This window comes from Lacisediminihabitans sp. FW035, assembly GCF_054880895.1.
This window is the reverse complement of the sequence record NZ_CM142187.1, coordinates 1,242,228-1,463,075: the sequence shown is the minus strand read 5'-3', so window position 1 is coordinate 1,463,075 and position 220,848 is coordinate 1,242,228. Positions and strand designations below refer to the sequence as shown.

Annotated in this window: 229 protein-coding genes, 5 tRNA genes and 1 riboswitch (2 of these 235 running past the window's edge); of the genes, 98 read left to right on the top strand and 136 right to left on the bottom strand. The window is 67.3% G+C overall.

All coding sequences use genetic code 11. The annotated features are described in order from the left end of the window. The 9 genes from aceA to ACVXZ4_RS07070 all read left to right on the top strand — a co-directional run. A protein-coding gene (gene aceA / locus ACVXZ4_RS07110; RefSeq protein WP_461797533.1) for an isocitrate lyase crosses the window boundary here: on the top strand, positions 1-851 show its 3' portion. The gene continues 439 nt to the left of window position 1, outside the view; only the last 851 of its 1,290 coding nucleotides appear in the window; its start codon lies off the left edge, out of view; its stop codon occupies positions 849-851. A 29-nt stretch (positions 852-880) separates the two neighbouring features. Continuing rightward, entirely contained in the window at positions 881-2,515 is a 1,635-nt protein-coding gene (aceB, locus tag ACVXZ4_RS07105; RefSeq protein ID WP_461797532.1) for a malate synthase A, read from the top strand. A gap of 162 nt (positions 2,516-2,677) precedes the next feature. Further along, a complete protein-coding gene (locus ACVXZ4_RS07100; RefSeq protein ID WP_461797531.1) occupies positions 2,678-3,808 on the top strand; it encodes an alcohol dehydrogenase catalytic domain-containing protein in 1,131 nt (376 codons plus the stop codon). Then, positions 3,805-4,560 carry a 3-oxoacyl-ACP reductase FabG gene (gene fabG, locus ACVXZ4_RS07095; RefSeq protein ID WP_461797530.1) on the top strand — a complete coding sequence of 252 codons (756 nt, stop codon included), beginning with the start codon at positions 3,805-3,807 and terminating at the stop codon, positions 4,558-4,560. The genes ACVXZ4_RS07100 and fabG overlap by 4 nt, the downstream gene beginning before the upstream one ends. Before the next feature lie 4 nt (positions 4,561-4,564). After that, the gene (locus tag ACVXZ4_RS07090; RefSeq protein WP_461797529.1) at positions 4,565-5,062 is read left to right on the top strand and encodes a MaoC family dehydratase; all 498 of its coding nucleotides are present in this window, start codon (positions 4,565-4,567) and stop codon (positions 5,060-5,062) included. Then, positions 5,059-5,457 carry a hypothetical protein gene (locus tag ACVXZ4_RS07085; protein ID WP_461797528.1) on the top strand — a complete coding sequence of 133 codons (399 nt, stop codon included), beginning with the start codon at positions 5,059-5,061 and terminating at the stop codon, positions 5,455-5,457. The genes ACVXZ4_RS07090 and ACVXZ4_RS07085 overlap by 4 nt, the downstream gene beginning before the upstream one ends. Then, positions 5,454-5,891: an acyl-CoA thioesterase gene (locus tag ACVXZ4_RS07080; protein ID WP_461797527.1), complete on the top strand. Its 438-nt coding sequence runs from the start codon at positions 5,454-5,456 to the stop codon at positions 5,889-5,891. The genes ACVXZ4_RS07085 and ACVXZ4_RS07080 overlap by 4 nt, the downstream gene beginning before the upstream one ends. After that, positions 5,888-6,949, top strand: a complete 1,062-nt coding sequence (locus ACVXZ4_RS07075) for a phosphotransferase family protein (protein WP_461797526.1) — start codon at positions 5,888-5,890, stop codon at positions 6,947-6,949. The genes ACVXZ4_RS07080 and ACVXZ4_RS07075 overlap by 4 nt, the downstream gene beginning before the upstream one ends. Further along, positions 6,949-8,151: an acyl-CoA dehydrogenase family protein gene (locus ACVXZ4_RS07070; RefSeq protein WP_461797525.1), complete on the top strand. Its 1,203-nt coding sequence runs from the start codon at positions 6,949-6,951 to the stop codon at positions 8,149-8,151. The genes ACVXZ4_RS07075 and ACVXZ4_RS07070 overlap by 1 nt, the downstream gene beginning before the upstream one ends. A 24-nt stretch (positions 8,152-8,175) precedes the next feature. Here the strand turns inward: ACVXZ4_RS07070 and ACVXZ4_RS07065 are convergent, their stop codons facing one another. Then, a complete protein-coding gene (locus ACVXZ4_RS07065; protein ID WP_461797524.1) occupies positions 8,176-8,607 on the bottom strand; it encodes an Lrp/AsnC family transcriptional regulator in 432 nt (143 codons plus the stop codon). A 150-nt stretch (positions 8,608-8,757) separates the two neighbouring features. Between ACVXZ4_RS07065 and ACVXZ4_RS07060 the strand changes: the two genes are divergently transcribed. The 3 genes from ACVXZ4_RS07060 to ACVXZ4_RS07050 all read left to right on the top strand — a co-directional run bounded on the left by ACVXZ4_RS07060 (position 8,758) and on the right by ACVXZ4_RS07050 (position 11,180). Beyond that, positions 8,758-9,762, top strand: coding sequence for an ornithine cyclodeaminase (locus ACVXZ4_RS07060; RefSeq protein WP_461797523.1), 1,005 nt, complete (start codon positions 8,758-8,760; stop codon positions 9,760-9,762). 5 nt (positions 9,763-9,767) lie between these two features. Continuing rightward, a complete protein-coding gene (gene ctlX, locus ACVXZ4_RS07055; RefSeq protein WP_461797522.1) occupies positions 9,768-10,703 on the top strand; it encodes a citrulline utilization hydrolase CtlX in 936 nt (311 codons plus the stop codon). Positions 10,704-10,799: 96 nt separating this feature from the next. Then, complete coding sequence (locus tag ACVXZ4_RS07050; RefSeq protein ID WP_461797521.1) at positions 10,800-11,180, top strand: VOC family protein; 381 nt, start codon at positions 10,800-10,802, stop codon at positions 11,178-11,180. 53 nt (positions 11,181-11,233) lie between these two features. Here ACVXZ4_RS07050 and ACVXZ4_RS07045 read toward each other — a convergent pair whose 3' ends face one another. Then, a complete protein-coding gene (locus tag ACVXZ4_RS07045; RefSeq protein WP_461797520.1) occupies positions 11,234-11,476 on the bottom strand; it encodes a hypothetical protein in 243 nt (80 codons plus the stop codon). Between the two features lie 192 nt (positions 11,477-11,668). On the opposite strand from ACVXZ4_RS07045, the gene ACVXZ4_RS07040 reads away from it, so the two are divergent. Beyond that, positions 11,669-12,343, top strand: coding sequence for an SDR family NAD(P)-dependent oxidoreductase (locus tag ACVXZ4_RS07040; protein WP_461797519.1), 675 nt, complete (start codon positions 11,669-11,671; stop codon positions 12,341-12,343). A gap of 103 nt (positions 12,344-12,446) precedes the next feature. On the opposite strand, the gene ACVXZ4_RS07035 is transcribed toward ACVXZ4_RS07040, so the two are convergent. From ACVXZ4_RS07035 to ACVXZ4_RS07020, 4 genes are all read right to left on the bottom strand, one after another. After that, positions 12,447-12,569: a tetratricopeptide repeat protein gene (locus ACVXZ4_RS07035; RefSeq protein ID WP_461797518.1), complete on the bottom strand. Its 123-nt coding sequence runs from the start codon at positions 12,567-12,569 to the stop codon at positions 12,447-12,449. A gap of 227 nt (positions 12,570-12,796) precedes the next feature. Beyond that, positions 12,797-13,468 carry a DUF4166 domain-containing protein gene (locus ACVXZ4_RS07030; protein ID WP_461797517.1) on the bottom strand — a complete coding sequence of 224 codons (672 nt, stop codon included), beginning with the start codon at positions 13,466-13,468 and terminating at the stop codon, positions 12,797-12,799. Further along, positions 13,465-14,070: an SRPBCC family protein gene (locus ACVXZ4_RS07025; protein ID WP_461797516.1), complete on the bottom strand. Its 606-nt coding sequence runs from the start codon at positions 14,068-14,070 to the stop codon at positions 13,465-13,467. The genes ACVXZ4_RS07030 and ACVXZ4_RS07025 overlap by 4 nt, the downstream gene beginning before the upstream one ends. Continuing rightward, positions 14,067-15,011, bottom strand: coding sequence for an NAD(P)H-binding protein (locus ACVXZ4_RS07020; protein ID WP_461797515.1), 945 nt, complete (start codon positions 15,009-15,011; stop codon positions 14,067-14,069). The genes ACVXZ4_RS07025 and ACVXZ4_RS07020 overlap by 4 nt, the downstream gene beginning before the upstream one ends. Before the next feature lie 198 nt (positions 15,012-15,209). Between ACVXZ4_RS07020 and ACVXZ4_RS07015 the strand changes: the two genes are divergently transcribed. After that, complete coding sequence (locus tag ACVXZ4_RS07015) at positions 15,210-15,863, top strand: TetR family transcriptional regulator (protein ID WP_461797514.1); 654 nt, start codon at positions 15,210-15,212, stop codon at positions 15,861-15,863. A gap of 87 nt (positions 15,864-15,950) precedes the next feature. Here the strand turns inward: ACVXZ4_RS07015 and ACVXZ4_RS07010 are convergent, their stop codons facing one another. Genes ACVXZ4_RS07010 through ACVXZ4_RS07000 form a run of 3 tightly spaced genes read right to left on the bottom strand, consistent with a single transcriptional unit; the run spans position 15,951 to position 18,041 of the window. Continuing rightward, a complete protein-coding gene (locus ACVXZ4_RS07010) occupies positions 15,951-16,685 on the bottom strand; it encodes a glucose 1-dehydrogenase (protein ID WP_461797513.1) in 735 nt (244 codons plus the stop codon). A 13-nt stretch (positions 16,686-16,698) separates the two neighbouring features. Then, positions 16,699-17,277: a TetR/AcrR family transcriptional regulator gene (locus ACVXZ4_RS07005; RefSeq protein WP_461797512.1), complete on the bottom strand. Its 579-nt coding sequence runs from the start codon at positions 17,275-17,277 to the stop codon at positions 16,699-16,701. A gap of 17 nt (positions 17,278-17,294) precedes the next feature. After that, complete coding sequence (locus ACVXZ4_RS07000; protein WP_461797511.1) at positions 17,295-18,041, bottom strand: SDR family oxidoreductase; 747 nt, start codon at positions 18,039-18,041, stop codon at positions 17,295-17,297. 116 nt (positions 18,042-18,157) lie between these two features. Between ACVXZ4_RS07000 and ACVXZ4_RS06995 the strand changes: the two genes are divergently transcribed. Continuing rightward, entirely contained in the window at positions 18,158-19,183 is a 1,026-nt protein-coding gene (locus ACVXZ4_RS06995; RefSeq protein ID WP_461797510.1) for an NADP-dependent oxidoreductase, read from the top strand. A gap of 4 nt (positions 19,184-19,187) precedes the next feature. Next, positions 19,188-19,925 carry an AAA family ATPase gene (locus tag ACVXZ4_RS06990; protein WP_461797509.1) on the top strand — a complete coding sequence of 246 codons (738 nt, stop codon included), beginning with the start codon at positions 19,188-19,190 and terminating at the stop codon, positions 19,923-19,925. Between the two features lie 7 nt (positions 19,926-19,932). Here ACVXZ4_RS06990 and ACVXZ4_RS06985 read toward each other — a convergent pair whose 3' ends face one another. Next, positions 19,933-20,313 carry a PIN domain-containing protein gene (locus ACVXZ4_RS06985; protein WP_461797508.1) on the bottom strand — a complete coding sequence of 127 codons (381 nt, stop codon included), beginning with the start codon at positions 20,311-20,313 and terminating at the stop codon, positions 19,933-19,935. Continuing rightward, entirely contained in the window at positions 20,310-20,561 is a 252-nt protein-coding gene (locus tag ACVXZ4_RS06980) for a type II toxin-antitoxin system Phd/YefM family antitoxin (RefSeq protein ID WP_461797507.1), read from the bottom strand. Before ACVXZ4_RS06980 ends, ACVXZ4_RS06985 begins: the two co-directional genes overlap by 4 nt. A gap of 92 nt (positions 20,562-20,653) precedes the next feature. On the opposite strand from ACVXZ4_RS06980, the gene ACVXZ4_RS06975 reads away from it, so the two are divergent. Beyond that, on the top strand, positions 20,654-21,412 hold the full coding sequence (locus ACVXZ4_RS06975) for a putative protein N(5)-glutamine methyltransferase (protein WP_461797506.1): 759 nt from the start codon (positions 20,654-20,656) through the stop codon (positions 21,410-21,412). A 3-nt stretch (positions 21,413-21,415) separates the two neighbouring features. Here the strand turns inward: ACVXZ4_RS06975 and ACVXZ4_RS06970 are convergent, their stop codons facing one another. Together ACVXZ4_RS06970 and ACVXZ4_RS06965 are read right to left on the bottom strand one after the other, a co-directional pair. Continuing rightward, positions 21,416-22,210 carry an alpha/beta fold hydrolase gene (locus tag ACVXZ4_RS06970; RefSeq protein WP_461797505.1) on the bottom strand — a complete coding sequence of 265 codons (795 nt, stop codon included), beginning with the start codon at positions 22,208-22,210 and terminating at the stop codon, positions 21,416-21,418. A gap of 28 nt (positions 22,211-22,238) precedes the next feature. Continuing rightward, positions 22,239-23,714, bottom strand: coding sequence for a flavin-containing monooxygenase (locus ACVXZ4_RS06965; RefSeq protein WP_461797504.1), 1,476 nt, complete (start codon positions 23,712-23,714; stop codon positions 22,239-22,241). A gap of 144 nt (positions 23,715-23,858) precedes the next feature. Between ACVXZ4_RS06965 and ACVXZ4_RS06960 the strand changes: the two genes are divergently transcribed. Further along, positions 23,859-25,124, top strand: coding sequence for an LCP family protein (locus ACVXZ4_RS06960; protein WP_461797503.1), 1,266 nt, complete (start codon positions 23,859-23,861; stop codon positions 25,122-25,124). A 19-nt stretch (positions 25,125-25,143) separates the two neighbouring features. On the opposite strand, the gene ACVXZ4_RS06955 is transcribed toward ACVXZ4_RS06960, so the two are convergent. The 3 genes from ACVXZ4_RS06955 to ACVXZ4_RS06945 are packed head-to-tail and all read right to left on the bottom strand — an operon-like array spanning position 25,144 to position 28,541. Continuing rightward, the gene (locus ACVXZ4_RS06955; RefSeq protein ID WP_461797502.1) at positions 25,144-26,055 is read right to left on the bottom strand and encodes a 2-deoxy-5-keto-D-gluconate 6-phosphate aldolase domain-containing protein; all 912 of its coding nucleotides are present in this window, start codon (positions 26,053-26,055) and stop codon (positions 25,144-25,146) included. 46 nt (positions 26,056-26,101) lie between these two features. Further along, complete coding sequence (locus ACVXZ4_RS06950) at positions 26,102-26,584, bottom strand: universal stress protein (RefSeq protein ID WP_461797501.1); 483 nt, start codon at positions 26,582-26,584, stop codon at positions 26,102-26,104. Continuing rightward, positions 26,577-28,541: a heavy metal translocating P-type ATPase gene (locus ACVXZ4_RS06945; RefSeq protein WP_461797500.1), complete on the bottom strand. Its 1,965-nt coding sequence runs from the start codon at positions 28,539-28,541 to the stop codon at positions 26,577-26,579. The genes ACVXZ4_RS06950 and ACVXZ4_RS06945 overlap by 8 nt, the downstream gene beginning before the upstream one ends. Before the next feature lie 166 nt (positions 28,542-28,707). Here ACVXZ4_RS06945 and ACVXZ4_RS06940 point away from each other — a divergent pair, with 166 nt between their 5' ends. Next, positions 28,708-30,135: a protein kinase domain-containing protein gene (locus ACVXZ4_RS06940; RefSeq protein WP_461797499.1), complete on the top strand. Its 1,428-nt coding sequence runs from the start codon at positions 28,708-28,710 to the stop codon at positions 30,133-30,135. 3 nt (positions 30,136-30,138) lie between these two features. Here the strand turns inward: ACVXZ4_RS06940 and ACVXZ4_RS06935 are convergent, their stop codons facing one another. The 3 genes from ACVXZ4_RS06935 to ACVXZ4_RS06925 all read right to left on the bottom strand — a co-directional run bounded on the left by ACVXZ4_RS06935 (position 30,139) and on the right by ACVXZ4_RS06925 (position 32,260). Beyond that, a complete protein-coding gene (locus ACVXZ4_RS06935; protein ID WP_461797498.1) occupies positions 30,139-30,567 on the bottom strand; it encodes an FMN-binding protein in 429 nt (142 codons plus the stop codon). After that, positions 30,564-31,970 (bottom strand): ferredoxin reductase family protein, encoded by a 1,407-nt coding sequence (locus ACVXZ4_RS06930; protein ID WP_461797497.1) that lies wholly within the window; start codon positions 31,968-31,970, stop codon positions 30,564-30,566. Before ACVXZ4_RS06930 ends, ACVXZ4_RS06935 begins: the two co-directional genes overlap by 4 nt. Positions 31,971-32,186: 216 nt before the next feature. Next, a tRNA-Ala gene (locus tag ACVXZ4_RS06925) sits at positions 32,187-32,260 on the bottom strand. 119 nt (positions 32,261-32,379) lie between these two features. Between ACVXZ4_RS06925 and ACVXZ4_RS06920 the strand changes: the two genes are divergently transcribed. Then, positions 32,380-32,940 carry an antibiotic biosynthesis monooxygenase gene (locus ACVXZ4_RS06920; protein WP_461797496.1) on the top strand — a complete coding sequence of 187 codons (561 nt, stop codon included), beginning with the start codon at positions 32,380-32,382 and terminating at the stop codon, positions 32,938-32,940. Here the strand turns inward: ACVXZ4_RS06920 and ACVXZ4_RS06915 are convergent. The 11 genes from ACVXZ4_RS06915 to ACVXZ4_RS06865 form a co-directional block, all read right to left on the bottom strand. Further along, complete coding sequence (locus tag ACVXZ4_RS06915; RefSeq protein ID WP_461797495.1) at positions 32,937-33,899, bottom strand: hypothetical protein; 963 nt, start codon at positions 33,897-33,899, stop codon at positions 32,937-32,939. The two genes, ACVXZ4_RS06920 and ACVXZ4_RS06915, sit on opposite strands and share 4 nt — an antisense overlap. 18 nt (positions 33,900-33,917) lie before the next feature. Further along, a complete protein-coding gene (gene rsfS / locus ACVXZ4_RS06910; RefSeq protein WP_461797494.1) occupies positions 33,918-34,295 on the bottom strand; it encodes a ribosome silencing factor in 378 nt (125 codons plus the stop codon). Between the two features lie 45 nt (positions 34,296-34,340). Then, on the bottom strand, positions 34,341-36,269 hold the full coding sequence (locus ACVXZ4_RS06905) for a hypothetical protein (RefSeq protein ID WP_461797493.1): 1,929 nt from the start codon (positions 36,267-36,269) through the stop codon (positions 34,341-34,343). Beyond that, the gene (nadD, locus tag ACVXZ4_RS06900; protein ID WP_461797932.1) at positions 36,266-36,868 is read right to left on the bottom strand and encodes a nicotinate-nucleotide adenylyltransferase; all 603 of its coding nucleotides are present in this window, start codon (positions 36,866-36,868) and stop codon (positions 36,266-36,268) included. The genes ACVXZ4_RS06905 and nadD overlap by 4 nt, the downstream gene beginning before the upstream one ends. A gap of 13 nt (positions 36,869-36,881) precedes the next feature. Beyond that, positions 36,882-37,082 carry a hypothetical protein gene (locus ACVXZ4_RS06895; RefSeq protein ID WP_461797492.1) on the bottom strand — a complete coding sequence of 67 codons (201 nt, stop codon included), beginning with the start codon at positions 37,080-37,082 and terminating at the stop codon, positions 36,882-36,884. A 57-nt stretch (positions 37,083-37,139) separates the two neighbouring features. Further along, on the bottom strand, positions 37,140-38,408 hold the full coding sequence (locus tag ACVXZ4_RS06890; RefSeq protein ID WP_461797491.1) for a glutamate-5-semialdehyde dehydrogenase: 1,269 nt from the start codon (positions 38,406-38,408) through the stop codon (positions 37,140-37,142). Positions 38,409-38,431: 23 nt separating this feature from the next. Beyond that, positions 38,432-39,226, bottom strand: a complete 795-nt coding sequence (proB, locus tag ACVXZ4_RS06885) for a glutamate 5-kinase (protein WP_461797490.1) — start codon at positions 39,224-39,226, stop codon at positions 38,432-38,434. Beyond that, positions 39,219-40,790 carry a GTPase ObgE gene (gene obgE, locus ACVXZ4_RS06880; protein ID WP_461797489.1) on the bottom strand — a complete coding sequence of 524 codons (1,572 nt, stop codon included), beginning with the start codon at positions 40,788-40,790 and terminating at the stop codon, positions 39,219-39,221. The genes proB and obgE overlap by 8 nt, the downstream gene beginning before the upstream one ends. Positions 40,791-40,915: 125 nt before the next feature. Then, a complete protein-coding gene (rpmA, locus tag ACVXZ4_RS06875) occupies positions 40,916-41,170 on the bottom strand; it encodes a 50S ribosomal protein L27 (protein WP_461797488.1) in 255 nt (84 codons plus the stop codon). A 17-nt stretch (positions 41,171-41,187) separates the two neighbouring features. Beyond that, positions 41,188-41,496, bottom strand: coding sequence for a 50S ribosomal protein L21 (gene rplU / locus ACVXZ4_RS06870; protein WP_461797487.1), 309 nt, complete (start codon positions 41,494-41,496; stop codon positions 41,188-41,190). Between the two features lie 143 nt (positions 41,497-41,639). Next, complete coding sequence (locus ACVXZ4_RS06865) at positions 41,640-42,203, bottom strand: hypothetical protein (protein ID WP_461797486.1); 564 nt, start codon at positions 42,201-42,203, stop codon at positions 41,640-41,642. 29 nt (positions 42,204-42,232) lie between these two features. Here ACVXZ4_RS06865 and ACVXZ4_RS06860 point away from each other — a divergent pair, with 29 nt between their 5' ends. Next, positions 42,233-42,505 carry a DUF4031 domain-containing protein gene (locus ACVXZ4_RS06860; RefSeq protein ID WP_461797485.1) on the top strand — a complete coding sequence of 91 codons (273 nt, stop codon included), beginning with the start codon at positions 42,233-42,235 and terminating at the stop codon, positions 42,503-42,505. A gap of 21 nt (positions 42,506-42,526) precedes the next feature. On the opposite strand, the gene ACVXZ4_RS06855 is transcribed toward ACVXZ4_RS06860, so the two are convergent. Genes ACVXZ4_RS06855 through ACVXZ4_RS06840 form a run of 4 tightly spaced genes read right to left on the bottom strand, consistent with a single transcriptional unit; the run spans position 42,527 to position 48,552 of the window. Further along, positions 42,527-43,966 carry a WD40 repeat domain-containing protein gene (locus ACVXZ4_RS06855; RefSeq protein WP_461797484.1) on the bottom strand — a complete coding sequence of 480 codons (1,440 nt, stop codon included), beginning with the start codon at positions 43,964-43,966 and terminating at the stop codon, positions 42,527-42,529. Next, positions 43,947-44,714 (bottom strand): TIGR03943 family putative permease subunit, encoded by a 768-nt coding sequence (locus ACVXZ4_RS06850; RefSeq protein WP_461797483.1) that lies wholly within the window; start codon positions 44,712-44,714, stop codon positions 43,947-43,949. The genes ACVXZ4_RS06855 and ACVXZ4_RS06850 overlap by 20 nt, the downstream gene beginning before the upstream one ends. Continuing rightward, on the bottom strand, positions 44,707-45,726 hold the full coding sequence (locus ACVXZ4_RS06845) for a permease (RefSeq protein WP_461797931.1): 1,020 nt from the start codon (positions 45,724-45,726) through the stop codon (positions 44,707-44,709). The genes ACVXZ4_RS06850 and ACVXZ4_RS06845 overlap by 8 nt, the downstream gene beginning before the upstream one ends. A 51-nt stretch (positions 45,727-45,777) precedes the next feature. Continuing rightward, positions 45,778-48,552 (bottom strand): Rne/Rng family ribonuclease, encoded by a 2,775-nt coding sequence (locus ACVXZ4_RS06840; RefSeq protein ID WP_461797482.1) that lies wholly within the window; start codon positions 48,550-48,552, stop codon positions 45,778-45,780. Positions 48,553-48,986: 434 nt separating this feature from the next. Between ACVXZ4_RS06840 and ACVXZ4_RS06835 the strand changes: the two genes are divergently transcribed. Together ACVXZ4_RS06835 and ACVXZ4_RS06830 are read left to right on the top strand one after the other, a co-directional pair. Further along, the gene (locus ACVXZ4_RS06835) at positions 48,987-49,970 is read left to right on the top strand and encodes a vitamin K epoxide reductase family protein (RefSeq protein ID WP_461797481.1); all 984 of its coding nucleotides are present in this window, start codon (positions 48,987-48,989) and stop codon (positions 49,968-49,970) included. A 106-nt stretch (positions 49,971-50,076) separates the two neighbouring features. Beyond that, the gene (locus tag ACVXZ4_RS06830; protein WP_461797480.1) at positions 50,077-50,967 is read left to right on the top strand and encodes a DsbA family protein; all 891 of its coding nucleotides are present in this window, start codon (positions 50,077-50,079) and stop codon (positions 50,965-50,967) included. 67 nt (positions 50,968-51,034) lie between these two features. On the opposite strand, the gene ndk is transcribed toward ACVXZ4_RS06830, so the two are convergent. From ndk to ileS, 4 genes are read right to left on the bottom strand one after another with little or no spacing between them, the layout of a single operon-like run. Further along, the gene (ndk, locus tag ACVXZ4_RS06825) at positions 51,035-51,451 is read right to left on the bottom strand and encodes a nucleoside-diphosphate kinase (RefSeq protein ID WP_461797479.1); all 417 of its coding nucleotides are present in this window, start codon (positions 51,449-51,451) and stop codon (positions 51,035-51,037) included. Between the two features lie 8 nt (positions 51,452-51,459). Next, positions 51,460-51,870 (bottom strand): DUF4233 domain-containing protein, encoded by a 411-nt coding sequence (locus tag ACVXZ4_RS06820; RefSeq protein WP_461797478.1) that lies wholly within the window; start codon positions 51,868-51,870, stop codon positions 51,460-51,462. Next, positions 51,867-53,258 carry a bifunctional folylpolyglutamate synthase/dihydrofolate synthase gene (locus ACVXZ4_RS06815; protein WP_461797477.1) on the bottom strand — a complete coding sequence of 464 codons (1,392 nt, stop codon included), beginning with the start codon at positions 53,256-53,258 and terminating at the stop codon, positions 51,867-51,869. The genes ACVXZ4_RS06820 and ACVXZ4_RS06815 overlap by 4 nt, the downstream gene beginning before the upstream one ends. Next, on the bottom strand, positions 53,251-56,664 hold the full coding sequence (gene ileS / locus ACVXZ4_RS06810; RefSeq protein ID WP_461797476.1) for an isoleucine--tRNA ligase: 3,414 nt from the start codon (positions 56,662-56,664) through the stop codon (positions 53,251-53,253). Before ileS ends, ACVXZ4_RS06815 begins: the two co-directional genes overlap by 8 nt. A gap of 259 nt (positions 56,665-56,923) precedes the next feature. On the opposite strand from ileS, the gene ACVXZ4_RS06805 reads away from it, so the two are divergent. Then, positions 56,924-57,880, top strand: a complete 957-nt coding sequence (locus ACVXZ4_RS06805) for a cation diffusion facilitator family transporter (protein ID WP_461797475.1) — start codon at positions 56,924-56,926, stop codon at positions 57,878-57,880. Between the two features lie 3 nt (positions 57,881-57,883). Here the strand turns inward: ACVXZ4_RS06805 and ACVXZ4_RS06800 are convergent, their stop codons facing one another. Both ACVXZ4_RS06800 and ACVXZ4_RS06795 read right to left on the bottom strand, forming a co-directional pair. Beyond that, a complete protein-coding gene (locus tag ACVXZ4_RS06800; protein ID WP_461797474.1) occupies positions 57,884-58,159 on the bottom strand; it encodes a DUF5652 family protein in 276 nt (91 codons plus the stop codon). A 178-nt stretch (positions 58,160-58,337) separates the two neighbouring features. Continuing rightward, positions 58,338-58,976, bottom strand: coding sequence for a TetR family transcriptional regulator (locus ACVXZ4_RS06795; protein WP_461797473.1), 639 nt, complete (start codon positions 58,974-58,976; stop codon positions 58,338-58,340). Positions 58,977-59,041: 65 nt separating this feature from the next. Between ACVXZ4_RS06795 and ACVXZ4_RS06790 the strand changes: the two genes are divergently transcribed. The 7 genes from ACVXZ4_RS06790 to ACVXZ4_RS06760 all read left to right on the top strand — a co-directional run bounded on the left by ACVXZ4_RS06790 (position 59,042) and on the right by ACVXZ4_RS06760 (position 68,683). After that, positions 59,042-60,673 (top strand): ABC transporter substrate-binding protein, encoded by a 1,632-nt coding sequence (locus ACVXZ4_RS06790; RefSeq protein ID WP_461797472.1) that lies wholly within the window; start codon positions 59,042-59,044, stop codon positions 60,671-60,673. Beyond that, on the top strand, positions 60,658-61,632 hold the full coding sequence (locus tag ACVXZ4_RS06785) for an ABC transporter permease (protein WP_461797471.1): 975 nt from the start codon (positions 60,658-60,660) through the stop codon (positions 61,630-61,632). Before ACVXZ4_RS06790 ends, ACVXZ4_RS06785 begins: the two co-directional genes overlap by 16 nt. Continuing rightward, positions 61,629-62,426 (top strand): ABC transporter permease, encoded by a 798-nt coding sequence (locus tag ACVXZ4_RS06780; protein ID WP_461797470.1) that lies wholly within the window; start codon positions 61,629-61,631, stop codon positions 62,424-62,426. Before ACVXZ4_RS06785 ends, ACVXZ4_RS06780 begins: the two co-directional genes overlap by 4 nt. After that, on the top strand, positions 62,423-63,970 hold the full coding sequence (locus ACVXZ4_RS06775) for a dipeptide ABC transporter ATP-binding protein (RefSeq protein ID WP_461797469.1): 1,548 nt from the start codon (positions 62,423-62,425) through the stop codon (positions 63,968-63,970). Before ACVXZ4_RS06780 ends, ACVXZ4_RS06775 begins: the two co-directional genes overlap by 4 nt. A 13-nt stretch (positions 63,971-63,983) precedes the next feature. Then, entirely contained in the window at positions 63,984-65,630 is a 1,647-nt protein-coding gene (locus ACVXZ4_RS06770; protein ID WP_461797468.1) for a glycoside hydrolase family 13 protein, read from the top strand. Between the two features lie 243 nt (positions 65,631-65,873). Further along, positions 65,874-68,453: a valine--tRNA ligase gene (valS, locus tag ACVXZ4_RS06765; RefSeq protein WP_461797467.1), complete on the top strand. Its 2,580-nt coding sequence runs from the start codon at positions 65,874-65,876 to the stop codon at positions 68,451-68,453. A gap of 2 nt (positions 68,454-68,455) precedes the next feature. Continuing rightward, positions 68,456-68,683 carry a hypothetical protein gene (locus tag ACVXZ4_RS06760; RefSeq protein ID WP_461797466.1) on the top strand — a complete coding sequence of 76 codons (228 nt, stop codon included), beginning with the start codon at positions 68,456-68,458 and terminating at the stop codon, positions 68,681-68,683. A gap of 13 nt (positions 68,684-68,696) precedes the next feature. Here the strand turns inward: ACVXZ4_RS06760 and ACVXZ4_RS06755 are convergent, their stop codons facing one another. Together ACVXZ4_RS06755 and ACVXZ4_RS06750 are read right to left on the bottom strand one after the other, a co-directional pair. Then, complete coding sequence (locus tag ACVXZ4_RS06755) at positions 68,697-68,948, bottom strand: hypothetical protein (RefSeq protein WP_461797465.1); 252 nt, start codon at positions 68,946-68,948, stop codon at positions 68,697-68,699. A gap of 77 nt (positions 68,949-69,025) precedes the next feature. Beyond that, complete coding sequence (locus tag ACVXZ4_RS06750) at positions 69,026-69,703, bottom strand: ArsR/SmtB family transcription factor (RefSeq protein ID WP_461797464.1); 678 nt, start codon at positions 69,701-69,703, stop codon at positions 69,026-69,028. Between the two features lie 113 nt (positions 69,704-69,816). Between ACVXZ4_RS06750 and ACVXZ4_RS06745 the strand changes: the two genes are divergently transcribed. Continuing rightward, positions 69,817-71,856, top strand: a complete 2,040-nt coding sequence (locus tag ACVXZ4_RS06745; protein ID WP_461797463.1) for a M3 family metallopeptidase — start codon at positions 69,817-69,819, stop codon at positions 71,854-71,856. Positions 71,857-71,969: 113 nt separating this feature from the next. Here the strand turns inward: ACVXZ4_RS06745 and ACVXZ4_RS06740 are convergent, their stop codons facing one another. Both ACVXZ4_RS06740 and clpX read right to left on the bottom strand, forming a co-directional pair. Beyond that, the gene (locus ACVXZ4_RS06740; RefSeq protein WP_461797462.1) at positions 71,970-73,058 is read right to left on the bottom strand and encodes a benzoate/H(+) symporter BenE family transporter; all 1,089 of its coding nucleotides are present in this window, start codon (positions 73,056-73,058) and stop codon (positions 71,970-71,972) included. Between the two features lie 736 nt (positions 73,059-73,794). Next, complete coding sequence (clpX, locus tag ACVXZ4_RS06735) at positions 73,795-75,072, bottom strand: ATP-dependent Clp protease ATP-binding subunit ClpX (RefSeq protein WP_461797461.1); 1,278 nt, start codon at positions 75,070-75,072, stop codon at positions 73,795-73,797. A gap of 235 nt (positions 75,073-75,307) precedes the next feature. On the opposite strand from clpX, the gene ACVXZ4_RS06730 reads away from it, so the two are divergent. From ACVXZ4_RS06730 to ACVXZ4_RS06720, 3 genes are all read left to right on the top strand, one after another. Further along, positions 75,308-75,949 carry a hypothetical protein gene (locus ACVXZ4_RS06730; RefSeq protein WP_461797460.1) on the top strand — a complete coding sequence of 214 codons (642 nt, stop codon included), beginning with the start codon at positions 75,308-75,310 and terminating at the stop codon, positions 75,947-75,949. A gap of 106 nt (positions 75,950-76,055) precedes the next feature. After that, positions 76,056-76,763, top strand: coding sequence for a YcnI family copper-binding membrane protein (locus ACVXZ4_RS06725; RefSeq protein WP_461797459.1), 708 nt, complete (start codon positions 76,056-76,058; stop codon positions 76,761-76,763). Between the two features lie 3 nt (positions 76,764-76,766). After that, positions 76,767-77,393 (top strand): copper resistance CopC family protein, encoded by a 627-nt coding sequence (locus tag ACVXZ4_RS06720; protein WP_461797458.1) that lies wholly within the window; start codon positions 76,767-76,769, stop codon positions 77,391-77,393. A 67-nt stretch (positions 77,394-77,460) separates the two neighbouring features. On the opposite strand, the gene ACVXZ4_RS06715 is transcribed toward ACVXZ4_RS06720, so the two are convergent. The 3 genes from ACVXZ4_RS06715 to ACVXZ4_RS06705 all read right to left on the bottom strand — a co-directional run bounded on the left by ACVXZ4_RS06715 (position 77,461) and on the right by ACVXZ4_RS06705 (position 79,429). Further along, positions 77,461-78,123: an ATP-dependent Clp protease proteolytic subunit gene (locus ACVXZ4_RS06715; RefSeq protein ID WP_461797457.1), complete on the bottom strand. Its 663-nt coding sequence runs from the start codon at positions 78,121-78,123 to the stop codon at positions 77,461-77,463. Positions 78,124-78,139: 16 nt separating this feature from the next. Beyond that, complete coding sequence (locus ACVXZ4_RS06710) at positions 78,140-78,739, bottom strand: ATP-dependent Clp protease proteolytic subunit (RefSeq protein ID WP_354574997.1); 600 nt, start codon at positions 78,737-78,739, stop codon at positions 78,140-78,142. Between the two features lie 93 nt (positions 78,740-78,832). After that, positions 78,833-79,429, bottom strand: coding sequence for a TetR/AcrR family transcriptional regulator (locus tag ACVXZ4_RS06705; RefSeq protein WP_461797456.1), 597 nt, complete (start codon positions 79,427-79,429; stop codon positions 78,833-78,835). A 78-nt stretch (positions 79,430-79,507) separates the two neighbouring features. Between ACVXZ4_RS06705 and ACVXZ4_RS06700 the strand changes: the two genes are divergently transcribed. Further along, the gene (locus ACVXZ4_RS06700; RefSeq protein WP_461797455.1) at positions 79,508-80,296 is read left to right on the top strand and encodes an SDR family NAD(P)-dependent oxidoreductase; all 789 of its coding nucleotides are present in this window, start codon (positions 79,508-79,510) and stop codon (positions 80,294-80,296) included. A gap of 17 nt (positions 80,297-80,313) precedes the next feature. Here ACVXZ4_RS06700 and ACVXZ4_RS06695 read toward each other — a convergent pair whose 3' ends face one another. The 6 genes from ACVXZ4_RS06695 to ACVXZ4_RS06670 are packed head-to-tail and all read right to left on the bottom strand — an operon-like array spanning position 80,314 to position 85,308. Further along, the gene (locus tag ACVXZ4_RS06695) at positions 80,314-81,174 is read right to left on the bottom strand and encodes a MurR/RpiR family transcriptional regulator (protein ID WP_461797454.1); all 861 of its coding nucleotides are present in this window, start codon (positions 81,172-81,174) and stop codon (positions 80,314-80,316) included. Further along, entirely contained in the window at positions 81,158-81,964 is an 807-nt protein-coding gene (gene phnE / locus ACVXZ4_RS06690) for a phosphonate ABC transporter, permease protein PhnE (RefSeq protein WP_461797930.1), read from the bottom strand. The genes ACVXZ4_RS06695 and phnE (ACVXZ4_RS06690) overlap by 17 nt, the downstream gene beginning before the upstream one ends. Positions 81,965-82,005: 41 nt before the next feature. Beyond that, entirely contained in the window at positions 82,006-82,800 is a 795-nt protein-coding gene (phnE, locus tag ACVXZ4_RS06685; RefSeq protein WP_461797453.1) for a phosphonate ABC transporter, permease protein PhnE, read from the bottom strand. After that, positions 82,797-83,579 carry a phosphonate ABC transporter ATP-binding protein gene (gene phnC, locus ACVXZ4_RS06680; RefSeq protein WP_461797452.1) on the bottom strand — a complete coding sequence of 261 codons (783 nt, stop codon included), beginning with the start codon at positions 83,577-83,579 and terminating at the stop codon, positions 82,797-82,799. The genes phnE (ACVXZ4_RS06685) and phnC overlap by 4 nt, the downstream gene beginning before the upstream one ends. A 2-nt stretch (positions 83,580-83,581) precedes the next feature. Further along, entirely contained in the window at positions 83,582-84,568 is a 987-nt protein-coding gene (gene phnD / locus ACVXZ4_RS06675) for a phosphate/phosphite/phosphonate ABC transporter substrate-binding protein (RefSeq protein ID WP_461797451.1), read from the bottom strand. Then, on the bottom strand, positions 84,565-85,308 hold the full coding sequence (locus ACVXZ4_RS06670) for an HAD family hydrolase (RefSeq protein ID WP_461797450.1): 744 nt from the start codon (positions 85,306-85,308) through the stop codon (positions 84,565-84,567). The genes phnD and ACVXZ4_RS06670 overlap by 4 nt, the downstream gene beginning before the upstream one ends. Positions 85,309-85,436: 128 nt before the next feature. On the opposite strand from ACVXZ4_RS06670, the gene ACVXZ4_RS06665 reads away from it, so the two are divergent. Then, positions 85,437-86,078, top strand: coding sequence for an amino acid deaminase (locus ACVXZ4_RS06665; RefSeq protein WP_461797449.1), 642 nt, complete (start codon positions 85,437-85,439; stop codon positions 86,076-86,078). On the opposite strand, the gene ACVXZ4_RS06660 is transcribed toward ACVXZ4_RS06665, so the two are convergent. The 3 genes from ACVXZ4_RS06660 to ACVXZ4_RS06650 form a co-directional block, all read right to left on the bottom strand. Then, positions 86,012-86,926, bottom strand: coding sequence for a hypothetical protein (locus ACVXZ4_RS06660; protein WP_461797448.1), 915 nt, complete (start codon positions 86,924-86,926; stop codon positions 86,012-86,014). The two genes, ACVXZ4_RS06665 and ACVXZ4_RS06660, sit on opposite strands and share 67 nt — an antisense overlap. 84 nt (positions 86,927-87,010) lie before the next feature. After that, positions 87,011-88,423, bottom strand: a complete 1,413-nt coding sequence (gene tig / locus ACVXZ4_RS06655; RefSeq protein ID WP_461797447.1) for a trigger factor — start codon at positions 88,421-88,423, stop codon at positions 87,011-87,013. Positions 88,424-88,485: 62 nt separating this feature from the next. Beyond that, positions 88,486-88,559: transfer RNA gene (locus tag ACVXZ4_RS06650), tRNA-Pro, on the bottom strand. A 159-nt stretch (positions 88,560-88,718) separates the two neighbouring features. On the opposite strand from ACVXZ4_RS06650, the gene ACVXZ4_RS06645 reads away from it, so the two are divergent. Together ACVXZ4_RS06645 and ACVXZ4_RS06640 are read left to right on the top strand one after the other, a co-directional pair. Then, positions 88,719-88,792 (top strand) — tRNA-Gly (locus tag ACVXZ4_RS06645). Position 88,793: 1 nt separating this feature from the next. Then, positions 88,794-89,666: an aminoglycoside phosphotransferase family protein gene (locus ACVXZ4_RS06640; protein WP_461797446.1), complete on the top strand. Its 873-nt coding sequence runs from the start codon at positions 88,794-88,796 to the stop codon at positions 89,664-89,666. Between the two features lie 159 nt (positions 89,667-89,825). Here ACVXZ4_RS06640 and ACVXZ4_RS06635 read toward each other — a convergent pair whose 3' ends face one another. Together ACVXZ4_RS06635 and ACVXZ4_RS06630 are read right to left on the bottom strand one after the other, a co-directional pair. Further along, positions 89,826-91,139, bottom strand: a complete 1,314-nt coding sequence (locus tag ACVXZ4_RS06635; RefSeq protein WP_461797445.1) for an HNH endonuclease signature motif containing protein — start codon at positions 91,137-91,139, stop codon at positions 89,826-89,828. 272 nt (positions 91,140-91,411) lie between these two features. Then, positions 91,412-92,311, bottom strand: a complete 900-nt coding sequence (locus ACVXZ4_RS06630; RefSeq protein ID WP_461797444.1) for a DMT family transporter — start codon at positions 92,309-92,311, stop codon at positions 91,412-91,414. Between the two features lie 173 nt (positions 92,312-92,484). Here ACVXZ4_RS06630 and ACVXZ4_RS06625 point away from each other — a divergent pair, with 173 nt between their 5' ends. The 3 genes from ACVXZ4_RS06625 to ACVXZ4_RS06615 all read left to right on the top strand — a co-directional run bounded on the left by ACVXZ4_RS06625 (position 92,485) and on the right by ACVXZ4_RS06615 (position 95,997). Continuing rightward, complete coding sequence (locus ACVXZ4_RS06625; protein ID WP_461797443.1) at positions 92,485-94,218, top strand: DEAD/DEAH box helicase; 1,734 nt, start codon at positions 92,485-92,487, stop codon at positions 94,216-94,218. 103 nt (positions 94,219-94,321) lie between these two features. Further along, positions 94,322-94,987 (top strand): response regulator transcription factor, encoded by a 666-nt coding sequence (locus ACVXZ4_RS06620; RefSeq protein WP_461797442.1) that lies wholly within the window; start codon positions 94,322-94,324, stop codon positions 94,985-94,987. Further along, complete coding sequence (locus ACVXZ4_RS06615; protein ID WP_461797441.1) at positions 94,984-95,997, top strand: sensor histidine kinase; 1,014 nt, start codon at positions 94,984-94,986, stop codon at positions 95,995-95,997. The genes ACVXZ4_RS06620 and ACVXZ4_RS06615 overlap by 4 nt, the downstream gene beginning before the upstream one ends. A gap of 32 nt (positions 95,998-96,029) precedes the next feature. On the opposite strand, the gene ACVXZ4_RS06610 is transcribed toward ACVXZ4_RS06615, so the two are convergent. Beyond that, complete coding sequence (locus ACVXZ4_RS06610; protein WP_461797440.1) at positions 96,030-96,803, bottom strand: COG4705 family protein; 774 nt, start codon at positions 96,801-96,803, stop codon at positions 96,030-96,032. Between the two features lie 62 nt (positions 96,804-96,865). Continuing rightward, positions 96,866-99,397, bottom strand: a complete 2,532-nt coding sequence (locus ACVXZ4_RS06605; RefSeq protein WP_461797439.1) for a CDP-glycerol glycerophosphotransferase family protein — start codon at positions 99,395-99,397, stop codon at positions 96,866-96,868. 179 nt (positions 99,398-99,576) lie between these two features. Between ACVXZ4_RS06605 and ACVXZ4_RS06600 the strand changes: the two genes are divergently transcribed. Both ACVXZ4_RS06600 and ACVXZ4_RS06595 read left to right on the top strand, forming a co-directional pair. Further along, positions 99,577-99,756 (top strand): hypothetical protein, encoded by a 180-nt coding sequence (locus tag ACVXZ4_RS06600; RefSeq protein WP_461797438.1) that lies wholly within the window; start codon positions 99,577-99,579, stop codon positions 99,754-99,756. Then, the gene (locus ACVXZ4_RS06595) at positions 99,740-101,290 is read left to right on the top strand and encodes a glycosyltransferase family 39 protein (RefSeq protein ID WP_461797437.1); all 1,551 of its coding nucleotides are present in this window, start codon (positions 99,740-99,742) and stop codon (positions 101,288-101,290) included. Before ACVXZ4_RS06600 ends, ACVXZ4_RS06595 begins: the two co-directional genes overlap by 17 nt. 16 nt (positions 101,291-101,306) lie before the next feature. On the opposite strand, the gene ACVXZ4_RS06590 is transcribed toward ACVXZ4_RS06595, so the two are convergent. The 12 genes from ACVXZ4_RS06590 to ACVXZ4_RS06535 all read right to left on the bottom strand — a co-directional run bounded on the left by ACVXZ4_RS06590 (position 101,307) and on the right by ACVXZ4_RS06535 (position 113,395). Continuing rightward, positions 101,307-103,700: a CDP-glycerol glycerophosphotransferase family protein gene (locus tag ACVXZ4_RS06590; RefSeq protein WP_461797929.1), complete on the bottom strand. Its 2,394-nt coding sequence runs from the start codon at positions 103,698-103,700 to the stop codon at positions 101,307-101,309. A 5-nt stretch (positions 103,701-103,705) separates the two neighbouring features. Next, positions 103,706-104,332, bottom strand: coding sequence for a cation transporter (locus ACVXZ4_RS06585; RefSeq protein ID WP_461797436.1), 627 nt, complete (start codon positions 104,330-104,332; stop codon positions 103,706-103,708). Beyond that, complete coding sequence (gene heR, locus ACVXZ4_RS06580; RefSeq protein WP_461797435.1) at positions 104,319-105,068, bottom strand: heliorhodopsin HeR; 750 nt, start codon at positions 105,066-105,068, stop codon at positions 104,319-104,321. Before heR ends, ACVXZ4_RS06585 begins: the two co-directional genes overlap by 14 nt. Further along, on the bottom strand, positions 105,065-105,388 hold the full coding sequence (locus ACVXZ4_RS06575) for a hypothetical protein (RefSeq protein WP_461797434.1): 324 nt from the start codon (positions 105,386-105,388) through the stop codon (positions 105,065-105,067). Before ACVXZ4_RS06575 ends, heR begins: the two co-directional genes overlap by 4 nt. Positions 105,389-105,461: 73 nt before the next feature. Beyond that, positions 105,462-105,740: a hypothetical protein gene (locus ACVXZ4_RS06570; protein ID WP_461797433.1), complete on the bottom strand. Its 279-nt coding sequence runs from the start codon at positions 105,738-105,740 to the stop codon at positions 105,462-105,464. Positions 105,741-105,958: 218 nt separating this feature from the next. Further along, positions 105,959-106,741 carry an enoyl-CoA hydratase/isomerase family protein gene (locus ACVXZ4_RS06565; protein ID WP_461797432.1) on the bottom strand — a complete coding sequence of 261 codons (783 nt, stop codon included), beginning with the start codon at positions 106,739-106,741 and terminating at the stop codon, positions 105,959-105,961. A gap of 1 nt (position 106,742) precedes the next feature. Beyond that, positions 106,743-107,960, bottom strand: a complete 1,218-nt coding sequence (locus tag ACVXZ4_RS06560) for a CaiB/BaiF CoA transferase family protein (protein WP_461797431.1) — start codon at positions 107,958-107,960, stop codon at positions 106,743-106,745. Further along, entirely contained in the window at positions 107,957-109,465 is a 1,509-nt protein-coding gene (locus ACVXZ4_RS06555; RefSeq protein WP_461797430.1) for an aldehyde dehydrogenase family protein, read from the bottom strand. Before ACVXZ4_RS06555 ends, ACVXZ4_RS06560 begins: the two co-directional genes overlap by 4 nt. A gap of 48 nt (positions 109,466-109,513) precedes the next feature. Continuing rightward, positions 109,514-110,290, bottom strand: coding sequence for an enoyl-CoA hydratase (locus ACVXZ4_RS06550; RefSeq protein WP_461797429.1), 777 nt, complete (start codon positions 110,288-110,290; stop codon positions 109,514-109,516). Next, positions 110,287-111,186, bottom strand: coding sequence for a 3-hydroxyisobutyrate dehydrogenase (gene mmsB / locus ACVXZ4_RS06545; protein WP_461797428.1), 900 nt, complete (start codon positions 111,184-111,186; stop codon positions 110,287-110,289). Before mmsB ends, ACVXZ4_RS06550 begins: the two co-directional genes overlap by 4 nt. After that, positions 111,183-112,262 (bottom strand): enoyl-CoA hydratase/isomerase family protein, encoded by a 1,080-nt coding sequence (locus tag ACVXZ4_RS06540; RefSeq protein ID WP_461797427.1) that lies wholly within the window; start codon positions 112,260-112,262, stop codon positions 111,183-111,185. Before ACVXZ4_RS06540 ends, mmsB begins: the two co-directional genes overlap by 4 nt. Further along, a complete protein-coding gene (locus ACVXZ4_RS06535) occupies positions 112,259-113,395 on the bottom strand; it encodes an acyl-CoA dehydrogenase family protein (RefSeq protein ID WP_461797426.1) in 1,137 nt (378 codons plus the stop codon). Before ACVXZ4_RS06535 ends, ACVXZ4_RS06540 begins: the two co-directional genes overlap by 4 nt. A gap of 216 nt (positions 113,396-113,611) precedes the next feature. Here ACVXZ4_RS06535 and ACVXZ4_RS06530 point away from each other — a divergent pair, with 216 nt between their 5' ends. Then, complete coding sequence (locus ACVXZ4_RS06530; RefSeq protein ID WP_461797425.1) at positions 113,612-114,157, top strand: MOSC domain-containing protein; 546 nt, start codon at positions 113,612-113,614, stop codon at positions 114,155-114,157. Positions 114,158-114,168: 11 nt separating this feature from the next. On the opposite strand, the gene ACVXZ4_RS06525 is transcribed toward ACVXZ4_RS06530, so the two are convergent. Beyond that, positions 114,169-114,822 (bottom strand): pentapeptide repeat-containing protein, encoded by a 654-nt coding sequence (locus ACVXZ4_RS06525; protein ID WP_461797424.1) that lies wholly within the window; start codon positions 114,820-114,822, stop codon positions 114,169-114,171. A gap of 121 nt (positions 114,823-114,943) precedes the next feature. Here ACVXZ4_RS06525 and ACVXZ4_RS06520 point away from each other — a divergent pair, with 121 nt between their 5' ends. Next, entirely contained in the window at positions 114,944-118,894 is a 3,951-nt protein-coding gene (locus tag ACVXZ4_RS06520; RefSeq protein WP_461797423.1) for an SCO7613 C-terminal domain-containing membrane protein, read from the top strand. A 143-nt stretch (positions 118,895-119,037) separates the two neighbouring features. After that, a complete protein-coding gene (locus tag ACVXZ4_RS06515; protein ID WP_461797422.1) occupies positions 119,038-119,214 on the top strand; it encodes a DUF2510 domain-containing protein in 177 nt (58 codons plus the stop codon). Between the two features lie 41 nt (positions 119,215-119,255). On the opposite strand, the gene ACVXZ4_RS06510 is transcribed toward ACVXZ4_RS06515, so the two are convergent. From ACVXZ4_RS06510 to ACVXZ4_RS06465, 10 genes are all read right to left on the bottom strand, one after another. Continuing rightward, positions 119,256-119,927: a response regulator transcription factor gene (locus tag ACVXZ4_RS06510; RefSeq protein ID WP_461797421.1), complete on the bottom strand. Its 672-nt coding sequence runs from the start codon at positions 119,925-119,927 to the stop codon at positions 119,256-119,258. Positions 119,928-119,957: 30 nt separating this feature from the next. Continuing rightward, positions 119,958-121,322 (bottom strand): sensor histidine kinase, encoded by a 1,365-nt coding sequence (locus ACVXZ4_RS06505; RefSeq protein WP_461797420.1) that lies wholly within the window; start codon positions 121,320-121,322, stop codon positions 119,958-119,960. Positions 121,323-121,398: 76 nt separating this feature from the next. After that, the gene (locus ACVXZ4_RS06500) at positions 121,399-122,865 is read right to left on the bottom strand and encodes an amidohydrolase (protein WP_461797419.1); all 1,467 of its coding nucleotides are present in this window, start codon (positions 122,863-122,865) and stop codon (positions 121,399-121,401) included. Continuing rightward, positions 122,862-123,494 (bottom strand): FMN-binding negative transcriptional regulator, encoded by a 633-nt coding sequence (locus tag ACVXZ4_RS06495; protein ID WP_461797418.1) that lies wholly within the window; start codon positions 123,492-123,494, stop codon positions 122,862-122,864. The genes ACVXZ4_RS06500 and ACVXZ4_RS06495 overlap by 4 nt, the downstream gene beginning before the upstream one ends. Before the next feature lie 322 nt (positions 123,495-123,816). After that, positions 123,817-124,794 carry an Fpg/Nei family DNA glycosylase gene (locus tag ACVXZ4_RS06490; RefSeq protein WP_461797417.1) on the bottom strand — a complete coding sequence of 326 codons (978 nt, stop codon included), beginning with the start codon at positions 124,792-124,794 and terminating at the stop codon, positions 123,817-123,819. A 2-nt stretch (positions 124,795-124,796) separates the two neighbouring features. Beyond that, positions 124,797-125,282, bottom strand: coding sequence for a ribose-5-phosphate isomerase (locus tag ACVXZ4_RS06485; protein ID WP_461797416.1), 486 nt, complete (start codon positions 125,280-125,282; stop codon positions 124,797-124,799). A 24-nt stretch (positions 125,283-125,306) separates the two neighbouring features. Further along, complete coding sequence (locus tag ACVXZ4_RS06480; protein ID WP_461797415.1) at positions 125,307-125,648, bottom strand: cupin domain-containing protein; 342 nt, start codon at positions 125,646-125,648, stop codon at positions 125,307-125,309. Further along, a complete protein-coding gene (locus ACVXZ4_RS06475; RefSeq protein WP_461797414.1) occupies positions 125,645-126,226 on the bottom strand; it encodes a hypothetical protein in 582 nt (193 codons plus the stop codon). The genes ACVXZ4_RS06480 and ACVXZ4_RS06475 overlap by 4 nt, the downstream gene beginning before the upstream one ends. Before the next feature lie 43 nt (positions 126,227-126,269). Then, positions 126,270-127,694, bottom strand: coding sequence for an NAD(P)/FAD-dependent oxidoreductase (locus ACVXZ4_RS06470; protein ID WP_461797413.1), 1,425 nt, complete (start codon positions 127,692-127,694; stop codon positions 126,270-126,272). Positions 127,695-127,804: 110 nt separating this feature from the next. Next, positions 127,805-128,446, bottom strand: a complete 642-nt coding sequence (locus ACVXZ4_RS06465) for a mycothiol-dependent nitroreductase Rv2466c family protein (RefSeq protein WP_461797412.1) — start codon at positions 128,444-128,446, stop codon at positions 127,805-127,807. 123 nt (positions 128,447-128,569) lie between these two features. Here ACVXZ4_RS06465 and ACVXZ4_RS06460 point away from each other — a divergent pair, with 123 nt between their 5' ends. From ACVXZ4_RS06460 to ACVXZ4_RS06430, 7 genes are all read left to right on the top strand, one after another. Next, entirely contained in the window at positions 128,570-129,220 is a 651-nt protein-coding gene (locus ACVXZ4_RS06460) for a hypothetical protein (RefSeq protein ID WP_461797411.1), read from the top strand. Between the two features lie 55 nt (positions 129,221-129,275). After that, complete coding sequence (pepN, locus tag ACVXZ4_RS06455) at positions 129,276-131,813, top strand: aminopeptidase N (protein ID WP_461797928.1); 2,538 nt, start codon at positions 129,276-129,278, stop codon at positions 131,811-131,813. A gap of 162 nt (positions 131,814-131,975) precedes the next feature. Then, positions 131,976-132,890 carry an ABC transporter ATP-binding protein gene (locus ACVXZ4_RS06450; protein ID WP_461797410.1) on the top strand — a complete coding sequence of 305 codons (915 nt, stop codon included), beginning with the start codon at positions 131,976-131,978 and terminating at the stop codon, positions 132,888-132,890. Beyond that, a complete protein-coding gene (locus tag ACVXZ4_RS06445; RefSeq protein WP_461797409.1) occupies positions 132,887-133,726 on the top strand; it encodes an ABC transporter permease subunit in 840 nt (279 codons plus the stop codon). The genes ACVXZ4_RS06450 and ACVXZ4_RS06445 overlap by 4 nt, the downstream gene beginning before the upstream one ends. Positions 133,727-133,771: 45 nt before the next feature. Continuing rightward, positions 133,772-134,800, top strand: coding sequence for a mechanosensitive ion channel family protein (locus tag ACVXZ4_RS06440; protein WP_461797408.1), 1,029 nt, complete (start codon positions 133,772-133,774; stop codon positions 134,798-134,800). Between the two features lie 68 nt (positions 134,801-134,868). Next, a complete protein-coding gene (locus tag ACVXZ4_RS06435; RefSeq protein WP_461797927.1) occupies positions 134,869-135,249 on the top strand; it encodes a globin in 381 nt (126 codons plus the stop codon). 258 nt (positions 135,250-135,507) lie between these two features. Further along, positions 135,508-136,608 carry a fatty acid desaturase family protein gene (locus ACVXZ4_RS06430; RefSeq protein WP_461797407.1) on the top strand — a complete coding sequence of 367 codons (1,101 nt, stop codon included), beginning with the start codon at positions 135,508-135,510 and terminating at the stop codon, positions 136,606-136,608. A gap of 4 nt (positions 136,609-136,612) precedes the next feature. Here the strand turns inward: ACVXZ4_RS06430 and ACVXZ4_RS06425 are convergent, their stop codons facing one another. From ACVXZ4_RS06425 to ACVXZ4_RS06415, 3 genes are read right to left on the bottom strand one after another with little or no spacing between them, the layout of a single operon-like run. Continuing rightward, positions 136,613-137,413, bottom strand: a complete 801-nt coding sequence (locus ACVXZ4_RS06425) for an HpcH/HpaI aldolase/citrate lyase family protein (protein WP_461797406.1) — start codon at positions 137,411-137,413, stop codon at positions 136,613-136,615. Further along, entirely contained in the window at positions 137,410-137,907 is a 498-nt protein-coding gene (locus ACVXZ4_RS06420) for a MaoC family dehydratase (protein ID WP_461797405.1), read from the bottom strand. The genes ACVXZ4_RS06425 and ACVXZ4_RS06420 overlap by 4 nt, the downstream gene beginning before the upstream one ends. Further along, the gene (locus ACVXZ4_RS06415) at positions 137,907-139,073 is read right to left on the bottom strand and encodes an acyl-CoA dehydrogenase family protein (protein WP_461797404.1); all 1,167 of its coding nucleotides are present in this window, start codon (positions 139,071-139,073) and stop codon (positions 137,907-137,909) included. The genes ACVXZ4_RS06420 and ACVXZ4_RS06415 overlap by 1 nt, the downstream gene beginning before the upstream one ends. A gap of 129 nt (positions 139,074-139,202) precedes the next feature. On the opposite strand from ACVXZ4_RS06415, the gene ACVXZ4_RS06410 reads away from it, so the two are divergent. The 4 genes from ACVXZ4_RS06410 (at position 139,203) to ACVXZ4_RS06395 (ending at position 142,653) form a co-directional block, all read left to right on the top strand. Further along, on the top strand, positions 139,203-139,790 hold the full coding sequence (locus ACVXZ4_RS06410) for a TetR/AcrR family transcriptional regulator (RefSeq protein ID WP_461797403.1): 588 nt from the start codon (positions 139,203-139,205) through the stop codon (positions 139,788-139,790). A 218-nt stretch (positions 139,791-140,008) separates the two neighbouring features. Then, entirely contained in the window at positions 140,009-140,485 is a 477-nt protein-coding gene (locus ACVXZ4_RS06405; protein WP_461797402.1) for a hypothetical protein, read from the top strand. A gap of 59 nt (positions 140,486-140,544) precedes the next feature. Further along, the gene (locus ACVXZ4_RS06400) at positions 140,545-142,215 is read left to right on the top strand and encodes an FAD-binding dehydrogenase (RefSeq protein WP_461797401.1); all 1,671 of its coding nucleotides are present in this window, start codon (positions 140,545-140,547) and stop codon (positions 142,213-142,215) included. A gap of 18 nt (positions 142,216-142,233) precedes the next feature. Then, on the top strand, positions 142,234-142,653 hold the full coding sequence (locus ACVXZ4_RS06395; protein ID WP_461797400.1) for a nitroreductase family deazaflavin-dependent oxidoreductase: 420 nt from the start codon (positions 142,234-142,236) through the stop codon (positions 142,651-142,653). A 20-nt stretch (positions 142,654-142,673) separates the two neighbouring features. On the opposite strand, the gene ACVXZ4_RS06390 is transcribed toward ACVXZ4_RS06395, so the two are convergent. Further along, positions 142,674-143,366, bottom strand: a complete 693-nt coding sequence (locus ACVXZ4_RS06390; RefSeq protein WP_461797399.1) for a hypothetical protein — start codon at positions 143,364-143,366, stop codon at positions 142,674-142,676. A gap of 20 nt (positions 143,367-143,386) precedes the next feature. On the opposite strand from ACVXZ4_RS06390, the gene ACVXZ4_RS06385 reads away from it, so the two are divergent. Further along, positions 143,387-144,259 (top strand): acyl-CoA thioesterase, encoded by an 873-nt coding sequence (locus tag ACVXZ4_RS06385; RefSeq protein ID WP_461797398.1) that lies wholly within the window; start codon positions 143,387-143,389, stop codon positions 144,257-144,259. Between the two features lie 34 nt (positions 144,260-144,293). On the opposite strand, the gene ACVXZ4_RS06380 is transcribed toward ACVXZ4_RS06385, so the two are convergent. Genes ACVXZ4_RS06380 through ACVXZ4_RS06370 form a run of 3 tightly spaced genes read right to left on the bottom strand, consistent with a single transcriptional unit; the run spans position 144,294 to position 146,085 of the window. Further along, positions 144,294-144,812 carry a hypothetical protein gene (locus ACVXZ4_RS06380; RefSeq protein ID WP_461797397.1) on the bottom strand — a complete coding sequence of 173 codons (519 nt, stop codon included), beginning with the start codon at positions 144,810-144,812 and terminating at the stop codon, positions 144,294-144,296. A gap of 38 nt (positions 144,813-144,850) precedes the next feature. Beyond that, positions 144,851-145,582 carry an anti-sigma factor family protein gene (locus ACVXZ4_RS06375; RefSeq protein ID WP_461797396.1) on the bottom strand — a complete coding sequence of 244 codons (732 nt, stop codon included), beginning with the start codon at positions 145,580-145,582 and terminating at the stop codon, positions 144,851-144,853. Beyond that, complete coding sequence (locus tag ACVXZ4_RS06370) at positions 145,579-146,085, bottom strand: sigma-70 family RNA polymerase sigma factor (protein ID WP_461797395.1); 507 nt, start codon at positions 146,083-146,085, stop codon at positions 145,579-145,581. The genes ACVXZ4_RS06375 and ACVXZ4_RS06370 overlap by 4 nt, the downstream gene beginning before the upstream one ends. Before the next feature lie 141 nt (positions 146,086-146,226). Between ACVXZ4_RS06370 and ACVXZ4_RS06365 the strand changes: the two genes are divergently transcribed. Together ACVXZ4_RS06365 and ACVXZ4_RS06360 are read left to right on the top strand one after the other, a co-directional pair. Beyond that, a complete protein-coding gene (locus tag ACVXZ4_RS06365; RefSeq protein ID WP_461797394.1) occupies positions 146,227-146,697 on the top strand; it encodes a QcrA and Rieske domain-containing protein in 471 nt (156 codons plus the stop codon). Then, on the top strand, positions 146,697-147,203 hold the full coding sequence (locus ACVXZ4_RS06360) for a hypothetical protein (protein ID WP_461797393.1): 507 nt from the start codon (positions 146,697-146,699) through the stop codon (positions 147,201-147,203). Before ACVXZ4_RS06365 ends, ACVXZ4_RS06360 begins: the two co-directional genes overlap by 1 nt. Positions 147,204-147,223: 20 nt before the next feature. On the opposite strand, the gene ACVXZ4_RS06355 is transcribed toward ACVXZ4_RS06360, so the two are convergent. The 3 genes from ACVXZ4_RS06355 to ACVXZ4_RS06345 form a co-directional block, all read right to left on the bottom strand. Continuing rightward, the gene (locus ACVXZ4_RS06355) at positions 147,224-147,703 is read right to left on the bottom strand and encodes an acyl-CoA thioesterase (protein ID WP_461797392.1); all 480 of its coding nucleotides are present in this window, start codon (positions 147,701-147,703) and stop codon (positions 147,224-147,226) included. Between the two features lie 5 nt (positions 147,704-147,708). After that, positions 147,709-149,391, bottom strand: a complete 1,683-nt coding sequence (ettA, locus tag ACVXZ4_RS06350; protein WP_461797391.1) for an energy-dependent translational throttle protein EttA — start codon at positions 149,389-149,391, stop codon at positions 147,709-147,711. 556 nt (positions 149,392-149,947) lie between these two features. Then, positions 149,948-150,424 (bottom strand): DUF6993 domain-containing protein, encoded by a 477-nt coding sequence (locus ACVXZ4_RS06345; protein WP_461797390.1) that lies wholly within the window; start codon positions 150,422-150,424, stop codon positions 149,948-149,950. A gap of 153 nt (positions 150,425-150,577) precedes the next feature. On the opposite strand from ACVXZ4_RS06345, the gene ACVXZ4_RS06340 reads away from it, so the two are divergent. Continuing rightward, positions 150,578-152,185 carry a carboxyl transferase domain-containing protein gene (locus tag ACVXZ4_RS06340; protein WP_461797389.1) on the top strand — a complete coding sequence of 536 codons (1,608 nt, stop codon included), beginning with the start codon at positions 150,578-150,580 and terminating at the stop codon, positions 152,183-152,185. A gap of 5 nt (positions 152,186-152,190) precedes the next feature. After that, complete coding sequence (locus ACVXZ4_RS06335; protein WP_461797388.1) at positions 152,191-154,215, top strand: acetyl/propionyl/methylcrotonyl-CoA carboxylase subunit alpha; 2,025 nt, start codon at positions 152,191-152,193, stop codon at positions 154,213-154,215. Here ACVXZ4_RS06335 and ACVXZ4_RS06330 read toward each other — a convergent pair. Further along, the gene (locus ACVXZ4_RS06330; RefSeq protein ID WP_461797387.1) at positions 154,212-154,760 is read right to left on the bottom strand and encodes a single-stranded DNA-binding protein; all 549 of its coding nucleotides are present in this window, start codon (positions 154,758-154,760) and stop codon (positions 154,212-154,214) included. The genes ACVXZ4_RS06335 and ACVXZ4_RS06330 overlap by 4 nt on opposite strands. Positions 154,761-154,827: 67 nt before the next feature. Continuing rightward, positions 154,828-155,088 carry a hypothetical protein gene (locus ACVXZ4_RS06325; RefSeq protein ID WP_461797386.1) on the bottom strand — a complete coding sequence of 87 codons (261 nt, stop codon included), beginning with the start codon at positions 155,086-155,088 and terminating at the stop codon, positions 154,828-154,830. A gap of 179 nt (positions 155,089-155,267) precedes the next feature. On the opposite strand from ACVXZ4_RS06325, the gene ACVXZ4_RS06320 reads away from it, so the two are divergent. The 5 genes from ACVXZ4_RS06320 to ACVXZ4_RS06300 all read left to right on the top strand — a co-directional run bounded on the left by ACVXZ4_RS06320 (position 155,268) and on the right by ACVXZ4_RS06300 (position 159,152). Continuing rightward, entirely contained in the window at positions 155,268-155,873 is a 606-nt protein-coding gene (locus ACVXZ4_RS06320; RefSeq protein ID WP_461797385.1) for an alpha/beta fold hydrolase, read from the top strand. A 31-nt stretch (positions 155,874-155,904) separates the two neighbouring features. After that, positions 155,905-156,393, top strand: a complete 489-nt coding sequence (locus ACVXZ4_RS06315; protein WP_461797384.1) for a histidine kinase — start codon at positions 155,905-155,907, stop codon at positions 156,391-156,393. Positions 156,394-156,470: 77 nt separating this feature from the next. Continuing rightward, positions 156,471-157,316, top strand: a complete 846-nt coding sequence (locus ACVXZ4_RS06310) for a DUF4097 family beta strand repeat-containing protein (protein WP_461797383.1) — start codon at positions 156,471-156,473, stop codon at positions 157,314-157,316. A 31-nt stretch (positions 157,317-157,347) separates the two neighbouring features. Further along, complete coding sequence (locus tag ACVXZ4_RS06305; protein WP_461797382.1) at positions 157,348-158,307, top strand: ATP-binding cassette domain-containing protein; 960 nt, start codon at positions 157,348-157,350, stop codon at positions 158,305-158,307. Further along, positions 158,304-159,152, top strand: a complete 849-nt coding sequence (locus tag ACVXZ4_RS06300) for an ABC transporter permease (protein ID WP_461797381.1) — start codon at positions 158,304-158,306, stop codon at positions 159,150-159,152. The genes ACVXZ4_RS06305 and ACVXZ4_RS06300 overlap by 4 nt, the downstream gene beginning before the upstream one ends. Before the next feature lie 53 nt (positions 159,153-159,205). On the opposite strand, the gene ACVXZ4_RS06295 is transcribed toward ACVXZ4_RS06300, so the two are convergent. Then, entirely contained in the window at positions 159,206-159,442 is a 237-nt protein-coding gene (locus ACVXZ4_RS06295) for a methyltransferase (protein ID WP_461797380.1), read from the bottom strand. Positions 159,443-159,559: 117 nt separating this feature from the next. On the opposite strand from ACVXZ4_RS06295, the gene ACVXZ4_RS06290 reads away from it, so the two are divergent. Then, a complete protein-coding gene (locus ACVXZ4_RS06290) occupies positions 159,560-160,612 on the top strand; it encodes an LLM class F420-dependent oxidoreductase (protein ID WP_461797379.1) in 1,053 nt (350 codons plus the stop codon). Positions 160,613-160,615: 3 nt separating this feature from the next. Here ACVXZ4_RS06290 and msrA read toward each other — a convergent pair whose 3' ends face one another. Continuing rightward, positions 160,616-161,143 (bottom strand): peptide-methionine (S)-S-oxide reductase MsrA, encoded by a 528-nt coding sequence (gene msrA, locus ACVXZ4_RS06285; RefSeq protein WP_461797378.1) that lies wholly within the window; start codon positions 161,141-161,143, stop codon positions 160,616-160,618. 109 nt (positions 161,144-161,252) lie between these two features. Here msrA and ACVXZ4_RS06280 point away from each other — a divergent pair, with 109 nt between their 5' ends. The 3 genes from ACVXZ4_RS06280 (at position 161,253) to ACVXZ4_RS06270 (ending at position 163,919) form a co-directional block, all read left to right on the top strand. Further along, positions 161,253-162,260 carry an aldo/keto reductase gene (locus ACVXZ4_RS06280; protein WP_461797377.1) on the top strand — a complete coding sequence of 336 codons (1,008 nt, stop codon included), beginning with the start codon at positions 161,253-161,255 and terminating at the stop codon, positions 162,258-162,260. A gap of 97 nt (positions 162,261-162,357) precedes the next feature. Continuing rightward, positions 162,358-162,603 carry a hypothetical protein gene (locus ACVXZ4_RS06275; RefSeq protein WP_185201030.1) on the top strand — a complete coding sequence of 82 codons (246 nt, stop codon included), beginning with the start codon at positions 162,358-162,360 and terminating at the stop codon, positions 162,601-162,603. Between the two features lie 107 nt (positions 162,604-162,710). Then, positions 162,711-163,919 (top strand): hypothetical protein, encoded by a 1,209-nt coding sequence (locus ACVXZ4_RS06270; RefSeq protein ID WP_461797376.1) that lies wholly within the window; start codon positions 162,711-162,713, stop codon positions 163,917-163,919. Positions 163,920-163,993: 74 nt separating this feature from the next. On the opposite strand, the gene ACVXZ4_RS06265 is transcribed toward ACVXZ4_RS06270, so the two are convergent. Continuing rightward, a tRNA-Arg gene (locus tag ACVXZ4_RS06265) sits at positions 163,994-164,065 on the bottom strand. A gap of 324 nt (positions 164,066-164,389) precedes the next feature. Between ACVXZ4_RS06265 and ACVXZ4_RS06260 the strand changes: the two genes are divergently transcribed. After that, positions 164,390-166,849 carry an HAD-IC family P-type ATPase gene (locus ACVXZ4_RS06260; RefSeq protein ID WP_461797375.1) on the top strand — a complete coding sequence of 820 codons (2,460 nt, stop codon included), beginning with the start codon at positions 164,390-164,392 and terminating at the stop codon, positions 166,847-166,849. Here the strand turns inward: ACVXZ4_RS06260 and ACVXZ4_RS06255 are convergent. Then, complete coding sequence (locus tag ACVXZ4_RS06255; RefSeq protein ID WP_461797374.1) at positions 166,824-168,941, bottom strand: MMPL family transporter; 2,118 nt, start codon at positions 168,939-168,941, stop codon at positions 166,824-166,826. The two genes, ACVXZ4_RS06260 and ACVXZ4_RS06255, sit on opposite strands and share 26 nt — an antisense overlap. Before the next feature lie 62 nt (positions 168,942-169,003). Here ACVXZ4_RS06255 and ACVXZ4_RS06250 point away from each other — a divergent pair, with 62 nt between their 5' ends. Beyond that, on the top strand, positions 169,004-169,480 hold the full coding sequence (locus tag ACVXZ4_RS06250) for a MarR family winged helix-turn-helix transcriptional regulator (protein WP_461797373.1): 477 nt from the start codon (positions 169,004-169,006) through the stop codon (positions 169,478-169,480). Between the two features lie 28 nt (positions 169,481-169,508). Here ACVXZ4_RS06250 and ACVXZ4_RS06245 read toward each other — a convergent pair whose 3' ends face one another. The 3 genes from ACVXZ4_RS06245 to ACVXZ4_RS06235 are packed head-to-tail and all read right to left on the bottom strand — an operon-like array spanning position 169,509 to position 170,310. After that, positions 169,509-169,769, bottom strand: coding sequence for a thioredoxin family protein (locus ACVXZ4_RS06245; protein WP_461797372.1), 261 nt, complete (start codon positions 169,767-169,769; stop codon positions 169,509-169,511). 18 nt (positions 169,770-169,787) lie between these two features. Next, complete coding sequence (locus ACVXZ4_RS06240; RefSeq protein ID WP_461797371.1) at positions 169,788-170,066, bottom strand: oligoribonuclease; 279 nt, start codon at positions 170,064-170,066, stop codon at positions 169,788-169,790. A 31-nt stretch (positions 170,067-170,097) separates the two neighbouring features. Next, a complete protein-coding gene (locus ACVXZ4_RS06235) occupies positions 170,098-170,310 on the bottom strand; it encodes an SCO4848 family membrane protein (RefSeq protein WP_461797370.1) in 213 nt (70 codons plus the stop codon). A 400-nt stretch (positions 170,311-170,710) separates the two neighbouring features. Between ACVXZ4_RS06235 and ACVXZ4_RS06230 the strand changes: the two genes are divergently transcribed. The 7 genes from ACVXZ4_RS06230 (at position 170,711) to ACVXZ4_RS06200 (ending at position 174,726) form a co-directional block, all read left to right on the top strand. Next, positions 170,711-171,148 (top strand): MarR family winged helix-turn-helix transcriptional regulator, encoded by a 438-nt coding sequence (locus ACVXZ4_RS06230; protein WP_461797369.1) that lies wholly within the window; start codon positions 170,711-170,713, stop codon positions 171,146-171,148. A gap of 1 nt (position 171,149) precedes the next feature. Beyond that, complete coding sequence (locus tag ACVXZ4_RS06225; protein WP_461797368.1) at positions 171,150-172,397, top strand: MFS transporter; 1,248 nt, start codon at positions 171,150-171,152, stop codon at positions 172,395-172,397. A 71-nt stretch (positions 172,398-172,468) separates the two neighbouring features. Beyond that, complete coding sequence (orn, locus tag ACVXZ4_RS06220; protein ID WP_461797367.1) at positions 172,469-173,092, top strand: oligoribonuclease; 624 nt, start codon at positions 172,469-172,471, stop codon at positions 173,090-173,092. Between the two features lie 356 nt (positions 173,093-173,448). Continuing rightward, positions 173,449-173,521, top strand: a tRNA-His gene (locus tag ACVXZ4_RS06215). Between the two features lie 94 nt (positions 173,522-173,615). Continuing rightward, a complete protein-coding gene (gene clpS, locus ACVXZ4_RS06210) occupies positions 173,616-173,900 on the top strand; it encodes an ATP-dependent Clp protease adapter ClpS (RefSeq protein WP_461797366.1) in 285 nt (94 codons plus the stop codon). Beyond that, positions 173,897-174,376, top strand: a complete 480-nt coding sequence (locus ACVXZ4_RS06205; RefSeq protein WP_461797365.1) for a DUF2017 domain-containing protein — start codon at positions 173,897-173,899, stop codon at positions 174,374-174,376. The genes clpS and ACVXZ4_RS06205 overlap by 4 nt, the downstream gene beginning before the upstream one ends. After that, positions 174,376-174,726, top strand: coding sequence for a metallopeptidase family protein (locus tag ACVXZ4_RS06200; protein WP_461797364.1), 351 nt, complete (start codon positions 174,376-174,378; stop codon positions 174,724-174,726). Before ACVXZ4_RS06205 ends, ACVXZ4_RS06200 begins: the two co-directional genes overlap by 1 nt. A 71-nt stretch (positions 174,727-174,797) precedes the next feature. On the opposite strand, the gene ACVXZ4_RS06195 is transcribed toward ACVXZ4_RS06200, so the two are convergent. Genes ACVXZ4_RS06195 through ACVXZ4_RS06180 form a run of 4 tightly spaced genes read right to left on the bottom strand, consistent with a single transcriptional unit; the run spans position 174,798 to position 178,243 of the window. Further along, the gene (locus ACVXZ4_RS06195; protein ID WP_461797363.1) at positions 174,798-175,355 is read right to left on the bottom strand and encodes an AAA family ATPase; all 558 of its coding nucleotides are present in this window, start codon (positions 175,353-175,355) and stop codon (positions 174,798-174,800) included. Further along, positions 175,342-176,136, bottom strand: coding sequence for an energy-coupling factor transporter transmembrane component T family protein (locus ACVXZ4_RS06190; protein ID WP_461797362.1), 795 nt, complete (start codon positions 176,134-176,136; stop codon positions 175,342-175,344). The genes ACVXZ4_RS06195 and ACVXZ4_RS06190 overlap by 14 nt, the downstream gene beginning before the upstream one ends. Next, positions 176,133-177,617: an ABC transporter ATP-binding protein gene (locus tag ACVXZ4_RS06185; RefSeq protein WP_461797361.1), complete on the bottom strand. Its 1,485-nt coding sequence runs from the start codon at positions 177,615-177,617 to the stop codon at positions 176,133-176,135. The genes ACVXZ4_RS06190 and ACVXZ4_RS06185 overlap by 4 nt, the downstream gene beginning before the upstream one ends. Positions 177,618-177,622: 5 nt before the next feature. Then, entirely contained in the window at positions 177,623-178,243 is a 621-nt protein-coding gene (locus ACVXZ4_RS06180) for an ECF transporter S component (protein ID WP_461797926.1), read from the bottom strand. Between the two features lie 58 nt (positions 178,244-178,301). Then, positions 178,302-178,413: riboswitch (TPP riboswitch) on the bottom strand. Between the two features lie 289 nt (positions 178,414-178,702). On the opposite strand from ACVXZ4_RS06180, the gene glgX reads away from it, so the two are divergent. The 4 genes from glgX (at position 178,703) to ACVXZ4_RS06160 (ending at position 185,635) form a co-directional block, all read left to right on the top strand. Further along, positions 178,703-180,901, top strand: a complete 2,199-nt coding sequence (gene glgX, locus ACVXZ4_RS06175; protein WP_461797360.1) for a glycogen debranching protein GlgX — start codon at positions 178,703-178,705, stop codon at positions 180,899-180,901. Continuing rightward, on the top strand, positions 180,901-183,198 hold the full coding sequence (gene treY, locus ACVXZ4_RS06170; RefSeq protein WP_461797359.1) for a malto-oligosyltrehalose synthase: 2,298 nt from the start codon (positions 180,901-180,903) through the stop codon (positions 183,196-183,198). The genes glgX and treY overlap by 1 nt, the downstream gene beginning before the upstream one ends. A 7-nt stretch (positions 183,199-183,205) precedes the next feature. After that, the gene (gene treZ / locus ACVXZ4_RS06165; protein ID WP_461797358.1) at positions 183,206-184,951 is read left to right on the top strand and encodes a malto-oligosyltrehalose trehalohydrolase; all 1,746 of its coding nucleotides are present in this window, start codon (positions 183,206-183,208) and stop codon (positions 184,949-184,951) included. A gap of 219 nt (positions 184,952-185,170) precedes the next feature. Continuing rightward, the gene (locus ACVXZ4_RS06160; protein WP_461797357.1) at positions 185,171-185,635 is read left to right on the top strand and encodes a phage tail protein; all 465 of its coding nucleotides are present in this window, start codon (positions 185,171-185,173) and stop codon (positions 185,633-185,635) included. On the opposite strand, the gene ACVXZ4_RS06155 is transcribed toward ACVXZ4_RS06160, so the two are convergent. The 6 genes from ACVXZ4_RS06155 to ACVXZ4_RS06130 form a co-directional block, all read right to left on the bottom strand. Beyond that, complete coding sequence (locus ACVXZ4_RS06155; RefSeq protein WP_461797356.1) at positions 185,619-185,891, bottom strand: hypothetical protein; 273 nt, start codon at positions 185,889-185,891, stop codon at positions 185,619-185,621. The genes ACVXZ4_RS06160 and ACVXZ4_RS06155 overlap by 17 nt on opposite strands. Further along, entirely contained in the window at positions 185,888-186,850 is a 963-nt protein-coding gene (locus tag ACVXZ4_RS06150; protein ID WP_461797355.1) for a Dyp-type peroxidase, read from the bottom strand. The genes ACVXZ4_RS06155 and ACVXZ4_RS06150 overlap by 4 nt, the downstream gene beginning before the upstream one ends. A gap of 24 nt (positions 186,851-186,874) precedes the next feature. After that, positions 186,875-188,137: a DNA polymerase IV gene (gene dinB / locus ACVXZ4_RS06145; RefSeq protein WP_461797354.1), complete on the bottom strand. Its 1,263-nt coding sequence runs from the start codon at positions 188,135-188,137 to the stop codon at positions 186,875-186,877. A 73-nt stretch (positions 188,138-188,210) separates the two neighbouring features. Next, complete coding sequence (locus ACVXZ4_RS06140) at positions 188,211-189,104, bottom strand: oxygenase MpaB family protein (RefSeq protein ID WP_461797353.1); 894 nt, start codon at positions 189,102-189,104, stop codon at positions 188,211-188,213. Between the two features lie 72 nt (positions 189,105-189,176). Beyond that, positions 189,177-189,932: a M23 family metallopeptidase gene (locus tag ACVXZ4_RS06135; protein ID WP_461797352.1), complete on the bottom strand. Its 756-nt coding sequence runs from the start codon at positions 189,930-189,932 to the stop codon at positions 189,177-189,179. 267 nt (positions 189,933-190,199) lie between these two features. Next, complete coding sequence (locus ACVXZ4_RS06130) at positions 190,200-190,730, bottom strand: DUF1697 domain-containing protein (RefSeq protein WP_461797351.1); 531 nt, start codon at positions 190,728-190,730, stop codon at positions 190,200-190,202. Positions 190,731-190,845: 115 nt separating this feature from the next. Here ACVXZ4_RS06130 and ACVXZ4_RS06125 point away from each other — a divergent pair, with 115 nt between their 5' ends. Further along, positions 190,846-191,406 carry a YceI family protein gene (locus ACVXZ4_RS06125; protein ID WP_461797350.1) on the top strand — a complete coding sequence of 187 codons (561 nt, stop codon included), beginning with the start codon at positions 190,846-190,848 and terminating at the stop codon, positions 191,404-191,406. Positions 191,407-191,646: 240 nt separating this feature from the next. Here the strand turns inward: ACVXZ4_RS06125 and ACVXZ4_RS06120 are convergent, their stop codons facing one another. Further along, positions 191,647-192,159 (bottom strand): PaaI family thioesterase, encoded by a 513-nt coding sequence (locus ACVXZ4_RS06120; RefSeq protein ID WP_461797349.1) that lies wholly within the window; start codon positions 192,157-192,159, stop codon positions 191,647-191,649. A 60-nt stretch (positions 192,160-192,219) separates the two neighbouring features. Here ACVXZ4_RS06120 and ACVXZ4_RS06115 point away from each other — a divergent pair, with 60 nt between their 5' ends. Together ACVXZ4_RS06115 and ACVXZ4_RS06110 are read left to right on the top strand one after the other, a co-directional pair. Continuing rightward, positions 192,220-193,074, top strand: a complete 855-nt coding sequence (locus ACVXZ4_RS06115) for a hypothetical protein (protein ID WP_461797348.1) — start codon at positions 192,220-192,222, stop codon at positions 193,072-193,074. Between the two features lie 10 nt (positions 193,075-193,084). Further along, positions 193,085-193,699 carry a TIGR03086 family metal-binding protein gene (locus tag ACVXZ4_RS06110; RefSeq protein ID WP_461797347.1) on the top strand — a complete coding sequence of 205 codons (615 nt, stop codon included), beginning with the start codon at positions 193,085-193,087 and terminating at the stop codon, positions 193,697-193,699. Positions 193,700-193,772: 73 nt separating this feature from the next. Here the strand turns inward: ACVXZ4_RS06110 and ACVXZ4_RS06105 are convergent, their stop codons facing one another. Then, positions 193,773-194,750 carry an aldo/keto reductase gene (locus ACVXZ4_RS06105; RefSeq protein WP_461797346.1) on the bottom strand — a complete coding sequence of 326 codons (978 nt, stop codon included), beginning with the start codon at positions 194,748-194,750 and terminating at the stop codon, positions 193,773-193,775. Between the two features lie 64 nt (positions 194,751-194,814). Here ACVXZ4_RS06105 and ACVXZ4_RS06100 point away from each other — a divergent pair, with 64 nt between their 5' ends. Next, positions 194,815-195,399: a YdeI/OmpD-associated family protein gene (locus ACVXZ4_RS06100; protein ID WP_461797345.1), complete on the top strand. Its 585-nt coding sequence runs from the start codon at positions 194,815-194,817 to the stop codon at positions 195,397-195,399. Between the two features lie 486 nt (positions 195,400-195,885). Here the strand turns inward: ACVXZ4_RS06100 and ACVXZ4_RS06095 are convergent, their stop codons facing one another. Beyond that, a complete protein-coding gene (locus ACVXZ4_RS06095) occupies positions 195,886-197,061 on the bottom strand; it encodes an MFS transporter (protein WP_461797344.1) in 1,176 nt (391 codons plus the stop codon). Positions 197,062-197,195: 134 nt separating this feature from the next. On the opposite strand from ACVXZ4_RS06095, the gene ACVXZ4_RS06090 reads away from it, so the two are divergent. Further along, positions 197,196-197,672 carry a Dps family protein gene (locus ACVXZ4_RS06090; protein WP_461797343.1) on the top strand — a complete coding sequence of 159 codons (477 nt, stop codon included), beginning with the start codon at positions 197,196-197,198 and terminating at the stop codon, positions 197,670-197,672. A 22-nt stretch (positions 197,673-197,694) separates the two neighbouring features. Here ACVXZ4_RS06090 and ACVXZ4_RS06085 read toward each other — a convergent pair whose 3' ends face one another. Together ACVXZ4_RS06085 and ACVXZ4_RS06080 are read right to left on the bottom strand one after the other, a co-directional pair. Then, the gene (locus ACVXZ4_RS06085; protein WP_461797342.1) at positions 197,695-198,195 is read right to left on the bottom strand and encodes a GNAT family N-acetyltransferase; all 501 of its coding nucleotides are present in this window, start codon (positions 198,193-198,195) and stop codon (positions 197,695-197,697) included. Positions 198,196-198,219: 24 nt separating this feature from the next. Next, complete coding sequence (locus tag ACVXZ4_RS06080; protein ID WP_461797341.1) at positions 198,220-198,402, bottom strand: PspC domain-containing protein; 183 nt, start codon at positions 198,400-198,402, stop codon at positions 198,220-198,222. 81 nt (positions 198,403-198,483) lie between these two features. On the opposite strand from ACVXZ4_RS06080, the gene ACVXZ4_RS06075 reads away from it, so the two are divergent. Next, entirely contained in the window at positions 198,484-199,113 is a 630-nt protein-coding gene (locus ACVXZ4_RS06075) for a DUF1345 domain-containing protein (RefSeq protein WP_461797340.1), read from the top strand. Positions 199,114-199,132: 19 nt separating this feature from the next. Here ACVXZ4_RS06075 and ACVXZ4_RS06070 read toward each other — a convergent pair whose 3' ends face one another. From ACVXZ4_RS06070 to ACVXZ4_RS06050, 5 genes are all read right to left on the bottom strand, one after another. Beyond that, positions 199,133-199,966 (bottom strand): DUF3097 domain-containing protein, encoded by an 834-nt coding sequence (locus ACVXZ4_RS06070; RefSeq protein WP_461797339.1) that lies wholly within the window; start codon positions 199,964-199,966, stop codon positions 199,133-199,135. Beyond that, complete coding sequence (locus tag ACVXZ4_RS06065; protein ID WP_461797338.1) at positions 199,963-200,235, bottom strand: hypothetical protein; 273 nt, start codon at positions 200,233-200,235, stop codon at positions 199,963-199,965. The genes ACVXZ4_RS06070 and ACVXZ4_RS06065 overlap by 4 nt, the downstream gene beginning before the upstream one ends. A 13-nt stretch (positions 200,236-200,248) precedes the next feature. Further along, positions 200,249-200,422, bottom strand: coding sequence for a hypothetical protein (locus ACVXZ4_RS06060; protein ID WP_461797337.1), 174 nt, complete (start codon positions 200,420-200,422; stop codon positions 200,249-200,251). Between the two features lie 423 nt (positions 200,423-200,845). After that, positions 200,846-201,679 carry an SDR family oxidoreductase gene (locus ACVXZ4_RS06055; RefSeq protein ID WP_461797336.1) on the bottom strand — a complete coding sequence of 278 codons (834 nt, stop codon included), beginning with the start codon at positions 201,677-201,679 and terminating at the stop codon, positions 200,846-200,848. Positions 201,680-201,743: 64 nt separating this feature from the next. Beyond that, positions 201,744-203,204, bottom strand: a complete 1,461-nt coding sequence (locus tag ACVXZ4_RS06050) for an MFS transporter (RefSeq protein WP_461797335.1) — start codon at positions 203,202-203,204, stop codon at positions 201,744-201,746. Positions 203,205-203,422: 218 nt separating this feature from the next. Here ACVXZ4_RS06050 and ACVXZ4_RS06045 point away from each other — a divergent pair, with 218 nt between their 5' ends. Continuing rightward, positions 203,423-204,010, top strand: coding sequence for an N-acetyltransferase (locus tag ACVXZ4_RS06045; protein ID WP_461797334.1), 588 nt, complete (start codon positions 203,423-203,425; stop codon positions 204,008-204,010). A 19-nt stretch (positions 204,011-204,029) separates the two neighbouring features. Here ACVXZ4_RS06045 and ACVXZ4_RS06040 read toward each other — a convergent pair whose 3' ends face one another. From ACVXZ4_RS06040 to ACVXZ4_RS06025, 4 genes are all read right to left on the bottom strand, one after another. Then, entirely contained in the window at positions 204,030-204,410 is a 381-nt protein-coding gene (locus ACVXZ4_RS06040; RefSeq protein WP_461797333.1) for a VOC family protein, read from the bottom strand. A 98-nt stretch (positions 204,411-204,508) separates the two neighbouring features. Next, the gene (locus ACVXZ4_RS06035) at positions 204,509-204,784 is read right to left on the bottom strand and encodes a hypothetical protein (RefSeq protein ID WP_461797332.1); all 276 of its coding nucleotides are present in this window, start codon (positions 204,782-204,784) and stop codon (positions 204,509-204,511) included. Then, positions 204,784-205,500 (bottom strand): hypothetical protein, encoded by a 717-nt coding sequence (locus ACVXZ4_RS06030; protein ID WP_461797331.1) that lies wholly within the window; start codon positions 205,498-205,500, stop codon positions 204,784-204,786. Before ACVXZ4_RS06030 ends, ACVXZ4_RS06035 begins: the two co-directional genes overlap by 1 nt. Before the next feature lie 52 nt (positions 205,501-205,552). Then, complete coding sequence (locus tag ACVXZ4_RS06025) at positions 205,553-207,049, bottom strand: DUF7059 domain-containing protein (protein WP_461797330.1); 1,497 nt, start codon at positions 207,047-207,049, stop codon at positions 205,553-205,555. A 58-nt stretch (positions 207,050-207,107) separates the two neighbouring features. Here ACVXZ4_RS06025 and ACVXZ4_RS06020 point away from each other — a divergent pair, with 58 nt between their 5' ends. Beyond that, positions 207,108-208,070 carry a TIGR03557 family F420-dependent LLM class oxidoreductase gene (locus ACVXZ4_RS06020; RefSeq protein WP_461797329.1) on the top strand — a complete coding sequence of 321 codons (963 nt, stop codon included), beginning with the start codon at positions 207,108-207,110 and terminating at the stop codon, positions 208,068-208,070. Between the two features lie 183 nt (positions 208,071-208,253). Here ACVXZ4_RS06020 and ACVXZ4_RS06015 read toward each other — a convergent pair whose 3' ends face one another. Next, a complete protein-coding gene (locus ACVXZ4_RS06015; RefSeq protein WP_461797328.1) occupies positions 208,254-209,441 on the bottom strand; it encodes a low temperature requirement protein A in 1,188 nt (395 codons plus the stop codon). A 25-nt stretch (positions 209,442-209,466) separates the two neighbouring features. Continuing rightward, positions 209,467-210,018, bottom strand: coding sequence for a YbaK/EbsC family protein (locus tag ACVXZ4_RS06010; RefSeq protein WP_461797327.1), 552 nt, complete (start codon positions 210,016-210,018; stop codon positions 209,467-209,469). 121 nt (positions 210,019-210,139) lie between these two features. Here ACVXZ4_RS06010 and ACVXZ4_RS06005 point away from each other — a divergent pair, with 121 nt between their 5' ends. Continuing rightward, positions 210,140-210,634 (top strand): FBP domain-containing protein, encoded by a 495-nt coding sequence (locus ACVXZ4_RS06005; protein ID WP_461797326.1) that lies wholly within the window; start codon positions 210,140-210,142, stop codon positions 210,632-210,634. 383 nt (positions 210,635-211,017) lie between these two features. Then, positions 211,018-211,779 (top strand): VOC family protein, encoded by a 762-nt coding sequence (locus ACVXZ4_RS06000; RefSeq protein WP_461797325.1) that lies wholly within the window; start codon positions 211,018-211,020, stop codon positions 211,777-211,779. Between the two features lie 18 nt (positions 211,780-211,797). On the opposite strand, the gene ACVXZ4_RS05995 is transcribed toward ACVXZ4_RS06000, so the two are convergent. The 7 genes from ACVXZ4_RS05995 to ACVXZ4_RS05965 form a co-directional block, all read right to left on the bottom strand. Then, entirely contained in the window at positions 211,798-212,175 is a 378-nt protein-coding gene (locus tag ACVXZ4_RS05995; RefSeq protein ID WP_461797324.1) for a DUF3054 domain-containing protein, read from the bottom strand. A gap of 109 nt (positions 212,176-212,284) precedes the next feature. After that, positions 212,285-214,027 (bottom strand): APC family permease, encoded by a 1,743-nt coding sequence (locus ACVXZ4_RS05990; protein ID WP_461797323.1) that lies wholly within the window; start codon positions 214,025-214,027, stop codon positions 212,285-212,287. Between the two features lie 207 nt (positions 214,028-214,234). Next, positions 214,235-214,885 (bottom strand): response regulator transcription factor, encoded by a 651-nt coding sequence (locus ACVXZ4_RS05985; RefSeq protein ID WP_461797322.1) that lies wholly within the window; start codon positions 214,883-214,885, stop codon positions 214,235-214,237. Further along, complete coding sequence (locus ACVXZ4_RS05980) at positions 214,882-216,114, bottom strand: histidine kinase (protein WP_461797321.1); 1,233 nt, start codon at positions 216,112-216,114, stop codon at positions 214,882-214,884. Before ACVXZ4_RS05980 ends, ACVXZ4_RS05985 begins: the two co-directional genes overlap by 4 nt. 23 nt (positions 216,115-216,137) lie before the next feature. Continuing rightward, positions 216,138-216,650 carry a hypothetical protein gene (locus ACVXZ4_RS05975; RefSeq protein WP_461797320.1) on the bottom strand — a complete coding sequence of 171 codons (513 nt, stop codon included), beginning with the start codon at positions 216,648-216,650 and terminating at the stop codon, positions 216,138-216,140. A 10-nt stretch (positions 216,651-216,660) separates the two neighbouring features. Beyond that, positions 216,661-217,404: a sortase domain-containing protein gene (locus ACVXZ4_RS05970; RefSeq protein ID WP_461797319.1), complete on the bottom strand. Its 744-nt coding sequence runs from the start codon at positions 217,402-217,404 to the stop codon at positions 216,661-216,663. After that, complete coding sequence (locus ACVXZ4_RS05965; RefSeq protein ID WP_461797318.1) at positions 217,401-218,243, bottom strand: DUF4397 domain-containing protein; 843 nt, start codon at positions 218,241-218,243, stop codon at positions 217,401-217,403. The genes ACVXZ4_RS05970 and ACVXZ4_RS05965 overlap by 4 nt, the downstream gene beginning before the upstream one ends. Before the next feature lie 162 nt (positions 218,244-218,405). Here ACVXZ4_RS05965 and ACVXZ4_RS05960 point away from each other — a divergent pair, with 162 nt between their 5' ends. Both ACVXZ4_RS05960 and ACVXZ4_RS05955 read left to right on the top strand, forming a co-directional pair. Next, the gene (locus ACVXZ4_RS05960) at positions 218,406-219,320 is read left to right on the top strand and encodes a helix-turn-helix transcriptional regulator (RefSeq protein WP_461797317.1); all 915 of its coding nucleotides are present in this window, start codon (positions 218,406-218,408) and stop codon (positions 219,318-219,320) included. Continuing rightward, the gene (locus tag ACVXZ4_RS05955) at positions 219,317-220,096 is read left to right on the top strand and encodes an alpha/beta hydrolase (protein WP_461797316.1); all 780 of its coding nucleotides are present in this window, start codon (positions 219,317-219,319) and stop codon (positions 220,094-220,096) included. The genes ACVXZ4_RS05960 and ACVXZ4_RS05955 overlap by 4 nt, the downstream gene beginning before the upstream one ends. An 88-nt stretch (positions 220,097-220,184) precedes the next feature. Here ACVXZ4_RS05955 and ACVXZ4_RS05950 read toward each other — a convergent pair whose 3' ends face one another. Then, on the bottom strand, positions 220,185-220,364 hold the full coding sequence (locus ACVXZ4_RS05950; RefSeq protein ID WP_461797315.1) for a CsbD family protein: 180 nt from the start codon (positions 220,362-220,364) through the stop codon (positions 220,185-220,187). Positions 220,365-220,497: 133 nt separating this feature from the next. On the opposite strand from ACVXZ4_RS05950, the gene ACVXZ4_RS05945 reads away from it, so the two are divergent. After that, positions 220,498-220,848, top strand: the 5' portion of a protein-coding gene (locus ACVXZ4_RS05945; protein WP_461797314.1) for an RNA polymerase sigma factor. 195 nt of this gene lie beyond the right edge of the window; only the first 351 of its 546 coding nucleotides appear in the window; its start codon is at positions 220,498-220,500; its stop codon lies beyond the right edge, outside the window.

The window sequence follows — 220,848 nt, the reverse complement described above, 5'->3', positions numbered from 1 at the left end:
GGCTCGCGCCGATCATCGCGGATGCCGAGGCCGGCTTCGGCGGACCGCTCAACGCCTACGAGTTGATGAGCTCCATGATCGCCGCGGGCGCCGCGGGCGTGCACTGGGAGGACCAGCTCGCCAGCGAGAAGAAGTGCGGGCACATGGGAGGCAAGGTGCTCATCCCGACCGGCCAGCACATCCGCACCCTCAACGCCGCGCGTCTCGCCGCGGATGTCGCCGGGGTGCCCACCATCGTGATCGCCCGTACCGACTCGCTCGCCGCCAACCTCGTGACGAGTGATGTAGACGAGCGCGACCGTCCGTTCCTCGATGGCACGCGCACCCCGGAGGGCTTCTTCGGTACCCGCCCCGGGATCGACACCGTGCTGTCCCGCGGCCACGCTTACGCCCCCTACGCCGACCTGCTCTGGGTCGAGTCGTCGGAGCCGGACCTTGCGCTTGCCCGCACCTTCGCGGAGAGCATCCACAAGGAGTTCCCGGGCAAGAAGCTCGCCTACAACTGCTCGCCCTCGTTCAACTGGAAGAGCCACCTCGACGATGCCCAGATCGCGACATTCCAGCGGGAGCTCGCCGCCATGGGGTACGCCTTCCAGTTCATCACCCTTGCCGGATTCCACGCCCTCAACCACTCGATGTACACCCTCGCGCGGGACTACAGCCAGCGTCACATGAGCGCCTACGTCGAGCTGCAGGAGGCAGAGTTCGCCTCGGAGGCAGACGGGTACACCGCCACGAAGCACCAGCGCGAGGTCGGCACCGGCTACTTCGACAGGATCTCCACGGTGCTCAACCCCGGCAGCGCGACCCTCGCGCTCGTCGGCTCCACAGAATCCGAACAATTCCACTAAACCGCTCCCTGCACGGAAAGGCATTCCTCATGACCGCTCACAACCGCATGACCGTTCTCGGCAGCCCCGAGCCCGGATTCGACACCATCCTCAGCCCCGAAGCCCTCACCTTCGTGACCCGCCTGCACGACCAATTCGCGGGGCGTCGCCAGGAACGCCTCAACGCGCGCATGGTGCAGCGCAAGAACATCGAGAACGGCCGCAATCTCGGCTTCCTCTCTGAGACCGCCGCGATCCGAGCGGACTCCGGATGGCGCGTGGCCGGTGCCGGCCCGGGGCTCGATGACCGCCGGGTGGAGATCACCGGGCCCACGGACCGCAAGATGACGGTCAACGCGCTCAACTCCGGCGCGAAGGTCTGGCTCGCCGACCTCGAGGATGCCACCAGCCCGACCTGGTCGAACATCATCGGCGGCCAGCTGTCGCTTTACGACGCCATCCGGCACCAGGTCGACTTCACGAGTGAGGCCGGCAAGCAGTACACGGTCGGTGAGGTCACGCCCACTATCGTGATGCGTCCCCGCGGTTGGCACCTGGTGGAGAAGCACCTGCGGTACACCGACCGTGCGGGCATCGACAAGGCGGCATCCGCCTCTCTCGTCGACTTCGGGCTCTACCTGTTCCACAACGGTGCGGCCCTGATCGCCGACGGCCGCGGGCCGTACTTCTACCTTCCGAAGATCGAGAATCACCTCGAGGCTCGCCTCTGGGACGACATCTTCACCTTCTCGGAGATCGCGCTCGGGCTCGAGCACGGGGTGATCCGGGCGACGGTGCTCATCGAGACGATCACCGCCGCGTTCGAGATGGACGAGATCCTCTACGAGCTGAAGGACCACTGCGCGGGACTCAACGCCGGACGCTGGGACTACATCTTCAGTCTGATCAAGAACTTCCGCGGTCGAGGCCGGCAGTTCGTGCTTCCGGACCGGGAGCGCATCACCATGACGAGCCCGATGATGCGCAACTACACCGAACTGCTCGTCGCCACCTGCCATCGCCGGGGAGCCCATGCCATCGGAGGCATGAGTGCGTTCATCCCGAACCGTCGGGACCCCGAGGTCACGGCGGGGGCCATCACCAAGGTGCACGACGACAAGAAGCGTGAGGCGACCGACGGCTTCGACGGTACCTGGGTGGCGCATCCGGACCTCGTCTCGACCGCGCGGGAGGAGTTCGATGCGGTGCTCGGCGACCGTCCCAACCAGGTCGATCGCCAGCGTCCGGAGGTGGATGTCTCGGCGGCCGACCTGCTTGATGTGCGCTCGTTCGACCAGACGGTCACCACCGAGGGGGTGCGCCGCAACGTGTCCGTCGCGCTGCGCTACATCGAGAGCTGGCTTCGCGGAGTGGGTGCTGCCGCGATCGACAACCTGATGGAGGATGCCGCGACCGCCGAGATCTCGCGTTCGCAACTCTGGCAGTGGATCGCCCAGCGCGTCGTCACCGAGCAGGGCGACCTCGTGACCCGCGACCTGGTGGAGGGGATGCTGCAGCGCGAACTCGACGGCAGCGACCGGTCGACCGGTGATCGTTTCGACGATGCCGCCGCGATCGTGCGGCTTGTCACACTGCAGGACGACTTCCCGACCTTCCTGACGATCCCCGCCTACACCCACTACCTCGTGGACACTGCCGCCGAGCGGGAGGTCGTCGCCGCCTGACCGGCTGCCGGTCGAGTAGGGAGCGCCAGCGACCGTGTCGAGACCCGCGGGTCTCGACACGCGTCCTCCTCCGTCGGGCGCTACTCGACCAACACGCATCCGCGTAGACTGCATACCGCCCGGTCGGTTTCCTGATCGGGGCCGGTACTACAGAAGGCATCAATGGAGATCGTCGGCGCGGTACTCGAGCGCAGCGGGGCGGAGCCGCCATTCGCGGCATCCGCCCCTCTGTCGATCAGCCGGCTGCAGCTGGATAGCCCGGGGCCCGGCGAGCTGCTGGTGCGCATCGAGGTGGCCGGCGTCTGTCACTCCGACCTCTCCGTCGTCGATGGCAATCGGGTGCGCCCGACGCCCATGCTGCTCGGCCACGAGGCCGCCGGAATAATCGAGCAACTGGGCAGCGACATCAGCGACCTGGCGATCGGCGACCGCGTGGTGATGACTTTCCTCCCCCGGTGCGGCGCGTGCGCGGGATGCGCCACCGGAGGCCGCCTGCCCTGCGAGGTCGGCAGTGCGGCCAACAACGCCGGCACCCTGGTCGGCGGCGCGATGCGTCTGCGGCGGGACGGTCATCCGGTCTTCCACCATCTCGGCGTATCCGCATTCGCGACGCACGCCGTCGTCAACAGCGCTTCGGTGGTGCGCGTCGACCCGGACATCCCGGCAGAGGTCGCGGCACTGCTCGGCTGCGCGGTGCTGACCGGCGGTGGCGCAGTGATCAACTCGGCGAAGCCCGAACCCGGGGACTCCGTGATGGTGGTGGGCCTCGGCGGAGTCGGCATGGCCGCGGTGCTCGTGGCCCTCTCCCTCGGTCATCACGTGATCGGCGTCGACGGTGTCGAGCAGAAGCTCGCGTCGGCCCGGGACTTCGGCGTGACCGAGACCTACACTCCTCGGCAGCTTCTCGACGCGGGAGTACGGGCCCCCGTGGTGATCGAGGCCGCCGGCAATGCCCGCGCCTTCGAGACGGCGTTCGCGGCGACCGCCCCCGGGGGCCGCACCGTGACCGTGGGCCTCCCGGCACCGGATGCCCGCGCATCGGTCTCCCCGCTGCTGCTCACCGCCGAGGCGCGCACCGTCATCGGCAGCTATCTCGGGTCCGCGGTGCCGTGCCGCGACATTCCCCTCTTCGCCCAGCTCTGGCGCGAGGGGCGCCTTCCCGTGGAGAAGCTCATCTCCAGTCGCATCCGCCTCGACCAGCTGAATGAGGCAATGGATGCCCTCGCCGAGGGTCGCGCACTGCGGCAACTGATCGTGTTCGAAACCGCTGCACCCCCGAAGGAGTCCGCATGACCGACCCGCGCACCGCCATCATCACGGGAGGCGCCCGCGGAATCGGGGCCGCCATCTCGAAGCGACTCGCGTCAGACGGCTGTGCCGTCGCCGTGATCGACCTCCGCGAGGAGGACACCGCTGCTACGGTAGGCGCGATAATCGCGGACGGCGGACGGGCCATCGGCATCGGAGCGGATGTCGCGGACGCCGAAGCCGTCGCGGACGCCGTCGCCCGCACGGCGGCGGAACTCAGTGCCCCCACCGTCCTCGTGAACAACGCCGGCATCCTGCGCGACAACCTGCTCTTCAAGATGACGGAGGGCGACTGGGACGCTGTGATGGGCGTGCACCTGCGCGGCGCGTTCCTGATGAGCCGCGAGGTGCAGAAGCACCAGGTGGCGGCGAACTGGGGGCGCGTGGTGAACCTCTCGAGCACCTCAGCGCTCGGTAACCGCGGGCAAGCGAATTACTCGGCGGCGAAAGCCGGCCTCCAGGGCTTCACCAAGACGCTCGCCATCGAGCTCGGGCCGTTCGGGGTGACGGCGAACGCGATCGCCCCCGGCTTCATCGCCACGGACATGCTGCGGGCGACAGCCGAGCGGATGGGCGTCAGCTTCGAAGCGTTCCTCGAGGGCGCGGCGAAGGAGATTCCGGTTCGCCGGGTCGGCCAGCCGGAGGACGTCGCCGCCGTCGCGTCCTTCTTCTGCTCGGAGGAAGCCTCTTTCGTCTCCGGCCAGGTCGTCTACGTGTCCGGCGGGCCAAAGGCCTGAGCCGATGACGACCTTCACGAACCCCGCCGCGCTCCTCGACGCCGTCGGAGCGCACCTCGGCACGACCCGGTGGCTCGAGATCGACCAGAACCGCATCGACTCCTTCGCCCTCGCGACGGGCGACGGGCAGTGGATCCACGTCGACCCCGAGCGCGCCGCCGCGGGACCGTTCGGCGGAACCATCGCCCACGGGTATCTCACCCTGTCACTCCTCGCCCCCCTCACCGCCCAGCTGCTCGACGTGAAGGAGGTACGGATGGCCATCAACTACGGCCTCGACCGGGTGCGATTCCTTCAGCCGGTGCGCAGCGGATCACGCGTGCGGGCATCCGCCTCGGTGACGAGCGCCGAGGCGGTGGGCCTCGGCGTGCGTGTCGGTGTGAAGATGACGGTGGAGATCGACGGCGAATCCACGCCGGCCCTCGTCGCGGACACCATCGTGCTGTTCGCCGGATCAACCCCGATCGATAGAGACCCAACTGACATAGAGGAGCCCGCATGACCGAGGAAAAAGCGCTGACCGAGAAAACGCTCGTCGAGCTCTGGGCGAAAGCGCGGCTGCACCTCATCGTCTCGCAGATCGCCCCGACTCTCCTGTTGATCATCACGATCGGCTTGCTCGACGCGGGGCTCACCACCGCTCCGGCCAGTGTGCGGCTCGCCGCGGCCGGCATCCTGCTCGCTTCGGGCATTCTCGGCGCGATCGCTCAGATCTCGGTTTCGGGCGAGGCCCTCGCGGTGATCGAGGACCTCGACGCGATCGTCGCGCCCTCGGCAGTGTCTACGCGCATCATCGCCTCCCGTCGTTGGATCGCCGTGCCGAGGTTCGTGACACCGGCGATCTTCGTGCTCGTCTACATCGCCCTTCTCATCTCGCTCTTCCTCACCGCTCGATGACAGCGGATGTCGCGCCCGAGGGCTACCGGTATGGCCGTGTCTTCGGCACCCGCTGGAACGACAACGATGTCTACGGGCACCTCAACAACACGACGCACTACGCGGCGATGGACACCACCATCACGAGTTGGCTGATCGGGGTCGCGGGACTCCGCACCGATGCTGCGGACGCGATGGCGGTGGTGGTCTCGTCGTCGTGCACCTATCTCGCGTCCGTCTCGTTCCCGGAGTCGCTCCTTGTCGGGCTGCGTGCGGGACGCCTCGGAACCACCAGTGTCACGTGGGAGCTCGGACTGCACGCCGAGTCTTCCGGTGCTCTGGTCGCCACCGGAGAGTTCGTTCACGTCTTCGTCGATGCGACGGACCAGCGGCCGGTGCCGATCCCGATGGCCGTCCGCGCCGCCATCGAAGCCCAGCTGGTGATGGCGGGATGACCCGCGAACCGCGCGGACTCGCGACCTCGGCGCTCGACGCCTGGCTGCGGGCCGAGCATCCGCAGCTGGTCGGCGATGCGGAGCTCGAGGCCACGCTGATCACCGGCGGGCGCAGCAACCTGACCTACCGCCTGCTGGGCGGGTCCGTGCCGCTCGTGTTGCGTCGGCCACCGCTCGGGCATGTGCTGGCCAGTGCGCACGACATGGCCCGGGAGTTCCGGGTGATCTCCGCTCTCGGCGCCAGCACCGTTCCGGTGCCCGATGCCGTGCTCTACCGGGACGATACCGACGCCAGCGCGGGTGTCGGAACTCCCTTCTACCTGATGGGATTCGTCGATGGCCAGGTGCTCTCCTCCCCCGCCGCGAACGCCCCATTCACCCCGGCTCAGCTGCGGACGCTGAGCCTCGATCTCGTCGAGACGCTTGCGGAGCTCCACTCCCTGGATCCCGCCGCCGTCGGGCTCGAGGACTTCGGCCGCGCGGACGGCTATCTCGAACGCCAGGTGCGGCGCTGGGGCCAGCAGTACGACAAGTCGCGCAGTCGAGAGCTGCCCGAGCTGGACGCGCTGCAGGCCGCGCTCCGCGAGAACGTGCCGGCGACGGTCGGTTCCTCCCTCGTACACGGGGATTTCCGCCTCGACAACGCCATCGTCACAACGGATGCCGCCGGCGAACCGCGCATCGCCGCGATCCTTGACTGGGAGATGGCCACCATCGGCGACTCCTTCACGGACCTCGGGCTGCTCGGCCTCTACTGGGACATCCGCTCGGTCAGCGCGCAGGCCGCGGCAGTCGCCGCCAGTGCGGTCGACCCGGCGGCAGGCTACCCGAGCTTCGCCGAGCTGCTCGACGCGTACGCCGCCGCCCGCGGAACGCCGGTGCCAGAGCTCTCCTGGTACCTCGCCTTCGCCGCCTACAAGCTCGCGATCATCCTCGAGGGCATCCATTTGCGTTTCCAGGCCGGCGAGACCGTCGGCCCCGGATTCGACACGATCGGCGGGCTCGTCACCCCATTGGCTACGGCCGGCCTCCGCTCCCTCGCCGAAAGGATCCGCTGATGGATTTCGCCCCCGATGCCACCACCGTCGACCTCGTCGACCGGATGGGGGCCTTCCTTGCCGAGTGCGTCTACCCCGCCGAAGAGGTGCTCGACCAGCAGGTCGCCGCGACTCCGGATGCCTGGAGCCTGCGCCCGATCGTGCGAGAACTGCAGGCGGAGGCCCGGTCCCGCGGCCTCTGGAACCTGTTCCTCCCGAGTGAGGGTCTCACCAACCTCCAGTACGCGGCCGTCGCGGAGCTCACGGGCCGCAGCCCGAAACTCGCCCCGGTGGCGCTGAACTGCGCGGCGCCGGACACCGGCAACATGGAAGTACTCGCCGAATTCGGCACCCCCGCCCAGAAGGAACGCTGGCTGGCGCCGCTGCTCGACGGCCGCATCCGCTCGTCGTTCTGCATGACCGAGCCAGAGGTGGCCTCCTCCGACGCCACGAACATCGCCACGAGCATCCGTCGTGACGGGGACGACTATGTGGTCGACGGTCGCAAGTGGTGGTCGACCGGAGCCATGAACCCCGAGGCCGAGATCTTCATCGTGATGGGCCGAACCGCGACTCCGGACTCAGGCACGCCCCGCCACCGTCAGCAGAGCATGATCCTGGTGCCGCGCGACACACCGGGCGTCACGATCGTGCGTGCGCTCACCGTGTTCGGGTATGACGATCGGGACCACGGCGGCCACGCCGAAGTGCTGTTCGAGGGAGTGCGAGTGCCTGCGACCAACCTCATCGCGGGTGAGGGCGACGGCTTCGCGATCGCCCAGGCGAGGCTCGGCCCCGGGCGCATCCACCACTGCATGAGACTGCTCGGCATGGCGGAGCGCACGATGGATCTCATGCGCGAGCGCGCGAAGAATCGGGTGGCCTTCGGCAGGCCGCTTGCCGATCAGGGCGTGGTTCGCGAATGGCTGGCCGAGAGCCGTATCTCCATCGAGTCGTTGCGGCTACTGGTGCTCAAGACCGCCTGGCTCATGGACACGGTGGGCAATGCGGGCGCGATGACCGAGATCCAGGCAATCAAGATCGCGGTGCCGCGGGCGGTGCAGCAGATCCTCGACCGCGCGATCCAGCTCCACGGCGGCGGCGGCCTGTCGTCGGACGATCCGATCGCGGAGATGTTCGCCGGCGCTCGAGCGCTCCGGCTCGCCGACGGGCCGGACGAGGTGCACCTCTCCTCGCTCGGCAAGGCGGAACTGCGGCGCTGACCCCGGCGTTATCGCAGACCAGAGCTACCGCAGAACAGAACTGAGCAGCAGGCTCGTCTCGCTGTTCACGACGCCTTCGATCGCGCGGATCTCCCCCAGCGTGCGGTCGAAGTCGGTGAGGGTCTCGGTGCGCAGCTCGGCCACGAGATCCCAGCCGCCGTTCGTCGTGTGGAGCGCGCTGATCTCGGGCATCCCGCGTAGTTGTCGGATCACGTGGTTGGTGGTGCGCCCTTCCACCTCGATGAAGGCGATGGCGTGGATGGTCAGCGGGTCGAGCTCATCACGCACGCGCACGGTGAAGCCCACGACTGTTCCGGATGTCACGAGCCTGTCGAGTCGACTGCTCACCGTCGCCCGGGCCACGCCGAGCGTACGCGCGAGGAATGCGACGGATGCCCGGCCATCCTCGCGCAGGGCGGAGAGGAGGCTGCGGTCGAGGTCATCCAGAACGGGCATGACCACAATGTACTACGCGGCTGAGCAGAGTGATTATCTACAGATCACAATGTCGTCGAACTGCTCATTCTCTTTGCATATCGCCGAGTTCTAGGCTTGCGATCTATCGATGGGGAGGCGCTTGTGACGCGTTTTGTGGATGTTCGCAACATGGTCCGCTGGGCGACCGCCACCGGCCCGGAGAGCATCATCGGCGGCATGATCGGCTACCTTCGTGACGACTTCCGACGCTGGGAGAGCTTCGACAAGACCGCCCGCGTCGCCAGCCATACCCCGCTCGGCGTGATCGAACTGATGCCGACAAGCGACCTCGAGACCTACGCCTTCAAGTACGTCAACGGTCATCCCTCCAACCCCGCCCGCGGATTCCAGACCGTCACGGCCTTCGGGGTGCTCGCCGACGTGCACAACGGTTACCCGACCCTCCTCGCCGAGATGACCCTGCTCACCGCCCTCCGTACCGCCGCCACCTCGGCGATGGTCGCGCAGGAGCTCGCCCGCCCGGACTCCACCACCATGGCCATGATCGGGGCCGGCAGCCAGGCCGAATTCCAGGCGCTCGGATTCCGGGCCGCCCTCGGCATCGATCGCCTGCGCATCTGGGACACCGATCCCGATGCCCTCGCGAAGTTCGTGCGCAATCTCGCCCCGCTCGGATTCGACATCACGGTCGCCACCAGTGCGGCGGATGCCGTGGCCGACGCCGACATCATCACCACCTGCACCGCCGACAAGGCCCTCGCGACAGTGCTGACGAGTGACCTCGTCGCGCCCGGCGTGCACATCAATGCGATCGGGGGCGACTGCCCCGGTAAGACCGAGCTCGAGGCCGCGATCCTCGACCGGGCATCCGTCTTCGTCGAATACCCGCCCCAGACGCGCGTGGAGGGTGAGATCCAGCAGATGGCACCCGACTTCCCCGTCACCGAACTCTGGAAAGTCATCGTCGGCACCGCGCCCGGGCGCATTTCAGCCGAGCAGATCACCCTGTTCGACTCGGTCGGCTTCGCGATCGAGGACTTCTCCGCCCTTCGCTACCTGCGCGATTCCGTCGCCGCCACCGACTTCTTCGACGAGATCGACCTCGTCGCGGCTCCGGAGAACCCGAAGGACCTCTTCGGCATGATCGGTGCCCTCTCCCCTGTCGGAGGTTGAGCCCGGTGTCGATCCAGGCACCCTCCGCGGTCGTGCTGGTGCGACCGCACCATTTCCGCCCCAACCCGCTCACCGCCGACGACAACGTCTTCCAGGTCACCGGGGCGTCGACCGAGTCGTGCCGCGTCGCGATGCTCGCCTACGACGAGGTGACGAACGCGGCCTCAGCGCTCGAAAAAGCCGGCATCCGGGTGCATCTCTTCGATGACGACAGCACGGATCGACCCGACAGCGTGTTCCCGAATAACTGGATGTCGACCCATCCGGGCGGTCACGTTGCGATCTACCCGATGTACGCCACCAATCGCCGCGGGGAGCGGCGGTCGGACGTGATCGAGATGCTCAAGAACGAGTACCGGGTGCAGGACGTGATCGACTATTCCGGGCTCGAGCTCGATGACGTGTTCCTCGAGGGCACCGGCGCGATCGTGCTCGACCACGCGTCACGCATCGCCTACGTCGCCCGCTCCCACCGTGCGGATCCGATCGCCCTCGAGCGGTTCTGCACGAACTTCGGGTACGAGCCGATGGTGTTCGATGCGGCCGACCCGTCGGGCGTGCCGATCTATCACACGAACGTGATGATGGGCATCGCCACCGATTTCGCCCTGGTGGGTCTCGATCTCATCCAGTCCCCCGCCCGTCGTGCGCAGGTGGTCGACCGGCTGACCGCACACGGACGGGTCATCATCGATCTCGACTTCGGGCAGGTCTGCGACTTCGCGGGCAACGCGATCGAGCTTCACGCGGCGGGTGGCCGAATCCTCGCGCTCTCCCGCCGGGCGGCCGACAGCCTGCGACCGGACCAGCTCGCGATCATCGAGCGGTCATGCACGCTCCTGCCGCTCGACATCCCGACCATCGAACTCGCCGGCGGCTCGGTGCGCTGCATGATCGCGGGCATCCACCTCGACCCGCGTCCCGCCGCCGTCGCGGCCTGACGCGGCCGGCTCTGCCGCGACCGGGCGGTGTGTGAGCGGCGCCAGCAGGCTCACCAACGGTGTTGCGCTGGGGGCTGGTGAGCGAAAGGCTGGAGTATGGCGAATCCCGTGGTGCACTTCGAACTCATCGGTCCCGACCCCGCGCTCCTGCGTGAGTTCTATTCCGAACTGTTCGGGTGGAACGCACCGGTGGGAGCCCCGGTCGCGGCGGCTGTTTCCGAGGAGACCGAGTACTCGTTCATCAGCCCGGAATCCGGTTGGGGCGCTGCCGCCGGTGGGATCGGTGGTGGCGAAGGGTTCCCCGCTCACGCCATCTTCTATGTCGGCGTGGATGACGTGGCCGACGCGCTCGAGACCGCCGAACGACTGGGCGCGACGATCGGCCTCCACCCCCAGCGCAACGAGGGCGGACACGTGACGGTCGGGCACTTTCGGGATCCCGCGGGCAACCTGGTGGGAGTCGCGGGCCCGGTGTAACACACAGTCGTCGGCCACAATCGGAACATGACCCACGAGGGATAGTCCCGGAATCACGTCTTGTCGGGCGACGGCATCGGAACGGTGCGGTCATCGTCGGCTTGCATCTCCACGAAACTGTCGTGGGCCGTAGAGTGCATGGCCTCGTCGTACGCCGCCATGGCTGCTCCGATCGCGGGACCAGCGCCGCCTCGACGCCGCATGCCCCGCGCGAGCAAACCGAGCGCGACCATCACTGCGGCGAGAGTCGTCACGATGAGTAATCCCACCGGGATGTTCACCACGGGCTCGACCATACACCTCGTCGCCCGCACCGCTGTCACGCGTCGATCGGCATTCTGCCGGCGATGCAGACGTGTCCGATACTCGGATCGGATTCAGGTCGCAGAGCTCGTGACCGTTCCCGTGCGATGCCACGGACTGCACGATCCTCACCCAGCCCGACCGCGCTAGTGTCGAAACCACCCCATCAATCGGAGGAGCCCATAGTGCCTGTCATCGCCATCATCGGAGCCGGACCGGGACTCGGAGCGGCAGTCGCGCGGAGATTCGGACGCGAAGGCTTCTCGATCGCCGTGATCTCCCGGGACCAGTCCAAGCTCGACGCCCGTGTCGCGGAACTCGAGGCCGGCGGTGTGACCGCCCGCGGGTACGCCGCGAACGTGCTGGTGCCGGCAGCGCTCGAGGACGCCCTTACGCGTGCCGCAGCAGAGCTGGGACCCATCACCGCCCTGCAGTACAGCCCGCTTCCGTCGCGTGACTACCTGAAGCCAGTGCTCGACCTGACGCCGGAGCTGGCGCTGGAAGCACTGCAATTCTCCGCCCTCGGGCTCATCCACGCGGTGCGGACGGTCCTTCCGTCGATGCGTGAGGCCGGAGGCGGCAGCGTCATCCTTGTCAACGGCGGAACGTCGGTCAAGGCACGCGCCGACTTCGCCGGCACCTCGGTCGCGTTCCCGGCCGAGAGCGCCTACGGTGAGATGCTCCACGACGCACTCGAGGGCGAGGGCATCCGTGTCGCGCAACTCGTGATCCCGGGAGGCATCCCCAAGCTTCAGCTTGCCAACGGCATCGACGACGTCGCCGACCGCATCTGGGACCTCCACGCCGTCGCGGGTCCGTTCCGCACCATGCTCATCCCGCTCGAGGACGGCCGAGAGTAGCAGCGCCGCAGTTTGTAACAGTCGCGGCAGCCGCAGCTTCTCATCTTGTTGTCCTGCGGCTATCATTCGGACCGGAAGAACGCGGTCATCGTCCCGCTATCGGTCACCTTCGGGACTGGAGGAAGCACCGGCGACGCGCATCCCCCTCGAGCCCTTGGGTCATTGCCCGCTCGTAGAACCCGACGGCCGTCGTCTCCTCACCCACAGTGTCATAGGCCCCACCCACCTCCTAGAGGACTCGGGGGTCCCGCGGGTGCTTCTCGTAGACCTTCAGTAGGGCGGCGATGGTTGGGGCCATGTCGTTCCGGTCGCGGGCCGCAAAGATCCGGTCAAGTTCGGCGTGAAGCTCCGTACTCGTTGATGAGTGACTCCTCGGCTCGTGCCGGTCGCGCTGACTGACATGATCAGGCGAGCCGCCGAAGTTGGCTGCCCGGTCGCTTCCTGCATCCCAGCTCAGGCACGACGCTCGTGACGCACTGGCTTGAGCCGTTGGGGCGCATCGGTTGCGGCGGGGAACTCGCAGGTGAACTCGCCCTCGTATCCGAAGAGGAAGCCGAACACCCTGTTGTGCACCTCCATCCGGATTCTGTAGACGCCGGCGACATCGTCGAAGCGTTCGAGCACCTGTGCCCGCCCGCTGAACAGCAGGGGGAAGCGAAAGCCGATGAATCGGCCATCGTAGAACCGTTGGGCGTTGGAGACGAGGCGAAGCGAACCGTCGTCGTCAACGTCGATGTCCAGGTCGACCGCGAGATGCTGGTGGGTGCCGAGGTAGTCGAGAACTCGACCACCGCTGAGGATCATCGTCGCGTCGAAACGGCTCGGTGTGCGTCGCACGCGGTACTGGCGCACGAAAGTCACTGTCTCGCGCCCGAAAGGGTCGCGGTACGGGTAGTTCTCGATAGTGAACGGGACGTTTTCGCCCACATCGGGAATGAGGATGTTGCGGAGCTTACCGAGGTGGAGGAACGGTACCACCCACCACGGTCCCCGGCGGATCCGTGACATGACTCCGGTGCCGACGCAGGCGTAGCCGGAGTCGAGCCCGACACCGAACCGCTTCTGCATCATGGGTGACAGTCGGGCGAAATCCTCGCCGAGCGCGGTTTCGAAGATCGAGGTCATGGCGCCTCCAGGGTGTGAAGGGCGCCGGGCGAATCATCCATGACGCGTCCGCGGCGCGGCACCCTCCGGCACCGGGATGCGCGAGGCCGGCCGGCTCTCCAGAACATCAGAACCGATGAGAGCGGCCACGACTCCGGGGGAACGCCCGTTTCGGCCCAGATCCGCAGACGGTCGAAGCTCCACGCCGTCATCCATCCGATGAGTGGCCGAATGAGGAACCGGTCGAGCATTCGCCCCCAGCCCGGCGAGTATTCGTAGCCCGTGAGGAAGACGACTCCCTCTGGGGTCTGCCGGTAACGCCAGTATCCGCGGCCTTTGCGAAGCGGTGACAGACGATCCTCCGTCGTGAAGCGGAGAGCGGATGTCCGGGTGCCGTCGGGCCCGGATCGCTCGCCGAGCGAGGTGCCCGTGCCGGCGATCGTGTGGAAGGGGAGGCGCCGTTCGTACCGGAAACGGCTCCCGCCCCGGGGAAGAGGCTCGGTCGGCGTGATGGAGCTGAACCTCAGATCCCACCGCGGATGCGTGGCAGGGTCCTGGGTGAGAAGCCAGACCCGATCCAGCGGACTTCGAATCTCGATCTCGACGTAGAGAGCGTCACTCACGGTGCCGTCTCCGCGTGACGTCGGGCTGGCGAGTTCCACCGCAGGCCCCTGAGGGATCGAGCGGCTCGGAGATCGTTCCAACCGAAGGGTCCGGCATCGGGCAACGCGGACTGGATGCTCTCGTCGGTGAAGCGATGCGTGGGCCGGATTTCGGGCGGAGCCTCTGGAGCCCACGGATCCGGTTCGCTGACACCCTCCGCGAGCATCGTCGCCTGCGCTTTCGCGACCAGCGGCACGATCATCAGCCATTCGGTCAGTTGGGCGAGGAGGCGGATGGACCAGACCGGCACCGGGACGAACAGGGGGCGCCGGCCGACGACCCTGGCGATCCGTCGCACCGCGTCACCGAGCGGCAGTTCCTCGGCACCCATCACGGCGATCGTGGGCTCGGGGATTCGGCCCTCCACCGCGGCCAGTAGGACGTCGACGAAATCGTCGATGGGAATCGGGCGTACGGCTCGTTCGTGAAGTCCGACTGTCGCAAAGACCGGCCAGGTCTTCACCGCACGACTGACGTGGTCGACCATGTGGTCGCCCGGGCCGTAGATCATCGATGCCTTGAGGATGGTGTGATCGATACCCGAGTGGCGGATCAGTTCCTCCGCCGCCCACTTCGTTTCGTGGTAGCCGGAGCCGCAATCGGGGCGGGCCCGCAGGAAGCTGACCATGACGATCCGCGTCACTCCGGCGCGCCTCGCTGCCTCGACGACGGCACGAGTGCCTTCGACGTGCACGCGCTGGAAGGTCTGGTCCCCCAGCTCGCGGTTGATGCCTGCGGCGTGCACTACGGCATCGCATCCGGCGAACGCATTGGCGAGTGCGTCGACATCCTCCACGTCGATTCCGGTCCGGCGAGAGACGATCACCGTGTCCGCCGGGCCTAGCCTGGCGGCAAGGTGTCCGCCGACGAACCCGGTGCCGCCTGTGATCGCGATGCGCATCATCCGCTCCCTCATAATGTCGTTGTCCGCTGTTGCCCCTGAAGCCGAGGGGCCCGACCAATCGGGCCAATCGAGCGATCCGAGTTCAGTATGACCCTATTTTCGAACATGTTCAATATTATTTTGAACGAGTTCGAAACAGCTAGTGTGGAGAGCGGTTACAACGCGGAGGCCACACGACAAGCGGGGAGGCTAACGATGTCCAAGAGTGATGACACGCGGGCGAAGATCACGGAGACCGCGATCGAATCGTTTCGCGCACGTGGATACGACCAGACCACTATCCGACTGATCGCGCAGGAGGCTGACATCTCGGTCGGCAACGCCTACTACTACTTCCCCACCAAGAACCACCTGGTGCAGGAGCTCTACCTTCGCGTGCAGGGCGACCACCTCGAGCGCGTGCACGGGGCGTTCGGCTCGTCGACGGACATCGCGAAACGACTCGAGGTCGCCCTTCTCTGCGGACTGGATGCGACGGGCCCGTACCATGACTCGGCGGCGGGATTCCTGGCCGCAGCGATCTCCCCGACCTCCGCGGTGAGCCCGTTCGGAGCGGATTCGGCCGGACCTCGCGCCATGGCGATCGACGTATTCCAGGAGGTCGTGGATGGATCGACGAATGCCATTCCCGGGGACCTCAAACGACAGCTCCCCGAACTGCTCTGGCTCGCCTACATGGGCCTCACCCTCTTCTGGGTGTACGACACCTCCGACGGGCAGTCCAGAAGCCGTGCGCTGGCGCGGAGTGCATCGAAACTGTTCGGCACGGTTCTCCCGCTTGCGCGCCTCCCCTTTGCGCGCGGCCCCCTGAACCAACTCCTTGAACTCATCCGCATCGCCCGTCCGTGAGGGCGCGGTAACCCCGGGAATCCCGTCAGACCGAGAGTGAGTGCCAACGCCCGCTCCCCACGACGCTGGCCCGAAGAACCAGAGCGGTCAGGAGTGCGGGATCGCCGAGGTCATGCCGCCGTCGACGACGAACTCAGCTCCCGTCGAATAGGCCGACTCCTCGCTGGCGAGGAACACGACGAGCGACGACACCTCCTCGGGCTGCGCCGGGCGCCCGAGCGGCACCTGCTGGCTCGCGAAGTCGAGCTGCTCGGTCATCGGGGTCACGATGAATCCAGGGTGCACGGAATTGACCCGCACGTTGTGGCGCCCGAGCTCCACCGCGACCGACTTCGTGAGACCGCGCACCGCGAACTTCGAGGCCACGTAGCCGTGGAGCCCCGCGCTGCCACGCAGTCCCTCGACGGACGAGATGTTGATGATCGACCCGTGCTTGGCGGCTTTCATCACGGGAACGACGGCCTTGACACCGAGGAAGGTTCCGGTGAGGTTCACCGCGAGCACCGAATTCCACATCTCGAGCGTGTACTTGTCGATGGCGGCCATGTTGCCGATCCCGGCGTTGTTCACGAGCACGTCGACGGTGCCGAAGGCAGCGACGGTGGCAGCCACGACAGCCTCCCACTCGCTCTCCGAGGTGACATCGAGGTGCTCGTAGCGCACAGCGTCGCCCAGCTCGGCGGCGAGGGCCGCGCCCTCGTCGTCCAGCACGTCGGCGATCACCACGCGGGCGCCCTCCCGCACGAAGGCGCGGGCATGGGCGGCCCCCATACCGCGAGCGCCGCCCGTGATGATCGCAACGGTCTTGTCGAGTCGTGCCATGGTGACTCCTTCGTCAGTCTGTTGTCATCCCTGATGCCGAGATGCCGGCGAGGAACAGGTCGGTGAGTTGGGCCGCGATGAGGCTGCCGTCCTCCGGGCCATCCGCCGAGTACCACTGCGGAAGGTAGTGCAGGTCGCTGAAGAAGTTGGCTACGAGCACTGCCCTCGGGATGTCGGTACGGTAGATGCCTTCGTGCTGGCCTGCTTCGACCAGCGCTGCGAACTGGTCGTTATAGGCGCGGCGGCGCTGCTTCACGTCGAGTTGCTTCCCGACGGGCAGCATGTGCACGGACCGGAAGAACACGGTGCCCTCGTCGAGGAATTCGATCGAGGTCTCGATCACGTCGATGCAGGCGGCCCGCAACTTTTGCGCGGTCGTGCCGTCGGTCGAGATTATCGACGCGAGGTGCTCGCCCTGCAGAGTGAGCAGGTGCTCGTAGATGCCGAAGAGCAGGTCGTCCTTCGAACGGAAGTAGTGGTACATCGCGCCCTTGGTGACCCCGGCGGCGTCGACGATCTGCTGCACGGACGTGTTGGCGAAGCCGTGCCGCGCGAACAGGTCGACTGCCGCGGTGCGTACCGCATCCTTCACGCTCCCGGCCGGCACGGTCAGAGCACCGGACGGATGGATCCGCCCCCGTCGATCACGATGGTCTGCCCGGTGATCCAGGCGGCATCAGCGGAGAGCAGGAACGCGACGACACCCGAGACGTCTTCGGGCACTCCGAGGCGGGCGAGGGGGTAGGTCGCGGCGACCTCTGCCTCGCGCCCGTCATATAGCGCCTCGGCGAACCGGGTCTTGATCACGGCGGGCGCCACGGCGTTGACCCGGATGTGCGGCGCCAGCTCGAACGCCAGTTGCGTCGTGAGGGAGATGAGCGCAGCCTTCGACACACCGTAGAACCCGATGCCGGGCGCCGACGTGATGCCCGCGATCGAGGCGATGTTCACGATCGAGCCGTTGCGGGCCCCGAGGCCCGCCGCCACGGCATCCCTCGACCAGTCCAGCGCCGCCATCACGTTGATCTCGAGGATCTTGGCCATCGCCGAGTGCTCGGTGTCGAGGGTCGGTCCGTAGCTGGGGTTCACTCCCGCGTTGCTGACGAAATGGTCGAGCCCGCCGAACTCCCGGCTGATCACCTCGAAGACCTCCGCACGGTGCGCGGGGTCGTCCGCCTTGCCCGAGACCCACAGCGCGGAGGAGCCGAGCTGCGACGCCGCCTCGCGGAGCGCGTCTTCCTTGCGCGCGGTGATGAGCACCCGGGCGCCCTCCTCCACGAGCCGGTTCGCGATGGCGAACCCGATGCCGCGGCTCGCACCGGTGATGAGGGCAGTGCGGCCGTCGAAGCGATTCACGAAGGGTCCTAACGGGGAGAATGTGGCGCAAACCGACTGTTCGGTATGCCCACCCTAGCGCTGTTGGGTACGCTGGACGGGCCGGCGTCGACCCCCGGCTGTCGACGGAGACCCCCATGTCCAGCACTGCTTCTAGCCGCCAATGGCACCTGGCCAATCGACCCACCGGCACCCCCACCAGCGCGGATGTGAGATTCGTCACCGTCGAACTGCCTCCGCTCGCGGAGAACGAGGTGCGGGTGCAGAACGAGTTCATCTCGGTCGACCCCTACATGCGCGGTCGCATGAATGACGTGAAATCCTACGTGCCGCCATTCCAGCTCGACCGGGTGATGGACGCGGATGCCGTCGGGAGGGTGATCGAGTCCCGCTCCCCCGACCTCGCGGTGGGCCAGCTGGTGCAGCACTTCCAGGGCTGGCGGGATGTCGCCCAGGGGGACGCGAGCCGTTTTACCGCACGAGACGAGGTTCCGGGGATCGCGCCATCCGTCTACCTGAGCGCCCTCGGTCTCACCGGGCTCACCGCCTGGGTCGGTCTTCTCGTGATCGCCGAGATGACGCCGGGCGACATCGTCTTCGTCTCGGGAGCGGCCGGTGCGGTCGGCTCCGCGGTGGGGCAGATCGCGCGACTTCGCGGCGCCTCCCGGGTGATCGGCAGCGCGGGCACCGACGCGAAGGTCGCCGCACTCACCTCCCGTTATGGCTTCGACGCCGCCTTCAACTACCGCAGCGGCAAGGTCTCGCGGATGCTGCACGAGGCGGCTCCCGACGGCATCGATGTCTACTTCGACAATGTCGGCGGCGACCATCTCGAAGCCGCCATCTTCGCCTTCAACGACGGCGGCCGGGCCGCGATCTGCGGCGCGATCAGCGCCTACAACGCCGAGCGGGCCGAACCGGGACCCCGTAATCTCGCCATGCTGATATCCAAGGGGCTCACCCTCAAGGGCTTCACCATCCCGAGCTACCAGCAGTACGCCCCGGAATTCTTCCGCGAGATGACTCCCCTTGTCGCCTCGGGCGAATTCGTGTTCGATGAGACGGTGATCGACGGCATCGAGAACGCCTTCGACGCCTGGCTGCGACTCATGCGCGGGGAGAACACCGGCAAGATGCTGGTGCGCGTCGGTACAGGCGCTTGAGCCGGTGCCCTCCGACCGAATCTTCGAGCGCTTCCCCGTTCGCCGCATCGAGGAGCACGCGCTCGACAGGCTCGCTCGGGATGCCTGGCCCGCCACGCTCGCGCCGGTCGCGCACCTCCTCGATCACGGCCTCGACCTCGGGGCGGCGACTGTCTTCGTCGGCGAGAACGGATCAGGGAAGTCCACTCTCGTCGAGGCGATCGGGCTGGCGTTCGGGCTTTCACCCGAGGGCGGATCCACTGGCGCGCAGCACACGACACGGGCATCCGAATCCGAATTGTGGAGCCACCTGCAGGTCGTGCGCAACGCCGGGGCGTCGAAGCGCGGGTACTTCCTGCGTGCCGAGACGATGCACGGGCTCTTCAGCTATCTCGAAGAGAATCCGAATCCGTATTGGGCCGACATCCGCTTCCACGAAATGTCCCACGGGGAGTCGTTCCTCGACCTCGCCGCGGATCGCTTTCGCGGTCCGGGACTCTGGCTGCTCGACGAGCCGGAGTCGGCGCTCTCGTTCTCGGGATGTCTGGTCCTGCTCGGCATCCTCACCGGGCTCCTGGAGACGGGCAGGTCGCAGGTGATCATGTCGACCCACTCCCCACTGCTGGCCTCACTCCCCGGCGCGACCATCTACGAGGTCGGCGACTGGGGGTTGCACGAGAGCCAGTGGGCCGACCTGCCGCTCGTGCTCAACTGGCAGGCCTTCCTGAGCGCTCCCGAGCAGTACCTGCGGCACCTCCGGTGAGGGCAGGTCAGACGGGCACGATTTCTACCAGATGCTCGATGCCCACAAGGTCGGCCGCGTTTCGCGTGTAGAGGCGCGCAGAGTGAGCGTGCGCTGTGGCCGCGATGAGGAGGTCCATCACGCGGGAGCGGGGCTGCCGACCGCTCTTGGCGAACGCCGCCGCAAGTTTGCCGTAGCTTGTGGCCACGGCATCGTCCACGGGCAGAGCGTCGAAGGTTCGCTGGAAGAGCGACAGTCGCTTCAGCCGCTCGGCACGGATCGTGTCGTCTGCGGTGACGAGAACTCCGAAATGAAGCTCGGCCAGTGTGGCGGCACTGATAGCCAGCTCTCCCTCCAGCGCAGGCACATCCGTGGCCAGCAACACGCTCGTGTCGAGTATCGCCTTCACTCGCCACGCTCCCACGGATTCATCGCTGACTGGTCGATCAGGTCCCGATCGCGGTTCCAATCCGGATCGCCGGGTCCGGTGAACGCCTGCGCGATATCGCCCCAGTGCAGCCAGCGTTTCGGTGCCGCGGGCACCAAGCGCGCCGCAATTCGCCCTGAAACGGTGATCTCGATTTCTTCGCCGCCTTCGACTCGACGAACAATTTCTGACGCGTCCTGGCGAAGCGCGCGCAGCCCGATCGATTCCATTTCTCAAAGGTAGCACCTGTGCTACAACCACACAACGCTCGATAGGGAACGGACGCCATCGAACCATTTCGCCCGCCCCATACGATGAGAGGATGCTGGCTTCCGTGATCGCCGAGCTCCGCGCGGCGGGCTGCGTCTTCGCGGAGGAGGAGGCCGCGCTGCTGATCGAGGCGGCGACCTCGCCGGCCGAGCTGAGGCACCTCGTAGAACAGCGGGTGTCGGGTATTCCCCTCGAGCATCTGCTTGGCTGGGTCGAGTTCTGCGGCCTGCGGATCCTGATGGATCCGGGAGTCTTCGTGCCCCGCCAGCGTACCGCCTTCCTCGTCGAGCGGGCCGTGGCATCGGCCGCTCCGGATGCCGTCGTGCTCGACCTCTGCTGCGGTGCCGGCGCCATCGGCGCGGCGATCGCGTCCCGGCTGCCCGGGATCGACCTGTATGCCGCCGACGTCGACCCGGTGGCCGTCGCGAACGCCCGCCGCAACATCCGCCCCTCCCGCGTCTTCAGCGGGGACCTGTTCGACCCACTGCCGTTCACCCTGATGGGCCGCGTCGACATCCTCACGGCCAACACCCCTTATGTGCCGACGGATGCCCTTGCACTCCTGCCCCCGGAGGCGCGACTGTTCGAGGCCCGCGTCGCTCTCGACGGCGGAGCCGACGGGCTGGACGTGCAGCGCCGTGTCGCGGAAGCGGCTCCACGATGGCTGGCGCCCGGCGGACACCTCTTCGTCGAATCGAGCGAGGATCAGGCCCAGGGCACCGCGGAAGTGTTCGAGGCGAACGGGCTGGTCGCGTCGATCGCCCACTCGGAGGAGCTCTTCTCGACGGTGGTGGCCGGCACGCTGCCCTAGCTCTCAGGAATCGAGCGCCGCCAGGAACGGGATGACCGCGTCGAGCACCGCGGCGGCCGGCCTCAGCGTGCCGCCGTGCGTGCGACCCGGCAGCGACCGGAAGCTCGCGTTCGGCATCAGGTTCGCGGCCCGCTCCGAATCGAGGTGACGGTCGTGGTCGCGGGTTCCCGCCAGCAGCAGCGTGCGTGTCTCGAGCTGGGCGAGCCGGGCATCCGGGATCCCCGGCTCGAGTTCGACCTGACGGAAATAGGCCCGAAGCGCGAGCGGATCATTGGCGAGGAACGCCGCCGTGGTCTGCGGATCGATCGGGGCACCGGAATGCTCCGCCCAGCCGTGTAGGAAGCCGGCCATCCCTCCCGCACCGAGGGCGGCGTCGTAGCCGGGGAAGAAGAGCTCGGAGACGCTGCCTCCCGGCGCCCGATAGGTGCCGCCGGCCGAGATGAGGGAGAGCATCCGCTCGGGGTGGCTGTCGGCGAGGGAGAATCCAGCCCGTGCTCCGAAGGAGTAGCCGAACAGGTGCGCCGCCGGGGCGTCGACAGCATCGAGCACGGCGAGGATGTCGGCGAGCACGAGCGGCATCCGGTAGCTCGATGTGAGGTGCGGTTTGCCGCTCCGACCGTGGCCGCGCAGATCGATCGTGATGACCTGGAAGCGGTCCTGAAGTGCGGCGACGTAACCGAATCCGCGCCAGATCGAGCGCGAGAGAGCCGACCCATGGATGAGCAGGAGCGGGGGTCCGTCCCCCCGGACATCGAAGGATATGGGCGTGCCATCGATCGGGTTGACAGTTTCGCTCACGGATCCATCCTGCCGCAGCCCGTGGACGTCAGCCGGCGGCGGGCAGCCGTGACGGCTCGAGGTGATACTCGGAGCTATCGAAATGACGCACAGCCCGCCGGAACAGCGCTGCACGGTGCGGCCATAGGGTGGTGATGCGCCCGCCGGCGTCGAGGTAGTAGCTCGAACATCCGCCGCTCGACCAGACCGAGCCCGCGAGATCCGCCTGCACTCTCCGGTTGTAGCGCGCCTGGGCCTCCCGTGTCGGCACGAGTGAGGCGGCGCCTCGTACCTCCAGCTCAGCGAGGGCCTTCAGCACGTAGTCGACCTGGGCTTCGATGATGTAGACGATGCTGTTGTGTCCGAGGGCCGAGTTCGGCCCGACCAGAAGGAACAGGTTGGGAAAGCCGGCCACGGTCGTCCCGCGGAGGGCCTCCATGTGCGGAGTCCACGACTCCGAGAGCGCCACTCCCCCGATTCCGTGTACGAGGCGGGCGACTGAGGGCTCAGTCGCGTTGAATCCGGTGCCCGCGATCAGCACGTCGAATTCCCGTCGACGGCCATCGACCGTGACGAGTTCCCGCCCTTCGACAGAAGCGATCGGGTCTGTGACGAGCTCCACATTTGCCCGGGTCATCGCCCGGTAGAAGTCGCTGGAGATGAGGATGCGCTTGCACCCCATGCGATACCGCGGGGTGAGCTTCGCCCGCAATGCGGGGTCGGCCACCTGGCTGCGCAGGAAACCCCGCGCGAATCGCTGAAAGAGGCCGCCGACCAGAGCACTGCGGAAGCCGGCAAAACGTGCCTCCGCGGACCGGAAGACCCAGGCCCGGGTGGTCCGCTGCAGCACGGGAAACCTGCGGAACAGCCGCGACCGTCGCGGACCGGTCGGCGCATCCGCCCGTGGCACGATCCACGCGGGAGTGCGCTGGAAGACCGTGAGCTCGCCCACCACCGACTGCAACGCCGGCACGAACTGGATGGCGGATGCGCCGGTGCCGATGACGGCGACGCGGAGACCTGCGAGATCGAGGTCGTGCCGCCAGCGGGAGGAGTGGAACCGCTCGCCCTCGAAATCCTCCAGACCGGGGATGCGCGGCCAGACCGGATCGATCAGGGGCCCGGCCGCGGACACGAGCACCGACGCGGTCAGTTCCCCCGTGCTGGTGCGCAGTCGCCAGACCGCGGCCGAGGCATCCCACGTGGCCTGCTCCAGCTCGGTGTCGAAGCTGATGCGCGATCGCACGCCGAACTCGTCGGCGGTCGAACGCAGGTATTCGAGGATCTCCGGCTGTCGGCCGTAGCGGTGAGTCCAGTCGAACGCCGGCGCGAAGGAGAACGAGTACAGGTCGCTGCGGATGTCGCAGGCGGCTCCCGGATAGGTGTTGTCGCGCCAGGTGCCCCCGACCTCGCTCGCCCGCTCGATCACGGTGAAGTCGTCGATGCCGTGACGGATGAGCTGGATCGCCATGCCGAGTCCCGCGAATCCCGAGCCGATGATCGCGACTCTGACGTGAGCGGGCATGGTGCTCTTCCTCGAAGGCGGTGCGGCCGGACGGGGCGATGATACTCCCGGAAGTGCGAAAGGCCAGCCCCGCTCAGCGATTATCGAGGTTTCGTGGGCTAGGTTTCTCGGGCATGCCGCTTTCGCGGCGCGCGAGAGGGTGTCATGGGTCGTCGAAGCGCCGAGTCGGGTACAGGTTCCGCGCGCGCCAGCGCGCCCATCCGCCATGGTCGTCTCCGCACCTCGCACCCGTTCGCGACGATCGCCAAAGTCGCCGCGGCGATGATCGCGGTCGTAGCGGTGAGCGGCGGTGCCGTCGGCGCCTTCGCCGTCTACGGCACCATTTCGACCATCAAGCCCGGCATCCACCTCACCCATGCCAGTGGCACCACCGTCGCGCCCGCCGCACCCTCGGTCGGCCCCATCGACGGCGAGGTGAACCTGCTGCTCGCGGGCACCGACACCCGTACCGGACAGGCCGGCTATCAGTCCAAGAGCCAGCTCGCCGGAAGCTCGGGAATCGGCAACAACGACGTCACGATGCTTCTGCACGTCTCGGCCGACCACACGAGCGCCACAGTCGTGAGCTTCCCGCGCGACCTGGTGAACATCCCGCTCTGCGGTCGCAGTGTCTCCCCGGCCATGTTCAACTCCACGCTGTCACGCGGGCTCTCCTGCACCGTCCAGACCGTCGAGAAGATGACCGGCCTCACCATCCCCTACGCCGGTGTCATCACCTTCGACGGTGTCACCGGGATGTCCAATGCGGTCGGCGGCGTCACCGTGTGTCTCGCGACCGCAGTACAGGACCGCTACACCGATCCGCCGCTCAACCTGGCCGCGGGCCAGCAGACCCTCGTCGGCGCCGAGGCGCTCTCCTTCCTGCGAAGCCGCCACGGGGTCGGCGATGGCAGCGACCTCGGACGCATCAGCAACCAGCAGGTCTTCCTCTCCGCCCTCACGCGCAAGATCACCAGCGACGGCGTGCTCAGCAACCCGGTCACTCTCTACAAGCTGGCGAATGCGGCCCTGTCGAACGTGCAGCTCTCGGACACCCTCACCAACCCGACGACGCTGATGTCGATCGCACTCGCCCTCAAGGGCATCGACCTGAGCAAGATCGTCTTCGTGCAGTACCCGACCGGATCGGACCCGGCGAACCCCAACCGGGTGGTTGCCCAGGCGGGCCCCGCGGCGGCCCTCGCGTCGGCGCTGCAGTCGGACCAGCCGATCTCCCTCACCGGCAAGCTGGGTCGCGCGGCGATCGCCGACCCGACGGCCGCGGTTCCCGCTACCCCGGCACCCTCGGGATCCGCCGCTCCCTCCACGCCGGCGAGTCCCGATCCGACATCGATCGCCCTGCCGTCCTCGATCTCCGGCCAGAGTGCAGATCAGACCACCTGCACCCAGGGCTTCACCAACAAGAAGTAGTCTCGCCGGCCAGGCGACCTCAGCGCCGCCAGGCCCGCGCGAAGTGGGTGTAGTTCTCGGCCACCCGCGAGACGAGCTCAGCCTCGGATGCCGCACCGCCCACGAGGTCGGCGAGCGGCTTCTCCCAGATACTGCGTCCGATCGCGAACCCACGGAAACCGTCGACGGCGGACGCGACCTCCAACCAGTGATCGACGCGCTCGTGAGGGGCATCCCGCCCGAGCACGATGCAGCTCACGGCCGTGCGTCCGTCACGCCGCGCCGCACGAACGACCGAAGCGGCATCATCCACAGACTCGAGCCCCTCGACCTTCCAGATGTCGGGCTCGATCCCCTCGGACTGCATCTCCTCGATCACGCGAACGGTGAGTCCGGCGCGCAATTCGGTGTCGTAGCGCAGCGCATCCGATCCCACCGATTCGAGTTGCGCCGGGGTGGCCGGCACCAGCAGCTCGAAAAGGAAGGTGCGACCGGATGCCCGCAGCGCTTGGGAGACGGTGATGAGTCGATCGAACTGCAGGGTGCGGTTGAAGGCTCCCTCGGGGTTGTCCCGCACGAGCACCTTGACCTGGGACGGGGCGAACTGGTCGACGTGCCTCAGCCACTCGCCGTCGCCGAAGGTACCGTATTCCAAGAGGAAGAGCGGCTCTCCGCTGCGTTCGATCGGCATCGCAAGGTCGATTCCGGATGCCTTCGCCCGCACTGCGACGGCGGATCCGTACCGCTCGTCCACGAGCACTCCGACGCGCGAGGCATCCACTCCCGCGTCGATGGCCGCGAGCAGCCCGTCGAAGACCAGTCCCTTGTGAGCGGAGATGGTGGCGACCTGGTCGGCCGTGGGAGTGCCGTCGATCCGGTAGAGATCACGGAGCAGGGAATCACGATGATCCATCGCGAGGATGAGGAGGTCGGAATCGGGAGTCGGGGTCACGGTTTCGACGCTACCGCGCCCGGCACTGCCCGTGTGCGCGAACTCCTCAGCGGGTGGGTACGACGAGCACCGGGCAGGTGGCCAACTGCACACAGTGGCTGCTCACCGATCCGAGAAGAAGGCCGGCGAACCCACCGAGTCCCCGGGGACCGACGACGAGCATGAGTGCCGATGTCGAGAGCTCTGCCAGCAACTGGGCTGGCTGGGCGAGGGCGGCGCGGTGATGAAGCGTGACGCCGGGGTACCGGGCCGCGATGCCCGCAGTGTCCGCTCCCAGCATCGCGCCGACCTTCTCGGTGACCTCGTCGAAGGACGAGACGTACCCGTTGTCGTAGAGGGCGCCGTGTGGGGCGGTGTCGATGCTCCAGGAGCGCACCACCACGATGTCGACACCGAGCTTGCCCGCGAACTCGAACGCCACCTCGAGGGCGTGATCGGAATCCTTCGATCCGTCGTGGCCCACCACGATGTTTCCGGCTGTGACTTCCTCGACCGGTGAACCTTCGACTGTGGTGTCGGGGTCATTCATGGCTGTACTCCTCCTGTTGTGAGCGGGACTGGTGTGAGCGGGAGTGTTGTGAGCGGGACTGTCGTGAGTCACCCTGTCGTGACTTTGCCCGATCTGACCCGGGCCCGATCGCACGAAGGGCGTTGAGGATGGTCGCGAGATCCACGATCTCCTGGATCGCGGCGCCGAGAGTCGCGGGGATCACGCCGAAGGAGGCGATGACCATGAGAGCGATGCTCAGCGCGATCCCGAGCCAGATGCTCTGCAGGGCGATACGCACGGTGTCCTGCCCGATGCGGATGGCGAGGGCGACCACCGAGATATCGTCGAGCAGGATGACGGCGGCGGCGGACTCGCTCGCCGCCGTCGCGCCACGGGCGCCCATCGCGATTCCGACATCCGCCGCGGCCAGAACGGGAGCATCGTTGACTCCGTCCCCCACCATGAGCACGGGGCGGTCGGCGATCTCGCGCACGGCCACGACCTTGTCGACGGGGAGGCAGTCCGCGGTGAACCTCGAGATGCCGACCGCCGAGGCGACATGCTCTGCAGTAGCTCGCGCATCCCCGGTGAGCATCACCGTCTCGCGAACGCCGAGTGCCCCGAGCTGCGCGATAGTCTCGCGGGCGTTGCCGCGCACCGGGTCGCTCGCGACGACTGCGCCGGCGAAACGGCCGGCGATCGCCACGTAGATCGCCAGCTCGCCTCCGACCAGCACCATGGCCTCGGTGTCGGCTGCGGCGGCGGTTACGAAGGCGAGGGTGCCGATGGCGATAGTCTCGCCGGCGATAAGGGCCGTTACTCCCTGTGCCGCTACCTCGGTGGCCTGCTCCGTCGGCTGGAGCACCAGCCCCCGGTCCTCGGCCGCCCGCACGATCGACGCGGCGAGCACGTGGGAGGAGAAGCGCTCCGCCGACGCCACCCTGCACAGCAGGTCCGCTTCGCCCCAGGGCTCACGGGCGAGAATGCGCGTGATCGTGGGCGCCCCGACCGTCAGGGTGCCCGTCTTGTCGAAGACCGCCGTGCGCACCCTGGCGAGGGTCTCCAGCACGCCGCCGCCCTTCACGATGATCCCGCGGTGCGCCGCCCGGCTCATCCCGCCAAGGAAAGCCACCGGTGCGGCGAGCACGAGCGGGCAGGGCGTGGCGAGCACGAGCACCTCGGCGAAGCGCACCGGATCGCCGGACACGATCCACGCCACCGCCGCGATCGCCAGCGAAACGACTGTGAAAGGGATCGCATAGCGATCGGCGAGGCGCACCACCGGGGCGCGGTTGCTCGAAGCGGATTCGACGAGCGCGACGATGGCCTGGAACTGGCTGTCACGGGCAAGCGCCGCAGCGGTGATGGTAGTGGCGGTCACCCCGTTGACCGAGCCGCTGAGCACTGTGTCGCCCGCCAGTCGTGTCACCGGCATGCTCTCCCCCGTGAGAGAAGACTCGTCGAACGACGCGCTCGCCGACACGAGAAGCGCGTCGACGGGCACCACCTCCCCCGAGCGCACGAGGATGGTGTCCCCCACCAGCACCTCCGCCGCCGTGATGTCCTCGATGACATCGGAGCCCGGCCGCACGCGGTGGGCGACCTGCGGTTCACGCGCAAGCAGGGCATCCAACTCCCGTCTCGCGCGTCCCTGGGCGAAGTCCTCGAGGGCTTTGCCCCCCGCCACCATGAACACGATGATGATGCTCGCGACGAACTCCCCCACGAGCACTGTCGACACGATGGCGACGATGGCGAGGATGTCGATGCCGACGATTCCGTGGCGGAGCTGCTTCGCCAACTGCACCGCTTCAATGCCGGCGACGACGAGCGCGAAGATGCTGAACATCCACCGCGTGACCTCACCGAGGCCACCGACCCAGAAGAAGATGCCGATCAGAGCCACAATCAGCGTGATCGAGACGATTGGATAGCGACGCCCGAAATCGAGCGAGGTGCGAACGGCGTTCATCGCTCGAATGGACTCCGCGCGCATTGCCGATCCTCTCGTCGGATACAGCTTCCTCCCCTGGGGCGATTCGGAGAGGGTCGAAGGTCCTGCGTGCGGATCGCTCGCCGAGATACGCCCTTCTGTCAAGCCCTCCCGCCAATCGGACTGCCGCCGACCGGCCTCAATACACTGAGCGAGGAGAGTGGGTTTCATGGAGGTTCCAGCAGCGGGGAACATGGCCGGCCGGCTGCTCGGGGAGCGCTACCGCATCGAATCGACCATCGGTTTCGGCGGAATGGCGACGGTCTACCGGGCGATGGACGAGTCTCTGGGTCGCGCGGTCGCCGTGAAGCTCTTCGACTCGAGCATTCTCGAGCCCGGACGCGAGGAGAGCGAGCTTGCTGTGCTGGCGAGCCTCGACCATCACGGCGTCGTCAACCTCTACGACGCGGGCATCGCCCTCGACGATTCCGGCCGCGGTCGGCGTTACCTGGTGATGGCGCTGGTCACCGGGCAGACCCTTCACCAGAGGATCGAGGTGTCTCCCATCGCGTCTCGTCACATCGCCGAGATCGGCTACGACGTGGCGGAAGCGCTCGAGTACATCCATGCCCGGAACGTGCTCCATCGAGACATAAAGCCGTCAAACATCCTTCTCGTCGACTATGGGAACGACGCGCCTCGAGCCCGGGCGAAACTCGCCGATTTCGGCATCGCGCTCTTCGATGACATCGAACGGATGACTGCGGCCGGTGAAACCACAGGCACGGCCGCATACCTCAGCCCGGAACAGGTCGCCGGCACTCCTCTCACGTCGGCGAGCGACGTCTACTCCCTCGGCCTCGTGCTGCTCCAGTGCTTCACCCGAGCGATCGAGTTCCCCGGGTCGATGGTGGAGTCGGCCATGGCGCGACTCTCTCGCGATCCGGTCATCCCGGCCTTCCTGCCGCAGCACTGGCGCGACCTTCTCTCCGCCCTGACGGCACGGGATGCCGAGAACAGGCCGGCCGGCCACGAACTCGTATCGATGCTCCGCCAGGCGGTGATCGCCGACAGTGCTCGCCATAAGGATGGTGACGCGGAGACCGACACGTTCTATCCCTCTGACTCGCCGGCATCGAGCGGGCGCACCGCGATCCTCGACACGATTCCGGATGAAGCGCTCCACCGTGTCACCGCGATGGCTGCCCGCCTCTTCTCCGCTCCGATCTCGATCGTGAGTGTCGTCGACCACGACCGCACCTGGTTCCGTTCGCACTACGGTCCGGAGGTCGAGCAGATCGCGCGTGACGTCGACCTGAGGACTGCGACAATCCCGAACGCGGAACCGGTGATCATCGAAGACGGCCGCAATGATCCGCGCTCCCAGGACAGCCATCTGGTCACCGGTCCGCTCGGTGTGCGATTCTATGTCGGAGTGCCGTTGAAGCGCCACGACGGGCAGATCATGGGCACTCTGTCCGTGCTCGACTTTTCGCCGCGCACGGCGACGGCGGCGGAGGTGGCAAACCTCCAGGATCTCGCGGCCCTCGTCGTCGCTCAGCTCGAAACGCGTCATGAGGGCCTACGCACCGTGGAGATGACCGGCCCGATGCTCGCGGTCAGGCCTGACCCACCGCGCGCGGCCGAGAGGCAGTAGCCCCTAGAGACCGGCCTGGTCGAGTGCCGACTGCAGGGAAAGCAGGTAGGCGTCGGTCGTGTAGGTGGCCCCACTGACGCTCGCGACCTTCGCCGACTGCGACTTGAGCACCTCCGCCCGAAGGATCGGCGCCGCCCGGTTGCTCAGTTGCACCGACCGTCCGCCCTTGTCGGTGAGGTGTACCGCGACGACATCGGTGATCGCGCCACCGGCGACGACGATCTTGACCTGCACACTGCCGTAGCGGGTGCTCTCGGACGCTCCCGTGAAGCTGCCGTTCGACGCCGCTGTGGCCGCCGGCGAGCCGGTGGCAGTGGGACCGGCCGCCGTGCCCCCTCCGGACGAGGTGTCCAGCACGGCGCCAACCTGCCAGGCGATGGCGAGAACCGCCGCCGCGCCGACGGCTCCCGCGACAGTCGCGCGCGCCCTCACCAGTCGAACCTCTCGGCGTGGACCTGGTGGTCGGGGATGCCCGCCGCCCGCGCATCCTCTTCGACCACATTGAGCCAGGATGTCGGCCCACACAGGTAGAGGTCGCTCGCCAGGAGGTCGGGGAAGACCCCGAGGATGGTGAGCCCGCTGTCGGAATCGGCCTGGGTCATCCATCCCGGTCCGGTGCGGGCACGGGGACCGATCATCGTGGTCACGGCGATGCCCTTCTCGCGGGCGAGCTGTTCGATCTCGCCCCAGAGGAAGGTGTCGTCGACGCTGGATGCCCGCAGCAGGATGCTCGCCTCCCCCGGCTTCAGTACAGAGTCCTCGAGCATTGCGCGCACGGGGGTGATACCGATGCCGGCGACGACGATCGCGAGCTTCGGTGCCGTGCGTCCGGCATCCGTGAAGATGCCGTAGGGTCCCTCGAACCACACCCGCGTGCCCGCAGGCACCGAGCTGATGCTGCGGCTTCCTCCGCCGAGGTCGCGCACGGTGATGCGGAGCTCGGTGTCCGTCGCCACCGCGGACAACGAGATGGGGTGGGAGTGCCACCAGGTACCCGCCGTCCAGAAACGCCAGACGAAGAACTGCCCTCCGACGGACTCGAGCGAGCGCAGTCGACGCCCGGACAGGTAGATCGACACGACTCCGGGGGCCTCCCGCTGCATCCGATCGACCCGGAGGCGGTGGCGGAGGCTCGAGATGAGCGGCTCCGCGAGTCGATGTGTGAGGATCGCGCCGAAAGCGAGGATGTAGAGCGCGAGCCAGTACACCCGCTCGAAACTGAAGGGCGACAGCACGCTGCCGATGCTCAGCTGGTGCGGCACCGAAGCCAGCACTGCCGCGTAGCTCAGCAGATGCATCAGATGCCACGTCTCGTAGCTGAAGCGGCGACGTACCAGCACGGTAGACGTCACGATCACCACCGCGAGAAGCGCGAGCCCGAGGATCGCGAGGAGCATGTCGGGAATGGCGAGCATCGGCCCGATCTCCGCGATCGGACCGATACCGGAACTCAGTCCGTAGCCGACAAGCAGGATGAGTGCGTGGCCGAGAAGAAGATAGAACGCCGGCTTGCCGAGAGCCCGATGCACGGCGATGGCCCGGTCATGACCGATGGCGTGATCGATGAACGGAACCCGCGCCGCGAGCAGGAGCATCGCGAGCACGAGGTTCGTGCCGACGAGGCCGGTCATGATGCCGACGCTCGTGACCGCGTCCGGGATCGATCCGAATCGCGCAGTTCCGCCGGAGAGGAGGAAGAGCGCGACGGCAAACGCCGAGGTGAGCCACAGGGCGATCCCCAGAGCGTCGCCGACACGGGCGCGCCGCCGATAGTGGGCCGCGTGGTCCCCGCCGGGGGTGGACAGACGCGACGACCTCTGTGAATCGATGGTCATTCCCAACCCTTGCCCGGCACCTCGAGGGGTCGCCGATCCTGTCTCCATCTGACCGATCCAGTAAATCGCCTCATCGCGGGAGGAATCGGGACGTTGGTCCCGAGACCGGCCACCGACGATCGCTCGGCGCCGTCGAAGGTTCCGAGGGCCGTGCACCTGCCGAGATGCAGAAAAGCCCCGCTCGATGACTCGGGCGGGGCATTTCTGACTATGGGGTGGATCCAAGGGGATTCGAACCCCTGACCCCCTGCATGCCATGCAGGTGCGCTACCGGGCTGCGCCATGGACCCATGCTGTCTTTTTCGAACTTCCAAGAAGGCAACTACGTCAGATTACTACACATCGGAGCGCTCCGTTGTCGGTCCCGGTTTTGGCAGGATGTCGGCGGGCACGGTGCTTGACTGGGAGCATGGCAGCCGAACCCATCACCGTCTCGATCACCCGTGTGGTCTCCCCCGACCGAGCACGCGAAGTCGCCGCCTGGGCGCGCGCCGGACAGGATCTGCTCAGCACGAGTCCGGGCTACCTCGGATCCGGCTGGGTGCGACCCGATCCGAGGTCCCACGAGTGGCACATGCTCTACCGGTTCGCGGATGCCACCGACCTCGCCGCCTGGGAGCGATCCCCCGAACGCGAATGGTGGATCGCCAGCGCACTCGGGCTCGTCGAGCACTCCCGCGAGGAGAAGCGCACCGGCATCGAAGGATGGTTCGACGAGCCATCCTCTGTCGAGGTGCTCGAGTCGGCGCCATCCGCTCCCCCGCGATGGAAACAGCTCGTAAGCATCTTCATCGTCTTCTATCCGCTGAGCCTTCTCGCCAACTGGCTGCTCGCGCCGATCACCGGCAGCTGGCCACTGCCCCTGCGGGTCCTGGTGCTCGTCGCGGTGGTGTCACCCGTCATGACCTATCTCGCGCTGCCCTTCGTCACCCGGGCGCTCCGGCCCTGGCTGCTCGGAGGGCGACGCTAGCCGCCGAGGCGTCGCCGCAACACGAGCATCGCGCCGAGGGCTCCGCGGAGCTCCTGCAGGTGGTGGGTGGCGAGGAACGGCTGGCTGAATCGCCCGAGGTCTCCCGCCGTCGCGCTCGTTCCGACGGTCTCGACAGCGAGCCCGTGGTCGAGACCGAGGATTCCCACCGCCACCGCGGACTGGTAGGGAACGTAGATCGGGGTCGTCACCTGCAACACCGAGTGCTCGGCGACATCGCGGCGCTCACCAGCCCAGAAGCGGTACGTGTCGGCCGAGTTCGCGCGGCGGTGCGCGGGATCGGATGAGGGCGCCGCCAGCACGCTCAGTCGCGGCATCCCGGGCCGGCGCCAGGTCAGCTGGCGCCACGAGGAATGGGGTGTTCCGCCGAGCCCCTCGATCACCTCCGGCTCGCCGAGGGGGCCGAACGCCCGCTGCAACCCGCACAGCATGCCTCCGAACTCGTCGTCGGCGTCCACTTCGAGCGCTGTCGCAAGCGTGGCCTCCTCCGGGGAGAACGGCCGGAATCCGCCGAGAAAGAGGATGTGGTCGCACTCCAGCCCGCCGGCGAGCAGTTCGGCCACGAACCGGGGCTTCACGATGCCGGCGCGCACCATCCCTCCGGTCATGATGACCGTGTCGTAGCGGCGCCGGGAGGGCGTCTCCCGGCTCGCGAGACCGAGACCGTAGGCCTGCGCGAACACGATGTCGGTTTGCGCTGACGTCAGTCCGAACCGACCGATCGAATCGCGCTCGCTGCCCTGCCGGAAGTCCCAGTGGTCGCCGGCGAAGGCATCCAGCCAGACGAGCCGAGCATCACCGACCAGAGCCGGCATTTCGACGCCGAAGGCCGCGACAACGGCAGCGAGGGCGGATGACTCGCACCAGGCATCGATGGACTCCCGAACCCGCGCGGCATCGCCCCGCTTCGCAGCCCAGGACGGCAGCTCGAGAGCCGACATCCGTCTCTCGCGGTTCGGCTATTCGGCGGACTCGCGCACCGGAAGGTCGATCGGAATCACCGGGCAGTCCGTCCAGAGGCGCTCGAGCGAGTAGTACATACGGTCTTCCTCGTGGAAGACATGCACGACGAGGTCTCCGAAGTCGAGGAGGATCCACCGGCCTTCGGCACGGCCTTCGCGGCGCAGTGGCTTGGATCCGTGCTCGATCAGCTTGTCTTCGATCTCGCTGGCGATCGCGACGACGTTGCGCTCATTGCGACCGGTGGCGAGCAGGAAGATGTCGGTGAGCGGAAGCGGCCCGGACACGTCGAGCGCGACGAGGTCTTCGGCTTGCTTCGAGTCTGCGGCGGCCGCAGCGATCTGGAGGAGTTCGCCGGCGTGGTCGGTCGCAGTCACAGGGTCCTTTGGGATGGGAGTACAGAAAAAGAAGAGGTCACAGTCTTAGAAGATCTTGAAGATCAACCCTGCGACGAGGAGCACGACGACACCGACGGCCATGACCGCGGCGGAGACGATCAGAATCAGCGGAAGGCGGCTCGCCTTGCGCGGCTTCATCGAGTTGATGACATCGCCGGAGGCCGTGTTGGTACTGATGGCACGAATCGCACGCACCGGTGCCGATTCTGGATCGGAGTCTTCGCGGTCGTCCGCCTCGAGCAGCGCATCCACGTCCGAATGGTCGTAGCGAGCCGGGTGCACCCCGGTGGATCCCATGCTGCTCGGCAGATTGATCGATCCGGTGATCAGGATCTCACCGGTGCCGCTGAGCGGACCCATGATGTCTTCCCCGGTCGGCATCGACGGCAGGACGAGGGCGCTCGTGGTGAGGGCCCCGCTCGTAGCTCCGACGTCGCGGGCGAAGGTATTCTCCTGCACCTGCTCGTCGTCGTCGATGAGCGCCTGCGTCGACCAGTGGCCCACGGGGGGCACATAGGTGTCATCCGCCGCGGCGAGGCCGGTGGACGGAGCGGCTTCGGCCACAACCGGGGCTGCGTCGGCCAGGCTCGGTGCCGGAGCCTCCGATGCGCCGAGGAAGGCGTCGAATGTCGTCGGCACGGCATCGGCGCGTTCCGGTTCGACAGTGGTCTCGACAGGCTGGCCGCTGGGGAACAGCAGGTCTTCGAAGGCCGGAGCGTCGGAGGGATGCGGCTCGAGCTCGGCGACGACGACTTCGGGCTCCACGACCGAGTCGACGGCGAATACCGGGGTGCTGACGAGCTCGATGGGCGCCGATGAGTCGACCGGAGCCGGCGGGGAGTCGACGATCTCCGCCACGGTGATATCGGCCGTGGGGATCGCGCCGGTGAACGGCGGACGAAGGGGAGGTTCGATGAGCGCCGGTGGTTCGGTGACCAGGGCTGGCGCCGGCTCGGAAGCAGGAGCAGGAGCAGCCGATTCCTGCGCCCGACGCGCCTCTTCGCTCTCGAGTTCAGGGTCCACCGTTGCGCGACTGGCGCGATCACGGAAGCGTGGGCGCTCGGTGGGCACGGCCTCCGCGATCGGAATCTCAGGTGCAGGGGTCTCGGGCACGGCGGTCTCGACCGCAGGGGTCTCGGCGACAGGAACCGCCGCGACCGGTGCGAAAGCGGCTGGCGCTGCTTCGATCGGAGCGACCTCGACGGCAGCGACCTCGGGCTGGACCGGGGCGGATGCCGCGGCCGCGGCCGCGGCCGCTCGCTCGGCCTCGTCGTTCTCGCTCGGCGTCGTCACGAATCCGCCGATACCGAGTTCGCGCATCTGGCGACGGGTGAGAACCGGTTCGGACGGCGCTGCCTGGGCAGACGGAGCCGGGGGTGCAGCCTCGATCGGCACCGCGTTCACGGGAGCCGCGATCGGCTGCGGGAGCGGAGCGGCGGGCGGTGCCCAGTTCAGCGGTGGACCGACCGGGCGGAACGCGGATCGACCGGTCTCCGACGGGCTGAAGTCACGGTTTCGATAGCCCGGCGCGTCCGGAGTCGGGGTCGGCTCCACACCGGCCGACTCGTCGGAGTCATGGGGAACGGCGCTGATGGCGCGCCCACGGAAGGATGCGCCGTCGTAGCTCGGCACCTGCGGACGGGCCTGCGTGATGTAGGCGAGGGGTTCGGGCTCGACGTCGGCTCCGCGCTCGTTGGTGGCCGGCTGCTGCACGCGGCGCCCCCGGGCGATCGCAGCTTCAGAACGGCTTTCCGGCGGACCCTGCGGCGCGGACGCGCGACGCGCCTCAGCCTCCCAGCCCTGGCGGGCGATGCCGGCGAAGGACGTGTCTTCCGCGCCACTCTGCCGGGGAGTGGGGTCTTCAGGGGTCGACTGGGAATCGACGTTCTCGTCGCGTTCGGTTTGCCGAACTTGCCGCCGACTCACGGGCGGCTGGTCGTGCCATGCTGTCATGTCAGACTCCGATACAAGTGATGTTTGGAGATGTATTGAACAACACCATCGGGGACCAAATACCACACCGGGTACCCCCGGCTCACCCGGCTGCGACAATCGGTGGAGGAGATTGCGAGCGCGGGCACTTCCAGCAAGCTTACGTCCGACTCCGGTAAACCGGAAATAGTCAGCGAATGGCCGGGTCGGGTCACCGCGACGAAGTGGGCGAGCGACCAGAGTTCGGCCACGTCTTTCCAGTCGAGGATCTGGGTGATGGCATCTGCGCCCGAGATGAAGTAGAGCTCGGCGTCCGGCCTCTCCGCGTGGAGGTCGCGCAGGGTGTCGATCGTGTAGGTGGGGCCTTGGCGGTCGATATCGACCCGGCTCACCGTGAAATTCGGGTTCGCTGCGGTGGCGATGACCGTCATGAGGTAGCGGTGCTCACTCGAAGTGGCGCCGGGCTTCTGGTAGGGCATGCCGGTGGGCACGAACACCACCTCGTCGAGCCCGAAGGACTGTGCGACCTCGCTTGCCGCGACGAGGTGCCCATGATGGATGGGGTCGAACGTGCCGCCCATCACACCGATCTTCGGGCGCTTCGTCGCGCTCTCCGCCATCACGTCGTCGGTGCTAGTGATCTGTGGTGTGTCCGCTCGCCGCCGAGCCACCGGTCTTCTGGCTGTGGCGGTTTGCGACGTCGCGGAAGCTCCACACGATGAAACCGAGGGCGACGAAGACGGCGACGGCGATGAGGGGGAAAACCCAGGCCGGGAAGAACAGCGGGATCTTCGCCTCTTCCGCAGCAAGAACGATCGTGCTTAGCACCGACATCCACCAATCATGTTCAGACGTTTTCGAGTGGGTATCAGCCTACCGCCCCGCAGATGCCTATTCCCTGACCTGGCCCGCGCCACGCACGACCCATTTGGTGCTGGTCAGCTCGCTCAGGCCCATCGGACCCCGGGCGTGCAACTTCTGGGTGGAGATGCCGACCTCGGCTCCGAAACCGAATTCGCCGCCGTCGGTGAACCGGGTCGAGGAGTTCACCATCACAACGGCCGAATCCACCTCGGCGAGAAAACGCTCGGTGTTGCCGAGGTCGTTGGTCACTATCGACTCGGTGTGATGCGTCGAATAACGGCGGATGTGAGCGATCGCCTCGTCCAGCGAGTCGACGACTCTTACTGCGAGATCCAGCGACATGTATTCGGTCCGCCAGTCCTCTTCGGTCGCAGCAACGGCATCGACGAAGACGGCGCGGGTGCGTTCGTCGCCGTGGATGGTGACGCCGGACGCCCGAAGCGCGCCGAGCACGGAGGGCAACAGCCGCTCGGCCGCCGCCTCGTGCACCAGAAGGGTCTCCAGCGCGTTGCAGACGCTCGGGCGTTGCACCTTCGAGTTGTGCACGATGTCCACCGCCCAGGTCGCGTCGGCGGACTCGTCGAGGAACACGTGCACGATACCGGCACCGGTCTCGATCACGGGGACTTTCGACTCGGCGACCACGGTGTTGATGAGATCGGCGCTCCCGCGCGGGATGAGCACGTCGACCTGGCCGCGGGCCTGCATGAGCTGGCGCGCGCCGTCGCGGCCGAACTCGTCGATGGTCTGCACGGCATCCGCGGGCAGTCCGACGCTCACGAGCGCGTCCTGGATGATGGCGACGAGAACCCGGTTCGTGTTCTCGGCGGCACTCCCCCCGCGCAGCACGACGGCGTTGCCGCTCTTGAGCGCGAGGCTGGCGATATCCACGGTCACGTTGGGGCGCGCTTCGTAGATCACCCCGACGACGCCGAAGGGCACGCGCACCTCGCTGAGCCGGAGGCCGTTGGGCAGGGTCTGGCCGCGCACGTTCTCGCCGACCGGGTCGACGAGGGAGGCGACGAGTCGCACAGCGTCGGCGAGCCCTGCGAGGCGCTTCTCGTCGAGCCGGAGACGGTCCTGCATCCCGGCACTCAGTCCGTTGTCTCGGCCGTTGGCCAAATCGAGATCGTTGGCCGGGATGATCCGGTGCGCCTGCTCGACGATGGCGGCGGCGATCGCGTGGAGCCCAAGGTTCTTGAGAGCAGCGTTCGCGGTGGCGAGCAGAAGGGAGGCGGCGCGCGCCGCCTCTAGTTTCTCGGTGAAGGAGCGCGTGGCGACGACGGTCTCAGGCATGACGCCAGTGTAGTTGCGCGGGCTCAGCCGACCGATGCGGCGGCGAACCAGGTGCCCAGTTGCGCCCCGTCCAGTGCTGCCGCCACATCGCGGGTCGATGCGAGAAGAACGGGGGTCCCGGATGCCGCGGCGAGCTTCGCGGCGGCGACCTTGGTGCCCGCTCCGCCTGTGCCGACACCGGCCGACCCGATGTCGCCGAACTCGACCCCGGTGAGGTCGTCGTCGAACGCCACTTCGGCGATGCGCCGGGCGCCGGGCTGCTCCGGCGGGCGGGTATAGAGGGAGTCGATGTCGGAGAGCAGCACGAGCAGGTCCGCGCGCACCAGCTGCGAGACGAGCGCCGCGAGCCTGTCATTGTCGCCGAACCGGATCTCGTGGGTGGCCACCGTGTCGTTCTCGTTGACGATCGGCAGGATGCGCAGGTCGAGCAGGCGCTCCATAGCGCGCTGGGCGTTGCCGCGATGGGTCGGATTCTCGAGATCCCCCGCGGTGAGCAGCACCTGTGCGGCGACGATCGCGAAGCGGTCGAGGCTGTCCTGATAGCGATAGATAAGCACGTTCTGGCCGACGGCGGCGGCGGCCTGCTGGGTCGCGAGGTCGGTCGGCCGGGAATCGAGCTTGAGGTACGGCATCCCGGTGGCGATGGCGCCGGAGGAGACGAGGATCACCTCGGTGCCTCGCCCGTGGGCCGCCGCGAGGGCGTCCACGAGAGGGGTGATCTGGTCGACATTCGCGCCACTGATGGACGACGAGCCGACCTTGACGACGATGCGCCGCGCCGTGGGGATCCCGCTGCGCGAGAGGACCGGGTTAGACATCCGCCGGCGAATCCTCCGACTCGGACTCGGTATCCCTGGCGACGTCGCCGTCCTTGCCCGTGATGGCGAAGCCCTCGTCGTCGTTCCACATGCCGGCTTCGCGCTCGCGCATGAGCTCCGCGCGGGCCTCGGCCTTGCTGTCCATGCGATCGAGGTATTCCTGGCGACGGGTCTTCGACGTCGGACGGTCGTTCTGTACGAGCCGCGGGTCGGTGCCGCGAGGGGCTGTGAGCAGCTCCGCGGTGGAGGTGAGCGTCGGCTCCCAGTCGAAGGTGACCGGCCCGATGATCACCGTCGAGCCGGCGACAGCCCCCGCCTTGAACAGCTCGTTCTCGACACCGGACTTGGCGAGGCGGTCGGCGAGGAAGCCGATCGCCTCCTCGTTGTTGAAGTCGGTCTGGGCGACCCAGCGCTCGGGCTTGCCGCCCACGACACGGTAGATGTTGCCGCCGGATCCGCCTTCGACCTTGACCGTGAAGCCGGCATCGCCGGTCGCTCGCGGTCGGAGCACGATCCGCTGCTTCACCGGAACCGCGGCCTTCGTGGCGCGTTCGGCATCCACGAGCTCGCCGAGGGCGAAGGAGAGCTCACGCAGGCCTTCGCGGCTCACGGCGGAGATCTCGAACACCCGATAGCCGCGAGCTTCGAGTTCGGGACGTACGAGATCGGCGAGCTCACGTCCCTCCGGAACATCGACCTTGTTGAGGGCGATGAGCTGTGGGCGGTCGAGTAGCGGGAGCTGGCCCTCAGGCACGGGATAGGCGGCGAGCTCCCCGAGGATCACGTCGAGGTCGCTGATCGGGTCGCGGCCGGGCTCCAGCGTCGCGCAGTCGAGCACGTGAAGTAGCGCGGAGCAGCGCTCGACGTGCCGCAGGAACTCGAGACCGAGCCCCTTGCCCTCGCTCGCGCCCTCGATGAGACCCGGTACGTCGGCGACGGTGTACCGCGAGTCACCGGACTCCACGACTCCGAGGTTGGGATGCAGCGTGGTGAAGGGATAGTCCGCGATCTTCGGCTTCGCCGCCGAGATCGCGGCGACGAGGCTCGACTTGCCGGCCGACGGGTATCCGACGAGTGCGACATCCGCCACGACCTTGAGCTCGAGAAAGACATCGCCCTCCCAGCCGGGGATGCCGAGCAGCGCGAAACCCGGAGCCTTGCGCTTCGTGGACGCGAGGGCGGCGTTGCCGAGCCCGCCCTGGCCACCGGGGGCGACGACGTAGCGCATGCCCGGCTCGGTGAAGTCGATGAGCTCGTTGCCCTCGGCGTCTTTGACGACGGTACCGAGCGGAACGGCGAGCTCGACCTCCGCGCCGTCGGATCCGCTGCGGTTGTCACCCATGCCCTGCCCGCCCTTTTCGGACTTGCGGTGGGGGGCGCGGTGGAAGCCGAGCAGCGTAGTCACGCCGAGCTCGCTCACGAGCACGATGTCTCCGCCGTCACCGCCGTTACCGCCGTCGGGCCCGGCGAGAGGTTTGAACTTCTCGCGCTTCACCGAAACGCAGCCGTCACCGCCGTCGCCGGCGCTGAGGTGGAGAGTTACCTGGTCAACGAAGGTAGCCACAACGCATCCCTTCGCTTATTGCTGGTTAACAGGCAAGAGCGAGCCGAAGCTCGCTCGTGCCCGATGATCTGTGCTGGTCGAGTAGGTCGCTCAGCGACCGTGTCGAGACCCGCGAGTGGCCCTGACTACGCGGCGACCACGATGTTGACGACCTTGCGGCCACCCTTCGCGCCGAACTCGACCGCACCGGCGGCGAGGGCGAAGAGGGTGTCGTCGCCGCCACGGCCGACGTTGACGCCGGGGTGGAAGTGCGTGCCGCGCTGGCGGACGATGATCTCGCCGGCGCTGACGACCTGGCCGCCGAACCGCTTGACGCCGAGGCGCTGTGCGTTGGAGTCGCGACCGTTACGGGTGGAGCTTGCGCCCTTTTTGTGTGCCATGAGTGTTCAGCCCCTAGTTACTTGATGGAAGTGATCTTGATGCGGGTGAGCTCCTGGCGGTGGCCCTGGCGCTTCTTGTACCCGGTCTTGTTCTTGAACTTCTGGATAACGATCTTCGGGCCGCGGAGGTCGCCGACGACTTCGGCAGTCACCTTGATCTTCGCAAGCGCGGCAGCATCGTGGGTGATCGTGTCACCGTCGACGTGAAGAACGGGGACGAGCTCGACGTTGCCGTCTTTGTCGGCCTTGATGCGGTCGAGGACGACAATGCTGCCGACCTCGATCTTTTCCTGCCGACCACCGGCGCGCACAACTGCGTAAACCACTTGGGAACCCTAACTCTGTGAACTGTTGCCGATGATTTCGGCAGAAGTCTTGGTGTGCATTCGGTTGCGGGCTTAGCCCAGCACACACCGAAGGTCAACAATAGTCGATGATCGGCGCTTCGGTCAAACGCTGAGGGGCGTGTTCACGCCGTGTCGACGATGCCGACGATCTCGTGCTCGGACGGATGCCGTTCGAGCCACATCCGCAGCAGGACGCCGACGAGGACGACCAGCGGCGCGACCGCCAGGAACTGCTGCCCGGCGGTGGCGAGGGAGATGCCGAGCGACTGCAGAAGCCGCTCACCGGCGATCTGGCCGAGCCGGATCTGTCCCATCATCCCGTTGGTGAAGAGAACAGTAGCGGAGGTCACGAGGACGGTGAGGAAGACGAGGACCGCACCCACCGCTGTCGCGAGGAGCGATCGCGTGAAGACATGCACGACGTGCAGGTCGGGGCCGATCGGGGCGATGAACCAGAAGCCGAGCACCACGCCGACAGCCAGCGGAACGGCGGCGGTCGCGAATTGGGTGGCATAGCTCGCCCACCATTGCCAGGCAGGCACGTCGCCGGAGCCGAGGAACGACAGTTGGCCGATCAGCGCGTTCAGCACGTTCTGGACGAGGCTGACGGCGAGAACCACGAGCCCTGACGCTAATGCGACGAGGAAGCCGTGCTGTCGCACGACGCGACGGGCGAGCGTGGTCATCTTCTCAACCTCCTGTTTAGACTCGGCCAATGACCGTCCTGATCGACCAGCCTAGGTGGCCGGCGCACGACATGCTCTGGTCCCACCTCGTGAGCGACACCTCCCTGGGCGAATTGCATGACTTCGCGAGCCGGATGGGCATTCCCCGGCGCGGTTTCGATCTCGATCACTACGACGTGCCCGAGACCCGGTACGACGAACTCGTCGCGGCGGGTGCGGAACCGGTGAGCATCCGGCAGCTCGTCGAACGGCTGCGGGACAGCGGGCTGAGGGTGTCCCAGCGCGATCGCCGGCGACTCTAGCTCCACCCGGGAGCAGTCGCGCTACCAGCTCTCGTCGAAGCCCTCGACGCTGCGCACCACGGCACCGCTCGCGATGTCGATGAACACCGTCGAGATCGACGTGGACTGCGCATCGACCGGGTAACCGTCCGAGACGCTCGAGGCATAGTCGGGGATGACGTTGACGGCGACGAACTGCCCGTTCGGAGAGATGCTGAAGCCCTCGATGCTGCCCGCGTCATCCTTCGTCTGGTAGAGCACTCGCGCGGTCGTGCCGCTCTCGTAGATGAGGTAGCTCTGGAACTTCCCGCCGGTTGCCGAGTCGAACACCGCCACCTGCTGCACCCGGTCCGTGCCCTTTCCGAGGAGCACGACATCGCCGCCGTAGGTAGACGCCCCGGCGATCGGCAGTGACGGGATGCGCGTCTCCTTCCCGTCGGCCAGCGAGTACGCGATCGTGCCGAAGACATCGCTGACGACGATCGTCCTGCCGTCCGGAGAACTGCGACCGAGCGAGGTGTACTGGCCAAGAGGCACCGGCGGGCCGGTCTTGGTCGCATCGATCAACAGCACGGTCTGGTCGCTTCCCTGGGCGACGATGCTCGTGCTGCCGCCGAGGAAGCCCCAGTCGAGCACCGCGAGGGGATTCCCGGCGAGGTCCGGCACGGGCGCCACGGTGTGGGCACCCGTGAGGTCCACGCGCATGAGCACCGAGTCGAACTGGCGGGCCACGGCCGGCCCGGCGCTGGTGAACACGAACCCGAGGAGGCCGGCCGCCGATTCGCCCTGGAGTTCGTCGACGGCGCCCTGGCCCGGCAGCTGGATCTGCTCGACGAGCTTGCTCGAGATCCCCACGAGCGACAGCGCACTGGTGCCGTCGTCGGCGAGGGTGGTGACGGCGATCGCTTGGGCGAAGACCACGAATTGCTGGATGCGCGGAGCCGAGTAGACGACGGTGCGTTCGCTTCCCGTCAGCCCGGTGCGGATGATCGAGTCGTCCTGGCCGCCGCCCGCGGCCGGGTCAGCCCTGTCGAGGTAGTAGACCTCGGCGGGTGCGGTGGTGAACGAGTAGTCGAAGGTCGAGACGCGCGGCTGGAAGGCGTTCGCGACATCCGAGACCCGCACCGAGTACGTGGTGGAGTAGCGGAGTCGGTCGCTGAACTGCACCGCGATCACTGCCCCGGTGGTGCTCACCGTGAACGGCACTGCGGGGCTGACCGATACGTGCTTCCGTGCAACATCGCGGATGCTCTGGTTGGCGAACAACCGCAGCTGCTGGCCCGCCTGGGCGACCACGCGTTCGGCATCGACGCTGCCGCTCGAGAGCTTGGGACCCTGCAGGTAGTTGAGTCCGGCGAAGCCCGCAACGAGGATCACCAGGGCGACGACGGTGATCGTGAGCGCCCGGCGGAACGGGGCGGCCTCGCCGCCGGCATCCGTGTTGTCGGACCCTGTGGGGGTGTCAGTAGAGGTATGGCTCACTCGGCTGGTCCACTTTCGTCGTCGCCGTGGGAACAAGGGCGATGGGCTGCTGGCTCTTCGTGCTCGGATTCGTCTCGAACGACCCGCTCACCTTCACCCATTCGTCGGCGGCGAAACTGTTGCGCCAATCGGGCAGGTAGACCGGAACGCCTACCGGCTGGGCGTCGACCGCGCAGCAGGTGATCACGAAGCGGGAGACGTAGAAGACGTTCTGCGGGTCATCCTTGTCCGTGGTGATGAATCCCACCACGTTCGCCGCCTTGTCGCGGTAGAAGCTCGCGTCGGTGGTCTGCCGAAGCAGCGATGACCAGTCGAGCACCGTGAACCGCGCGAACGCGCCCGCGGGGGCGGATGCCGCGGAGTCGACGGTCTTCGTGTCGGAGCCGACCTGCGTGCTGTTGATCACGCGCTGGTCTGCAGTGGCCGTGGTGAGCGTCGCCGGAGGGACCACCACCAGCGCTACGGCGACGACGAGGGTGACGACCGTCGCTGCGATCGAGATGATCCGCCGGTAGCCACGTGCGGGCGGCTCGTCGTCGTGCCCGTGCTCGTGCTCGTGCTCGTGGGCCGACGACCGCCAGAAGCTCGCTACGACCAGTACGAGCCCCAGCGCGGCCATGATCACGGTGAACACGATGTAGCGGGGGTGGATGTAGAGGATGAGCTGATTGGTGACGGCGAGCCAGACCGTCGAGACGAGGGCGGCGACGCAGAGGGCGATGCCCTGCCACCGGGTGAATCTAGGCAAGATAATTCACGACCAATCCGATCAGGGCGCTGAGCAACCCGACGATCACGGTGAGTTGCACCAGCACCTTCGCGCGGAACGTGGTGCGCATGAGGGTGAGCATCTTGATGTCGATGATCGGCCCGAAGACGAGGAACACGGCGATCGACCCTGGCATGAAGGTGCTGGCGAAGGGCAGGATGAAGAACGAGTCGACATTGGAGCAGACGGAGATCACGAAGGCGAGCACCATCATCGCGAGGATCGACCACAGCGGATTGCTGCCGAGGCTCAGCAGCACCGCCCGGGGCACCGCCACCTGCACGAGCCCGGCGATGAGCGATCCGACGAAGAGGGCCGGCATGATCACACCGCTCTCCCGGGTGAAGAGCTCGACGCTCTTCTGCCAGCGCGTTTGGTCGTGTTCGTGCGGGTCGGGAAGGCGGCACTCGGCGGCGAAGCGATCGGTGAGCAGGCTGTCCTGGTCGGGGTGCTTCGAGAAGAGCCATCCGATCACATTGGCGATCAGGAAGCCGCCCACCAGTCGGGCAGCGAAGATCCAGCTGTCGAAGCCGAAGGCCTGCCCTGTGGTGAGGATGGTGATCGGATTCACGATCGGGGCGGCGAGCAGGAAGGTCATCGACTCGGAGACCGTGAAGCCCTTGACGATGAGCCCGCGGGCGAGCGGCACATTCCCGCACTCGCACACCGGGAGGAAGATTCCGAGGAACGAGATCATCGCCCGCCGGAGGAAGGCGTTGCGCGGCAGGATGCGCATGATCCACCGGTCGGGGATCCAGACCTGAACGAGGATCGACAGTACGATACCGAGGATCACGAACGGCAGCGACTCGATGATCACGCTGATCGACAGAGTGAGGAGGTCCTGCACGCGGTTGGGCAGTGACCACGGCCCGAGCGCGGGAGTGAGGGCACGCACGGCGAAGACGCCGATGATGCCGGTGAGCCCGAGTGACAGACCCACAACGGTGGGCGTCCGGATACCGCTTCGCTTGCGCTCTGCTACCCGGATGCCCACCTGCGGAATCCTACGACGGGACGGTGTTCCGACCCCGCAGGCTCGCTACTCGGCGCCCGAACCCTCGGTCGATTCGGAGGTGCGCACCGTGCCGGCACTGGATGCCCGGCGCGAGACGCGGGAGCGCCCCTGCCCCGGCTGCTTCGGTTCGGGAAGGGCGTCGAGCACGGAATCGAGGATCTGCTCGGCGTCGTGAGTGGAGATGCGTCGCGGGCCGCGAGAGTTCTTCTTCACCGGGATGTCGAGGATCTCGACGGCGGCTTCCGCGGCAGCGATCGTCACCGCCTCGACCAGCGGCGCCTCGACCACGCCTTCGGGGCTCAGCGCTGTCTGGTCCTCTGCACCCGACTCAGCGCCCTGCTGGACGGCAGACTGCTCGGCCGGGGCGGGAGCGACCTCAGCGCGCTCTTCGACCGGCGCGTGCGCAATGGTCGAGGCCGCGATCTGGGCAAGGGCGTTCTTCACGTCATCGGTGATGGCGTGGGTGCCCCCATTGGGCTTCTGGCCCGACGAACTGTTGTTCGCGGAGCCGTTCGAGCGTCCGGAGTCGTTGCCACCATTGCCGTTGCCCCCCTTGCCGCGCCCGCGACGCGGGGTCTCCGGCTGAGCGGACTGGCGATGACGGGTCACCGGGTCGTGGTGGATGATGATGCCGCGACCAGCGCAGAATTCGCAGGGCTCGCTGAACGACTCGATGAGTCCGAGTCCGAGCTTCTTGCGGGTCATCTGCACGAGGCCGAGCGACGTGACCTCGGCGACCTGGTGCTTCGTGCGGTCCCGGCTGAGGCACTCGACGAGGCGGCGGAGTACGAGGTCGCGGTTCGATTCCAGCACCATGTCGATGAAGTCGACCACGATGATGCCGCCGATGTCGCGCAGGCGCAGCTGGCGCACGATCTCCTCGGCCGATTCGAGGTTGTTCTTGGTGACCGTCTCCTCGAGGTTTCCGCCGCTGCCGACGAACTTGCCCGTGTTCACGTCGACGACGGTCATGGCTTCGGTACGGTCGATCACGAGTGATCCACCGGACGGCAGCCAGACCTTGCGGTCGAGAGCCTTCTCGATCTGCTCGGTGATGCGGTACTCGTCGAACGAGTCGACGGTGCCCTCGTAGGTCTTCAGCCGGTCGACGAGGTCCGGGGCCACCTGCGAGAGGTAGGTCTTGATGGTGGCTTCGGCATCCTCGCCCTCGATGACCAGCTCGTGGAAGTCCTCGTTGAAGACGTCTCGCACGATCTTGACAAGGAGGTCGGGCTCGCTGTGCAACAGGGCGGGAGCCTGCACATTCTCCAGGGTGGCGCTGATCGCGGCCCACTGGGCGGTGAGACGGTTGACATCGAGAGTGAGCTGCTCGTCGGTGGCACCCTCGGCGGCGGTGCGCACGATCACGCCGACGTTCTCCGGAAGCACCTCCTTGAGGATCTTCTTGAGGCGGGCGCGCTCGGTGTCGGGCAACTTGCGGCTGATGCCGTTCATCGACCCGTTGGGCACGTAGACGAGGTAGCGGCCGGGCAGCGAGACCTGGCTGGTGAGACGGGCACCCTTGTGGCCGACCGGATCCTTCGTCACCTGCACGAGCACCTTGTCGCCGGGCTTGAGGGCGAGTTCGATGCGACGGGCCTGGCTCTTGCCGTCGGCGGAGTTCTCCGCTGCGGCCTCCCAGTCGACCTCACCGGAGTACAGCACGGCGTTGCGTCCGCGCCCGATGTCGACGAAGGCGGCCTCCATGCTCGGGAGCACGTTCTGCACGCGGCCGAGGTAGACGTTGCCGATCAGGCTGGCGTCCGCCGCCTTGGCGACGTAGTGCTCCACGAGCACGCCGTCTTCGAGCACCCCGATCTGGATGCGGTTGAACTTGGAGCGCACGACCATCTTGCGGTCGACGCTCTCGCGGCGGGCGAGGAACTCGGCCTCGGTGATCACCGGGCGGCGGCGACCGGCGTCGCGACCATCGCGGCGGCGCTGCTTCTTCGCCTCGAGGCGGGTGGAGCCACGCACCTTGGTCGGCTCGTTGCTCAGTTCGGGGGCCGGGCGCGGGGTGCGCACCTTGACCACCGTGTTCGTCGGGTTGGAGTTGCCCGAGTTCGGGGTCCCCGAGTCACGGTCCTCATCGCCGGCACGGCGACGGGAGCGGCGACGGAGTGTCGTCTGCTCGCCATCGTCGTCACGAAGGTCGCGATCCCCATTGCGGTCGCTGTTGCGGTCGCTATTGCGATCGTCGGTGCGGTCGCTGTTGCGAGAGTTGCGGGAGTTGCGTGGAGCGCGGTTGTCGCGTGGCTCGTCGTCGAACTCGTCATCGCGAGCTCCCGGCCGCGGCGGGAGCACCGGAAGGTCGGGCGCCTGGAACAGCAGCGACGTGGTCGGGCGCGCGATCGGCGCTTTCTTGGGCGCGGTCGCCTTGGCGCCGGCCGGAGCCGCCGCTTCGGTGGACGGGGCGTCGAAAGTCAGGGTGTCTGCCGTGCCCGCATCCGCTGTGGGTGCGTCGGCTTTGCCTGCAGAGGCGCGGCGGGCCGGGGCGCGCTTGGCGGGGGCTGCGGTATCGGCCGCGGCGACAGCCGTCTTCGGCTCGTCGCCGTTCCTCGGCTGGTCGGCCTTCGCCGCTTCCGGGGTCGCCGGCTGCTGTGTTGTCGGCTGCTGTGTTGTCGGCTGCTGTGTTGTCGGCTGCTGTGTGGTCGGCTGCTGGGCTGCCACCTGCTGTGTCGCTGCCGCTTCCGGTGCCGCAGTGGCCTTGGATGCCCGACGCGATCCGAAGAGTCGCGAGCGCTTCTTCGGTTCGTTCTGCGCCGAGCCGTCGTTGTTGTTTGTAGTTGTCTCCACCATCGCTGGTGCACTCCTAACCCGGAACGGGAAGCCGCGCGACCCGTCGGGTACTCTCTCGTCGCGGTTTTCGACTCCGGCGGTTCTGGCCTCGGTCGATGCGCCGCTAATTCTTCGCTTCGAAACCGGCCCCCGGCCCCCGGTCGCTGTGACACGCTGGGGCTGGCTCTGGTCTCGTTCGCTTGTCTTGGTGATTCTGTTCGGAACTCGCTATCCGACACGCTCTCGATGGGGAGCGATCCTTGACGGATCGCAGCCGATTCAGCGCCGCCCGGTGTCGTGTTCGGCAACCCTCAGGTTTCGTCACACGACTTCACGTCACTCAGTGCCCGGTAAGCATTCTTTGGCGTCATATCGAGCGCGGCTCGCATGACTAGATCAAATTATCGCATGCCTTGCCAGTTACGCGGCATTTGGCCCATGCAATAATCCTCAGGGTGACCACGACCGCCCCGGCTCCCCTCCCGCGGCGTGGCATCCTCGCCCTCACTCTCGCGGGTGCGCTCGGGGTCGCGGTGTCGTTTGCGAGCACGGTGATCGCCTTCGTCGGTATCGAGTCCGCTTCCGGCATCCCGAAACTCACCGGGGCGGACAACGAGCTCGGATATCCCTCTTCCGCGTTCTCGATGGCGCTCTTCGTCATCGCCCTCACGGTCGGCGCCGCCCGGTTCGCGGGGGCCGACATCTCCCCGTCCTGGTGGCGTGCACTGGCGACGATCTTCGCTGTCGGGCTGGTGTTCCAGGTCTGGGCGGCGTATCTCTCCTTCACCTGGCTCCTCGCAGCCCAGCTGGTGCTCATGGCCGTGGTCTTCGGCCTCACAGTGCCCCATCTCCGTCGCGACGGTCGGCCCCTCGAGCTCGGGATGTTTCTCGCGGTGGCATCGGTCGCCGGATTCTTCGCCGCCTTCCGGCTCACCGTCGACAAGGTGGGCACTTTCACCACCCCGGACGTCGCACCGTCGTGCAACGTGAGCGTTCTGGTGCAGTGCGGCAAGAATCTGGCGTCGTGGCAGGGTTCGCTGTTCGGCTTTCCGAATCCCCTGCTCGGTGTCGGCGGGTGGATGGCCCTCTTCGTGATCGCGGTTCTTATAATCAGCGGAGTGTCGTTCGCGCGCTGGTTCTGGATCGCGCTGAACGTGGGCATCACGCTCGCCCTGGCCTTCGTGATCTTCCTCATCACGGAAAGCATCTTCGTGCTGGGCACCCTGTGCCCCTGGTGCATGGCCACCTGGTCGGTGGTGATCCCCTCCTTCTGGCTGATCAGCCTGTTCAACCTGAAGAGCGGCCATATTCCCGTGCCCGCACGCCTGCGCTCCATCGCGGCGACGGCCTATGGATTCATTCCTCTGATCACCCTCGTCAGCTATATCGTCGTCGCGCTGATCGCTCAGCTTCAGCTCGACGTGATCCATCGCCTGTGACCCGCCGAATGTCGAACTCCCAGCCCGTACAGTGACTCTCCCCAGCTTCACCCCGTAATTTCTGCCCAGATTTTCGTCCATCTCACAGAACGTTGGTAATCGACACATGGCTCCTTCCGGCACGTCGAACTCTCCGCAGGGCAAGAAAGATCGACGGGAGGCCGCTCGAGAGACGGCCCGCCTCGAACGCGAAGCCGAGAAGAAGCGCCAGCGCCGCAACCGGATCCTGCTCCAGGGTGGTATCGGAATCGGCATCCTCGCGATCATCGCAATAGTCGTGGCGGTCGTGGTGCAGCCCTCCGCGCCCGGCGCCCCCGGCCCGAAGAATATGGCGAGCAGCGGCATCCTCTTCACGGGAAAGGGCGGCGTGGCAACCGCAACGACGACCGCGGCGGCGGCCGCGGACGGAAAGCCGAAGGCGACGAAGACCGACAGCTCTGACGGGCTCGCCCACATCATCACCTACGTCGACTGGGCCTGCCCGGCCTGCAAATCGTTCGAAGCGACCTACGCGGCCCAGATCCAGCAGCTCGTCGCAAGCGGATCCGCAACTCTCGAGGTTCACCCCATCTCGATTCTCGACCGCAACTACCAGTCGAGCCGCTATGCCAGCCGCGCAGCCAACGCGGCCGCGTGCATCGCGAACTACGACCCGGCGAAGTTCCTCGACGCGCAGACGGTCTTCTACGACAAGCAGCCCACCGAGGGAACCTCGGGGCTCACCAATTCGGAGATCACGGCGCTGGTGAAAGAGGCCGGCATCAGCGACTCTTCGGTCACCAGCTGCATCGAGACGGAGAAATTCAAGGCATGGGTGAGCAAGTCAACCCAAGTCACTACCGGCACGGCATCGCTCATCAACGCCGAAGCCGGCGGATTCTCGACTCCGACCGTGATCGTCAACGGAAAGCGCTGGGATGGCACGGGTGACTTCCTGCAGTTCGCGGCGACCGCCGCCGGGATCACTCCGAGCCCGAGCCCCTCGACCACCCCGTAAGTGCAATCGGGGACCGGGCGCCGTCGCCCGGTCCTCATCGACGAAGTTCCCGCGAGAGGAACCGCTCTCAGTCGAACCAGAGAGCGAGCTCGCGTGCGGCGGACTCCGGCGAGTCGGACCCGTGCACCAGGTTCTGCTGCACGCGCAGGCCCCAGTCGCGGCCGAGGTCACCACGGATCGTACCGGGGGCCGCGCTCGTGGGATCCGTCGTGCCGGCGAGGGAGCGGAATCCCTCGATGACGCGCTCTCCGGCCACGCGGAACGCCACGATCGCGCCGCTCTCCATGAACTCGATGAGGGGCTCGTAGAACGGCTTGCCCACGTGCTCCTCGTAGTGCTTCGCCAGCAGCTCTCGACTCGCCTGCACGAGCTTCACGTCGACGAGCTGGTAGCCCTTCGCCTCGATGCGGCGCAGGATCTCGCCGGTGAGGTTGCGGGACACGCCATCCGGCTTGACAAGGACGAGGGTTTCTTCGGTGCTCATTGGGGCTCCTAATTGTTGGGGATTGACGGGTTCTGAAGCAGGTAGGCCGCCTTCTGGCGGTCGAGCCTTCGGCCGGTGACGAAGCAGTAGATCCAGATGGCGGCGAAGATCGCGCCGATGAAGTACATCAGTGAGAGCAGGATGCCGAGAGCGATGAGCGCGGCCTGAAGCACCCAGCCCAGCCCGACTCCGACAGGTCGGCCGGCGAGCCTTCCGGCGACGAGCAGCAGCACGACGAGAAACGCTCCCCCGCCGAACACCACGCCAGTCGGAAGCACCTGGAGCCCGTAGGCCACCATCACCACGAAGAAGACCAAGACGGCCTCCAGCAGCAGGGCGATGGAGAGCAGCGACTCCGAAGCAGAGCGAACACGACGCACCCGCGTGCGGGGCGGGCGGCTGCCATCCGCCTCCGTCATCGTTTCCAGCCCTCCGCGGCCGCCAGCACCAGAGCGTCGCCGATGAGCGTGATCGACCCCGTGATGACGACACCGCGGCGGGGTGCCTTCTCAGCCCACGCCCGGGCGGCCGCGATCGCTTCACCCGGGGTGTCGTAGTCGTCGACCGAGGTCTCGGGGGCGACTTCGCGCACGATCTCCGCGAGATCATCGACGGGCACGGCCCGCTCGGAGCTCGAGGCAGTGACGAGGATGACCTCCGCCACAGGAGCGAGGGCCGAGACGATCGAGCGTGCGTCCTTGTCTTCGAGCACACCGAGCACAATGGCCACCTCGTCGAAGGTGAAGTAGGAGCCGAGAGCCGCCGCGAGCGACTGCGCTCCATCGGGGTTGTGCGCGGCGTCGATGATCACAGTCGGTTCGATGCCGATGACCTGCAGTCGCCCGGGCGAGGACGCCGTCGCGATGCCCTCCGTAAGCACATCACCCACCAGCGTCTGCTGCCCTCCCCCGAGGAAGGACTCGACGGCCGCGATCGCCACGGCAGCGTTCTGGGCCTGGTGGTCTCCGAAGAGGGGCAGGAAGAGATCGTCGTAGGTGCCGGCGAGTCCGCGGACGGAGATGACCTGGCCACCGACCGCCACAGTGTTAGACAGCAGCTCGAAGGCGGTGCCCTGCACGGCGAGGCTGGCTTCCATCAGGTCGCTCGCCCGCTCGAGCTCGGCGAGAGCGGTGGCCGGCTGGATCGCAGTCACGACCGCGGCGGCGGGCTTGATGATGCCGGCCTTGGTTGCGGCGATGAGCGCGACGGTGTTTCCGAGTCGGGCGGTGTGGTCGAGGGAGATCGGCGTGAACACCGCGACCTGACCGTCGCCCACGTTCGTGGAGTCCCATTCCCCGCCGAGACCGACTTCGACCACCGCGACATCCACCGGGGCGTCCGCGAAGCTGGCGTAGGCGAGGGCGGTGAAGGCCTCGAAGAAGGCCAGCGGGGCGTCCCCTGCGGCTCGCAGCTCGGCATCCACCAGATCGAGGTATGGCTTGATGTCGCGGTAGTTGGCAACGAAAGCCTCGTTCGTGATCGGCTCTCCGTCGATGAGGATGCGCTCGTTCACCCGCACGAGGTGCGGGCTGGAGAAGAGTCCGGTGCGCAAGCCGTAGGCACGCAGGATGCTCTCGATGATGCGACTCGTCGAGGTCTTGCCGTTCGTGCCCGTGATGTGGATGATCGGGTACGAGCGCTGCGGGTCACCGAGCAGCTCGACCACGCGCCGGGTCGCGGCGAGGCGCGGTTGCGGATGCCCCTCACCGATGCGCGCGAGCAGCTCCTGATAGACGGCGTCGGCATCCTTTTGGAAGAGCGCGTCGTCGCCGAGCTCTGGGTCTTCGGACAGGGGATTCTTAGACATCGGTTACTGCTCCATGGATCGTTACTTCGACGAGCACGTCGCCGGTGTTCGCATACTGTCCGGCACGGATGAGGGACCGGAAGGCGCCGGCACGCCCGTGCTGGGCAGCGTACGCCTCTACACCCCCGCCGGTTTCGACAACGTTCATCACCAGCGCGAGGGTCTCTTCGGCGATGGTGTCTTCAAAGGGCTCCACCCCGGCGCGCTCCGACGAGGACGCGAAGTAGAGCGTGAGGTCGATGCGATCGCTCACCTGGAAGCCTGCTGCCTTGCGCGTGTCCTGCACACCGCGGATGAGGTCGCGGGCGAGCCCCTCCGCTTCGAGTTCCCAAGTGGTCACGGTGTCGAGCAGCACGAAGCCGCCGCCGGGCAGGAAGGTGATCGCCTGCGCGTCATCCGCCGCCTGGAGCTGCAGGTCGAATTCGGCGGGGAGCAACTCGATGCCTCCGACGACCACGTTCTCGCCGCTGGGTTTCCAGTCGCCGGCCTTGGCGGCCTGGATCACCTGCTGCACCTGCTTGCCGATGCGCGGGCCGGCCGCCCGTGAGTTGACCGTGAGCTTGCGCTGGATGCCGAACTCTCCGAGGCTTTCCTCCCCGAGTTCGCGCACGGTGACCGCCTTGACATTCAGCTCATCGCGCAGGATGTCGGAGAAGGCCCGCAGGTCGGCCGAGTGCTCCGCGACGACGGTCAGCTCCGCGAGGGGAAGTCTCACGCGAAGGCCGGTGGCTTTGCGAAGGCCGAGCCCGGAAGAGGCGATCTCGCGAACGCGGTCCATCGTGGCGACCAGCGTGTCGTCCTGCGGGAACGATGCCGCCTCGGGCCAATCGGTGAGGTGCACGCTGCGCCCGCCGGTGAGGCCCTTCCAGATCTTCTCGGCGACGAGCGGCAGGAGCGGTGCGGCGAGCCTGGTGAGGGTCTCGAGCACCGTGTACAGCGTGTCGAACGCCTCTGGGCTGTCACCGCTCCAGAAACGGCCTCGACTGCGTCGCACGTACCAGTTGGTGAGAACGTCGCCGAAGTCGCGCAACGCGTTCGCCGCGAGCGGGCTGTCGAGATTGTCGAGGTGCAGGGTCACGTCCCCGATCACCTGCCGGGTCTTGGCGAGGAGGTACCGGTCGAGCACGTCGGTCGAATCGGTGCGGAGGGCTGCCGTGTAGCCGGCCTGCGATGGTCGAGCAGGGCGCTCCGCGCCCGTGTCGAGACCCGCTTCATCGGTCTCGACACGCTCGCTGGCGCTCGCTACTCGACCAGCAGGTTTCGCGGCATTCGCGTACAGCGTGAAGAAGTAGTAGCTGTTCCAGAGCGGCAGCATGAGCTGGCGCACCCCTTCGCGGATGCCCTCCTCGGTCACCACGAGGTTGCCGCCGCGGATCACCGACGACGACATCAGGTACCAGCGCATCGCATCCGCGCCGTCCCGGTCGAACACCTCGGAGACATCCGGATAGTTGCGCAGCGACTTTGACATCTTCTGGCCGTCGCTTCCGAGCACGATGCCGTGGCTGATCACGTTGCGGAACGCCGGCCGGTCGAAGAGCGCTGTCGACAGCACGTGCAGCATGTAGAACCAGCCGCGGGTCTGGCCGATGTACTCGACGATGAAGTCGGCGGGATTGTGCTCCTCGAAGAACTCGGCATTCTCGAAGGGGTAATGCACCTGGGCGAACGGCATCGATCCGGAGTCGAACCACACGTCGAGCACGTCCTCGATGCGCCGCATGGTGGAACGGCCGGTGGGGTCGTCGGGGTTCGGTCGGGTGAGGTCGTCGATGAATGGACGGTGAAGGTCGGTAGGCCGCACCCCGAAGTCGGCCTCGAGCTCGTCGAGCGATCCGTAGACGTCCACCCGCGGATACTCGGGGTCGTCGCTCTTCCAGATCGGGATCGGCGATCCCCAGTATCGGTTGCGCGAGACCGACCAGTCCCGGGCGTTCGACAGCCACTTGCCGAACTGGCCCTCCTTCACGTTGTCGGGCACCCAGTTGATCTGTTCATTGAGCTCGACCATGCGATCACGGAACTTCGTCACGCTCACGAACCAGCTCGACACCGCCTTGTAGATGAGCGGGTTTTTGCAGCGCCAGCAGTGGGGATAGCTGTGCTCGTAGCTGGCCACCCGGAGAAGGCGGCCGTCGGCGCGAAGCTTCTGCACGAGCGGCTTGTTCGCATCGAAGACCTGGAGGCCCGCGACATCCGGCACCTGGCTCAGGAACTTTCCTCCGTCGTCGACGGAGATGATCACCGGGATGCCGGCGGCGGCGCAGGTGATCTGGTCGTCTTCGCCGTAGGCGGGCGCCTGGTGCACGATGCCGGTGCCCTCGCCGGTGGCGACGTAATCGGCCACGAGGATCTGCCAGGCGTTGCCGGTGCCCCAGGTCTCGACATCCGCGTAGTAGTCCCAGAGCCGGTCGTAGGTGACACCGCCGAGCTCGGCACCGAGGAGCGTGCGGCTGATCGCCGCGACGGCGGCGTCGGCCGAGCCGTATCCGAGGTCCTTGGCGTGGGCGGCGACGGTGTCCGCCGCGAGCAGGAATTCGGCAACGCCCTCCGCGGAGCCGTCGGATGCCCCGAGCGGACCGCTCGCTACGACGGCATAGGAGATAGCGGGCCCCACGGCGAGGGCGAGGTTCGTCGGGAGGGTCCACGGTGTCGTGGTCCAGGCGAGCGCCTTCACACCGGTGAGCCCGAGAGACTCGGCCTTCGGGCCGTCCAGCGGGAACGTGACGGTGACGGACTGGTCCTGCCGCATGCGGTAGACGTCGTCATCCATGCGGAGTTCATGATTGGACAGCGGAGTCTCGTCGTGCCAGCAGTACGGGAGCACGCGGAATCCCTCGTAGGCGAGGCCCTTGTCGTACAGCTGTTTGAAAGCCCAGATCACCGATTCCATGAAGGTGATGTCGAGCGTCTTGTAGTCATTCTCGAAGTCGACCCACCGGGCCTGGCGGGTGACGTAGTCTTCCCACTCGCGGGTGTACTCGAGCACCGATTCGCGCGCCTTCTCGTTGAAGGTGGCGATGCCCATCTCCTCGATCTGGTGCTTCTCGGTGATGCCGAGCTGGCGCATGGCCTCGAGCTCGGCGGGGAGCCCGTGGGTGTCCCAGCCGAACCGGCGGTGCACGAGCTTTCCGCGCATGGTCTGGTAGCGCGGAAAGAGGTCCTTCGCATAGCCGGTGAGCAGGTGCCCATAGTGCGGCAGGCCGTTGGCGAAGGGCGGGCCGTCGTAGAAGACCCACTCCGGGCAGCCTTCGCGCCGGTCGATCGAGGCCTGGAACGTGCCATCCCTCTTCCAGAAGGCGAGGATGCCGTTCTCGATGGCCGGGAAGTCCGGGGAGGCTTTCAGGACGCCGTCGTCGCCGACTGTGTCGTCTGCTGCCGTTCCGTCGGTCAGGGGGTAGGTCATTTCTCTCCAGGTCGCACGTTCAACTGGACGAGGACGTGATCCCGGTCTTCGATCCGGATCACGCGGTACCACCCCGCTTGCCTCCCTCTGAAGGGCGACCGCTTGTTCATTGGCGATGACGGGCCAGCCCCGTTCGGTTCTACCCGGCCGGCGCCCGTGGACGTCTGCCGCTCTTCCGAAGACTCCCCGGTGATGGCCGGATCGATGTCGTTGCCACAATCCTAGGTGAAGTGACTCGGTGGAGTGACAGACTGAATCGGTGACAGACCCCGTTCCGAACGCGACCGCGACCACCGGCGGATCGCTCACGGTCCTGATCGCCCTTGGTGCCAACCTGCTGGTCGCCATCGCCAAGACCTTCGCGTCGGTGATCACAGGATCCGCCTCCATGGTCGCCGAAGCAGCGCACTCGTGGGCCGACTTCGGCAACGAGATCTTCCTGCTGATCGCGGACCGGAGGTCGATGCGGCAGCGCGACGACCCGCACCCTCTCGGGTACGGCCGCGAAGCCTACGTCTGGTCGATGTTCGCGGCCTTCGGCATCTTCACCGCCGGCGCCATCGTCTCGATCTGGCACGGCATCCAGCAGTTGTTCGCCCCGGAGGACGCCACGGACTTCGGCATCGCCTACCTCGTGCTCGCCGTGGCTTTCGTGCTGGAGGGTTTCTCCTTCCTGCAGGCCTTTCGCCAGGCCAGGGCGGGCGGAAAACGGCGCGGGGTCGGCACGGGTTTTTACGCTCTCACGAGTTCCAACGCCACACTGCGCGCGGTCTTCGCGGAAGATGCCGCGGCACTCATCGGTCTCGCGATCGCGTTCCTCGGCATCCTGCTGCATCAGCTCACCGGCCTCGCGGTTTTCGACGCGGCCGGCTCGATCCTGGTCGGCGCGCTCCTCGGAGTGGTCGCGATCATCCTCATCGACCGCAACCGCCGATTCCTCATCGGCGAGGTCCCGGATGCCCGGCTGCGCAACGACGTACTGGTCGGCTTGCTCAGCAACGCCGAGATCGAGCGGGTGACCTACCTTCACCTGGAATTCGTCGGGCCGGGCACGGTGTTCCTCGTGGCATCCGTCGACATCGTGGGGGACGACACCGAGACCCATGTCGCCTATTCGCTGAGACGGATCGAAGAGGCCCTGCGCAGGAACGAACACATCGAGGAGGCGCTGCTGTCGCTCTCGACGCCCGACGAGCCGTCGCTCGTGGTCTCCTGAGGGTCAGTCCTCGACGGTGTGGGTCTGCTGCGGATAGTCGTCGTCTCGGCGGGCATCCTCCACCGCGAGTCTCCGGGTGCGACTGACGCGGAAGATGTAGAGCGCGTCGAGCAGGCCGGCGGTGTTGCTGAGCAGCAGCGCAATGAACCACGGCTTGCTGTCATCCTTCGCCGCGTGCCAGAGGGAGACGCCCTTCCAGGCGAGGGTCCAGGCCGCGAGCAGCGAGATCAGCGCGACCTTGGCAGGCTCGGGCCGCTCGTATTTCAGTGAATGTCCCATCCCGCCATTCTGCGCCGTCTGCCTGGCGGCGGTACAGGGCCTAACGTCCCGGGCGCCTTTCGCAGAAACCGGGGAACTCGCGGAATCCCGGGCCGTTGCGGTCCGACCGGTCCGGCGCGCCGGCCCGGAGTGTCCGCGAACGCCCGGGATGGGCGGGCTGCCGGGCGGGGCGACCGACCTACTCGCTCGGCGGCACCAATGACGCGGTCAGGCCAGCCGAGACGACGTCGAAGGCCTCCGCCATGTATTCGGCGAGGGGGCGTCGGCCGATGCCGTCCCTCGCCCAGACGGTCCAGGCCGCGGAGATGGCACCCGAGAGGGCATTCGCCGCACTGAGAACGAGCAGGTCGTCCGGGGCGCGTCGCAGCTGGCGTGCGAGGAATCCCGCGATGAGGTCCGAGCGCCGGGCGAGGCGGGCGAGACCGGATACCCGGGTCTCCTCGGCCGTGCCCATCACGTCGTCCTGCGTCAGCGCGAGGGGCACCCGGTCCACTCCGATCACGGACACCACGCGAATCGTCGCCGCCCGCATCTCGGCGAGCGCCGGGAGCCCCGGAGGCACCGCCTGCAGTTCCCGCGAGAGGCGGTCGATCGCGGCATCCAGCTCCACCCAGAGCACGTCACTCTTCGCACTGAAATAGTTGAAGAAGGTGTTGCGGCTGACGCCGGCGCGCTGCGTGATCTGCTCGATGGTGGTGAGAGCGTAGGTGTTCTCGAGAAAGAGCTCGGCCGCGGCATCTTCGATCACGGCGCGGGAGGAGGTGCGTGGACGACCGACCGCGTTCGGTGCGGCGTCATTCGGCGAGGGGGGAGCCATGTGATCCTCCGAAGGGGCGTAATATTGTACTGAGTCCAATAATAGAGCCGAAAGAGTCTTCCGTCGTGAAACGTGTCGTCGCCCCCGCCATCTCCATTCTCGCAGTCGCGCTGATCGCCAGCGGGTGCAGCTCCCCGACAACGCCGACGAGCACGAAACCGGTCTCGGGCGGCACCCTCGTCTACGCCACCGGGGACGCCGAACCGACCTGTCTCGACCCCCACGTCGGCGGCAACTACCCTCAGGCCCTTGTGGCCACCCAGTACCTCGAATCCCTGGTCTCGAAGAATTCAGCGGGTGAGATCATCCCGTGGCTGGCCACCAAGTGGACCGAATCACCCGACGGCCTGAGCTGGGACTTCACACTCAAGAAGGGTGTGAAGTTCACCGACGGCACCGACCTCACCGCCGAGGCCGTCGCCGCGAATGTCGCGCATGTGCAGGACCCCGCCACCGGATCCTCCACCGGCTATCTCGCGCTGCAGAAGGTCACCGGGGTCACAGCGGTATCGACGGATATCGCCCGCTTCACCCTCTCGACACCGGACAGTGCCCTGCTCGACTCTCTCTCGCAGCCGTGGCTCGCGATCGAGTCCGCCACCGCCCTGAAGCGCAGCCAGGCGGTCAACTGCGAGTCGCCGGTAGGCACCGGACCCTTCGTCGTGAAGAAGTGGACCCACCAGCAGTCGATCAGCCTGGTGCGCAATGACGCCTACAGCTCTCCGCCGGCGGATGCCGCCCACACCGGCCCCGCGTATCTCAAGGCGATCGACTGGCGCTTCCTGCCCGACTCGGCCTCGCGGTATGCCGCGCTGCAGGCCGGCACCGTCGACGTGATCGACAATGTGCAACCCGACACGCTGGTCGCCGCGAAGAAGTCGAAGGACCTCGTGGCGATCGACGCGCCCCGCCCCGGGGCATCCAACCGTATCGAGCTGAACTCGAGCATCGCGCCGTTCGACGATGCGAGGGTGCGCGAGGCGTTCATCCGCTCCGCCAACGTGGGCGACGCCGTCACGAGCCTGTTCTTCGGCACGGCGAAGCGCTCCTACTCCGCACTGTCGAGCGTGGAGAAGGCCGGGATCTCCGAGCCAGGCCTCTTCGACTATGACCAGAAGGCCGCCGCGAAGCTCCTCGACGAGGCGGGCTGGACGACGAAGAACGCCGACGGCTACCGCACTAAAGGCGGCGCCGTGCTCGAGCTCACCTTCCCCGTGAGCACCAACCAGTCGATCCCCGCCGAGCAATCGCTGTTCGAGCAGCTGCAGGCCACTGCGAAACAGTCCGGGTTCAAGGTCGATCTGAAGCCTCTCGACCTGTCAAGCTGGTACGGCGCCCTCGGCAAGAACCAGTACAACCTGGTGAGCGCCCCCTACACGAAGGTTGGCCCGGATGTGCTGCGCATCCTGTTCGACTCGGCGGGTACGAAGCCGGCTCCGAGCGGCTACTTCGCCAACCACTCCCAGGTCAAGGATCCCGCCCTCGACGCACTGCTCGAGAAGGCCGCCACCAGCTCTGACGCCGCCGAACGCCTGTCCCTGTACAAGCAGGCACAGGAGATCGTGTTGAAGGGTTTCTACATCCTGCCGCTCTACGACCAGCAGAACCACTACCTCCACCGCTCGCTTGTAACGGGGCTGCGGGCGATGCCGACGGTGTCGACCCCCACGATGTACGACTCGTGGCTCTCCCGGTAGGCGCGCTACCGCGGTCCGGCGCCAGACGCCGATTCGCACCGTGGCTGCTGCTGCGCCTCGGGGGTGTGGCCTTCGTGCTGTGGGCGGTAGCGACGGTCACCTTCTTCGCGATCCGACTGATCCCGGGGGATCCCGCGGAGGCGATCCTCGGAGGCCCCGGTTCCCAGGCCAGCGCGGCGGCCCTCGCGAAGGCCCGAGCCGACTACGGCCTCGATCAGCCGCTCGTCGTGCAGTACCTGAACTACCTTGGCCGGATGCTGCGGGGCGACCTCGGCGATTCCTACGCGCTCAAACAACCTGTGGTCGCCGTCGTGGGCGAGAACCTCGGAGGCACCCTCCTCCTCGCGGTGGTCTCGCTACTGGTCGCGGCGGCGATCGCCCTCGGGCTGGCTGCGTGGTCGGCGCGGGGTGGGCGGGTGGCATCCGCTGTCAGCTGGGTGCTCGAAGTGGTGGCCGCTGCCGTGCCGCACTTCTGGCTCGCGATCAGCCTCATCCTGTTGTTCTCCACGACTCTCGGGTGGCTTCCCCCGGTGAGCGTGCCCGGGCCGCTCGGGCTCGTGCCTCCGGTGCTGACGCTGGCTCTGCCCCTGTCGGGCTTCCTCGCGCAGGTGATGCGCGAATCGATCCTCGACGCCATGGCTTCACCGTTCGTGCTCGCCGCCCGCTCCCGCGGGGAGGGCTCCGGCGGGATCTTCTGGCGCCACGCCCTTCGCCATGCGGCGATCCCGGCGATCGGGCTGGCCGGCTGGGCCTTCGGATCGCTCATCAGCGGGGCCGTCGTGGTCGAGACGATCTTCGCCCGCCCGGGTCTCGGGCGCAGCCTGCTCTCGGCGGTGCAGCAGCGGGATGTGCCGCTCGTGCTGGGAGTCGTGCTCGTCGTCGCGCTCGGCTACATGCTCGTCACAACCCTCACCGATCTCGCCGACCGGCTCGTCGATCCCCGGCTGCGTGCCGGATGAGACGCGTGCTTCTTGGGATCGGTGTCGCGGCGCTCCTCTTCCTCGCCCTCGCCGCGATCGCGCCCGGCGTGCTCGCGCCGGGCGATCCACTGGCGATCCACCCCGCGCAGAGTTTCCGCGCGCCCTCTCTCTCGCATCTCTTCGGCACTGACGAGTCCGGTCGTGATATCTACACGCGCATCATCCACGGCACCGCGGCCTCCCTGCTCATCGGCGTCTCGGCGACGGCGATCGGGGTGGGCCTCGCGCTGGTCTTCGGCCTGCTCGCGGGCCTCGGTCCCCGCTGGCTCGATTTCGGGACCACCCGTTTCCTCGAAGTGCTGTTCGCCTTCCCCGGCCTCCTCCTCGCGCTCCTGTTCATCGTCGTCTACGGTCCGGGCGTCGTGACCTCCACGATCGCGGTCGGGCTCGCCACCGCGCCGGGCTATGCCCGCATCATCCGCAGCCGGGTGCTCGTGGTGCGCCGCGCGGCCTACCTCGAGGCGGCGACAGTGCTCGGACGGGGTTGGTGGTTCCGCCTCGTGCACCACCTCCTTCCCAACGTCGCCGGCTCGCTCTTCGTCCTGGTGACCCTCGGCATCGGCCAGTCGATCGTCTGGGCTTCGTCGCTCAGCTACCTCGGTCTCGGCGCGGTGCCTCCCGCCGCCGAGTGGGGCGCGATGCTCTCGGCCGGCCGCACCTACCTCACATCGTTCTGGTGGATGACCTTCTTCCCCGGGCTGTTCATCATGATCAGCGCGGTGGCGACCACGCTGGTCGGGCGCGGACTTCAAGAACGGAGTCGGCTCTCGTGACCGGCCTGGTGAGTGTGCGCGACCTCGCGGTGAGCTTCGGCGCGGTCCCGGTCGTCTCCGGCGTCTCGTTCGACATCGAGCCCGGACAGTGTGTCGCGATCGTGGGCGAATCCGGATCCGGCAAGAGCGTCACCGCACGGGCGTTGCTCGGCCTCACCGGTGGCAGGGTCTCTGCGTCTCAGCTCAGGTTCGATGCGACTGACCTTGCGGATGCCTCCCCACGTCGGCTGCAACGCCTTCGCGGTCGCGACATCGGCTTCATCTCACAGGGTGCCCTCGTGGCCCTCGATCCGCTGAGGCCGGTCGGACGGGAGATCGCCGACCCCCTTCGCTTGCACACCTCCCTCTCCCCCCGGGGAAGGCAGGAGCGGGTGCTCGAACTGCTCTCGGAGGTCGGGGTTCCGAATCCGGCTCTGCGAGCATCCCAGCGCCCGGGCCAGCTCTCCGGTGGTCTGCGTCAACGTGCTGTCATCGCCTCGGCGATCGCCCTGCGACCCCGGCTGCTGATCGCGGATGAGCCGACGACGGCCCTCGACACGACGGTGCAGGCCGGCATCCTCGAGTTGCTCGAACGGTTGAGAGACGACGGTGCCGCAGTGCTGCTCATCAGCCACGACCTCGCCGTAGTGAGCCGGCTGGCATCCCACCTGCTCGTGATGGCCCGGGGTCGGGTGGTCGAAAGCGGCCCCACCGAGCGTGTGCTCGCGGATCCGCAGCATCCCTATACCCGAGGCCTGATCGCGGCGGTGCCGACCGGGCGACCGCGATTCTCGCGGCTGACGGGTGCGGCCGCCGTGGAACGTGCACCGGTGGCCGACGACGAGGTGCTCACGGCCAACGGGTTGTCCAGGAGGTTCGGTTCGCTCGTGGCCGTCGATGACGTGAGCTTCTCGCTGCGGCGCGGCCGCACTCTCGGTGTCGTGGGGGAATCCGGGTCGGGCAAGACAACCCTCGCCCGGCTCGTGCTCGCGCTCGAACGGCCCGACTCCGGCGAGGTGACCATGCTCGGTGAGCCGTGGAGCGGGCTGCCCGAGACGGCGAGACGATCCCGTCGGCCGCGCATCGGAGCGATCTACCAGGATGCCCTCAGCTCATTCGATCCGCGCTGGACCGTCGAGCGCATCCTCTCGGACGCCCTCGGCCGCGCCGCCGGGGTGCCCGCGCTGCTGCAGTCGGTCGGCCTCTCCCCCGAGCTGGCGGGTCGCCGCCCGCGGCATCTCTCCGGAGGTCAGCAGCAGCGCGTCGCGATCGCGCGCGCCATCGCGCCGCGTCCCGACATCCTGGTCTGCGACGAACCGGTGTCGAGCCTGGATGTGTCGGTGCAGGCGCAGGTGCTCGACCTGCTTGACGACCTGCAACGCTCGCTCGGGCTCAGCTATCTCCTCATCACCCACGATCTCGGGGTGGTGCGACACATGAGCGACGACGTGCTCGTGATTCGCGACGGTCACGTGGTCGAATCCGGCCCGACGGAAGACGTCTTCCGGGCACCGCGGCGGGAGTACACGAGGGGGCTGATCGCGGCGGCGCCGCACCTGCCGTGAAAGACTTGCTCGGATGAGCATCGATAACACGCCCGCGTGGTGGACCTCGGCCGTCGTCTACCAGATCTACCCGCGAAGCTTCGCGGATTCGACCGGTGACGGCATCGGTGACCTCGGCGGCATCCGGGGCAAGCTCGACCACCTGCAGGAGCTCGGGGTGGATGTCGTGTGGCTCTCCCCCGTCTACCGCTCACCCCAGGCCGACAACGGCTACGACATCAGCGACTACCGGGACATCGACCCTCTGTTCGGATCGCTCGCAGAGTTCGACCTGCTGCTCGCCGAGGCGCACGCCAGGGGCATCAAGATCGTGATGGACCTCGTCGTGAACCACACCAGTGACGAGCATGCCTGGTTTGCGGAGTCGCGGTCGTCGCTCGACAACCCGAAGCGCGACTGGTACGTCTGGCGCGACGGGGTGGACGGCCGTGAGCCGAACCTCTGGCGCAGCATGTTCGGCGGACCGGCCTGGCAGTTCGACGAGGCGACGGGCCAGTATTACCTGCACCTCTTCGCGGTGAAGCAACCCGACCTCAATTGGGAGAACCCCGAGGTGCGAACCGCCGTCTACGAAATGATGAACTGGTGGCTCGACCGGGGCGTCGACGGTTTCCGCATGGACGTGATCAACCTCATTGCGAAGGTGCAGTCCGACCTCGTCGGCAACAGCCCGGGATTCGTGATGGGCGACCAGGTGCACGACTACCTGCAGGAGATGAACCGCGAGGTCTTCGCCGGACGGGATGCAGACCTCCTCACGGTGGGAGAGACACCCGGGGCGACAGTGGATGACGCCATCCGCTTCACCAGTTCGGATCGGCTCGAGCTCGACATGGTATTCCAGTTCGAGCATGTAGGACTCGACCACGGCCCGCGAACCAAGTTCGACAACGTGCCGCTCAAGCTCGTGGATCTCAAGCGTTCGCTCGGGCGCTGGCAGTCGGGCCTCGCCGAATCCGGGTGGAACAGCCTCTATTTCAGCAACCACGACCAGCCGCGCTCTGTCTCCCGCTTCGGCGACGACGGGGAGTTCCGGTTCGAGTCCGCGACCCTGCTCGCCGCCATCCTGCACCTGCACCGCGGAACGCCCTACGTCTATCAGGGTGACGAGATCGGCATGACGAACGCCGGCTTCACGACGATCGAGCAGTACCAGGACATCGAGTCCGTGAACTATTACGCCGAGGAAGTGGCGGCTGGCGCCTCCCCCGCCGACGTGCTCGACTCGCTCGCCTTCCGCAGCCGCGACAACGCCCGCACCCCCGTGCAGTGGGATGCGACCCCCCTCGCCGGCTTCACGACCGGCACGCCGTGGCTTGCCATCACGCCGAATCACACCACCATCAACGTCGCCACCGATCGCGCGGCGGGATCCCGCTCGATCTTCGAGTTCTACCGCCGGCTGATCGCACTGCGGCATGACTCGGCGGTGGTCTCGGTGGGCGATTTCGTGATGCTCGAGCCGGAGCATCCGACTCTGTACGCCTTCACACGTTCTCTCGGTGACGAGGAGCTCGTGGTGGTGGGCAACTTCTCGTCGGGGGTGCTCGAGCTGCCAATTCGCGTGTCGGGCGAGTTGGTCATCGGTAACTACTCGGAGGTGCCGGATGTCGCGGGCGCGCTGCGGGCGTGGGAAGTGCGGGTAATCAGGCGGGACTGAATTTCGGGGTCGGAATCTCCCGTGCCCAGCGCGTTCGACAGCATCGCCCCTGGCGAATAGGTCAATTCCGCCTGTTGAACGCCCCGGTCGATGAAATTCTGCTGTTGAGCGAACAGCCCTCTCGGCGCCACCCTGCCCGGCGCCGAAAGGCCGCGACCCTGCCCCGCGGTAGAATTGCCCCACCACGACATTCAGGCACCTCATCATCGACTCGGTGCCGCCCATACAGAACCGGAGAACGCCATGGCGTCCGAAATCTCGCGAAATCAGATCCCTGACAAGCCCGCCCTCGAAGGGCTCGAAGCCAAGTGGGATGCCGCGTGGGAGTCCGCCGGCACGCATCGGTTCGATCGGGCCAACGCCACCACAGACAACGTCTTCTCCATCGACACCCCGCCGCCGACGGCATCCGGAAGCCTGCATATCGGGCACGTCTTCAGCTATACGCACATGGACCTCATCGCGCGCTACCAGCGCATGCGGGGCAAGAACCTCTTCTACCCGATGGGCTGGGACGACAACGGCCTTCCCACCGAGCGTCGCGTGCAGAACTATTACGGCGTACGTTGCGACCCGACCCTCCCGTACGATGCGGCCTTCGCGGCGCCCCTGGAAGGCGGTGACAATGCCTCCTCAAAGGCCGCGGACCAGCTGCCCATCTCCCGTCGCAACTTCATCGAACTGTGCGAGAAGCTCACCGCCGAGGACGAGACCCAGTTCGAGGATGTCTGGCGCAAACTCGGCCTCAGCGTGGACTGGACCCAGAGCTACCGCACAATCGGCGACGAGGCCCAGACCGCAGCCCAGCGCGCGTTCCTGCGCAACCTCGCCCGCGGCGAGGCCTACCAGGCGGATGCCCCGACCCTGTGGGACGTGACGTTCCGCACCGCCGTCGCCCAGGCCGAGCTCGAGGACAAGGAGCAGCCGGCTGCCTATCACCGCCTGGCCTTCCACGGCGCCGAGGACGACGTGTTCATCGAGACCACCCGCCCGGAGCTGCTCGCGGCCTGCGTCGCGCTGGTGGCGCATCCGGACGACGAACGGTATCAGCACCTCTTCGGCACCACCGTGAAGACGCCTCTGTTCGGCGTGGAGGTGCCCGTGCGCGCGCACCACCTCGCCCAGAAGGACAAAGGATCGGGCATCGCGATGGTGTGCACTTTCGGTGACGTGACGGACGTCGTCTGGTGGCGCGAACTCGACCTCCCCAACCGCACGATCATCGGCCGCGACGGCCGCATCGTGGCGGATGCGCCCGAAGCTATCACCGGCGATGGTCCGCTTGCGGCCTACGCCGAGCTCGCCGGCAAGACCGTCTTCAGCGCCAAGGCGAAGAGCGTGGAACTGCTCAAGGCCAGTGGCGAGATGATCGGAGAACCGAAACCGATCATGCACGCCGTCAAGTTCTTCGAGAAGGGCGACAAGCCCCTCGAGATCGTGTCGACCCGGCAGTGGTACATCCGCAACGGAGCGCGCGACGAAGCGCTGCGCGACGCCATGCTCGAACGTGGTCGGGAGGTCAACTTCGCGCCCGACTTCATGCGCGTGCGCTACGACAACTGGGTGAACGGGCTCACCGGTGACTGGCTCATCTCCCGCCAGCGGTTCTTCGGTGTGCCCATCCCGGTCTGGTACGAGTTGGATGCCGACGGCGAGAAGGGTGCGGTGATCGTCCCGAGCGAGGATGCGCTGCCGGTCGACCCGGCCTCCGCCCCCGCCCCCGGCTTCGACGAGAGCCGCCGCGGTGTGCCCGGAGGCTTCATCGGCGAGGTCGACATCATGGACACCTGGGCCACCTCCTCCCTCACGCCGCAGATCGCGGGCGGGTGGGAGCGCGATCCCGAACTCTTCGACCTGGTGTTCCCGTACTCCCTGCGCAGCCAGGGGCAGGACATCATCCGCACCTGGCTGTTCTCCACGATGCTGCGCGCCGAGCTCGAGAACCACAGCGTGCCGTGGAAGAACGCCGGTATCTCCGGCTTCATCGTCGACCCCGATCGCAAGAAGATGTCGAAGTCCAAAGGCAACGTGGTGACCCCCGCTGGCATGCTCGACGAGCACGGATCGGATGCCGTGCGTTACTGGGCGGCCTCGAGCCGGCTCGGCACCGACGCGGCCTTCGACCCTCAGAACCCCAAGCAGATCAAGATCGGGCGACGCCTGGCGATCAAGGTCTTGAACGCGGCGAAGTTCGTCTACTCCTTCCCCGCGCCCTCCGCGGAACTCGCGATCACCCACCCGCTCGACGTCGACATGCTCGCCGAGCTGTCGGAGGTCATCGCCACGGCCACTGCTGCGTTCGATGCCTACGACCACGCGAAGGCACTCGAAGTGACGGAGAAGTTCTTCTGGACCTTCTGCGACGACTACCTCGAGCTCGTGAAGGAACGGGCGTACTCCACGGACGCTCCCGAGGCGCAGGCGTCTGCAGCTCTGGCGCTGAGAACCGCTCTCGAGGTGATGCTGAGGTTGTTCGCCCCGTTCATCCCCTTCGCGACCGAGGAAGTGTGGTCCTGGACCCACGACGGCTCGGTGCACGTGAGCGAGTGGCCGACTGCCGCCACGGATGCCGAGCCCTCCGGTCTGCTTGCGCACGTTGGCGAGGCCCTCATCGGTATCCGCCGCGCGAAGACCGACGCGAAAGCATCACAGAAGGCGGATGTCACGTCCGCGACCATCAGCGGGCCGGCGCAACTCCAGCTCGCCCTCGACGACCTCCGGGACGTGGGACGGATCGCCACCGTCGACTTCGTCGAGGCGCCGGAGATCAGCGTGAGCGATGTCGTGCTCGCAGAGGTAGCCGTACCACCGACGGAGGGCTGATCATGCAGATGGGAACACGATGGGCCGTGGGCGCCGAGGCACCCTCGCGCCTCCCTCAACTCGTCGTCGATGCGGTGAAGTCGGTCGAGGCCGAACTCGCCGGGATCGACACCAGCCTGCTGCGGTGGACGCTCACCTGGCTGGAGGGTAACCCCGTCGTCGAGCTCGACGACGGCACGATCATCCGCTATTCCGGCGGCGAAGTCTTCATCGTCGCACCCTCGGACTAGGGTTAGCGCGCTCTCAGATCAGGCGCTGCGGGCCGGGGATCGACGCGTTCTCGCGGGCTTCGCGTTCGAGCGCGTTGTGGTTGCTCAGGGACAGTTCGTCCCAGGTGCGGAACGAGCGGTTCGCATGGTTGCGCGCCCAGCGGAGCATCGCGACGCTGAGCCGCATTATCGCGCGGTCCATCGTGCTCGGGCGGGAGTGTCCCCTCACGCCGTCTCGCGTGGCGGAGAGGAGCAAATCGAGGTCTGTTGCGGTGGCAGTGGTCATCTGTTTCACCTCTTTCTGTGTCTCAAAGGTAGGGTCGACCACCGACATTGCGGTGGTCCGATCGGGGGCGAGAATCGTCATGATTCACGCGTTTCTTCCCGCTGCTCGGAGGGGTTCCGATCGACGGAAGTGACCTCCCCGTCGATGACGGGGAAGGCGTTGAAATGGATCTGCACGGGCCGGGATCCGGGCACGTTCTGACCCCGGAACTTGTCGATGTGCTCCTCGGCGAATCGGGCGAATGCCGCACCCACCTCGGCGAGCTGCTCGGCTGTGAGACGCACGTTGATCGTCGTGAGCTCGGAGACGTCCGTCCAGGAATCCGGCAGCTCGTCCCAGCCGTGCTCGACGAACTCGCTCAGCTGCTGCGAACGATTGCGCTCCCACTGCCTCAACACGAGGCTCGAGGAGGCGCGGGCCGCCGGCGAGTCGGCGATGTTTCGATCGGACAGGCTGATGCCTCCCGGTACCCTCTCCCACCAGCGCTCGCGACCGGTGCCCTTACCCTCGACCTCACGCACAAAACCGTGGCGCTCGAGTTGACGGAGATGGTAGCTCGTCGCTCCGCTCGATTCGCCGAGACGATCGGCGAGACCGCTCGCGGTGAAGTCACCGTAGGTGGAGAGAACGTCGAGGATCTGCACCCGGAGCGGATGCGCGAGCCCTTTGAGGGAGTCGAGGTCGACGACCCTCATGTCGACCGTCCGCTTCTCCGGCGGGGAGGCCGGGGGCGTCGGGTTCGAGGTTTCGGTCATGATGCAAAGATAGCATTGCAAATGATTCTTTGCAACATCTCTTTTGCAACGGATTATTTGCAAGTGGCGCTGTGCACCCGATCTCTCGCAGCAGGGCAGCCTAGGCTGGAGCAATGGTTGAACAGAATCCCTTCTTCGCGCCCAGCACCCTCCCCTACGGTCTCCCACCGTTCGCGGACATCACGGACGAGCATTACCGGCCGGCCTTCGACCGCGGGTTCGAGGAGCAACTCGCCGAGATCTCCGCAATCACCCGCCGTCGCGACATGCCCACGTTCGAGAACACGATGATCCCCCTGGAGAAATCGGGCCAGACCCTCGAGCGCGTCGCGACGGTGTTCTTCAACAAGAGCTCGGCCGACAGCACCGATTTCACCAACGATCTCGAGGAGGAGATCGCTCCCCTTCTCGCCGCCCACTCCGACGCGATCAAGCTGGATTCCCAGCTCTATTGGCGCATCAAGACCATCCACGACCAGCTGCCGGACCTCGACCTCGATGCCGAATCCCGCTACCTGGTGGAGCGGTATTACTCGGAGTTCACGCTCGCCGGCGCCGGGCTCGACGAGAGCGAGAAGACGAAGCTCCGGGAGTTCAACCAGAAGCTCTCCACCCTCACCACCCGTTTCGAGAAGAACCTCCTCGCCGACACCAACGAGCTCGCCGTGGTGATCGAGGACGTCGCCGAACTCGACGGACTCGAGGCGGGCGAGATCTCGGCCGCTTCTGAGGCCGCCAAGGAACGCGGGCTCGAGGGCAAGTACCTGGTGACGCTGGTGCTACCGACCGGTCATCCGTACCTCGACGCCCTCACCGATCCGGTGGTACGTGCTCGCATCATGGCCGCATCCCGCGCCAGGGGCAGCCACGGCGGAGCCAACGACAATCGCGAGCTCGTGCTCGAGATCACCCACCTCCGGGCGCAGCGCGCGCGTCTCCTCGGCTTCAGCAACCACGCCGCCTATGTCACGGCCGACGAGACGGCGAAGACCCCCGAGGCCGTCGCCGCGATGCTCGGTCGGCTGGCCCCGGTCGCGGCGCGCAATGCCCGCGGCGAGCAGGAAGACCTGCAACTCCAGGTAGCGAATGGTGCTCCGATCACCGCCGCCGACTGGGCGTTCTACACCGAGAAGGTGCGCATCGCAAAGTACGACGTGGACACGGCGCAGATGCGACCCTACTTCGAAGCGGAGCGAGTACTACAGGATGGCGTGTTCTTCGCCGCCAACCAGGTCTACGGGGTGACCTTCACCGAGCGTCACGACCTCGCGGCGTACCATCCGGATGCCCGCGTTTTCGAGGTGCACAACGACGACGGCACCCCGGTGGGTCTCTACCTGCTCGACCTCTACACCCGCGATTCGAAACGGGGCGGGGCGTGGATGAACCCGCTCATCTCGCAGAACTCGCTTCTCGACCAGCCCGTGACTGTGGTGAACAACCTCAACGTGCCCAAGCCGGCGGCCGGTGAGCCCACCCTGCTCACCTACGACGAGGTGAACACGTTCTTCCACGAGTTCGGGCATGCCCTGCACGGGCTCTTCGCCCGGGTGACCTACCCGAAATTCGCCGGAACCAACGTGTTCCGCGACTTCGTGGAGTTCCCGAGCCAGGTGAACGAGATGTGGATGCTCTGGCCCGAGATCCTCGCGAACTACGCCGTGCACTACCAGACCGGCGAGCCGATGCCCGCCGCATTCGTAGAGAAGATCCAGGCGTCATCCGCGTTCAATGAGGGCTTCAAGACCAGCGAATACCTGGCCGCCGCGATGCTCGATCAGGCCTGGCACCGCCTCTCGGCCGACGACACCGTCGACGATGTCGCAGAGTTCGAGGCCGAGGCCCTCGCCGCGGCTGGGCTCGACAACCCGGCCGTGCCGACGCGGTACTCGAGTGCGTATTTCGCGCACACCTTCTCCGGCGGATACGACGCGGGCTACTACTCCTACATCTGGAGCGAGGTGCTGGATGCTGACACCGTCGACTGGTTCACCGAGAACGGCGGACTCACGCGAGCGAACGGCGATCGCTTCCGCGACCGCCTGCTCGGTGTCGGCGGATCGAAGGATCCGCTCGAGGCCTACCGCGACTTCCGCGGCAGGGATGCCGTGATCGAGCCACTGCTCAAGCGCCGCGGCCTGCTCGGCGCCTGAGTCGGTCCGGTGGGGCTCCGCGCCCGAGCAGACTCGGGGGCTCCGCGCCGCCGGGTGACACCCGTGCCCGCCCGTTCGGGCGCGCGTGTCACCCGCGGGCGCGACGGGCGCGCTCAGGCCACTCGGCGACGCCAGCCGAGCCACAGCATGACGACGGCCCCGACCAGCAGGCCCCAGAAGGCCGATCCGACTCCCCCGACGACGATCCCGGATGCCGTCACCAGGAAGGTGAGGATCGCCGCGAGTCGGTGTGCCGCATCCTCCACCGCAGCCACGACCGCACCGATCAGCGCACTGAGCAGCGCGAGCCCCGCGACCGCCTCGATCAGCAGGGGCGGCGACGCGGACACGAATGCCGTCGCCACACCGGCGAGCAGACCGAGCGCGATATAGGTGGCCCCGGCCGCGACGGGAGCGATCCAGCGTTTCGTTCGGTCCGGTGATGCTTCCGGACCGGCCGTCAGCGCCTGGGTGAGAGCCGCGAAGTTGACGGTGATCCCGCCGAAGAGTGCCCCGACGCCGGACATCACCCCCGAGGAGACGAGCGCCGAGCGCACCGGCGCGCGATAGCCGAAGTTGTTGAGAATGGCGGCACCCGGAATGTTCTGCCCGGCCATCGTGACGATGAACAGGGGAATCGCGAGACTCACGACGACGAGAGGATCGAAGACCGGTGCCACGAAGACGAGTTGCGGCGCGAGGTGCGCACCCGCGAGCCATCCGTCCCCCGCGGTGACCGCGAGCAGTATCCCGGCCAGGACTATCGCCGCGGGCACCGCCCAGCGCGGGGCCAGTCGGTACAGCACGAGCCAGACCAGGATGACCGGGATCGCGAGCAGCGGGATGGCGACGGCAGCCTTCACCGGGGCGAGGCAGAGCGGCAACAGGATGCCAGCGAGCATGGCACTGGACACCGGTCGCGGGATCCGGCCGATGAGTCGCTCGAGGGCCGGCCAGAGTCCGACAAGCACGATGAGTGCTGCCGCGACGATGAAGGCGGCCACCGCCTCGGCGAACCGCCCGGTGACGCCGGCCGTCGCGACGAGGAGGGCGGCGCCCGGAGTGCTCCAGGCGAACTTCACCGGCACCCGGTAGACGGCGCTCAGCACGATCGACAGCACACCCTGCACGACACAGATAGCCAGGAGGCCGGATGCCGACTGGGACTCCGTCGCCCCGACGGCGGCGAGCCCGGCGAGCACGATGGCGAACGAGCTCGAGAACCCGGTGATGGCGGCGACGATCCCCGCGATGATCGGCTGGACTATGGGCTATCGGGCTCTCTCGTCGGGGATGATGCCCCCAGCCTAGGGGCGCGCGCCAGCCGCCGTCCCCGGCCAATCCTGCACCTGTGGACTTTGCACGCGCACCGGAGGCATCCGCTGCGAGCCGGCCGCACTCCCCCTCACCCCGCGGCATCCGCCCCACCCTCCCTCGCAAATGCAGGAAGGCCCGTGACTCGAGGGGCAGATGAGCCTCACCGGTCACAGCCGTCACGTGCAGTCCTGCATTTCGTGCGCCACCGCACCTGCGCTGAGCGAGCCAGACCCAAGCCTCCACCGAATCTGGCGACGGGCGACCCGCCCGCAGGACCGATGGACTTAGACCGTGGTGACGTCGATCAGCTCACCTCAGCGTCTAGAACCGCCAAAAGTCGTGCTGGATGGGCAGTTCACTGCTCGAGCTGAACCCGGATTCTGCGGCTCACCGGTGCACAGTTGGTGCGAGGGGAACCGTGCCGCTCGCCATGCTCGTCTACTCCCCAAGGGTTCCGGAAGATTAAACCCGCAGCATCCGTCCGCTCCTCGTCGCAAATGCAGGACTTGGCGACACTCGTGGGGCGGATGCGACTCACCGGCCACACGGGCCACATGCAGTCCTGCATTTCGAACGATAGGGCAACCCAACCGGCACCCGCACCCTCCGACCGCGGCCGGATCAGGCGGACTTCTCCTGGCGCGGTGCCTTGTGGTTCACGATCGTCGGGAGGGCGTTCTCGAGCACCGCTGCCTTTGTGACGATGACGCGGGCGATGTCGTCGTTCGACGGCACATCGAACATGATCGGCCCGAGTACCTCCTCCATGATCGAACGGAGCCCGCGGGCACCGGTCTGGCGCAGTACGGCGAGGTCGGCGATCGCTTCGAGCGCATCTTCTTCGAAGTCGAGCACGACGCCGTCGAGGTCGAACATGCGCTGGTACTGCCGCACGAGCGCGTTCTTCGGCTTGGTGAGGATCTCCATCAGCGCGACCTGGTCGAGCGGGGTGACCGTGGCGACGACGGGCAGCCGGCCGATGAATTCGGGGATGAGTCCGAACTTGTGCAGGTCTTCCGGCAGCACCTCGCCGAAGAGGTTCACGTCATCGCCCTTGCTGTGAAGCGGGGCGCCGAAGCCGATGCCCTTCTTGCCGGCCCGCTGGGAGATTATCTCCTCGAGCCCGGCGAAGGCGCCGGCGACGATGAACAGCACGTTGGTCGTGTCGACCTGGATGAACTCCTGGTGCGGATGCTTGCGACCCCCCTGCGGAGGGACGGAGGCGACGGTGCCCTCGAGGATCTTCAGCAGTGCCTGCTGCACGCCCTCGCCCGAGACATCCCGGGTGATGGACGGATTCTCGGCCTTGCGGGCGATCTTGTCGATCTCGTCGATGTAGATGATGCCGGTCTCGGCGCGCTTCACGTCGTAGTCCGCAGCCTGGATCAGCTTGAGGAGGATGTTCTCCACGTCTTCGCCGACGTATCCGGCTTCGGTCAGCGCTGTGGCATCCGCAACGGCGAAGGGCACGTTGAGTCGCTTCGCGAGGGTCTGGGCGAGGTAGGTCTTGCCGCACCCGGTGGGACCGATGAGCAGGATGTTCGACTTGGCGATCTCCACGTCGTCGATGACGGCATCCGCCGAGGTGATGGTGTTGCGGGACCGGATGCGCTTGTAGTGGTTGTACACCGCGACCGAGAGCGCCTTCTTCGCGGCTTCCTGGCCGATCACGTACTCCTCGAGGAAGTTGAAGATCTCGCGGGGCTTCGGAAGCTCGAACTCGCTCGAGGACTCTTCGCCCGCTTCGGCAAGGCGCTCCTCGATGATCTCGTTGCACAGCTCGACGCATTCATCGCAGATGTACACGCCGGGACCGGCGATCAGCTGCTGCACCTGCTTCTGACTCTTGCCGCAGAAGGAACATTTGAGCAGATCGGCGCTCTCACCTATTCGAGCCATGCTCGGCCTCCTCCTGGTCTCGGCCTGTGCTGTGCCCCGCTGTCTGGGACCGCAGCCCTGCAATCAGCGGGTTGTCTGACACGACCGTGGGTCAGATACAGAGCCTAACGCCAGTAGACGACACTGTTCGCACCATGACGATATTCGACCCCGGCGAGCCGCGCCGGCGAGGGCCCCGGTCGGGGCGATCTAGACTTCGAGGGCAGCCGAAAGACACCGGCACCCGGGAGCGCAGATGACCACCAGATGGGCGAGGTTCGCCCGCGGGTGGATCGCGGCGGTCGTGTCACTCTTCGTGGCCGCCTGCTCCCATGCGCTCGCCGGCGGCGCCCTTCCCGCCACTGCCGGCCTCGCCCTCTGCCTTGCCTTCTCCGGAGCGGTCTGCGTGCTGCTGGCCGGAAAGACCCTGTCCCTCGCCCGCCTGTCGCTCGCGGTCGCGCTGAGCCAACTGCTGTTCCACGGCCTCTTCAGCCTGCTGACGGCCACGCCGGGCACCGCCGCGCCGGTCGGGGCGGGCATGCACCACGGTGCCGGCTCGATGGTGCTGCAACTCGGCTCCGCGACATCCTCCGCGCCATCCGTCGCCGCGATGTCCGCGGATGCCGACCTGCGAATGTGGGCCGGCCACGCGATCGCCGCGCTCGTGACGATCGCGGCCCTCAGTTTCGGCGAGCGCGCGTTCTGGGGACTCCTGCGGCTCGCACGGCTCTGTATCTCGCACAGCATCTCGCGCATCGTGGATTCGATTGCTCCTCCCCAGACGGCTCGGAGACCGCGGCTTTTCCCGACCGACCGACCGACCACGGCGATCCCCCGCGCGCTCGTCTTCTCGATTCATCGGCACCGGGGACCGCCCGCTCTCGCGTTCGCTCCCTGAACCACCCGGCAGGCGACGCTTGCCCGGCCACCAATTTCGACCCCCGCTCCGAATCTTCCGTGAGCGCTGCTCCGGCTTGCGCGGGCGTCACAAACCAAGGAATGACATGAAGAAGAGAACCCTCATCACCACGACGATCGCGGTGGGGGCCGGCGCGCTGCTGGCCATCGCGGCTCCCCTCGCCGCGAGCGCCCACGTCGAGGTGACACCGAATACTGCCGCCGCGGGAACCTATGCGGACATCACGTTCCGCGTGCCAACCGAATCCGCGACGGCGACCACCACGAAGGTCGAGGTCGACATCCCGGCCGCTACGCCGTTTGCGAGCGTGAGCTACGTCGCGGTGCCCGGGTGGGACGTGCAGCTGGTGTCGGAGACGCTCCCGAAGCCGGTCACCGTCGACAAAGCACAGCTCACCGAGGCGGTGACGAAGGTGATCTGGACCGCCCAGCCCGGATCGGAGATCAAGACCGACGAGATCCGCGAGTTCACGCTCTCGGTCGGGCCGGTGCCCGAGACGGGCAAGATCGTGCTCAATGCGCTGCAGACCTACAGTGACGGATCGATCGTGAAATGGACCGGAACGGGCGAGAACGCCGATCACCCCACCCCGGTTCTCTACGTGAACGACCCTCCCGTGGACGACCATGACGCGGATGCCGTGGTCACGCCGTCCGCGGGGCACGACTCCGGGACCGCCGCCACCTCATCGACGGACACCCTCGCCCGCGTACTCGGCATCGGTGGACTGGTCGTGGGCGCGGTGGGCATCGTGCTCTCCGTGGTCACGCTGCGCCGCAGAGCCTCGGTCTAGCCGATGACACGTCGCTCCCGGCTCCCCCTCGTGATGCTCGTCGCGCTCGCGGCGGCGCTGGGGGCGACCGTGCCGGTCCTCGGCCAGGCCGCTCCCGCGGAGGCTCACAACTACCTCGTTTCCTCCGTGCCCAGCGCCGGTGAAACCCTCACAACGCTGCCGAAGGACTTCGAGGTCACCACCAACGGCATCCTTCTCGACATCGACGGAAACGGGACCGGCTTCGGGCTTCAGGTGACGGATGCCTCGGGCGCCTACTACGGCGACGGCTGTGTGACGGTCTCGGGGACATCCTTCTCGACACCGGCCGCACTGGGTGCCGCCGGCGCCTACACCGTCACCTGGCAGGCGATCTCCACCGACGGGCACACGGTGTCCGACAGCTACTCCTTCACCTGGCAGCCGCCGGCCGGCTTCACGCCGTCCACCGGCAGCACGACGGTGCCGGACTGCCACGGCACCGCCTCGGTCAACGAGAGTCCGGCTCCCGGGGCCGGTACCACCGGGGCGCAGACCGTCGACACCGGGACTCTCAGCACCGTGCTGTGGATCGGGGGCGCGTTCCTCGCGGTCGCCGCCGCCGTCATCCTCACGCTCGTCATCACCGGGCGCCGCCGAAAGACGCCCTGACGCTGCCAGTAGGCAAAAACGAAGGGCCCGGATCTCTCCGGGCCCTTCGTGTCGTGCGAGGCGACTGCTACTTGGTGATCGCCGGGATGTTCTTGCGCGAGGTGAGCACCTGGTCGACGAGGCCGTAGGCCAGCGCCTCTTCACCGCTCAGGATGTTGTCGCGGTCGATGTCCTTGTTGACCTGCTCCATCGTGCGGTTCGAGTGACGCGACAGCGTCTCCTCGAGCCACGAGCGCATACGCAGGATCTCGCGGGCCTGGATCTCGATGTCCGAGGCCTGGCCGCGACCGGAGTCGCCCGTGGACGGCTGGTGGATGAGGATGCGGGCGTTCGGCAGGGCGAGGCGCTTGCCCGGCGTCCCGGCCGCGAGGATGACCGCCGCAGCGGACGCCGCCTGGCCGAGCACCACGGTCTGGATCTGCGGACGCACGTACTGCATCGTGTCGTAGATCGCCGTCATCGCGGTGAAGGATCCACCGGGCGAGTTGATGTACATCACGATGTCGCGGTCGGGGTCCTGACTCTCGAGCACGAGAAGCTGGGCCATCACGTCATCCGCCGAGGCGTCGTCGATCTGCACGCCGAGGAAGATGATGCGGTCTTCGAAGAGCTTCGCGTACGGGTCCTGGCGCTTGTAGCCGTAGGCCGTGCGCTCCTCGAAGGTGGGGAGGATGTAGCGGGCCTCAGCCGTGGGACCCGCGAGCCCCGACGGCATGTTGATGTGTTCCATGTCTGTCTGCCTGTCTCTACTTCTTGGTAACGGACTCGTCGGTGCCGCCGCCGCCGATGACCTCGGAGGCGAACTCGCGGAGGTGGTCGACGAAGCCGTACTCGAGGGCCTGCTGGGCGGTGAACCAGTTGTCCCGGTCGCCGTCGATGATGATCTGCTCGGGGGTCTTGCCCGTCTGCTCTGCGGTGAGCTCGGCCATCCGCTTCTTCATGTCGAGGATGAGGTTGGCCTGCGTCTGGATGTCGGCGGAGGTTCCACCGAATCCACCGGACGGCTGGTGCAACAGCACTCGCGCGTTCGGGGTGATGTACCGCTTGCCCTTCGTGCCCGACGAGAGCAGGAACTGCCCCATCGATGCCGCCATGCCGATGCCCACGGTGACGATGTCGTTCGGCACGAACTTCATCGTGTCGTAGATCGCCATTCCGGCAGTGATCGATCCACCGGGAGAGTTGATGTAGAGGAAGATATCGCGCTTCGGGTCCTCTGCCGCCAGCAGCAGGATCTTCGCGCAGATCTCGTTGGCGTTGTCGTCACGCACCTCTGAGCCAAGCCAGATGATGCGGTCCTTGAGGAGTTGGTCGAAAATGCTCGAGACCAATGCCGGTTGGGCCATTGTTGCGCTCCGTTTCAGTTTGTCGCTGGTGACGAATCTATCGGAGGCTCGGGGCCCACACTGCCGTGTTCGCCGTGGGCAGAGCGCGGGGGGTCAGTCGTCGCGCGACAGTCGAGCGACGACGAGGCGCGTCTCATGCTCGACCGTGGTCGGCCAGGCGACATCGGACTTGTGCAGCCGCAACGACACGATGCCGTGAAGGGCGGCCCACACCCGGAACGCGACGACGGATGCCTCGGCAGGCTCCATCCCCTCCGCCGCGACGAGCAGCGCGGCGGCATCGTGGATGAGATCCCACCGGTCGTCGTCGGCTGAGTGCTCGGGGATACCGAGCTGGTCCGCGCTCTCGAACAGCAGCTGGTAGCCGCCGGCGTGGGTGAGCCCCCAGTCCACGTAGGCGGCGGCGAGGGCATCCAGCCGGTCGGACGGGGTCGCGATCGCCTCGATACGAGCAGTGATGTGCCCGCGCAACTGGTCGAGCTGGGCGTCCACCACCGCAGAGATGAGCGCCTGCTGGGACGCGAAATGCAGGTAGACCGCGGCGGGCGACACGGAGCAGGCGCGCGCGACGGCGCGGAGGGAGGGCAGGGCGATCGACTGCGGGTTCAGCAGAAGCCGGCTCGCGGCATCCACAAGTTCGCGCCGCAGTTGGTTGCCTTCGCCTCGGGCATTGGGCTCGCGTCTGGTCATCGGTGCTCCCACTGGACATTCAGGTGTACATATGTAAACCTACATGGGTAAACACCCGTTCATCGAGAAAGGTCCCCCGTGCCCATCGACCATCGCAGCACCACCGCCCTCATCACCGGCGCGAGTTCCGGACTCGGCGAGGAGTTCGCCCGCCAGCTCGCCGCCCGGGGCGCAGACCTCGTGCTCGTCGCGCGCCGGCTCGATCGTCTCGAGACCCTGGCGGCCGAACTGCGCTCTGAGCACGGCGTCGCGGTGACCGTCTTCGCCGCGGACCTCTCGCACCCGGGCGCGGCACGTCACCTGGCCCAACGGATCGAATCACTCGGCCTCACGATCGAGTCGCTCGTGAACAACGCCGGCTTCGCCACACGCAACCGGTTCGAAGAGGAGGATCCGGCCCGCATCGCCGAGGAGATCGACCTCAACGTCGGCGCGCTGGTGGACCTCACCCGCGAGTTCTATCCCCGCCTGCTCGCGTCGGGCCGCGGCGTTCTGGTGAACATCGCGAGCACAGGCGCGTACCAGCCGGTGCCGTTGATGGCCGTCTACGGGGCGACCAAGGCCTTCGTGCTGAGCTTCACCGAAGCGCTCTGGTACGAGGCGAAGGACACCGGCCTGAAGGTACTCGCCCTCTCACCGGGCGCCACCCGGACCGAGTTCTTCGACGTCGCGGGAGAGGATGCCCGGGTCGGCGCCTTCCAGACCACCGGCCAGGTCGTGCGGCTCGCCCTGCGCACACTCGATCGCCGCAACCCGCCGCCGAGCGTGATCAGCGGCGCGGCAAACCGTGCCACGACCATCCTCACCCGGCTGCTCTCCCGCCGCGGCCTCGCGACCGTCACGGGCCGGATCACGGCGCGCGCCTGACCCAGCCCGCGCGGGAGTCAGTCGCTGAGATTGTCGCTGAGGATCGTGAGCACGGTCGAGCGGGCGGAGCGGGCGCGATCGCCGAGTCGGGCGGCGATCACCTCCACGAGGGACTCGAGCAGGATCACGTGCGGCACCCGCGAGGTGTGCTCGAGCTCGTGCCGGAACGACCCACTCGCCGGCGCGACGACGAGCGCGACATCCGCTAGCGACCCCAGCGGAGAGGTGGCGAAAGACGTGATGACGACGAGTTTCGCACCCGTGAGCTTCACCGCGCGGGCCGCCTTGAGGCTCGACTCGTTGGCGCCGCTCCCACTCAAAATGATCGCGGCGTCCGCCGGGGAGAGCTGCCGCGCGGCGATCTGCTGGCCGATCGGATCGGCGACGAACTCGGTGGGGCGCCCGATGGCCGTGAGCCGCATGGAAAGGTCGGAGGCGAGCGGCGACGAGAGACCGTTAGCGAGGGCGAGCAGCCGGGTGGCGGAGAGCAGCGTGACCACCGCGGCTTCGACATCCGCCTCGGTGAGCACGCTTGCGATCTGGGGAAGGGATGCCGCGAGGGCCGCGATCTCCGCCCGGATCGTGCCGAGCGCGGATTCGCCGAAGTCCTCGGGCTGGCTGCCGGACTGGGCTAGCTCGCGCGTGAGGGCGACTCTCAACTGCGGGAACCCCCGGTAGCCGAGGGTCTGGCAGGTGCGGATAACCGTGGAACGGGCGACGCCGGTACGATCCGCGAGGTCCTGAGCGGTCATCTCGACCACGCCGTCGAGGTCGCCGATGATGTGATCGACCACCCGGCGCTCGCTGGGCTGCAGCGAGTTGAGCACCGTCGCGATACGCGTAGTCACCGCGGCGTCGTCGTTACCGGTCCAGCTCACGAGCGGTGGCTCCTTCGGTGATTCGGCGGCGGATGGCACCGGACACGGCGTCGATGCTCATCGTAACGACCACGACCACGATGAGCAGCACCCCCACCACCGGCCAGAGCCGGTACTGCGTATAGCTCGTGAGCATGTCGCCGATGCCTCCCACCCCGATCAGGCCGAGCACCGCGGATGCCCGCACATTGATCTCGAAGCGGTACAGCCAGAACGAGATGAACTCCGGCGTCACGCTCGGCCAGACGCCCCAGCGGATCACCTCCATGCCCGATCCCCCGGCGGCGCGAACGGCCTCGAGCGGACCAGGATCCACGCCCTCGATCGATTCGTAACCCCACTTGCCGAGAGTCCCGATGCTGTTGACCGTGAGGGCGAGCGCCCCGGTGAGCGGAGTGAGCCCGGTGACGGAGAGGATCACGATCGCGATGATGATCTCGGGAACGGCCCGGATCACCCCGAACAGCACCCGAAGGCCCCAGCGCACCGGGGCCGGGGAGAATCCACGCGCCGAAAGGAAGCTGAGCGGCAGTGCGATGACCAGGCCGAGCACCGTTCCGACCCACGCCATCTCGACCGATCGCCAGGTCTGCAGCAGCGCTTCCGGGAGCTTCGTCCAGTCCGGTGCCGAGAACATCAGCCAGAGGTAGCGCAGGATCTCGGCCGGAAGGCTGCCGAGCCGCGCCCAGTTGATGTCGATCGACCAGAACGCCACCACCACTATCAGGGTGACGACGACTCCGATGGCCAGCCGGCCCACCCGGGACGGTCGCGGCGGCAGCGTGGACAACGGGCGTGCGGACTGCGGCCGGGCCGTGGATACCGGAGCGCTCACACCAACCGCCTCCGGATCGCGTCGCTCGCGGTGTCGATCACGATGACGACGACGAGGATCTCGAGGATGATCAGCGAGAGCTGGTCGTACCGGTAGAAGGTGCGCACCGCGTCGATGAGCAGGCCGAGGCCGCCGGCGCCGGCGAGACCGAGCACGGTGGAGGCGCGCACGTTGAGTTCGAGTACGTACAGCGTCTGGTTCACGAAGGCGGGAAGGGCATCCGCCGTGGCGATAGCCCGGTTGATCTGGAACTGGGTGCCGCCCGCCGCGCGCCCGGCCTCCAGCGGACCGGCATCGCCCGCTTCGATGTTCTCCGACACCATCTTCACGATGATTCCGATGTTGAACAGCAGCAGCGCGATGATGCCCGGCAGCGCCCCGACGCCGACCATCGCCACGAGCACCGAGGCATAAAGCAGGTCGGGGATGGACCTCACGATGTTGAGCATGGTGCGCACGAGGCCGCGGCTCCAGCGGTTCGGGTTGGTGAGCCGAGCGGCAAGGAGGCTGAGCGGCAGGGAGAGCAGCGATGCCACGAAGGTGGCGATGACCGCCATCTCGAGGGTCTCGAGCAGGGGCGGCACGGTTCGTGGGAAGAACGACCAGTCGGGCTGGAGCAGAGCGAAGATCTTCGACGCTCCGTTCTGCCAGTTGCGCACGATCGCATCGACGCTGAACGAGATGCCCACCTGCGGGCTGAGCGTGACCGCGGTGATCAGCAGGATCACTCCGAGCGCGGCAAAGGGCTTCCACCGTCCGCGCGGTCGTGGGGGCAGATCGAGCGCGCTCATGCGCCCAAAACGTCCTGGTTCTCGATCGAGCGGCCGTAGATGTTCTCGAACACCGCGTCCGAGGCATCCGCCACCGCGCCATCGTAGACGACCCGGCCGGCCCGGAGGCCGATGAGCCGGGTGCCGTACTGCCGCGCGAGATCCACCAGGTGGAGGTTCGTGATGACCGTGATTCCCAGCTCCTGGTTGATGCGGCGCAGGTCGCCCATCACCCCGTGGGCGGTCGGCGGGTCGAGGCTCGCCACCGGTTCGTCGGCGAGCACGAGCCTGGGCTGCTGGGAGAGCGCCCGGGCGATCGCGACCCGTTGCTGCTGGCCTCCGGAGAGGGTGGATGCCCGGTCCCAGACCTTGCCGAGGATGCCTACCCGGTCGAGCGCTTCATATGCGATCTGCTTGTCCTCTGCCCGATACGCGCCGAGGAAGGTGCGCCACGAGGGAGTGTGGGCGAGGCGGCCGACGAGCACATTGTTCAGCACGCTCGCACGCTTGGCGAGGTTGAAGCCCTGGAAGATCATGCCGATGTCGCCGCGAAGGCCGCGGAGCTCGCCCCCGCGAAGAGCTTCGAGGCGTCGGCCGCCCACCTCGAGGCTTCCTGAAGTGATAGGCACCAGCCCGTTGATCGTGCGGATGAGGCTGCTTTTGCCCGAACCCGAGAGTCCGACGACCGACACCATCTCCCCCGCCTCGATGTCGAGGGAGATGCCGTCGAGCGCCACGACGCCGTTCGGGTACCGCACCGTGACATCCCGCGCGTGGATGGAGAACGGCACGGCACCCATCGCTACTGCAGTCCCAGCTTGGTGGCGGCGTCCGCGACCACGGTGAGGGTCTTGGGGTTGGCCGGGGCGAGTTTCGTGATCGAGTAGATCGAGGTGAGCACTTTCGACCCTTCCGGGGTGTCAGAGTAGTCTTCGAGCGCCTTCGTGATCTTGTCCTTCAGCGCCGGCGAGAGATCCTTGGTGAGGGCGACTCCGTCGTTGGGGATCTCGTCCGTGAGGGCGAACACCACCACCTTCTTTCCCACGTCAGGCTTGTCGCTCTTCACGATGTCACGCGCGTCCCAGAAGCTGAAGCCCACCTCGGCGTCACCGTTGTAGACGGCGAGCACGGAGGCGTCGTTCGCGGTGACGGGAATCTGCTGGATGTCGGTGTCCGTGTTCAGCCCGGCGTTCTTCAGCGCGAGGATCGGGTAGATGTAGCCGGCCGGGGATCCCGGCCCGAGCACCGCGACCTTCGCGCCCTTCACCTTTTTGATGGAAGAGAGCCCCGCCGGTCCCTTGAGGGCGTCGGCGCCGTTGCAGAACAGCTTGCCGTCGCGCTCGACCGGGGTGTCGGTGCAGTACTTGTCGGGGTTGTTGGTCATGAACTGGGCGGGGTAGGTGATGTTGCCGTTGCGCTCGGTCTGCAGCACGACGGATGCCCCGTACCGGTCGCTCGCCTGCCACAGCTGCAGCGACGGCAGGAATCCTATCTGCGCCTGACCGGCGCCCATCGCCTCCACTGCGGCCTGGTAGTCCTTGGAGACGACCCCGGTCACCGGCATCTTCAAGGCCTTCGTGAGCATGTCGGTGAGAGGCTTCGCGGTGTCGACGAGGCCGGCCTGGTCCTGGGAGGGCACGAGGGCGAGGGTGAGCGAGGTCGGGTCCTTCGCCGCGCTGGTGTTGGTGGTGGAGCCGGCCGGAGCCGAGCATCCGGAGAGCGTGACCGCGGTGACCGCGACTGCGGCCAGTGCGACGGTGGAGCGGAGGAGTGCCGTTCTGGAGATCACTTTTCTACCTTCGTTTCGAGAGTGGACGATGCGGTGGAGGTGGTGCGGTGTGGCGATTCGAGCCAGGCCGAGAGCCTGGGGTAGAGCTCCTCGAGAGCGACGGCCCGGAGGGTCGGCGTCGCGGCCGCATCCACCCGCGGTCCGACGAGGGCGGTCGTGGCCCCGCGACGGTAGGCGGGCTCGAGGTCGTTGATCCAGACATCCCCGATGCTCAGGAGCGCGGATGCCGGATCCTCGATGGTCGAACCGGCGAGGAGACCGTCGAGGAGCGCATCGAGGCCCGCCGGCTTTCCGACCGCGGTGTGCACCTCGTCGAAGACGCCCGCGAGGCCGAGCGAGTCGAGCGCCTCGGCGATGCGCGTCTCCGGGGCATTGGTGGCCAAGACGAGCCGCGCGAGGGGCCGCGCCGCGGTCAGGAATCCGGCGAGCCCGAACGGTGCCATCACCGGGGCGGCGGCGCTGGCGAGTTCGGCGCGGCTGGAGGCGTAGGCGCGCGAGTGGGCGGCATCCGTCACCGCGAAGGGCGTCGACAGCATGCGCACAAGGTCGTACCCGTCCAGAGGGTCGAGGTCGCCCGGGGTGTCTTCGGCGAGGCCGGCCTCGAGACGCGCAAGAAACTCTGCGCGTTGCGGGCGCCCAAGTCCGGCCGCGACGAAACGCGCGTAGGAACGCACGGGTCCGTCTCCGAGCGACACCGTGCCGTCGAAGTCGAACACCATCACCTTCCCGTGCTGTGCCACGCCTGATACCCCGTCTCCGCGACCCCTCATGGACGCAATGTCCACAGTATGGCTCTTACAGCGACGAAACGACCACGGGGAGGTTAACAGCACGTAAATCCTGGGGCGCCGGTCTCTACGATGGAGGGATGCCGCATCGGGGAATCGACGACCAGGTGCGCATCGATGCCGCCGCCGCACGCTTCGACGACTGGGGACTGTCGACGGTGATCGACGAGAACATCGATGCCCCGGTCATCGCGCGCGACGAATTCGAGCGGCTGCACGGGCTCGCCGCCTTGCAGGCGGAGTGGCCGATCGGCAATGCAGGTCTTCTCCACGTGTACGGCTATCTGCTCTCGACGGCGCAGACACCCTACGGGCTCAAGCGCGACCGCTGGCTGGACGGTGCCCTCGCTCGCACCCTCGGCCTCCCGGCGGACGCCTTTCTCCCATCCGGAAGAGGCACACTTCTCTCCCGGGTGACCGCCGCAGCGCTCCCCCGGCTGGTCGATCCGCCGCCGGATGCCCTGCTGGTGCTCGAGCAGCAGACTCTCGATGGCGCGGCGCGGGTCGTCACGGTGGTGCTCGGCACTCCGGAGGCCGGCGCCCTGCTCTATGGAGTGCGCGAAGGCGGACGGATGCGGGTGATCACCGCGTTTCCGCTGACGTCTGCCTCCGCCTCCTTCTGCCGGTCGCTCGTGGACCAGGCGCCGAGGTTGCGCTACAACGCCGCGACGGCCACGCTTTCGCCGCGGTCTCCGCTCGCACCGAGCCTGCGCACCCAGTAGCCGAGGAACGCCGCCCCCGCCTCGTCGTGGATCGCGTCGCCCTCGACGATCACAGGGTACGGCCGGTCGAGGATGCCGTCGGCGGGGCGCACATCCACGTGGGCCACGTCGTACCCCGCCCCGTGCAGGTGGTCGGCCATCAGGTAGTCGCTGCGGGAATCCCCGATCGACCGCCACTGCGTGGGAAGGCTTCCGAGGGTGGCGAAGTAGTCGAGGGCGCGGGCCGCCCCGCGGTCCTTGTCGAGGAGCACCGATTCGATGTCGGTCGAGATGATCGTCGGATCGAGCCGGAACGGCACGTTGCCCGCGGCATCCGGTGCAGATCGCGACCCGAGCTTCACTCCGAGGCCGGCGGCCGCGACCAGCGCGAAACTGGCGTCGTTGAACCACGACTGGGCGTGCTGGTAATCCTCGGCCGAGACGTCGGTGCGCTGCTCCACCGAGATCATCGCGCGCTTCGTCTCGTCGAAGAACATCGTGTCGGAGAATCCGTCGGCCACGAGGGACCGGATCCCGTCCACGATCGACGAGGGAAGCGCGACACTCTCGTCGACAGTCACCTCGCCCATGCCCGCACTCGTGATCGGCGCCCAGGAGCCACCCTTCTCGAACACGCCGAACATGCGCGCGCCCGGGGCCTCGAGCGCGGCGGCCAGCCCGGCCTCGAGGAGCGGCTCGATCACGTGGTCGCGGATGAAGGCATCCGACCGACCCGTGACGAACGCGATCGGAACTCCCGCCCCGGCGAGCGCGATGAGATCGTCGAGGATGCTCGGAATGCGGATGTTACGGCTCACCGGGCTCGCGAGCGGTCCGTCCACGTCGAACAGCAGGCCGAGATCGAGCATGGTAATTCCTCCGGGTGTTCGATGGCGATGCGCGATCGCCATCGAACGCCGGGTTGGAACGGGTGTGACCCCGCAGTACCTGGACTACTTGTGGTCGTGTCCGTAGTGCTCGTTGTTAGCCGAACGACCGTGGCTGTCCTTGCCGCCACCGTGACTGTGACCCTCGTGGTCTCCCGTGCCGGCCGTTGCCTCGACGAAGTCTTCGCCGTCGGTCGCGCCGGTGACGGGAGCGGTGAACTCGGTCATGTCGACGTCGTCCCCGTTGGAGTCGACGACCTTGGCCTTCGACAGCACGATCGCCAGTGCCTTGCCGCGGGCGACTTCACCGATCATTCCCGGGATCTGACCGTTGGAGTCGAGCACCTTGATGAACTCGCCAGGCTCCATGTTGTACTGGGCCGCACCCTGGATCAGGTACTGGGTGAGCTCGTCCTGGCTGACCTTGACCCCTTCGGCTTCAGCGATCGTGTCGAGCAGGATCTGGCTGCGGAACGTCTTCTCGCTCGACTCGGTGACCTCGGCACGGTGCACCTCGTCCTCGAGGCGGTTCTCGTTCTCGAGGTGACGGTGCACCTCATCGAGCACGAGCTGCGGCGGAACCGGGATCTCGACGGACTCGAGGAGCTTGTCGACGACCTGGTCGCGCGCCTGGGTGCCCTGACCGAAGACCTTCGAACGGCCCACCTGCACCTTGATGTCGTCCTTGAGCTCGGCGATGGTGTCGAACTGGCTGGCGATCTGGGCGAAGTCGTCGTCGGCGGCGGGGAGCTCGCGCTCCTTCACCGCGAGGAGCTTGACGGTGATCTCCGCGGACTCGCCCTCGTTGTCACCACCGAGCAACTTGGACTCGAAGACCGTGGTCTCGCCGGCACTGAGGCCGTCGAGGGCCTCGTCGATGCCGTCGATCAGGTCCCCAGATCCGACCTCGTACGAGATCGCGTTGGCGGTGTCCACCTCGTTGCCACCGATGGTGGCGACGAGGTCGATCTGGGCGAAGTCGCCAGTGGCCGCCGGGCGGTCGACGGTGATCAGGGTGCCGAAGCGCGAGAGCAGGTTCTGCAGCTCGGTCTCGACCTCGTCATCCGTCACCTCGATGGCGTCGACGGTGAGGGTGATGCCGTCGAGGTCGGGAACGGTGAACTCCGGGCGAACGTCCACTTCGACAGTGACCTCGAGGTCGCCGGAGAAGTCCTTCGTGCTCGGCAGGCCCGTGACATCCGCTTCGGGACGACCGAGCGGGCGGATCTTCTGCTCCTCGATGGCCTGGCGGTAGAACTTGTCGAGGCCATCGCTCACCGCGTGGTTGAGCACTTCGTCGCGCCCGACGCGCTGGTCGATGATGGGCGGCGGAACCTTGCCCTTACGGAAGCCGGGGATGTTGACCGACTCGGCGATGTGGCTGTACGCGTGATCAATGCTGGGCTTGAGCTCATCGGGAGTGACTGAGATGCTCAGCTTCACTCGTGTCGGGCTCAGCTTCTCGACCGTGGTCTTCACGTTGGTTCTCCTGCTTGCTCTTTTGTGCGTGATTCTCGGGGCGTGCTACATGGGGTTGTATGTCGGGATGACAGGAGTCGAACCTGCGACATCTCGGCCCCAAACCGAGCACTCTACCAAGCTGAGCTACATCCCGATGGGCCCGTCAGGCCCGATGGCCCAGCGACGGTACGCCGCGAAGCGCCCCAAAATAGGCCTTGCCAAGCCTATCGCACCGTTCCTGCGCGCTGGTTCTCGCTGTCGCGCTCATGTAATAAGGTGGTAACCGCGCAATCGGCTCCGGCCGGCAGCCCATGGGGATGTAGCTCAATGGTAGAGCCTCAGTTTTCCAAACTGATGGCGCGGGTTCGATTCCCGTCATCCCCTCCACATGGCCACTCGGATGCACGCGGTCGAGATCCCCCTGGACGATCAGGTCGTCCGGCGCCTCGTGCGTGAGCAATTTCCGCAGTGGGCTTCCCTGCGGGTGTCGCTCGCCGCCACGGGAACGGTCAACGCGATGTACCGGCTCGGCGACTCGATGGTGGTCCGACTGCCGTTCGTGCCCGATTCCAGCGGTATCGAGTTCGAGGCGGAGTGGTTGCCGAGGCTCGCGAGCGGCCTGGGGGTCGCGATCCCGTCCGTGCTCGGAATCGGCCAACCGAGTTCCGCCTACCCTCAGCCCTGGTTGGTGCTCGATTGGCTTGAGGGCGGAACCGCAGAGCCCGATGGGCTCGAGGATCCCGACGGGTTGGCCATCGATCTCGCCGATTTCATCTCCGGGATGCGGCTGCTCGACCCGATCGGAGCGCCCGTCGGGTACCGCTGCGGTTCCCTGCACTCCCTGGACGGAGACATTCGGGCCTGCCTGTCGCAGGTCGCCGATCTCGTCGACGTGGCACCCCTTCTTCGACTGTGGGATCGCGCGCTGGCCGCCCAGCCCTGGGCCGGCGCTCCGGTGTGGGCACACGGCGACCTGCTCTCCGGCAACGTGCTCCTGTCGGGCGGGCGACTTAGTGGCATTCTCGATTTCGCGGCAGCGGGAGTGGGCGATCCGTCCTGTGACCTCATGGCTGCCTGGAGCATGCTCCCCGCTCCGTCTCGAGACGTCTTTCGCGCGCACCTCGGGGTCGACGACGACCAATGGGACCGCGGTCGCGGCTGGGCGCTGGCGCAGGCGGCGATCGCACTGCCGTATTACCGCGAGACCTTCCCCGCTATGGCCGCGGGATCGCTGCACATCCTGGGAGCGCTCGGGGGCTGAGCGAGTCGGCGGGCTTTGCTCGATCGGCGGTGGGATCTCGACACGGTCGCTGGCGCTCCCTACTCGATCAGCGGGGGGATCTCGACACGGTCGCTGGCGCTTTCTCCTCGATCAGCACAGGCTGGCGCTCCCTCCTCGATCAGCACAGGCTGGCGCTCCCTACTCGATCAGCGGGGGCGGTTCCATCCGGGTGGCGGGCTCGGTGACGTAGCGGTGGCCTGTGGGCGAAGTCCATTCGAGGTCGCCACCGCCGAGGTGCTCGACCGACCAGCGGGTGTGGTGTTTCTGGTCGTGGTGTTTCGGACACAGATGCGCCAGATTGTCGTGATTCGAGGGCCCGCGGTGCTGCCAGTCCTGTGTGTGGTCGAGGTCGCAGCGGCGGGCGGGCGCGCCGCATCCCGGCGCCCGGCACGTTTCGTCTCGCATTCGCAGCCAGGCGCGAAGGTCGGGAGGGATCGCATAGCGGTCCCGGCCGAGGGAGAGCACGGCCCCGGTCTCGGGGTGGGTGAGGATGCGCACGAACCCTGGGGCGCCGGCCGCGAGTTGACGGGCGGTGGCGAGGTCGATCGGTCCGTAACCTTCGAGCACCGCGGGCTCGGTGCCGTGACCGAGAAGGCTGAGCACGGGTACGGTGACAAGCACCCGGGCCCGGATCCCCGCACCGAGGTTCGGGGTGTGGTGAGTCGAGTCAGTGGTTCCGTCGATGAGCAGGTCGGCGAAGACATCCGCGCGCAATTGGGTGAGGGTTCGCGTCTCACCCTCGCCCTGCAGGGAGACGGCGGCGTCGGTGGCCCGCTGAAAGATGGCGTGCGCAGTGTCGGCCGGAAGGTAGGCGGTGAGCCACGCCATGCCGTCGCGCGCGGGATCCAGAGACAGCTCGCGTTTGTCGCGACAGGTGGCGTGTCGCACCTCGATGGATTCCGGATGCGCCCGCTCCCGCAGCACCCGCACGCGATGGTCGAACCGGCTCGCGGTGAGGGTTAGTGCGAACGGCAGAGCGGCCTCTTCGAAGGAACGGCGAGCTTCGACAGGCAGTGAGCCGGCGTGGTCGATCATCGCCTGCGCGTGCCGATAGCTGATGTCGCCGTCGCTGAGGGCGCTCAGGGTGGCGGGCAGCTCCCGCAGCAGGAATCGGCTCTCTTCGATCAGGTTCTCGGTGGTGCGTTCCGGCAGTCGCAGGGCCGCAGCGAGCTCGCTCACCAGCGAGCGTCGGGCGACCGCTGCAGCGCTCCACCGCCGCACCTCGGAGGTGTCCGCCGGCATCAGGGACGATGTGGCCTCGCTCCAACTCCGCGCCTGGTCGATGAGCGCCGCGCGGTGTGCGGCAGCCTGCGCCATGACGCGATCGGCCTCCGCGACATCGTCGATCAGCTCCCCCATGGTGTCGAGAAAACTGGATGTGAGAGCGGGCGTCAGCACCAGGGAATCGGTCGCGCGATCCAGCTCGGGAGCTGCAACCGCGGTCGTTTCCATGACTGAATTCCACCGCGCACCACCGACATTCCACCGCGGATTCGGCGGGGGCGAATCGAACTGTGGAGACTGATTTGTGGCGGTGAGTTCGGGAGAAGAAGAGGTGAGCGGATGACGCCGAGACGAGTCCGCTCGGCGACCGGATCTCGACACGGTCGCTGAGCGACCTACTCGATCAGCAGAGGGCTGCGCTCCCGCCCCGCTCGGAGCCGGATCTCGACACGGTCGCAGAGCGACCAACTCGATCAGCAGAGGGACGGTCGCTGAGCGACCTACTCGATCAGCAGAGCTCGTCTACGCGCCAGCCGCCCGACTATGCGATCGCCCTGGCTGATGCCGACGACACCGAGGATCACCACCGCTCCCCCGACCAGTTCGGGCACCAGCGGCACCTCCCCGAGCCAGAAGAACGAGATGAGCACGGCGACGGCCGGCACGAGATACAGCAGGGAAGTGGATGTCACGACCGGCAGCCGCGCGACGGCATAGCCCCACAGCACGAAACCGACCGCCGACGGCAGCAGCCCCAGATAGACCGCCGCGATCCACGCCTGCGGCCCGGCCGAGACGACCTGGTGCCAGCCGAACGGCACGAAGGGGATGGTCATCACCGTGCCGGCGATCATCGCGTAGGTGGCGACCTCGACCGCGGAATAGGTGCGAAGAAGCAACCGGGAGAGCGGGTGGTAGACGCCCTGCACGACCATCGCGGCCACGACGATCCAGACGGCGGCGCTGAGGCTGAGGCCGGCTCGCGCCAGGCAGACGAGGAGCACCCCACCGATGGCGAGCACGCTGCCCAGAATTCTCACGACACCGAGCCGTTCGCGGAATGCGATCGCGGCGATACCGACGGAGACGAGCGGCGCCGCCGCGACGATGATGCTCGAGGTGCCGGCCGGCACGAAGAGCTCCCCGGCGTTGAGGAGCAGCTGGTAGGCGGTCATTCCGAAGAAAGCGCAGGCCAGGATGAGCAGCAGATCCTGGCGAGCGGGCATCCGAACGCGCAGAAAGGGAGCCGCCACGAGGAGGGCGATCGCGGCGACGACCAGGCGCACGAACGAGAGCCCGATCACGCCGAGGCCGGGCGCCGCGACGCTGATCGCGGGGAATGCGCTGGCCCAGAGCAGCACGACGCCGAGGCCGGCGAGGAGCACGCGTGTCGAGGTCATGCCCGAAGTCTGCGCGCCAGGACTCGTCATGTCCATTTAGTTTTTGTTCGCAAATAGGTAAGTGAAACCGTATGTCGGTTGGCCGCAATCGGAAAAGCCCCGGGGACGAGACCGTCGCGATCACCTGACCCGGCGCGCAGTGCTCGCGGGCGGCGAAGCGCTACCGTTAGACCATGACGCCTGCTGACACCACCATGCCCAGCGAGGCAGTGACTGCCCCCGCCACGCTCACGTTCTCCGAACTCGGACTCACCGACCAGGTGCTCAAGGCACTCAAGGATGTCGGGTACGAGACCCCCTCGGCCATCCAGGCCGCGACCATCCCTCCGCTGCTCGCCGGCCGCGATGTCGTGGGCCTCGCCCAGACCGGCACCGGCAAGACCGCAGCATTCGCCCTGCCCATCCTCTCCCGTCTCGACCTCGCCCAGAAGAACCCGCAGGCGCTGGTGCTCGCGCCGACCCGTGAGCTCGCCCTGCAGGTCTGCGAGGCGTTCGAGCAGTACGCGTCCGGTATGCGCGGCGTCCATGTGCTCCCCGTCTACGGCGGCCAGGCCTACGGAGTGCAGCTTTCCGCGCTGCGGCGCGGGGTGCACATCGTCGTCGGCACACCCGGTCGCATCATGGACCACCTCGCCAAAGGCACCCTGGACCTCTCCGAGCTCAAATACCTGGTGCTCGACGAGGCCGACGAGATGCTCAAGATGGGCTTCGCCGAGGATGTCGAGACGATCCTCGCCGACACCCCCGACGACAAGCAGGTTGCGCTGTTCTCGGCCACGATGCCCCCGCAGATCCGTCGCATCTCGAAGAAGTACCTGCATGACCCTCAAGAGATCACCGTCGAGAACAAGACCACCACCTCCGCCAATACGACGCAGCGCTACCTGATGGTGTCGTATCCGCAGAAGGTCGACGCCCTCACCCGCATCCTCGAAGTCGAGAACTTCGAAGGCATGATCGTGTTCGTGCGCACCAAGAACGAGACCGAGACCCTCGCCGAGAAGCTGCGGGCCCGCGGCTACTCCGCCGCCGCCATCAGCGGTGATGTCGCCCAGGCCCAGCGTGAGCGCACCGTCAACCAGCTGAAGTCGGGCAAGCTCGACATCCTTGTGGCCACGGATGTCGCGGCCCGCGGCCTCGACGTCGAGCGCATCAGTCACGTGGTCAACTACGACATCCCCATCGACACCGAGTCCTACGTGCACCGCATCGGCCGCACCGGACGCGCCGGCCGCAGCGGTGCCGCGATCAGTTTCGTCACCCCGCGCGAACGCCGGTTGCTTGACGCCATCGAGCGTGCAACCCGGCAGCCCCTGACCCAGATGCAGCTTCCGAGCGTCGAGGACGTCAACGTCACCCGCCTTGCCCGCTTCGACGACGCGATCACCGAAGCCCTCGGCCAGGGTGACCGCGTCGCGGGATTCCGAGACATCATCAGCCACTACATCGCGCATCACGATGTGCCTGAGGTGGATGTCGCGGCCGCCCTCGCGATCGTCGCCCAGGGCGAGACACCGCTGCTTCTCGCCCCCGAGCGCGCCCAGCGCCACGATCGCACGGAGCGTGCCGACTGGGGCGACCGCCCCGAACGCGGCGACCGTCCGGAGCGGGCGGACCGCACCGAACGCCGGGCCCGCCCGAATGCCGGTCCGATGTCGACCTATCGCATCGAGGTCGGCAAGCGGCACAAGGTGGAGCCCCGCCAGATCGTCGGGGCGATCGCCAACGAAGGCGGCCTGAGTCGCGAAGACTTCGGCCACATCAAGATCCTGCCCGACTTCTCGCTCGTCGATCTGCCGGCGAACCTCTCCGCTGATGTACTCGACCGGCTGAAGGGCACCCGCATCAGCGGCAAGTTGATCGAGATCCGCGCCGACCGTGCTCCGCGGAAGCCGCGCCGCGACTGAACTCCTCGCCGGCGTGCCCGACGCCGCGGCGATTCCTTGATTCTTAGTGGATTCTTGGTCGGAGATTGGCAGACTGAGACTCACTCGTGCGAGGGAGGCTCCGATGACCGATCCACGGCCCCGGCTGCTGCTGCTCGAGGACGATCCGCAGCTCGGACCGCTCATGCGGCAGGTGCTTGACGAGGTCTATTCGGTCACCCTGGTCGCCGACGGCACGATCGGCGTCGCTGCCGCCCTTGCGGGAACCTTCGAAGTGATGATCGTGGACCGCCGGCTGCCCGGGCTCGACGGGCTCGGGGTGATCGAGACCCTCCGCCGCAAGCGGGTCACCACACCCATGCTCATCCTCACCGCGCTCGGCACCATCCAGGACAAGGTGCGAGGGCTGGATGCCGGCGCCAACGACTACCTCGTCAAGCCCTTCGAGTTCGATGAACTGTTCGCGCGCCTCCGGGCCATCCGCCGGGTCTACACGGGCGAGGGACCGTTCGTGCGCATCGGCCTCTGGGAGTTCTACCCGGAGAGCCGCACGGTCTACTCGCCCTACGACGGACGCACGATCCTCACCGAGCGGGAGAACGAGCTGCTTCGTCTCTTCGCCGAGAATCCGCATCGCACCTACTCCCGGGAGCAGATCCTCGGCGAGGTGTTCGGGGCGAGCGACCAGCCCGGCACCGTCGACACCTACGTGCACTACGTGCGACGAAAGACGAATGCCGACCTCATCACCACGGTACGTGGCCAGGGGTACCGGCTGGGAGCACCATGACCGGGCTATCGAACGGCGCGCGGGTGGAAGACGCGGATGCCCGCGCCATCCGTCGAGCGTCCCGCGCTGTCGGGCTCCAGCTCACCATCACCTCGAGCGTCCTGGTGCTCGCGGTGCTCATCGCCGCGTTCGCTTTCGTATTCGCGCACATCAAACCCGGTCGACTCTTTCCCGCCGTCGGATCCCACGAGACCACGATCGACGTCGGAGGCCTCGAGATCCTCGTCGGCGGCATCGTCATCGGGGCCATCGCCATCATCCTCGCCGGCACCATGAGCTGGTTCGCGACCCGGCGGGCGGTGCGTCCCCTCGGACACGCCCTGAAGCTCCAGCGCGCATTCGTCGCCGATGCGAGCCACGAACTCCGCACTCCGCTCACGGTCCTCGATGCGCGACTGCAGCTGCTGCAGCGCGGCCTGGCCGAGGGGGATCCGTCCGCCGCCACCGTCACGGAACTGCGCCGTGACACCAAGACGCTGATCGGCATCGTCAACGACCTCCTCGCCCTGGCCGAAGTGGACCGCGCACCGGCCAGCGACGAGCCGATCGCGGTCGCCCCTGTGGTGCAGCGCGCCGTGGACTCGATGACGATCCTGGCCGCGAAGCGCTCCGTGTCCATCAGGTTCGAGGCATCGGCGGATGCCGCTACCGTCGTGCCCGCGACCAGCATCCACCGCTGTGTCGTGGCCCTGTTGGACAACGCATTAGATTTCGCCCCGTCTGAGTCGACCATCGACGTGTCGGTCGAGGAGATCAAGGGTTCCGTCCTGATACGCGTGAGGGACCACGGCCCGGGTATCACGGGAATCGAGCCGAGCCGCATCTTCGACCGTTTCGCGCGCTCGGGGGATGCCGTCGGCGGGGGCGGGACGACCCGCACCGGTTTCGGTATCGGCCTCTCACTCGTGCGCGACACCGTCGAGCGATTCGGAGGCTCGGCCTCTGTCATCGAGACCTCGCCGTCCGGGACCGTGATCGAACTACTGCTCCCTGCGGCCCGGCGTCCCTGAGTTCCTGGGAATCAAGAATCCCCCAGAGAATGTCACCGGCGACGATCCCTGAGGGTGAGGCCGGCGACGCCGGCCACGATCAGCGCCGCGAGGGCGAGGCTCACCGGACCGGTGCCCCACTGCAATCCTCCCCGGGCATGGGACACCCCCATCCAGTCGGCGAAGGATGCACCGAGGGGACGGGTGGTGACGTAGGCGAACCAGAATGCGATCACCGGGCCGAATGCGCCGATCCGGTACCCGAGGGCCGGAATCAGGATCACCACGGCGAAAAGCACGCCCGAAGCGAAGTATCCGAGGTGCAGAGTCGTCGCGGTCAGGTCGCCTGTCGCCGTCCCGAGGGCGAAAGTCACGAGCACGGCGGCCCAGTAGAACGATTCCCGCCGGCGAGTCGTGATGCTGTGGATGGAGAGCGTGCCCTCGGTGCGGAACCAGACGACGAACACCGCGGCGAGCGCGACCGCGAAGGCGGCGGTCGAAACGAGGTAGGGCACACCGAGCACGATGTGGGTCACATCGGCGGCCATCGTGCCGAAGACGCTCACCATAGCGACGGCAAGCCAGTAGACCCACGGGATGTATCGGCCCGCGGCGAACTGGAGTGCCAGCGCGCCGGCGAAGACCAGCCCGCCGATGGTGACGGCGGCGACCGGATCGATCGAGCGCACCAGGAAATCCGAGGTGGTCTCTCCCATACCCGTCGTCAACACCTTGACGATCCAGAACACTACGGTGATTCCCGGCACCTTGCTCGCCGTGACCGGAGCCAGGCGTGAGGGGCGTGTGAGAGGGAGGCGACTGTCCACGGTGTCGAGGCTGCCCATCCCCCACTAAGAAAGGTCTGAGAAAGCCTCCGCGCGCCGAAGCTCTACCGCGTGACGCCGGCCTGCAGCCTCGGCCTCGCCGCACGGCAGAATTCCGCGAGAGCATCACGGTTGTACGCGATGCCGTCGAGGAAGGACGACGGGACCTCACCGCGCAGGAACGCCGTCATGCCCCCGACCAGTCCCTGGTCACCCTGCTCGACGATGAGGATCGCGGAGTCCGGAAGCGCATCGTGAGCGGAATCGAATTCGACCGACACGATCGGCAACCGCGCGAGCGCCGCCTCGAGAAGCACCATGGGTTGTCCCTCGTAGTCGCTGGAGAGCACGAAGCAGTCCGCGGCCGCGAGCACCGGGAACGGATTGGGGAACGGCCCGACCACGAAGGCCACCGCCGCGAGGCCGAGGCTGTCGATCACGTGTTGAAGCTCGGCGCGCAGGGGACCATGGCCGATGATGACGAGACGGGTATCCGCTCTCTGTCGGTGCACCTCGGCGAAGGCGCGAATGAGTCGCGCCTGGTTCTTCTCCGGCGAGAATCGCCCGACGGTAGCAAACCAGACCGTGCCGTCATGACGCTGCATCGCCTCGATCCAGTGGAGATCCTGCGTCCCGCCGTCGTCTTCCGAATCGCCACCGTCATCGTCGAAGGTCGTGATCGATGCCAGCGGTGCCCTGAGCCCTTCCCGCACGTGGGCTTCGTCCACCAGGTTTCGGGCGGAGACGAAACGTTCGGGCGCGAGGCCGTACCGCGGGGCGAGGGCGGCACGGTTGATCCGACTGAGACTCTCCGAGACCGACACCAGGGCGTCGAAGTCGCGGTAGAGGCTGAACACCGCCGGCAGAGTGCGCTTCATCCGACGTCGGCTGCCGACGTATCGAACCGTCTCGAGGGCGAGGTCGTTGTGCAGCCAGACGGAGCGGAATCCCCCCGGCGAATGGAGAAGGAGGGAGGCCCAGAACGCCGTGTAGCCGCTGAACTCGACCAGAGAGTCGAATCGCGCATCACCGAAGCAGCGTGCCCACTCGGAGCGCCACATCCGTTGTTCGGTCGCCGTCTCTGGACGCCTCCGCAGCACGGGATACCGCTCCTGCAGTCGCCGCAACCCGTGGGTGAGCTTGCTGCCGTTCATGCCGCCCACCCGGTGGAACTGTCGCACCTGGGGTGGGATCCGCCGCTGGTTGGCGAGTTGCTGCGCACTGCGGGGGCGATTGAAGACGACCGAGACGTCGTACGCGCCGTGGTCGATCGCCGTGAGCAGATTGAGCGCCGAGTTCGTGATGCCGTTGGAGCGCATCCCGCCGAGACTCAGCAGCATCGAGGTACGGGAGTCCTCGGCGAGGGACCTGGTGCGCGCGTTCGCGGCGAGGCCGCGAAAGACGACGTCGACGACCCGGCGGGAGGCACTGCCGTCCTCGTGGGGTGCGAAGCGATCAGTCCAGGCGGATGCGGACGCTCGCCCGGCACTGACGGAGTCGTGGGTGCGGATCGCGTCGGCCAGCTCCGGTATCGTGCGCGTGACCGGTCCGGGCAGTTCGTCGAGTGGAAAGTACAGGCCGCGGGACGCCGAGTAGTCGAGGTCATCCGGCGTGAAGAAGACGAGGGGACGGGCGAGCGGCAAGAAGTCGAAGAAGATCGACGAGTAGTCGGTGACCAGGATGTCGGTGAGCCCGAGGATCACGTTGGTCGGGAGGTCGTTCGGCACCAGGATCCTGCGCAGCTCCGGCCGGTCCGCCGCGAACCGGTGCACGACCTGGTGGGTCTTCAGCAGCACACGGTAGCCGTCACCGACCTCCTGCTGCAGCGCCTGGGCGTGAGCGAACAGTTCGGCGGCATCGTCCGCTGGCGAGCCGAAGTTCGTTCCCTTCCAGGTCGGGGCGAACAGGATGACGGTGCGGTCGTCGAACTCGACGCCCGCGCGCGCCAGTCGCGCCCGCGCATCTGCCGCCGCATCCTCGCCGAGGAATTGACGATCCACCCGCGGGTACCCCTCCTCGATGACAAGCCCACGGAAGGCCCCGCGCAACCGGTACGCCGACTCGTACATCTGCTCGGTCATGAAGCCGTTCTGGGAGAGCAGGAAGTCTGCCGCGACGAAGTTCCGCAGGGTGTTCGCGGAGTCGAGGGCGCCGTCGGGCATGTCGTAGCCCATGCGCTTCAGGGGCGTGCCGTGCCAGGTGTTGAGATAGACCTGTCCCGTTCGCTTGCTGAACTCGACGGGAAATGTCGCGTTGTTGACCAGGTACTGGCTGGTCGACAGGGCGCGGAAATAGCCGAGGGATCGGCGCCGCACGAAGCGCACCCTCGAATCCCCCGCGAATTCGGCCTGCACTTCGCGGTGCCGGCGCAGGCTGTCGAGCACCCAGGTGTGGCGGAACCCGGCCAGGTCCGGTGACCGCAGCACCTCGCGGAAGATCGCCTCCGGGTTGCACAGCACGCCATTGCCGGCGAAGGACTCGTAGAGCACCGTTCCCTGTCGCACTCGACCCCGCCGGGCCAATGCCTGGAGCTCGGCACGGCCCGCAGCCGCGGCCCTCCTCAACAGTTGTCGCGCCCGGCGGATCAATCGCTTCATGACTCATCCCTCGCTCGAATCAGCCACAGCCGATTTCCCTAGCGTGGTCGACGGCTCCCAAGGAATCTCTAAGACAGCGACCGCGGCGGGGCCGGAAGTCGAGCATCTGTCTTAGAGATATCTGGGAAGGCATCGAGGAGGCTGGCAGTCCACGACACCGAGGGAATGGGAGGCTCGACATGATCTGGATCGTCTACGGCGGGGTCGGAGTGCTCGTCTTCGTGGTCGCCCTTGCAGTGTGGGCCGTCGTCGTGCTCCTCGCCGAAGTCGGCGACGAACAGGACGAGGCCACCGACGAGCCGGATCCTCAACTGTTGCCTGAGCGGATGCGGGCACGCAGCCGTGCAGCGCGATACTGATCTCCGCGATCCCGCGACGCCCGTCGGTGTCGGTTCCCCGCGAATTCGGCTCTCTCCACCCTCCCTCTCGGCGATCGCCCTCGGGACGCTAGCCACCACGGTCTCGGCGGTCGGCTCCGGGATCGCGTCACTGTGGGGCGACGAAGCAGCGAGCGTGCTGTCGGCGGAGCGATCGCTCCCCTCGCTCTTCCGGATGCTCGGCCACGTCGACGCGGTACACGGCACCTACTATCTGTTCCTGCACTTCTGGGTGGAGGCCTTCGGGGCATCTCCCTTCTCCGTCAGGTTCCCGAGTGCGATCGCGGTCGGGGTGGCGGTCGCGGGGATCGTGCTGCTGGGGTCACGCCTCGGCGGCATCCGCGTCGGCGTGTTCGCCGGAATCGTGGGCGTCGTGCTTCCCCGCGTCACCTACATGGGCGAGGAGGCGCGCGGCTACGCGATGAGCGCGGCCGCCGTGGTCTGGCTCACCATCCTGCTTGTACACATCGTCGGACTCGAGCGACCGGGTCGACGACCGTGGGTGTTCTATGCCATCGGCCTCGCGGTGTGCGGCTACATCTTCCTGTTCAGTCTGCTGATCGTGGTGGCGCATGTCGTGCTGGTACTGGGCACCCGGCGGCGCGACTTTCTCACGTCGTGGGCGAGGGCGGCGTCCGGCAGCGTCCTCATCGCCGGCGCGGTGATCGGATTCGGCATCGGTGAAAGCGGTCAGATCGCGTTCCTGGCGAGCCGAGACTCCACGAACATCCGCACCCTCGTCGTGACGCAGTGGTTCGGCAACGACCTCATGGCGGGGGTCGCCTGGACGCTCATCCTCACCGCGATCGCGATCTGGGGCATCGGCGCCTACCGGGGGCATCGCGACTCCGGCGCGCCCATCCTCCTCCACGGTTCCGTGGCTCGGCGACCGACGCTGGTGCCGCTCGCCGCGGCCTGGCTGCTCGGCCCTCCGGTCGCCCTCCTCGCCGTCAACTCCGTGCACGCGGTCTACTCCTCGCGCTACCTGTCGTTCGCCGTGCCCGGAGCGGCGCTGTTGATCGGCTGGCTGCTGGCCCGGATCCGGCCCCGCGTAGTCGCGATCCTCCTACTCGCGCTGGTAGTCGGCGCGTCCTCGATCAGCTACCTGAGCGAGCGCACACCCTTCGCCAAGAACAACAGCGACTGGTCGCAGATCGCCGATACAGTTCGGACGAACTCGACGCCCGGCGAGGGCATCCTGTTCGACGAGGGCACCCGGCCCTCCCGCGCCCCGCGGCTCGCGCTGCGCACCTACCCGGCCTCTTTCGCGGGCCTCACGGATGTCGCCCTCAAGTCCCCCTGGTACGACACGACCAGTTGGCACGACTCCGTGTATCCGTCCTCGGCCCTCCCGGCCAGAATCGGCTCGCTGTCGACGGTCTGGCTCGTCGAGTACCGCCTACCCGGAACGGAGGCGGACAGCTACGACCGGGCAGTGCTCGCCTCGTTGGGGTTCATCGTCGTGGCGGAGTTTCCCGAGCACACCAGCGTCGTGCTGAAGCTCACGCGAACGTAGAGCTCGTGTCGCACAATCACGCGGTCCCGTCTGCCCCGATGGCGGCGGTGAACGCGGCGATAGCGGCAGCGTCGTGCGTTGCCCAGTCGAGCGAAGGACCACTCTGGGTCTCCGAGAGGAAAGCGGCAATGCGGTCGGCCAGTTCACGATCATCCGTCGGACTCTCCAGCTCACCGGGCGTCTCGCCCCGGTATCGTCCAACGGCGGCCGTGACGATCGGAAGCCCGAGCACGAGAGCCTCCGTGACCACGCGGGGATTCGCCGCGTGTCCGGTGTAGACGAAACAATGCGCGCGCCGCAGGAGGGCGAATGGGTCCGTGCGATACCCGGCGAGCCACACGGCCCCGGTCAACCCGAGCGTCACGATCTCGGCCGCAAGGGCCGATGCGAGCGGGCCGTCGCCGATCACGGCGAGACGCGAATGCGGGGCATCGGAATGCACCAGCGCAAAGGCCCGGAGGAGCAGGCTCGGGTCGTTCTCCATCGAGAGGCGCCCGAGGGAGGCGAAGATCCTCGAATCGGCCGGCGAGTCGTCATTCAGCCAGTGTGGAAGGGGCGAATCGCGCTCGTCGCGCTCCAGCGGGAGTGCGGAGTCCGCGAGGATCCTCGCGCCTCCGATGAGGGCCAGCGCCGACGAGTCCGCGACCACATGATCGTAGGAGCCGTACAGGGGACGGATCTTCGCGAGCTCCCCCGCCGACGCCCGGTCCTCCCGCCGCCAGATCGACCGTACGGATTCGGGACTCTGCAGCATCAACGTCGCCCAGAACGAGCTGGTGCCGGCGAAGTCCAGGGTGAAATCGAAGGTGGTCGAGCCGAAACACCGGTCCCACTCTTCGCTCCAGAGTCGAGTCTCCCGGGAAGAGCGCGCGGCCGGATCCCCTGTGGCCGATCGGGGCGAGCGCAGTCGGGCGAGGGAGAGCTTCGAACCGTTCATACCGCCGACTCTGGCGAACTGGCGCACCCGGGGATTGAGCAGTCGCTGCTGGTCACGCACGGCTCGGGTGCGAGTCGGCGGAAAGACCACGGAGACATCGAAACTTTCGTGGTCGATGGTGTCGAGAAGGGCGATGAGTTCGGAGGTGACCGCGCTGGGCCTCATGCCGCCGGCGTGGATGAGCATGGTGCGCCGCGAGTCGTGCGCGATCGGCGCCACCGTGTATCCGTCGGGGTTTCCGCGGAACACGATATCGACGATCCTCTGCGTGGCGCGTCCGTCTTCCCGCGCGACGAACTTCGCCTGCATCGCCCGGTAGTTCGCGGCGACGACACCGCTGGCACCAGCGCGATCGAACTCGTTGACCGCCTCGGCTAGCTCGTCGACGGTCTCGACCACCGGGCCCGGCCAATCGGCCGGTTCGATGTAGAGGCCGCGGTATCCGGCGTAGTCCGCCAGGTCGGGAGCGAGGAAGAAGATGGGGCGACCGGTGGCCAGGAAATCGAAGAAGATACTCGAGTAGTCGGTGACCAGCAGGTCGGTGATGCCGAGGATCACGTTCGAAGGGATCTCGTTGGGCACCAGGCGCCCCGCGAGGCCCTGGATGTCGGAGGCATAGCGGTGCACCACCTGATGGGTCTTCAGCACGACCACATACCGGGTCGAGTCGATCAGGGCCTCCAGGCGTTCCACCCTCGACACGAGCTCGCTGATGTCGTCCTCCGGGCGCGAGAACGAGCTGCCTTTCCAGGTGGGGGCGTAGAGGATGACCTTGCGCCCACCGAGCGGAATCCCGCTCTCCTCGAGGGTCGCGCGGGTCGCTGCGAGCCCCCGCGCATCCAGGATCTGGCGGTCGATGCGCGGATAGCCCTCCTCGATGACCTGGCCCCGATAGATCTGGCCGAGGAGGTGTGCCTTTTCGTACATATGCTCGGTCATGAATGGGCTCGCCGAGAGCAGGAAGTCGGCCGAGAGCAGATTGCGGATCACATTGGCCACACGGGTCGCGGGATCGCCGATGTCATATCCCATGCGCTTCAGCGGGGTGCCGTGCCAGGTGTTCAGATACTGCTGCCCCTCGCGCTTGCCGAACTCGGGAGGGAACGTGGCGTTGTTGACCAGGTGGCCGGCGGTCGCGAGGGCCCGGAAGTAGGCGAAGGATCCCGGGCGCACGAACCGCACTGAGCGCGAGCGGGCGAATTCGCGCACCACGGAGGGGTTTTCCCGCTTGCTCGTCAACGCCCAGACATGGGTGAACCGGGAGAATTGCGGATCCGAGACCAGGGCCCGGAAGATCGCCTCGGGGTTGCAGAGCATGCCGTTGCCGGCAAAGGACTCGTACAGCACGACCGTCGGCCGCACCGCCCGGCGGCGCCAGAAGGCATAGACCTCGGTCTTCGCCGCTTGACGAAGACGCTGTGCCAGTGCGGCGACGCGGCGGCGGACAGCGGACAACCCCCTCACGTCCGACATCCTGATCACCTGCCCACTATAAAGATCTGTCGCGCCTCTCGCGCGGCGTAGAAGACGATGACATATCCCGCGACCGCATCCGTCCACCACCAGCCGTAGCGCGCATCGAGTAGCACTGCCGCAAGCACGGCGGTCGCCAGGATGCCGTCGATGACGGTCACGCGCGCCTCCGTGACCAGCACGGGGTTGCCGAGCGCACGTCCGGTGCGATGCTTTCCCATGGCCAGAGCGAACATGACAAGGGCCGTGGCCGCCGTCCACGCGATGGCCGCACCGTCAGGGTGAGCGTGGTGCCGGGTGATCAGGGCAACGCTCGACTGCGTGAAGAGGTAGACGGCGAGTGCCACAAAAGCGATCCCGATGAGGCGCAGCGCCCGCCGTTGGCGCTCCTCACCTGTGCCGGATAGCTCCCAGATCACCACGATGCTCGCCCCGATCTCGATCAGGCTGTCCAGTCCGAATCCGGCGAGAGCGACCGACGACGCGCTGATCGCCAGCGCCGTGAGCACACCGACTCCCACCACGTTCCAGCCGAGTGTCACGTACTCGAGAAGGAATCCCCGTCGACGGAGCACGGCCGTACGAAAAACGCGTTCGTCGTCGTTCTCATCGATCCCGTCAGAGCCGGACACTTCCGACCCCCACCACGCCCAGCACCACCAGCCACGCGAATACCGAGGTGCTCGCGAGGCTGATCAGGACGTGGGTGCGCTCCCCGGCAACGGCGGACTGCACGGAATCACGTCTACGCTGCTCCCGCCACTGGCTGAGGAAGAACGCGAATGCGAACGTGAGCATCGTCAGGGTGATGACACGAGCGAGCGTGGACGGCGGAGCGCCGACCACCAACCCCGCGACCTGGTGGAATGCGACCACCCCCCACGGCACGATCCCGGTCGCCGCGGCAAACCAGAGCGGAAGCATCCGCCCACTCGAAGGAGATCGTTCCTGCACCACGAAGAACAGGGTCGCCCCGCTGGTGATCGCATAACAGAGCACGAGGGCCCCGACGTCGCGGATACCGTTCAGGCCCGCGACGAGAAAGACCGTGATCGACGAGCTGAAGGCGAACTCGATCCACCGGGCAGTGTGCCGATTGTCCTGGACCTCTGCGGAATACCGGGATGAGAGCGCGGGCAGCAACACGACGAGCCTCGACAACGCCACAAGCAGGCAGAGTGCGATGACGCCCGTGCCGACATCGAGAGTGGTCAGCACAACGGGGCTCAGAGTGCCGGGCAACCCGAGCGTGATCGGCAGGAGCATCCGAGTCGGAGCCAGGGAGAGAATGACGGCCAGGATGATCGCTTGCGCGACGAGCAGGGCGCCGGCGACGGCCGAGAGCCGACGGAGACCGGCGATGGTCAAGGGTGGGCTCGGACTGCTCGCGAGTGGGAGCGACGCCCCGCCGCCCAGCCGAGGCAGAAGAGCACCGAGCCGGCACCCGTTACCAACAGCACAGCGCCGAGAGTGTGCAGGGGTGTGGAGAACCACGGGGCCGGCACGTAGGACGTGGTGCTGAGAGGCACGTAGGCGAACCAGCCGAAGGAGGCCGCCGGGCCGAGTGTGGCAAGCAGGATCGCGCCGACGATCGCCAGTGCGCCGGAGACGACCGGAAGGAGGATGCCGACAATCAGGTCGACGCGCCGGAGCGGGGCCGGAGTCGCGCCAGCGGGCCGTTCGATCATGGAGCCACCCTAGTTCCCGCGCCGCGACCTGTCGCGCGGGCGCGACCGTCTTCGGCCACCTCGCGCCGCCGGCCTACCGTCGGGTGCGGCTTCCCCATCCCCTACCGGACATCCCGAGATTGGCTGCGAAGAGCAGCAGGGCACCGCCGAGGCCGCCGGGAAGCATGATGCTTGCCCCCACGATCTTCCACGAGGCGTCTCCCAGGAGGAAGAGGGCACCGCCGAAGACTACGAGGAACACGGCGAGGTACGGCCCATAGGCCCACATCCGGTGGGTCAGGGACCCGGGCCGGCTTCGGCCGCGCCCGGCGGGCGCGCGCGACGCAGCGGATCGACCGGGGTCTGGGGTCATGCCCTGAATCTAGCGCCAAGGTACCCGTTGAAACCGGATCCGGCGAAAGTCCTCGGGGTCAGGTCGAGAGCTCCCCGAGCCCACCCCGTGCGAAATGCAGGAATGGCTGTGAAAGGTGGGGCAGGTGAGGCTCACCAGTCACAGGAGTAACGGTTGTTCCTGCATTTCGCACGGGGTGGGTCGCGGCCTCTCGCGCCGCTCGACGTCGGCGACGGGACTCAGCGCGGCATCCGGGGTGCCCAGGTGAAGACCGGGGGCTTCTTCGCCGCGAACGCGGCGGCCCCGATCGCCGGGTCGTCACTCTGCAGCACCTGACGCTGCCAGTGCTCGTTAACCGCCGCAGCATCCCCGTTCGACGCGATGGCGTCGACGATCTGCTTCATCGCGTGGATCGAGAGCTGGGATCGGGACGCCAGACGGTCCGCGAGAGCCGGGGCCTCGCTCCACAGGTCGGACGCCTCGACCACCGACGTGACCATGCCCCAGCGCTCGGCCGTCTCGGCGGTGACGAGATCTCCGCTGAAGAGGAGGTACTTCGCCACAGCGGGACCGGCGATGCTGACCAGTCGCTCGATACCGGAAAGCGGATAGACGATCCCGATGCGAGAGGGAGTCACCCCGAAGGTCGCGCGGCTCGAGCAAAGGCGGATGTCGCACGCGGCGGCGAGCTGCCACCCTCCCCCGACGCAATATCCGTCGATCGCTGCGATCGTCGGCTTCGGAAACCGCGCGAGCGCATTCTCCGCCTCGGTCAGGTACCCACCGTCGTGACCGGTGGGAGCGTTCAGGATCCGATCGAGCTCGCGGATGTCCGCGCCGGCCGAGAAGTCGTCACCGGCACCCCGCACGATCAGCACCTTGACGCTCGCGTCCGTCGCCAGCCGGGCGAGGAGCGGATCGAACTGCTGCCACAGTGTGGCCGGAAGTGCATTGCGCATGCCGGCGTTCTCGATCACCAGTGTGGCGACGACCCCGGACTGCTCGATCGTGAGGCCAGGCATGTCAGGAGGCTGTCGTTACGCTGGCGGTCTTGACGATGCCCGCGGTGATCAGTCCTTCCACCTGGTCCTCGGTGAGACCGAGCGCGGCGAGCACCGCCTCGGTGTCTTCGCCCAGCGCGGGCGGGGCCTTGCGGATCGGCAGCGCCCTCCCATCAACGGAGATCGGTCCGCGGAGCAACGGCAGGTCGCTGCCATCGGCCCGAGTCACATGCTGCACCATGTCGAGGTGCTTCACCTGCGGGTCGTCGAACACCTGCTGGTAGTTGTAGATCGGTCCGGTGGGGATGCGTGCGTTGCGCAGCGCTTCGACCCACTCGAGCCCGGATCGCGCCGCGAGGGCCTGCTCGATCCGCGCCGTGAGCGCGTCGCGGTTGGTGAGGCGCAGTGATCCGGTGGCGAAGTCTGTCTCGGACGACAGCCCCGGATCACCGATGAGAATACAGAGGTCACGCCACTGCTTGTCGTTTCCGACCGCGATGATGATCGGGATGTCCGCCGTCGCGAACATCCCGTAAGGCGCGAGCACGGGGTGGTTGTTGCCCTGGGGTTCGGGCACGACCCCGGTGCTGAGGTACCGCTGGCCCTGGAAGGCGGAGATCGCGATCGCCGCCTCGAGAAGGGAGGTCGACACCTCGAGCCCGTCGCCGGTGCGCTCCCGACCGACGAGCGCCGCGACGATCCCGAATGCCGTGAACACACCCGCGTAGATGTCGATGATCGGGATGCCCACCCGGTACAGCTCGGCGGAATTGCGGCCGGTGACCGACATGAGCCCCGACATCGCCTGGGCCACCTGGTCGAGCCCGGCGGTCTGGCTGAGCGGACCCGTGCTGCCGAAGCCGCTGACGGAGGCGACGACGAGCGAGGGCTTCTCGGCACGCAGTCCCGCGACATCCAGCCCCATCTCGGCCATCACGCCGGGCCGGAAGTTCTCGATGACCACATCAGAGGCCAGCGCCATCCGGCGAAGAAGCGCCTTGCCCTCCGGGGTGTAGAAATCGAGGGCGATGGAGGACTTGCCGCGGTTGACCGAGTCGAAGTAGAGGCTGTGCTCGTTCTCGAACGGCGGCCAGCTGCGCGTGGAGTCCCCGCCCTTCACGCTCTCGACCTTGGTGATCGTCGCACCGAGGTCGGAAAGCAGCGCGGTGGCGTAGGGCCCGGCGAGGGCGCGGGTGAGGTCGAGTACCCGGATTCCGTCGAGCGGCAGCGGGGCGGTCATCCCTTCAGCCGCACGTTGATCTGCTTGGTCTGCGTGAACCCGGCCATCATGCCCTCGAGAGAGACCTCCCGGCCGATCCCGCTCTGCTTGTAGCCGCCGTAGGACTGGCCGACCACCTGGCCCCCGCCCTGGTTCACCTGCACCCAACCGGCCTCGACCCGGTGTGCGGTGTTCAGCGCCGCGTCGAGATCGTGGCTCCAGACGAAGGCGGCGAGCCCATAGTTCGAGTCGTTGGCCATCCGCACCACGTCGTCGACCTCGCGCCAGGGAATCGCCACGAGCACCGGCCCGAAGATCTCCTCCTGCGCGAGCCGGAAGTCGTTCCTGGCCCCGGCGAACACCGTCGGGAGGTGGTAGAAGCCCTCGGTGAGCGGCCCCTCGGTCGGGGCGGAGCCGCCGAGCGCCACCGTCATCGCCGAGTTCGCCCGGCCGTCGGCGAGGTAGTCGTCGATGGACGCGTGCTGCTTGCCGTTGATGATCGCGCCCATGTCGGATGCCTCGTCGAGCGGATCCCCGACGGTGAGGTCACCGAGCTTGCCGACGAGACGGTCGAGCACCTCGTCGTAGATGTCTTCGTGGAGGAAGAGGCGGGATCCGGCAGTGCAGCTCTGGCCCTGCCTGGTAAAGCGGGAGGCCAGCAGCAGTCCGTCGATCAGGTCGTCGTCGACGGCGTCGGGGAAGACGATCGACGGGTTCTTGCCACCCAGTTCGAGCGACACGTGCGCGAGCCGCTCTCCAGCCTGGCGACCGACGCCGCGACCGACCTCGGTGGATCCGGTGAAGGAGACCTTGTCGACCCCGCGATGGGTGGCGAGCGCCGACCCGATGAGGCTGCCGCGACCTGTCAGGGCATTGACGACCCCGACGGGAAGGTGACGGTTGCAGACCTCCGCGAGAAGCAGGATGGTGAGCGGTGCGTCATCCGCGGCCTTGAGGATCACGGTGTTGCCTGCGGCGAGCGCCGCCGGCACCTTGAAGCCGGCGATCATGAGCGGCGAGTTCCAGGGAAGGATGCACGCGACGACGCCGAGCGGTTCGAGGCGGGTGTACTGCAGCTGGTTGTCGCCGGCCGGGAGCGTTGTGCCCTTGACCTCACCGGCGATGCCGGAGAAGTAGCGGAACAGCGCGACGAGGGTGGTCACCTCCGGGCGGGCTTGGGTGCGAAGCGCGTTGCCGGTATCCAGGGCGGTGAGGCGGGCGAAGTCCTCGGCACGGGCCTCGATCTCGTCGGCGATCAGCGCGAGCGCGCGGGCCCGCTCGGTGAAGTGGCGAGCGCGCCAGGCCGGGAACGCGGCACGTGCCGCTGCGACCGCCCGGTCGACATCCTCGACACCGGCCGCCGGAACCCGGCAGATCACCCGGCCGCGGTGGGCCGGGTTGGTGACGTCGCGCCATTCGCCGGTAGCCGATTCGACCTTCTCGCCGCCGATCCACATCGGCTGGTCGGGGCCGGGGGCAGTGGTGAAGGTATCGACGGCGCCGGGGAGGAGGGCGGTATCTGACATGCGGCGGTTCCTATCGTTCGGGAGGGCGGTGAGCTCTGGCGGGTCGTTCTAACGGTTAGCGAAGCTCGGGGAGCGCTTCTCGACGAAGGCGCGCATCCCCTCCTTCTGGTCTTCGGTGGCGAAGACGGAATGGAACACCCGGCGCTCGAAGCGGATGCCGGCATCCAGCGTGGTCTCGAAGGCCGCGTTCACGACCTCCTTCGCGAGCATCGCGACCGGGAGGGACATGCCGGCGATCGTGGTCGCGGTGGCCATTGCATCCTCGAGCAGGCCGTCGGCGGGCACGACCCGGGCGACGAGACCGGCGCGCTCGGCCTCGGTGGCGTCCATCGTTCGGCCGGTGAGGATCAGCTCCATTGCCTTGGCTTTGCCGACCGCGCGAGTGAGTCGCTGCGATCCTCCGATGCCGGGAATCACCCCGAGCTTGATCTCAGGCTGGCCGAATTTCGCCGTGTCGGAGGCGATGATGAAGTCACAGATCATGGCGAGCTCACACCCGCCGCCGAGCGCGTGGCCGGAGACCGCCGCGATGAGCGGGGTGCGCACCGCCGCGAGCCGGTCCCAGCCGGAGAACCAGTCGGAGAGATACATGTCCATGTAGGTCTGCGTCGCCATCTCCTTGATATCGGCCCCCGCCGCGAAGGCTCTGGCCGACCCGGTGAGCACGATGGCGCCGATGTCCGTGTCGGCATCGAGCTCGGTCGCAGCCGCTACCACATCGTTCATCAGGGCGAGATTCAGCGCGTTGAGCGCCTCCGGCCGGTTGAGCGTGATGAGCCCGACTCGCCCCCGGCGCTCGAGCAGGATGTTCTCGTAGTCGGTCATGCCACCCTGCCTTCGGAGTTGTCGCGGATGGTATTAATGATGGCCGAGAAGTCGAGGCCGGCCCCGCCCTCATCCGCGAATCGCCGATAGATGGATGCCGCGACCGGTCCGAGCTCGGCGGCCGTGCCGGTCGCCTCGAGTGCCCCGAGTGCGAGCCCGAGGTCCTTCGCCATGAGTGCTCCCGCGAATCCGGGCTGATAATCGCGGTTGGCAGGGCTCGCGGGCACCGGTCCCGGCACCGGGCAATTGGTGGTGAGGGCCCAGCACTGGCCGGATGCCGTCGAGGCGACATCGAAGAGCGCCTGGTTGGACAGGCCGAGTCTCTCCCCCAGTACGAAGGCTTCACTCACCGCGATCATCGAGATGCCGAGGATGAGGTTATTGCAGATCTTCGCAGCCTGGCCCGCTCCCGAATGCCCGCAGTGCACGATCCGGCCTCCCATCACGGCGAGGATCGGCTCGGCCGCCGCGAAGTCCGCTTCCTCGGCGCCGACCATGAAGGTGAGGGTGCCGGCGGTGGCGCCGCCGACCCCGCCGGACACCGGGGCGTCTATCCCGCGATGCCCGGCGGCGACGGCGAGGGACCGGGCGGTGCGTGCGTCGGCGACGTCGATAGTGGAGGAGTCGATGAAGAGGGTGCCCGGTGCGGCCGCGGCGAGCAGTCCGTCGGAGTAGGCGTCAATCACGTGCTTTCCGCTCGGGAACATCGTGATCACGACCTCGGCGCCGTCGACCGCGGCGGCGGCATCCGCTGCGACCGTCACCCCGTTCGCCGCCGTATGTTCCCGGGCTGCGGGCACCGGGTCGTAACCGGTCACGGCATGGCCGGCCCTCACGAGGTTGGCCGCCATCGGGCCGCCCATGTTTCCGAGTCCGAGGAAGGCGATTCTGGTCATGGTGTTTTCCTGTCTCCGGCGGCTGTCGTCGATGACAGGCCGAGTTCACGGTCTCCGAGGTCCTCGAAATAGGCCTCGACGTCTGTTCTGGTCACCTCACCGAGAGTGGGCGGTGACCAGTGCGGCGAGCGGTCCTTGTCGATCACCTGCGCGCGCACGCCCTCGACGAGCTCTGTGCCCCGCACGAACCGCAACGAGACCCGGTACTCCTGGTCGAGCACCTGCTCGAGCGTCTCGAGCGACCGGGCGCGGCGCAGCGACTCGAGGGTCACGCTCACCGCGGTCGGCGACTTCGTCAGGATCACGGATGCCGCCTCTCTCGCCGCGTCGACCGGCGAGGCCGAAAGCGAGGCGACGATGTGTGCCGGGTCGTCGGATGAATAGCACTCGTCGATCCAGTCCCGCTGCCCGAGCAGGGCGGATGCCTGAGGTTCGGTCGCGAAGGCGACGACCGCCTCTGCGGCGTCCCGCGTTTCGAGCGCGAGGGCGAGGGCGGCGAGGTGGTCGGACGGCACGAAATGATCGGCGAGCCCGAGGGCGATGGCGTCGGAGCCGGTGATCGCACCGGCAGTGAGGCCGAGATGCGTGCCGAGTTCGCCCGGTGCGCGGGACAGCAGGAAGGTGCCGCCGACATCCGGAACGAAGCCGATTCCGGTCTCGGGCATCCCCAGCCGGGTTCGTTCGGTGACGACTCGCACCGAACCGTGCGCGGAGATGCCCACACCACCGCCGAGCACCACCCCGTCCATGAAGGCGACGTAGGGCTTCGAGTAGCGGGCGATGTGCGCGTTGAGGGCGTACTCATCCGCCCAGAACCTGGCGGAGGTGTCGCCGCCCGCGATCGCATCGCGATAGATACCCACGATGTCCCCGCCCGCGCAGAGGCCACGCTCCCCCGCGCCGGTGATCAGCACGGTCGACACCGAGTCGTCGTGCTCCCACTCGTCGAGAGCGGCGGCGATCGTCTGCACCATGGCGTGGGTCAGGGCGTTGATCGCCTTCGGCCGGTTGAGCACGAGGTGACCGAGTCGACCACGGCGTTCGACCAGCACCTCCGCATCGGGGAGAAAGGTCACGATTCCGCCAGGCTTCGGCCGATGATGAGCCGCATGATCTCGTTGGTCCCCTCGAGGATCTGGTGCACTCGCAGGTCTCGCACGATGCGTTCCAGTCCGTACTCTGCGAGATAACCGTAGCCGCCGTGCAACTGGATGGCCGAGTTGGCGACGCTGAAGCCCGCATCGGTCGCGACCCGCTTCGCCATCGCACACAGCCGCACCTTGTCGGAATCGCCGCGGTCGAGGGCGTCGGCGGCGCGGGCGAGCAGGGTGCGCGCCGATTCCAGCTCGGTGTCCATGTCGGCGAGCTGGAAGAGCAGTGCCTGCTTCTCGATGAGCGGGCCGCCGAACGCCGTACGTTCCTTCAGATACGCCACAGTCTTGTCCAGAGCCGCCTGTCCACCGCCGAGCGAACAGGCGCCGATGTTGATGCGCCCCCCGTCCAGTCCGCTCATCGCAATCCCGAACCCGTCACCCTCCTGCCCGAGCAGATTGCCGACGGGCACGCGGACGGCGTCGAAGAAGACCTGGCGGGTGGGCTGGGCGTGCCAGCCCATCTTCTTCTCGAGGGGTCCGAAGCTGAGGCCGGGGGTCGAATCCGGAACCACGATCGCGCTGATGCCGTGGCTGCCGTTGTCGGAGGTGCGGGCCATCACGACATAGAACGCCGAAGAGCCCGCGCCGGAGATGAACTGCTTGACCCCGTCGATCACATAGTGCTCGCCGTCCCGCACCGCGCGGGTACTGAGGGCCGCGGCATCCGATCCCGCCCCGGGCTCGGTGAGGCAGTAGCTGCCGAGCGCCTCCATCGAGGAGAGCCCGGGCACCCACTCGGATCGCTGGGCCTCGGTGCCGAAGGTGTCGATCATCCAGGTGACCATGTTGTGGATCGAGATGTAGGCGGCGATTGTCGTGTCGCCCTTGGCGAGCTCTTCGAAGATGAGCACGGAGTCGGCACGGGAGAGGCCGGAGCCGCCGAACTCCTCGCGCGAATAGATGCCGCCCATTCCGAGCTCGCCGGCCTGGCGCAGCACCTCGACGGGGAAGTAGTGCGTCTCATCCCACTCCGCGGCGTGTGGCGCGAGCGATTCCGTGGCGAATTGGCGCACCATCTGCACGATCGCCGCCTGGTCTTCTGATACTGCGTACATCGGCCGCCTTCGTGCGCGTTCGGGAATGATTCGCGCCAGGTCCCGGCCGCTGCCGACCGACCCTGGACGCTCAATCCAATTTACTAGGACTTCCGAGTAATTTTACTAGGACTTCCGAGTAAATTTCCTGAAGCTCCCGGGCCTGCTGCCGCGGGAGACGCCCCCTTGCGCCGATCCTCGCGCGGCAGCTCGAACTCAGTTTGCGAGAATGAGCGGATGACGAGTGCATCCGTGGTCTCCGTGAGTCGGGACGACCGCCACCGATTCAGCAAGCCAATAGTCGAGCGGATCCTGCTGCTCGAAGGCCTCGGGATCGAGGGCGACGCGCACTGCGGCGCGACCACGCAGCACCGCTACCTGGTGAAGAAGGATCCCACGCGGGCGAATCTCTGCCAGGTACACCTGATCGGGGTGGAACTCTACGACGACCTCGTGCGGGAGGGCTGGCAGATCTCCGCCGGCCAGCTCGGGGAGAACGTGACCACTCGCGGTATCGAGCTGATGTCGTTGCCGACCGGGAGCATCCTGCACCTCGGCGCCGAGGCCCGGATCGAGATCACCGGCAAGCGGAGTCCCTGCAGCCAGATCAACGGCTTCCAGCCCGGACTGGTGAAGGCAGTCTTCGGTGCGGACGAGACGGGCCGACGGTCGTCGCGCGCCGGCATCATGGGGATCGTGCTCGCGGGGGGCGCCGTGCGATCGGACGACGTGGTGCGAGTGGAGCTCCCGGCGGGACCGTTCCGCCCGTTGGTCGCGGTCTGACCCCTTTCCGGTCAGTCGACCGCGACGCCGAGATAGCTCGCGAAGAGTGGCGCAAACAGCGAGAGCTGGTAGTCGTCGATCGTCACTCCACGCAGGCCGTCGAGACCGTTGACCGTCGCGAGGGTTGTCGATCTCAGGTCGACATCCGCCAGCACCGCCCGCGTGAGGTCGAGAGTCTCGATCCGGCAGTTTCGCAGCGCGATTCGAGTGCCGCGACAGCCTCCGAGATCGAGATCGGTGATGGTGCAGTCCTCGATCAGCAGGTCGGTGATTTTCGAGGTGCGCAGGTTGAGATAGTCGATCTTGCCGCCACTGACATGTACTGACGTCAGATCCGCTTCGAAGAGCTCTGCCGAGCCCCAGCGGGGATTCACGACGAGAACGTCGCGCCAACTGGTTCGCGCGGCCAGCAGGGACGGCGCGAATGAATCGGTGAGTCGGCACTCGACGAATCGTGAGCCTCGGAGCTGGGTGCCGTCGAGGATCGGGGTCGAGAATTCGCACTCTGTGAACACACTCCCGGTGAGGTCGCGTGCGCTGAGATCGGAATCGCTGTAGCGCTCGCGGTCGCGCTCATCGTTTCGCAGGAGAGATGCACCATCGACCTCGTCGAGCACCGGGAGCACTGCGAGGTCGATTCGGGGAGGTCTGGCCGAGGCAGTCACGCCCTCCACTCTTCCATGTTGCACTCGCTCGTCGATTCGTCCACCGCTGCGCGAGTTGATGGATCCTCGCTGTCTCCGCCCACTAGCCTGAGCGCACGACCGTTCGAGGGGGGACCAGGACATGGCCGAAGCGAACTCGGATACCGGCAAGGGCGGAACGGGCGATGCCGTCACGCCGAGGGAAGCCGGCGAAGGCGCCGTCGAAGGGATCGACTTCCGCCGATTCGCCGGCCGCGCACTTTTTCCCCGATCTCCCTCTGAGCTCACCGACACCTCCGTGTGCCCCGCATGCTTCACCGCGCTGGTGGCGCCCGTCTGCCGTGCCTGCGGGCTCGACCTTTCGAATCCGTCGGCGGCGGAGATCGCGACCCTGTCGGGGCGGACCGCTACCCTTCTCGATCAGCGATTGGTGGCGATCGGACGGATCCGATACGAGAGTTCGCTCGCCGCTGTCGCCCCGGTCACCACTGCGGGGACCGCCAGCCACCCGCCCAGTGCGACGACGACCCTCTCTTTTCCGATTCCCCTCCCGCCGCTGGTCCCACGAGCTGCTGACGCCACGGCGCCGCCCCGGCCCCCCGCTCCGCCTCTCCCCCTCGCTCCCGAACCGGCCGCGTCTCCGCGTCGATCGAGCGTGCAGGTGATCCTGCTCATCGTGGGAATCTCCCTGCTCTCGGTCGCCGCGATCTTCTTCCTCGTCTACGCCTTCATCAACTTCGGTATCCTCGGCCGATCGCTGATCATCGCCGCCATCACGATCGCGTCGTTCGTGATCGCCTCGGGGTTGCGACGGCGCGGGCTCACCGCCACCGCCGAAGGCATCGCCGTGCTGGCGGTGGTGCTCGTCTACCTGGACGCGTTCGCGGTGCGGGCCAACGACTTCTTCGGGCTCGCGGCGGTCGACGGGGCCGCGTTCTGGGGATCGGCTCTCATCACCAGCGCGGTGGGGTTCTTCCTCTGGCACCGGATCTCGGGACTTCGCACTCCCAACATCGTCGCGTTCAGCGCTGTGGTTCCCGGAATGGCCCTCCTCGTCGGTGGCCTCAGCGGTGCGGCTGATGACGGCGGTCGCGCCTTCTTTCCCTTCGCCGCCGCGACACTTGCCGGCGCCGTCCACGTTCTGGCGTTCCGCCCGGCGACCGCGGACCGCCCGGCGATCGTCGGCCGACCCGAACGCATCATCACCCTCGGCTTCACCGTCGGCGCCCTCCTGGTCGCGTTCGCCACCGCGGCCTCGGTGGCTCCGCCGGTTGCGTGGGCGGCGACCCCCGCCTACCTCGTGGTCGCGGCGCTGGCCGCCCTTCACGCCTGGTTGGTGGGCTCGAGATCCAAGATGCCGCGGCCGGGAATCGCCCGTCTGTTCGCGGCTGTCTGCGGGGTCTCGGCGGGTGTCGCCGTCGCCGCCGGCGCCGTCCGCACCGGCGATTTCACGATCGTCCTGATCGCTGCGCCGATCGCGGCCTCCGGCGTCGCGCTCGGTTTTGAATTCGCGTGGCGCCGATCGATCCGCGCTGGGGGCCTGACTCCGTCCCTTCGACGCGAGTGGGTCGGCGCGACGGCCGGCGCGGCGACTATCGCCGCCGTCACCCTCGTGCCGCCGCTCGCTGTTTCCGTGCGATCGCTGGCCACTGTGGTCTCGCGAGCGGTGTCGTCTTCCTGGACGCTCGACCCGCGAGACGAGCTGCTGCCTCCGTCCGCCCCGGCGTGGCTGGCGGTCGTCGCGCTCGCGGTGTGCGTGCTGATGTTCGTCGCGGCCCGTGCCGCGAGCGGCACCCTCGCCCGTCTCGCCGCGGTCTTCGCCGGCGGCGGCGCGGCCGTCCTGGTGCTCGCGGTGCCGCTTCTCGACGCCCTCGCCGCGGTGTCCGCCGGTTGGCTGGTGATCGCCGTGATCTCGCTCGGCACACTGCTCTTGTTGCAGCGCCGGGCAGCGGCTGCCCGGCTGCGGGCACCGCTGATGGTCACGGCGGGCGTTTCCGGCGCGCTGGGGTATCTGGTCGGGTGGGGCAGCACTTCCACCTGGTGGATCGGGACGATCGTGGGCGTCGCGCTGCTGCTCGCGAGCCGGATGCTGACGACGAGACCGTCCGTCCGCGCGACGGCGCTCGGGACATCCGTCGTCGTCGTGCTGCTCGGCGCCGCGGCCGGTGTGCGCCAACTCGCTCTCCCCTCCTTCCCCGACTCGACCTCCGACCTCGGCAACGCTCTTCGCGCCGTGAGCATCGTCGCGGTGGTGCTCGTCACGCTTTCTGCCATCCGTCCGCTGGCCGGAATCTCGACGCTCGACAGCAGGGTGCTCTTCTGGATCGGCGCGATCTCGGCCGCTGGATCTGTCATTCCCCTCGTCCTGATCGACGGATCGCTCGCCTCAGGGATCCGGATGTCGCCGCTTCTGCCGGAGCCCGGCACCGGCCTCGCGGTAGTGGCAGCCCTCCTCGCCGCCCTGCTGGTCGTTGTGGCGAGATCGCGCGCACGAATGCCCCTCGAGCGACTTGTCGCCTCGGTCGCTCTCACGCCGGCTCTGACGCTGACCCTGGATCAGCTCGCCCGTGTGGCCGGCCTCCCGGAACTCGTGCGTTCGGTCGGGTCGATTTCGGCCGCGCTGATCGCCGCCGTCGGGGTGCTCGCGGCCTCCACCGTTCACGCCCGAAGGATGGCGCCGGCCGCAAGCCGGCCGAGCAACGGAGATTTCGGCGACCGCGTAGCGCGGGAGGCCGGCATCCTTCTCGTCGCCGTTCCGAGCGTCATCATCGGAGTGTTCCGACAGGACTCCGTCAGCTGGCTGATGCTGGTGGTCGCCGCGCTTGTGATGCTCGCCCTGGCGACGAGTCCCGATGGCTTGTTCGGGTCGTCCTCTCCCCGTCGCCAGCTGGGCTGGGGCGCCCTCGCCCTCGCGACGGCCGGACTCTGGTGGCGGCTCGGCGACGCAGGAGTCGTCGCGCTCGAGCCGTACGTATTGCCCCTCTCCGGCATGGTGCTGATCGTCGCGCTGATGGTCTGGCGCGCACAGCGGGGGGCCGAGACATCCGCCCCCGATCTTGTCGCCCCGATCATCACGCTCGTTGCGCTTCTCGTCGCGATCCTCCCCCTCGCCGGGATCTCCGCCTCGGGGCCGTTGCTGCGCCCCGTCGTGGTCTTCGGCGTCTCGGCCGCACTGCTGGTCGTGGGAAGCGCGGTGGTCGGGACAGCTCGATCGCGCCCTTTCCTCGACTCGATGGCGCTCGCCGGAGCACTCGGTGTCCTCACCGTCGTGGTGGGCCGCAGCGCGATCCTCGGCTCTCAGCCGTTGCCTCCCGACATCGCTCTCGATACCTGGCTGGCCGCGGGGCTGCTGGTGCTGCTCGTCGCCGCGTTCGGCCAGGCCCGTGATCGTGGCGACCACAGCGAAACCTGGCGGCTGTTCGCGGGCCGGGTGCTCGGGGGGCTCGGCCTCATCATCGTGCTCGGGTTCGAGGTCTCGGCGTTCGGAGACACGGCCCTCGGCTCCCTCCGTGCCATCGCGGTGATCCTGCTCTTCTCCGCCGTCCACGTGCTCTGCTTCCTCGTCGACCGCAGGCCCCTCACCCCCGTCATCGGATGGATCGCGATCTCCGGCGCTGCCCTCGCGGTGATGGCGGGCGTCGTCACGGGGGCCCTGCACCCGCTCGAGCTGGGATCCGTCCCTGTGGCGGCCGCCCTCGGCATGACAGGGGCGCTCACCCTTTCCCGCGTGCCGACTTCCCGGACCTGGCCCTGGCTCGCGCCGGCGACGGCCGTCCTCCTGATTCCCTCACTCGTCGCGACCGCGGGCGATCCCGCGGTGTGGCGGCTGGTGGCGCTCGGTGTCGTCGGCGTCGCGATCATCGTCGCGAGCGCTGTCCTTCGCCTCCAGGCGCCCTTCCTGATCGGCGCCGTCGTGGTGCTCATCCATGCTTTCGCGACGTTCGCGCCGCAGATCCGGGCGGTCTACGAGTCGGTCGAGTGGTGGCTCTGGTTCGTTCCGGTCGGCATCGCCGTGGTCGTTTTCGCGGCGCGATTCGAGAAGAGCGTCCTGCGGATGCGCAGCGTCGCGATGCGCATCCGGGCGCTCCGCTGACGGGCGTCGGATACCTCGAGTCGAGGATTGCCCACACCCCCCCATTCGGGGGTCTGTGCTGTCCCCCCTAAGGGGGACTATCGTGATCTCACCGCACCCGAAGTGCCCTCCGCGGTAGGGCAAATCCCCACAGGAGCTCCCCGATGCCTTCAGTGAACAACTCGCCAGTGCCCGCCGGCTGGTACCGCGACCCGCTTGGCCTGCCCCAGCTGCGCTGGTGGAATGGCCTCAGCTGGACCAATCGCATCGAAGAACACCGTCCGGAGATCCAGATGGCGACACCCGAGGACATCGAGTCCGACCTGGTCGGCGCACGCTGACCTCTGTTCTATCCGCAGACGGTCACCTCCACCCGGGGAGATCAGCGCTGCAACCAGGCCAATACCGCGAGAACCCGGCGGTGGTCGTTGCCGGAATCGTCGAGGCCCAGTTTCTGGAAGATCGACGTGACATTCTTCTCCACTGCGCCCGTACCAACCACCATGGCTGCAGCGATCGCCGCATTCGTGCGACCCTCCGCCATATGAGTCAAGACTTCACGTTCCCTGGGCGTGAGCGAGCCGAGCGGGTCGTGTCGGCGCCCGAGTAACTGTGCCACGACTTCGGGGTCGAGCACTGTTCCGCCCGACGCGATCCGCTCGATCGCTTCCTCGAGCTCGGCGAGCGATGCCACCCTGTCCTTCAGCAGGTAGCCGATGCCGCCCGTGCCCGACGAGAGCAGTTCCTGTGCGTACGCGATCTCGACGTACTGCGAGAGCAGCAGGATGCCGAGCTTCGGCATCAGCTCGCGGGCCCGGATCGCGGCCCGTACACCCTCATCTCGGAAGGTGGGGGGCATCCGTACGTCGAGCACCACGAGGTCCGGGCGCTTCTGCTCGAGATCGGCGAGCAGCGAATCCGCGTCCGGATAGGATCCTGCCACCTCGAGGCCCGCTTCGATGAGCACGCGAACCAACCCCTCGCGGAGCAGCACGGAGTCGTCGGCGACGAGCACCCGAAGGGGCAGGGCGGCAGGGCGGGGCGATTCGGTCACGCCCCAACCCTAGAGGCAGGGCCACACTCCTCAGGAAGCCGGGAGTAGCGCCGTAATCACAGTCGGTCCACCGGCCGGGCTGTCGATCGCCAATCGCCCGCCGAGGCCGCGCAGCCGTTCTTCGAGGCCGGCCAGTCCGTGGCCCGCCATCACAGTGGCGCCCCCGGTGCCGTCATCCGTCACCGAGAGCTGCAGTTCGACCGCCGCGCCGGCGAGCCCATCGGTGAGCCCCACACGGAGCCCGACCCTCGTCGCAGAGGCGTGCTTCGCCACGTTCGTGAGCAGCTCGCTCGCGACGAAGTAGGCGTTCCGTTCGATTTCTTGCGGAAGCACCACCGGGGTCGGAAGCGAAGTCGTGACTTCGACCGGCACAGGACTCCGAACCGCGAGCGACTCCAGGGCCGCCACCAGGCCTCGGTCGAGCAGGATCGGAGGCGCGAACCCACGAGAGAGTGCGCGAAGCTCCTCGAGGGCTTCCTTCGACTGTTCCATCGCCTCGGAGATGAGGCTGCGCGCGGCATCCGGATCGGCGTCGAGCTGACGTTCAGCGGCGGCCAGGTCCATCTGCAGTCGCACCAGGCGTTGCTGCGGCCCATCGTGGATGTCGCGCTCGAGTCGACGCAGCGCCGTACCCTCCGCAGAGACGGCGGCGGTTCGCGACGCCGAGAGATCGGCGACCTCCCCCTGCAACTCGGCGATACGGAAGCGTCCGAGCATCCCGACGGCGATGAGGTAATGGAGCATCGTCATGCCTCGCGTGATGAACGGCAGCGTGATGGCGAAGACGAGACCGAGGAGGAAGAAGATCAGGTTGTCGGCGAGCACGGGATCGACGCCCCAGCCCGACAGGAAGGTCTGCTTCACCCAATCCGAGACGCGCCAGTCGCCCCGGCCGGATGGGATGAACATCGAGTAGAACCAGTAGGAGAGGCCGGAAAGTGCGACGACCGTCCAGGTGAACGAGACGATCCAGGTGAACAGTCCGACCGCGAAGTTGACCACGAGGCCGTGCAACAGGTACAGCCAATAGTGCGGATTGAGCAGCGTGCCGAAGAGGCGAGCCCAGAATCCGGTAGCGACCGGCTTGGTCCACACGGGAGGCGCAATCGCCGGGCGGCCTGCTCCGCGGAGCCTGGCGAGTTCGAGCATCCCGAAACCTCGCGCCGCCCAGAGGGTGCCGATGATCACGAAGACACCGAAGAAAGTGACCAGTGTGCCGAAGCCGGTCGAGATGCCCGTCACCAGCACGGTGAACGAGACGATCACGATCGGCAGGGTCGGCAGAAGGAAGCCGAGTTCGCGAGGCAGGCCACGCCACAGGCTCCCGTAGAGGGAACGCGGGCGCGGGGCGGGGGTGGTCACAGGGTCCAGAGTGGCAGAGTCGGCGAAGGTCATGGGTCAAGCCTCGCGACGAACGTGGAAGCGCGACAGCAGGCTGCCACACCGACCGCCGGTGGGGTTAGCCCCCGGGTCAGCCCAGCACGGAGTGGGTGAAGCGACCAGCCACCAGGGTCGCTGTCACCGGCATCGACCGGAGTTCGGAGTCCGTTGACGTGAGCGGATCGATGTCCACCACACACAGGTCGGCGACGTCCCCCACGGAGACGCTGCGACGACCGTGGGCCGATGCCGCGATCGCCTCGGCCACGCTGATCGACTGTTCCGGATGCCAGGCGGGCAGGCCGTCGCGCGACCGGCCGACGGCCGCCGCGATCGTGATCCAGGGGTCGAGCGGGGCGACCGGGGCATCAGAACCGAGCACGACCGTCGCGCCGGCATCGATCAGGCTGCGCAGCGGGAACGCCCGCGATGTGCGGCCCGCCCAGTAGCGGTCGGCGACCTCGCGGTCATCCATCGCCTGCTCGGGCTGCAGGCTCGCGGTGACACCGAGGGCGGCAAATCTCGGCAGGTCCTCGTGGCGCAGCAACTGGGCGTGCTCGATGCGTCCGTGGCATCCGACCGCCTCGAACGAATCGAGGGCGATGCGGTTGGCGTCGTCGCCGATCGCGTGGACGGCGGGCAGGATGCCCGCGGAAGAGGCGCGCCGAAGGAGCGGCACCAGGTCTTGCGGGGACACCGTGAGCATGCCGTGCGAGTGAGGGTGACCCTCGAGACCCGGATACTCGTCGACGCAGTAGGCCGTGCGGGTGTTGAGCGATCCGTCGATGAGGATCTTGAATGGGCCGACAGTGAGGAGCCCCCGGGTGCCGGCGACGACGTCCCCGGTGCGCCGACCGGCCGCGATGGCGGCATCGAGGTGCTCCGTGTAGATCCCGGCGGCGATGCGCAGCGTGTCGGAACCGGTCGCCATCCGACGCTGCCAGATCGCGAGGTTGTCCGCCATCTCGAAGTCGACGACTCCCACGACCCCGCGGCCCGCAGCGGATGCCGCCGCCTCGGCCACCCAGCCGTCCAGCACGCTTCCGGGCACATCCTGGAGTGCGTCCGTGACCCGGAACGCCTCGTCCTCCCGCAGGATGCCCGTGGGATGACCGCCGAATCCGAAACGCTCGAGCGCCGCAGAGTTGAGCCAGCAGCAGTGCAGGTCGCCACTGACGAGCACCGTGGGCAGGGCCCCGGTGGCGTCATCGAGCACCGCGGCGGTGGGCGAATCGGGCCACAGACCGTCACGGAACCCGAAGCCCACCAGCGGGAGACCGGGCTCAGGGGGTCGCACAACGGCGGCGGCGGCCATGATCGCCGCGGCCTCGGCGGCAGAACCGGCCGCCGCGACATCCACTCTCCGCTGCGCGAGGGCGTGCTGGCTGAGGTGCACGTGGTCGTCCCAGAGTCCGGGCACGACGTGCCGGCCCTCCAGGTCGATCGACCGCGGCGCAGTGAGCCCGGGGCCCGCCCGCACGATCGTGCCATTCTCGATCAGAAGGTCGACCGGGTCTCCCCCGTCGATGCGGCCGTTGCGCAGCACCAGCCCCGTCACGGGCGCTGTTCCGTGACCCTCGGGTTCGCCCGGCGCATCTCGGCGGCGAGCGGCGGGCTCGAATATGCGCCCTCACCCTCGAGCTTGTCGATGATGCGTTTCACGACCGCGGGGTCCTTGTTCTGGCTCAGCTTGAGCCGGGCGTCGAACCGCGTGACCCGAAGCCGGAGGCCCACGGTGCCGGTGGCGATGTGGCGGGCCTCCGTCTCGTCGATCTGCAGCGAGACCGGGTGCGGCATCCGCTGTTCGAAGTGATCCACCAAGTGGCCGAGGACAGCGAAGTTCTCGTCGTCAGGCAGCAGTTCGGGGGTGCCATACAGGTGAGCTGTCACGTGGTTCCAGGTGGGCACGAAGTCGTCGCTCTCGTACCACCCGGGTGAGATGTAGCCGTGGGGTCCTTGAATGATCATCAGGATCTCGTGCTGTCCGAGCTCGTGCAGGCGCTCGTCGGGCCGGCCGACATGACTCACGACGCTGATGCCCTCGGCATCCTCCTCGAGAAGAACGGGATAGTGCGACGCGACGATTCCCGTCGAGGTGGTGGAGACGATCGTGGCCCAGGGGTTCTCGCGCACGAGTCGCTTCACCTCCTCCGGATCGGTGAGCAGGTAGTGAGGCGTGTAGCGCATTGGTCCATTGTGCTGCAGCCGGCCGGTCACGGCCCGCAGCCGGCGGTGTTCCGCACACTGGCGCCGAGGGCGGATATCCGCCCGACCGGCCGGCGGGTTGCCCCGAACGTGCGGCATGTCGGCAAAGGGGTCCGCTCTGGGCCCGGCTCGCGGCGGACCAACTGGTCGGGCCGGCGCGGGAACGTTCACGATCATCAGGACGATGTCCTGAGGAACAGGATCCTGCAGAACAAAAACCTGCAGAACACGCGCCCGCGGGAGAGGACTTGGGGCCGACTTGGGCCCCGCCAGAGATTCCCCCCGGCGAAACACGGGCCCGAACTCAGGCCTGATCGGTGGGGCACCAGTAGAGCTTTCGCCCGCCAAGCTCCTCAAGCAGGATGTTGGTGCCACAGACCCGGCATGGAAGACCGGCCCGGTGATAGACCCAGTGCCGGTCATCCCGGTGCGCGAGGGCCCGGCGGTAGGCGGCGGGCTTCAGCCCGTCCATGGTGAGCATCTGGCCCGTCTTCACGCCGATGGCGAGAAGGGCGCACCAGTCTCGCCACAGGGCACGCAGCGTCTCCTCCGGCACGAGCCGGCCAGGGGTGTGCGGGTTGAGCCGCGCGCGGAACAGCAGTTCGGCGCGATAGACGTTGCCGATGCCGCTGACGACGGACTGGTCCATGAGCAGCAGCGCGATCGCCGTCGGTTTCTTGCGGACGACACTCACGAATCGCTCCTCACCCACCGACTGGTCGTCGACGAGCGGATCCGGACCGAGCTTGGCGATCGCGGCATCCACCTGCTCGGGGGTCTGCACCTCGCACGCGGTGGGGCCGCGAAGATCTGCGACCGTGTCGTGGGTGAGCAGCCGCGCGCGGACGGCGCCGATCGGTTCTGGCGGGAAGTCGGCACCCGAATCCCGCAACACCTCCTGCTCCGACATGCGCAACCGGGTGCGTCGCGGCGCTCCGATGCTCGAGAGCGAGTCCTCGGCGGCATCCGCGTCCAGGATCGTGCCGCGCTGGTTGGTCTGCCCCATGCGACCGCCGGCTGAGGCGACGGTCGCATCCGCGGTGAAGTCCCCGGCGAAATCCCACGCTCCGTAGAGCCCGAGGTGCACCCGCAGCCAGAGGTGATTGTCGAACTCGAGGAACATCTGTTTGCCGACGGCGCGCGCGTCGATCATCCTGTGCCCGTCGAGGCGGGCCGCTCCCTCGGCGAAGCGCCCCTGGGGTGACGACACTTCCGTCTCCTTGCCCACGAAATGACGGGCGAACTGGCGAGCGATGCGGTGGACGGAATGACCCTCTGGCACTGTCAGTCGATCTCGTGGCCGGCGATCAGCCCGGTCGCCTCGTATTCCGCAAGCTGGGCGATGCGCCGGGCGTGACGCTCCTCGCCCGAGAACGGCTCCCCGATGAAGGTGTCGATGAAGAGCTTCGCCTCCTCGACGCTGTGCTGCCGCGCACCGATCGCGATCAGATTCGCATCGTTGTGCTGGCGGGCCAGCAGCGCAGTCGACACGTTCCAGACCAGTGCCGCCCGGGCGCCGAGCACCTTGTTCGCGGCGATCTGCTCACCGTTTCCTGAACCGCCGAAGACGATCCCGAGGGCCTCGACCCCGGCGTTCTGGTCGGCGACCGTGCCGCGCGCGGCGTTGATGCAGAAGCTCGGGTAATCGTCGACGGCGTCGTAGACCTTCGGCCCGTGATCCACCACCTCGTGGCCGGCCGCGCGCAGGTGCTGCTGCAGATCCTCGCTGAATTCGAGCCCGGCATGGTCGGTGGCGATGTGGATGCGCATGCTTCCCAATTTAGGCGATGCGCATTACGTCAGATACACCTTGCGGATCGTCTCGGTCACCCTCCACACCGTGCGCTCGCCGGCAACGAGTCGGGCGACTGACCCCGGCGCGAGTTCGAGCACGCGGTCGTCGTCGTCGAAGGTGACCGTGGCGCGGCCGGCGATCACGACGAAGATCTCATCGCCCTCGACATCGCGCATCGCACCGACGGACATCTCCCACACTCCCACCTCCAGGTCGCCGAGAGAGGTGAACGCCGCGGAGCCTGTCGTCGGGGCGCCGTCGACCACCTGCTCGGGGGCGACCGCCTCGTGCACGATCTCGAGATCGAGAGCAGCGACCGCGGCCCGGGATGCGGGCGTCACGGAACCCAGTAGCCGACCCGGGCGAGCAGGCGGGTCTCCGAGTCCGCACCCTCCGGAGCAGTGATCTCCGGCGGGAAGACGCCCATCGACCGGAAGCCGTCGATCTCCGGGCCGAGGAGCTCCCACAGCCCGTCGACGAGCGCGTCGGGGAGGGAATATTCCAGGCCGATGAATTTCGCGATCGACCAGGCCTGGAAAGCGCGATAACAGCTCGTGTGCACGAGGTACTCACCGAGCGGGAAGTCTCCGTAGCTGAGGTGGACGATGCGGTCGAAGTCGAGATCGCCGGTCACGGCCTCGGTGGCTGTGTCATTGATGTCGTCGTAGTTGCCGATCGGGTCGTCGCCGAGCAGGTCACCGTCATGGCGGGCGCCCACCTCTTCCGCGGTACGGCCGGCGAGCACGTCCGGCACCCAGGCCTCGTCGAACGCGTGATAGGCGAGGATGTCGCGCAGTGTCGGGTCGGGCTTGCGCGACCAGTCGGCGGGGGCTGCGAGGGAGAGCTGGTCGACGTCGACCATATCGATGACCTCTCGCAGGGCGGCGTCGGACATGAGGAAGAGATCCCGTTGGTTCATGCCCACACGCTACTGCCGGGCACCGACAGGCGGAACAGGCAGGTCAGGAATCGAAGCCGAGGCCCGCGGCATCCAGCGTCTTCAGCAAGAGGTTGCGTCTCCCGTCGCTGTGGTCGGCCCGGTCGAGTGCCCACTTGGTAGCCTGCACGCCGGCGAAGGTCGCGGGCTCGGGCGGGAACGGCAGCGGCGTCGAGCGCACCATCTCGAGCTCGGTGCGTTCGGTCGGCTGCCCGGCGAGGTGGTCGAGCATCACGTTCGCGGCGAAGCGGCTCGCGCCCACCCCGAGCCCGGTGAAGCCGGCGGCGTAGGCGACCCGACCCCGCCGGGCGAGGCCGAAAAAGGCACAGAACCGCGTGCTGGTGTCGATCACCCCGGCCCAGCGGTGGCTGAACTTCACTCCCGCGAGCTGCGGGAACGTCGTGAAGAAGTGGCTCGCGAGCCTCTGGAACGACTGCGGCCGGTCGTCATAGGAGGCGCGGATGCGACCGCCGTAGTGGTAGACGGCGTCGTAACCGCCCCACAGGATGCGGTTGTCGGCACTCAGGCGGTAGTAGTGGAACTGGTTGGCGAGGTCGGCGATGCCCTGCCGGCCCTCCCAGCCGATAGACGCGAGCTGGGCAGCCGTCAGCGGCTCTGTCATCAGCACATAGTCGTAGACCGGCACCGTGTGAAGACGGTAGCGCTTGAGAAGCGAAGGGAAGGCGTTGGTGGCGATCGCCACCTTCTCGGCCCTCACGAAGCCGCCATCGGTGGCGAGAGTGACAGCGCCGGTCGGCAGCTCACTGTCGATGCCGCGCACCGGCGAGTTCTCCCGGATGTCGACCCCCGCCTCGATACAGGCACGGGCGAGCTCCGCGGCCAGCTTCGCGGGGTGCACGAGAGCCGTCGCGTGCTTGCTCCACAGCCCTCCCTGGTAGGTGGGCGAATCGACGAGCGAGCGGATGCCCTCGGCATCGAAGTAGATCTCGCCGTCGCCGTCGTGGGCGGCGCCGAGTTCGGGGAGTTGGTAGCGCTCGGTGGCGACGGCGAGGGATCCGGTGCGTTCGAAGTCGCAGTCGAGCCCGAGGCGCGCGACGGTCGCCTCGATCTCATCGAGGTTCTGCGTGCCGAGCCGGTCGAGCTGTGCGAGCTCCGCGGGGAAGCGAGCCAGGCCGTTGGCCTCGCCGTGGGTGAGGGATGCCTCGCAGAATCCCCCGTTTCGCCCGGATGCCGCCCAGCCGATGGTCTTCGCCTCGAGCACGATCACCCGCGTGCCCGGGTCTCGTTCCACCGCCTGCAGCGCGGTCCACAGTCCGGTGTAGCCCGCGCCGACGACGGCGAGGTCGTAGTGGACGGTGCCCGAGTGACGCGGGTGAGCCGTCCGGGGGCCGAGATCGTCGAGCCAGAACGGCACGAGCCGGGCATCCGCGAGAGAGTCGGTGATGATGCGGGCGTCGGGTGCGGAGCGTTCGAAAACCGTGCTGGCCATGGGCCAACACTACGGTTGCCGGGGCCCATGCTGGCGCGGGTGACACACGCGCCCGCATGTTTCGGCGCGCGTGTCACTGGGCGGCGCGGAGACGCGGGTCGGCAGATCGGTCAGTCGAAGACGGGCCCCCGCGTGCGGGAGCGCTTGATCTCGAAGAAGCCGTCGTAGCTCGCCAGGGCGACCACGCCGTCCCACAGCGACGCGGCCTGCTCGCCCTTCGGCGAGGGCGATATGACCGGGCCGAAGAAGGCGTAGTCGCCCACCGCGATCACCGGGGTGCCGACATCCTGCCCGACACGGTCGATCCCGTCGAAGTGGGAGGCACGCATCTGCGGGTCGTACTCATCGGAGTCGGCGAATGCGGCGAGCGAAGCGGGCAGTCCGGCCTCGGCGAGGGATTCGGCGATGACCGCATCGACATCCGTGCGGGCTCCCGGATGGATGCGCGTCCCCAGTGCGTCGTACAGCGGCTTCACCGCTGATGGGCCATGCAGTTCGGTGACCGCCGCGACAAGGCGCGTGTACCGCAGCGCACGCGGCAGGAATTCGCGGTAGTTATCCGACAGGTCGGCGGCATCCTCGTTGAGCACGGCAAGGCTCATCACGTGCCAGTTCACCTCGAGGTCCCGCAGGGTCGACACCTCCTCGAGCCAGCGGCTCGTCATCCAGGCCCAGGGGCAGGAGGGGTCGAACCAGAGGTCGACGGCGGTCGCGTGCGGTGCAGAAGTCGGGTGCTGGGTAGAAAGTGTCATGGTGCGAAACCTACCTGTTTCGCCCGAAAATACACTTCAGGGGTCTGGATTCACGCCCGGCGAAGGCGCACACTTGAGGGACAGGATGCGTCATCACCGACGCTCACGTCGTGGGAGGCCCTCATGCGAACTACCCCAGACCTGCTCCCCGTGCTGTCCCGCGGCAAGCATCGCACTCCACGGCGTGGAGCCTGCTTCATGGAGTACGCGTCCTACCTCGCCGGTGAGCCCTGGAGCGATCATCCTTCCTGCACCGATCCGGCGCTCGCCTCGCTCGCCCGCATGGTCAACGACTGCACGTCGGACGCCGCGAGGGGCGAGCTCGTCACGCTCATCCCCGAGGTCATCGGACTGACCGGGGAGGGCACGCTCACCGGCATCCGCTTGGCCGGTCGCGCGGCCAGCGCGGCTCTCCCGATCGCGAGCGAGGGGCGGCAGCGGGCCCTCGCCGCCGGGCTGCTGCGCTGCGACGAACTCCTCGCCGGCTACGGCGAGAACCCGCAGAGCGCGAGTCGCACCCTGATCCGTACAGCGCTGCAAGACACCCCCGGCGCGAGCTCGTGGGCGCGCGAGTTCCTGAACGCGGCCGGCGCTCTCAACCCCCGTTCGATCCCGCTGATGAGCGACGCGATCATCCGCACCGCCGTCGTCGGCATCGCCGATGCCTGCGTGCCGGACCCGGATGCTCGGCTACGAGACCTTCTCGCGGCATCCATCGCGGACTGTGCGGAGACCGTCGAGACGCCGGCTCGGGAGCTGCAGCCGACCACCTGATGGGCGCAACTAGACTCTTTCGTTGGACACGATCCACCGAGCGAAGGAGCCGCAGTTGCCTGGAGAGAACCTCACCCGCGTCGAAGCCCAGGAGCGCAAGTCGCTCGTCTCGGTCGATCACTATGACGTGACACTCGACCTGACCACCGGGCCGGAGACCTTCCGCAGCACCACCGTCGTCACCTTCGACGCGACCGCCGGATCGTCCACCTTCATCGACGCGATCACGCGTACCGTGCACTCGGTCACCCTCAACGGCAGCGAGCTCGATGCGGATGCGGTGAGCGACGGCGTGCGCATCCAGCTCCCCGGCCTCGCGGAGAAGAACACCCTCACCGTCGTCGCCGACGCCGAGTACACCAACACCGGCGAGGGCCTCCATCGGTTCGTCGACCCGGTCGATGACGAGGTCTACCTCTACACGCAGTTCGAGGTGCCAGACTCCCGTCGCGTCTTCGCCGTCTTCGAGCAGCCCGATCTCAAAGCCACCTTCTCGTTCACGGTGACCGCGCCCGCAGCCTGGCAGCTGGTGAGCAATTCGCCCACCCCGGAGCCGGTCGTCAGCGGCGATTCCGCGACCTGGGCCTTCGAGCCGACCCCCATCCTCTCCTCCTACGTGACTGCCCTCGTCGCGGGCCCCTACGAGGTCGTGCGTTCGGAGCTCACGAGTAGCAGCGGTCGCGTCATCCCGATCGGGTTGTTCTCCCGTAAGTCGCTCAGCCAGTACCTCGACGCCGACTACATCTTCGAGAAGACCCGCCAGGGCTTCGCCTACTACGAAGAGAAGTTCCAGTACCCCTACCCCTTCGCCAAGTACGACCAGCTGTTCGTGCCCGAGTTCAACGCGGGGGCGATGGAGAACGCCGGGGCAGTCACCTTCACGGAGACCTATGTGTTCCGCTCGAAGGTGACCGACGCCATCAAGGAGCGCCGGGTCGTCACGATCCTGCACGAGCTCGCCCACATGTGGTTCGGCGACCTCGTCACCATGAAGTGGTGGAACGACCTCTGGCTCAACGAGTCCTTCGCTGAATGGGCGTCCACCATAGCGACGGCCGAGGCCACCGAGTGGACAGAGGCGTGGACCACGTTCCAGGCCATGGAGAAGAGCTGGGCCTACCGCCAGGACCAGCTCCCCTCGACGCACCCGGTGGTCGCGACGATCGAAGACCTCGAGGCGGTGCAGGTGAACTTCGACGGCATCACCTATGCCAAGGGCGGATCGGTGCTCAAGCAGCTCGTCGCCTGGGTCGGAATCGATGCCTTCTTCGCGGGGGTCGCCGCCTACTTCGCCAAGCACGAGTTCGGCAACACCGAACTCAGCGACCTGCTCGCCGAGCTCGAGATCACCAGCGGCCGCGACCTGAGCGGCTGGTCCGCACTGTGGCTCGAGACCGCCGGTGTCAATACCCTGACACCCGAGATCGAGACGGATGCCACGGGCGTCATCACCTCGTTCGCGATCGTGCAGACGGCCGCGGCCGACTACCCGACCATCCGCCCGCACCGGCTGGCGGTCGGCTACTACGACCTGTTCGACGGATCCCTCGTGCGCACGCACCAGGTCGAGCTCGACGTCGACGGCGCGCGCACCGAGGTGCCGGAGCTCGTCGGCACCACAAAGCCGGCGCTCGTGCTGCTCAACGACGACGACCTGGCCTACGCCAAGATCCGCCTGGATGCCGACTCGCTCGCCGTGGCGATCGACCACCTGGCCCACATCGAGAACCCGCTCGCCCGCGCCATCGTCTGGGGTGCGGCCTGGGACGCCACCCGTGACGGCGAGAGCCCCGCGAGTGACTACGTGCGCCTGGTGCTCGGCAATATCGCGAGCGAGACCGAGTCGACGACCATCCGCACGACCCTCAGCCAGCTCGGCCTCGTCGTCAAGCAGTACGTGGCACCGGAGCGCCGCGCCGAGACGCTCACCCGCATCGGCGACACCCTCTGGACGCTCGCGACGGAGGCCACTGCCGGCTCCGACGCGCAATTCCAGTTCGTGAAGTTCTTCGCGGCCTACGCGTCCACCGCGGAGCACGCCGCTGCCCTCGCCGGTCTCCGCGACGGCTCCGCTCCGCTCGAGGGGCTCGAGATCGACACCGACCTCGGATGGGAGATCCTCGAGGGGCTCGTGCTCACCGGAGTCGCCGGCCAGGCCGAGATCGACGCGGCACTCGCCGCCGACAACACCTCGAACGGCCAGCAGGCCGCGGCACGGGCCTCGGCCACCATCCCCACCGCCGAAGGCAAGCGGGCCGCGTTCGACTCCCTCGTCGACAGCGACGCCCTTCCGAACTCGATAGTGCGCAACGTGACGCTCGGTTACCTCCACGTGAACGACCCGGCCGTGCTCGAGTCGTTGATCGCGCCATACTTCGCGGCACTCGGGGACATCTGGGCGACCCGCTCGTACAAGATCGCGGAGTACATCGTCTTCGGGCTGTACCCCTCGCCGCTGGCATCCGTCGCCCTGGTCGACGCGACCAAGGCCTGGCTCGCCGCCAATCCGGACATCCCGGCCCTGCGCCGTCTCGTCACCGAGAACCTCGCCGGTGTGGAGCGGGCATTGGCGGTGCAGTCCCGCGACGTCTAGCGGCTTCTGCGCCCTATTGCGGGCGTGTGCGGTCACACCGGGTCGGCACGCCGGCCCCGGATGACCGCACACGCCCGCCGTGCGTTCGGCACGCGATATCCCCCGGGCGGATGATTCGCCAGGAAGCCACCGTCGCTAGGCTCGAATCATGGGGATGAATTCGTGATCGAGGCTGTCGGACTGACGAAACGTTATGGCGAGAAGACCGCCGTGGACGACGTGACCTTCTCGGTGAAACCCGGGATGGTCACCGGATTCCTGGGGCCGAACGGCGCGGGCAAGTCGACGACCATGCGGCTCGTGGTCGGGCTCGACCGCCCGTCGAGCGGCATCGTCACTTTCAACGGACGGAACTACGCCGACCTGAAGGCGCCGCTACGCGAAGTGGGGGTGCTCCTCGACGCCAAGGCGGTGCACACCGGGCGCTCGGCGATCAATCACCTGCGTGCTCTCGCCGCCACCCACAGCATCGGTCGGGCGCGCGTCGACGAGGTGATCGGGCTCACCGGGCTCGACCCGGTGGCGCGCAAGCGGGTCGGCGGGTTCTCACTCGGGATGGGGCAGCGGCTCGGTATCGCCGCGGCGCTACTCGGCGACCCGGCCACCCTCATCCTCGACGAGCCGGTCAACGGGCTCGACCCCGAGGGGGTCATCTGGGTTCGAAACCTCACCCGCTTCCTCGCCTCGGAGGGCCGCACGATCTTCCTGTCGTCGCACCTCATGAGCGAGATGGCCCAGACGGCAGATCACATCATCGTGCTCGGCCGCGGCCGGATCATCGCGGATGCCCCGGTCACCGAGATCCTGGCGCTTGCGACCGGCACAGCCGTGCTGGTGCGCACACCGGATGCCGAGCGATTCGGCGCGCTGCTCACCGGCCCCGACGTCACCGTGTCCCACTCCGAACCGCAGCTTATGCAGGTCACCGGGCTCACGGCACCCCAGATCGGAGAGCTCGCCGCCCACAACGGCATCGTGCTCCACGAACTCTCCCCGCAGGCCGGGTCGCTCGAAGATGCCTACCTCGCCCTCACCAAGGACGAAGTCGAATACCACGCCGGAGGGGTTCCCCGATGACCACGACCACGACCTACACAGCCCACGGTTCGGGACTCAGCTTCCGCGGGCTCCTCGTCTCCGAGTGGATCAAACTCACGTCGTTGCGCTCGACGCTGTGGTGCTACGGCATCATCCTGCTGATCAACCTCGGTCTCACCCTGCTTCTCTCCTCGCCGTTCCAGCCTCAGGGCGACGCGACGAGCTCGCTCAACCAGGCCTTCTGGGTGCAGTCGGCGACCATCGGCACCTCCTTCAGCCAGCTGGTGATCGCCGTGCTCGGTGCGCTCGTGATCACCGGCGAGTACGGCACGGGAATGATCCGGTCGACCTTCGCCGCGGCACCGCGGCGGACCCCCGCGATTCTCGCCAAGGCGGCAGTGTTCGCCGCGACGACATTCGTCATCTCGCTGGTCTCCCTTGGCACGAATGCCTTCGTCGCAGCCGCCATCCTTCGCGGCAAAGGCGTAGAGCTCGACCTGGCGGACACGCAGGCGTGGTTGGCCGTCGTCGGCGCCGCGGGATTCATGGCGCTGGTTGGCGTCATGGCGCTCGGTCTCGGCACCATCATCCGAAACAGCGCCGGAGGGATCTCGGCAGCAATCGGGCTGCTCTTCGTCGCACCGATCATCGTGCAGATCTTCGTCGGAACGACCCGGTCGGTGTGGGCGGCGAACCTTCTCCAGGTGCTTCCCAGCACGGCGGGACAGAGGATGTCGACCTACGCCGCCGAAGCGCTCCCCAGAGTCAAGGACATAATCGTGCTCGACCCCGGGCAGGGACTCCTTGTGCTGATCGCCTGGGTCGTCGTCTTCGCGGCGATCGCCCTTACGCTGCTCAAACGCCGCGACGCCTGACCCTCCGGAGGGAGCGCACAACCGGCGCCGGTAAACTCGGTGACCATGATGACTGCGGTAGCGATCGACGGATGGACCGCCTTCTGGGCGACCGTCAAAGCCATCTACGAGATGAAACTCGTGCAGGTGATCGTGATCATCGTCGTCGCGATCGTGTTGCGCGTGGTGCTCCGGTTCGCGATCGACCGCGTGGTCAAGCGCATCGTCACCGGCGTGAAGAGACGCCAGAATGTGGAAGACACCCAGGCGCTCAGCACCTCCCCGCTCAGCGCGGTGCGGGTGGTGCAGCGCACTCGCACCCTCGGCAGCGTGCTCAACAACATCGTGGCCGTCGTGCTCGTCATCGTGGCCGGGCTCTCGGTGATCACCACCATCAACCCCACCATCCTCGGGTCGTTCGCACTGATCACGGCCGCCCTCGGGGCCGGCCTCGGATTCGGCGCCCAGAACATCGTGAAGGATGTGCTCAACGGGCTCTTCATGGTCGCGGAAGACCAGCTCGGCGTCGGCGACGTCGTCGATCTCGGTCCGGCCACCGGGGTCGTGGAAACCGTCGGCATCCGCATCACGCAGATCCGCGACGTCAACGGCACGGTCTGGTTCGTGCGCAACGGCGAGATCATCAGGGTCGGCAACATGTCGCAAGGCTGGTCGAGAGTCATCATCGACCTCGCGGTGCCCTATGACGCGGATGTCGCTGCGGTGCAGGAGCGGATGCTCACGATCGCGACACAGATGGCCGCCGACCTCAAGTGGCGCAGCCGAATCCTCGAGAAGCCGGAGATCTGGGGCATCGAGTCGATCTCCGCCGAGGCGATCGTGATCCGCCTGGTCGTGAAGACGCGGCCGGGCACCAAGGACGATGTCGCGCGCGACCTCCGCGCCCGTCTCAAGTCCGGTCTCGATTCGATGGGGATCAAACTCCCGGCCCTCAACAGCATCGTGTTGAGCGGATTCGAGGGTGCGGAGAGCATCAAGGGGGCGCGTCCCCCTCGAACGGCACCGAACCCGATCGCCAGCACGGCGGACCCGAAGACCCCCGGCCCGAAGCCGTCGAAAGCTGCGCGCCCATGAGCACCGAAATCCCCGGTGGGCAAGTGAATCCGGCGACCCTGCGTGTGAGTGAACACGGCGAGGCCGCGATGGGCAGCTTCTACGAGAAGATCGGAGGGCGCCCGGCGTTCGAGAAGCTCGTGCGGACGTTCTACGACGGCATCCGTACCGACGAGGTACTCATGCCGATGTATCCGGAGCAGCCGGAGCTCGAGGGCGCGATCCAGCGCTTGACCGGATTTCTCGAGCAGTACTGGGGCGGACCGGGCACCTATTCCGAAGAGCGCGGCCACCCCCGCCTGCGCGCGCGCCACCTGCCCTTCAAGGTCAATCCGGATGCCCGCGACCGCTGGCTGCGCCACATGCGTGCCGCGGTGGACGGCCTCGAGCTCTCCCCCCTCGACGACGCCACGCTGTGGGGCTATCTCGACCGGGCGGCGCACGCGATGGTCAACACCTTCGACGCGTAGGCCTGTGCTGATCGAGTAGCGAGCGCCAGCGAGGGTGTCGAGATCCTCGCTGGTCTCGACACGCGGGCTCGTGCCTCGCTCGCAACTCGACCTGCACAACCCGGTACTCGACCGTCGCGTGAAGCTGACCAAACACTGGGAGTCGTCTCGGAGCAGCCCGTCCACAATGCCACCGATTCCGAACTCAGACGTACTGTAATTCCAGGTCGCCCTGGATTTCGGTTGCCACTACCGGCCACTCCCAGAGCAAGGATCTTCATGAGCACGACCACAGGCACTCCCGTCGTCACGTTCACCAAGACGAAACCGCGCGGCGATCGGTCGAACCCCACGACCGAGTACTCAGCGCTTCTGCGCACCGTGCGCGACGCGGGGCTGCTTCGCCGCAGCCGTGGCTTCTACTACGGGATGTTCGCCGCTCTCGTCGGCGCGCTTGGCGCGACGATCACGGGCATGGTGCTGCTCGGCGACTCCTGGTTCCAGCTCCTGCTCGCGGCCGCGCTCGGCTTGATCCTCACCCAGTTCGCGTTCCTCGCGCACGAGGCATCTCACCGCCAGGTCTTCGAGTCCGGCAAGGCCAACGACCTCGCCGGGCGCACGATCGCGAACCTCTTCGTGGGCATCAGCTACTCGTGGTGGATGACGAAACACAGCCGACACCATGCGAACCCCAACATCATCGGCAAAGACCCCGACATCGAACGGGACTTCGTCTCCTTCGTACCGGAGGATGCCGCGAAAGCGGGCGGACTCTACGGCTGGTTCACCCGACGTCAGGGCTACTTCTTCTTTCCCATCCTCATGTTCGAAGGCGTGAATCTGCACATTCACGGCTTCCGTACCGTGTTCGGGCGAGCTAAGGTCGATCGTCGCGCGCTCGAGATCTCCATGCTCGTGCCGCGGATCGCCCTCTACCTCATCGCGATCTTCCTGCTCCTTCCGCCCGGGATGGCCTTCGCCTTCATCGGTGTGCAGCTCGCGGTCTTCGGCGTCTACATGGGCGCATCATTCGCTCCGAACCACAAGGGCATGCCGGTGCTCCCCCACGATTCGAAGGTCGACTTCCTGCGTCGCCAGGTGCTGACCTCGCGCAACATCCGCGGAAACTGGGTGATGGACACCTTCATGGGCGGGCTCAACCACCAGGTCGAGCACCACCTCTTCCCCAACATGCCCCGGCCCCACCTCAAGAAGGCCCGCGAGATCGCGCGCGAGTACTGCGATTCGCACGGCATCGCCTACACCGAGACCTCGCTGGGGGCCTCTTACGCGATCGTGGTGCGCTACCTCAATCGGGTGGGCCTGTCGGCCGGCGGGGATCCGTTCGACTGCCCGGCCGCGACGGCGTTCGGCCGCTGACCGCTCAGGATCGGGCCAGCACGGACCTCGCGTGCCGAAGCACGGGTTCGTCGACCATGCGTCCTTCGAAACGGAAGACCCCGCGCTCACCCTCCGCCGCGGCCAGCAGTGCGGTCGCAAACGCGACCTCCTGCGGCGTCGGCCGATAGGCATCCCTGATCACCGCGATCTGGCTCGGGTGGATGCACGCGGTCGCCGCGAAGCCGCTGGCCCGGGCGTCCCGGGCCTCGACCTCGAGGCCGGGGAGGTCCGGGATGTCGAGATAGACCGAGTCGATCGCTGCCGTGCCGGCCGCCCCCGCGGCGAGAAGCACGCGCGAACGGGCGTGGGCCGCGACATCCCGATACCGACCGGAGTTATCGCGACTCGAGGTGCCTCCGAGCGACGCCACGAGGTCCTCCGCGCCCCACATCACCGCGACCACGGCAGGATCGGCGGCGATCGAGACGACATTCACTACGCCCGCGGCCGTCTCGCAGAGGGCGATCACTTCGAACCCCTCGAGCCGGTGCACCTGGTCGACGCTCTCGGTCTTGGCGAGCATCACCCGGCGATAGCCGGTGCGGGAGAGCGCGGCGACATCATCGTCGAAGCATCCGGAGTCCACGGCGTTCACGCGCACGATCGTGGATGCCGGGTCGAGCGGGTGGGCCACCAGCGCCTCGCGGGCCGCAGCCTTGTCGCCCGTGGCCACGGCATCCTCGAGGTCAAGGATCACGGCATCCGAGCGTTCCGCCGCCGTGTCAAAGCGATCGGGACGGTCCGCCGGGCAGAACAGCAGCGCGGGGCCGAGGTCGAAAGTCATGCAGCACCTTCGCACCAGACCAGCGTCGAGCGCACAGCCGTCGCGACCACCACGTCGTCCTGGTTGCGTCCGAGGTGTCGGAGCACGACGATCCCCTGGCCGGGACGCGAGACCGACAGTCGCTTCTCCTCCACCACGGTCGACGAGTACAGGGTGTCGCCGAGGAACAGCGGCGCGGGGAAGGTGATCTCGCTGAAGCCGAGATTCGCGACGAGCGTGCCCTGGGTGAGCTGGGCGACGGAGCTTCCGACCATGGTCGACAGCGTGAACATCGAGTTCACCAGCCGCTGGCCGAAGGGCTGCGTGGCGGCGAATGCGGCGTCGAGATGCAGCGCCTGCGTGTTCATCGTGAGCGTCGTGAAGAGCACGTTGTCGGCCTCGGTGATGGTGCGTCCCGGTCGGTGGAGATAGCGCGAGCCCACTTCGAACTCCTCGAACCAGAGCCCGCGCTGCAGGATGTCCCGGGGCGCGCCATCCACCGCTGCCGCGTCCATCAGTCGGAGAACCCGAGATCGCGCGCGATCACCATGAGCTGCACTTCGGTGGTCCCTTCGCCGATTTCGAGGATCTTGGAGTCACGGTACTGCCTCGCGACCGGATTCTCGTTGAGGAACCCGTACCCGCCGAATATCTGGGTGGCGTCCCGGGCGTTGTCCATGGCAGCCTCTCCCGCCACCATCTTCGCGATCGACGCCTGCGCCTTGAACGGCACGCCGGCGAGCATCCGGCGGGCGGCGTCGTAGTAGGCGAGGCGAGCAGTGTGCGCGCGGGCCTGCATCCGCGCGATCTTGAACGAGATCGACTGGTTCGATCCAATGCTGCGACCGAATACGTTGCGCGTCTTGGCGTAGCGCACCGACTCGTCGAGACAGCCCTGGGCGGCGCCCGTCGCGAGGGCTGCGACCGCGATGCGCCCTTCGTCGAGGGTCTGCACGAAGTTGGCGAACCCGCGGCCACGCTCTCCGAGCAGGTTCGCCTCGGGCACGCGCACGCCGGTGAGGGTGAGCGGATGCGTGTCGCTCGCGTGCCATCCCACTTTGTCGTAGCCCGGCTCGACAGTGAATCCGGCGATCGGTGTCGGTACGAGGATCGCGGACAGTTCCTTCTTGATCGACCCGTCGGCGCGGGTGGACTCCCCCGTCACCGCGGTGATCGTGACGAGCCTGGTGATGTCGGTGCCGGAGTTGGTGATGAACTGCTTGGTGCCGTCGATCACCCATTCGCCGCCCTCGAGTCGCGCGGTGGTGCGGGTTCCCGCGGCGTCAGAGCCCGCGTCGGCTTCGGTGAGACCGAATCCGGCGAGCGCCCGCCCGCTCGCGAGCTGGGGCATCCACTCCTCCCGCTGCGCGTCCGTGCCGCGGCGGTATACCGGCATCGCGCCGAGCCCGACCCCGGCCTCCAATGTCACGCCGACGCTCTGGTCGACCCGGCCGAGCTGCTCGACGGCGAGGCAGAGCGAGAAGTAGTCCTTGCCCTGTCCGCCGAGCTCGGTCGGGAAGGGGAGGCCGAAGAGCCCGAGGTCCGCCATCTGGGAGACGACCTCGTAGGGAAAGCTGTGCTCCGCATCGTGTTTCGCGGCGACGGGCGCAACGACGCGGTCGGCGAAGTCCCGCACCAGGTCGCTCACGCGCTGTTGGTCATCGGTGAGGTCAAAAGGCATGGCGTCTCCATCGACAGTTCGGGGCATTGCAAGGGCATTCCAGTAAGTCTCGACTAACTCGTTTAGGTTAGTCACGACTAACTGGATTGTCTACAGTAGGGTGTGAATCCAGACGATCGGAGGGCCGGGATGACTATCGCAACCGACCCTCGGGAGACCCCGCGGGCACGCGCAAAGGCCGACCGCCGACGGGCCATTCTCGATGCCGCGTCCCGACTGTTCGCGGGGCGAGGCTTCGACCGGGTCTCGATGGAGGATCTCGGATCCGCGGCCGGTGTCAGCGGCCCTGCCGTCTACCGGCACTTCCCCGGCAAGCAGTCCGTGCTCGCGGCGTTGCTCATCGACGTGAGCCAGGGGCTCTTCGACGGCGGCACCGATGTGATCGACCGGGGCGCGGATGCCGCAGCCACCCTCCATGCCCTCATCACATTCCACGTGGCGTTCGCGCTGGCGAACGCCGATGTCATCCGCGTGCAGGATCGCGATCTCGAGAGCCTCGCCCCCGAAGAACAACATCGAGTGCGTGCACTCCAGCGCAACTACGTCGAGCTCTGGGTCGGAGTGCTCGCCCGACTGGTCCCCCAGGCGGATGCGGCGGGCCTCCGCGTGAGGGCGCACGCCACCTTCGGGCTCATCAACTCCACTCCGCACAGCGGTCGCTCGGCTGCCACCGGGCAGATCCTCGAGGCGATGGCCTGGGCGGCGCTGCGCGCCTGAGGCCGTACGTGCCCCGCGCGCTCGGGCCCCTCGTTCTGCAGGACATGGTCCTGCAGAAGCAGAGTGCGCGGGGAGCGACCCCGCGAGCCGCCAGCCAGCACCTTCCAGACGCCAGCCGCCACCCCCCACCCGCACGAAACCCGAGATGCGCGAATGCCCAGTTGCGACTGTTCCTCGCGTCTCTCTTCTGCGATGCTTGGGCCGAGCGAGGAGCGGCAATGACCCAGACCACTGCATACCCCGTGATGGCACCGGCCGGTGAACCCCAGCCCAGGGGATTCGGCCGCGTGATCGTCACCGGTATCGTCACGGCGATTCTCTACTCCGCGCTCAGCACGGGAAGTACCGGCTTCTGTCCCGGCGGGTATGACGAGAACGGTTTCGTCGATGCGGACGGCGTGCCGACGACAGTTCGCCCCGTGTGCCTCACGGTGAATTTTCATCCGCAAGCCGCTGTGCTGCTGCTCCTGGCGGCGATCGTCATCGTCACCTCGGTCATACTCGGCCGTAACAGCCAGGTCGCCCGGGCCGGACGAGTGACCACCATCGCAGCGCTTGCGATCCTGGTGATCGGACTCGCGGCCACTCTCGCAACCTTTCCCGCGTTCTACAACTCCTCGGTCGTGGACTGGCGCGGGGGGCCTGCACCTCACTTCTGGTTCGACGCAGTGACGAGTATCACGAAGATGCAGTAGAACTGATTCCTGCACGGGGTAGCGTGACATCACCGCCACCGTGACGAAGGAGCCACCGGATGCCCGCCTCGCCCACCCCGCCGACCGACACCGATGTGCTGATCATCGGTGCCGGTCTCGCCGGCCTCGTCGCGGCGGCCGAACTCGTGGATGCCGGTCGGCGCGTCACGATCCTCGAGCAGGAGCCAGAGGCGAGCTTCGGCGGCCAGGCCTGGTGGTCGTTCGGCGGCATCTTCCTGATCGATTCCCCGGAGCAGCGCCGCCTGGGCGTCCACGACTCGCTCGAACTCGCCCGCCAGGACTGGTTCGCCTCGGCAGGGTTCGACCGCGAAGACGACGTGTGGCCGAAGAAGTGGGCCGAGGCCTACCTCGACTTCGCGGCCGGAGAAAAACGATCCTGGCTGCACCAGGCGGGCGTGAGGTTCTTCCCCGTCGTCGGCTGGGCGGAGCGCGGGGGCTACACCGCTCTCGAGCACGGCAATTCCGTGCCGCGATTCCACATCACCTGGGGCACCGGTCCCGGGGTGCTCGCTCCTTTCGTGCGGCGAGTTCGGGCGGGGGTCGACAGCGGTCTCGTCACCCTGAGTTTCCGCCACCGGGTCGACGAGCTCGTGGTCGAATCAGGGCGGGTAGTCGGAGCCCGGGGAGTCGTTCTCGCCCCGGATGCCGCGGAACGCGGGGCGCCCTCCACCCGGGAGGTCACCGGCGATTTCGAGCTGCGCGCCGGCGCGGTGATCGTCACGAGCGGCGGCATCGGCGGCAACCACGACCTGGTGCGCGAGCAGTGGCCGGCGCGGATGGGCGAGCCCCCGAAGCACATGCTCTCCGGGGTGCCCGCCCATGTGGACGGCCGTATGCTCGGCATCAGCGCGCGCGCCGGTGCGCGTCTCATCAACGGCGACCGCATGTGGCACTACGTCGAGGGCATCGAGAACTACGCGCCGGTGTGGGCGAGGCACGGAATCCGCATCCTTCCCGGACCGTCGTCGATCTGGCTGGATGCCACGGGGCGCCGCCTTCCGGTTCCCCTCTTCCCCGGCTTCGACACCCTCGGCACGCTCGAGCACATCGTCGCGACCGGCCACGACCACAGCTGGTTCGTGCTCACCCAGAAGATCATCGAGAAGGAGTTCGCCCTTTCTGGCAGCGAGCAGAACCCCGACTTCACGAACAAGGACTACCGCCTGCTCGCCAAGCGGCTGCAGTCGGGCGCACCGGGGCCGGTCGAGGCGTTCAAGCGGAAGGGGGCCGACTTCGTGGTGGCCGAAACCCTCGACGAACTGCTCGCCGGCATGCAGAAGCTGAGCCCGGACGTCCCGATAGACGCGGCGCGGGTGCGGCTGGAGATCGAGGCCCGGGACCGCGAACTCGCGAACGACTTCTCGAAGGATGCCCAGGTCAACGCCCTTCGGCAGGCGCGCCGGTATCGCGGTGACAAGCTCATCCGGGTGGCGACACCGCATCGCATCCTCGACCCGAAAGCCGGGCCGCTCATTGCGGTGAAGCTGCACATCCTCACCCGGAAGAGCCTCGGCGGCATCGAGACGGACCTGCAGGGCCGTGCCCTCGCTGCAAACGGCGAGCCGATCCCGGGTCTCTACGCGGCCGGCGAGGCGAGCGGATTCGGCGGCGGCGGGATGCACGGCTACCGGTCGCTCGAGGGCACGTTCCTCGGTGGCTGCCTCTTCTCCGGGCGCGTCGCGGGCCGTGCCGTGGCACAGTCGGTCTGACCGGGAGAAGATTACTCCATGACAGATTTCAACGACAGGATCATCGCCGAGTTCCGCACGAACGACGGCGTCGTCGGCGGCCCCTTCGCCGGTGCCCACCTGCTGCTGCTCACAACGACGGGAGCCAAGTCGGGGGAGAACCGCGTGGCCCCGATGATGTATTTCGCCGAAGGCGACACCAGCTATGTGATCGCCTCGAAGGCGGGCGCTCCGACTCACCCGGCCTGGTTCCACAACCTCGTCGCGCACCCCGAGGTTTCGGTCGAGGCCGCAACCGATGCCGGGATCGACACTTACACGGCCACCGCGTCCCAGGTGGAGGGCGAGTTGCGCGACCGGCTGTACACCAAGTTCAGCTCGACCAATCCCGGCTTCGCCGAATACCAGGAGAAGACGGATCGGGTCATCCCGATCGTGGCACTGACCCGCGTGGGCTGAACGGGCTCAGCGCTGCAGACTCAGCGCTGCAGACTCCAGGCGCGCCTCTTGACCAGCACGTGTCCGCGCTCGGAGGTGAGGCGTGTCCAGGGGCCGGTCTCGTAGATCCGAACCGGACCGGGCCCACCGAGGAAGCCGAGGGAGAGTCCCGCGAACGCCGCTCCGGCCGGGACGTATTCGAGGCCGGCGATCGGGTGACCCCACACCTCGGAGCGCACGCGCTGCACGATCTGCTCGCCGGTGCCGGTCGGGATAGCGGCGGCGACCTCATCGATACCCGACTTCGCCACCGATTCCAGCACAGATGCTTCCACGGACTCGAGCGCTTTCCAACCGCCCCGGGGAGGCGAGATCGCGGCCCAGGTCACCGTGTTGACCTGCATCGGCAGGCTCACGGTCACCGGCGCGGTGGGATCGACGATCTCGCCCTGTAGCCGGTTGAGGCGCTCGAGCAGGGACCGCACGGGCACGACCGCGTCGAATGACGCCGAGGCCGTGTCATCCGTACCGGTGAGGGCGAACGTGCGCAGTCCGAGCACGGTCGGACTCTCGTCGAGCAGCCCGGCCGGCACCAGCACGGCGACATAGACCGCGAGCACCCCGGAGCCGGCGATCAGGCGCACGGAACCGTCCTCCACGCGCTGGGCACGACTGAGGAAAACCTGCAGGTCACCGAGGGAGAGGGAGTCGACTAGGGAGAATATCTGGCTCATCTGCTCTCTAAACTACAACCATGACCGACCCCCTCGTCGACCTGCTCTCGGCACTCGACCTCACCGACACTCATGCCCGTACGAGCGAGGACATCTTCATCGGCGAAAGCCAATGGTCGGCCCTCGGACGGGTGTTCGGCGGCCAGGTGCTCGCCCAGTCGCTCGTCGCCGCGCAGCGCACGATCGCCGAAGACCGGATCATCCACTCCCTGCACGGCTATTTCCTGCGACCGGGCGACGTCGAGCTTCCTATCACCTTCTCTGTCGACCGCATCCACGATGGCCGCTCCTTCTCCACCCGGCGCACGCAGGCCTACCAGTCGGGCCTGCCGATCCTGTCGATGATCGCATCGTTCCAGGACTCCGACGACGGGCTCGAGCACCAGGTCGACATGCCCACCGATCTCCCACAACCGGAAGACCTGCCGACCGCCGCCGAGGTGCTCGCGGGCATCGACCATCCGATCGCGCAGCAGTGGGCGGTGGGGCGCCCGTTCGACATGCGCCACGTGCCCTCCCCCGTGTTCCTCGCAGTGGAGGGACCACGAGTCGCGCACCAGGCGGTGTGGCTGAAAGCCACCGGCCGGCTACCGGATGACCCCAACCTGCACCGCGCAGCGCTCGCCTACGCGAGCGACTACTCGATCCTCGAGCCCATCTTCCGCCGTCATGGCGTCGCCTGGTCGACCCCCGGACTCAAGGCCGCGAGCCTCGACCACGCGATGTGGTTCCATCGCTTCGGCCGGGTGGACGAATGGATGCTCTACCTGCAGGAATCGCCGAACGCCACCGGAGGTCGCGGCCTCTCGCTCGGCCGCATCTACAGCCGGGACGGCATTCTGCTCGCAAGCGTGGCCCAGGAGGGCATGGTCCGGGTGCCGCGACGGGAGTAGCGAGCCAGCCGCCCGCGGCTCGGTGACCGATGCGTCAGTCGCCGGCGAGGATGCTCGTGCGCTCCGCGAGGTACGACTCGAGGCTCGCGAGCCCCTGGTCGCCTTCGCCAGCCACCCAGCGCACCATCACGGTGCCGCCGCGGAGAGATAGTGGCCCGGTCTCGGCGCGGAGGCTCTCGGCATCCAGCGCGATCTCGGTGACGTCGAAATTCACGGTGTCGCCAAGAGCGAAGCCGCCTCGTGTCGCTGCGACGCGCAGTTCCCGGCGGTGCAGTGCGTCGGCGTTCATATAGACGGTCTCGTGGGTCAGCGCGATCGCCCTCGTGATCCCCCCGACGGCGAAGAGCCGCCCTTCCCTGTCGAGCAGAAGTACTCCCAGCCGCCACGCACGGCCGACGGGATCCATCACAGCCGGTCGCGGGATGAGCGCGATGCGGCGGGCGGGACGGAGGGTCGCGATAGCCTCGTCGCCGATCCCCATCGTCTCGAGTCGCCCGATCGTCGTCGCAAGCATCGTGTGCAGGTCGGTGGTGATCCCTTCCGCATCGGTCATGGTGCCAGTATGCCCCGCCGAGTGATGGCTCCCCCGATTCACGGCCGCCCGGCGAGCAGCACCTGGCCATCGACACTCGATCGAATGTCGATCGAGCGGATGTCCGCGACAGCGAGACTGGTCGTGCCGGAGGGCTCGACGGTGCTGCCCGGCGAGGCGTTCCAGGTGGCCACCTGCATGGAGCGGCCCGCGGCATCCGTCACGAACATGGCGTAGCCCGCCCCCTCGCCCGCGCGGTAGCCGGGCGGAGTGCTCGAGGTGGCGTCATACCGGCAGTTCATCTCAAGCCGCGTACCCCATCCCTCCGGCACCAGATTCACATCGGCGCTCAGCGGGCCGGGAACCACCTGGGCGAGGGTGAGTGTCGTCGAAACTGGCGCCGCCGGCTTCGGTGATGCCGGCACGGTGGACGAGCCCAGCCCGAGGGGAAGCGCGAGCACGATCACAGCAGCGGCCGCAGCGGCAGCGACAGCGGCAGCGACGATGCTCGCCGCGACGAGCGCTCGTGATCGCCGACGCCGGCGGGCGACCGAGCGCACCAGGCGCGGGAGCAGCGTTACCGGGACGGGTAGGGGCGGACTCTCGGTCAGCGACTCGATCTCGTGAGCCGGCGCTTTCGCCAGCAGGCCGGGCAGGCCGGCGAGTTCGGCTACGGCGGTCGAACAGGCGGCACAGCCGGCCAGGTGCCGTTCGAATTCGCGCCGTTCGGCCGCGGAGAGCGCGCCGAGCACGTAGGAGGCATCCCAGTCGGAGTAGGGATCCGGTGTCATTCGGTGACCCCGCGTTCCTGCAGGGCGAGCCGGAGCGCTCTCAGCGCATAGTGCAGCCGCGACTTGACTGTGCCTTCGGGAATCTCCAGCGCCCGCGCGATTTCGGCGGTCGACTGGCCACGATAGTAGGCGTGCACGACCACGAGCCGATGGTCCGCGGAGAGCGTGGTGAGGGCATCAGAGACCAGCCAGGCGTCGAGCAGGGCGTCGGTGCCGTCGTCGGTGACGCGCTCGGGCAGCTGGTCGGAGGCGATCTCATGGCGAGCGTGCGCGCTGCGCCGGTCGTCGATCACCAGGTTGCGAGCCACCGTGAACAGCCACGATCGGGCGGAGGTCTCGGACTGGTCGAGCACCTGCGGACGCCGCCAGGCGCGCACGAGGGTCTCCTGCACGACGTCCTCGGCGAAGTGCCGGTCACCGGTGAGCCACACCACGTAGCGCCACAAAGCGGGCGCGTGCTCATCGTGGAGCGTGCGCAGCAGCTCCGCCTGCTCGTCGACCATTGCTTCCTCCCTCTCCATGACAACGTAGTGCGAGCCTTCTCGGTTCATTCCCAGTGGAATTGAACCGAATTGTCATCGGCTTCGTGCGTACAGGTGACAGGCTCTTCACGTCGCTCCCACTCGTCCCCGGAGGAACAGCTCATGACTGCACCAACGTCGCTCACCACTTCTTTCACCCGCCGCGCGCTCATCAACGCCGGCGGCGCGACCGTCGTCGGAGCGGGGGCCCTCGCGCTGGCGGCCTGCAGCTCGCCGGCTCCGAGCGGATCGGGCGGATCGGGCGGATCCGGCACCTCGTCGAATGCCCCGAAGATCGCGGCCGGAACCGAGGTCGTGAAGGTGGCCGACATCCCGGTCGGCGGCACTAAGGCCGCGAAGATCGGGGACGCCCCGGTGCTGCTCTCCCAGCCGACAGCGGGCACCGTGATGTGCTTCAGCGCGATCTGCACCCACCAGGGCTGCACCGTGGGGGCGGCCGCCAAGGAGTTCGACTGCCCGTGCCACGGGTCGAAATTCAACGCCGAGACCGGAGCCGTTCTCAACGGCCCGGCCGTCACCGGACTCACCGCGATCAAGGTGACAGTCTCCGGAGACGCCGTCGTGACCGCCTGATGGACTTCGAATTCAACGGGCTACCCCTCCATGTGCTGCTCGTGCACTTCGTCGTCATCGTCGTGCCGCTAGCGGCCCTCTGCACCCTGCTCACGGCGGCCTGGCCGGCCGCCCGGCGCAGACTGGGGGTCGTGACGCCGATCATCGCGCTCGCCGCGCTGATCGCCGTGCCGATCACGACCGAGGCCGGTGAGTGGCTGCAGGCACGGGTAGCCAACACCGAGCTGATCGCTGCCCATGCCGCAATCGGAAAGACACTGTTGCCGTGGGCGGCTGCGACGTTCCTCGTCGCCGCGATCCAGTGGTTCTGGTTCCGCTTCGTCGTGGCCCCGGACGCGAGATTCGCCTCCCGCGTGCCCGGCAGGACCGCGCGACTGGTCATCACGATCGCCCTCGCGGTCGCCGTGGTCGTCCTCGCCGTCGGATCCGTCGTGACAGTCGTGCAGATCGGTGAATCGGGCGCCCGCGCCATCTGGACCGGGTCATTCACCCAGAATCCGAAATAGGGCCACGCGCCGGATCAGACTCAGCGTCGGCTGAAGACCAGCGGATCCTCCACGTAGGGCTTCCATGCCGCACGCTCCTTGGTGCTCAACCGGCGCGGCTTCATCGTCTGCGAGTCGCACAACACAACCCGGGTGGTGGCCCGGGCGTACAGCTCGCTCGGCCCGGTGCCGAGCGGCGAGCGGATCTCGTAGCAGACGTCGATGTCGGCGCCGCCGAGGCGTCCGATCCACACCTCGATGTCGAGTGGGCTTCGGCGGTACTCGATCGTCGCGAGGTATTCGATCTCCGTACGCGCGATGATGCTCAGCGTCGCAGAGCCGAGCCGGGCATCCAGCACCGCGCTCGGTGCGCTCCCGGCACGTTCGGACTCGTCGTCGGGCATCCAGAGGGCCTGGATGCGGGCCTCCTCGAGCAGGCGGAGGATCTCGACGTTGTTCACATGCCCGTAGGCGTCGAGATCGCCCCAGCGCAGCACCGTCGGGATGTGCAGCCGAGCCACGCGGGTCAGTCCCTGGTGAGTTTGCGGTACGCCGAGCGGTTCGGTTTGGCGGCATCCGGTCCGAGGCGTTCGATCTTGTTCTCCTCGTAGGATTCGAAGTTGCCCTCGAACCAGTGCCAGTGGCCCGGGCTCGCGTCGGTGCCCTCGTAGGCCAAAATGTGCGTGGCGATGCGGTCGAGGAACCAGCGATCGTGGGTGATGACCACCGCGCAGCCGGGGAACTCGAGAAGTGCGTTCTCGAGGCTGCCGAGGGTCTCGACATCCAGGTCGTTTGTCGGTTCGTCGAGAAGCAGCAGGTTGCCGCCCTGCTTGAGGGTGAGCGCGAGGTTGAGACGGTTGCGCTCTCCACCGGAGAGCACGCCGGCCTTCTTCTGCTGGTCCGGGCCCTTGAAGCCGAACTGGCTCACGTAACCGCGGCTCGGGATCTCGGTCTTGCCCACCTGAATGTAGTCCTGCCCGTCGGACACGACCTCCCAGAGGGTCTTGGTCGGGTCGATGCCGCCGCGATCCTGGTCGACGTAGGAGATGTCGACGGTCTCGCCGATCTTGAGGTCGCCGCCGTCGAGCGGCTCGAGGCCGGTGATCGTCTTGAACAGAGTGGTCTTACCGACACCGTTCGGGCCGATCACCCCGACGATGCCGTTGCGGGGAAGGGTGAAGCTGAGGCCATCGATGAGGACCCGGCCGTCGAAACCCTTCTCCAGCTTCTTGGCGTCGATCACCTGGGCACCGAGGCGGGGACCGACGGGGATCACGAGCTCCTCGAAGTCGAGCTTGCGCGTCTTCTCCGCCTCGTTCACCATCTCTTCGTAGCGCGCGAGACGCGCCTTCGACTTGACCTGGCGGCCCTTGGCGTTGCTGCGCACCCACTCGAGTTCGCTCGACAGTCGCTTCGCGAGCTTGGCGTCCTTCTTGCCCTGCACCTCGAGGCGGGCGCCCTTCTTCTCGAGATAGGTCGAGTAGTTGCCCTCGTAGGGGTAGAGGTGGCCGCGGTCCACCTCCGCGATCCACTCGGCGACATGGTCGAGGAAGTACCGGTCGTGAGTGACGGCGAGCACAGCGCCGTGGTACTGGGCGAGGTGCTGCTCGAGCCAGAGCACGCTCTCGGCATCGAGGTGGTTGGTGGGTTCGTCGAGCAGCAGGAGATCCGGCTTCTGCAGCAGCAGCTTGGTGAGTGCTACCCGGCGCTTCTCCCCACCGGAGAGGTTCGAGACTGTGGCGTCCCCGGGTGGCGTGCGCAGGGCATCCATCGCCTGCTCGAGCTGGGAGTCCAGGTCCCACGCGTCGGCGGCGTCGATGGCCTCCTGCAGCACACCCATCTCGGCGAGCAGCGAGTCGAAGTCGGCATCCGGGTCCGCCATTGCGGCGGAGACCTCGTTGAAGCGGTCGACCTTCGCCTTGATCGGGCCGACTCCTTCCTGCACGTTCTCGAGCACGGTCTTCGTCTCGTCGAGCTCGGGCTCCTGCATCAGGATGCCGACGGTGTAGCCGGGGCTCAGGCGGGCTTCGCCGTTGCTCGGGGTGTCGAGGCCGGCCATGATCTTGAGGATCGTTGATTTTCCCGCGCCGTTCGGTCCGACGACGCCGATCTTGGCGCCGGGAAAGAACGACATCGTGACGTCGTCGAGGATGAGCTTGTCACCGACCGCTTTGCGGGCGCGGACCATCGAGTAAATGAATTCGGCCATGCGCCAAGTTTAGGTGAGTCCACCGTTGCCGATTTCTCCGGCCGGGGCGGCACCGCACACCCCGTGGGCACCGATCCGTTCGCGGATCAGGATGCGTGGAAGACACGCCGAGGCGGCGGACCTCCGATCACGGGGTGTCGTCGGGATCTCCTGATCCGCGCACGGAAAGCAGGCACCGGGCGAGGGAGAGATCGTGGTCGAGACGCAGGGCGAGGGCGCGATCGTGGTCGAGACGCAGGGCGAGGGCGCGATCGTGGTCGAGACGCAGGTCGAGGGCGAGATCGTGGTCAAGACACGGTAGAAGGGGCAATCAAGCGAGAGGCCGAGCCGTGCCGAGCCGGGCACCGCACGACACCGGATGTCAGGCCCCGCGGCAGCCCGCACGGTCGGGTCCGCGATATCCCTGTTCACGGATCAGGAAATTCGCGCGACACGCCGTGCGCGGGACCCTCGGACCGCGGCGCGCCGCCGGGATCTCCTGATCCGCGCACAGGAAGGGGCGCACCACGAACGCGGAACCTCAGCTCCGACCGAGTGGCGACGCCGAACCCGCGGGCTACCAGTCGATCGGGCGAGTCTTGCCGATGATGCAGAGCCCACTGGTGAGCGCCTTCTCTACCGCGCTGCTGTAACCACCCCCGCCGTGCTGGCCGAGCAGGCACGAGTCGCCGATCTTCACCGAGAAGAGGATGGAGTCGACTCCCCCATTGATCGAGGTTCTGTCGGGCGTCACCTGCATCGCAGCCTTGTCGAAACCCGCGGAGACCAGCGAGTCGATGATCGCCCGCCCGTTCGCGCCACTGTTCGCCGCGAAGAACTTCGTATTGACCGAATCGAACCAGGCCTTGTTCGCCTGCGCGGTGCCGTCGGGCCGGTAACTCGGCGCCGGTGCGGGCGTGGCCGTGCGACTGGGGCTCGCGGATGACGACGTCGAGGTGGCGGATGGTGTGGGAGTTGCGGATGTGCACCCGGCCAGCGCGAACGCCAGCACGAGCACCGGCGCAGCGAAAACCCTGCGGCGCGTGGCTGTCATCCGGTCGACCTCCCGAGTCGTCGTGGGGCCGATCCCCCGTCGCGATTCTAATTCGTCCGCTTCTGCCGTCCTCGACTCCGCAGCGCTCGACTTTTCAGTTAGTCACCACTAACCTGTTTCAATTAGCGATCGCTAACTGAAACGGAATGGTCGATGGAGACTCTGTCCAGCACGGCACGTCCGGCGAGTGCCGAGTTCCAGGCGAATGCGGCGGCCCAGGGCGCGCTGGCGGCGGAGTTGCGTGACCGTCTGGCCGAAACATCCCTCGGCGGATCGGAACGGGCCCGTGAGCGCCATACCGGCCGCGGCAAGCTGCTGCCCCGGGATCGCATCGACTACCTGCTTGACCCCGGAAGCCCGTTTCTCGAGATCGCCCCCCTCGCCGCCTGGGGGCTCTACGACGACGAGGCGCCCTCGGCCGGCGTGGTCGCCGGCATCGGCCTGGTGAGCGGTCGGCAGTGCATGATCGTGTGCAACGACGCCACAGTGAAGGGCGGCACGTACTACCCGCTCACGGTGAAGAAGCACCTGCGCGCGCAGGAGATCGCCTCGGAGAATCTGCTCCCCTGCATCTACCTCGTCGACTCCGGCGGCGCCTTCCTGCCTCGCCAGGACGAGGTGTTCCCCGACCGCGACGACTTCGGCCGCATCTTCTACAACCAGGCGCGGATGTCGTCGCGCGGCATCCCGCAGATCGCCGCCGTGCTCGGCTCGAGCACTGCCGGCGGCGCCTACGTGCCCGCGATGAGCGACGAGACCGTGATCGTGCGCGGCCAGGGCACGATCTTCCTCGGCGGACCCCCGCTGGTGAAAGCGGCCACCGGTGAGGTCGTCACGGCAGAAGATCTCGGCGGTGGCGACACCCATGCCCGCCTCTCCGGGGTTGTCGACCACCTCGCCGACAACGACCAGCACGCCCTCGAGATCGTGCGCGACATCGTGGCGATGCTTCCCCCCGCCTCCCCTCGCCCGTATGACCTGACGCCGGTCACGCCACCGACGGTCGACCCGCAGCAGCTCTACGGGGTCGTTCCGACGAACCTGCAGACTCCCTACGACGCCCGCGAGATCATCGCGCGGATCGTCGACGGCAGCCGGTTCCACGAATTCAAGAGGCACTACGGCGAGACTCTCGTAACCGGATTCGCCCGCATCCACGGGCATCCGGTGGGCATCGTCGCCAATAATGGGGTGCTCTTCAGCGAATCCGCCCAGAAGGGCGCCCACTTCATCGAGCTGTGCGACCAGCGCGCAATCCCCCTGTTGTTCCTGCAGAACATCACCGGTTTCATGGTGGGCCGGGAGTACGAGGCCGGAGGCATCGCCAAGCACGGAGCCAAAATGGTGACGGCGGTCGCGTGCGCCCGGGTGCCGAAACTCACGGTCGTCGTCGGGGGCTCCTTCGGCGCCGGCAACTACTCCATGGCCGGTCGCGCCTACTCGCCGCGATTCCTTTGGATGTGGCCCGCCAGCCGCATCTCGGTGATGGGCGGTCCGCAAGCGGCCTCGGTGCTCGCCACCATCCGCCGTGAGCAGGTGGAGGCCTCCGGCGCGACCTGGACAGACGAGGAGGATGCCGCCTTCCGCGCCCCGATCACCGAGCAGTACGAGCAGCAGGGCAGCCCCTACTACTCCACCGCGCGACTGTGGGACGACGGCATCATCGATCCGGCCGACACGCGCACAATCCTCGGCCTCGCGCTCGAAGTCTGCTCCCACTCTCCCCTCGAAGACGTCTCCTACGGCGTCTTCCGGATGTGAGCACCATGACATCCCTCACTCCGCGACCCGTCATGTTCGACACCGTGCTCGTCGCCAACCGCGGCGAGATCGCGTGCCGCATCATCCGCACCCTGCGTTCGCTCGGCATCCGCCCGGTCGCCGTCTACAGCGACGCGGACGCGGATGCCCGGCATGTCGCCCTCGCGGATGTCGCGGTGCGGATCGGCACAGCCAGCGCCGCCGACAGCTATCTTAACATCCCCCGCATCATCAAGGCCGCGCTCGATACGGGCGCCACCGCCGTGCACCCCGGCTACGGCTTCCTCGCCGAGAACGCCGGGTTCGCCACGGCCTGCGCGGCCGCGGGACTCGTCTTCATCGGACCGGGGGTCGAGGCACTGGCGGTGATGGGTGACAAGATCCGCGCCAAGAAGCAGGTCGGCGATCGCGGCGTGCCCGTCGTGCCCGGGATCGCGGACCCCGGCCTCAGTAACACGGAGTTGGCCGCGGCCGCGCTGTCAGTCGGTTTCCCCCTGCTCATCAAGCCCTCCGCCGGTGGCGGTGGAAAGGGCATGCAGCTGGTCGAGACGGCGGACGCACTCGAGGAGGCCATCCTTTCCGCGCGGCGCGAGGCCCTCTCCTCGTTTGGCGACGACACAGTCTTCATCGAGCGGTTCGTGTCCCGTCCGCGCCACATCGAGGTGCAGGTTCTTGCCGACAACGACGGCACAACAGTGCACCTCGGCGAGCGCGAATGCTCGCTGCAACGTCGCCACCAGAAGGTGATCGAAGAGGCACCGTCGCCCATGCTCGACGACGCAACGCGCGCTCGGATCGGGGAAGCCGCCTGTGAGACGGCCCGCAGTGTGGGGTATCGCGGCGCCGGCACCGTGGAGTTCATCGTCTCGGCCGACGCCCCCGACGAGTTCTTCTTCATGGAGATGAACACACGACTGCAGGTCGAGCACCCCGTGACGGAACTCGTCACCGGCATCGACCTGGTGGAGTGGCAGTTGCGCATCGCCGCCGGCGAGCTCCTCGACTTCGACCAGGCGCAAGTGCGAGTCATCGGCCATGCCATCGAGGCACGGGTCTATGCGGAGGATCCCCAGAACGGCTTCCTGCCGACCGGCGGCCGGCTGCTCGGGCTGCACGAGCCGTCGGGAGACGGCATCCGTGTCGACAGCTCTCTCGTCGAGGGTCTCGAAGTGTCGGCCGACTACGACCCGATGCTTGCCAAGGTGATCGCGCACGGTCCCGATCGCGCGGCTGCCCTGACCCGCCTGCGCGCCGCGCTCCGGCAGACAGCGGTGGTCGGCGTCACGACCAACATCGAGTTCCTCGGTCTTCTTCTGGAGGACGCGGATGTCGCGGCCGGTCGCCTCGACACCGAGCTCATCGCGCGTCGTCTCGACTCCCTCGCCTTCGCGCGGCCGGATGAGGAGTTGCTCGCGCGCGCAGCCCTGATCCTGTTCGCCTCGGCGTGGAACACGTCTCCGGAGTCGCGGTGGCAGGTGCGGGACGGCTGGAGGATGGGCGCACGAGCGGCCAGCGCGTTCCGTCTCTCCGCGGGAGCCGCGCCGACGGAGTCGGTTGTGCGCGTCACCGGCACTCCCGCTGGCGCGGTGGTGACGGTGGATGGTGGACCCGGGCTCTCGGCGACGGTGACGCTCGGAGTGTCATCGGCCGCACTCGCGCGCACGACGATCGGTGAACTCTCGGTCGATTCGCACTGGGCGCTCTCCCTCGACACGCTGCACCTCGTCGAGGGTGGACGATCCTGGGCGATCCGCGTCGCCACCGGCGCCGCGCGCACGCTCGCGCGGAGCGTTTCGGTGCCCGAGTTGCGGTCCCCGATGCCCGGCGCCGTCGTCGCGATCCACGTGAACGACGGCGACGCGGTCGAAGAGGGGGCCGCAATCATCGTGGTGGAAGCCATGAAGATGGAGCACGTTCTTCGGGCGACCTCCGCGGGCCGAGTCGACCTGCAGGTGACGGTGGGATCGCAGGTCAGCCGCGACCAGCTGCTTGCGACGGTGGTCCCACCGCCCGAGGCCGACTCTCCCTAGAACGGCGTCTCCGAGCCCTGGATCGCCGCTCCGACGAGCTCGACTCCGTCGCCGGCATCCGTCGCCTCCAGGGCTCCCGGCGTGGCGGTGGGCCAACCGTTGTCGAGCGAGGTCGCACCGGAGGGAACGGAAGGGTCGAGCGCAGCGGCATCCGCCCCCGCCCGTGTGGATACGTCGATTGCGACGCCCGACATGCTGCGGGTGAACGACGCAGTGCCCCAGCTGAGGTCATGGCCGATGGAGTCCGCATCGATCTCGATCGAGGTGCCGACCTTCTCGCCGGCCGTCCAGTCGCGGATACGCAGGCGACCGGTGACGATCACCCGCTCGCCCTTCTTGATCGAGCTGTTCGTGTTCATGGCGAGCTGCCGGAACGAGGTGACAGTGTACCAGTTGGTTCCGTTGTCGACCCACAGGTTGCGGGAGCGGTCGAAGCGACGCTGGGTGGAGGCCAGCCGGAAGCTGGTGATGGGAAGCCCCTCGCCGGTGACGAGGTGATTCGGGACGGTGGCGACGAAGCCGGTGAGTGTGATGGTGTCGGTCATGCGGCCAGTGTGATCCGCATCCGCGCCTGCGACGACCGACTCTGCCGCGACCGGGGACAATCACCCCTCACACGTAGGTGTGGAGGAGCTGCCATTCGCCGCGCGACGCGTCGTAGAGCACGTCGAACATGCGGGTGTCCCCGCTGTCGGCGGTGCCTTGGAAACGCCAACCGAGCGGCATCGCCCCCGGATGCGTGATCGCGGCATAGTCGACGTCGAGCGGGGTCGGCGTGTCGGTCACGCTGTAGCGATTGCCCGCCCACACGAACTGCTCCGGGATGCCCTGGGCACCGGTCCACACCGTGACGGTCGCTCCGACAAGGGTCATCTTTCCCACCTCCTCTATTCGAACGTTTGTTCGATAGTCGACTGTAGGCGGCGCGGGCGCGACACGCCAAACGTTCCGCCGGGCGGATCGCAGCGCTACGTCGGGCGACGGCCGGGGCCCTCGCCGAGCGGCCCGCCACGCGGATTGACGCCCCGGGCAACCGGGCCAAGACTGGGGGCATGCTCGCCGCCGGAAAGTCGATCTCCGCCAAAGAGACCCACCAGATCCTCTTCATCCAGGGCGGCGGCAGCGATACTCACGACAACTGGGACAACGCACTCGTCGAGAGCCTGACGCGGGAACTCGGAGACGGCTTCGAGGTGCGGTACCCCCGCATGCCCGACGAAGGCGACCCGAGCTACTCCCGCTGGAGCGCCGCGATTCGACCGGAGCTGGCGAACATCCACGCCGTCGCGGTCGTCGTCGGACATTCGGTGGGTGGCACGATTCTCCTCAACCTGCTCGCCGAACGAGAAGCAGAATTCAGGCTCGGCGCGATCGTGCTGATCTCCGCCCCGTTCGTCGGCGAGGGTGGCTGGCCGTCCGATGGCTTCGTACCGGCGAGCGATCTCGGTGCGCGACTGCCGAAAGATGCTCGCGTGTTCGTGTTCCACGGCTTGGCGGACGAGACCGTTCCTCCCGCGCACGCGGAGCTCTACGCCCGGGCGATACCCCAGGCGGTGGTTCGGATGCTGCCAGGCCGCGACCATCAGCTGAATAACGACCTGCGCGAAGTGGCCACGGTAATCGCCGCTCTCTCCACGGATGACACCACGACCGCTTGACATGACACCACTGTGGTGTCACTATGGTGCAATGGAACTCGGACAGTACGTCACCGACCTGCAGCGACAGCTGGCGGATGCCGCCGCGAACGGCGCAGAAGACACCCGCGCGGTCGCGGAACGGCTTGCCGCCGGACTGGACGCCGCCGCCCGGCTCGTGTTGCTCGACGCCCTCTCGGCCGCCGTCGGCGAGATCACCCGTGACCTCGCTCCCGGCTCGGTCGACCTGCGACTGCGCGGACGTGAGGTCGAGTTCGTCGTGATCCAGCCGAGCACAGAACCCGACGACGACGACCGGCCGGTGGCATCCGTCGACCTGGACGACGCGAGCACCTCTCGCACCACTCTGCGGCTCCCGGATGCCCTCAAGACCCGCGTGGACGAGGCGGCGGCCGCTGATGGCCTGTCTGTCAACACCTGGCTGGTGCGTGCCGTCGCGGCCGCACTGCAACCCAAACAACGTCGGTCGGCGCAGCGCACGCTGCGCACCGGCGATAACTTCGCCGGCTGGGCGCACTAAGCCGTCCCGCCACCACCTCCCACAGCCCCGCACCCCGCGGGGCCTCGCAGCCACGCCCACCGAAAGGGAACTTCAGCATGCCTACTTTCAGCACTCCCACCCCCATCGACGTCGCGATCAACCTGCCGGTCGGGGCCATCGACGTGGTCGCCGGCGACCGGGAGGACACCCTCGTCACCGTGTCGCCCACCAACCCGGATAAGGCCGTCGACCGCCGGGGCGCAGAGGAGACGAAGGTCGACTTCGACGGCGAGAGGATCACCATCAAGGGTCCGCGACCCCGAATCAACTTCGTCGGTCCCAGCGAGTCCGTCGACGTGAGAGTCGAACTCCCCACCGGATCGCGGCTCACCGCCGAACTCGCAGTCGGGTTCGTGCGCACCGTCGGGCGCCTCGGCGCGACCCGCATCAAGGCGTCAACCGGTGGGGTCGAAGTCGACTCCACCGGCGACCTGTGGCTGCGCGCCGGGCACGGCACAGCGTCTGTCGGCACGGCAGACGGTGGGATCGAGATCACCGCGGACCACGGCCAGATCAGGGTCGGCACGGTCACCGGGGACGCGATCCTCAAGGCGTCCCACGGCAACATCACGATCGGGGAGGTCGGCGGCGAGCTCGAAGCGAAGCTGTCGTACGGCGACCTCGAGGTCACGAAGGCGCTCTCCTCGGTGACCGCCAAAACCGCCTACGGCAGCATCCAGCTTCACGAGGTGTCGAGCGGTTCCATCCAGGTGGAGAGCGGATACGGCCTGGTCGCCATCGGGGTGCGGGCTGGCGTGTCCGCCTGGCTCGACCTGTCGTCGAAGGAGGGTCGCGTGCGCAACCAGCTCGACGGCGACCGCGCGCCGGAGGCATCCGACCGGTCCGTGGCGGTGCGTGCACGCACGCAATTCGGCGACATCAGCATCCAACGCGCCCACTGAATCAGACACGACGAGAGAAAAGACAGAACTCATGACAACTCCAGCGATCGAGGTCCGCGGACTGCGGAAGGCCTATGGCTCGAAGGTGGTGCTGGACGGCATCGACCTCGCCGTGAGCCCGGGCACGGTCACCGCGCTGCTCGGCCCGAACGGCGCCGGCAAGACGACGGCGGTACACATCCTCTCAACGCTTGTGCGGCCCGACGGTGGAACGGCGTTCGTGAACGGATGCGACGTCGTGCGCGACATGCACGGAGTGCGCGCCGCGATCGGTCTCACCGGACAGTTCTCCGCTGTCGATAAATTGCTCACCGGCGAGGAGAACCTGCTCCTGATGGCCCGGCTCCGCCACCTCGGCGCCAGGCGGTCGAAGACCCGAGTGACGGAGCTGCTCGAGCAGTTCGACCTCGTGGAGGCCGCCCGGAAGCCACTCGCCACCTATTCCGGCGGGATGCAGCGGCGCCTCGACCTGGCGATGACCCTCGTCGCAACCCCGAAGGTCATCTTCCTCGACGAGCCGACCACCGGCCTCGATCCGCGCAGTCGCCACACCATGTGGGACATCGTGCGGCGCCTCGTCGCCGACGGCACGACGGTGCTGCTCACCACCCAATACCTCGATGAGGCAGACGAGCTCGCAGACCATATCGCGGTGCTCGACGACGGCCGGATCGTCGCGCACGGCACTCCCGAAGAGCTCAAAGGCCTCGTGCCGGGTGGCCACATCCGATTGAAGTTCGCGGATGCCGCGGCGCTCGAGTCCGCGTCCCGTCTGCTCGACGACTCCACCAGCGACGATTCCGCGCTCGCCCTCAGTGTGCCGAGCGTGGGGGTCGGCGCGCTTCGAGGCGTGCTCGACCGTCTCGATGCCGCGGACCTCGAGGTCGACGACCTCAGCATCCACACTCCCGACCTCGATGACGTGTTCTTCGCCCTCACCGGCAAGAAGGACACGTCCGTTCGGGCCACCAAGGAAGGAATGAAATCATGACAACAGTGACCCCCCGGATGCCGGCCGCGGTCCGCCCGCCCGAGGGCACTCGTCGGCAATCGCACGTCGTCGCCGACTCGGTGACGATGCTGCGCCGCAATCTCCTGCACATCGTGCGTTATCCGGGGCTCTCGGTGTTCACCATCCTCGGGCCGGTGGTGATCCTGCTGCTGACCGTGTTCGTGTTCGGCGGAACCCTCGGGGCAGGCCTGCCCGGCGTGGACCCGGCCGGCGGGCGAGACGCGTATCTCGCGTACGTCATACCGGGCATCCTGCTCATCACCATCGCCGGCACGGTCAGTGGTGTCTCGATCACGGTGGCAATGGACATGACAGAGGGCATCACCGCACGATTTCGTACCATGGCGATCTCGCGGCCCGCAGTGCTCTCCGGGCACGTGCTCGGCAATACCATCCAGGCGATCATCGCCGTGGCACTCGTGCTGGGCGTCGGCCTGGCCATCGGCTTCCGGCCCACAGCGGGACCGGTCGAATGGATCGGCGCTGCCGGCCTGATCGCCCTCATCTCGTTTGCGCTGAGCTGGGTAGGAGTCGCGATGGGAATGCAGTCGAAGACTGTCGAGACAGCCAGCAACCTGCCCCTCATCCTGACCGTGCTCCCCCTGCTCGGCAGCGGCTTCGTGCCGACTGGCTCGATGCCGGAGTGGCTGCAGTGGTTCGCCAGGTACCAGCCGTTCACGCCGGTCATCGAGACGGTGCGCGGGCTGCTGCTCGGAACGCCTCTCGGCTGGAACCCGGTGCTGGCGATCGGATGGAGCATCGTTATCGCGATCGGCGGCTACGCCTGGTCGATGGCGATCTACGAGCGCAAGTCGGTGCGCTGAGCGAGGATCGCTTCCCCGGCGCCGTGACGACGCCGGGGAAGCGATCCGTCAGTTCAGTGCTCGCGGAATTCGGGCCATTCCGAGCCGGGAAGCAGGGCGGCGTAGAGAGCGCTCTGAGCGACATCCAGGGTGGGGTAGATGCCGCGGTAGCCGTCATCCGTCAGAAGTTTGAAGGTGAAGCCCCCTTCGACGCTGTGGACGGACCCCAGCGCTCCGGCCGGCCCCATCGCCACCCAGCGGTGCCCGGTCAAGACATGTGAATCAGAGATCGACTGCATTGTGTTGCTCATCATTGAGCTCCTTTTGTTGACGCGCGCCGAACCATTCCGGCAGTAATAGCCTAAGTCCGTGGGAAGTGATCGTCACGAGGCGACGCTGTCAATTTGATGAACTCCGGGAGACCACCGATGCCCTCCAGAACCCGTCTCGGCGTCGCCTTCGGCTATGGCGGCGACTTCACCACCAGTGCCGCTGAGATCCCGGAATTCGAGCGGGTCGGGGTCGACCTCGTCACGGTCGCCGAAGCGTATTCCTTCGACGCGGTGAGTCAACTCGGGTATCTCGCCGCCATCACCTCGACCATGACTCTCACATCGGGCATCCTCCCGATCTTCTCCCGTACGCCGGCTCTGCTCGCAATGACGGCGGCCGGCCTGGATTCGGTGTCACGCGGCCGGTTCGAACTCGGCATCGGGTCGTCCGGGGCGCAGGTGATCGAGGGATTCCACGGGGTGCCGTTCACCGCACCGCTCGGGCGCATCCGCGAGAACGTGGAGATCTGCCGAGCGATCTGGCGGCGCGAACGCCTGGACTTCCAAGGATCCCACTACACGATCCCGCTGCCAGCCGACCAGGGCCGGGGGCTCGGCAAGCCCCTCAAGATAATCAACCATCCGGTGCGGGAGGCGATCCCGATCTCGATCGCCGCCCTCACGCCGAAAGCAGTGACACAGGCCGCCGAGATCGCGAATGGCTGGTTGCCCATCTTCTATCTGCCTGAGAAGGCGGATGCCGCGTGGGGCGCCTCCCTCGCCGAGGGCAGAGCTCAGCGCTCCCCCGATCTCGGACCCCTCGACATCACCGCCCAGATGCCCTTCTTCCTCGGGGATCACACCGACCAGACCGTCGATACGTACCGCCAGAATGTGGCGCTGTACGTGGGTGGAATGGGCGCGCGCGGGGCGAATTTCTACAACGATCTCGCCGTGGGATACGGCTTCGCCGACGAAGCCGCGACCGTCCAGGAGCTCTACCTCACGGGTCGCAAAGACGAGGCCGCCGCCGCCCTCCCGGACGAACTCGTCTACGGCACCGCCCTCATCGGCACCGAAGCCGAGGTTCGCGCCCGTGTTCAGGCCCTCCTCGACTCCGGCATCACCACGATCTCGGTGAACCCGCTTGCGCGCTCCGGCGCGGAGCGCATCGAACAACTCGAGGCCCTCCGCGCCATCCTGAGCTAGCGATCAGGAGGCGAGAACGTACTCCGCGAAGGACTTGCGGATCTTGTTCACCTTGGGCAGTGCCACGGCCATGCAGTAGCCCTGGCCCGGGTTCTTCGCGAAGAAGTCCTGGTGGTAGCCCTCCGCTTCATACCAGGTGCCGAGCGGCGAGATCTCGGTGACGATTCCGCCATCCCAGTACTCGGATGCCCGGTCGCGTGCGGTCTCGAACTGGGCCTTCTGGGCGTCGTCCACATAGAACATCGCGGACCGGTATTGAGTGCCGACATCGTTGCCCTGCCGGTTGAGCTGGCGGGGGTCGTGCAGTGAGAAGAAGACATCGAGGATGACATCAGCGGGGATGATCTCGGGGTCGAAGGTGACCGCGACAGCTTCGGCGTGGCCGGTCATCCCGGTGCAGACGGCGTCGTAGTCGGGGTTCTTGGTGACGCCCCCGGTGTAGCCAGAGACGACGTCACTCACACCACGGAGGGTGCGATAGACGGCGTCGAGACACCAGAAACAGCCACCGGCGAGAACGAATGTTTGCATGCGAAGAGCCTACTTTCCGTGGGTGGGGGTGACAGCTGCGCTGCCTCTCTAGTCAACATCCGCACCCGTCCGGCAATTCCGTGTTCACAGCCGCCTCTAGGCTTGGATCATGACTTACGTTGCCAACGCAGACCGCTACCAGTCCATCGATTACCACCGTGTCGGGCGAAGCGGCCTGAAGCTCCCCGCCGTCTCCCTCGGACTGTGGAACAACTTCGGCTTCGACCGCCCGATCGAGACCCAGCGCGCGATCCTGCGCCGTGCTTTCGACCTCGGCGTCACCCACTTCGACCTCGCGAACAACTACGGCCCGCCGGCGGGAAGCGCCGAGACCAATTTCGGGCGCATCTTCGCGGACGACTTCCGCCCGCACCGCGACGAGCTCATCATCTCCACTAAGGCCGGCTACGACATGTGGGACGGGCCCTACGGGGAGTGGGGATCGCGCAAGTACATGCTCTCGTCGCTCGACGCGAGCCTCGGCCGCATGGGCCTCGACTATGTCGACATCTTCTACTCGCACCGCCCCGACCCGGAGACGCCGATCGAGGAGACCATGGGCGCGCTCGCGACCGCGGTCACCTCCGGCCGCGCCCTCTACGCGGGCATCTCGAACTACAACACCGAGCAGACGGTGGCCGCGTACAACGCGCTCGCCGAGCACAAGATCCCGCTGCTCATCCACCAGCCGCGTTTCAACATGTTCGACCGTCACATCGAGACGGAGGGACTGCTGCCGGTGCTGGATGACCTCGGCATGGGCAGCATCGTCTTCTCCCCCCTCGCCCAGGGCATGCTCACCGACCGGTACCTGAAGGGGATCCCCGCCGACTCCCGTGCCGCAGAAGGCCGGTGGATCAACTCCGACAACATCAGCGAGGTGTACCTCGAGCGCGCCAACGCGCTCAACGAGATCGCGAAGGGCCGCGGCCAGAGTCTCGCGCAGCTCGCGCTGACCTGGGTGCTGCGTCATCCGCAGGTCACCTCCGCGCTGATCGGAGCCTCCAGCGTCGGTCAGCTGGAGAACAACATCGCGGCCCTCGAGAGCGCCCCTCTCACGGACGAGGAGATCGCCGCGATCGAACCCTTCGCGGTGCACGGCACGAACGACCGGTAGCGGCGCGGATGTCGGTGGCCCGACCTACGGTGAGAACCACACAGACAACCGGGCCGGCTGACCCTCGAGGGCATCCTCGAGACGTGAAGGATCGCGCATGACCACTCTCGCATTCACCGGCTCCCAGGCCGTCACCCGCCCCGGGCTCCACCTCGTGCAGCTGCACGACGAACTCTGGCGGGTGACGCGCCCCTCGGGCGACGTGCTCGGCTACGTCGAGCAGTTCCGCGTGCGCGCGGGTCTCCGCTTCCGCGCCAAGCGGTTCATCGCCCGTCAGCGCCGCTTCGTCGAGATGGGCGAATTCTGGAGCATGGATGACGCGGTGGACTGTTTCGGCTTCTGATTCCCCTTCGCACCCGGTATACCGGCGGATGAACCGGGCAGAAACCAGTTGGAGACTCGCCACGGGCGATTGCTGAATGTCGCCTGTGGCCGGGTTAAAGTTCGTCCATGCAATGGTGGAACGACTTTCTGGACTGGCTCAACTCCGATACCGGTGGGCGCATCATCTCGACGGTGGTCATCCCCTTCGTCGCGATCGTCGTCGCGGGGATCGTCGCCGCGCTGATCGGCCGCGCATCCGCCCGCAAGGTGATCGAGTTGAGCGAGCGCGAGGTGCGGGCATCCGCTGTCACTGCGCTCATCAGCGCGGCCCGAAAGGCCGCGGTCTGGAACACCCTGCCGGCTCCCGAGCAGCAGCACATCGACCATCTCATCGGGGATGCGGAGATCCGCCTTCGCCTCCTGCCGATCGCGGGAACCGCACTCGCAGCCGACTGGTCACGGCATGAGATCGCCGGCATGAAGCGCAATGCGATTTCCTTCAGTTTCCAGGCCGAGCAGTCTCTGCTCGTGTTCCGCGATCGCCTGATCGAGTGGCAGGGGCGTCCGAGCCGGGCCAAGAAACTCTTCAAGAACGACCTCGACTCCTGGGCCTACGACTCGTCGGCCAGTGAACAGGAACTCGTGCACCAGCAACAGAAGTGGGCTGCGCAGCAGGTGACTGAAACCGGTCCGATCAACACCGTCACCTCCACTCCCTTCACTCGCCCGCCGTCCCCCGCCCCAATCACAGCCCCGCTGGTCGAGTCCACCACTACTTCGAAGGCCCCGACCAGCGCAGCCGCGACCGGTATGGCTGCGGGAAGCCTCGCCGCGGGACTCGCTGCCGCGGCCGCCCCCGACGCCGAGACCGTCGCGACAGAGGTGGCGCCGCCGCAGACCGCCGTTCCGGATGCCGTCGCGCCCGTGGAACCGGTCTTCAGCTCACCGGAGACCAGCACGCCCGATGCTGACGGGCCTCACCCTCTGGTGGAACCTGCCGACACTTCCTCCCACGATGTCTCGGAGGCATCCATCTTCGGTGGCACCCCTTCCCAGGAAGCAGCGGAGCCGAACCTCGACGCACCTGTGCACGCCGAGTCAGGGCACGCCGAACCTAACGGCACCCAGCGGGCTTCGACCGAGACCGAGACCGAGACCGTGGACGCAGAGCTCGCTGAACCCCACGGCGATCACGAGACGCCTTCCGATGACTCAGGGCACGGCGAGCAGCACAGCCACGATGATCACGAGCACCACGACGGCGATCATGACCAGGAGCACGAGCACCACGAGCACCAACACGACGAACACCGGCACGACGAATGGCGCGGCTGAGTCCCTAATCCGGAACGCCCTGCAGCCCCGCGCACTCACCTGAACGGCGCGGAAGGAACAGGGCTGACGATGAGTCCCCCCGGAGGGATTCGAACCCCCGGCCAAGTGGGTAGAAACCACACGCTCTTCCGCTGAGCTACGGGGGGAGGACGGTCCCCAGATTACTACGCGCCCGCGAACGCCACCCGTACTGCAGCACCGCGCACCAATTCTCGCCTGACCCTTGCCCGACGGGTCTGAGGCTGCGTCCGCGGTGCTGCAGTCCTCCTGCGCACGATTCTGCCGCGCTCGCGAGCGACACGCCAGAGGCATGGTCAGATCTGTCTACCGTCTGTCGGGCGGAGACTCCGCGCACCTTCCGCACCGTCGAGTAGATTGGGGCGATCGAGCCTTCAGCGAAGTCACTCCCCGGCGTCGAGCCTTCCCTCGCTCCCCGCCCTTCGGCTCTCCCCCCGGTCGATCCTTCGGAATTGGCCCTCCATGGTCTGAATGACGACCAGGTCGCGGCTCGGGTTCGTGCCGCAGCGACCAATACCCTCCCGTCCGGTTCGAGCCGCACACTCTGGCATATCGTTCGGGCCAATCTCTTCACCCTGTTCAACGCGGTCGTCGGCGCGGGCACACTCGTCCTGTTGCTCTTCGGCGACTGGCAGGACGGGATCTTCGGAGTCACCGCACTCGCGAACGTGCTGATCGGTGTGTTCCAGGAATTCCGCGCCAAACGCCTCCTCGATTCGCTCGCCCTTCTCGACGCAACACCCGCTCGAGTCCTGCGCGACGGTGAGATCCGCGAGATCCCCACGGAGGAGGTCGTGCTCGACGACCTCCTCGTTCTCCGGCAGGGCGACCAGGTGCCCGCAGACGCGATCGTCCTGAGCGAAGTCGGGCTCGAAATCGACGAGTCCCTTCTGACCGGGGAGACCGTGCCGAACGGAAAGTCCGTGCGGGACACGGTGCTTTCCGGGTCCGCCGTTGCGGGCGGCCACGGCACCGCCCGGGTCGTGCGGGTGGGCGCCGATTCGTATTCGAGCCGGCTCACCGTGGAAGCGAAACGGTTCTCCCTCGTCAATTCTGAGCTCCGCAACGCGGCCGATCGCATCGTGCGCTGGGTGAGCTGGGGCCTCGCTCCCCTGATCCTCCTCGTCCTGAACGCCCAAATGCACGCCGCAGGCGGATGGGATGCTGCGCTCCATTCCGGACGCTGGCGAGAGGCGCTCGTCGGCACCGTCGCAAGTGCGGCGAGCGTCATCCCGCAGGGTTTGATTCTCATGATCAGTATCGCGTTCGCTCTCGCCGCCGCGAAGCTGGCTCGATCCCAGGTGCTTGTGCAGGAGATCGCGGCGATCGAGATCCTCGCGCGGGTCGATACGATCTGTTTCGACAAGACGGGAACCCTGACCGACGGCGCCATCGTGTTCGATGACGTCCACGGCCTCGCCGATGCCGGCGGCGGCGGCGGCGAGAAGGGCGTGCTTGGCTGCTTCGGAGCGGACGTCGACGCAAACGCGACCGCTCGGTGCCTGGGTGATTCCTTCTCGGCCGGCGAGCTGCGGCCGAGCGATTCGGTTCCCTTCTCGTCAGAGCGCAAATGGAGCGCCCTGGTCATTCCGACCGGCGACTCGAGCGGCACGTGGGTGCTTGGTGCTCCCGAAATGGTCTTCCCCGACCTGGCCGGCGGGCATCCGGTGGTAGCCGAGAAACTGGTCGGCTTGATCGCGCTCGGACTCCGGACTCTCATTCTCGCTCATTCCGACGATTCGTCAGCCGTGCCTGACGTCCTGGCCCACCGGCTGCCCGAGTCGCTCAATCCCGTGATGCTCGTGACCTTCGCCGAGAAGATCAGGCCGGATGCGGCGCAGACGATCGCCTACTTTCGCGAGCAGGGTGTTTCGTTGAAGGTGATCTCCGGTGACAACCCGCGCACCGTCGCCGCGATCGCTCGTCGAGTGGGAATCCCGTTCGAGGGCAGCGGCTACGACGCTCGCGATCTGCCCGTCGACCCCGGCGAGATGGGCGAGATACTCGAGCTGAACACCGTGTTCGGTCGGGTGAGTCCCGCCCAGAAACGGGAGATGGTCGATGCGCTGCAGCGACGCGGCCATGTGGTCGCCATGACCGGCGACGGCGTGAACGATGCCCTCGCTCTCAAGGCCGCCGACATCGGGATCGCGATGGGAACGGGTGCGGCGGCCACGAAGGCGGTGGCGCGCATGGTGCTCCTCGACGGCAGATTCTCCCGCCTCCCGAATGTCGTCGACGAGGGGCGACGAGTGATAGAGAACATCGAACGAGTGTCGAGACTGTTCCTCACCAAGACCGTCTATGCGGTCCTTCTGTCGATCACCGTGGGATTCCTCCTGTGGAAATTTCCGTTCCTTCCCCGGCAGCTCGCTCCGACCGACGGCCTCACCATCGGAATCCCTGCCCTGTTCCTCGCCCTCGCGGTTCAACAGAAGCCGTACACCCCGGGATTCCTGAAGCGATCGCTGAGGTTCGCAGTCCCTGCCGGGCTGGCCACGACCGCGGCGATCGTGACGGTGCTGGCTTTCGCCCGCGCGGCGGGCGGCTATCCCCTTCGCGAGATGTCCACGGCGGCGGCGATCACCCTGTCCGTCGTCGGATTCTGGGTTCTGGTGGTGACGGCTCGCCCATCGACGACTCGGCGCATCCTGATGCTGATGGCCATGGCGACGGTGCTCGCGGCCTGTTTCCTTGTGCCGGTGGCACGGGAGTTCCTCGACTTCGCCGTCCCCACCGGAGCGCTGCTGGCGGTCACGTTCGGGGTCGCAGCCATCGCATGCGTCGCGGTCGAAGTGATCTTCCGCTCGCTCCCCCGCGAACCGAGCCACGCCGAACCGAAGAGCGCTGACCCCAACGGCGCTGACCCGACCTCTGGCGACTCGATCAGCGGCGCCCCGCCGCGACCGTAGACTCCGGCTCCTTCCCGCTCTCCTTCTCCACCGCCACGTGCGAGTGGGTGCGCCGATGAGAGGGCCACCAGAAGAAGTCCTTGGTGATGAACACCATCGCCGGCACAAGCACGGTGCGGATCACGAGGGTGTCGAAGAGAACCCCGATACATACGATCACGCCGATCTGGGTGAGGGCGACCACCGGCAGTACGCCGAGCACCGCGAACACCGCCGCGAGCAAGATGCCGGCGCTCGTGATCACGGCTCCGGTCGAGGACAGCGCGCGGATCATCCCCTCCGACGTGCCGTGGCGCACGCGTTCCTCCCGCGCCCGTGTCGTGAGGAAGATGTTGTAGTCGACCCCGAGCGCCACAAGGAAGAGGAAGGCGAAGAGGATCACGTTGGTGTTGAAGGCAGGGAAGCCGAGCAGGTGGGTGAAGATCCAGTTGGCCGCCCCGAGGCTGGCGAAGAAGGTGGCGAGCACACTGGCGATCAGCAGCACCGGCGCGATGAGCGATCGGAGCAGGATGGCGAGAATCGCGAACACGATCGCCAGGATGATCGGGATGATGAGATCCTGGTCGCGCTGAGAGGCCGTGAGACTGTCGAGCGCGGTGGCGTCGCGTCCCCCCACGATGGTCGTGCCGACCGCTCCGGATTCGTCAGCGTAGGCGGAACGCAGCTTCGTGATCGTGGCGAAGGCGGCGTCGCTTCCTGGAGCACTGGTGAGCGAGACGTTGAGCTGGGTGAGTCCGTTGGCGCTCTCCCCCGGGGTGACCGAGTCGACACCGGAAACGCCCGTGGCAATCGACGTGGCGTCTTCCGCCGCGCCCTCGGGGGCGAGCACTGTCGTCTGGCTGGTGAGCCCGGCCGAGAAGGACTTGTCGACGATCTTCTGCGCGACCACCGACTCCGGGTTGCCGAGCAACTGCTCGGTCTGCGAGAGCCCGACGGAGAAGCCGGACAGCCCGAGGGTCAACACCCCGACAACCGCGACGGACAGCACGGTGATCAGCACAGGGCGGCGCGAGACACCGCGGCCGAGGCGGGTCCAGAAACCGTCCTTCACCACGACGGATGCCTCGCGCACGCGGGGCACGAAGGGCCAGAAGAGTCCCCGGCCGCAGACCACGAGCGCCGCGGGCAGCACGATCAGGGCGAAGAGGATGGCCACGACCACTCCGATGGCGCAGGCGAAGCCGAGGGCGCGGTTGCCGGCCAGCTCGGCGAAGAGCAGGGTGATCAGGCTCAGCGCCACGGTGCCACCGCTGGCTGCGATCGCCGGTCCCGCGCTCTTCACCGCGGTGAGCATCGCGACCGAGCGGTCCTCGGTCTTCAGCAGTTCCTCCCGGTAGCGGGCGACGAGCAGCAGGGCGTAATTCGTGCCCGCGCCGAACACCAGCACCGACAGGATGCCGCTGACCGAGGCATCCAGTGCGATCCCGAAGGGCTTGGCGAGGGCCGAGACCACCGCTCCCGCGAGACCGTCTGCCGTGCCGACGACCGCGAGCGGCACGATCCACAGCACCGGGCTGCGATAGGTCACGATGAGCAGCACGGCGACGACGATCACGGTGACAAGGAGGAGCTTGAAGTCGGCCCCCGCGAAGGCGTTCGTGATGTCCGCCTGGAACCCGACGCCGCCGGTGAGGTAGCTGTCGAGACCGGAGGGGAGATTCTTCGCCGCGGCAGCGCGCAGGGAATCGGCAGTTCCGGCCACATCCTTGTCGACGGCCTTGGCGCTGAGAGGCACGACCGAGATAGCCGCCTTTCCGTCATCGCTAAACTGTGGCGCCGTGGCGCGGGGCGCGGTCGACAGCTCACCGAGCGCCGCGGCTCGGGTGGCGATCGCCCCACGGTCGGCGGAGGTGAGCGTAGCGTCGCCTCTGCTCCAGACGAGGATCGCCGCGGTCTGTTCCGCGGAAGGGAACTTCGCGAGCGCGGCATCCACCTTCGCGGCCTGGCTGCTCGAGGGGAGGCCGGTGCTGGGGAAGCTGTCGCCGGAATTCTTCGGCAGGAGGGAGAACAAGAGGCCCACGGCCACAATCGTTCCGATGAGCACGATCCAGGCCGTGCGCCGTCCGCTGATGAAACGCCAGATCGCCGTCACAATTCCTCCAACTTGATTGGTAGCTAGTCTTTTTAGCTATCACATCGTTTAGCATGGCTGCTATGGATGAATCGCGCAAGTCGATACCGCCGGACTCACTCCCCGGTTCGGGTGGCATCGGCGAGCAGCTTCATGAGATATCGTCGCTGTCCACGCAATTTCTTAAGCACGTCGGCCATTCCCTGTCGGTGAACGACACGGACCTCGCGGCGATGGAACACCTGATGACGGAGGGACCGCTGACTCCGAGCGACCTTGCTCGACGGCTCGCCATCTCCACCGCTGCGACGACAGTGGTGGTGGATCGCCTCTCGGCGCTCGGGCACGTCCATCGGGAGGCGCACGCGCACGATCGGCGCAAAGTGGTGGTCGTGCCGACCCCGGCGTCGGTCCAGGCGGCGTTCGACACGCTCCTGCCGATGCTCTCGGGGGTCGCCGGGGTCACGGCGCGACTCTCGGACCAGGATCGAGACGTGGTGTCGCGGTTCCTCGCCGACGTGATCGGTGTCTATCGGGGGGCCATTCCCGCCCGGGAGTGAGCCGGCAGCACGTCGGAGGGACTACCCGTCAGACGGCCTTCGCGAGCGCCACGAGCACCTGGTCGAGGCTCGGTGCACCTTCCGCGCGGAACACTTCCGCGTCGTCCGCGTCGAGCACGATCACGGTGGGCGTCGAGCGGATGCGGGCACGCTCGGCCTCGTCGGCGTGCGCCGCGACATCCAGCTCCGCGATCTTCAGGGAGGGCACGAGCTTCGACGCCTGGTCGAGCACGGCGCGTGTCTGGATACACGGATCACAGAACGCCGAGGAGAAGAAGAGAAGCTGCATGGTACCGACCCGGAGTGACTACTGGCGGTCGCCGCGATCTTCCGGGGCGTCGAAGGGCTCGCTGTCCTTCGCGTCGAAGGCGTAATTCACGTGGTACTTTCCGCCCACCTCGGTGAAGTCGACCAGGTTGTAGTCCGTGAGGGTCTCTTTGCCACCGATCGCGGTGAGCACGGTGATCTCGGTGTCGAAGCCGCCGTCGGTGGAGATGCGGGTGTCGATCTGCCCGTCATTGGGACCGCCCTGGTAGATGGCGATGTATTCGTCGCCGTGGGCAAGGGTCGGTTGCGCGTCAGTCATGCTCCATTAGTACCACGACCGGGTGGCAACCTCAGAAGAATGAGGCGATCGCCGCGACGGCGGATGCTGCGGCGATCAGGTACGCGATGCCAACGATCACGCGATGGACCGTGAGAAAGCGGGTCGCAGCGCCCGCAGCATCACGCGCCCGCGGGTCGTTCGCGACCCGGCGGTAGAACGTCGGCCACACCACCACGGTGAAGGCGGCATTGACGAGAAGCAGGATGGCGAGGGCGACGGTCACGCCCTCCAGCCTACGGTTGCGGTGCGAGGGCGGCCTGCTGGGGCCGACGAGGGGGCGGGCGGCGTGGTTGGGCGGCGCTGTTCCCGTTCGCGGATCAGGAGACGCGGGACGGATGCGGCGTGTCGCAGCCCCCTCCCCCGGCGAGTCGCCCGAAACTCCTGATCCGCGAACAGCGGGCGCCCTCCGGCAGCCTTTCCGCGCCGCCGAACGAGCAACTGCCAGCTCTCGGCACGGTTCCCGTTCGCGGATCAGGAGACGCGGGACGGATGCGGCGTGTCGCGGCCCCGCCCACCGGCGTGTCGTCAAAAACTCCTGATCCGCGAACAGCGGCCGCGCGTCTATAGCCGTCACAACCAGCACAACATAGCCAAACTATATAGTTTTGCTATAGACTTAGGGTATGCCTGAAACAGAACGTCCTCTCGTCGAGAAGCTGATCGTCGCAGCCAACCGCCTCACGAGGGTCGCCGCGCAAGCGACGGGGAGCACCACACCCGCCTCGGTGTGGCGCACCCTCTCGATACTCTCGAGCGACGGCGCCTACCGCATCGGAGACCTTGCAAAGGCCAGCCGGGTGGCGCAGCCGACGATGACCAAACTCATCCAAAACCTCGCGGAAAGCGAGCTGATCTACCGGGTTGCGGATGTCGCGGACTCCCGCGCCTGGCTGATCGCAATCACCGAAAAGGGCACGAACGCCCTTGCTGCCTGGCGCGTCGAAGTGGGAAACGCCCTCCAGCCGATGTTCGCCGACCTGAGCGCCGACGAAACGGACATCCTCGAGCAGGCCGTCGCCATCCTCGAATCACGAACCAACACCGCACGAAAGGTGGCCTGATATGGCCCACGAAAGATCCGCCGGAACGAGCATCCTGAAGCAACCGAAGGAGGTGTGGGCCGTCGCGTTCGCGTGCGTCGTCGCGTTCATGGGCATCGGCCTCGTCGACCCGATCCTGCCTGCCATCGCCCACGAACTCTCCGCGACCGCGGCGCAGACCGAACTCCTCTTCACGAGCTACCTGCTGATCACGGGCGTGATGATGTTCTTCACCAGCTGGATCTCCAGCCGCATCGGCGCCAAAAAGACCCTGATGATCGGCCTGGCCTTCATCGTCGTCTTCGCCCTCCTTGCCGCGCTGAGCGGCAGCGTGGAGGCTGTCATCGGATTCCGCGCCGGCTGGGGCCTCGGCAACGCGCTCTTCATCTCGACGGCGCTCGCGACCATCGTCGGGGCCGCCAGCGGCGGCACATCGTCCGCGATCATCCTGTACGAAGCCGCCCTCGGGCTCGGCATCGCCATCGGGCCGCTGCTCGGCGGACTCCTCGGCAGCGTGAGCTGGCGCGGGCCGTTCTTCGGAACCGCCGTCCTCATGGCTATCGCATTCGTGGCGATCGTGGTGCTGCTGGGCAAGGAAGACAAGTCGGCGCGGGTGGCGACGAAGTTCTCGGCGCCGTTCCGAGCGCTCGCAAACCCGGCCCTCGCGATTCTGGCCGCCGCTGCGCTGTTCTACAACATCGGTTTCTTCACGCTGCTCGCCTGGACCCCCTTCGCGCTCGATCTGCCGAAGGACTCCGCGGCAATCCAGCTCGGCCTCATCTTCTTCGGCTGGGGACTCTGCGTCGCGATCTCCTCTGTGTGGATCGCTCCGTTACTCACCGCCCGGTTCCGGCGCACGACGGCCCTCACGATCGTGCTCCCCCTGCTCACGCTCGACCTGGTGGCCGCCGGCATCTTCGCGGGCAGCGAAATCGGCCTCGTCGTCTGCGTGATCGTGGGCGGCCTGCTGCTCGGCATCCTCAACACGGTGCTCACCGAGTCCGTGATGGAGGCGACAGAGTTGCCCCGTTCGGTGGCGTCATCCGCTTACTCGGGCGTGCGATTCCTCGGGGGTGCCGCCGCTCCCCCGCTCGCCGCGCAACTCGCCGTCTGGTTCACGCCGTCCGTGCCCTACTACGTTGCGGGAGGATCGGTGCTCATCGCCGCCATCCTCGTAGTCTCGGGCGTGCGATTCCTCGGCCGGGTGAACAACGGACCAGAGGCGCTTCTCGAGGAAGCCGAGTCGATCGGAGTCGGCGAACTCGCCTGATGCCTCCCCCGCTACCGGTGCCGGGCCGGCCTCGAGCCGCCGGCATCGGTGCCCGACGATAGAATTCACGGATGCCAGCAAACACCGACCGCCTCGTCTGGATCGACTGTGAAATGACGGGGCTCGATGTGACGATCGACGAGCTCGTCGAAGTAGCGGTGGTCATCACCGATTTCGATCTCAATCTCATCGACCCCGGCTTCGACATCGTGATCAAGCCCGACAAGGCCGCGTGGGACAACATGGGCGAATTCGTGCGCGACATGCACACCAAGTCGGGTCTCATCGAGGCGATCCCGGACGGCGTGAGCCTGGCCGACGCCGAATTCGCCGTGATCGAGTACATCCTCAAATTCATTCCCGCGGAACAGCACGCACCGCTCGCCGGAAACACCATCGGCACCGATCGCACTTTCCTGGCCAAATACATGCCGCGGGTCGACAATCACCTGCACTACCGCAATGTGGATGTCTCGTCGATCAAGGAGCTCTCGCGACGCTGGTTCCCCCGCGTGTACTTCAACGCGCCGGCCAAGAACGGCGGACATCGAGCGCTCGCCGACATCCTCGAGTCGATCCGCGAGCTGGACTACTACCGCAAGGCCGTGTTCGTCGCCGATCCGGGGCCGACCACCGATGAGGTGCAGGCGGTCTCGGCCGCCGTGGTCGACAAGTTCCTGCCGCACCTCTCGTAGGGCGGCTGCCGCCACCGCATCCAACGCTGTGTGCGGCGGATGCGCCGTGCTGCGGATGCGCCGTGCTGCGGATGCGCCCCGGTGGCTGAGGACGGAAGTGTGCGTAGACACGCGGCAACGGTCGCTCGCAAAGGCGTGGCGCTGAACATTCGCCGTCGACCGTCTGGGCCGAAAATCTGCTGTTGAACGCTGCTTTCACCCGGAATCTGCTGTTGGACACGGCATCCGACCGCAGCCACCTGTCCCCGCGGCCCACCACCAGTCGACGCGAGACAGACGGCGGCTGAAAAACTTCTGCGGTTGTAATAAGCTTGCGGAGTTGTGTCGGTCGCGAATTATCGTGGACGGCACGCATGGTGGTCGTAGCTCAGTTGGTAGAGCGCTGGCTTGTGGAGCCGGATGTCGCGGGTTCGAGCCCCGTCGGTCACCCAGGGAACTGCAGATGATGCAGCAGAAGAATGGCCCCGCGTTCGCGCGGGGCCATTCCTCGTTCGGGTGGGTGGTCATATGCGAGGGTTGAACCATGAGTGACGTTCTCGAGCAGACCGAGCTGGTCGAGTCGACCGTGCTCGATTCGCCGTGGGTCACGATCGTGTGGAACGACCCGGTGAACCTCATGAACTACGTCTCGTGGGTGTTCCGAAGCTACTTCGGCTTCTCCCGGGCAGAGGCAGACGCTCGGATGCTCCAGGTGCATCACGACGGACGCGCGGTCGTCGCAACGGGCAGCCGCGAGGAGATGGAGCGCCACGTGGAAGCCATGCACGACTTCGGGCTGTGGGCGACCCTCGCCAAGGCCGACGAATGAAGGCGTTCCGCCGGTCGCGCCACCAGTTCGTCGCGGTCTTCGATCCCAATGAAGCCGCGACCCTGTCGATCCTCGCCGCCCAGGTGGCCTCCCTCCTCGAAGACCGCGGAGCCCACGAGCACGACCCGGCCATGCTGCGGCTGCTTCCCGACGCGTATCCGGATGACGCCGAGGCGTCGGCCGAATTCCGCCGGTTCACCGCCGACGACCTTGCCGGTCGCAAGGTCGCCAATGCCCGCCAGATCGTCGCTGACCTCGCATCCGCCGCCGGGTCCACCTCTGCCTCGACGGTGAAGGTGGATGCGCAGGCGGCCCAGGCCTGGGTGCGGTCGCTCACGGACATCCGGCTGACGATCGCGGCACGGCTGGGAATCGAGAGCGACGGCGACGACGGGTCGGGGGATCCCGAGCTGCTCGACCTCTACGACTGGCTCGGTTTCGTGCAGGGTTCGCTCGTGGACTGTCTGGATCGCTGATGCACTCGCTGAGCGCGGAGGAGTTCGAGAAGCTGGTGGTCGACGAACTCGACCTGCTTCCCGACGAGATGGTGGATGGCCTGGAGAACGTGGTCTTCGTCACCGAAGATCGGCCAGAAGACGGTTCGCTCGACCTGCTGGGGCTCTACGACGGTGTGGACCTCACCCGTCGCGGCAACTACGGTTTCGGGGAGCTGCCCGATCGCATCATCCTCTACCGGGAGCCGCTCCTCGCCGTCGCGAGTGACCTCGAGGAGTTGAAGGACCAGATCCACGTGACGCTCGTGCACGAGATCGCACACTTCTTCGGAATCGACGATGACGAGCTCCACGAGCTCGGCTGGGGCTGACTCGAACGTCAGGAGCAGATCGTTTTCTGCGGTGTGGGCACCGGCATCGCCTTGCGCGCATCACGGCGGGGTCAGGCCTCCGACGCCAGCCCGTCGACCAGTCGGGTGACCTCGTCGTCGTCGAGCACGACATCCGCCAGTCGCCACGGATGCTCGCGACTGCCGAACTCCCGCTCCTGCGCGGCCCAGCGATCCCAGTGCGGGGCGTAGGCCTCGCCGTCGCGGTCGAGGGCGCGCTGCTTCCTGGTCGGGGCGTCGAGCTCCACCCAGATGCCGAAGGTCGCGCGTGCGCGGTTGGCCCGGCTGAGGCATCCGGAGCCCTCGATCACGAGAGGACGGGACGCATCGAGACCGTGCCATTCGGCGGGGGCTCCCGTCGTCCAGTCCCAGCGCCGCCAGCCCGGGCTCACCGTCGCGAGCACGTCGTCGTGCACGGCCGCGCTCGCCGCTTCGAGCCCGTTCCAGCCGGGATACAGGTTGTCGAGCCGCACCAGCTGCGCCCCGAGCGCCGGTGCGAGCGCGGAGGCGAGAGTGGTCTTGCCCGACCCGGACCCCCCGTCGATGAGGATCACCGGGCGCGGCGTGAGACGGACGCGCGCGATCAGCGCGCGCGCGTCAGGCCCCGGCAAGGAAGTTCCAGTGCCCGGTGAGCACCGAGGTGCCGACGGCGGCGAGCGCGACGACGAGCGACACCGCCACGAGCATCCACTCTCGCGCGCCGAAGCGGGACTCCCGCGCCCAACTGCGCGGTATCGACGACCCGAATCCACGGGCCTCCATCGCGGTGGCCAGCTTGGTGCCGCGACGGATCGACAGAACCAGCAGCGCGAAAGCCTGGCCGGCGAAGCGGCGCAGCCGCCCGCTGTCCGCAATGCCCCGCGCACGACGGGCGAGTTCGAGCGACTTCCAGTCCTCGGCGAACAGCCCGACGAGCCGCAGGCCACCGAGCGCTCCGAGCACGAAGCGGGACGGAAGACCCAGCACCTGGGCGAGGCCGTCGGCGAGGTCGGTCGGATCGACGGTGACGAACAGCACGACCGCGGGCAGTCCGATGGCGAGCACCCTCAGCAGGGTCGCGATGGAGAGTTCGATCGACCCGTCGGTGACGTTCACCAGCAGGAATCTCCAGTGGCTCTCGCCGGATGCCCGTCCGTAGAGCAGGATGGTGGCCGCCGCGAAGACCGCCGCGATCGCCACCGGCAGGGTGCGGCGCACGAACCGCCTCGGCCCGAGACCGGCAAAGGAGAACAGCACCGCTTCGCAGGCCAGCGCGACGGATGCCGATACCCAGTCGATCGAGAGCACCAGCGCGATGCCGATCACGGCCGTCGCGGCGAGCTTGGCCACCGGGTTGATGCGGTAGATCGCCCGGGTTCCGGCGGTGGGGGTGAGGATGTCGGCGGCGGTCATCGGGGCGGCCTCGATTCGAGGAGATGACCGGCAAGGGACATCCGCAGTTCTGAGTCGGCGAGGGCGTCGACGAGCTGGGCATCGTGGGTGACCGCGATAACGCTGCCGCCCTCGTCGAGGAGCTCGGCAAGGAAGGCGACGAGTTCCGCCCAGGTGCGGGAGTCCTGGCCGAAGGTCGGCTCATCCAGCACAAGGAGCGGCGGCCGAGTGACGAGCACGGTCGCGACGGAGAGCCGCCGTTTCTCGCCGCCCGACAGGGTGAAGGGATTGGCTTCGGTGAGGTGGCCGAGTCGTAAGCGCTCGAGAAGCGGATCGATGCGCCGCGATGTCTCCTCCTCCGAGAGGCCGATCGCCCGCGCTCCGATCTCGAGTTCCCCGGCCACGGTGCCGCTCACGAACTGGTGCTCCGGGTCTTGGAAGACGCTCCCGATCCGGGTGACGAGTTCGCGCGACTTCCAGCGAAGGGGATCGGTGCGGAGTCCGCGAGCCAATCCGTCGGCGACCACGCGTCCATCGATCGCCGGCAGCAGGCCGCCGAGGGTCAGGCCGAGGGTGGTCTTGCCGGCCCCGTTGGGGCCGGTGAGGGCGATGCACTCCCCCGCCCGCGCGACGAGATCGATGCCGCGCTGCAGCGCCGACGATCGACCGATGGCGAGGGCATCGGTGTGCAGAAGCGTGTCACCCGCGCGTCGCCTGCGGGACGGATGCCGCGGTGGATACCCCGGAACCCAAACTCCCGAGGCTGCGAGCGCCGCCCCCTCCCTCCGCAGCACGTCGTCGGGTGCGCCGTCGGCCAGCACGCCCCCACCGGGGGCGAGCACGACGACGCGATCGACGAGCGGCCACCACACATCGACGCGGTGTTCCACTACGACAAGCGTGCTTCCCGAGGCATCGAGCGCGCGCGCGACGGCATCCCGCACCTCGATCACGCCGTCCGGATCGAGGTTGGCGGTCGGCTCGTCGAGGAGCAGGAGGCCCGGCTGCATCGCGAGCACGCCAGCGAGAGCCAGTCGCTGCTTCTGGCCACCGGAGAGCCCGCTGGTGGGGTGCCGAAGTGGAAGGTCGAGCCCGACAGCGCGCAGCGACTGCTTTACCCTCACCCATATCTCGTCGCGCGGCACCCCCAGGTTCTCGCAGCCGAAGGCCACGTCGTCGCCGACGCGGGCCAGAACGACCTGGGAATCCGGATCCTGCAGCACGAGTCCGACCCGGCCGCGGGCTCTGGCGGCATCCGTGTCGCCGAGCAGCAGACGACCCTCGGATTCCCCCTCCTCGTCACCGCCGAGCACTCCGGCGAGCGCATGCACGAGCGTGGACTTCCCGGCCCCGGATGCCCCGAGCAGCAGCACCCGTTCGCCGGGCTCGATACGAAGGTCGAGGTCGCGTACCGCCCAGTCCGCGCGCCCGGCATGGCGCCATCCCCATCCCCGCGCGTCGACGGAGAGCGGCGTCACGCGTGTTGTCGGGAGAGTGGACATGAGCGTCAGCGCGCGGCGAGCCGACCGGACGCGAACCGGCTGAGCGCTCCCGTTCGGGCAAGCCCGCGCACGATGAACCACGATCCGAGGCCCGCGATGACCGCGCCGGACAGGATGCCGGAGACGGTGTAGATCGCCTGGAATGCCGGTCCGGATGCGAGGTAGTAGCCGACGATGTCGTTGACGGCCATGGCGAGGCCGGCCGCGGCACCGGCGAGCATCGCCACCACCACATTCCAGCGGTGGTACAGGAAGACCAGGAAGATCAGCTCCGCGCCGAGACCCTGGACGAGGCCGGCCTCGATCGTCGCGAATCCTCCCCACTGGGCGCCGAGCAGTGCGGAGACGATGGCGGCAACGAGCTCGGTGAACAGCGCGGCGCCGGGCTTGCGGATGACGAGGCCTCCGAGCACGCCAGCGAACAGCCACAGCCCGTAGAACATCGCCTGCGACCCGGGAAGCAGCGCCTCGAGGGGAGCGGTGACCGGCGCATAGACCTGGTTCCAGGCGAAGAAGACCAGCGCGCTCGCGACTCCGAGCACGCTCGCGACCACGATATCCACCACCCGCCAGCGCGGGTCGAGGCGGCGAATGGCCGGTCGGAAGGATGTTGCGGTCGCGTTCATCGTCGTGCCCCTGTCGGTAGTGAGGGCACGGGTGTGGGATGCCGCGGATGCGACGACCCGGAGAGAAAAGCTGCCTCCCTGCGCTGGCATGATCCAGATCAGGTTCGACGGTCGGAGCTTGGAGAAGCTCCCTCTCAGCCCGGCATCACCGGACTCCCGTGTTCGGCGATAGTCTACCGCCCCGAGTGACACCTTCCCCGTGCTTCCCTGCCTCCCTCCTTCAGAACCGAGACTCATTCAGAACCGGGCCGCGCGAGCCGAATCGGCAATCGAACGGGGAGACGTTGCGACTTCACGGCGCGCAAAACCTCAACGTTTATCACGTCGATTCGCGCCATCCCCCGGCATTCCACCTTCTCGCCGACTTGTCAAGGCTCCCCCCGGGTTCGACCTTGGCGGCACGCGCAGGATACGGTGAAAGCGCCCGCAGAGCGAGCCCGATCGAATTGAGAGAACCCCATGGAAACCTGGCCCGGATCCGCCTACCCCCTCGGCGCCACCTTCGACGGCAGCGGCACCAACTTCGCTCTCTTCAGCGAGGTCGCCGAGAAGATCGAGCTCTGCCTGTTCGACGACGACGGTATCGAGACCCGGGTCGAGCTGATGGAGATCGACGCCTACGTCTGGCACGCCTACCTTCCTCAGGTGCAGCCGGGTCAGCGCTACGGCTACCGCGTCTACGGTGAATACGACCCGGAATCCGGCAAGCGCTGCAACCCCAACAAGCTCCTGCTCGACCCCTATGCCAAGGCCACCTGCGGGGACTTCGACTGGGATCCGTCCCTCTTCGCCTACAACTTCGGCGACCCGCTCTCGCGCAACGACGACGACTCGGCGAGCCACACGATGATGGGCATCGTCATCAACCCCTTCTTCGACTGGGCCGGCGACCGTCATCCTCGAGTGCCGTACAACGACACCGTGATCTACGAGGCCCACGTGAAGGGCCTCACCGAGCTTCACCCCGATATCCCGGCGGAGCAGCGGGGAACGTATTCCGGGTTGTCTCATCCGGCGGTGATCGAGCACCTGCAAAAGCTCGGCGTCACCACGCTCGAGCTCATGCCGGTGCACCAGTTCGTGCAGGATTCGACCCTCCTCGACAAGGGCCTCCGCAACTACTGGGGCTACAACACCATCGGGTTCTTCGCGCCGCAGAACAGCTACTCGTCCACGGGTGATCGCGGCCAGCAGGTGCAGGAATTCAAGGGCATGGTGCGGTCGATGCACGACGCCGGCATCGAGGTCGTGCTCGACGTGGTCTACAACCACACCGCGGAGGGCAACCACCTCGGCCCGACGATCTCGTTCAAGGGCATCGACAACCGGGCCTACTACCGCCTGGTCGAGGACGACGAGCAGTTCTACATGGACTACACGGGCACCGGCAACTCTTTCAACGTGCGCCACCCGCACTCGCTGCAGCTCATCATGGACAGCCTGCGCTACTGGGTCACCGAGATGCACGTCGACGGGTTCCGTTTCGACCTCGCTTCCACTCTCGCCCGCGAGTTCTACGACGTCGACAAGCTCTCGACCTTCTTCGAGCTCGTGCAGCAGGATCCGATCGTCTCGCAGGTGAAGCTCATCGCCGAGCCCTGGGATGTCGGCCCTGGCGGCTACCAGGTGGGCAACTTTCCTCCCCAGTGGACGGAGTGGAACGGCAAGTACCGCGACACCGTGCGCGACTTCTGGCGCGGAGAGCCCTCGACCCTCGGCGAGTTCGCGGCACGTCTCACCGGCTCGGCCGACCTCTATGAGGGCGATGGGCGTCGGCCCGTGGCATCCATCAACTTCGTCACAGCCCACGACGGCTTCACCCTCGCCGACCTGGTGTCGTACAACGAGAAGCACAATGACGCGAACGGTGAGGACAACAAGGACGGGGAGTCGGAGAACCGCTCCTGGAACTCCGGGGCAGAGGGACCGACGGATGACCCGGCGGTGCTCGGTCTTCGCGCCCGCCAGCAGCGCAACTTCCTCGCGACCCTGCTGCTCTCTCAGGGTGTGCCGATGATCCTTCACGGCGACGAACTCGGCCGTACCCAGCAGGGCAATAACAACACCTATGCCCAGGACTCCGAGATCTCGTGGGTGCACTGGGATGCGGCGGATGCCCCGCTCACCGAATTCGTGGCCGCCGTCACCCGGCTGCGCAAAGACCACCCCACTTTCCGCCGCAAGAGCTTCTTCGATGGCCGGCCGGTCAAGCGCGGAGCGGGTGAACCTCTCGCGGACATCGTCTGGCTGACTCCGGGCGGCGAAGAGATGGAACCTGACAATTGGGACTCCGGATTCGGGCGTGCCATCGGTGTATTCCTCAACGGGAATGGGATCCAGGGTCGCGACCAGCGCGGCCAGCGCATCACCGACCTGAACTTCGCGATCTTCTTCAACGCGGGCGACGAATCGGTGGACTTCACCCTTCCCTCCGAGGAGTTCTCGGGGTCGTGGGAGATCGTGATCGACACCTCCGGCGAGCTCGCCGACACCGAGCCGCGCAAGGCGAAGGATGTGCTCCCGGTCGTGGCGAAATCCCTGGTCGTCATGCGCGCATGGGTGGCCCCTGAGGTGGAGATCGATCATTCGGTCGCGGCCTCGCTCAGCGCCCAGGCCGGCACGCAGGCCGCCGCGCCGCGCATCCCCGAGGCTCACTGATGCGGGTTCCCACCTCCACCTACCGGCTGCAGATCCGCGAGTCTTTCGACCTGGATGCGGCGGCGGCCATCGCCGGTTACGTGCACGATCTCGGCGCGGACTGGCTCTACCTCTCCCCCATCCTGAAGGCGGAGGAGGGATCGGACCACGGCTACGACGTCGTCGACCACTCGCTCGTCGACCCGGCGCGCGGGGGCCGCGAGGGGTTGGATGCCGCCTCAGCGGCCGCCCGCGCGCTCGGGCTCGGCGTGCTCATCGACATCGTCCCCAACCATGTCGGTGTCGCCACTCCGAAGCAGAGCGTCTGGTGGTGGGACCTGCTCACCCACGGACGACAGTCGCGCTATGCCGAGGCCTTCGATGTGGACTGGGTCTTCGGCGGCGGCAAGGTGCGCATCCCCGTGCTCGGTGACGAGCCGGAACCGGGGTTCCAGATCATCGACGGCGAGCTCGCCTACTACGACAATCGCTTCCCGCTCGCCCCCGGCACTGCACATGACGGAGCGTCGCCGGCGGAGATCCACTCCCGCCAGAACTACGAGCTGATGAACTGGCGCCGGGCGGATGCCGAGCTCAATTACCGCAGATTCTTCGCCGTGAACACGCTCGCGGGCATCCGGGTCGAGACGCCGTGGGTCTTCGACGAGTCGCATGTGGAGATCATCCGCTGGATCACCGAGGGGCTCGCCGACGGGCTTCGGGTGGACCATCCTGACGGCCTCGCCGACCCGGCAGGGTATCTCGACGCCCTCGCCGCGGCCACCGACGGGGCTTACGTACTCGTGGAGAAGATCCTCGAGGGCGACGAACAGCTGCCCACCTCCTGGGCCGCCTCCGGCACCACCGGCTACGACGCCCTCGCGGATGTCGACCGGGTACTCGTGGATCCGGCCGGGCGTAAGGCACTCGACGCGCTCGACTCCACCCTGCGCGACTCGACCGAGCCGGTCTCCTGGACCCGGCTCATCCACAGCACCAAGCGAGCGATCGCGGACGGCATCCTGCGCTCGGAGGTGCTGCGTCTCGAACGCGACCTCGACCTTCCCGAAGCTCACGAGCAGACCGCGGATGCCCTCGCCGAGCTACTGGCCTGCTTCCCGGTCTACCGTTCCTACCTGCCCCTCGGTATCGAGCACCTGCACGAGGCCGTGCGGCTCGCGAAGGAATACCGTCCGGAGCTCTCCGAGCGCATCGACGAGCTTCTCCCGACACTCAGCGACCCGAGCCACCCGGCCGCGATCCGCTTCCAGCAGACCTCGGGGATGGTGATGGCGAAGGGTGTCGAAGACACCGCCTTCTACCGCTACACCCGGCTCGGATCCCTCACCGAGGTGGGCGCGGACCCCAGCGAATTCTCGATCGGCATCGACGAGTTCCACCGGCGGCACCAGCTGCGGCAGGCGAGCTTCCCGTCATCGCTCACCACCCTCTCCACCCACGACACGAAGCGCGGGGAAGACGTGCGGGCCCGCATCAGTGTGCTGGCCGAGATCCCCGCCGAATGGGAGCGGGCGCTCGGCGAACTGCGAGCCGCGGTGCCACTCGGCGACGGCCCCCTCGAGTCACTGCTCTGGGAGGCGATCGTGGGAGCCTGGCCCGCCAGTCGCGAGCGCCTGCACGCGTATGCCGAGAAGGCGGCACGGGAAGCCGGCAATTCCACTCGGTGGACCGCACCGCGGGAGGAATTCGAAGCGCGGATGCATGGACTCATCGACTCCGCCTTCGACGACCCGCACGTGGTCGGCATCCTCGAGCGCGTGCTCGATGCCGTGCGTCAGCCGGGCTGGTCGAACTCGCTGTCGGCCAAGGTCATCCAGCTCACCGCCCCCGGCGTTCCGGATGTCTACCAGGGCAGCGAACTGTGGGAGACCTCCCTCGTCGACCCCGACAACCGGCGCCCGGTCGACTTCGACGAACGACGGCTCTACCTCGCCGCCATCGATGCCGGAGCGCACCCGCCGATCGACCAGTCGGGCGCTGCCAAGCTGCTCGTGACCTCGCGCGCCCTGCGCCTTCGCCGCGATCGTCCCGAGTTCTTCACGCGTTATGCCGCGATCGAGGCCTACGGTTCTGCGGCAAAGCACGTGGTCGCGTTCGACCGCGGAGAAGCGTTGACGCTCGCCACCCGTTTGCCGATCGGGCTCACCCGGGCGGGCGGCTGGGGCGATACCTCTGTGATCGTCGCCGGACGCCCGGTGACCGACCTCTTCACCGGCCGGCAGTTCGAAGGTGGGACCCTTCTGCTCTCCGAGGTGCTCGAGCGGTACCCTGTAGCACTGCTGGTCCCAAGCGAGTAGGACGATGATGACCCCTCAAGAGCCGACCTTCGACATCTGGGCCCCCGCGGCCTCGACCCTCACGCTGCTCCTCGACGGAGAACGGCACGAGATGATTGCGACCACCGGGGGCTGGTGGACCGCGCCGGAGGGGCTCTCCGGCGGCGACTACGGCTATCTGGTCGACGGCGATGAGACGGCACTCCCCGATCCGCGCAGCCGGCGCCAGCCCGAGTCCGTGCACGGGCTCTCCCGCACCTTCACCAGCGATTTCGAGTGGACCGACGCATCCTGGACCGGGCGCCAACTCGCCGGGGGTGTGATCTACGAGCTGCACCTCGGCACCTTCAGCCCGGAGGGCACCCTCGACTCCGCGATCGAGAGGCTCGACCACCTCGTCTCGATCGGGGTGGACTTCGTGGAGCTGCTTCCCGTCAACGGGTTCAACGGCGACCACAATTGGGGCTACGACGGAGTGCTGTGGTACGCCGTCGACGAGAGCTACGGCGGGCCGGCCGCGTACGAACGATTCGTGGATGCCGCCCACGCGCGCGGTCTCGGCGTGATCCAGGACGTGGTTTACAACCACCTCGGGCCGAGCGGCAACTACTTGCCGCGCTTCGGGCCATACCTCCGCACGGGCTCATCGAACACCTGGGGCGATTCGATCAACCTGGATGAGCCGGCCGTGCGGTCGTACATCGTCGACAACGCACTCGGCTGGTTCCGCGATTTTCATGTGGACGGCCTTCGCCTCGACGCGGTCCACGCCCTCGTCGACGAGTCGCCGAAGCACATCCTGCAGGAACTCTCCGAGGAGACGGATGCCCTGTCGGCCGCGCTCCGACGCCCGCTCACCCTCATCGCGGAGTCCGACCTCAATGACCCGAAGCTCATCACCCCGCGCGAGGGCGGCGGTGGGGGCTATGGCATCACCGCCCAGTGGAGCGACGACTTCCACCACGCCGTCCACGTGGCCCTCACCGGGGAGACCACGGGATATTACGCCGACTTCGAGCACCTCGACGCCCTTGCAAAGGTCGTCACCCGCGGATTCTTCCACGACGGCACCTACTCCTCGTTCCGAGAGCGCGACCACGGGCATCCGATCGATATCGAGAACATGCCGTCCTGGCGTCTCGTCGTGGCCAACCAGAACCACGACCAGATCGGCAACCGGGCGATCGGCGATCGCCTGAGTGCGACGCTCGACGCCGACCAGCTCGCGATCGCTGCAGTGCTCACGCTCACCGGCCCGTTCACCCCGATGCTCTTCATGGGCGAGGAGTGGGGCGCCACCACGCCGTGGCAGTTCTTCACCTCGCATCCCGAACCAGAGCTCGGGGCGGCGACGGCGGAGGGTCGCATCCGGGAATTCGAGAAGATGGGCTGGGACCCCGCCGTCGTTCCGGACCCGCAGGATGCCGAGACTTTCCAGCGCTCCAAGCTCGACTGGGGCGAACTGGCGCAGGGTGACCATGCCCGACTCCTCGAGCTCTACCGCTCGCTCGCCCAGCTGCGCCGTGATCGACCGGACCTCACCGACCCGCGGATGACGCGCATCAGCACCGAATTCGACGACGACGCGAAGTGGTTCGCCCTGCACCGCGCCGGGTCCGCCGGCGGTGGCACCTCCGTCGTCGTCAACTTCGCCGACTTCCCGGTCGCCCTGCCGTACGGCGGCACGCTGCTGCTCGCCACCACCCGTTCGGTGGCGGCCTCGTCGTCTGAGATGCTGCTCGGGGCACGGTCGGCGGCGATCGTCGCGCGGTGAGCGGCCGGGTGTCGCGGCGCTCAGATCCCGGGGCTCAGCTCGCGGGGCTCAGGCGTCGCGGGGCAGCTCGCGGGGCACAGGCGTCGCGGCGGGGAAAAACACTCGCGGAGGGAGGCACCGCCCCGTCCGCGAAGAGGTTCCGCCTCCGCGACCGCGCGGATCCCCCGCCAAGTCGCCTCCGCGGCGCACTACAATCGCAGGGTCGAAGAGGGAGCTCACATGCGCAAGGTCGTTGATTTCGAGAACGTCTCGATCTCCGGGCTCGAGTCGAGCCCGGTCGCGCCCGCGCTGGCGGGCCTTCGGTCGAATGAGGCCCGCTACTTCAAGAACAAATACGACCACGTCTTCACCGTCGGGCCAGCGAAAGAGGAGACCGATGCCCTCGACTGGGCGACCCGCATTCTTGCGGAGGAACGCGACATCGTCATCTCTTCGCCGCCGCTGGAAGTGACCTCCTTCGAGGTCGGCGGCTACCGCATGGTCTATGTGTTCTACGAATCCGGCCTGGCGATCAACGTGATGTACGCGCTGGATGACGGAGGCAAGCGAGCGGTCGGATTCAAGCTCTCCGAGGGCATGGAGATACCCGAAGAGCTCGCAACCCGGTTCAAATTCGCCCGGCAGAAGTCGAAACTCGCGGGCGTGATCCGCGGGTCTTTCTTCGTGATCAAGAACCAGTACTGACCGCGTCTACACCGAAGGCGTAGTCGAGCTCATCGCCGTCGGGATCGAGTACGGCGGACCTCAGGAAACCCTGTGATCCATCGAGGGCGATCGCCGCGGAGTTCCGCAAGTGCACCCTGAGGCGGAAGCAACTCCAGCATCCGTTGCGCTCGCGCTCGTCCACGAGAGCGACCACGCCGACGACCGTCTCCTCGCTGAGGATCGCGAGCGGAGGCCAGTCCGGGCCTGCGGAGCAAGGGTCGGGACCGTGTGTCATTCCTCCGCGGCGAGCGACTCGAGCACCTCGAGCGACGGCACGAAGAAAGTCGAGCCGGTGATTGCGGTGGAGGCGTCCAGGATGCGGTCGTACTCCCCCACCGGGTCTCCGATGAACATGCGGCGCAGCATCTGCTCGATCACCCAGAGCTCGCGCGCATAGCCGATGAAGTAGGTGCCGAATTCGCCGTTCCCGGGGCTTCCGAACGGCATGTTGTCGCGGAGGATGTCGTGCTCGACGCCGTTCGCGTCGACGATCGTGTTCAGCGACTTGTGCGACTTGCGTTCTGTCGGCGGCTGGTCGAGCTCCACATTGTCCAGCTTCGTGCGCCCGATCACATGCTCCTGCTGCTCCGTCGAGAGGGACGCCCAGTGGCCAAGGTCGTGCAGGTACTTCTGCACGACGACATAGCTTCCGCCAGCGAATCCGGGATCCTCGTCACCGACGAGGGAGGATTCGGCCATCGATGAGCCGGTCGGATTCTCGGTACCGTCGACGAATCCGAGCAGGTCGCGGGAGTCGAAATACCGAAAACCTTGCGTCTCGTCGGCCACCTCGACGGCAGATCCGAGCTTCTGCAGCAGGAGCCGCTCGAGCTCGAAGCACAGGTCGGGGCGCTCGGCCCGGATGTGGAAGAGCAGGTCGCCGGGAGTGCTGACCGCGGTATGGACCCCTCCCCGGATCTCCGCGAAGCGTCGCAGTTGCGCCGGGCGGTTCGGTTGATCGAAGCGATCCCAGGCCGCCGCCCCGATTCCGACGTTGCAGGACAGGTGGCCGTTCAGGTCGCGGAATCCGACCGCCCTCACCAGTCCGCCGATGTCGGAGATGACCTCGCGCGCTGTCGCGACGGCCTCTGCGTCCTCCGCGATGGTCACGACAAGGAACACCGCGGCGGTCGAGAGAGGGGCATTGACGCTCTGTGGTTCGATCGGGGCGCGGCCCCAGGTCCCGTCATCCATGAACCGAGTGTAGGACGGGAGCGGTCAGCGCGGCGGCTCGTAGTCGATCCGGTGCGCGTTCTGCGCGTCACCTCGCGGAGCCTTGGCCTTCAGCAGGGATGCCGGCCGCAGCATCCCGCGACCGAAACGCGCGGTGACGGCGTCGATGGTGTCTTCGGCCTCTCGCCAGTCCTCGTCGTCGTCCCAGAGCCCGAGTTGCTGGCCGTCACCCTCGGTGAGCTGTTCCATGCGCACCCCGATCAGCCGCACCGGATTGTGATGGCCGAGCGCCTCATAGATCGTCCGCACCTCCTCGTAGATGCGGCGACCGACGTCCGTCGATTCGGCGAGGGTGCGCGACCGGGTGATGGTCGTGAAGTCGTCGTAGCGCAATTTGAGCACGACGGTGCGCCCCACCCAGCCGGCCGTGCGCATCCGCACCGCTACGGCGTTGGCTTGGCGCAGGAGTTCCCGGCGCAGTTCGTCGGCGTCGACGGTATCGACCTCGAAGGTCACCTCGTGCCCGACACTCTTCTCGACGGATGCCGTGGTCACCGACCGCGGATCGCGACCGTTGGCGAGGTCGTGCAGCTTCTGCCCCGACGCATCCCCCACCGCGCGTTGCAACGAGGCCAGCGGGGAGCGGGCGATGTCTCCGATCGTGCGAAGGCCGCGACGTGTCAGTGCCTCCTCGGTGACCGCACCCACACCCCACAGGGCTCCGACGGGCAGCGGATGCAGGAAGGCGAGCGTCTGGTCAGCCGGCACGACGAGCAGCCCGTCGGGTTTGGCCCGGCCGGAGGCGAGCTTCGCCACGAATTTAGTGGATGCCGCTCCCACCGAGCAGGTGAGCCGCGTCTCCTGCTGCACCCGCTGACGGATCAGCGTCGCGACCTCGGCGGGGTTCCCGATGAGGCCGGCGCCCGACACGTCGAGAAACGCCTCGTCGATGCCGAGCCGCTCGACGAGCGGAGTCACATCGTCGAAGATCTCCATCACGAGCGTCGAATAATGCCGGTACTTCTCGAAATGCGGCTCGAGCACGATCGCCTTGGGGCAGAGCCGAAGCGCCTGCGAGAGCGGGATGGCCGATCGCACGCCGTACTTGCGAGCGGGATAGTTCGCCGCCGTCACCACCGAGCGCATCGATTTTCCGGCGACGACCACCGGAAGGTGGGCGAGCTCGGGGCGATCGAGCAACTCGACGGACGCGAAGAAGGCATCGAGGTCGACGTGCAGGATGGGAGCCGAGCTGCTGTCGACGGAGGTCGCGCTGACCTGGCGGTCACGCCCGTCCTGCTTGCTCATCGGTTCGGTCTGCTCATCGGTTGCGTCTCATTCCATGAGCGAATCTACCCTCGACGGACGACAGCGGCGGCGGTCAGAGCAACCCGAGCCTGGCGAGTCGTTTGCGGGCGGCATCCTCCGAGGTCGAGCTGCGCCCAAGAAGTCGGCCGACGAGCACGAGGACGAGGCGTGTGGCTGTTATCGCCGGCCACCAGGGACGACGGAGCCCGAGCATCCGGCGGTATTCGACGGGGATCGACGCCACTGCCCCGGCGAACAGGATGTTGTAGGCCGGACGCATGCCGCGGGGAATGCCCGGTCGCCGGATGAACCGTACGGCCTCGGCCACCCGATCATCGCTCTTGAGGATGCCGGCGGTGCGGAAGCCGTCCAATTGCGATCGCAATTGCGATTCCGAGGCCGGCGGATCCACGACTCCGACGAGCTCACCCGCCTTCGTCCACTCGCGCACGTAGCGGTCGGCGCCCCCGGGGATGGGCGCGCCCCAGATGAGATGACTTCCGAGAAAAGCGTCCGTGAACACGACGTGCACCCATGACAGCAGTTCGGGATCCCCCGCGGCGTAGGGGCGTTCGATCCCGTCCGCGTCGATGTACGTCCCCGTCACGCGATCGTGGAAGCGTCCCACCCGGTTGGATTCCCGGATCGCCATCTCGGTATCCGAGAAGGTGACCCCGATCAGCCACTGGATGGTGCCGGAGAGCCGGCCGAGTGGATCCTCCTTGTAGCGGGACCAGTCGTGCACTCCGGCCATCGCTCCCGGGTGAAGGGTCTGCATCAGCAGCGCACGAATGCCCGCGACAAGGGTAGCCATGCCTCCGTGCACCGCCCAGGATGCGGAGCCGACTCCGAAGAATCCGGCGTCCTCACCCTCTTCGATCTGCTTCACCCAGTCCGGGCGCCCGGTCGAATTGCCGGTGAATGCGGAGAGCACCCGTGACCGGAACGGGGCGGCGAGATTGGTCACCTTCGCACGTTATCCAACGAGCCTGAGAGTGACGTTCAGCTAGCTGACTAGTTTCGGAGACTTGCGGTCGCCTCACCCGAGACGGGCGTGCATCCAGGCGACCGGGTCGACGGGAGAGGTGCCTCCGAGGCGGATCTCGAAGTGCAGGTGGGCACCGGTGCTCGCGCCGGTGCTCCCGACGAGGCCGATGGGTTCTCCGGCGAAGACGACGTCACCGACCCGAAGTTTCATGGATCCGACCTGCATGTGGCCGTACGCACTCGTGACGACCTGGCCGTCGATCACATGCTGGATCGCCACATGGATGCCGAGCGCGGCCCAGCCGGGGTTGTTGGTCTCGACGACCACTCCGGCGGCGATCGCGTGCACGGTCGCTCCGTAGCCGGCGTCGTAGTCGGCGCCCTCGTGATTGGAGGAGCACCCCGCGCACGGCGAAGCGCGCGGCCCGAATCCGTCGCTGATCGGGCTCGACGGGTCGACGGGCCACTGCAGCGGTGGGGGCACCGTGACGCCGTAGGCATCGCGAGCAACGGCCGCGACCGGAGCGATGTCGGCGACAGTGAGACTCTGCAGCGGCAGTGACCGCACCGGGGCCGTCGCGGTCGCCGCCGCGTACGCGGGTACCCCGAGCCCGACGGCGATCACCACGGCGAACGTCGCGGCGGCCGCCGAGACTCCCCCGCGCACCGCCTTCACGGCGCGGACATGACGCAGGTTGCGCACCGATCGGCCGTTGAGGGCCGGGAGTTCGGGGCTGTGCTCGGCCGGAACGGCAGGGAGGGCGCGAATTCGGGCGCGCGCAGAGGAATTCAGGGATTGTTTTGGCAAATGAGGATCTCCGATTGTCCGCGCCGACGTTTTCGCTAGGTCGAAAACGTCGCAACGGGCGGCGACACGGGGTCGCGCGGCGGCTGTCTCCCGGTACGGGATGCTTCCCGATACTGGTGGGAAGCGGGCTATCGACTGGTTCGCTGACTGGCGGAATGGTCTCACCGTCGGAACTCTCGTGGCGTCGATGCCGTCGTCCAGCCTTGGGGACGAACCTCCGCGTTGCCTGTGAAGGAGTGGTCGAAGGCCCTCCCGCGCGTGGCGGAATCAGCGGTCGAGAAGAGCTCGCAGCTTCTGCACGGTGTTCCAGTTCCGGGCCGTTACGGGAGCATCGAACTGCCTCCAGAACGCCTTCGGCACTCGGGTCTGGAGGCTGCCTTCGGGCATCCACTGGTACACCGCGGCGGGGCCGACCGCCAGTCGCTCTGGCGCGAGGATGTCGGCGTCCGGGAGCTCGAGCCCGGTCGGCATCGAGGTCACGAAGGTGACGAAGCTCTTCGATCCGTCGGTGGCGATGTCGACGAGAGGATTGGCGTCGAGGATGTCCGAAAACGACTGGGAATCCCGCAGGAGCACGCTGGATTGCACTCCGGTCGCCGCGAGAACCCCCGCCTCGATGCGTTCCGCGGCATCACGCGACACCGCGGTACGCGACTCGAACACGACGTTGCCGCTGCGGAGAACGGTGGCCACCTCGGTGAAGCCGAGCGTGGTGAAGACCGAGGCGAGATCCGCCATCGGGATCGCTTTCGCCCGGCCGACGTTGATCCCCCGAAGGAGGGCGACATATCGGGGCATGAGACGAGGCTAGCGATGCCGACGAGATGTCGGGTCGGGAAACGGTGCGAAAAATGTTTATGACATGTCACCAAAGTTGGGAATAGAACCCAGGTTCATACGATTGCATAGGATTATGACAACCATCACTGACACTCACCCCACGTACGTCGCCGGCACCTGGGTGCTGGACCCCACCCACTCCGAGGTCACCTTCTCGGTGAAGCACCTCGCCATCAGCAAGGTTCGCGGCACCTTCGAGCGGTTCACCGCGACCATCGTCACCGCCGAGGACCCGACGGACTCGACCGTCGAGGCCTCCATCGAGGTCGCTTCGGTCAACACCAACCAGAAGGACCGCGACAACCACCTCCGCACCAACGACTTCTTCAAGGCCGACGAGTTCCCGAACATCACGTTCGTGTCCACGAGCGTCGTTCTCGACGGCGACGACATCACGGTCGTCGGCGACCTGACCCTCCGCGGCGTGACCAAGTCCGTCACTCTCACCGGCGAGTTCGGCGGCATCGTGACCGATGGCTACGGCCAGACCAAGGCCGGCTTCACGGCCTCCACCAAGATCAACCGCCACGACTATGGCGTGAGCTGGAACGCGGCCCTCGAGGCCGGCGGGTTCACCCTCGGCGACGACGTCAGCATCAACTTCGAGCTGCAGTTCGTGCTCCAGGCCGCCTAGTCCCTCCTCCCCTACGAAGGGTCCCCGCGTCGCGGGGGCCCTTCTTCGCGTGTGCGGCCCGTCGCAAATGCAGGACTGCCCGTGACGCCAGTGACGGATGAGCCTCAGGCGCAACATCCGTCACACACGTTGCTGCACGTGGGACGTTCACGCGGCGCAGGCGCGGGTGCGGTCACAGGACCTGGTTCGGAGGGTGCCGGTGTGCGCGGGCAATGCCTCGGCTGACAGCCAGCGGCGGGCTCAGACCGGGAAGACCAGGAGGGTACTGCTCGCGGTCGCGATGAGCTTGCCGTTCGAGTCGTGCACGGTACCGTCGGCGAAAGCGGCCCGGCTGCCCGGCTTCGTGACGATTCCGACGGCGGTGAGCATGCCGGTCTCGGCCAGCACCGGACGAAGATAGCTGATCTTGATTTCGAGCGAGGTGTACCCCTGGCCCTTCGGCAGGGTCGTCTGCACCGCGCAGCCGAGCACGGAGTCGAGAAGAGTGCACACCAGACCGCCGTGCACGGTACCGATGGGGTTGTAGTGCGATTCGTCGGGATCGCAGGTGAACGTGACTTTTCCGACCTCGGCCGACACCGGTCTCATCTTCATGAGATTCACGATCGGAGGCGCCGGAACGCTGCCATCGATGAGGCCCTGGATGTATTCGAGGCCGGACATCGTCTTCGCAAGGGCCGCGCCGACGAGCGGATCCTCCCAGGTCACAGTGCGGGAACGGTCGATCGGGCTACTCGCGGCGTCGCTGCTCATGTTTTCATGACTACGACCGGGCGTACGGTGGGGGTGACCAAGCCCCATCGATGAGGACTCATGGACGACGACACGGATGCCGGCCCGCTTATCGCGCGGATCGCACGTCTGCGACGCGAGGTCTACTCTCGCGGCGGCGTCGACTCCCCCCTCGTCGATGCCGTCGATCCGGTCTCCGGCAAGCCGGTGCGTCTTCGCGCCAATGAGCTCGAACTTCTCGAGGCCGAGCGGCAACTCGAGTTGCTCGAGCACCCGCCGGTCCCGCTCGTCCCGCCGGTCCCGCTCGTCCCGCCGGTCCCGCTCGTCCCGCCGGTCGAGAACGCACCGGGGTATCCGGGCGACCAACCCTGGGTGAGGCTGAAACCCGCATCGCGGGGTGCGTGGCCGGTCGGGATGATCGCGGCAGCATCCGTCGTCGCGATTCTCCTCTCGGCAGGAGGATTTGCGCTCGGACGCGTCTCTCCCGCAGCGGGCCCGACGCCGACACCCGCGTCACCGAGCGCGAGCGCCGCCCCGCGCGCGGCACCCGGGCTCGAGATCTTCAACGGAAGCCAGGAGCCCGAAGACGTGCCTCTGGTGCTTCTCGGATCCGGAGTGGACCCCACGTCCACCCGGTCCTTCGGCAATTTCGGCTCCACGCCGGAGGACGCTCTCACCTATGTCGCGCGAACCGTCTCGGGCCTCGTCTGCCTCGCCGTCGTGTTGCCGGACCGCACCAACAGCATGACCTGCGTCTCGGAACCCCGGTACTCGGCCGAGGGACTGCGTCTGCGGCTGAGCACGGCAGAGACCGTGCCGAACCCCGATCCCGAGGGCGCTCCCCAGCCGGTCTTCTACGAATATTTCTGGGCGAGGGACGGCTCGCTGACCATGACGTCCAACAGCCGCAGCTTCTCGATCGGGAGCGGAACCTAGACTGCGGGAATTGATCGAACGGCTCAGCGTTGGAACACACATGGACCCGAGCGAATCACCCTCCGCCCACGACTGGCTCTCGTTGCAGAAACAGGCCCACCGGGAATTCGGGGTGCGGCTCGCCGAGGTTTCGGACTGGGATGCGCAGACCCCCGACACCGACTGGACCGTGCGCGACCTCGTGAGCCATGTGGTCGAGGAGCAGCAGTGGGTGCCGCATCTCCTCGCCGGCAGCACCGTTGCCGACGCGCAGCGCCGCATCCAGCCGCTCGGTGACGACCTGCGGGCCGAGTGGCGGCTGTACTCGCTTGCCGCGACCTCGGCCTGGGATGCCGCGTCGACGGATGCCCGGGTGCATCTGTCCTACGACACTGTCGCGGTCACCGACTACCTGCGTGAACAGGTGAGCGATGTCACCATCCACTCGTGGGACCTCGCGCGGGCGGTGGGCGCCGACGAGGCCCTCGATGACAGACTCGTCGAGGCGGTCTGGACGGTCTTCGAACCGCAGCGGGACACCCTGGCGGCGAGCGGCCTGTTCGCCGCTCCCGTGCCTCTTCCCGAAGACGCGCCGCTGCAGCTTCGCCTGCTCGCGCTCACCGGGCGAGACGCCCGCCCGGTCTAGAAGTGCGCACAGTCTAGAGACGAGCCCAGTCGAGAAACGAGCCCAGTCGAGAAGCGAGCTCCAAAGACGCGCTTTAGAAGCCCGCGATCGCGTGCGGGACGTAGTGCTCGGCAAGCAGTGAGAGCTCGGCATCCGTGAGGTCGAGCTCGATGGCGGCCACCGCGTCATCCAGGTGCGAGAGTTTCGTCGCGCCGACGATCGGGGAGGAGACGGCGTGCTGCTGCGCGACCCAGCCGAGGGCGACCTGCGCGCGCGGCACTCCGCGCGCCTCGGCGACGGAGGCCACCGCATCCGCGACCCGACGGTCGGAGTCCTCGGACTGGGTGTACAACGTCTTGCCGAACTCGTCCTTCTCGGAGCGTGAGGAGGAGGCATCCCAGTCCCTCGTGAGCTTGCCACGGGCGAGCGGACTCCAGGGCAGCACGCCAACACCCTGGTCGAGGCAGTACGGATGCATCTCCCGCTCTTCCTCGCGGTTGATGAGGTTGTAGTGGTCCTGCATCGAGACGAAGCGGGTCCAGCCGTTCAGGTCAGCAGTGTGCTGTGCGGTCGCGAACTGCCAGGCGAACATCGAGGATGCTCCGAGATAGCGGGCCTTACCGCTCTTGACGACGTCGTGAAGCGCCTCCATAGTCTCTTCGATCGGCACCCGCGGGTCCCACCGGTGAATCTGGTACAGGTCGATGTAGTCGGTGCCGAGCCGGCGGAGGCTCGCGTCGATCTGCTCCATGATGTGACCTCGGGACAGCCCGCCGCCATTCGGGCCTGGCCTCATCACCCCGTGTACCTTGGTCGCGATGACGACCTCGTCGCGCTTCGCGTATTCGCCGAGCGCGCGACCGACGATCTCCTCGCTCGAGCCGTTTGAATAGACATTGGCGGTGTCGAAAGTGGTGATTCCGAGCTCGAGAGCACGACGGATGAACGGCCGACTCTGCTCTTCCGGAAGGGTCCACGCATGGCCGCCCCGCCCCGGGTCCCCGTAGCTCATGCATCCGAGCGTCACCGCCGAGATCTCCAGTCCGCTGTTGCCGAGTCGCGTGTATTCCATGCTCCCAGTCTGCTCCTCGGCGACGGCGCTCGCGAAACCCGGTGGTCGGTTCTAGCATGGGCGCATGGTCGCCCATGAGTCGAAGCCGGTCATGCATTTCGCGACGCCCGGAGAGTGGGAGGCGTGGCTTCTCGCCGAGGGTGATGAGTCGACCGGGGTGCGCCTCAAGCTCCGCAAGAAGGGATCGACGACCCCGGGGATCGTCTACGCCGAGGCCCTGGATGTCGCGCTCTGCCACGGCTGGATCGATGGACAGACCAACGCCTTCGACGCCGACTTCTACCTGGTGTCGTTCACCCACCGGCGAGCGAAGAGCATGTGGTCCCAGATCAATCGCGATCACGTCGCCCGACTCGTCGAAGAGGGACGGATGCGACCGGCCGGCCTCGCCGAGGTCGAACGGGCCCGCGCGGACGGGCGCTGGGATGCCGCCTACCGCCAGAAGGACGCGGAGGTGCCGGAGGACCTGCGATTGGCGCTCGCGGCGAACCCGGCGGCGGCGGCGACTTTCGCCGCACTCTCGGCCCAGAACCGCTTCGCGATCCTGTTCCGGATCGCCGCGGTGACGCGCCCCGCGACCCGGGCGGCAAAGGTCGAGAAGTTCGTGGCGATGCTCGGTCGCGGGGAGACGATCTACCCGCAGAGCTGAAAGGCCCCCGACTTCCGCCTGCTCGGTCAATGTGCCTGTTGCGGCGAGTGTGAGCGCAGTATGAACGCTCGCGACTGGGCAAAGTTGGCGCCAAAAATCACGTTTTCGGTGCAGAGTTGCCCACTCACCGGTGATGCGGCGGCGGCCATGCGCACGGGAGTGGGCGCGCGAAGGATGCCCCGCGGGAGGCCCGCGAGTGGGCAAGAGTGGCGTCACATGGACGGCTGCACGGCGAGGTGTGGCTGCACGGCGAGGTGTGGCTGCACGGCGAGGGGGCGGCTGCACGGCGAGGTGTGGCTGCGGGCTGCTCGTGTGACTGCGGGCTGACAGGTGAACAAACATCCGCGACTGGGCCATCCGCGACTGGGCAAAGTCGGCGCCAAGAATCACGTTTTCGGTGCAGAGTTGCCCACTCACCGCGCGCAGCGATCGGTAACAGCGCCGCCCGCGGGCGGAGTCACCGTACGAGTCGACAAACAGCGCGCGTCAGGTCGCGAGCGGAGCGCGGGATCGTCCGGGCATCCGCAGTGCATAGGCGGAGGCCCCGGCGAAGAAGAGGGCCCCGACGGCGAAGGCCACCGGATACGACACCGTGTCGGCGAGGAAGCCGGCGACGAGCGGTCCGATTATCGCGCCGAAGTCCGAGAACATCGAAAACACCGCGACGGGCCTCCCACCCGCCGCGCCGGCGGCATCGCCCACCGCGGCCGCCGGAGCCGTGCCCATGAACGCCGCCGCGACGCCGTACAGGCAGAGAAGCGCCGTGAGCGCCCAAAAGCTCGTGACGAAGGGAACGGCCGCGATGGTGACCGCCGCGACCGCGAACGAGCCGACGATTGCCGGCTTGCGACCGACAGTGTCGATGAAGCGGGAGGCCGGGGCAAGGGCGATGGCCTGGGCGACTGCGGAGAAGGCGAAGGCGACCCCCGTCCAGGCGCTCGGTCCCTTCAGGACCTCCACGATCAACACGGGCACCAGCGAGTTGCGCACTCCGAAGGACGTCCAGCCCTGGGCAAAATTCGCGATGCAGGCAGCCCGGAACCCACGGTCGCGTGCCACCTCTCGGAACGGGATGCGCGCCGCGGCCGTGTCCGACACGGCGGCGACGGTGCGCGGCCGAAGCAGCAGGATGCCGACGATGCCGGCGACAGCGAGCGTGCCCGCGTAGAAGAAGAACGGAGCGGTGAGCGAGACGGTGGCGAGCAGCCCGCCGAGGGCCGGGCCAGTCATGCCTCCGATGAGAAAACCACCCTGGTAGAAACCGATGGACCGCGCGCGCATCGCGGTCGAGGTCGACCCGATCAGCAGCGTCATCGCCGACACCGTGAACATCGCCGATCCGATCCCCCCGATGCCGCGCAGGATCAGCAGCTGCGGATAGTTCTGCGCGATGCCGACGAGGCCGCTCGACAGCGCGACGATCCCGATACCGATCGACAGGATGGCGCGCTCCCCCGCCCAGTCGATGAGCCGACCGCAGAACGGGCTGGAGACGAAGCGCAACAGCGCGAAGGCGGAGACGACCGCGCCCACCTCGGCGTTTCCCACACCGAAGCTGCGCACATAGACGGGCAGCACCGGCACCACCACGCCGAACCCCACCATCACGAAGAAGGCGATCACACCGAGCACGACGACGTCGCGCGACAGTCGGGGTTTCACTGCCGGGGCGTCGCTCACCGGACGGTGGGCTGGAGCGGATGCATCCCCCCAGCGTATTGCGCCGGTCGGACGGCCCGACCCACTCCGGCGCGCAACGGGTTGAACCCCCGGCTAGCGCGTGTACCGTCACCGGCATGAAAGCAAACAAGCAACTCTCCGACAACATGCAGGCCGTGCTCGTGGATCTCATCGAGCTCCACATCCAGGGCAAGCAGGCCCACTGGAACGTGGTCGGAACGAACTTCCGCGACACCCACCTCATCCTCGACGAGATCATCGAAGCGGCCCGTGGGCTGTCCGACGAGGTCGCGGAGCGGATGCGCGCCCTCCACGCCCTGCCCGATGGTCGATCCGAGACGGTGAGCTCCACCACCACCCTGCCGAAGTTCCCCGAAGACCAGGTCGACACCTCCGAGGTCGTCAGCCTCATCACCGAGCGACTGGATGCCACTGCCGAGACCTGCCGCCGGGTGCACGACGAGGTCGACGAGGCCGACCCGACCACCGCGGACATCCTCCACACGGTGATCGAGACGATGGAGCAGTACGCCTGGATGGTGAGCGCGGAGAGCCTCAAACCGCGCAAGCGCAACGCCAAGAGCGGACTTTAGACAGGTGGGGCTGTAGTCGCTCTCAGACCGCAGCGGCGAGCAGTGCGACGGTGACGGATCCGTTCTTCGTCTCCTGCTCGCCGACGCGCTCGAAGCCCAGCCGGGCATGGAACGCGAGTGACTCGGGGTTCGGTGGATCGAGGTTGACCTCACAGGTCACCTCATGGAAACCCTCCTCGCGGGCGAGGGCGAAGACCGCCTCGTACAGCGCCCGGCCGGTGCCGACGCCGCGCCGCGAGCTGTCGATCACGATGCGGTCCACATACAGGAAGTCCGACCCGCGCGCTTCGAAGAAGCGGTAGTTCTCGCTGGAGTAGCCGGCCCCGGGTCGCATCCCGATCACGAATCCGATGAGCGTGCCGTCGTGGCGGGCCGCAAACGTGAACCCGGCGATGGCGAGCAGCGCCGCCATTTCTTCGGCGGACGTGATCGGCACCGCGGGGTAAGCGGAGTCGTTCAGTTCGACGAGCCGGGGGGTGTCGTCTGCGGTCAGATCGTCGAAGGACGGAGTCGAGGAGGTCACGGTCCCAGTCTGCCGGTATGGCGGCTAACTCTCTGCGGGCACGAAGATCCAGAGTGCGATGTAGATGAGAAACTGCGGCCCGGGCAGCAGGCACGACAGGATGAAGACCAGGCGCACCACATTCGCGCTCCAGCCGTAGCGATTCGCAATCGCTGCGCACACTCCCGCGAAGACGCGGCCAGTTCGGGGTCTCTTCAATTCAGCCATGACCCCAGCTTGCCCGGTGCGCCGGAACGACGCGATGGGGTTATCCCCCGAAATCCGCCCCGCGGGTGGTCTAATCAGCAGATGCACCGTCATCACGCCACCGTTCGACTGGTCGTCATGCTGCTCGTCGGCCTCGTCGCGACCCTCATCACGGGCAGTCTCGGGGAATGGGCCTATGCACCGACAGTGGGCTGGTGCTTCGCCGCCCTCGTCTACTCGACCACGGTCTGGGTGTCGGTGGCGAAGCTCGACGCCACGCAGACCAGGGCGCGAGCCAGCCAGGAGGAGCCGGCCAGAGGGATCGCCGACCTGCTCGTGCTGATGCTGAGCGTCGCCAGCCTGTTCTCGGTGGCTTTCGTGCTGGTGCAGGCAGCCCAGGCTCACGGCCTCGCGAAGGGGCTGCTCGCAGCGCTCGCGCTCGTGAGCGTCGCGCTGTCGTGGATCCTGCTGCACACGCTCTACACCCTGCGCTACGCCAGCCAGTACTACACCGCCGACAAGGGCATCGACTTCAACCAGGATGCGCCCCCGCAGTACACGGACTTCGCCTACGTGTCATTCACTCTCGGCATGACCTACCAGGTGTCCGATACTGACATCACGAACCACACGATCCGGTCGACGGTGCTGCGCCACACCCTGCTGTCCTTCATTTTCGGATCGGTGATTCTCGCCACCACGATCAACCTGGTCGCGGGGTTGTCGCACTGATCCGGGACGGCGGGGCCATTCAGGCGGTCACGAAGTCGATCAGCTGCTCCACCCGGCCGAGCACCACCGGCTCGAGATCCGCATAGGTGCGCACCTGGCCGAGGATGCGCTGCCAGGCCCGGGCGATATCGGCCTGGTCCTCGTGCGGCCAGCCGAGAGCGGCGCAGATACCGTGCTTCCACTCGATCGACCGTGGCACGTCTGGCCACGCCGCGAGACCCAGCCGGGCCGGTTTCACCGCCTGCCAGACGTCGACGAAGGGATGTCCCACCACGAGCACGTGCGCTCCGAAAGGTCCGCGCGCCACGGCATCCGCGATGCGGCTCTCCTTCGACCCCGCAACCAGGTGGTCGACGAGCACCCCGATGCGGCGGCCGGGACCCGGGGCGAACTCCCGCACGATGGCGTCGAGGTCGTCGACACCCTCGAGGTACTCGACGACGACCCCCTCGACCCGCAGGTCGGCACCCCAGACCTTCTCGACGAGCTCCGCGTCGTGTCGCCCTTCCACGAAGATGCGACTCGGCAACGCGACACGCGCCCTCTGGTCGGCGACGGCGAACGATCCGGATGCCGTGCGCGCTGAGCCCCTGGCCGCGACGGATGGCGCGGTGAGCACGACCGGCTCGCCCTCGAGGAGATAGCCCCCTCCCAAGGGGAAGAGTCGCACGCCTCCGCGGTAGTCCTCGAGGTGCACGAGTTTGTTCTCGACCCGCAGCACGGCCCCGCAGAACCCGGTATCGGCCCACTCGATAACGAGATCGCGCTCGGCGGGGATCTGCCGGATCGCCGTGCGCTTCGCGCCGCGCCAATCACCGGCGAGCGCGTCCTCGCCGTATTCCCCGAAATTCATTCCTGCTCGCTCACCGGTGGCGCGAGTTCCAGGAATCTCTCGTGCACCTGGGCGGAGGGGAACGGGCCGTCCCCGTCGGAATTGGATTGCGGCTCGTCGAACTGCACCCACCACATCCGTCCGCCTCCGCCGCGACCCCAGACCCCCGCGAGGGCGGAACCGCCAGAGCGCACGATCACGCCGCTCGGCTCATCCGGCCATGTCGAATCCTCGCCTGAGGCGGTGGCACGCACGAAGACCTGCGCGCCGATGCCGAAATCGTCGGACACCGAGCGTTCCGACCTAGCCGTCGACGCGCTTGAGCACGTGGAACGGGATGGCGAGCGAGACCCCGACGCTCACGATGCCGGCGAAGAACAGGACGCCGTGGGGAGCATCGGGCTCGAAGGCGTAGCCCATCAGAACCATGCCGAGCAGGAAGAGGGCCAGCGCGATGACGAAGGCGAAGATTTTCACGAAGGGTCCTCCTGGTGGATCGACAGCGGTAGACCCAGTCTACGGATGCGCCGGCGTCGCGACTCCGCGTGCGCCCCGAACCAGCTTCGCCCGCGGACTCCACCGGCGCGCTCGCTTTCGCCACCCTGCGCCGCACCCGCACCCGTACCTCACGCACCGTTCGCACCCGTACCGCTCGCACCGTTCACGCCCGTACCGCTCGCACCGTTCACGGATCAGGATCCACGCGGAGCTGTCGGCGTGTCGCTGGCGCTTTCGCGGCGTGTCGCGTCTCGACTCCTGATCCGTGAACATCTCGGGAGCGCCGCACAACCGCCCCCTACGCGAGCCCCTCGTGACCAGCACCGACCCGCGCGAGCCCCTCGCCGCGACCGCCGACCCCTACGCGAGCCCCTCGCCGCCAGCACCGACCCCGCGCGCCGGCTACTCCGCCGGTCCCTGCGCTTCGATCGACACGTCGTTCCATTCCTCCCACACCGCGATGCGGCTGGCGTAGTCGGCCTTGGCGATGGCGAGCGGCGCCTCACCGAAGAAGATCCGCAGCGGCGGCCGGTCGGCATCCACGACCTTGAGGATGGCGCCGCGGGTGGCGACGGGGTCCCCCGGGGCTGCGAATCGCTGCCTGCGGGCCGCATCCACCGCCTCGTGCAGTTCGGCGTAGTCGTCGAGCGGCTCGGACCGCTTCGAGGAGGATCCGCTCCAGTCCGTCGAGAAACCGCCGGGCTCCACAAGGGTCACGAAGATACCGAACCCGGCCACCTCCTGGGCAAGGGCCTGCGAGAAGCCCTCCAGCGCCCACTTGGAGGCGTGGTAGATGCCGACGAGGGGGAAGGCGCTGATGCCGCCGATCGACGACACCTGGATGATGTGGCCGCTGCCCTGAGCGCGAAGGAAGGGCAGCGCGGCCTGGGTCACCCACAGCGCGCCGAAGAGGTTCGTCTCCATCTGGGCACGCGCTTCGTCTTCGGTGATCTCCTCGATGAAGCCGAAGTGGCCGAAGCCCGCGTTGTTGATCACGATGTCCAGGCGACCGAAGTGCTCGTGGGCCTGCGCGACGGCGGCGGCGGCCGCGTCCTTGTCGGTCACATCGAGCGAGAGCGGAAGGATGGCGTCGCCGTACTGCTCCACCAGGTCGGCGAGGCTGTCGGTATCGCGCGCAGTCGCAGCGACACGGTCGCCACGATCGAGCGCCGCAATGGCCCACTCGCGGCCGAAACCGCGCGAGGTACCGGTGATGAACCAGACTTTTTCAGACATTTTTGCTCCTGGGGTTCGAGTCGGGGATGCGAAGGAGAACAGCCTCGGATGGTCGCGCTATTCCCTACTTCGCGGAGTCGCTCGAGCCCACTTTCGAGAGCGGCTCCGCGACATCCTCCAGCGACTGCCGCTCGGCATTCGTGCCGAAGATGAGCGCGACGATCCCTCCAAAGATCATGATCCCCGCACCGAGAAGATATCCACCCGTGAGCGGACCGCGGTCCTTGCCGTCGCCGATGAGGGCGCCGTAGACCACCGGACCGAGCGCCCCCGCGAGCTGGCCGAGGGAGAAGAAGTACGAGATCGCCCGGCTGCGCAACTCGAGGGGGAAGGTCTCGCTCACCGTGAGGTAGGCGGAGGATGCCCCCGCCGACGCGAAGAAGAACGACACGCACCAGAAGATCGTCTGCGTGGTCGCGTTGAGTACTCCCGCGCTGAACAGGAAGGCGGAGACCGCGAGCACCGCACCGGCGAGGGCGTAGGTGAGGAAGATCATCTTGCGCCTCCCCCACGTGTCGAAGAGGTGGCCGAGAAGCAGCGGTCCGGCCAGGTTGCCGATGGCGAATGGGAAGAAGTACAGCGGGGTCGACCCCACAGGCACCTGGTAGAAGTTCTGCAGAACTAGCGCGTAGGTAAAGAAGATCGCGTTGTACAGGAACGACTGGGTCACCATCATGACCGCCCCGGTGAAGGTGCGTTTGGGGTACTTGACGAAGAGCACCTTCATCATCGCCACGAACCCGACCCGACCGTGCGGCGTCACCGTAATCGCCTTGCTGTCGTCGACCTCGGGAAGGTCGCCGCCCTCGTTCTTCACCCGCTCCTCGATATCGTCGACAGTCTTCTCCGCCTCGTCCTCACGACCGTGGCTCATGAGCCACCGTGGGCTCTCCGGGATGTGTCGCCTCAGATAGATGATCACCAGCCCGAGTACCGGACCGATGAAGAATCCGATACGCCACCCCCAGTTCTCGCTCACGAGGGCCGGGTTGAGGAGGAAGAGGTTCGCCGCGGCTCCGAGGGCAGCGCCACCCCAGTAGGTGCCGTTGATGGCGATGTCCACCCGACCGCGATAGTGCGAGGGGATGAGCTCGTCGATCGCGGAGTTGATCGCCGCGTACTCGCCACCGATACCGAGGCCGGCGATGAAGCGGAACGCGAACAGGAACCACATGTTGGGCGAGAACCCGGCGATGCCGCTGCCGACCAGGTAGATGAGCAGGGTGAGGATGAACATGCGGCGGCGGCCGATCCGGTCGGACAGCCACCCGAAGAACAGGGCGCCGACCACCTGGCCGACGAGGTAGACGGATCCGGCTGCCCCGACTTCGACCGCACTCATGTGCAGATCTTTAGCGAAGCCGGCGGAGGCGACGATCTGGATCTCGAGCCCGTCGAGGATCCAGGCGACCCCTAGCCCGACCACGACAGACCAGTGGAACCTCGTCCACGGGAGCCGGTCGAGCCGAGCAGGAACGAGGCTGCTGACCTCTCTTGACGTCTCTTCTGCCCTCACTCGTGCCACGATCATCTCCCTCTGTCGCCCTCGTCGGCGAGGACGACCTTTTCAACCTATGCCCGGGAAGTATCTGGGTCAGCGGGGTTGAAAAAAGGGCAACTCAGGAGGAGGACAGAGTCAGGTGACGCTGGCGTCGCACAGCGACCTCCGACTAGCGTGGAGTCCGTCCGGGTTCTCACTCGTCCGTGGCCCGGGGCTCGGACAACGTGCGAAGGAAGTTCCTCATGGGGTCACCCCACGTGATGAAGGCGCTCACCCCGGAGACCTTTCCGGCGTGGCTGGCGCTCGCGCAGAAGCACAATGGGGTGTGGGGCGGGTGCTACTGCTCGTATTTCCATGGCGACACCGAGCACACCGTGAAGAGCGAGTACGACGGTCCGACATTCAAGGAAAGACTCGTCGCGGAGGGCGTCGCCCACGCCGCACTCGTCTTCGACGGAGACGACGCGATCGCGTGGTGCGAATACGGCAGTCCGGTCGAACTGCCGAACATCTACCATCGCAAACAGTACGACGCGGGCGAGACTACGCCGGCGCCCTGGCGTATCACCTGCTTTTTCGTGGACCGCGACCGCCGACGCTCGGGTGTTGCGCGGGAGGCGCTGGATGGCGCATTGGAGCTCATCGCGCAGGCCGGCGGCGGCGAGGTGGTCTCGTTCGCCAACGAGCTCCCCCCAGGCAAAAGGACGTCGTCATCCTTCCTCCACAACGGCACGAGAGCCATGTTCGAGAAAGCCGGATTCTCCTTCGAGCGTCACATCGGCAAGAACAAGACCGTCATGCGCAAGACAATCCCGGCGGCCTTCCGCTGACTCGGATGCGACGTCCGGACTATCGCGAACTGAGCACCGAGAGCACGTTGCCGGCGGGGTCGAGGAACCACGCGATATCCGGTCCGTTGCCACGCATGATGCCTTTGCTGTCGCTCGGCATCTGGTCGTCCGGGTAGATCTTGGTCCTCACGCCGCGGGCGTTGAGGTCGTCGACGGCCGCCTCGATGTCATCCGCCGGGAAGTTGAGGATGGTGAAGCTCGCGGGCGTGTGGTTCGGTTTCGCATAGATGAGGATCGTCGCCCCGCTGTCGAGCTGAAGTTCGAGGAATCCCATCTCATTGGTGATCACGGAAAGACCCAGCGTCTCGCCGTAGAACGTGCGTGCCGCGTCGATGTCGTCGACCGAGAAGCCGCTGAATGCGCCGGTGGTGGTGAACAAGGTGTCCTCCTCATAAGCAGTGGGTGCAAGTTTCGCCCCTACCCACCATGGCGCGGCCGGCGCGCGGGGACAAGACCCGCGTCCAAGAGGATTTGCGACTATTGCCCGTCGTCGCTCGCGCTCGCTGCCGCATCCCCCGCCGCGAGGTCTCCCTGGCTCTGCGCGGCGGCCCCGTCGACGGTCGCCAGCTGGCGGTCGATGTCGGCGAGAGGGTCGGTGGACGGAGTCGCTACCGGTGTCGTGACCGCCGCCGGGGTCGACGGTGCCGCCGTCTCCGGCCACGTCTGCGACGCCGGAGCGGACCGTGCCCCGCAGGCGGTGAGGCCGAGGACTAAGGAGACCGCCGCGATCGGGATCACCCAGCGGCCGGTCATCACTTGAGGGCCGCCTTCACCGACGCGACATCCGCCCGCGCCTTCTTCGCCGCGGCGGTCGCTGCCTTCACCGAGGCACGCGTGGCGCTGAGGATCTCGTGGTTCGCATTGAACTGCTCCGGAGTGACCGAGAGCGCGAAGGCCGAGACCCCGGCGATGGACTGCTGCGCGGCCGAGATCTGGGTCGCGAGATCCGCCATGGTGGCGTCGATCTCCGGCGTGTCCTTGGACGCGAGCGGACCGGCGATGGCGGCGGCGAGGGTCTTCTGCGCGGACTGGAGTGCGGGGATGGCCGAATCGCTGAGTCCGGCTGCCGCCGCCGCGTAGAACGATTGCGGGATGGCGACGGCGAAGACACGATAGCCGGTGAAGATGGAGTGGTAGTCGCTGGTCGCCACGGTGAGGTCGGTGTCCGCCGCGATCTTCGCCCCGAGTGTGACCATCGCCGAGCGGTCGCCGTTGAGCGTGCCGAGGATGTGGTCTTTGTCGGTAGAGCTGAGGTAGACGTTCGACGTCACCTTCGGGATCGCCGTGTCGAGGGCGGTGATGCGGGCGGTGGTGGCCGCGGCCCCCAGTGCCTGCACTGACGAGAGAGTGCGGGGTGCGGCGGTCGAGCGCGTGGAGGGTTCGTCGGCGAGGGCTGCGGTCGACGTCCCGAGGAGGAGCGCGGCCGTGACGGTGGTAGCGAGCACGGAGGCTGCGAGTGATGGTTTCATGATCGTGACTCTTCCGTTTCATTGTTCGGAACGGATGCCGCGAATGTTCGGGTCAGGTAAGCGGGCGCAGGAACCCCGTCGTCACGAGTTCGCGGATGCTCGGCAGCAGGTCAGCCGACAGCGCTACCTCATCCACCTCGAGCAGCTGCGCGATCGCGGCGACGATGGCACGAACGCTGAGGTCGCCGTCGCAGGCACCGACGAGGGCCGCAAGCCCGGTGTCCAGGGCGACCGAGCGCCCGAAGCCGCCTCCCTGGCGCAGGGTCATCACCGTGGGGTCGGCCGCACCGGGCCAGTAGTGGCGCTCCTCCGTGACATCCGGAGCCAGCACCAGCTGCTCGCGGCCGAGTTCCTCGTCGGTGCGGGCAGACTGCCAGTCCGAAGCCGCGAGGGTCTCGGCGATATGGACGCCGAGACCGCCGACGATTGCGCTCTCGACTCGCTCCAGCCGGCGAAGGCTACGGGAGGTCGACCGAATCGTGAGGTAGCCGAACCCCACCGCCGTCACCCCGCGCCGCTCGAAGTCGTCGAGCCAGGCCTCGTACAGGCGGTCGAATTCGGGGCCGGAGCGGGTGCCGCCATCGCGGATCCAGGTCTCGGAATAGAGGGCCGCATCCTGCACCTCGCGCTCTACCACCCAGGCGTCGAGGCCGGTCGAGTCGACCCATTCCCCGACGCGGTCGAGGCCGTCCCTGCCGGCGCGGTATTCCCAGTTTCCCAGCAGCTGCGCGATCCCACCCTGCTCGAGGTGCTCGCCGAGCCCCGAGATGACGGATGCGACGAGGGCATCGCCCACCATTCCACCGTCCCGATACTCGTAGGACGGCACACCCTCGGTGCGGGGTGTGATCACGAACGGCGGATTCGACACGATCTGCCCGAACCGCTCCCCCGCCACCGGGTCGAACAGGCTGCCGAGACGGAACTCGATGTTACGGATGCCGTTCAGCTCGGCATTGAATGCCGCGATCCCGAGCGCGCGGGCCGAGATGTCGGTGGCGACCACACGGGTGGCGTGTCGGGCGGCATGCATTGCCTGGATGCCGCACCCCGTTCCGAGATCGAGCGCGGCATCGACCGGCGTGCCCACCATCAGACCGCTGAGAGTGAGGGATGCCCCGCCCACCCCGAGGACATGGTCCTCGCGAAGTGCGCCGCCGACGGTGAGCTCGCCGAGGTCGCTCACGATCCACCAGCTCCCCACCCCGGTGGTGTCGACGAAGCTGTACGGGCGGAGGTCGAGCGCGGCTCGCAATCGGTCGCCCTCGAACGAGACGAGTCCGAGTTCGATCGCGCCGTCGATCCCGAGCGCGGGCAGAGCGCCGGCGAGTTGCTCGGCGGAGACTGGCATCCCGAGCACGAATGCCCGCGCGAGCACTCCGGCCGGCGTCTCGCCCGCCGGTCCGGCGAGGGCACGGGTCGCCGGAACCCGCTGGCCACGGTGGAGCGCGGCATCCGCCTGTTCGCCCCACAGCCGGGTGAGGGTGTCGACGCTGAAGCGAGCGGTGAGGAGGTCGGAGCGGAGCCGGTCGATCGATTCGGGGTGCACCCCGCAAGTCAACTGCATACGGGTTGATTTCGCGGACCAGCGGAGTACCAGTGGGTCCATGACCAATTTCGGATACACCCTCATGACCGAGCAGAGCGGGCCGAAGCAGCTCGTCGACTATGCCGTGAAGGCGGAACAGATCGGCTTCGATTTCGAGGTGTCGAGCGATCACTATTCCCCCTGGCTCACCTCCCAGGGCCATGCGCCTTATGCCTGGTCGGTGCTCGGAGCGGTGGCCCAGGCCACCGAGCGGGTGGAAATCGCCACCTATGTGACCTGCCCCACCCTTCGCTATCACCCCGCCGTCATCGCCCAGAGTGCGGCGACTATGCAGTTGCTCTCCGATGGCCGATTCATCCTCGGTCTCGGAGCCGGCGAGAACCTCAACGAGCATGTGATCGGCGAGGGCTGGCCGCCGGTCGCCCAGCGCCAGGACATGCTCGCGGAGGCCATCACCATCATCCGCGAGCTGCACACCGGCGACCTTGTCACCTGGCAGGGCGACTACTTCCGTATCGACTCCGCGCGCATCTGGGACCTGCCCGACGGGGGTGTGCCGATCGCCGTCGCGGTCTCGGGAGAGAAGTCGATCGCCCGGTTCGCGCCCCTCGGCGACCACCTGATCACGACGGAGCCCGAGGCGGGACTGCTCGACTCCTGGGCGAAGGTGCACGAGGGGCCGTCCCGCTCGATCGGGCAGATTCCGATCTGCTGGGGGCCGGACAAGGATGCCGCCATCGCGATGGCGCACGATCAGTTCCGCTGGTTCGGCGGCGGCTGGGCGGTCAACGCCGACCTGCCTACCCCGGCCGGCTTCGAGGGCGCGAGCCAGTTCGTGCGTCCGGAGGATGTCGCCTCGACGATCGCCTGCGGTCCCGATCTCGACGAACTCGCCGACGCGGTGCGCGAGTATGCAGCCGCCGGCTTCACCGACGTCGCCCTCGTGCAGGTCGGCGACGAGAACCAGCAGCGATTCCTCGACGAAGCAGCCGGCCCCTTGCTGGAGAAGCTGCGCGCATGACGGTTGTTCGCGAGGCGATACGGTGGAGACTGCGGTGTCCAGACCCGCAGAGTTAAGGAGTTCCCATGGCCCAGACGACGGCGATCCTCTACACGATCCTCGGTGCGATCACCCTGTTCGGCGGCGGCGGTTTTCTCGTCGCGCTCATCGCGATGGCGAAGTCCTCCTCGCGCGACTGATCCGTCAGCGCCGCAACACCGGTCGCCGGTAGTAGACCCGGGCGCCGTAGGCCGCGGGGATCGCCAGTGCGACGACTCCGGCTGCCAAGGCAGCCGTGGTCGGTAGGGGGTTGCTGAACGGTGCGAGCAGTGCCACCGCGCCACCGACGGCGGCCTTGAGTACCGGGCTCAGAATCGCGCCGGTGCGCTCATCGGCCGCACGGTCAAGGGTGAGTTCGAGAAGCGCGATCAGTATCAGGGTGGTGCCGATGGCAAGCAGTAGCAGTCGTCTCGGCTCCCCGTCATCGCCGGCGTGCAGCGCTTCACTGATCGCGACTCCCGCGAGCACGATCCCGATCAGCATCGCGATATGCAGGTAGACCCACACCAGGGCGATCACGAAATCCGGCCGGGTGGCGCGCCGGGCGACGAAGTCGAAGTAGACCCACCAGAACCCGAAGCCGATGGCGAGGCCGAGGCTGGCATCGAAGATCGTCGCCCCCGACACCTCCGACGCCTCGTTCGCGGCAGCAACGCCCTGGATAACGCTCGCCACCACCTCGCCGAGCACGATGAGAGTCAGCAACCCGAAGCGCTCCGGAAATTTGTCGCGGCTGATCCCCGGAAGGCCGAACTGGAATCGTGCCGTGACCGCAGGCGACGCGATGTCGACGAGCACGGCGAGGCCCCACAGGGCCAGGCGCCACCGTTCGTCCACGACAAGGCTCACGCCGATGAGAGCGGCCGAGGCGAGGTATCCCACAGTGAAACCGCCGGCCGCCCGCCGGAATCGACGCTCGTGTCGACCCGCGCGCAGCCACATCACGATGTTGAGTCCCCGGGCAAGCAGGAAGGATGCCGCGAAGCCGAGGTAATTGTGCCCGAGCCCGTCCTCCCCCCAGACCGAGAGGCCCGCCACCGTGAGGATGCCGAGGAAGGTGAACAGCCGATTCTCCAGGCCATGGGACTCGAACCGTTCGGTGTAGTAGGTGAATCCGTTCCACACCCAGAAGACGGCGACGAACTGCAGGACGAACCGCAAGATCCCATCGGCCCTGAGGCCTCCCTCGAGATCGTGTGCGAGCACCGAGATGATCACGACGAAGACGAGATCGAAGAAGAGCTCGACCCAGCCGACCGGGCGATGGGCATCGCCCTCGTCGCGCAGCACCGCGCGCTGCCAGGCTCCCCTGTTCCGCTCCGCTGCGCTCACGACGTGTCCTCCTGTCGGCCGGCGATCAGCCGTCTGCGATTTCGCGGCCGAGGCCCTCGACGATCCGGACCCCCGGCATCAGCGCGAGGATCCGTCCCGGAAGCAGGATCTTCGACCGCCTCACGCCCGATCCGATCACTACAAGGTCGCTCTCGGCCACCCGCAGGTCGACAAAGACCGGCCAGCCGGCGGGCAGCCCGATAGGGGTGATACCGCCGTACTCCATGCCACTCGCCTCGACCGCGGCATCCATCGGCAGGAACGATGCCTTCCGCACGTCGAGCAGTCGCTTGACGGTGCTGTTGACATCGGCGCGGGTGCTGGCGAGCACGACGACTCCCGCTGCCCTGTCGACGCCCTCGCGGCGGCCCCCGACGATCACGCAGTTCGCGAGGGCCCCGAGCGGCAGCTCGTACCGTTCGCGCGTGGCGGCCGTGTCGGACACCTCCGGATCGATCTCGACGACTCCTACCGAATCGAGCAGTCCTTCGGCGGTGAGCATCGCCAACACACTCGGTGCCAGCAACTCCGGCCGTGTCGACGCCGCAACGGCAGAGAGGGTTCCCAGTGCGAACATGCGTTTATCGTAAACGAGCACAGTGCACGCGCCGGTGCGCGAGAACCGATTGCCCGCGGAGGCGGATTACGCTGGAAACATCCCTCGGCTTCGTCGAGGAGGCGCTGCCCCCGAGGAGGCCATGAAACCGCTCAACGAATCAGACATCCGTCGCAGCATCGTCAACGCCTCGAAGGGCGAGATCGAGCGGATGCCCCTCCCCGGCCTTCACGAAGTGCTCTGGGGGGAGCGGGAGTATCTCGGCTGGCGGGACCACGGTGCGCCCCTGCGCGGGTACCTCGTGCACTGGCTGGACGATCGCCCCGTCGGCATCGTGCTCCGGGCCTCCGGCGCGAGCATGCGACCGAGAATCTCGGCAATGTGTTCGCTCTGCCGCACACCCCAGCCGTCCGACCAGGTCGCACTGTTCTCCGCCGCGCGGGCGGGAAAGTCCGGCCGCGACGGCAACACCGTTGGCACTTACATCTGCGCCGATCTGGCCTGCTCCCTCATCATCCGCATCATGCCGCCCGCATCGCCGATGCAGCCGGATCCCGCCGAGGTCGTGGCCAAGCGCGCCGAGGGCCTGCTCACCAGGGTGCGCAACTTCACGGCCGACATCATGAAGACGGCCTGATCCCGCTCCGGCCCCACTAAGCGCGGGCCACACGACGAAGGCCCGGGACCCGCTCGTCTCGAGCGATGTCCCGGGCCTCCGGTCGAACTCAGCCGTTGGGCTTGTTCGCTGCTTTGGTCTTCTTGTCGGCGCGCTTCTCCTTGAGGGACTTGGACGCCGCGGTCTTCGAGGTTGACTTTTTCGGTGACTTGTCGGCCATGGTGAGCTCCCTCGGATCGGGAGCCCGGATGGCTCCCCGTGTGCCTTGAGAATACGCCGTCTTCTGTGGCGTCGCACCTGCGCCGCGACGGTCGGCGTCATTGTGTTCGGGCCGACGGTGCACGACCATGGAGAGCGGCGCTGTCCAAGCGCCGTTCATCGATGAACGCGCAGAGACGGATCCCATGCCTACTCCCACCGATATCGCCCCGGGCGCACCCGTCTGGCTCGACCTGCAGAGTTCGGACACCGACCGCTCGATCGAGTTCTACACGGGGGTCTTCGGCTGGACGCACGAGAAGGCCGGCGCCGAGTTCAACGACTACGTCAACTTCTCGAAGAACGGCCACCGGGTCGCCGGGATGGTGGCGAACCAGCCCGGGATGCCCGACCTCTGGACCGTCTACCTGAAGACCGAGGACGCAGAAGCGACTGCGGCCGCGATCGCCGGGAACGGCGGGCAGGTGTTCTTCCGCCACGAGGTGCCGGGGCTCGGCACGATGGTGGGACTCGCCGATCCCTCCGGTGCTCAGCTCGGGGCATGGCAGCCGTCGGGCCACCCCGGGTTCGGCCTTGTCAATGAGGCGGGCGCGCCGGTGTGGCACGAACTGCACGCCACCGACTACGACGGAGCGCTCGCGTTCTACCGCGACGCCTTCGGGTGGACCACATCCCCGATGAGCGACACCCCGGACTTCCGCATGTCCACCTTCAGCGCTGGCGGGGATCCCCTCGCCGGCATCTTCGACGCCTCCGGGTACCTCGGAGCGGGGCAGACCGCCCGCTGGATGCCCTACTTCGGCGTGGAGGACACGGATGCCACGGCATCCGTCGTCGTCAGCCTTGGTGGCACCCAGCTCGACCCGGTCACCGATTCTCCGTTCGGACGGATGACCCACCTGGCCGACCCGACGGGCGCGCTGCTGACGATCATCCAGGTGACGTAGCCCGCGCCGTATCCCCGGTCAGGCCCGGCGCGCACGACCGCGGAGCACGAGCTGCACGATCCCCCGCCACCCGAGCAGGAAGATCGCGAGTACCACGGTCGTCACGACCACGAACCCGAACTGAACGCCCTGGCCGCTGACCGCGCGAAGGAGTATCCCCACGATCACTGTCGCGGCCCAGATCGTGAGCCCGGTCCAGCGCAGCGTGAACGGCGTGCGCCACGCCCGGGCGCCGATCCATCCGATCGCCAGGCCGGCGACGAAGGGCCAGAGCGTGATGAGGGTGCCAACCGGGCCCTCGCTGTGACTCGCACGGCCGATCAGCACGAACGCGACGACGAGCACGACATCGACCAGTGCGGCCAGGAGGACGGATGCCACGGAGTTGAATTTCACCTCTCGACCCTACGACACCTCCGAGTGGGCGATAACGGCTCCCAGATTCGGGTTGGGAAGCCGTTTGCGCCCACTCGGCGGGCTGGGTGGCGCGTAGGACCGGGCTACTTCACTTCTCGGTGGGCGGCAGCGGGGGCGCGGAGGGGGCGCCCGGCAGTTCCTCACCGGTGACGGCATCCATCACAGACTGTCCCGGGGGGAGGTTCGAGAGGTCGGGGGCGATGACCTCGGGCATGCGGCCGGAGTCGGGGAGCCCGAAGGTGGGAACCCGTCCCTCCCCCGGGGACATCACCAGGTCGTCGGAACGGCGTGGAAGCGTCTTGCCCTGGAAGAACTCGGGCTGGCGCAGGAACCAGAGGAACATGAGCACCGCGCCGAGGAGGAGTCCGATCACCCCGACGACGGCGGTCGCGCCGATGCCGAAGATCGTCACGTTATGACCCTTGTCGTCCTGGATCCAGTCCGGCAGGGCGAACTGCTGCAGGCCGTACACGAACACGAACAACAGGATCGCCCCGCCCACGAAAGGGAAGAGTCCTCGCATGATGAAATTGCGGACCGATGAGGTGAGCGTCTTTCGGTAGAACCACACGCAGGCGAACCCGGTGAGGCCGTAGTAGAACGCGATCATGAGGCCGATCGACCCGACAAGTGCCTGCAACAGGGTGTCGGCGCCGATGACCGTGAACAGCAGGTAGAAGCCTGCCGAAACGATCCCCATCCCGATCGTGGACCACGTCGGCGTGAGGTACTTGGGGTGGATGCGCGCGAACTTCGCCGGGATCGCCTTGTAGACCGCCATGGAGAGTGCGGTGCGCGCCGTCGGCAGGATCGTGGTCTGGGTGGACGCCGACGCGGAGGTCAGGATCGAGACCGCGAGCAAGGCGAGCAGGATGTGCCCGATCACCCCGGTGCCGAACAGATCCGGACCGATGGCGGAGAACACGTCGCTCGCGTTGTCCGGGTTGCCGAGACCGACTCCCTTCGTTCCGACACCGGCGAAGGCGACGACGGCGACCGCGACCAGCGCGTAGGTGACGAGCAGAAGCAGGGTGCTGATGATCGCGGCGCGACCGGGCGTCTTGGCCGGATCGGCCGTCTCCTCGTTCACCGAGACCGCGGTGTCCCAGCCCCAGTAGATGAAGATTGCGGTGAGCATCGCGGGGGCGATCACCTTGGTGAAGTCGAGGGTGAAGGGGTTGAACCAGTCAAGAGTCGGCACGAGTGAGTAGGACTCCGCGTTGCCGCTGTAGACCCGCACGAGAGCAAATATGGCGAACGCGATGAGGATGACCACCTCGAAGCTGAGCAGGACGTACTGCAGCCGAGCGGAGATCTCGATCCCGCGATAACAGATGTAGGTCATCAGCACGATCCACAGCAGCCCGGCGATGGTCGAGGCCACCGCATTGCTCGACAGTGCCGCAACTCCCGGGAGACCGAACGACCCGACAAGGGTGAAGGTGTATGACCCGGCGATCTGCGCGAGGTTGGCCATGACGATGACGTCGGCGACGATGATGCCCCAGCCGCCCATCCAGCCCGTGACGGGGCCGAACGCCCGGGTCGCCCAGGTGAAGGTGGTGCCGCAATCCGGTTCCGCTTTATTGAGCTCCTGGTAGGCGACGGCGATGAGATACATCGGGATGAAGGCGAGGAGCACGATGCCCGGTGCTTTCACTCCGGCCAGGAGTGCGCCACCACTGGCGACGATGAACCCGAGACTCGCGGCGAGGCTGTACGCCGGGGCGGTGGAGGCCACCCCCATGACGACGCTGGAGATGAGCCCGAGAGAGCCGCCCTTCAGCCCCTTGCTATCCACATCTTTCGTGGACGGAACAGTTGCGGTCATTCGCACACTCCTTGCGTGAAGGCCGCAGACAGCACGGCACAGCCGGGTAGCCAGGATCGCTCGTCGTCGAACGGCCTGTGCGGCTCACACTAGTACCGAATTGTTTCAGAAATTCGACAAATTTCTGCGGATTTGGCCACTTTGCGCGACGAGCCCAGACGAAATCGTCTGTGTCATAGCGATTTGAGCGAGCAAATGGCCCGTCGGCTATCGAGTTCGAACGAGCGCTATCGCCTGCGCGCGATCCCGCACCTGGAGCTTCGCGAAGATCGAATTGATATGTGTCTTGACTGTCGACACGCTGACGAACTGGCGGGTCGCGATCTCTGGGTTGCTGAGCCCTTCCGCGATGAGTCGGAGCGTGGATGCCTCGCGCGGGGTGAGCTGGGGGAAGCGGTCCTCGAGACGGGGCCGCTCCCGATCAGTCCCGCCGACGAGCCCCTCGATGAGGCGCGCGCCAATATCGGCGGCGAAGGTTGCCTGGCCACTGGCGACAGACCGGATGGCAGCGGCGAGCTCGATCCGCCCGGCGTCTTTCGTGAGATAGCCGCGGGCACCGGCCCGCAGGGCGCCGGCGATCGACTCGTCGTCACCGAAGGTGGTGAGTACCAGGATCGCCACCGACGGCTGGGCTGCGAGGATTTCGGCAGTGGCCGTGGCACCGTCGAGCCCCGGCATTCGCAGGTCCATGAGCACCACGTCCGGCTCGAGATCGGCCGCCAGGCGCACCGCTGCGATGCCGTCGGCTGCCTCACCGACGACTGTTATATCCGGGAGCAGCGAGAGGACAGTGACGAGGCCGTCTCGCACTATCGCGTGGTCGTCCGCAACGAGGACGCGGATGGGAGACTCGGTCACGCGCGGCCCTCCGTCGATCCGTCCGGTGCGCGGGTGGCGGCCGGCACCCGGGCGTCGATCACGAAGAGGCCCTCGCGTTCCCCCGCCCACAGAGTCGCTCGCCCGATTGCCGCGAAGCGCTCGGCCATGCCCGCGAGGCCATGGCCACCCCCGGCCGCCGGGGTCTGTGTGGTCGAAATGGACGGGCCCGGAGTCGGAAAGACCATCGGATTGCTCACCACCAGGTGCACTCCCTCCCCCGACCAGTCGATAGTGACCCCCACCGGCGCTCCCGGTGCGTGCCGTCGGGCATTGGTGAACCCCTCTTGGAGCGCCCGGACGAGCGCGGCCGACTCCGCCGCGCCGAAGCCGATCCGGTGGAGGTCGCCCGGATCACCGTTCACCCCGAACTCGACAGTACCGCCGAGCTCACGATGCGCAGACACCAGGCCCTCGACCGACCGGGCGAGTTGCTCGCTCGGAACCGTCCCCGTCTCCCGGAGCGCGCCCACGGCCCTCCTCGCATCGTCGAGGCCGGCAACGGCGAGCCGTCGGGCGTCGTGCACCCTGGTCGAGGCATCCGCGGTTCGTCCGGCTTCGAGCAGTGCCTCGACGGCGTCGAGCTGGATCACCAGTGCCCCGAGGCTGTGAGCGAGCACGTCGTGGATGTCCCGCGCCAGCGCCTGCCGCTGCTCGAGCACCTCGGCCCGCGCCTGTTGCTCGCGGATAGACACGCGTTCTTCGAGCAGCGCTAAAGACTGGTGCTCCGCGAGCCGGAACTGGCGACGGCTCAGGCCGACGAGCGCAGCGACCAGGACCCCGGCCTCCATCGAGACCAGCGCGAGTGGCTCCACCGGGGAGAACACAGCGCCGACGCCGACAAGACCGATTCCGACAGCAGCCCCGCAGATTCCCCACCACAGGGGTCGGCCGACCAGCCCGAACACACGGAGGACACCGATGGTCGCCGGAACCACGAGAAGCCCGTGGGTTCCGGGCGTGACCAGGGATCCGGCCACGATCATGACGGCGAAGGGGCCGGCGCCCAGGAGGCGAAGTGCCGACCCGGGAAGGACGACAGAGACGAGCCAGGCCCCCAGGGCCACAATCGAAAGCACGAGGACGACTGCCGGCAACCGACCACCGGAACCGGCGGCAAGCGAATACCCGATTACGCCGATTCCGGCAAGATTGAGGAGACGCCCGAGCGCGGTGGACGGTGGCTCGGGCAGACGATCTCGGGTGGTCACGAGCCATCTTCCCTCGCGAGCGCTCAGGCCGCCACCGGAGTCATCCGTGAGAGGCGGACGGTGAAGACAGCCGTGCGGGATGCCCGGTTGGCGGCGATCATCACGAAGATGACTCCCGTGGCGGTCGCGACGACGGACCCGGCGGAGACTGCCCAGAAGTCGATGCCGACCCTCACTGCGATGAATACCAGCCAGAGCGCGAGCCCGAGCCATCCGGTGCGGCTCTCGAACTCGGCAGGCGCCGACGGATTCGACGGTTCGCCAGCCGTCGCCGGGCGGAAGCGGGCGAGCACGCCCATGGCCGAACCGACGCCGAGCGAGACGACGAGTTCGATGATGAGCACCGCGACATCGGCCTGCGACAGAGCGCTGCCATGACTAACCCCGACGAGCTGAACGACACCGATGGCGGCCAGAATCAGGGGCAGTCTCCACATTTTCGAGACCGTCACCGGGCGCCAGGTGAGCTGGCGGACCCCGATCCAGCCCACCAGGAGGAGCACGACGAGGGCGTTTGCGAGGGTCTGAATGGTCATGTTCCGATCTTCAGCCGCCATACCCCGGCGCAGGCACCACCCAGGGGTGGAGGCCGGGTGGAGATTCCCCTCCGCCGGTGGAGGCCGAGAGGGTCGCAAAGACGACGAGATTCTCTGTGTAGTGTCCGGTCGAGCGATCGAAAGGCCCATCGCAGGTGATCAAGCGAAGTTGAGGGGTCGGCACAGGGCCGTAGACCGCGCTGGTCGGGAAGGTCGCCTTCGGCACGACGGAACTCGACGCGACGGTGAAGTCGACCGCCGTGCCATCCGATAGCCGCACGACGATGCCGGCGCCCGCCGCCAGTTCGGGCAGATGCTCGAATACCGCGGGCTTCGCCGCCGAATCCAGGTGTCCGGCGATCACCGCGGGTCCGACCTGCCCGGGGAGTACACCGCCGGAGAACCAACCGGCCCGGTCGAAATCGGTGGGGGGATGAAGGATCCCACTCGGATCCACCCCGAGCGTCTCGAGGTCGGTCGATACCCCGATCGACGGGATGTCCAGGTGGGTCGCCACGATCCCCGCCAGGCTCGGCGCTACGGGGACCGCGACCGGATCCTGCAGGGCCCCGGCAGAGCTCGCCGACGTCGCGCTCGACTTCTGCACTCCCTGCGAGCCGCGATCGGCCGCAATCGGGCCGACACCCTGCACGCCCGCGATCACCACCGCGGCAGCGAGACCGAGGACCGTTCCGGAAGCGATGATCCCGCCGATGCCGAGGGCAAGGCGGCCGTGCGCGTGGCGGCCGCTCATCGCGCGACCTCCGGCGACCCGCCGCCCCTGGTGAGGGGAGCCCTGCTCGGGATCGCATCGGAGACGGCAGATTCGCGAGCGAGGAATCCACCGCCCGTCTGCACTGCTCCGACCGGTATCTGAAGCGCCGCCGCGCTGTCGACGACCGGGCGCGCTGTGAGGCGGCCGCCCGAGGTGTCGACTACGACAAGCGAGTTCACCGAACCCGACTCGAGCGTGACCGTGGTGCTGAAGTCACGTTTCCGGGCACGGAACACGAGCGTCCAGGTGCCGGCGGGCACTTCGACGTATTCGGTCGCTGTGCCGCCGGGGGCCTTGATCGCGATCGCCTTCCCCGCGGCGGTGGCGGCGGTGACCGTCGGCGCCTCCGTGGACGCCTGGATCATCCTTATCCGGGCGCTCCCAGCGGCCGGGGTGGCGAGATCGTCGGCGAAAGCCTTCATCCGCAGGTGCGAATTACGCCCGTAGGCGGCGACTGTCGTGCTCTCCCCCTGCTTCACGGTCACCGAAAGACGGGAGATCGGAGTGCTCGACGCCCGGGATCCGGCGCGTGTCATCGTCACCAGGTACTTCGCCGGCACCAGCGACCAGTATGGCGAGACCGCACCGTACGGCACCGAGTCGAGTTCCGCGATCGGCTTGTCGCGGCCTACCTCGGTGATGCGCACATCCACCGGCCTCGTGTCCGGTGAGAAGTGGGCGACTCGGAGCCAGCCGACCAGGGATGGGGAACCCCCGGTTTGCGCGAGTGCGGGAGTTGCTCCAGCGATGGTGGTGGCCGCGATCATCGCGCACGCGACGAGCGCCTGAACCAGGCGCCGGGTATTCGTCTGTGTCATGGTTGTGTCCTCCGCGTCGCCGCTTGTCGGGTCAAGGCAGGTCGGGGGTTATACGACGACGTATTCACGGAGTTCGGAGCGAGAACCTGAATGGATTGGTCGTATCCTCGAGATTCCTCTACCGGGCATCCACGCCCTCCCGGTTCTGCGTAGGGTGGTCACATGCAACCAGGCAACCAGTTCGGCGAATTCTTGCGCGCCCGGCGCGAACTCCTCACCCCCGAAGACGTGGGGCTGCCGGCAACCGGGCGTCGTCGCATCCAGGGACTGCGACGCGAGGAGGCTGCACTCGTGTCCGGCCTGTCGCCGGAGGACTATCTGCGCCTCGAGCAGGGGGCCGAGCAGAATCCCACCGACGACGTGCTCGATGCTCTCACGCGGGCTCTCAAACTCGACGAGGATGCCGCTGCGAGCCTGCGTGACCTCGCCCGGCCGGCACCCACCGCGGCGCTCCGATCGGGCAACGGGCCGGCTGCACCAAGCGAAGCTCCGGAGGGACTGGCCGGTCTCATCGACGCCTGGCCGAACCAGGTCGCCTGGATCGAGGGCCGACTCACCGAAGTTCTCGCCGCCAACCCGCTCGCCCGTGCCCTGTCCCCGCTCTTCACCCCCGGCACCAACCTGATGCGGTCGGTGTTCCTCGATCCGGCCGCTCGTGAGCTCTACACCCGCTGGGACGGGATGCTCGTGGCTACTGTCGCACGATTGCGCACGCTGATCGGACCGGACATCGACGACCCGGCCCTCGCGCAGCTCGTGGGTGAGCTCTCGGTGCGAAGCGGCGAGTTCCGTGCGCTCTGGGGCGCCGCCGAACTGCCGGCCGAGACCGACTCGATCACACGCCTGACGCATTCGCAGGTCGGATCCCTTGAGCTCGAGACCGAACGTCTCGCGATCGGCTCCCCCGGCGACGCCGCGTCCGGGCAGTTCCTCGTGATCCTGCACGCACGGGCCGGCTCCGAGTCCGAGACGGCGCTCCGCCGCCTCTCCGCGATCGCCTCCGGCACCTCGCCGGCCGAGGCCCAGCGCATCCTTCCCGCTCCCGTGCCGATCGAATCGAAGCGCCGACTGCCGTGAGCGAGTCGGTCTCCACGGCGGCGCGCAGCGGCTCCCGCGCCGGTCGACGTATCGTGCAGGTACTCGTGGCCATCCTCGTCGTATTCGCGCTCGCGATCGTCGCCCTCGTCACCTGGGCGAATATCGTGATGCAGGGAGAACGCGGCCCGGCCCTCTCGGCCTGGCGGGACCAGCGGATCTCGATCGTGTCGACCGACCACTCGATCGTGCTCACCCCGACCTCCGGCGCCACCGGCACCGGGCTCGTCTTCATCCCGGGCGCGAAGGTCGATCCCTACGCCTACCTCTACAAGCTGTCCGGCATCGTGGACAAGGGGGTCACTATCGTGATCACCAAGCCGACCCTCAATCTCGCCTTCTTCGACCAACGACCGCTCACGACCTTCACCGCGGACGCGCCGACGGTCACCCGCTGGTTCGTCGGCGGCCACTCCCTCGGCGGTGTGCGTGCCTGCATGCTCGCCGATTCGTCGTCGGGGCCGGATGTCGCGGGCCTCGTGCTGTTCGGAAGCTACTGCGCCACCGACCTCTCTCGCACGGACCTGGTCGTGCTCAGCATCGGGGGCGAGCACGACGGCCTGAGCACTCCGGCGAAGATCGATGCGGCGAAGACCATGCTGCCGTCATCCGCCACCTTCGTCGAGATCCCCGGCGGCAACCATGCACGCTTCGGCGACTACGGAGTCCAGCCGGGAGACGGCGTGGCCACCATCTCCAGCGCGAAAGCGCGGTCGGAGATCACTGCGGCGCTCGAACGCGTGCTCGCGCCGGAGTAGCCCGCCGGGCCGCCACTCCGGGCGAGTGCGGTCAATCGGGGCTGGCGTGCCGGCCCGGAGAGTCCGCACTCGCCCGGGAAGCGCAGCGCTACTTGTCGCCGGTGAGAGCGTCCTTGATGTTCTCGCCCGCCTTCTTGACCGAGGCCTTGGCCTGATCGGCCTTGCCCTCGGCGACGAGGCTGTCGTTGTTGGTCGCTTTGCCCACAGCTTCCTTGCCCTTACCGAGAAGGTCCTGCGCGGTGTTCTTGATGTCGTTGTCGGCACTCATTGTGGAACTCCTTTTCTGCGGTGGCGGAGCGTTGGAATTCGCCCCGTCTCACTGGTTTTCATGACTGTGACGCGTACAGTGACCAATTCGTCACGGTTCGCGGCGAAACTTTTTTGAAGTGGGGGAATGGCCGGTGAGCGACCTCTTCACGGCCTCCGACGGAATCCTCGCCGAGCGGTCGGCCGATGGCGACACTGCGGCGTTCTCCGTTCTGGTTCGGCGTCATGCGCCCTTCCTTCGTGCGTTTGCACAGCGGCTCACCGGCTCCGCGGCGGATGCCGACGACGCTGTCCAGGAGGCGCTGATCTCGGCCTGGAGACAACTCCCCACCCTTCAGGACCCGGCGAAGGTGCGGTCCTGGATGACCAGCATCGTGAGCCGGAAGGCCACCGACCGCATCCGGAGCCGGCGCCCGCTGGGTGAGCTCGACGACGATCTCGTCGCCGACCACGGATCCGGCCCGGAACAGCGCGCGATCGCGACC

Bases quoted from the DNA above. Each gene is read 5' to 3' on its own strand.
- ACVXZ4_RS06820 (WP_461797478.1), bottom strand. From the start codon at position 51,870: ATGACGGAGGCGGATGGCAGCCGCCCGCCCCGCACGCGGGTGCGTCGT.
- ACVXZ4_RS06730 (WP_461797460.1), top strand. From the start codon at position 75,308: ATGACCACCAGATGGGCGAGGTTCGCCCGCGGGTGGATCGCGGCGGTC.
- fabG (WP_461797530.1), top strand. From the start codon at position 3,805: ATGACCGACCCGCGCACCGCCATCATCACGGGAGGCGCCCGCGGAATC.
- ACVXZ4_RS06310 (WP_461797383.1), top strand. From the start codon at position 156,471: ATGCCTACTTTCAGCACTCCCACCCCCATCGACGTCGCGATCAACCTG.
- ACVXZ4_RS06995 (WP_461797510.1), top strand. From the start codon at position 18,158: ATGTCCAGCACTGCTTCTAGCCGCCAATGGCACCTGGCCAATCGACCC.
- ACVXZ4_RS06420 (WP_461797405.1), bottom strand. From the start codon at position 137,907: ATGGACGCGGCAGCGGTGGATGGCGCGCCCCGGGACATCCTGCAGCGC.
- ACVXZ4_RS05965 (WP_461797318.1), bottom strand. From the start codon at position 218,243: ATGACACAGACGAATACCCGGCGCCTGGTTCAGGCGCTCGTCGCGTGC.
- ACVXZ4_RS06230 (WP_461797369.1), top strand. From the start codon at position 170,711: ATGCCTGAAACAGAACGTCCTCTCGTCGAGAAGCTGATCGTCGCAGCC.
- ACVXZ4_RS06895 (WP_461797492.1), bottom strand. From the start codon at position 37,082: ATGTCGGTGCTAAGCACGATCGTTCTTGCTGCGGAAGAGGCGAAGATC.
- ACVXZ4_RS06445 (WP_461797409.1), top strand. From the start codon at position 132,887: ATGACCACGACCACGACCTACACAGCCCACGGTTCGGGACTCAGCTTC.
- ACVXZ4_RS06550 (WP_461797429.1), bottom strand. From the start codon at position 110,290: ATGACCGACTACGAGAACATCCTGCTCGAGCGCCGGGGGCGAGTCGGG.
- ACVXZ4_RS06930 (WP_461797497.1), bottom strand. From the start codon at position 31,970: ATGACCATCGATTCACAGAGGTCGTCGCGTCTGTCCACCCCCGGCGGG.
- ACVXZ4_RS06605 (WP_461797439.1), bottom strand. From the start codon at position 99,397: ATGAAGCGATTGATCCGCCGGGCGCGACAACTGTTGAGGAGGGCCGCG.
- ACVXZ4_RS06200 (WP_461797364.1), top strand. From the start codon at position 174,376: ATGCACTCGCTGAGCGCGGAGGAGTTCGAGAAGCTGGTGGTCGACGAA.
- ACVXZ4_RS06705 (WP_461797456.1), bottom strand. From the start codon at position 79,429: ATGACCAGACGCGAGCCCAATGCCCGAGGCGAAGGCAACCAACTGCGG.
- ACVXZ4_RS06860 (WP_461797485.1), top strand. From the start codon at position 42,233: ATGACCGTCCTGATCGACCAGCCTAGGTGGCCGGCGCACGACATGCTC.
- ACVXZ4_RS06075 (WP_461797340.1), top strand. From the start codon at position 198,484: ATGCACCGTCATCACGCCACCGTTCGACTGGTCGTCATGCTGCTCGTC.
- ACVXZ4_RS06185 (WP_461797361.1), bottom strand. From the start codon at position 177,617: ATGTCCACTCTCCCGACAACACGCGTGACGCCGCTCTCCGTCGACGCG.
- ACVXZ4_RS06965 (WP_461797504.1), bottom strand. From the start codon at position 23,714: ATGCCCGCTCACGTCAGAGTCGCGATCATCGGCTCGGGATTCGCGGGA.
- ACVXZ4_RS06295 (WP_461797380.1), bottom strand. From the start codon at position 159,442: ATGAGCAACACAATGCAGTCGATCTCTGATTCACATGTCTTGACCGGG.
- ACVXZ4_RS06345 (WP_461797390.1), bottom strand. From the start codon at position 150,424: ATGACAGCCACGCGCCGCAGGGTTTTCGCTGCGCCGGTGCTCGTGCTG.
- ACVXZ4_RS06190 (WP_461797362.1), bottom strand. From the start codon at position 176,136: ATGACCGCCGCCGACATCCTCACCCCCACCGCCGGAACCCGGGCGATC.
- ACVXZ4_RS06390 (WP_461797399.1), bottom strand. From the start codon at position 143,366: ATGAGCCAGATATTCTCCCTAGTCGACTCCCTCTCCCTCGGTGACCTG.
- ACVXZ4_RS06440 (WP_461797408.1), top strand. From the start codon at position 133,772: ATGATGACTGCGGTAGCGATCGACGGATGGACCGCCTTCTGGGCGACC.
- ACVXZ4_RS06340 (WP_461797389.1), top strand. From the start codon at position 150,578: ATGGAGACTCTGTCCAGCACGGCACGTCCGGCGAGTGCCGAGTTCCAG.
- ACVXZ4_RS06100 (WP_461797345.1), top strand. From the start codon at position 194,815: ATGGTCGCCCATGAGTCGAAGCCGGTCATGCATTTCGCGACGCCCGGA.
- ACVXZ4_RS06330 (WP_461797387.1), bottom strand. From the start codon at position 154,760: ATGACCGACACCATCACACTCACCGGCTTCGTCGCCACCGTCCCGAAT.
- ACVXZ4_RS06030 (WP_461797331.1), bottom strand. From the start codon at position 205,500: ATGAAACCATCACTCGCAGCCTCCGTGCTCGCTACCACCGTCACGGCC.
- ACVXZ4_RS06920 (WP_461797496.1), top strand. From the start codon at position 32,380: ATGGCAGCCGAACCCATCACCGTCTCGATCACCCGTGTGGTCTCCCCC.
- ACVXZ4_RS06410 (WP_461797403.1), top strand. From the start codon at position 139,203: ATGACTATCGCAACCGACCCTCGGGAGACCCCGCGGGCACGCGCAAAG.
- aceB (WP_461797532.1), top strand. From the start codon at position 881: ATGACCGCTCACAACCGCATGACCGTTCTCGGCAGCCCCGAGCCCGGA.
- ACVXZ4_RS06045 (WP_461797334.1), top strand. From the start codon at position 203,423: ATGGGGTCACCCCACGTGATGAAGGCGCTCACCCCGGAGACCTTTCCG.
- ACVXZ4_RS06530 (WP_461797425.1), top strand. From the start codon at position 113,612: ATGACGAGTGCATCCGTGGTCTCCGTGAGTCGGGACGACCGCCACCGA.
- ACVXZ4_RS06560 (WP_461797431.1), bottom strand. From the start codon at position 107,960: ATGACCGCCCCGCTGCCGCTCGACGGAATCCGGGTACTCGACCTCACC.
- ACVXZ4_RS06960 (WP_461797503.1), top strand. From the start codon at position 23,859: ATGGGTCGTCGAAGCGCCGAGTCGGGTACAGGTTCCGCGCGCGCCAGC.
- ACVXZ4_RS06725 (WP_461797459.1), top strand. From the start codon at position 76,056: ATGAAGAAGAGAACCCTCATCACCACGACGATCGCGGTGGGGGCCGGC.
- ACVXZ4_RS06830 (WP_461797480.1), top strand. From the start codon at position 50,077: ATGGCTCCTTCCGGCACGTCGAACTCTCCGCAGGGCAAGAAAGATCGA.
- ACVXZ4_RS06495 (WP_461797418.1), bottom strand. From the start codon at position 123,494: ATGCGCTACACGCCTCACTACCTGCTCACCGATCCGGAGGAGGTGAAG.
- ACVXZ4_RS06435 (WP_461797927.1), top strand. From the start codon at position 134,869: ATGGGCAGCTTCTACGAGAAGATCGGAGGGCGCCCGGCGTTCGAGAAG.
- ACVXZ4_RS06395 (WP_461797400.1), top strand. From the start codon at position 142,234: ATGACAGATTTCAACGACAGGATCATCGCCGAGTTCCGCACGAACGAC.
- ACVXZ4_RS06800 (WP_461797474.1), bottom strand. From the start codon at position 58,159: ATGGGACATTCACTGAAATACGAGCGGCCCGAGCCTGCCAAGGTCGCG.
- ACVXZ4_RS06180 (WP_461797926.1), bottom strand. From the start codon at position 178,243: ATGAACGCGACCGCAACATCCTTCCGACCGGCCATTCGCCGCCTCGAC.
- ACVXZ4_RS06430 (WP_461797407.1), top strand. From the start codon at position 135,508: ATGAGCACGACCACAGGCACTCCCGTCGTCACGTTCACCAAGACGAAA.
- clpS (WP_461797366.1), top strand. From the start codon at position 173,616: ATGAGTGACGTTCTCGAGCAGACCGAGCTGGTCGAGTCGACCGTGCTC.
- ACVXZ4_RS06070 (WP_461797339.1), bottom strand. From the start codon at position 199,966: ATGAATTTCGGGGAATACGGCGAGGACGCGCTCGCCGGTGATTGGCGC.
- ACVXZ4_RS06225 (WP_461797368.1), top strand. From the start codon at position 171,150: ATGGCCCACGAAAGATCCGCCGGAACGAGCATCCTGAAGCAACCGAAG.
- ACVXZ4_RS06055 (WP_461797336.1), bottom strand. From the start codon at position 201,679: ATGTCTGAAAAAGTCTGGTTCATCACCGGTACCTCGCGCGGTTTCGGC.
- ACVXZ4_RS06240 (WP_461797371.1), bottom strand. From the start codon at position 170,066: ATGACTGACGCGCAACCGACCCTTGCCCACGGCGACGAATACATCGCC.
- ACVXZ4_RS06635 (WP_461797445.1), bottom strand. From the start codon at position 91,139: ATGGAAACGACCGCGGTTGCAGCTCCCGAGCTGGATCGCGCGACCGAT.
- ACVXZ4_RS06155 (WP_461797356.1), bottom strand. From the start codon at position 185,891: ATGACACACGGTCCCGACCCTTGCTCCGCAGGCCCGGACTGGCCTCCG.
- ACVXZ4_RS06555 (WP_461797430.1), bottom strand. From the start codon at position 109,465: ATGTCAGATACCGCCCTCCTCCCCGGCGCCGTCGATACCTTCACCACT.
- ACVXZ4_RS07090 (WP_461797529.1), top strand. From the start codon at position 4,565: ATGACGACCTTCACGAACCCCGCCGCGCTCCTCGACGCCGTCGGAGCG.
- ACVXZ4_RS06010 (WP_461797327.1), bottom strand. From the start codon at position 210,018: ATGTTCGCACTGGGAACCCTCTCTGCCGTTGCGGCGTCGACACGGCCG.
- mmsB (WP_461797428.1), bottom strand. From the start codon at position 111,186: ATGACCAGAATCGCCTTCCTCGGACTCGGAAACATGGGCGGCCCGATG.
- ACVXZ4_RS06130 (WP_461797351.1), bottom strand. From the start codon at position 190,730: ATGCCCCGATATGTCGCCCTCCTTCGGGGGATCAACGTCGGCCGGGCG.
- ACVXZ4_RS06105 (WP_461797346.1), bottom strand. From the start codon at position 194,750: ATGGAATACACGCGACTCGGCAACAGCGGACTGGAGATCTCGGCGGTG.
- ACVXZ4_RS06660 (WP_461797448.1), bottom strand. From the start codon at position 86,926: ATGCTCGATCTCGGCCTGCTGTTCGACGTGGACGGACCGCTCGCGAGC.
- ACVXZ4_RS06315 (WP_461797384.1), top strand. From the start codon at position 155,905: ATGGAACTCGGACAGTACGTCACCGACCTGCAGCGACAGCTGGCGGAT.
- ACVXZ4_RS06640 (WP_461797446.1), top strand. From the start codon at position 88,794: ATGGCCACTCGGATGCACGCGGTCGAGATCCCCCTGGACGATCAGGTC.
- ACVXZ4_RS06625 (WP_461797443.1), top strand. From the start codon at position 92,485: ATGACGCCTGCTGACACCACCATGCCCAGCGAGGCAGTGACTGCCCCC.
- ACVXZ4_RS06005 (WP_461797326.1), top strand. From the start codon at position 210,140: ATGAAACCGCTCAACGAATCAGACATCCGTCGCAGCATCGTCAACGCC.
- ACVXZ4_RS06475 (WP_461797414.1), bottom strand. From the start codon at position 126,226: ATGAACCAACGGGATCTCTTCCTCATGTCCGACGCCGCCCTGCGAGAG.
- ACVXZ4_RS06460 (WP_461797411.1), top strand. From the start codon at position 128,570: ATGCGAACTACCCCAGACCTGCTCCCCGTGCTGTCCCGCGGCAAGCAT.
- ACVXZ4_RS06115 (WP_461797348.1), top strand. From the start codon at position 192,220: ATGGACGACGACACGGATGCCGGCCCGCTTATCGCGCGGATCGCACGT.
- ACVXZ4_RS06665 (WP_461797449.1), top strand. From the start codon at position 85,437: ATGCCGCATCGGGGAATCGACGACCAGGTGCGCATCGATGCCGCCGCC.
- ACVXZ4_RS06980 (WP_461797507.1), bottom strand. From the start codon at position 20,561: ATGGAATCGATCGGGCTGCGCGCGCTTCGCCAGGACGCGTCAGAAATT.
- ACVXZ4_RS06090 (WP_461797343.1), top strand. From the start codon at position 197,196: ATGAAAGCAAACAAGCAACTCTCCGACAACATGCAGGCCGTGCTCGTG.
- ACVXZ4_RS06755 (WP_461797465.1), bottom strand. From the start codon at position 68,948: ATGACCACTGCCACCGCAACAGACCTCGATTTGCTCCTCTCCGCCACG.
- ACVXZ4_RS06570 (WP_461797433.1), bottom strand. From the start codon at position 105,740: ATGACCCCAGACCCCGGTCGATCCGCTGCGTCGCGCGCGCCCGCCGGG.
- ACVXZ4_RS05990 (WP_461797323.1), bottom strand. From the start codon at position 214,027: ATGACCGCAACTGTTCCGTCCACGAAAGATGTGGATAGCAAGGGGCTG.
- ACVXZ4_RS06465 (WP_461797412.1), bottom strand. From the start codon at position 128,446: ATGACACTTTCTACCCAGCACCCGACTTCTGCACCGCACGCGACCGCC.
- ACVXZ4_RS06275 (WP_185201030.1), top strand. From the start codon at position 162,358: ATGACCACTCTCGCATTCACCGGCTCCCAGGCCGTCACCCGCCCCGGG.
- ACVXZ4_RS06940 (WP_461797499.1), top strand. From the start codon at position 28,708: ATGGAGGTTCCAGCAGCGGGGAACATGGCCGGCCGGCTGCTCGGGGAG.
- orn (WP_461797367.1), top strand. From the start codon at position 172,469: ATGCCAGCAAACACCGACCGCCTCGTCTGGATCGACTGTGAAATGACG.
- ACVXZ4_RS06795 (WP_461797473.1), bottom strand. From the start codon at position 58,976: ATGGCTCCCCCCTCGCCGAATGACGCCGCACCGAACGCGGTCGGTCGT.
- ACVXZ4_RS06750 (WP_461797464.1), bottom strand. From the start codon at position 69,703: ATGACCGAAACCTCGAACCCGACGCCCCCGGCCTCCCCGCCGGAGAAG.
- ACVXZ4_RS06945 (WP_461797500.1), bottom strand. From the start codon at position 28,541: ATGCGCGCGGAGTCCATTCGAGCGATGAACGCCGTTCGCACCTCGCTC.
- ACVXZ4_RS06270 (WP_461797376.1), top strand. From the start codon at position 162,711: ATGCAATGGTGGAACGACTTTCTGGACTGGCTCAACTCCGATACCGGT.
- ACVXZ4_RS06590 (WP_461797929.1), bottom strand. From the start codon at position 103,700: ATGTCGGACGTGAGGGGGTTGTCCGCTGTCCGCCGCCGCGTCGCCGCA.
- ACVXZ4_RS07015 (WP_461797514.1), top strand. From the start codon at position 15,210: ATGTCCAAGAGTGATGACACGCGGGCGAAGATCACGGAGACCGCGATC.
- ACVXZ4_RS06485 (WP_461797416.1), bottom strand. From the start codon at position 125,282: ATGCGCATCCACATCGCCACCGACCATGCCGGGCTCGAATTCAGCGAG.
- ACVXZ4_RS06535 (WP_461797426.1), bottom strand. From the start codon at position 113,395: ATGTACGCAGTATCAGAAGACCAGGCGGCGATCGTGCAGATGGTGCGC.
- ACVXZ4_RS06280 (WP_461797377.1), top strand. From the start codon at position 161,253: ATGACTTACGTTGCCAACGCAGACCGCTACCAGTCCATCGATTACCAC.
- ACVXZ4_RS06615 (WP_461797441.1), top strand. From the start codon at position 94,984: ATGACCGGGCTATCGAACGGCGCGCGGGTGGAAGACGCGGATGCCCGC.
- ACVXZ4_RS06915 (WP_461797495.1), bottom strand. From the start codon at position 33,899: ATGTCGGCTCTCGAGCTGCCGTCCTGGGCTGCGAAGCGGGGCGATGCC.
- treZ (WP_461797358.1), top strand. From the start codon at position 183,206: ATGACCCCTCAAGAGCCGACCTTCGACATCTGGGCCCCCGCGGCCTCG.
- ACVXZ4_RS07085 (WP_461797528.1), top strand. From the start codon at position 5,059: ATGACCGAGGAAAAAGCGCTGACCGAGAAAACGCTCGTCGAGCTCTGG.
- ACVXZ4_RS06780 (WP_461797470.1), top strand. From the start codon at position 61,629: ATGAGACGCGTGCTTCTTGGGATCGGTGTCGCGGCGCTCCTCTTCCTC.
- ACVXZ4_RS06000 (WP_461797325.1), top strand. From the start codon at position 211,018: ATGCCTACTCCCACCGATATCGCCCCGGGCGCACCCGTCTGGCTCGAC.
- ACVXZ4_RS07050 (WP_461797521.1), top strand. From the start codon at position 10,800: ATGGCGAATCCCGTGGTGCACTTCGAACTCATCGGTCCCGACCCCGCG.
- ACVXZ4_RS05970 (WP_461797319.1), bottom strand. From the start codon at position 217,404: ATGAGCGGCCGCCACGCGCACGGCCGCCTTGCCCTCGGCATCGGCGGG.
- ACVXZ4_RS06080 (WP_461797341.1), bottom strand. From the start codon at position 198,402: ATGGCTGAATTGAAGAGACCCCGAACTGGCCGCGTCTTCGCGGGAGTG.
- clpX (WP_461797461.1), bottom strand. From the start codon at position 75,072: ATGGCTCGAATAGGTGAGAGCGCCGATCTGCTCAAATGTTCCTTCTGC.
- ACVXZ4_RS06160 (WP_461797357.1), top strand. From the start codon at position 185,171: ATGCGCAAGGTCGTTGATTTCGAGAACGTCTCGATCTCCGGGCTCGAG.
- treY (WP_461797359.1), top strand. From the start codon at position 180,901: ATGCGGGTTCCCACCTCCACCTACCGGCTGCAGATCCGCGAGTCTTTC.
- ACVXZ4_RS05975 (WP_461797320.1), bottom strand. From the start codon at position 216,650: ATGACCATTCAGACCCTCGCAAACGCCCTCGTCGTGCTCCTCCTGGTG.
- ACVXZ4_RS06120 (WP_461797349.1), bottom strand. From the start codon at position 192,159: ATGAGCAGCGACGCCGCGAGTAGCCCGATCGACCGTTCCCGCACTGTG.
- ACVXZ4_RS07065 (WP_461797524.1), bottom strand. From the start codon at position 8,607: ATGCCCGTTCTGGATGACCTCGACCGCAGCCTCCTCTCCGCCCTGCGC.
- ACVXZ4_RS06760 (WP_461797466.1), top strand. From the start codon at position 68,456: ATGCAGATGGGAACACGATGGGCCGTGGGCGCCGAGGCACCCTCGCGC.
- ACVXZ4_RS06975 (WP_461797506.1), top strand. From the start codon at position 20,654: ATGCTGGCTTCCGTGATCGCCGAGCTCCGCGCGGCGGGCTGCGTCTTC.
- ACVXZ4_RS06815 (WP_461797477.1), bottom strand. From the start codon at position 53,258: ATGTCTAAGAATCCCCTGTCCGAAGACCCAGAGCTCGGCGACGACGCG.
- valS (WP_461797467.1), top strand. From the start codon at position 65,874: ATGGCGTCCGAAATCTCGCGAAATCAGATCCCTGACAAGCCCGCCCTC.
- ACVXZ4_RS06290 (WP_461797379.1), top strand. From the start codon at position 159,560: ATGCCCTCCAGAACCCGTCTCGGCGTCGCCTTCGGCTATGGCGGCGAC.
- rpmA (WP_461797488.1), bottom strand. From the start codon at position 41,170: ATGGCACACAAAAAGGGCGCAAGCTCCACCCGTAACGGTCGCGACTCC.
- ACVXZ4_RS06205 (WP_461797365.1), top strand. From the start codon at position 173,897: ATGAAGGCGTTCCGCCGGTCGCGCCACCAGTTCGTCGCGGTCTTCGAT.
- ACVXZ4_RS06425 (WP_461797406.1), bottom strand. From the start codon at position 137,413: ATGACTTTCGACCTCGGCCCCGCGCTGCTGTTCTGCCCGGCGGACCGT.
- ndk (WP_461797479.1), bottom strand. From the start codon at position 51,451: ATGAGCACCGAAGAAACCCTCGTCCTTGTCAAGCCGGATGGCGTGTCC.
- ACVXZ4_RS06325 (WP_461797386.1), bottom strand. From the start codon at position 155,088: ATGACCCTTGTCGGAGCGACCGTCACGGTGTGGACCGGTGCCCAGGGC.
- ACVXZ4_RS06320 (WP_461797385.1), top strand. From the start codon at position 155,268: ATGCTCGCCGCCGGAAAGTCGATCTCCGCCAAAGAGACCCACCAGATC.
- ACVXZ4_RS07020 (WP_461797515.1), bottom strand. From the start codon at position 15,011: ATGCGCATCGCGATCACAGGCGGCACCGGGTTCGTCGGCGGACACCTT.
- nadD (WP_461797932.1), bottom strand. From the start codon at position 36,868: ATGGCGGAGAGCGCGACGAAGCGCCCGAAGATCGGTGTGATGGGCGGC.
- ACVXZ4_RS06415 (WP_461797404.1), bottom strand. From the start codon at position 139,073: ATGCCTTTTGACCTCACCGATGACCAACAGCGCGTGAGCGACCTGGTG.
- ACVXZ4_RS06375 (WP_461797396.1), bottom strand. From the start codon at position 145,582: ATGACACCGGATCCCTACTCCGACTGGGATGCCTCCTACGTGCTCGGC.
- ACVXZ4_RS06745 (WP_461797463.1), top strand. From the start codon at position 69,817: ATGGTTGAACAGAATCCCTTCTTCGCGCCCAGCACCCTCCCCTACGGT.
- ACVXZ4_RS06515 (WP_461797422.1), top strand. From the start codon at position 119,038: ATGCCTTCAGTGAACAACTCGCCAGTGCCCGCCGGCTGGTACCGCGAC.
- phnE (WP_461797453.1), bottom strand. From the start codon at position 82,800: ATGAGCGCGCTCGATCTGCCCCCACGACCGCGCGGACGGTGGAAGCCC.
- ACVXZ4_RS07010 (WP_461797513.1), bottom strand. From the start codon at position 16,685: ATGGCACGACTCGACAAGACCGTTGCGATCATCACGGGCGGCGCTCGC.
- ACVXZ4_RS06890 (WP_461797491.1), bottom strand. From the start codon at position 38,408: ATGCCTGAGACCGTCGTCGCCACGCGCTCCTTCACCGAGAAACTAGAG.
- ACVXZ4_RS06620 (WP_461797442.1), top strand. From the start codon at position 94,322: ATGACCGATCCACGGCCCCGGCTGCTGCTGCTCGAGGACGATCCGCAG.
- ACVXZ4_RS06950 (WP_461797501.1), bottom strand. From the start codon at position 26,584: ATGAATGACCCCGACACCACAGTCGAAGGTTCACCGGTCGAGGAAGTC.
- ACVXZ4_RS06020 (WP_461797329.1), top strand. From the start codon at position 207,108: ATGACCAATTTCGGATACACCCTCATGACCGAGCAGAGCGGGCCGAAG.
- ACVXZ4_RS07070 (WP_461797525.1), top strand. From the start codon at position 6,949: ATGGATTTCGCCCCCGATGCCACCACCGTCGACCTCGTCGACCGGATG.
- ACVXZ4_RS06575 (WP_461797434.1), bottom strand. From the start codon at position 105,388: ATGATCGAACGGCCCGCTGGCGCGACTCCGGCCCCGCTCCGGCGCGTC.
- ACVXZ4_RS06305 (WP_461797382.1), top strand. From the start codon at position 157,348: ATGACAACTCCAGCGATCGAGGTCCGCGGACTGCGGAAGGCCTATGGC.
- ACVXZ4_RS06125 (WP_461797350.1), top strand. From the start codon at position 190,846: ATGACAACCATCACTGACACTCACCCCACGTACGTCGCCGGCACCTGG.
- ACVXZ4_RS06405 (WP_461797402.1), top strand. From the start codon at position 140,009: ATGACCCAGACCACTGCATACCCCGTGATGGCACCGGCCGGTGAACCC.
- ACVXZ4_RS06400 (WP_461797401.1), top strand. From the start codon at position 140,545: ATGCCCGCCTCGCCCACCCCGCCGACCGACACCGATGTGCTGATCATC.
- ACVXZ4_RS06150 (WP_461797355.1), bottom strand. From the start codon at position 186,850: ATGGATGACGGGACCTGGGGCCGCGCCCCGATCGAACCACAGAGCGTC.
- ACVXZ4_RS07060 (WP_461797523.1), top strand. From the start codon at position 8,758: ATGGTCCGCTGGGCGACCGCCACCGGCCCGGAGAGCATCATCGGCGGC.
- ACVXZ4_RS07030 (WP_461797517.1), bottom strand. From the start codon at position 13,468: ATGACCTCGATCTTCGAAACCGCGCTCGGCGAGGATTTCGCCCGACTG.
- ACVXZ4_RS06380 (WP_461797397.1), bottom strand. From the start codon at position 144,812: ATGACCGATGCGGAAGGGATCACCACCGACCTGCACACGATGCTTGCG.
- ileS (WP_461797476.1), bottom strand. From the start codon at position 56,664: ATGACCTACCCCCTGACCGACGGAACGGCAGCAGACGACACAGTCGGC.
- ACVXZ4_RS05950 (WP_461797315.1), bottom strand. From the start codon at position 220,364: ATGAGTGCCGACAACGACATCAAGAACACCGCGCAGGACCTTCTCGGT.
- dinB (WP_461797354.1), bottom strand. From the start codon at position 188,137: ATGAGCAAGCAGGACGGGCGTGACCGCCAGGTCAGCGCGACCTCCGTC.
- ACVXZ4_RS06600 (WP_461797438.1), top strand. From the start codon at position 99,577: ATGATCTGGATCGTCTACGGCGGGGTCGGAGTGCTCGTCTTCGTGGTC.
- ettA (WP_461797391.1), bottom strand. From the start codon at position 149,391: ATGGCCGAATTCATTTACTCGATGGTCCGCGCCCGCAAAGCGGTCGGT.
- glgX (WP_461797360.1), top strand. From the start codon at position 178,703: ATGGAAACCTGGCCCGGATCCGCCTACCCCCTCGGCGCCACCTTCGAC.
- msrA (WP_461797378.1), bottom strand. From the start codon at position 161,143: ATGCAAACATTCGTTCTCGCCGGTGGCTGTTTCTGGTGTCTCGACGCC.
- ACVXZ4_RS06470 (WP_461797413.1), bottom strand. From the start codon at position 127,694: ATGGCCAGCACGGTTTTCGAACGCTCCGCACCCGACGCCCGCATCATC.
- ACVXZ4_RS06840 (WP_461797482.1), bottom strand. From the start codon at position 48,552: ATGGTGGAGACAACTACAAACAACAACGACGGCTCGGCGCAGAACGAA.
- phnC (WP_461797452.1), bottom strand. From the start codon at position 83,579: ATGGGTGCCGTGCCGTTCTCCATCCACGCGCGGGATGTCACGGTGCGG.
- ACVXZ4_RS06720 (WP_461797458.1), top strand. From the start codon at position 76,767: ATGACACGTCGCTCCCGGCTCCCCCTCGTGATGCTCGTCGCGCTCGCG.
- ACVXZ4_RS06365 (WP_461797394.1), top strand. From the start codon at position 146,227: ATGACTGCACCAACGTCGCTCACCACTTCTTTCACCCGCCGCGCGCTC.
- ACVXZ4_RS06630 (WP_461797444.1), bottom strand. From the start codon at position 92,311: ATGACCTCGACACGCGTGCTCCTCGCCGGCCTCGGCGTCGTGCTGCTC.
- ACVXZ4_RS06865 (WP_461797486.1), bottom strand. From the start codon at position 42,203: ATGACCACGCTCGCCCGTCGCGTCGTGCGACAGCACGGCTTCCTCGTC.
- ACVXZ4_RS06370 (WP_461797395.1), bottom strand. From the start codon at position 146,085: ATGGTCGACGAGCAGGCGGAGCTGCTGCGCACGCTCCACGATGAGCAC.
- ACVXZ4_RS06520 (WP_461797423.1), top strand. From the start codon at position 114,944: ATGGCCGAAGCGAACTCGGATACCGGCAAGGGCGGAACGGGCGATGCC.
- ACVXZ4_RS07080 (WP_461797527.1), top strand. From the start codon at position 5,454: ATGACAGCGGATGTCGCGCCCGAGGGCTACCGGTATGGCCGTGTCTTC.
- ACVXZ4_RS06245 (WP_461797372.1), bottom strand. From the start codon at position 169,769: ATGCAGCTTCTCTTCTTCTCCTCGGCGTTCTGTGATCCGTGTATCCAG.
- ACVXZ4_RS06715 (WP_461797457.1), bottom strand. From the start codon at position 78,123: ATGGAACACATCAACATGCCGTCGGGGCTCGCGGGTCCCACGGCTGAG.
- ACVXZ4_RS06385 (WP_461797398.1), top strand. From the start codon at position 143,387: ATGACCGACCCCCTCGTCGACCTGCTCTCGGCACTCGACCTCACCGAC.
- ACVXZ4_RS06035 (WP_461797332.1), bottom strand. From the start codon at position 204,784: ATGACCGGCCGCTGGGTGATCCCGATCGCGGCGGTCTCCTTAGTCCTC.
- ACVXZ4_RS07045 (WP_461797520.1), bottom strand. From the start codon at position 11,476: ATGGTCGAGCCCGTGGTGAACATCCCGGTGGGATTACTCATCGTGACG.
- ACVXZ4_RS06335 (WP_461797388.1), top strand. From the start codon at position 152,191: ATGACATCCCTCACTCCGCGACCCGTCATGTTCGACACCGTGCTCGTC.
- ACVXZ4_RS06250 (WP_461797373.1), top strand. From the start codon at position 169,004: ATGGATGAATCGCGCAAGTCGATACCGCCGGACTCACTCCCCGGTTCG.
- ACVXZ4_RS06710 (WP_354574997.1), bottom strand. From the start codon at position 78,739: ATGGCCCAACCGGCATTGGTCTCGAGCATTTTCGACCAACTCCTCAAG.
- ACVXZ4_RS06565 (WP_461797432.1), bottom strand. From the start codon at position 106,741: ATGCCTGGCCTCACGATCGAGCAGTCCGGGGTCGTCGCCACACTGGTG.
- ACVXZ4_RS06505 (WP_461797420.1), bottom strand. From the start codon at position 121,322: ATGACCTTCGCCGACTCTGCCACTCTGGACCCTGTGACCACCCCCGCC.
- proB (WP_461797490.1), bottom strand. From the start codon at position 39,226: ATGTCTAACCCGGTCCTCTCGCGCAGCGGGATCCCCACGGCGCGGCGC.
- ACVXZ4_RS06905 (WP_461797493.1), bottom strand. From the start codon at position 36,269: ATGACAGCATGGCACGACCAGCCGCCCGTGAGTCGGCGGCAAGTTCGG.
- ACVXZ4_RS06300 (WP_461797381.1), top strand. From the start codon at position 158,304: ATGACAACAGTGACCCCCCGGATGCCGGCCGCGGTCCGCCCGCCCGAG.
- ACVXZ4_RS06770 (WP_461797468.1), top strand. From the start codon at position 63,984: ATGAGCATCGATAACACGCCCGCGTGGTGGACCTCGGCCGTCGTCTAC.
- ACVXZ4_RS05960 (WP_461797317.1), top strand. From the start codon at position 218,406: ATGCAACCAGGCAACCAGTTCGGCGAATTCTTGCGCGCCCGGCGCGAA.
- ACVXZ4_RS07075 (WP_461797526.1), top strand. From the start codon at position 5,888: ATGACCCGCGAACCGCGCGGACTCGCGACCTCGGCGCTCGACGCCTGG.
- ACVXZ4_RS06360 (WP_461797393.1), top strand. From the start codon at position 146,697: ATGGACTTCGAATTCAACGGGCTACCCCTCCATGTGCTGCTCGTGCAC.
- ACVXZ4_RS07100 (WP_461797531.1), top strand. From the start codon at position 2,678: ATGGAGATCGTCGGCGCGGTACTCGAGCGCAGCGGGGCGGAGCCGCCA.